This is a genomic window from Natronotalea proteinilytica (assembly GCF_055379935.1).
Genome location: NZ_AP043947.1, coordinates 1,787,814 through 2,018,499 on the forward strand (window position 1 = coordinate 1,787,814; position 230,686 = coordinate 2,018,499).

Genomic DNA, 230,686 nt, shown 5'->3' on the forward strand with positions numbered 1-230,686 from the left:
TGATGCCGCGTAATAACGGTGCCGCCATAGTTGCCGGACTCGTCATGATAGGCAGAAGCGGCAATCACGCCCTGATAGCAGGCATAGATCGGCGTTCCAGCGGGCGCCCAGATATCGAGCCCCATGTGAACACACCGAGCGCTTTCGTACTGAGGCGCGCTGTACATAGCCTGCGTACGCACCTCATCATATCGTCCGATTGCCCACGTAAGATCACGCAACCGATCGCGGTCGTACGTTTCGGTCAGATCGACGACTGGAATCGGCTGCTCCGGCCAGTTAACCGGCGGATGAAACGTGTATGCGTCGAAGTCAACCACGGGCAAAGGCTCAGTTTTGTTCAAAAGATGCTGGCTCAACGGCACTAAGTGGATCCACAAAAGAACCTTTGATTATGTCATTGCGAGGAGCGTCAGCGACGTGGCGCTGTGAGCGCAGCGAGGAAGTGCCTTTAGGGTGCAATCTTGTGCCTTCTAAGCAGGGTAAATCGCTCTAACGGGTGCATGAGATCGCACCCCAGGAGTACTCGTTCGCTAGCGCTCACAGCGCCGCGTCGGTCGCAAGTTCCCTCCTCGCGATGACAAGGTGTAAACGTATTTTTGCTGAGCTACTTAGTTCTCTTGCTCCGTTTCACAACTTGCTACAGCAATCCTCTCATTCACAACACCATACAGCACAAACACATACGCCGCTCATACTCGTAAGAGCAAAAGCGGCGTAGTAGGGTATGTTTTGACGGCATTCGCGTTGAGCGCGTAAACTACGGCAGGTCCGGATTCGTAAGGACCAACCCACGCTCCTCGGCGAGGATGCGGTTCATGTCATGGAGCATCGTAATCTCGTCTTCGATTGTTTGGCCCGAGTCGTAGATCTCCACCGGTGTGTAGAGATTCATTTCATCAGCAGGCGGGATGTAAGCCGGGATGATTGTTTGCGTACCCAGGTCACCCTCAGTGATAACCGGACTCTGCTCAATCTCCCGCAGCATCATAGGCAGCCGCAATCCCAGATCGTGCAAACGACGGCCTTCCAAGAACAGCACCTCCTGACGCATCAGGTAGAGCAAACGTGTAAGCTCGGGACCGCTGGCATCGTCAATCTGGTCTTCGGTAACCGATGTACCCGATATTGGAGGCATCTGAATGAGCCCCGGCCGATCAAGTACAAACCCTTCGAGAAATTCCTCCCCAGGTTCAAACGCGATTTTAATATCCGACGACCGAGGACGCGGATTGAGATTATTGTCAAGGCGCTGGTCTTCCTCTCCAAACGTAACCGGATCGCGTGCATCAACAACATCCAGTGCATCGATGAGGTGTTGTTTGGCAGCTCCTTCATTGCCCTCTGCCAGCGCTACTTCGGCGAGGATAAGGTGCATCTCTTCTGCTTTAGCAATCGGGATGGCCGAATCTCGGGAGGTATACTTCGGATCCAGGAAATCGAGCCGGGGAAGCGGCTGCATTTCGCGGAGCGCACGCTCAACTAGGAAGGTCTGCGCCGAGTTCACGAGGTTCTGGGAGTCATACTCCAGCGCAAAAAGAAACTCATCGTCTGCATTCAGCACCGCATTCGCATAGCTGGCAGCACTCCCCTCATCGCCAAGGCCGCGGTATAACCGTGCGAGCGCTGCTTCAGCAGCTATTGTTATTTCGTCATCAGGACCCAGCAAGTTGATTGCCTCTTGCAAATCCTCTTCAGCGCGTTCGTAAAGGGCCTCAGACGGAAGCGGATCTCCATCTTCTTCGACCGGAACAGCCGAGAAGTTCTCTGCCTGCATCAGGAAGGCCATGCCCCGATAGTAGTGGATTTCTCCAAGATCGCCATCACTGGCATTAGGATCTTCGGGGAGGATGTCACTGAACACAAAATCAGCTAGGGCGCGCGTTTCCTGCAGGTTCCAGTAGCTACCAAAGGCTGCACCCGTGCTATTGATAACGGCTGTGGCAGGCGTAATGCGCTCAGGCGACTCCATTGCGGTACCGCCGAGTCCAGTGCCATGAATGGAATAGTCATCCGATGCAATCGACGTTGTGACGACTGTACTGCTTAAGGCCCGCGCAAACTGTGCCCGTACGCCAGGCACAAACACGCGCACCAGATCGTCGGCTTCCTCAAGATCATCGATCGTACTCTGCGGGTTCTCAACCGACGTAGGGTCGAGAAAGTCGCATCCGGAAAAGAAGATGCCTGCCAGTAAAAGCGCAAGCAGTGTGTATGCAGGCGATTGCTGCATGAAAGAAGACGTATTCATAATAGAGGGATGTAAAAAATTGGGGCAGATCGACCGTTCAGGAGAGCCAGCGGCGTTAAAACGTCACTTCAAGTACCAGACGCACCTGGCGCGGCGGCGATATCGTTACGCTTTGCGCTCCACCTAGCTGAAGTCCGCCCCCCGATGTAAGGCCAGCGAGTTCTGGGTCAACAAGATCTTGCCGGGCAAAGGTGAACAGGTTACGCCCCGAAAGCGACACCTGTGCCGACGACAGATTGAACATATCGAGGTAATCGCTCGGCACCCGGTAGCTTACCGAGATCTCACGGATCTTCAGGTAGTCGCCGTTTTGCAGCAGCGACACGCCATCATCCTCGGTGCTAAAGAGCCCGACTTCATTTCCATCGGCATCGAATTGTGTTGAGCGCTCTGCGCGCAGCAATCCGTTGAACTGGGCCCAGTGGCTGCCCCAATCGAACACTTCCGCGCCGGTGGCCCAATCGGCCAGGGCAAACACGCTGATGTTGTCGAAGAGCGTAAGGCGCGAGGTAAACGATCCGGTATGATCGGGATACGGCGTAGTGCCTGTGAATTGGTCTTCAGACGAATCAAACAGCCCGTCGCCCGTACTATCGAAGGGCGTGGCAGCCCGCCATGCGCCAATAGGCCGGCCTTCGGCGATGCGTTGCTGTGCGCTTACGGTTGTGCTGAGGTTGAAGTCAGGCACCCCGCCCATATCCGTGACTTCGTTGGTCACGTAACCGTAGGCAGCACCAAGCGACCATTCCACGTTGTCGCGGTTTAGGATAGTGGCATCCACATCAAGCTCCACTCCTCGGTTTTCGACCTCACCCAGGTTGCGGAGCTGGGAGCCAAGTCCAGTGGACGGCTGTTCAGGAACACTAAACAAGGCATCTGTAGTCCGTGCCGTATATGCGGTGAAATTGATACCCAGCCGATCATTTAGGAAGCTACCCTCAAAACCAGCTTCCAGGGTGGCAGTACGTTCTGGGCTCAATTCTAGATTGCCAGGATTTTCAAACCGTGGTGCCGCTTCGCCACGAAACGCGGTTGACTGAAACGAAAAGTCGCGGGCGAAAGGAGTCGGAAACTTGCCTGTTTCGCCATAAGCGATCCGCAGTTTCAAATTATTAGCAACGTTGTCCAGGCGACCCGCCCAGAAGTCCTCATCGGAGATCGTGTAGGCGACCCCCAAGCTCGGGTAGGCCTGGAAACCAATATCTTGGCCAAAGGCGCTATTGCCATCCAAACGGAGTCCGGCATTGATGAAGACCCGATCGTAAAGACCGATTTGTTCACGGGCAAAAAGCCCCCCGTTGAACACTTCGCTACGCGTCTCATCCGCAACAACACTTCCGGCTTCCCCAAAATTTTCGGATCCCGGAATAAGGGTTTCTCCGTCTCCAATAAATGTGGTCGTTTCCTCACGGAAGCCTTGCGCTCCAAACGTGAAATCGGAGGTAATCCACCCTTCTCGCGGATAGCTAATGGTTCCCCGATATTCCAACGTAACCGACTTAAAGTCGCGATCGAAACGAACCAGGTCGCCGTTATCAAGCCCCGTCAGCGGGTCGGCATCTGCAGGGTTACGAGCCCGCTGCTGGTTGGTCCGGCTATCGATACCGCCGGTAACCTGCGAACTGAAGAGCTCCGACGGCTCATAGGTAGCGGTAGCGGATATGGTAAACCGATCTACCCCCTCTTGAATCCGCGGCAGCAAGAACATATCGAGCGCCTCATCGAGCGAGCCGGTTCCTGTGAAGAACAGCGCATCGCCCACTTCAAAGGCGGTGAGCGGATCGGCAATGGCGGTGCCGCTGTTGAGCCGGGAGAAGTTTGAACGCGTGTACGCGCCACTGAATCCAACACTGAGCGTTTCGCTGGCATCAGCTTGCACATTGCCGCGCAAGGCATACACGGTGTTGGCATTGTTCGGCTGAATACCGCCATTGTGCTGCGTGCGCCCGCTCACGTTGTAGGTAAGCGATTCATCGCCGCCAGACACGCCCACGTAGTAGCTTTGCGAGTGAGCTGTACGTAGGATTTCATCTTCGATGAAGCTACTGCGTCCAAAGTCCGGACTGTTTTCATCTTCGACGCGGTTCGCAAAAGAAAACCCGGTGTCGAGCAGGAAATCCGTGACCGGAATGTCGACGCCCTGCTCGGTGCGGAAGGTGACCCGCGTATCCCCATCTTGGCCTTGACGCGTAAAGATCTGGATCACGCCGTTCGCGGCATCGGACCCGTAGAGCGTACTTGCCGCTCCGCCTTTGGTGATCTCAACACGTTCAATGTCGTTGGTGAGCAGTTCAGAAAGCGCCGAGGTCGATTCGCCACCGAAGCTCAAGCTGGTATCTGAACTGTTGTCTACCCGCACGCCGTCGATGTAAATGACAGGCGTTTGACTGGAGAACACACTGGTGATGCCTCGGAAGTTAATGAGCGCTCCTTGGCCCGGCTGCGCCGACTGCGCCCGAATCGAAGATCCAGGGACTCGGCCTTGCAGCAGTTCATCGATGGACCCAACGGGCGCATTTTCGATATCACTCGCCGAAATCACGCCCACGTCTGCAGACAACGTGCGGCGCTCAACGCTTTGGCCCAGTCCGGTGACCACGACCTCGTCGAGCTGCACAAGGTCTTCCTGCAACGTAATCGTCCGTTCAATTTCTTCGCCGGGCTCAAGCGTTACGGTGATCGTTTCAGTACGAAACCCGACAAACTGTGCGGTTACATCGTGCGTGCCTGCTGGTATTCCACTCAATCGGAATCGGCCTTCCATGTCTGTAGCATCACCGATTTGCAGGTCGGCAATAACTACGTTTACACCCGGCAGCGGCTCTCCATCTTCGGAAACCACCTGACCACTGATTGTGGCCTCTTGGGCGTTGACGTCAGCAGCGCTGACGACCATGAATAGCGCGAATAATCCGATATACCAATAGGTCTTCATATGTTCATAAGCAGGCTATACGAAAGAAGAAGCAACACGCAGACAAACGGTGGGTGGGTCTTTGCGCTGCAGGCTATTTTAGATAGCTTGCTTATAACAGTGTGGTAACACGGGTGTCATATGCAAATATAAAATTGAACTTCAATCATCAGGAAGCGCTTACATATTACTTCTTAGCAGATTGTTCACATAAATATGCAAAATGGATGTCCTGTATCTTGACATCTCACCCTTTCTTTCACGACGGTTATGCCCCCGACTCACGCTGAAAAGATCTTATGGGGAAGACGACGCACGACGATCCTCTTTGTCGGAGGACTCCTCCTCAGCAACCTCACTAAGCGCACGCAGCCCAGTGCCGTACCACATCAGACAGAGAGCCCCTGCTCCGGTGTAGAAAACAAGCTGCGCGGCATGGGTCAGCACAGCATACGAGGCGGCAGGTGCTTCGGGCATCTGGTAGAGATACACCAATGCGAGGATAGTAATGTAGTGAAACGAGCCGAGTCCGCCCGGCGCCGGTACCAGAAGCCCCAGCGCTCCAATAGCCATCAGCGCCCATGCATCCCCCAACCCAATGGCATACGGATCAGCCAGGCCAAGCATCAGAAATGGAATGTATGCCATCAGCAGGTAGCCGCCCCACATTCCAATGGTGCTTATGACCAAATACCAGGGATGCGGTGACGAGCGCACTGTGTCGATTCCATCCCAAAAGTGAAGCAACGCGGGACGTATCCAGAGCCGATAGAGTGCACGTGTTCGCCAGGCTACACGCGGAAACAGCCAGGCGGCCGTCATGCCGACAAGTGCTATCACCGCCAGCCCCACGCTGCCCCAAAAGGCAAGATCGTCGAACCAGTGTGGAAGCTGAAGGGGCGCCTCTTCCAGAAAGTACGGCAGCCGATCGCGTACGTACCACAAACCCGTTATCAGTGCGATCCCCAGCACAAGTGTGTCGAGCACGCGCTCTACGACGACGGTGCCAAAGACGCTGCTAAACCGCAGGTCATACTGCAAGGCAAGATGGCCTGTACGTGCAAACTCGCCAGCACGTGGGGCCACATAGTTCGCCATGTACCCAATCATGGTGGAGGCGAAAGCCGTCATGAACCGAATAGGAGGCGGCCCCTGTTCGGGCTCTCGATATGCACGATCGGGAAGCGTACGCAGAAGTACCTGCCAACGCCACACGCGCATCACGTTGCTGACAATAACGAGTACGGCAAGCGGAATCAACCAGCTGTACTGGGCTGTCCGAAAGGCGTCAATGAGTGCCTCCACTTCTACCCCACGAAACGCCAAGTACAACAACGCACCGGCCAGAACGATGCTGCCTCCGTTAAAGAGCCATGTTCGGATGCGCTTCGACGAGATGGACAAGGTGTTGGGTGGGGTGTATGAGAAGGAGGAACGTGCTGTGACGCCTCCACAGCCTGTTCGGCGCTCAGCAGGCGCTGCGCGATCGAGCGGCCCTGTTCATTGCAAAGAGGATTTTTCGACTCAGCGTCTCCACGCCTCATCCATCACGCAGATCCACCACTTCGACTCCCTCGGGCGGTTCAAACGTAAACACCCCCTCGTCGAACGACGGGTCGAACGTCATATCGCTCAATTGAATGCGCACGTGCGTCCCACCCCCATCTGTAAGCTCCAGTTCGGTGATGGTAGCGTCATCAGGACGCACCCAAAGCACCATTGCCTCGTAGTCGGCTGCCGAATCATTGGCCTCCAACGAAAGCCGAACCATGCCTGCGCTTGTCTCTTCGCTATCAACCACCGTAAACATGTCGCTGAAGCGCGCAAAAAGTGTATTCGGCGTGGCTAAATCGGGACGTTGCTCGTCCGGTGTAGACACGATCACCTGATTGCGTATTTCGTCGTGTACCCAAATGGTTTCGGAATTGGATACAATCGTTTGGCGATCGGCTTCAACGCGAAACGCATCCGGCGTTGCGTATAGCGTACCCTGCCGCTGTTCGGTGCCCTCGTTTAACTCGGTGGAGACCTCTTGCTCGTAGGTGGCTTGGAGTCCAGATAACGCGGCATAACGGTCCTGCACACGCATGAGCCAATCATCGGCGGCATCGGCGGCGATGTCTTGGGAGACGGTGGGCTGCAGGCCCGTCATGAGCAACACCCCGAGGGTCCCCCACAGAACTACACGATACATCATCACTGAAAGCAGGTTGATACAAGGGATTCAAACAGGTAGAGACGCTCTTTCTCAACGGCGCGCCGTGCCTCTATGCATGCGTTCCGTGCGGGTTCACCCCACAAGCGGCCTTCACACAACCAACGCACACCTCCCCTTCGGTATTGTGGGGCGGCACTTCCATGGGTCGCACAGGTACGACACACACGTTTTCTTTTGCATCGACCTGTTCCTGCTATGGTTAACATTCTTGCGACCTACGAGGGCGACCTGCATTGTTCTGCGGTACATGCGCCCTCCAAAACGACGCTCACCACCGATGCACCCGTAGACAACCATGGACGCGGGGCGTCCTTCTCGCCAACCGATCTAATCGCAACCGGATTGGGTACGTGTGTTGCTACGATCATGGGCATCGCCGCCCAGAAGATCGACGCAGATCTAAGCGATATGGAGATTGACATAACGAAGGAAATGGCGAGCAACCCGCGTCGTATTGCCCGCATCCAAGTCGATGTATATCTGCCCCGCTCGTACGACGCCGATACGCTAAACCGCCTCAAACGAGCGGCATACGGCTGTCCGGTGCAAGAAAGCCTACATCCGGATATCGACATTGACCTGTCGATCCATCCCGTATCTTGACGGTGCTACGGGTCATCCCTTAATCTCGGTGTTCAGGTCAATTTCATTCAGCACCATCTGAACATCAAAGCATTCCTGAAACGACCCTTCATAGACCTCGGCTTTCCCCTTGGTATGAACCGTCCACGCCAGTTTTTCGGCGTGGCTCGTAGAGCAGCCGGTAGCTTTGACAAGCTGAACAATGACCTCTTCGAAGGTGTGTACGTCGTCGTTGTAGAGGATAACGTACCACGGTGTGTCGGTATCCGTGTCTTCCTCTTCAACCTCTAGCACCTCTACGTCGGGGTCAGCCGCTTCAGGACTCATTGCACGGGGCGGCACAAGCAGTCTGCTATTCATGACATATCGGGCGGATAGATCCATCGACTATGCGTGACAGGATGAAGGCATTGGCGATGCTCACAAACGGTTAGGCAGCGGCTTCGGTTGCTTGTTCGTCGATTGCGATGGTATAGTTTTCCATAACCGGATTCGCCAACAACTTATCACACGCAGATTCAGCAATAGCGTGTGCAGCGTCAGGCGTATCGGCATCAATCGTAAGCTCAATGCGTTTTCCAACACGCACCTCCCCGATTTCGGTATGTCCCAGGTTATGCAGCGCCTGATGCACCGTTTTACCCTCAGGGTCTAGGATAGAGGGGCGAAGCGTAATGGAAATGATGGCTTTGTACGACATACCGGTTGCGTGATTCAAAGAGTGATACGAGACGTTCAACGTACGTGCGCTATGGAGCGCCGTTCAGTCAGGCGAGCCGTCTTGATTGGAGGGCGACGTGGTTTCATTCGTGGCCTCTGGCAACGGAGTGCACAGTGCTTTTCCAAGACGGTATCCTGCTTGTCCAATACCATACAACACGTAAAGCGTAAGCACAAGCAGGAGCCCTTGCTCATGCAAAACGACAACCGCTAGGCCTCCCACCAAATAAGCCAGCACCTTCTGGGGGCGAGTCCGGATGTACTGTACGGTAGGACGCGGAAGCGCGTCGAAGTCGATGCTAGATACCATGAGCATCGACAGGACAACCACGACGGGTACGAGCACCTCCAGTTGGGTCAGTAGAGCCCCCCATGATGCATTCTCGGCTGTCAGGATCAGGGCAACGATAGCTACGGCTTGCACAGGGATGGGCAGCCCTTCGAAGTAATCTTTCTTTTCGCCATCGAAGTTCATGTTGTACCGTGCCAGGCGGACGGCCCCGCACAGCACAGGAAGCGCAGCCACGAGCAACCCAAGCATTCCAAAGTCATGGAGCACGTACACATACACCAAGAACGAGGGTGCCAGCCCAAAAGAGACCACATCGCTTAGCGAGTCGAGCTCCACGCCAAATGGACTCACCGCGTTGGTGATACGAGCCATCATGCCATCGAGCAAATCAAAAAAGCCCGCGAGCACGATAAACCAGCAGGCCATCACAAAGCTGTCTTCCCACACCTGTGTAATCGCCAGGAAGCCGCAGAACAGGTTCAGCAGCGTAAAGAAGGAAGGCAGGGCGACCCGAGGGGGCGGCCGCTCGCTGCGCGTTTCGCGTCGGGCCTCGCGGTACGCCTTGAACCGGCGTCGTAGGTCACGCCGAGCTTGATTTGCCGGGTGGGCTGGAGACAACAACGGAGATGCCGCAGAGGGAGGGACGTCCATGCCTCAAGGAAGTTAAGAAGCGGTTAGTCGGTGGAGGAAGCCTGAGATGAACCCTCAGCGCTAGTCGCAGTCCCCATATCGGCAGGAACCTCGCCAAGAATAGTTTCGCCGGCAGTCACGCGGTCTTCTAGCTCAACCGACCACGTGAACGAGGCCGGCACGATGACGTCCATGCGTGAACCAAACTTTACGATGCCATAGCGCTGGCCCGCCTCAACAGTCTGGTTTTCGTCTAGCTGAAACGCAATACGCCGTGCTACAGCGCCGGCAATCTGTTTGAATACAATGGGCATGCCCGAAGTGTGATGCATGCCTACCTCAGAGCGCTCGTTTTTTTCACTCGCTTTCGGGTGCCAGGCAACCAAGTACTCGCCCGGAATGTAACGCGTCCAGGCAATAGTACCGGTGGCAGGTACTCGGTTTACGTGTACGTTGAGTGGCGACAAAAAGATAGACAGTCGCTGCGCCGGTCCGTCGATAAAGTCTGTAGTCGTCTCTTCTACAATTTCAACGACTTTGCCATCTGCGGGAGCGACCAGGGCCGGTCCATTTCGAGCCTCTAGTGGTGCCTCGCGGTCGGGATCGCGAAAGAACCAGACGGTAAATCCCCAGGCTAACGCCGCAAGCAAGCTCAGCCCTACGGCCCATCCCCCTCCTGCCCATAGGCCAAATCCAACAAGAACAAAAGCAAGTGCAGTAGCTCCACCAATAAGTGGATACCCTTCAGGGGCAAGTTTCACAATCAATCGAATGGTTGGTTAACAGATGAGTGGACTCATTTAGGCAATCTAATGGGTCACTCGTGATTTGGTTGGGGTGGTTATACCATTAGCTGACAACATGCTCATGAGCCTGCAGGCGCAGCGCGTTGAATTACGGCGATATGAGTATGCCCGGTGTGCGCTTTCATGCTGCATCAGGGTAAGTAGTGCTCTGTCATACCTGAATGTTATGGTATGGAGTGGACTCGCGTTGAAGCATCTCAAACCCAATGTTCTGTCATGTTGAGCAAGCGAAAGGCCCCCAGGGCCCGAAGCGCGTCGAAACATCTCCTCGGCGCTCAGCAGCTACTGGCAAACCAACAGCCCTGCCCAGTTCGTGGGAGATCTTTACTCACTGCGTTCGTCAGTCGCTCCGCTCACGATCTTGTCATTGCGAGCGGAGCGACGCAATCTCATTGCTGTCAGACCAGACGTAGCCGCCCAATCAATGGCATGAGATCGCACCCCAGGAGTACTCGGGCTCCGCCCAGCGCCACGTCGGTCGCAGGCTCCCTCCTCGCGATGACCTAGTCCTTGCACATAACTTTTTCTTCGCTATGTTGTTTATTTAAAGTTGGTTTCCTCCACCGCCTGTTCAATGAGAGACTGTTGGATCCTGCAATTGGATCCTACAACAAGAACCCATCTAGGCGTCTTCTAGGGGGAATAGTCGGGGGAATGGATCCTGAATCAAGTTCAGGATGACGTGTCGGGGGGACGGTGCTGGGAGACGAAAGCTCCCTTTCAACCCCAATGCCTCCCTCCCGAACGTCATCCAAATCCTGAATCGAGTTCAGGACAGGCAAGCCGGCGAGCGCGATCCAGGATCCAGAACAGGCCTCGGCCGCACGAGGTCCCGCTGGCGCCGCCCCTCGTTCTGGCCAATACGTTGATGATCCCGTCAGCAACAAGTCCCGTCAGCAACAAGTCCAGATTGCAACAAGTCCAGATTGCAACAAGTCCAGATTGCAACCCGTGATCAACGATTATCACCATCTCGAGTTGTGTGCATAGACTAGCGCGATGACAGGGTATAAACGGTATTTTTGCCGACTTACTTACGTCCAGTGTCGAATCATTCAACCCTACAGATCGCCGGGGAGGCAAGCGGCCCCGGCTATGGATTGTACTCACATCGCCCCTTTTCTTAGCCCGGGATCAGGAACAAAGCGGATATTCCGGACAGCTATTGAGCCACGCTACACATATACCAATCGCGCGGAGTCGATCACCTATTCAACGTGACTATAACCTACTCGTCGTCAGCGGGCTCGATACCGTAGGACTCGGTTGTTGTAATGTCCATATCCATTTCCACAGGCCCATCTTGCCCCGGTGCTTGCAGCTCCACAAAGCCCGAGATATCACCATCCATGCTCGACTCAAGCAGCAACCCAGACGGCATGTCTAAGACCATAGTGCCCGACTGTGATCCTGTCAAAAAAGCTTCGCCCGACACGCCTTGCCCCATTTCCATCGGAGCCCCTTCGGAGTCAATATCCGCTTCTACGCTAATGTGTGCGCGGGTATCTTCGACGGAGTCAAGCGTGTAGGTCATAGCAAGTGTTAGCGGCACACCCAGATCTACGTCCGCCTCTTCGGTCCAACTATCGCCAACAGCAATAGACTCGGTTGGGTAGAACTGAAACTGATTGAGGAACCCGTCGGTCATGTTAGACACAAGCATTTCCAATTGCTCGTCGCCCTCCACCAGTTCACTCATGGCTGCTTCAAGCTCATCGCGATCGCCTGCGAATGATCCATCTTCGCGCAGGTCAATGCTAATTGTCTTGTTCAGCATCCGTCCCATTGCATCAGCTATTGGGCTTTCGCTTTCGGGATCATCGCTATCATAGCTCATCGTTTCCCCCATTCCGCTGCTTTCCATCTGGATACGCGTGATGGTGCGCTCAAGCGTGGTGGTGCCGTTCTCGCGGTTGGCAATGTGCATCCGAGCGGTAAACGTTTGATCTTGTTCATTCTGGATTTCGTTGCCCATCACAGAAATGTCTGATACCACACGTTGAGTTTGAGTGATGGTGAACGTGCGCCCTTGCTCTGGAGCCAACCGTAACACGTATTGATCCCCATCTTGCCAGGCCGACACATCTGCAGAGCCTGTATCATCAGTAGCGGCATCCGTGCCGCCACACGCTACAAGTACAAAAAGCAACAGTGCGGCTGCGCTGCATGTGGTGGCGTATTGTATAAAACGGCTCATAGAACGCTGTCTATCTTAACAAAAAATAATGGATATTGACACAACGGAATCTGACACATTGTTACGACCCGGCAGTCGCTCCCGTCAATCGCTACAGTGTGTACCTGCTCGTCTTGAAAACCTGACCGGCTAACGTGTGCGGCTGCCTTTTTGTTACACATCTACAAAATACAAATACAAACTGGAAGCCAAGTCGCAATAGGGTAATTCTCTGTCACAGGTCAATCTTCGGGGATCGCTTGCGTCCCCGGCAATCTGTGGCCCATCGCTAAACACGTACGTGCTGTGACGTTACGAGCCCTTCCTCACTGAACGTACGTCTCCCCTGCATTCAGGACGCTCACTATGAACGGGCGGTTTGTGAGGTCAGCGTGCAGACTGTCTCTGTACGTGAAGCCGAACGAGCTCCACCGGGATGAGCAGGTCTACCCACTCGTTACTGCCCACCCAACATTCCACCAGGTGGCAGCCTATCATTCAGACGACTTGGACGCGTCGTTGGGCGTTTCCTCATCGGGTTCGTCTGGGGCGTCAATGCCTGCGATTTGCTCCGGACTGGGAAGTTCGGGATGCCTCGGTGATCCGGTCTCTTCAGTAGAACGCCGGCGGGGATCGGAAAGGTGCACATTCGTGGGCATCTGCATTGGCGGGGCCGGGGGAGCACCCGGAGCGCCATTGCCGCTGTGCATGGAGGCTTCAACCATTTCCAGATCAGGTTCGCTTGGCGCACGCACCCCTGGAAGCTGCTCCAGCATATCCGAATCGATTTTGGTTACGCCGGCATGCCAGCCATCTTCGGCCCACACCACCGATACATCTTTCGTTGGATCAAACGATACTTCGGTAAGCCACGGCTCGTCTGTAGACTCTTCATCTTGACCCGGATACTTCACGCGTCCGTGGTACACCCCGGAAAGCATCTGCAGAAACTGGGCTTTGATGACGCCTAACTCCTTGAACGTCAAGTTGGTATCATCAAGCTGCCCGTTTTTGATGTGGTTGTCAAAAATGCGATTGATCAACTTGCGAAGCGGCTCATAGCTGGGATCGTCCAGACTGCGGCTGGCCGCTTCGGTCGAGTCGGCCAAGAGCAAGATCCCTGTTTCCTTGGAGAACGGGCGCGGCCCCGGATAACGAAAGTCCGACGCCAACACAGCGGATGGATCGTCGGCCTCCTTGATGGCCTGGTTATAAAAGTACTCAACGCGAGCGGTGCCATGATGCGTAGCCACAAATTGCAGCACCTGCTCGGGTAGATCGTACTCTTTACCCATTTCAATGCCTTCCTTAACATGGCTCGTAATCACGAGCGCACTCATGCGGGGCTTCAGAGAGTCGTGCGGATTTTCGCCACCACGCTGGTTTTCCACAAAATACCGGGGCTTCAGCATCTTTCCGATATCGTGATAGAGCGCCCCAACCCGCACCAACAGCGCATTGGCCCCAATCTGGTCGGCAGCGGCTTCGGCTAGATTGGCCACCTGCATCGAGTGGTTGAACGTGCCAGGCGCCCGCACGCTGAGTTCTTTGAGGAGCGGACGATTCGTATCGGATAGCTCCAGCAGCGTAAGGTCGGTTGTGATGCCAAAGACGCGCTCAATCACCCAGAGCAGCGGCTGGGCCACAATCGTCACCGACGCCCCAATGCCTGCGAAAAGCAACTCACTGCCCATGCGCGAGACCGGGGTGCCCAGGAACAGCCAACTCCCCACCAGCACGAGCGCATATCCTACGAACACCATGCCGGCGCTCAAAAAGAACTGGCCCCGGTTTTTGATATCGCGTACGCTAAAGATACCACACACGGCCCCAATGAACACCGCCATGGTATACTGCAGGTCCATCGACAGCATCTGCCCCCCAAGCAGGGCCAGCACCAGCGTGCCAAACAGCGCCGTACGCGTACGGAAGATGATGGTAAGCGTCACCGAGACCAGGGCCACCGGTACAATGTACATCTCGACCCACGACACCCGGATAACAACGCCGTACATGGCAATCACCAGCCCGAACAGCAGCGTCATCAGCGTAAGCAGTCCGTTGTCGTTCCAGATGTCGCGCCGCAGGAAGTAGAGCGACCCAAAGAAAAACAGGAAGGTGACGAGGATGAGCAAGAACTCCCCAGATAACTGCTGCCATGCAATGGTCGTAGCTGCCCGCTGGTTTTTCTCGCGCTCTAGCGAGGTCAGCTGTTGCTTTGTTTCGGAGGTGACACGTTCGCCTTGCTGCACCACCACATCGCCACGCTCCACTCCGCCGGAGATCGACGACACGTTCTGGGCACGCCGGTTGCGCTCCTGCTCTGTTTCTTCGTGCTGATAGGCGTAGACAGCCTGAAACGTATCTCGAAAGAAGGCAAACGCAATGCGCGAGGCCTCGGGATTATTGGGAAAGGCATCACGAAGTTGTTCTTCGGCCCGTTCGAACGCCTCTTGAATGCCAACCAGCCGATCCACGGAAAGCTCTCGCTGAATCCGCTCGGCTTCGTTGCGTACGATGATTTCGTCGGTGTACACCGAATCAAGAGGAATGTCGATGACATGACGACGCTGCAACGTGTGCGTTACGTCGGCCACGTGTTGCAAAATACGACGGTCGAGCCGTTCGCTCTGCGGCGCGGCCCCTCTCTGGTCGCCCTCCACCTCGGTTTCTTGTGTGGCTTCGATGACCTCCTGCAAATCAGACGAATGGGTGGCCGCGCTTTCCGTGAGGGCCTCCCACTGGTTGCTATCTAAGGTAACGCGGGCATTGCGACGCAGCTGAAGGTATTGCAACGAATCGGCTTCGGCCTGCTCGTCGTTGCCAATAGCCCGTTGATACCGAGAGCTGACAAACACATCCAGTGTTTCATTGAGTTGCTGCTGCACCGTATCCCGATAGGCCTGGCTGGTCTGTGCAGCGGTATCTATCTCTTCAAAAAACGGACGGGTGGTCCGGCGGGCCTGCTCACGCTCGCGCTCGACCTGGTCGCTGTCCTTGTAAATTGGAAAGTTAAACGGTGCCACAAGCGTAGCCTGCCGCCACGTATCCCCAACCTGCACGGTGTACTCAAACACCTCGCCCCGTGGAAAGGCCGCCAGGGCGCCAAACACCAGAATAGCAAAGAGCACGCTTTTAATGATTATATCGCGCCGGTAGGTGTCTTCTGCCTCCTGCTGCCCGCTCTCCAGGTCAGTGCCAACCGGACGGGCTTGCTTTGGACGCAGACCAAGCCACTTAAGCCACTTTTGCATGGGTCGAGGGAAGAGTAGGGGGCGCTAAAAACAAGAGACCGTGGGGTGCTTTTCAGGACCTCAACGGCTTGCGCCGTTCAACAGATCCATCAGGCGGTCTTCATCTAAGATAGGAATGCCGCGCGCTTCTGCATCGTCGTACTTCGAGCCGGGGTTTTCACCAGCCACCAGATAATCGGTATTTCCGCTCACGCTAGAGGTAACGCGTCCGCCGGCCCGTTCGATGTGCTCGGTGGCTTCGCGACGTGTAAACGAGGGCAGCGACCCAGTTAGCACAAACGTTTGGCCCTCAAGGGGCTGGGGGGAGGCGTCGGAATCTTCCTCCGGGCGGCGCTCGGTACGTACCCCCACGTCTCGCAGCGCATCCACGAGCGCCTGGTTATCGTCCACAGCAAACCAGTCATGAATGCTTTCTGCAATAACGGGCCCAATGCCGTCAATCGCTTCCAATTCCTCTACAGATTGGGACTGCAGTTCCTCCAGCGAAGGCACATGCGCCACCACCTGCTCGGCCACCGTGCGTCCCACATGCCGAATGCCCAGTCCAAACAGCAAGCGGCTAAGCGGACGCTCTTTCGTGGCGGCGATGGCATCAACCAGGTTCTGCGCGCTCTTTTCGGCAAAGCCCTCCAGCGGAAGGAGATCCTCCACCTCCAACTCATACAGATCGGCCAGCGTCCGGATGTCCGCTTCCTCCACAAGCTGCACCGCCAGGCGCTCGCCCAAGCCCTCAATATCCATGGCATTGCGGCTTGCAAAGTGCTCCACGAGGCGCTTGAACTGCGCCGGACACTCGGTATTGACACAGTAGTAGTCGGCCTCGCCATCCAGGCGCACCAACTCGGAGCCGCATTCAGGACAGTTCGTGGGAAACGACCACGGCGTTTCATCGCCCGTGCGAGCGTCCTCGACCACGCGCACCACCTGCGGGATCACGTCTCCGGCGCGCTTTACCACCACGGTATCGCCAATACGGATATCGCGCTCGGTGATGTAATCTTCGTTGTGCAGCGTCGCCTGCGAGACTGTCACCCCGCCAATGCCGACCGGCTCCAGCACCGCCTCGGGCTTGATGGCACCCGTGCGTCCTACGCTTACCGTAATGTCGCGCAACGTGGTGGTGGCTTCGCGCGCCGGAAACTTGAAGGCCACTGCCCAGCGCGGCGCGTTGGCGATGGCGCCCAGTTCGTCTTGATAGTCGTGCCGATCGATTTTGAGCACGACCCCGTCGATCTCGTAATCAAGCGATTCGCGCCGCTCCACCCATCCCTCGCAAAAGTCGATGGCATCCTCCACATCCTCAAACCGCTCCCAGTGCGGGTTCATAGGCAGGCCGAACGCGTTCAGCGCCTGTAGCACCTCGGTGTGGGTGTTAGGCGTGGAGCCGTCGGTGGGGCCCTGCGCATAGGTGAAGAAGCTGAGGGGGCGCTGCGCGGTAATGGATGGATCGAGCTGGCGTAGGCTGCCTGCTGCGGCGTTGCGTGGATTGGCAAACGGCGTGTCGCCTTTTTCGGTCAGATTCTCGTTGAGGGCGTCGAACTCGCTCTTGCGCATGAACACCTCACCGCGCACCTCCATTGTGGCAGGGGGATCCAGACGGTTCGCATCCAACTGCAGGGGGATGCGCCGAATGGTGCGCACATTGCGGGTGATGTTCTCCCCCTGCACGCCGTTGCCTCGGGTGGCGGCCAATGCCAGCGTGCCGTCTTCGTAGGTGAGCGCCAGGGCCAGTCCGTCGATTTTCAGTTCAGCGACAACGGCGGGGGTTGTATCCCCATACGCATCAGCCAGGCCGCGCTGGCACCGCTCGTACCACTCGCGCACATCATCCGCATCAAAGGCGTTGGAGAGCGACAGGAGCGGCTCGGGATGGGTGTGTTTCTCAAAGGCATCCAGCGGATCAAACCCGACGCGCTGCGTGGGCGAGGCGGGCGTCTGTAGCTCCGGGTGCTGTGCCTCTAGCTGTTGTAGCGCCTGAAACAGCCGGTCGTACTCATCATCGGGCAGGAGCGGATCGTCGTGTGCGTAGTATCGCTCGTCGTGGGCGCGCACCACGGGCACCAACATCTCGTGCAGCGTGCGAGCGTCCGAGAGCAAGAGATCGCTCAACGCAGCAGCATCGAGTGTGCTTTGGACGCGACGCGTGGCATCAAGCAGGTCCTGTGCCGTATCGGGTTGGGATTGGGGGGCGTTGAACAGATCCATGGGGCAGCGCAGAAAAGCGATGAGAGGAAACGAAATGCACGTCAGGGCACGTCGTGCGTAACCTGGGGCGATGGTAGTTCAACAGGCTCGGCCTGCAGCGTATCCGCCCAGGCTTGCAGGTCCTCGCGGTCAACCACGCGGCGGCCCTGCGCATCGGTGGGCGACAGCGGCATGGGACGCTCGTTGATGTACAGGCTAAACTGATCGAACTGCTCTTCAATGACGAACCGGTCTTGGAACAGCATCAGCATGGTTTCGCCTTCGTTGAGCCAGTACGGACGGCGGATATCGGCATCGCGTTGTACGCGCACGCCCTGGACGGCCCCTGCATCGGCGTGGATCATCGCCCGCAGCGTATCGCCCAGCTCGACAGGCGGAATGGGCTCAGGTGCTGGTTCCGGCTCTGTCTCTGTCGTGTCCACAGCGGCAGGCTCGGCCTGGGTGGTTTCGGAAGGCGGCGGCTCTTCGGGGGCATCGCTCGGACGCGCAATCAACCAGATGACGCCTACAGCAATCAAAAGCAGCAGTCCGCCCACAATGAAGGCTTGTCGGGCTCCCAGCCCGGCATCGCTCCCGGTTGACGTGGACGACGGTGGAGAAGCAGGGGAGGCCTTGGAACGGCGCGCTGCCGATGGCGGGGACGCTGTTTTTTTGCGATGCGGTGGGACCGGGGCCTTTGGGTCGGGGGTGTCGTCAGGATCAGACGCGGCAGCCCGTGCAGCAGGCGACGAAGCGGCTGTGGAAGGCGCCTGGTCCTCGGCGTCATCAGCATCGTCGGTGTTCGGCGTAGACGGTGCGGGTGAATCAGGTGGAGGGGCGTCTGCGTCGTCCTCTGTCGGCTTAGGGGAGGCCGTGTCGGGATCAGTCGTGTCGGGATCAGTCGTGTCGGTTGTTGTATCTGGCGTGTTGGCCTCGGCGGGCGGCTCCGTTGGGGTCGGCGGCGCGATGGGGTCGGCGCCCAGCTCCGAGACAGCCAGTTCGTTCATGTAGCGTCCTTCCAGCGCGGCCTCCAAATGATCGAGCACCCGGTCGGATGGCGTGATGCCCACCGTAGCGGCATACGACTTGGTGAGCGAGCGCAGATACACGCGGTTAAACGACGAGCGATGAAACAGCGCGCCCGACTCAAACTCCTTGATGAGATCGCGTGCCACACGGGTTTCGGTGTGGATATCATCATGGGTGAGCCCGCGCTCTTCGCGGATCTGTGTGAGGTCGCCAGCAAACCGGCGAATGGACGCTTCGGACGAGGATTCGTTCATGCCACAACGCAAACAAGGAAACGGGCGGGGAGGGGACGTACAACAAAAAACGCCGTTTCCAGCAGAAAAGCCAGAAACGACGTTGAAGGGGGTACGTGAGGGCCCACAGGGGGCTGGCCTCGTTTAGAAGGTGTCGGGACACCCGGATTTGAACCGGGGACCTCCGCTCCCCCAGAGCGGCGCGCTAACCGGGCTGCGCCATGTCCCGAAGGGATACGCTCATAACAAAAGCGGCAGCAAAGGTTTCCGCAAGTCGTTCACTGAAAACACATCCACGAGCTACAGGGACCTCGTCGCCCCCTACAGCCCCAATAGATCGCTCTTTGCTGACATGGGTCTGCATAGTTTTCACAAGAGATGCGTCGGTACCGTGGTCTCACCTGAACGTGGTGTATCTCTCTCGTGGCACCACCGCAAGGACTTCGGATCATGCCGCTGAAGTGTCGGGAAGGGGCGATGGAGGAGAATGTTTTGTAGGCTGACCACGGTGCCGCCGTAACGAATTGAGGACTCCCCCCCTCACATCGGCAAGAGGATTCGGAACAGGATATAGAACGGCACGCCAAACGTGCCCATCAGCAGACTGGTGGTGAGCATCGCGGCGCCGGGAGACAGGCGGCCTTTGAACCACAGATCCCAGCGGAGGGAGAGCATGGGCCAGTTCATGACATGGCAGGCGGCAAACAACCCACAGAGAATCATCTGCTCGGTAGCGTGTGGGATGGGCAGGATATAGGCAACCGGCACGATAAAAATGAATGCCGTCAGAAAGATCAAACAGGCCAGAAGGGCGCCAAAGTGATACTCGTAGATATCACTCGCACGTATCAGGGCGGGGCGCTTCGAAGAACGTAAGCGGGAGGAAGACCGCATAACACCAAGAAAACAGTTGGGTGCGTTGGATGCTTAATACGCCATCGCAATGCCGGTGTGCCCATTTTTCGCAGAATCGCCCTTCAATCAGGCATATATCTTCGAAACGGTATTGCAAAAGATGCTGCGGATCTGCATGTTGTGAGTGTGCACTGTTGTTTTCTCTTAACCTGTAGCTGCCATGCCTACTGTTTCCGTTTTTCGCAGCCTCCTGATACTCAGTCTGGGTGCGGTCCTTGTCCTGAGTGGGTGCCAATCTTCGGAGCCCGTTCAAGACACCGAAGAAATTGATGTACTGGAGACCCAGATCGAAGCCCTTCAAGATGAGGTGGCCTCGTTAGAAGCCCAGCTCAGCGATTTACGCAGCGAGAACGATGCCTTGCGTCGGCAGCTTGAGGACCAGGAGCAGCGGCGTGGCGAAACGATTCAGGTCCTCTCCACCGATCTCTTTTTTGAAAGCGGAAGCGCCCAACTCACCCCCGAGGGGGTCGAACAACTCGTGAGCGTAGCCGACCAGCTGCGCGGTTCGTATTCGGGGCGCGTCATCCGTGTTGAAGGCTTCACCGATAACAAGCCCATTGGCGACCGCCTCAGCCGTACGTTCCCGAGCAACTGGGAGCTCTCGGCCGCCCGTGCCTCCGCTGTCGTGCGCCACCTGCAGTGGACCCACAACATTGATCCGGAGCGCTTTGAGGTGGTGGGCTTTGGTCAGTATCAACCAATCGCAGACAACGAAACCGCCGAAGGCCGCACCGAGAACCGCCGCGTGCGTGTAGCGGTCCTCCCCGAAGACCAGCCTGTCATCCTTCACTCTGAAGAAGACCGAGACGGGTTTTAGCGCCTGCTTTGGGTTTTTATCTAAGTGGGCCCCACAAAAGTATCTTTGAGTATGTCATTGCGAGGAGCGCCAGCGACGTGGCGCTGTGAGCGCAGCGAGGAAGTGCCTTTAGGATGCAATCTTGTGCCTTCAAACTGGACGGCACTGCCTAATCGGGAAGCATGAGATCGCCACGTCGGTCGCAGGCTCCCTCCTCGCGATGACTTAGTCCTTGCACATAACTTTTTCTTCGCTATGTTGTTTATTTAACGTTGGTTGCCTCCACCGCCTGTTCAATGAGAGACTGTTGGCTCCTACAACAAGAACCCATCTGGGCGTCTTCTCGGGGGAATAGTCGGGGGAATGGATCCTGAATCGAGTTCAGTATCTGTTTAGCGTGGCTCACGCCCGGGATATCCGCTTCGCTCCTGATCCCGGGCTATGGAACGGCGCGATGTGAGCCCGCCCATAGCCGGGGACCGCTTGCGTCCCCGACGATCTGGAGGCATATCGCTAAACAGGTACCAAGTTCAGGATGACGTGTCGGGGGGACGGTGCTGGAGACGAAGGCCCCCTTTCAACCCAAATGCCCCCCTCCCGAACGTCATCCAGATCCTGAATCGAGTTCAGGACAGGCAAGCGAGCCTGCGAGCGCGATCCAGGATCCAGAACAAGCAGGCACCCCACAAGCACATCAGCAGGCTATCGAAACAGGCCTTGGTTCGTAAGTTGGTGCCCAATCCGTACGCTTCAGCACTCCCCCGCAACATGGATCCTGAATCAAGTTCAGGATGACGTATCGGGGGGCGGTGCCGAAGACGAAGGCCCCTTTCAACCCAAATGCCCCCTCCCGAACGTCATCCAGATCCTAAATCGAGTTCAGAACAGGAAAGCGATCATCAACGATTATCACTATCTCAGGTTGCGTGCGTAGACTAGTTGACTAAGGGGGAGAAACCCGACACGAGCCCGGAGGGCGACTGATGGAGCGAAGCGGAATAAGGGAGAGGGGGTTCGAACAAGACAAAACGGCGGTGCTCGATTATCCTATCATTTAGCGTTTATCCACTACCGGCATGAAGTCGCTCTTAGAACGTCTTGTGCTATGGTTAAATCATCGATAGAGGGCTTTCAGGGCCGTTCCAGGGCGTCCAAGTGCTTCGTTGGCGACAAAGCCCAGCATGTAGGAGAGCAGCTTCGCAACGATCCGCGTCGTCACGCCCCACACCGACCGAGCACGGGTCTCTTCGATCTGAAACTGGTCTTCCAATGATGCGAAGACGCTCTCAATGCGAGCCCGCAGGCCTCGTTGCCAAGCGCGTAGCGCCGCTTCGCTTTGCGTGGCCGCCTCCTTGCTTCGCCGCAGGGCATACCAAAGCCGCCCCCCGTGTTTTCCAAACAAGCCGGCGAGCCAATCGCCACAATACCCGTTATCTGCCAGCACCGGACGCGCCTCTGCGAAAAAGGCAGACTGTTTGGCCTGCCATGCGGCCTCAACAGCAAGTAGGTGTTCTGCGACGCGGCGCTCCCCGACATTCGCCGGACTCAACACAAAATCGCAGATTGCTCCTGTATTCGACACAAGCAAATGAAGTCGAAATCCAAGGAAAAACTGACGCTTCGACGGCGCAAACCCGGCTTCAGCGGCCCAAATCGACAATTGAGCCGACTTCCAGCGTGGCGACTTCGCCGTCGTAATCGGAGCCGAATCCAAGGCCAACCACATCGCCAGCAGCCGGAGCCGGTTCATCAGAAAGCGAAGCATCTCGCGCTGAATCCCCATCAACGCTTTGCGCCTACGGTGATAGCGTGAGCGACTAATCAAGTCAGGAAATAGGTGACGGTAGTCCTTATAAACCACACGGTGAAAGCTCAACTCCGAATCATTCGAACGGCCTTCCTGCATAAGTAAAGACAGGCACGAAGTTGGGGTTTTGTGCGTTTCAAAGCGGCATCATGTGCGCCCAGATATTCTTAATACACGCTCTCATTCGTACGGCACCACGCTTCACATAAGTATTTGATCTATATGGCTCTACGGAATCCCTCCCCCTAAATCCCCCTCCTCTGAGGGGGACTTGAGGAACCCCTTCTACGGTTCCTTCCTCCTCGGGGAGGAAGGGTAGGATGGAGGGGAATCCATCCGGCAATCCCCAAAACCATTGTTGAGGTCACTTAATCGAAAGCGTGATAATTTCCACATCTGTCATCTTCATGCGATCGGCTCCGTTCCGGAATCGGACCTCATCGGGAACGACTTCCAGATAGAGGTCATCGACGATGCAGTAGAGAATCAGGAACAACTCCTCGGTATTCGGGGTGGATTCGAGCATAACAGCAGAGGGAGCAGTGTCAGTGGGATGAATGTTGAAAGATCCATCCGCGACTGGTACACTACCTCTGCTGTTTCTGTTTTAACCCGCCTGGATGGCCTCCAGCCTATGGCACAACCCGTTCTTAGAATAGCGTCTCACGATTACTGTCAGAGGTGGGTTCGTCTGCCTCGTCATCGGAGCCGTTCTGGGGTACATTGTGGGGCGCCGAAGCAGTGTGCGGCTTAGCATCGGGAAAGCTCGGCAGGTTAACCGAAGAACGCCCAGATGCGTTATCGGATGGAGACGACGTATCCGTTGTGTTGGCATCAGAAGCGGACTCAGAGGGAGCACCGTCTGAATCTTCCGGATCTGTTTGACGGGGAGTCTCTGACTCGTCGGTTTCAGGCGTCTCGTTCGATGCGTGCTCGGTGGCCTCCTCTGCAGGGTCTTCGGCGGAGGGCTCGAATGCCTCGTCTTCGCTTTCCCCGCCCAAGGCGACCTGCTGCTGCTCGCTTTTCTCCTCATCGCTTTTAGCGGGCTCTGTAGCATCATCGGGGTGGTGCGTGTCTGCTTCCGTGCTGGATGCATCTGGCGCTACCTCTGGCTCTGGGGACTCGGAAGCCTCGGGCTGCTCGACGGGCGGCGCATCGCGCTCGGGCACCTCGTGATCGGTAGGACGAAGATTGGCAACCGGGGTTAGCACAGCGGCCACAGCACCCACACCGCGTCCGGTTGGCTTGCTCATGGCGCGAAGGTGCAGATCCATTACCGATCCATCTCCAACCCCTTGCACATTCACCTCGTTGTTCCAAAGTTCTTGCTTGCCCTCAAAGAGCGCTGCCAGGTTAGACTCGACGAGGCCGCTATCAAAAGGGGCGATCAGGTCGATGAATGTATTTTCTGCGGTTGCATCAAACGAAACCGAATTGGTTGCTTGTTTGCTTACAGACCGAATCACCCCGCTGCGGTCCAGAAGAAAAAACAGGGCATTGGCGTTTTGCACGGGCATGCGTTGCACGGTAGCCAACGTAGCTTCATAGCCGTCGAAGAGGACGTCTTGCTCTTGTACCTGTACATGAAAGCGGGTCCCGTTGGCGTCTTCATGAACAGCAAGGGCGCCTGTGGGATTTTGGTAGCGCGCCTCGGCTCGGATATCGGAATAGCTCAAAAGCTTGAAGACCGCCTCGTCATATCCGTAAAGAGCTTGGGCTGCTTCGTTGGCCAGCATAATGGTGTCCTCGTGCTGGCTGTACACGATCATGGGCTGCGGGTTGTCGTGCACTAGCTGCCGCACCTGGGCCTCGGCGCTGCGAAGTTCAAACTGACTGACCACCACATCGGCGAGGCGCTCCAGAATCTCGCGCTGGGCCGCATCGAAAGCACGGGCCTTGTAGTCAATAATGCAGAGCGTGCCAATGTGAATGCCCTCGGGCGTCGTTAGAGGGGCCCCTGCATAAAAGCGGATGTGCGGCGGGCCGGTAACGATAGGATTGTCTTTAAAGCGTGGATCTTGCGTGGCGTCTTCCACCACAAGCATCTCTCCATTATGCACGGCATGCACGCAAAACGAGACGCTAATATCGGTCTGGCGCGTATCAAAACCAAAGCATGATTTAAACCACTGGCGTTCCTTGTCAATGAGAGTGATGAGAGCTGTAGGAACGCGGCATACCTTGCTTACAAGGCTGGTGATGCGGTCAAAGTCTTTTTCTGGAGCCGTATCCAGAATATGATAGCGACGGAGGGCAGCTTGGCGGTCATCGGTGTCTTCAAGTGCTGGAACCGAAGCAGAATTAGCCATAGACAGGCAGGACAATGTAAAGTAAGCAGAAATAGGAACCACGGCTTACATCACATCGATAAGGCGGTGTTTCGCCTCGTTTGAGACCGATCACGTTTGTTTCATTTGCGTGTTGTGTATGCACACATATTGTGCACATGAAGTGCAAACGGACCGTCTTGCTTACCTCCAATCAGAAATCCTATGCTGTGCACCGTGGCCGGCTCGAACGGGGGTGCATCGGGACGTGGTCGTCCGCGGCGCATGGCCTGTAGCTGCGAACATGGAAGGTAATGCCATGCCGGCTGCGGGGTCGTCCAAAAGGGGGCGCGGTAGCTGATGCGTCCGCCGGCCTCGGTAAACAGCGAAAGGCGATACCATCGCACAGGACCATGTACGTGCAACGCAAGCCCTGTGGCCTCTGACAGATCAACCGTGCACGGTCCGCGAGCCGAGGCAAATCCGCCGTTGTTTGCCAGCGATACGTGACCGGAAAAGCAAAGTGCCCCGGCGTCTGTCTGGCGTACCGTGCTGGTGGATTCGCCTCCCATCACCGGATCGTTAATGCAGCGCCATGCATCGGGCTGACGAAGGAGGGTGCGCAGGGGACGTAGGGAGTGGGTATGCACAGAATGCGTTACTCGGTATGGGTAATGTAGTAGCGTTCCATGAGCTCGTCTTCGATGCCAAGCTCTTGCGCCCGCCCCGCCAGCCGATTGAACAGCGGGCGCATGACGCGCAGCGCACCATCGCCCCGCGTGTCGCTCATCATCACAAAGAGGGCGGTGTGGTAGATATTGTCGAACCCGTCCTCACTCACCTTGCCATCTCGATCGAGGCCGTAGAGCATGTAAAGCGCCCGCTCGAAGCCTTCATGACCGGGTTCAATTTTCACTTCAAAGCGGATGGTCTCGTCGGTGGGATTGAAGAAATTGTGACTGGTACCCACGGGCGCAGTGGCCGACTCGCCTTCGTCAAGCAGCACCTCCTCGCCATCCAGGGTTATGCCGAGCGTGCCGGATACGGCGGTGAACGTCTCTGCAAAGGCTTCGTGGTAATGCACCGCGTTTTCGCCCCCAGGCTTGAGTTCGATGTCGAGCAATGTGTATTCGCCGTCGGTTTCATGCGCTTTCGCGGCAAACGTGGTGATGTTGCCCGCCGACTCGTGCTCAATGGTGCGCACCAGATTGTCGGGCGGCTCGGTGGTCAGGTAGGATGCGTTCTCGGGATCGTACGGCGTGCCCAGGAACGTCCAGAAGGAAACGGCTCCGGCGACAATCAGCACGAGCCCCACGTAAATCAGTTTTCTCATGGCTTAGCAAAAAGTGAGTACAGTACGCCCAACAAGGATACGTACCACTGAACTTACGTGCAATGGGAGCCGCAAGGGGAAGTGCTTTCTCGAAACGCCTGTGGAGCCCTCTCCCCATCGAGGGCTATGGACCTACCACAACGACGCAGGGCACTGCGTCGGCCCGAGCAATGCGTTGCCATGCCGAGCGGCGTCTGCCCCATGCAAAGCAGCGCGATCTCAACCGCATGCTCCCCGCCCGTGTGCGAAGAGGGCTCCAAAACAGCGTCCCAGTGCCCTGGGATGGTACGTATGCCTCAACGGGGCGCCTGTCCCGAGCAAGACCGAGGGAACTCCCGCGGAGATCCTTCACTGCGTTCAGGACAGGTTTCAATACCTCAAGGGTGCGATTAAAGGACAAGCCGCATCACCACAGATCGTGCTGATGCGCTGATTTCAATACCTCAAAGGTGCGATTAAAGGGAAGGGCACCTCCTGCCCAGCAAGCTCAATCGTAAATTTCAATACCTCAAAGGTGCGATTAAAGGGGGGGTATCGCATTATGCGAGAGAAAGCATACACTATTTCAATACCTCAAAGGTGCGATTAAAGGGCCTGCTTCGGCTGTCGTACATTGCTGCGCGTACCGAATTTCAATACCTCAAAGGTGCGATTAAAGGACGACTTGGAGCGGTTCTGTACGCATCCCCTCAACAATTTCAATACCTCAAAGGTGCGATTAAAGGACGGACTGTACGTAGACATCTGCCACCGTGAGCGTAGATTTCAATACCTCAAAGGTGCGATTAAAGGACGCCGGATTCCACAAAAGAGAATGAGTTTGCTTTTATTTCAATACCTCAAAGGTGCGATTAAAGGACAAAGAGAAGTGGTCTTTGGGCAGTTATGGAATACATTTCAATACCTCAAAGGTGCGATTAAAGGCAGGTCACAGCAATAAACTTTTGACCGCGTCGTCGCAATTTCAATACCTCAAAGGTGCGATTAAAGGTGGCAACAACAAGAACTCATTGAACGCCTAGAAAACGAATTTCAATACCTCAAAGGTGCGATTAAAGGTCTGCGAAGTGAACGTTTAACGTTCCATCGATGCTAATTTCAATACCTCAAAGGTGCGATTAAAGGCCTATCAGAATATGCGATACAGCCCGCATAGATGCAAATAAACGCCGGTTTTTTTGGTGGGCCGGATCCGTAGATGTCGTCACCCTCCGGTCGTGCATAAACCCCCCGAGGCCGACGACATCCGGTAAAGCGCTGGTTTTACGCTGCATATCCACAAAAAAATGGGGTGTGGCACGATAATTGCAGAGGCCGTTTTCCCAAAAATCGCCTGAGGCCGACGACAAATCGGCGTTGAGCGGCGCTGAACAGGGGGCACGTTAGCACGTGGGAGAAAGGCGCACCTCCACATCCCACGCAGTACCCAGCGCCGAAATGAGATCCTGTTCGGTGTCGGTGATGGGGCCATCGGCGCGGGCCATGCAATAGATGTCGTCGAGCACCGCCAGGCGTTGCACATCGGGCAGCGCCTCCTTGAGGGTGGCCACCACCTCTTGGATGAGCGACTCGTCCGCCTCGGCATAGAGCCGGAGCGTGGTACGAATGATCTCATTCAACCGCTCGTCGTCGAGGTCGGTATGCCAGGGCTTTAAGCGACGGCGCAGCATATCCACCTCATCGGTATTGAGTTCGTCGTTGCCGCCGTGGGCCACGGCAATGAACAGAAACGCCAGCTCGTGGATGAGGCTCCAGTCGTCGTCTACACGCTGCACTTCTGCCGAGGTGCTGCTTACCAGCGCATCCCCCAGTGCCTTGTGGCCCCAGGCATCGGCCACATGAGCGATGAGGCCCTGCTCTTGCTGTAGGAGCACGCCATCGGCCTCGGCAATGTCTACGAGGCCCTCCAGAATATCGCCATGATGGTCGGCGCTTAGCGTGTTCGAAAGCCGCTCCACCGCCTCCATGACCGCTTCGTTGGGCGTGTCCGTATCCGCCAGCAGCGTGGCCGCCTCCATAAGCGTTTCGCGCGTGTCGAGGCCATACCCGGCGGTCCAGGGCGCAAGCGCTTGCTGCACCGACGACGCCTCGGCCTCCGACAACTGCTGGTCGATGCCATAGGCCGTGGCCATGTAAATCAGCGCGATGTCGTGGGCGGGGGTCCAGTCGGCAGTAGGAGGCATAGGAACAACACGTTAAGCGGCAGGGGCAGTGGATGCAACCGAACGGAGCAGCGCAGCCAGTTCTTGGTCTACGTGGCTCCATCCGCCTTCATCATACCAATCAAGCAACTCCTTTACAATGACCATCTTGTCCTTTCCATCGGCATTTAACCGATCGTAAACGGCCTGCCCTGCTTCGGGACGCGGCCCCCAGGTGCCCAGCACGGTGCCGTCTGCATCCAGCACAGTCAGTTTGGGGATGCTACGCGACCCGTCGGTGAGGAAGCGGTCCATCACATCCAGGTTGTCATCGCGCAGGAGGATGCGCAGGGTGCTCTGGGGATGCGCCTGGGCGGCCTCGGCAATGACGGGAAGCGAAAAAGCGGAATCGCCACACCAGGGCTCGGTAAGCACCATCCAGGTCAGATCGGTATCCACCCCGTCGAGCGCATCGCGGAGGTCGTCGGAGAGGCTGTACGTGTCGTGCACCCCGGCCTGTCGCTCGTAATTGTAGTTCAGATAGTGCTGCATCCGCCGGTCGTCGGCGTCAGCATCATCGGGGAGCCGGGCCGTGCGCTCCGTCTCCCAGTGGGTGTGATACGCATCGTACGAAAGACCATCGCGATGCATGCGATCCAGATCAACCGTTTCGGTGGACAGGTCGGCGTCGGTCGTGCTCATGGGAGATTTTGGTTTGTAAAGGAAACAATACAGCGGAATGATACGGTTTTCGCTGAACTTGGTGCCGCAAGCGACGCGGGCGTTACGGTTGCCAGAAGCGCATCGCGTAACACGTTCGTGTTGAGCACACGCTCTCCGAAACGTAACATCATGTCCACACATGGCTATTTGAACCGAGCTACCCAAAAAGAGTGGACAGCGTGGGTCTTCCTCGTTATATTGCAATAACGGTAGTAGATAGACGCGTTATGTGACACCGGAAAAAGACATGGCCCCTTCGATTGGGGCCTCTCCTTGTCATTGCAAAGCGAGGTCATCGCACGGCTCCCTCCTCGCGATGACAATTTCGGACCATACCATTCAGGTGTGACAGACCACCACCCATTGAACCGCTACCGCAACCGTAACTGTTTTCTACCTACCCCACCGTGGCCTATGCGTATGACTCGCTTCATTGGTGCACTCCTTTTAAGCCTCCTGATTCTTGCTCTTGGGTGCGATTTTGATAGCTCCGCTCTTGAAGACGACCGGGCTGGCTCAATTGAGGACGCCACCATCTACGAGATGTTCATTCCCGATTTCTCTGAAGAAGGTACCTTTCAAGGCGCCATAGACCGCTTCGATCATCTTGAGGCGCTCGGCATCAACACCATCTGGCTAATGCCCATTCACCCGATTGGTGAAGAGCGCTCCAAAGGCGAATTGGGCTCGCCGTACTCCATTCGCGATTTCCGGGCCGTGAATCCCAACTACGGTACTGAAGAGGACTTTCAGGCGTTTGTGGATGCCGCCAACGACCGGGGCATGCGCGTCATTATGGATCTTGTTGCGAATCATACGGCCTGGGACCACGCCTGGACGGACGAGCATCCCGAGTGGTATGTTGACGGCCCCGTCGACGGCTTCTCCATTCCAGTCATGGATGGCGACACCACCGATTGGACCGATGTGGTGCAACTCGATTACGATCAGCCGGAGTTGCGTGAGGAGATGATCGATATGATGCAGTACTGGGTCGAAGAGTTTGGCGTAGATGGCTACCGCGCTGATGTGGCTGCGCTTGTGCCGTACGACTTTTGGAGCGATGCCATCGACTCGCTCGAAGCCGTCCAAGACCCAGTCTTCATGCTAGCCGAGGCCGATGAGCCCGAAATGCACGAGGTGGGCTTCGACCTAACGTACGCCTGGCCCTCGTACAGTCAACTGGTGGCCACCTGGACAGAAGGCGCGCCGGTATCCGAGTACACCCAAATGGTGGAGACGGTGCAAGAGGAGCTTCCCGATGGCGCACTGCGCATGCGCTTCACAACCAACCACGACGAAACTGCCTGGGATGCCCCGCCCCCGGTCTTGTTCGATGGGCACAGCGGATCGGAAGCAGCCTTTGTGCTCGCGAACGCCATGCCAGGGGTCCCTCTTATTTATAACGGCCAAGAACTGGGGGTGGATGAGCCCATCCCATTTTTCGAGGCCACGCCGTATGACTGGGATGCCGACGCCACCATGATGGATTTCTATACGTCGTTCATGTCGCTTTACACGCAAAGCACGGCACTGCGGCACGGCGACATGGACGTGCTGACTCCCGATGCCGAAGATGCTGTCCTCATTCGGCGCACGACCGAGCACGACGACCTGATCATCGCCGTGAATGTACGGGATAGGGAGGTCGAGATCGCGATTCCTGAAGGCGCGCAACCGCACACCTGGACCGAGGTCTTCCCAGGCTTCGGCGCCACCGAGTTTAACGCTCCCGATGCGCCCGCTACCCTCCAACTGGATGCGTACGAGTACCGCATGTTCATTCCAGAGGGCTGACTTCTACCCGGAATAAATCCAGGAGCTTTACTGCGACACGACATTAGACGCCCCACGCCCTCGTATGTCTCGCAGCACAACGGTGGGCTCTTTGTACTCACTCATACCGTTTCTCACTCACTCCCCCGTAGTCTATGCGATCTGTATCCACTGCACTTTGCACAGCACTCGTACTCATCCTCCTACCCACCGATCTGCTTGCCCAGATTGATCGCCCGAACGAACACTTTGTGACTCGTTCGGAAGTCATTGGCGCCAACGGCATGGTCGCTACGAGTCAGCCGTTAGCCTCGCAAGTCGGGCTTGATGTGCTACGCCGCGGCGGTAACGCCATTGACGCCGCCATTGCTACCAACGCGGCTATGGGGCTCATGGAACCGACCGGCAACGGCATCGGCGGCGACCTGTTTGCGCTGGTCTGGGATGCCGACACCGAAGAACTGTACGCCCTCAACGCCAGCGGACGGTCGCCCATGGGCATGTCGTACGACGACCTGATGCAACGCCTCGACGAGATGGATGCCTCTTCCATCCCCCCGTATGAAATGATCTCGGTGTCTGTGCCCGGCGCTGTAGACGGCTGGTTTGAACTGCACGACCGGTTTGGGGCCATGGATATGGATGGCATCCTCCAAGAGCCCATCCGATATGCTGAAGACGGCTTCCCGGTGAGTGAGCAAATTGCGGATGCCTGGCAACGCAGCGCTCGTTTTCTAAGCGATCAGCCCGGCGCCTTCACAGAAACCTTCACCATCGGCGGACGCGGCCCTGAGGTGGGCGAGATCTTCCAGAACCCCGATCTGGGCAACACCTACCGCCTGCTTGCCACCGACGGACGCAGCGCATTCTATGAAGGTGAAATCGCCGAACGTATTGATGCATACATGCGGGAGCATGATGGCCCCCTACGGTACGAGGACTTCGAAGCCCATACCTCCGACTGGGTCGATCCCATCTCAGTAAACTACCGCGGATACGATGTGCACCAAATTGGCGGCAACAACCAAGGCACCGCCGTCTTGCAGATGCTGCAGATCCTCGAAGGGTTTGACCTCTCCGAGACCGGCCATAACACCGCCGAAACGCTACACCTGATGGTCGAAGCCAAAAAGCTGACCTATGAGGACCGGGCCAAGTTTTACCACGACCCGGACTTTCAGGACATCCCGATGGAAGAGTTGCTCTCTGATGCCTACGCTGCCGAGCGCCGCGCCCTGATCGACGAGGAGGCCGCCGCCGATGAAGTACAACCCGGTATGGAGGTGATGCAAGATGGCGACACGATTTATCTCACCACCGCCGACTCCGATGGCAACATGGTATCGCTCATCCAGAGCAACTTTCGCGGCATGGGCACCGGATTCGTTGCACCGGGCACGGGCTTTAGCCTGCAGAATCGAGGCGAGTTGTTTTCGATGGATCCCGACCACCCTAACGTCTATGAGCCCGGCAAACGTCCTTTCCACACGATCATTCCGGGGTTTGTCACGAAAGACGACGAGCCCTACTTTAGCTTTGGTAACATGGGCGGCGCATATCAGCCTGTGGGGCACCTCACTATCCTAACCAACATGATCGACTTTGGAATGAACACGCAAGAGGCGGGCGATGCACCGCGCTGGACCCACAGCGGCTCTACCCAGCCCACCGATGAGCTCGACGACACACTCACCGATGGCGGCACCGTCTATGTGGAGTCGGGCGTACCGTTTGACGTGGTGCGCGCCCTCCGCAACCGTGGCCACGACGTCCGCATTGGCGGCGCATTCTTCGGACGCTATCAGGGCATCCGCTATGATGCCGAGCATGGCGTCTTCGTTGGCGCCTCTGAATCTCGCGTAGACGGTCATGCTGCTGGATACTAACTGATGCCCGGTGCCAACTCTGCTCCTGTTCAACCGCCACACGTACCGTCTCCACGCATGGGGGCGGTACGCACCGGGCCGGTCATGCCACATTGGGCTATGCCGGCGTAGCGAGTTTGTCGGCGTGCTTTTGACGAAGTTTTTTCAGCTTCGGGTCAATTACCGCCCGGCAGTACGGCAGGCCTTCGTTGCGCGCATAATAGTCCTGATGGTCGGCTTCGGCCTCGTAGAACGTATCGAGCGGCTCTACTTCGGTGACAATGCCGCCATTGAATACCGATGCATTCAACTCGTCAATGACCGTCTGTGCCGTGTTTTTCTGCGCCGTGTTGTGGTACAGAATGATGGAGCGGTACTGCGGTCCTACATCAGCGCCCTCCCGGTTGCGCGTGGTGGGATTATGGATGGTGAAGAAAATTTCCAGCAGGGCACGATAGGAGATGCGTTCCGGGTCATAGGTCACCTGCACGACCTCAGCATGGCCGGTGCCTTTGCCACAGACTTGCCGATACGTGGGGTTGGGCACATGTCCGCCCGCATAGCCGGACACGACTGATTCGACACCATCAACGTGTTGAAAGACCGCTTCGAGGCACCAAAAGCATCCGCCACCTAGCGTTGCGCGTTCCATAACGAGAAAAGGGTTGGTTGTAGAGATACATGCACCGTCCATACCTTACCACAGGCGATAAGGTTACCTGTTGTGCGCTGCTTCTGCCCATCTCTCACAACAACATCACGGGATAGCTGGGGATGGCCCCGCCTGGCCGCTATGAAGGCGCAGAGGGCTCGTAACGTCACAGCATGCTGTGACGTGGTTCACTGACCGCCCGGGATATCCGCTCCTGATCCCGGGCTATGGAACGGCGGCACGATGTGAGCAAACCCATAACCGGGGCCGCTTGCGTCCTCGTCGCGATGTACAACCGGCATGAGATCGCCACGTCAGTCGCAGGGCTCCCTCCTCGCGATGACAATGTTGGACCACAACATTCAAGTGTGACACACGGCACTAATACGCGCGCTCGTACAAGAAATTAAAACGCAGGCTCGACTCCCGCCGTATCAGACGACTCATAACCGTATTGGTGAGCTCGTATTCGAGTAACAGGTCAGGTTCCAGCACCTGTGCTTCGTTGCCCTGCGTATTGATGGGCTGCTCGATTGAAGCATAGAAACGAGGCGTAATGTAGCGCCCGACTGTAAGGTACGAGATGCCGTTGGGGCGCACCTGCAGGCGTACCACATCCAATCCCAGTTGCTGAGCCGCCAGATTCTCAACGAAAGAGGACGCCTGCCCGATCGCCAGTTGCGCGGCCAAGTCTCCCCCGCTACCGCCACCTGCCAGAAAGCTATCGGCGGGACGTCCCGTTGCCAGGTAGGACAAAATATTCGACGTGGACATGGGTGGGTCGGAGCTCAGGTCGAGGCTCAGGTTACCCAGGCGACCTTCCGCATTCAGCGTAATGGTCACCTCCACATCCCGGGTTTCGCGAGCGCGCTGCTCATACACCGCAGCGAAATTCATTTGCGGATCGTCGACCGGCCCATCGAACGACAGCGCTCCCTCGTCGATGCGAAAGAGCTGCCCAAACTGCTCAACGGTGCTTCGCGCCGGCACAATATCGATGGAACCGTACAACTCCAGATCCTCGTCGTGCGCTTTTTGCAGATCCAGGTCGCCGTTGAACTGAATGTTCAGGGTAGTGGCCGAACGCGACCGCAGCCATGTTTCGCGGCGGATCTCGACCTCCAGGTCCATGGCCATTGCCTGAAACGTATCGTACGCGGCAGCGTCGGAATCGGCCAGCCGGATGCCAAAGCGCCGTTCTAGCGTAACGCGGTCTTCGTCGGTGAGCGACACCGCATCCAGGTCTTCGGCAGCGGCTTCATCGATTTCATCGTAGAAGATCTCGGCCCGCACCACCTGCACCCGCCCTGTCAACCGGGGGCGCTCGGTTGTACCGCCCAGCGTCATGCGTCCGTTGATGGTGCCGCGTCGATACGCACGCGTGTTGATGGCCATGAAGTTGTCGGCCCGCACATTCAGGTCCATTTCCCCCAGCGTCAGCTCGGCCAGATTAATGACCCCGTTTGCCTGCAGGCGCCCCCCTCCAGATGAACGGATATCTGCCGACTCGACTCGGATCTGGTCGTCATCCAGACGCAGTTGCGCGACGCCATCGCGGTAGCGCGTTTCGAGTTCAGTGAATACGATGCTTAGGTCGTCTACCAGCGCGTCGCCCTGCAATTCGGGGTCGCTTCGCGTACCAGCAACCTGGATATCGGCATCGAAGCGGCCCTCCAATTCTTGAATCGTAGCGGGATCCAGGAAGGGGTTGATCCAATTGATGGCGAAGTCGTCGGCTTGCAGGCTTAGATCCAACGGCGAATCCATAACTTCGACTTCGGTGGCGGTATCCAGCCGCAGGTCAATTGGAAAGTCGCCGTTAAACGCAAGCGTGCTGCCATCGACATGCGTAAGGTCGGCTTGTATATCGAGCGCTAAGTCGCTGTACGTGAGCTGCGAATCGAGGGTACCAATCGACTCACCTTCACTTTGCACGTCAAAGTCGAGCTGGCCATCGAGCGAGGGGTCATCGGCAGCTCCGGTGAGCGTAAACGATCCATTGAGGGTTCCCCCAAGCCCCTCAATATCAACCAGTTCGACGAATGGGGCCACATCGATATTTTCGAGGGTGGCGATCATGCTCTGCGTGCCCTGCGGATCAATACGTCCGTCGGCAGCAATCTGTTGATCGCTGCTCGACACCAGGAAGTTGCTAAGACGCACGGCGGAGCCATCTTGTGTAAGCGTAGCCGGTTGCAACAGGGCCCACGAATCGCCATCGAGATGCATATCAAAACGATCAATCAGCGCAACGAGCGGTTCGTCGGGGTCGAAGGAGGGCACCCCCACATCGATCTGGGCACTGCGCTGCGGATCCAACCGAATCGTAGAGGTCATCGTGGCGCCATCTGTTTGGGTATAGTTGAGGTTGATGCGTGCCTCTTCGGCGGCAAAGGCAGCCAGATCCACAAAATTGAGACGGTTTCGGCTTTCAACGCGGGTGAGGGTTCGGTCGCCATCAAGCGCGCCCGCGACGGTGGTTTCGAGGTCGCTCACACGAATGTCATTGACCACGAGGTTCTCGATATCAACCTGTCCATTAAACCGAAACCCGTCGCCCTCCCCTCGCAGGCGTCCCTCTAACGTGCCGGTATCGGCAGACAGTGTACGCTGACCTGTCACGGCTTCTAACGGCTGAAGGGCGATCAGCTCAACATTTAGTTGGATGTCGGAGTCGGCCTCCGGATTAAAGACAGCGACGTTGCCTTGGGCGTCGGCTGTTAGAACGTTGGAGGTGAGGGTGAAGGAATCAACCGAAAGGTCGCCTTCGGCATATCTGGCACGCAGCCTCGCCTGGTCAACGGTGATGGCGTCGTAAGCGGCTTCGTGCAGATCGAGTTCGGCATCGAAGGCAGCGGTTTCGGGCGTCCATCCGCTACCGCTAACCGACAGCCGCAGTTCGTCAAGATCGGCATCGAGCGTGTCTTGACCGGTAAGGGCAGCTCCGTCAAACTGGTCAGCGCGTACGTCAATCGTGTAGGAAGAATCGGGAAGCGATAGGTCAAACGCGGCATGGGCTGTTCCTACATCGAAGCGGGCATCAAGCGTGCCATCTACGGCGCCGTCTTGAGCATGCAGGGCCAGTTGGGCTTCGTTGAGTTGGGCTTCATTGATCCGCGAGGGGGCAAGTGTGAGCGACCCGTCGAGTGAGAGATCGTCGAGGGTAGCCCCGCGTCCGGTGCCTGCGAGCGTGCCATTGAGGTCGGTGTCGAGGGTTTCGGATCCGGCAAAGGCCCCCAGATTGATCGCATCGAAGGATCCCTCGTCAACCTCAAACGCGGGGCGGTCGTCAAATGGGCGGGCCGTGCCAGCAAGGCGGGCGCGTGCATCGTCGGGGGCCTGCAGCGAAAGATCGAACGTGAGGCGTTCATCGGCATCGATATCGGCCTCCAGGGTAGCAGACTCCAGCAGCTGGTCGTTGATGCGAGACGAGGTCAGTTCGGTGGAAAGGCGTCCGGTGGGCGCTCGGCCTTCTGGCTGCTCCACGGTGGCATGAAAGCGGCCATTCAGCGCTGTATGCTGGTCGGGATCCTGTAGGAAAGGTCCCAAATCGAGATCGGTCAGGCGCCCCTCTCGAAGGGTTAGTGCCAATGGGGTATCGAGCGGACGAGCTTCTAGGTTTGATTCGAAGCGCCCCCAGTTACCCTCTGCATTCAGGGTGGTGGTTACCGTGCCCGCCTCCCACTCGAACGCAGCACGCAAGCGGTCGAACGTGGCCATTCCATAGGCGGTTTGGTCGAGGGTGGCGGTGCCATCCAGCGTCATGGTGTCGGGATCGAATCCGGTGCCGGTGGCCGATGCCTGCATTGTAACACGGGTATCGGGGAGCGTGTCGTCATCCAGAAACGCGTTTAGATTGAAGTTGGTGGTGCGTATCTCGTTGAGCGCAAAGGTTTCGCTTCCATCGAGCGCAGCGCTGGCGGAAGCGGTGAGTCGTCCTCCAGGCACATCCAGGGTCCCCGTTGTTTCAACCTGTTCGCCCTGCAGGCGGGTGGTGCTGGTAAAGCGCTCAATGTTGAGGTCGTTGATGGTGGAAGGACGCAGGTTGATGCTCGCTGTGAGATCACGGTTGTCGGGAGTCAGGCCTTGGCCTTCGAGGGTGGCATCCAGATTGAGACGCGCCGTTAGGTCGGCATCGGGGAGCCATGTGGCGGCATCGAAGTCGTCGATGCTGGCGCGGAAGTCGTAGGCGGGCACCTCTTCAAACGGCGTGGTCGTTCCCTGAACACGCAGGGCTGCGTTGTTAATGCGTGCGTTGGCGTCGAGGCTGGCGGTTCCGTTGTCGAGGGTCACGGCTCCGTCGATTGTTTCGATGGCCATACGCTCAAATTGCGAGTTGCGCACATCGATGCGTGCAGTGCCGTCGAGGGCATCGAGGGTTGGGCCTCTGAAGTCGGCATCGATGCGGGCGTTGAGGATCGTTTCGTCGCCGATGAGGCGGGTGCGGTAGTTGGCGACGTCGATGTCGGTACGGAAGCGCAATTGATCGACAGCTTCGCGCGGCGGGGTGGCTTCGGCGTCCAGCGTCCACGTTCCAGCGCCTTCAACGGACCCTGAACCGGTGCTGCGCCACGTGCCGCTGTGCTGACGCACCTCTAGCTCGAACATATGCACCTCATCGGAGGCTGGGGCGAGGCCCGGCAGAAAGGGGGTGAGGTCGGCAATGGCAAGCGAATCGGCTTGCACATTGAACTGCGCGGCATCGAGCGAGTCGAGCGGGGAGGCTTCGGCAGCGAAGTTGAGCACGCCTGTGCTGCGAAGACGGCTGCGGGGCGCATCCAACTGAATATGTTCGACGGCGAGGGCTTCGGGCGTGAGTGCTGCGGCAGCGTTGAGCGTGAGCGGTGTGCGGGGTTGATCGGGCAAGGAGGCGTGCAACTGGAGCGCGTCGAGTGTGGCGGCGAAGGTATCGCTCACCTGCAGATCGCGCACAGAGAGATCAAGCGCATCAATGGTGGCGGTGGAGTCGGTCTCACTGTGGAAGGAGAGGGTGGCGGCACCGCGTGTTAACTCAGCCTGGTCGATGCGTACGGGAAAGGGCTCATCGTCTGGATCGTCGTCGGTATCGAACGCCTGCAGCACGGGTGTCCAGTTCCAGGTCGTATCGGCTGCTTCGGTGGCATACACCGTGGGGCCGCCCACATGCGCATCGTGCAGATGCAGGGTGCCACGAAGGAGCGCTGGCAGGGCGTACGTTACAGATACGGTGTCGACGGTAGCAAGGCGGCGGGCCTCGTCGTCGGTATCGGGGTGGGCATCGCCATCAAGCGTCCAGGCGATCTCGTAAAGCGTTAGGTTCGAGAACCAGGTGCCCGATGCGCGTTCTACGGTCAGCGTGGTGCCGTCGACCGGATTGAAGCGCTCGGCGGCCCACTGCGCGACATGCGTGCTGGCCCATTCGGTTTGAAGCAGGAGCACAATGCCAAGCAGCCCCCCTAGCACAAGCATAAGGGTGCCCAACACCGCGTTGCGAAAGCGGCGCCCCCAACGGCGGTCGGAGGCGGGCGCCTCGGAAGAAGAATGGTCGTCAGACACAGAGGGTAGGGTCCGCTATGAGTAGGATCACGGTATCATATGCGACACACGCGCAAAGGCTTCGTGGGGAGTTAGGACCGAGGCTCTCTCAGGTCCTAAAACGTTCGTCCGATGCCCATATGGAGACGAAATTGCCGGGTGAACGACGTGGGGGCGTCGGTGGGGGAGCGGCCCTCGCGCAAGGCCTGTCGGATGTCGTCGGGCGCGCGCACATCGAGCGGGTCGGGATTAAGAGGGATTGCAATATCCAGACGGACAAAGCCAAAGGGCGTTTGGTACCGAATGCCTGCTCCCGTGCCAATGCGTACTTGATCGGATGAGGTGGCAAAGCGTTCGGAGTCTTCTCCTGATCGGGCGGGTACGAGGGAGAAGGCGTCGGTGCCTAGCCATCCGGCATCCAGAAAAACGGCAGTACGCCAGTCGCTGCCCAGTCCCGGAAAGGGAAGCCGCAGCTCGGAGTTAATGAGCAGCTTTGTGGTACCGCCTGTAGGGGCAAGCAATGAGGGAATGTCTTCAACATCGGTTGTGTTGATGAACTTGCTTCCGGCCTGATTGATGGGCCAGCCACGCAAATCGGTGCCTCCGCCGGTGTAGAAGAGCACATTGTCAAAGCGATTGCGAAACACAGTGTTGCGCAAGGACGGCTCAGTCTGTAACGCCTCGCGACTGTCACCAAAAGGCATCACGCGTCCGGCAAATGCACGAGCAGCCAAATCGATGCTGCTGCCGATGGGTTGGTAGCCGCTCACCTCCAGCGAGAGCTTGGTGTACTGCATGCCTGATGGGATCAGCGCCCCGGCCATTTCAATGGTAGGACGGACTAAAAACCCCCGGGTCGGCGAGATGTAATCGTCGGTGCGGCCAAACGTGCCGGAGAGCGTGAATACGCTGCGGTTAAACGCGCCGGTGCCCACATCTTCTACCGGAGCATCGGGATCCACAATGATGCCGGTTTGCAGTTCGTCGGGAATAAACTGGCGGCGGCGCTGCAAGGAGTGCCGCAAACTGATGGAGCGAAACGGCAGAAACTCGTATGTTAGCGTAGTGCTGAATCCGTACGTCCCCTCGTTAATGCCCAGGCGTCCGCTTTGCACACCCGGCAGGCGCGGGTTGCGGCGTATTTCGCCAAACGGTTCTAGCGTGACGCTCAGGTCGGGCGTAAACACGTAGGGCTGTCGAATGAGCACACTTCCTCGGAAGCGCCGTTCATTCAGAATGTTACCGGCGGTCCCCGCAAGGAAGGCGGGCAGAAAGTTGGCGTCATCGGGGAAGCCGGTTTCAGCAACGGCCCGTGCAGAAAACGAACGCGCATTGCCAAAGAAGTTACGGTGGCTCCAGCGTCCTTCGGCCGTAATTCCTACGTTGGTGCCATAGCCCGCTTCGCCTGATAGCGTGCGCAGGTTCGACTCGCGTACGCGGTAGCGCACGTTCACCACCGTGTCGCGGGGCTGTTCAGGAACATCGGCCAGCGCTACGCGGAACAGATTCAGGTTGAAGAGCTTGCGTTGGCCTTCCGAAAGCTTATCGGCTGAAAACAGATCGCCTTCGCGTAGGGGCAAGCTGCGTTCAATGATACGACGCTCCACCGATTCATTGCCACTGATTTCAATTTCTCCGACACGCGCTTGCGGACCAGGGTCAACGAAAAACCGGATGTCGGCCGTACGCGCCTCTAGGTCGGTGTCCACCTCGGAGCCCACCCGCAAGAACGCGTAGCCCTGGTTACGCAGCCACCGGGCAACGTCGTCCTCGATGCGTTGGCGGTTGAACTCGGTGTATCGCGAGCCAATTTCAAAATCGGTGTCGTCGCGGAATTCGGCCCACTGATCGCGCATGTCGTCTTCGAATGCAGTAATAGCATATCGCGAGCCATCCTCATTCAGAAAGAGCGCATCTTGAATGATGAGCGGTTGGCCTTCACGAATGGTGATGATCAGACGAATGGTGTTAGACGCCGCGTTAAATTGCGTGGCTGGATAGTCGATTTGCGGTTCAGGAAATCCGTTATCCCGGTAGAACTTGCGGAGGCGCGCAATATCGCGCTGAAAGAGGATGGGGTCGAAAAAGCGTGGGGTGGGCTCCATCAACGGCAGACGTCGTTGCAGGCGATCCCATCCGGTGGGCGCCCGGGTGGCCATGCGCTGTTGCAGACGGTCGGGCGAAAAGCTTTCCGAATCCACAAACCGGAAGCTGATGCTCCGCACCTCGGTGTCGCTATTGACCAGAGACAATGGGTCTTGGGCTTGTGCAGGAAGCGCGCTACCTACTGAAATGACTCCCAGGAAGCAGGTGCCCAGTAGAGCCGTGCCCGCGTAGCGCATCAATAATGAGAAAAGCATAAGTACAGCAAAACCAAAAAATGCAACAGAGGGCCCGGGCGTTCTTTGTTATTCGCAACGGCTTGCACCGCATCATTATTCCAAAACAGAGGCCGGCACTACTTTTCTATGGCCCATCTGATATGGTTCTATCGTCGTCCACATCATTTGCTAGGTAGCTCAAAAGAAATATATTTACACCTTGTCATCGCGAGGAAGGAGCCTGCGACTGACGCGGCGCTCCTCGCAATGACATAATCAAAGATACTTTTGTGGGTCTACTTAGTCTGTAGGAGTGGGCGTAGGCGTGGGCGAGCGTGGGCGTGCCCGGCCCGACATAACGTGGCGGTGCTCATGTAAGGAAGCGACCACAGCGCCAACCATCAAGATGATACCCGAAAAATAGACCCAGAACACAAAGGCGACCAGCAAGCCAAACGTATTTCCGAGAGCAAAAAGGCTTTCATCGGGATTGATATATCGCTCAAAACGGCCTACGTACGTAGCATAGTAGGTAAACGCGTACTTGGTGACCTCCCAAAGTACCGCAGCCAGTGCAGCTCCAATAAGGGCGCTCCGTTTGCGCGGATGCGGCATAGGTACAAAATAGTAGAGATGAAAGAACATCGCCATCGTAATGAGCAGCGGAAGTGTCCAGGCAAGCAGCCCAGCCCCCATGCGAAGCAGTTGATGGAGCCACGATGCATCTAGCCCCCAGCCAATGAGGGTGGCTCCACTAATTTGCGTAGTAGCAATGAAGGAGAGCAGAATGGTTGCTAGAAATAGCAGCCCCACCTGTACGACCATGCGAATGTCGAACAGGTATCCTTGAAACAACGACCGTCCGGTATGCCAATCTTGCGCAAAAGCGTTCCGTACCGCAATGCGCAAGGTGATGAACAAAGAAAACACGGATAGAAAGAGCCCCACGCCGCCAATACCAATGACCGCCCCACTTGCATCCTGCAGTTGGTGAATCAGTGCAATGATTTGGTCTTCCTGGCCTTCAGGCACCAATTCACGAATGATGCGCGCTACGGCATCAAAAGAAGCATCGCCTCGCAGCACGCGGCCCAACAAACCAATCGCCAAAATGAAGATGGGAACCACGCTGATAAGCACCTTAAACGCAATAGCTTGTGCCCACAGAAATAGGTCTTTTTTCTGGAGCTCCTGCACAAGCCCGTAGACATAGTACAGCGCAATGGCTTGAAACGCGGCGCGGCGTTGCGAAGAGGCGCTGGCGGTAGCTGCTTCGTGAGCCGCATCGGCTCGTAAGGTGGCCGGATCAGGGGCGCGGAGCGGGGCCGCTTTGCGAACGGCATCGTTGATGCGCGATTCGGACGTAGGGTCAGCATTTTCGGAAGGCTCTGCCCCAGAATCAGCCGGTGAGGGTTCAGGCGATGCTTCAGACGGCGGTTCGGAAGGCGGATCTGGGGCTGATGCGCCGTTGGAATGTGGAGAAGAGGGGGACGTCATACAATAAAGGCCAGGCGTTCAATCAAGGCATCCGGTGATTAGCAGAACCGGGACCGTCATAAACTCGTGGAGCAATGCAGGGTTCGGAGGCCGTGATTGTCAATCCTAAACGTGGTGGTGTGGAGCGACTTCGTGCTAAAGTAGCCACTGCACATTTTCCTCCATTCTGTGCGCCTGACTGTGGCGGAGACCTGCCTTTCAACATGCAAGGTCTCGAGGCTTCACAGCGTGCTGTAGTACGTGTTTAGCGACTTGCTCTCAAGTCGCCGGGGACGCAAGCAGTCCCTGGCTACGGATTTGACTTACATCGTTCCGTTCTGTAGCCCGGAATCAGGAGCGAAGCGGATATCCCGGGCGGAAATCATCTATAGCCATGGTGGGATTTAACCGTGGCGTTTTGTACCTTTCAGCATATCCATATTCTGTACACCAACCTACCTGTTGTATGATGCCTGCTACCTGTACCCGTCTGTCCTCCTTCGGGCTTGCGCTCGCACTGCTGATAGCCGGACTCGGCTACACCTCGCCCAGTGCGCATGCACAGTCCGAAACCGATCTTACCGAGGCCTACGAACGCGCCGAGGCGTTGCTAAGCTGGAACCTACAAGACAAGGTATACCGCAGCAGCGTATCGCCCAACTGGTACACCGATGACCATTTCTGGTACCGGATCGATACGCCCGAAGGCCATGAATTTGTTCGTGTAGATGCAGCGGCTGCCGAACGCGCGCCCGCCTTCGACCATGAGGCGCTGGCTGATGCCATAGGCGAAGCCCATGACGACCTCGACGACGTCGATCGCTACGATTTACCGTTTACGTCCTTCGAGTATGCCGACGACGAATCGGCGATCACGTTCACTCACGATGAAAAGCGCTGGCAGTGCGACATAGACGCCTACTCCTGCGTCATTGAGGGCGACGACTACACCGCCGACCTGCCTTCGCATATCACCTCACCCGATGGCAACCGTGCTGCCTATATCAAGGACCATAACCTGTGGATGCGAGATCTGAACACAGGAGAAGACACACAGCTCACCGACGATGGCGCCGAGCACTACGGCTACGCCGCCGACTCGCAAGGCTGGCGCAGTTCCGACATGCCCATCCTGAAGTGGTCGCCCGATGGGTCGCGCATTGCTACCTACCGCCTCGATGAGCGGAGCACCCCCCACATGCATCTGCTGCGCATGGAGACAGGGCGCCCCGAGCTTGAATCGCGTCCCTATGCGATTCCCGGCGACCCCGACGATGTGGTGCCCATGCACGAACGCGTCGTTATTGACGTGGAAGATCCCGGTGTGGTTGCCCTCGATATGGAACCCGATCACCAGCGCACATCCAGCTGCTGCGGGCTGTCTCGGGCTGGCGAGCTGGCTGATGTCGAGTGGAGCGACGACAGCGAAACACTGGCCGTTGTCTCCACCTCGCGCGACTATAACACGGTAACCCTCCGCCTGGCCGATGCCGAAACCGGTGCGGTGGAAACCATCTACAGCGAGACCGATGAACCGTTCTTTGAGTCCAACCTGCAGTCACGCGGCGTCCCCAACTGGCGCGTGCTCCACGACCACGATGCATTCATCTGGTTTACCCGTAGCGACGGATGGGGGCACCTCTACCTGCACGATCTGGAAAGCGGCGAGCAAATCGCACGGCTCACCGAAGGCGACTGGAACGTGATGGATGTGCTGCATGTGGACGAAGACGACGAAACGTTGCTGTTCTCCGCGGTAGGCCGCGAAGCTGACCGCAACCGCTATCACAACCACTTGTATCGGGTAGACTTCGATGGCAACAACATGGAGTTGCTTTCGCCTGAAGCAGCCGATCACAACTTCAGCGTGTCGCCTACCGGAGCCCACATCGTAGATACGTACTCCACGTACGACACACCGCCCGAGTCGGTCTTGCGCGCCTCCAATGGCGATGTAACCATCGAACTCGAATCAGCGGATGTATCCGAGCTCAAGGAAACCGATTGGCAGCCCCCCGAGCACTTCACCGCGATGGGCCGCGATGGCGAAACGGAAGTGCACGGCGCACTTTACAAGCCGTCGGACTTCGACCCCGAGTCGTCCTATCCCATTGTGAACTCGATCTACCCGGGTCCACAGACGGGCAGCATTGGTACACGCAGCTTCACCACGAACCGACGCGGACAGGCGCATGCGCTGGCCGAACTCGGATTTATTGTCGTGCAGATTGATGCGACCGGCACCCCGCTCCGCTCAAAAGACTTCCACACCAAGTGGTACGGCGACATGGCCGATAACGGCCTGCCCGACCAGCGTGCGGCCATGGAGGAGCTGGCCGAGCGCTACGATTGGATCGACCTTGATCGCGTGGGCATGTATGGCCACTCGGGCGGCGGTTTTGCGACCGCAGCAGCGCTGTTCGATCACGGCGACTTCTTCCATGTAGGCGTGTCTGGAGCTGGAAACCACGACAACCGTGGCTACACGTTCTACTGGGGCGAGAAGTACCAGGGGCTGCTCGATGAAGATGAAACCGAGGACGGCGATACGTACACCAACCAGGCCAACCAATTGCGTGCGAACAACCTGGAGGGCGATCTGCTCATCACGTATGGTACGATGGACGATAACGTGCACCCCAACATGACACTGCAGGTCGTGGATGCGCTCATTGAACACAACAAAGATTTCGACCTGATTGTGATGCCTAACCGCAATCACGGATACGCGAATGAGCCGTATATCCTGCGCCGTACGTGGGACTACTTTGTAGAGCACCTGCTTGGTGAAACGCCACCTACGGAGTACACCATTGAGCGATAGCTCACGTACTACTGTGTCACACCTGAATGTTAGGGAACGGAGACCATGCCAAACTCTGCCCCCCAAAATCTGTCATTATGAGCGCAGCCGAACTATCTCCGCGAGGTTTAGCGGCTACTGGTGATTCAACGGCCCTGTCCAGTTCGTGGGAGATCTCTCGATAGACGGAGCCGCTCCGCTCAAGATGACATCATTAAAACGGGGCGTGCTGCACCCCAAAGACTGACCTGTGACACAACAGTACGCGCATTCTACGTTCTCATAAGGGCGGCCTGACCTTCAGGTCGCCCTTTTTTGCTGGAATACGTTGGTTACAATTAAAGAGGGTGTCCTCATCGAGATGACCGAGCATGGGCAGTGCGCCGATGTCGCCACGTCATGACGGCCAGTGCGGTCATCAGGCCGAGTAGGTTGGCAACCACGTCGAACACATCGCCGTGGCGGCTTTCCAGAAAGGCATACTGAATGAGTTCGGTGCCTACAGCCAGTCCTGCACCAACGGTTAGCACGGCGCCAAACCGTGCGCGAAACGACCATTGCACCCACGAAAGGCGACGCGCCGAGAGGGCCTCCATCCAGAGCGTGCCAAATCCCGCGAACATCACGAAGTGAACGATTTTATCGAAGCCAATGACCGATGGCGTGTCGGGAACGGAATCGCCGGGCAGGGTAACGGCTACCAGGATACCGAGCGTCCACAAAACGGCAGCGGCTTGGAGCCAGCGAGGGGGAAGGCGATCTATCATACAACCGTAGGTAACAAATCGATCAGGTCGAGCGGAGAGAGTGTGCGTGCATCGTGGGTGTCGGCGTAGCGGTCAGCGGCGCGCCCGCCCCAGTGTAGGGCTGCGGCGGCGGCATCGAGTGGGGGTGTGCCCTGCGCGGCCAGCCCTGCGCACAATCCAGCCAGCACATCGCCCGTTCCCGCCACAGCCAACGCCGGCCCACCCGTACGTCCAACGTAGGTGTTCCCCGTCGGATCGGCGACCACACTGGGATGGCCTTTCAGCAGAAGCGTTGCGTTCCAATCAGCCGCGTACTGCTGGGCAAGAGAGATGCGCCGGTTCCAGTCCAGCGAGTTGGTAGCGGTCAGCCGCCGGAACTCCCCCGCGTGCGGCGTGAGGATCCATCGGCTGCTCGACTGCTTTCGGCAAAGGTCGAGATGATCCGTCAGCGCAGGAAGCGCCCCCGCATCCCATACAATGGGCCCGTTGAACGCCGTTGCTACGCGCCGAACAAGCGTTTGCGTGGCAGCATCGGTTGATAAGCCGGGACCGAGCAGTACGGCACGGGCTTTTTCGAGCAGCGGCTGCAGCACGTTTAAGGCAGAACCGGGTTCGAGAACCGATCCGGTTTCGGGAAGGCCATGCACTGGAAATGCAGGGCTGTGTGTGGCCACCTGGCCTTGAATGGAGGCGGGTACGGCACAGGCAACGTATCCAGCCCCACTTCGGGCAGCAGCACGGGCTGCGAGTATGGGAGCACCGGGATAGGGCGCGCTGCCTCCAATAACGAGCACCATGCCCACGTTGTATTTGTGAGCGGTATGGTCGCGCTGGGGACGTGCGGCCTGCACCAGCGCATCGGTGGTGGCATGGGCACAGCCGGGATTGGTGGCGGCGTCGTGCAGCACGTGCTGAGGGATGCCAATGCGAACCGTCTGTATCTGCCCGGCGTGCGCAGGTCCCTCTGCGAGACGCCCACCCACCTTCTCGGCCCCAAACGCTACGGTAGAATGGGCGCGAACGGTGGGGTCGTGTGACTGTCCGGTATCGCCATGAAGACCCGAGGGGATGTCTAATGCAACGGTTGGCGCTTCAGTTGCATTGAGGCGGCGTATCACAGTGGCTAACGGCTCCCGCGGGGCATCGGACAGACCGGTGCCGAGTAGTGCGTCTACGCACACCTGGGGACGCAGTGTGGTGAGTGGCGGACACGCGTCGGGCGTGGTGACAACGGTGTGGTGAAGGTGATCGGCGTATGTGCTGGCGAGTCGCTGCAGAATCTGAGCGTTGGCTCCGGCGTCTCCTTCGTACTCGGAGAGCGGAATGGACGTGAGCAGATGAACGTGTGCCTCCCGGTCGAGCAGCTCACGCGCCACGACAAGCCCATCGCCCCCATTGTTGCCACTTCCACAGGCGATAACGACACGCATGCCGGAGAGCGGGCCGTAGTTCTGGACGATATGCCGAGTCGCCTGTTGGCCCGCGGTCTCCATAAGCACCTGTCCAGGTACCCCCAGCGTGTTGATGGTGTACGCATCGGCTGTGCGCATGGCATCGGCAGTAAGTAACGGAAGGCCATGCATAGACATAACGGAAACAGTATGTTATTCGTCGGTGAGTTCGATGAGGCGGAGGGTCTCCTCCAGCACGTTGGTCCAGCGGGCGCGTCCCTCAATGGGCTGCTGCGACCATGTGACCAGATCGGCGGGTGCGTACGGGGCAATTTGGCCGGGCGACCAGTAGCCGGTATTGTCGCGATCGAGCAGCACGCGAAAGCGGAACTGGCCTTCGGGAATGCGCTCTACGCGAAAGAGCCCCGGGGCATCGGCCTCTACATGACGAGTGGGCCAGTTGTCGTTTGATTCGTCATGGATTTCTACGCGGAGAACACCGGGCACGGCCATTGCAAGGGTGTCGGCATCTATGTCAGGCACGGCACCTACATCCATTGACGGCGGCCCGGCAGGAGGCGCAGGCCACAAGCTGTCGGGCACAGTAATGCCGAATGAAATGGGGAGTCCCAGATCGGTGCCGTCGTCAGGATCCCGCTCGGGCCAGGGGCGAACGTCGTACGCGAGGGTGGTTTCGAGTTCGCCCAGATCGTCAACGGTAAGCCGGTGAAAGCGCTGGGTGAACACGGTGTCTTCTTCGGCCACCGCCTCGCCATCTACCGCGAAATCAAGCGGCATGTCGACATCAAGGGGCGGATCCGTTTCGAGACGGTACTGCAGCCCGTCTTCGGAGGTAGGGGTGAGTGTGCGTGACTGGCCAAGCGTGTCGGTGGCGGTGATTGTCTCGTTCCATGCCTCGTCGGCAAGGGGGAGCGTAACGCGCAGGGCGGGCGCCTCATCTTCGAGAAGCGGAATGCTATCGTCGGCTTCGGAGCGTTCGGGGCGAAACCCGATCCACTCGGGCTCGGCCTCATCCTCACGGGTGGAGGGGGTGAAGCTGAATGTCGTATCTGGTACGGGGCGGCCCTGGGCATCGGCAAGGGCATTCGGCGGCACGGAAAGCCGATGGACGCGTTCGGTGAGTGGCTGGTTGGTCGCTACGCCTACTTCGAAGGGCGTTTCATCAGACCGGTATACGCTGCCCAAAGAAATGGTGTCTTGGGCAACTGAGTCTACCAGCACCCAGTGCGATGCGTCGCGCTCGGTCCATTCCACCGGAACGTTAAACCGCACGTATTGGCGTTGCGTGGTGCGGGGCCGCACGCGCTCGGCACGGGGAGCCGGCTCGGGCTCGTAAAGAAGCCATGGCACAGGCACCGGTTCGGCCTCAGGACGCGCTGTGATGATCGGCACGGGAGGTACGGCAAACGCTTCGTCGGGGTCGGGAAAGCGGTTGCGGTTGACATCGCGCACGCCAATGACGTAATACTGCTCTTCACGGATGTTGCGAAACAGAAACGTTCCGTCGCTTCCAGTTTCCGTGCGGAAGTCAGGCTCCTCGGGGAGCGAATCGGGCGGGGCCTGGGCATCGGGGCCCACAGCATAGGCAAACACGTTGACACCCTCTTCTGGATCGCCCCATTCGGGATCCAGGATTTCGCCTTCGATGCGCCCCTCGTCGATTTCAGGGCCGGTGGAGAAGGCAAAGATCAGGGGTTCGTTGAGGTTCACGTTGCGCACATCGCGCAGATCGGTACCCAGTTCCACGATGTAGGTAGTGCTGTCGGAAAGCGGCTCGGGAAACGAGATGGTGATGCGGCGTCCGCTAAAGTCAAACTCGGGGGGAATCTCTGGCTCCGGCGTCATGGAGAAGGCCCCTGCCATCGTGCCACGCTCGATATACTTATCGAACTCCATCTCGATTTCGATATCGAGCGGCACGTTTACCGAATCGTCGGCGGGCACCAGATGCTCAAGCACGGGCGGAGTGGTGTCTTGGGGGCCGCCGGTGGGCGGTGACGGATTGGCACAGCCCGCAAGTTGCAGAGCGATCAACACAAAGAGCACGCCTATACCGTGGCGTATGTGCATGTCCAAATGAGCCAATCCAACCATGTATCATGCCACCGGTGAACGAGTGTGCGGATCTCCTTGCATTGCCGATGCCTGCATGGTGTTTCCGTCTTGTGCTGCTTCGGGCGATCGTCCGAATGAAGGTGTCGCCTCAAATCTGGTGCTTGAGCGTCTCGACGCGCTGCACGACCTCCTTGCGATCCATTGACCGGTAGGGTTCAGGCAAGAGCGACTTGCTGGTGCATTCCAGCACCGAGGCCAGGGTCTGCATTTCTATTTCTTGCGGATACGTAGGGGGAATGAAGTCCTGAACGGTCGTTTCCAGAATCTCGGAGGTAACCTCGGTCCCCTCGGCAGCAGCCCGAAACGAAGCGCGCGTCATGATGGCCTCCATATCGGCTCCGCTGAAGGTGCGCTCGCCATTCACCAAAATGTCGGGGACCTCTTCGATGTCAAGCTCGACGCCGGTGCGCTTCATCATAATCTGAAGCAACTCCTCGCGGTCTTCGCGCACGTTCGGGTAGAACAGGGCGAGGTGCTCTTCGGCCCGGCCCTGGCGCTTTAGGTCTACGGGCATGAGATCGGGGCGCGCTGTGACGAGAAAAAAGATGACGCGTCCGCGGTGCTTCGGATTGCTCATGAACGACACGATCTGCGCAAACACGCGCTGCGATACGCCCGAGTCGCCCTGTGCGTCGCGATTGCCCAGCGCCGCGTCGGCCTCATCAATCATTACGGCGACGGGCGTCATCGCTTCGAGCAGGTTCAGAATTTTCTCCAGGTTCCCCTCGGTAACGCCCTGCCACTGCGACCGGAAGTTTTTGAGCATCACCATGGGAATGCCAATTTCGCCAGCAAAGGACCGAATGAGGAAGGTCTTTCCGCATCCCACTGGACCACAGATAAGATAACCCATGGGCATGACGTCGGGGCGATTCGCACGCAGCGCTTGGGCAGCCTGACGAAGGTGCGTCTTGGCTTCGCGATGCCCGGCTACGTCATCGAGGGTGAAGTCGGTATCTACAAACTCCAGCATGCCGTACGCCTCGGCCTCGATAAAGTCTTTGCGGAGCTCGGAGAGCCGCTCAAACGTGAGGGGACGGTTGTTTTCGAACACATCCGCCAGGATGGTGCGCAGTTGTGTCAGGTTCAGCCCGGAGGTGGAGTCGGCCAGCGTGTCGAGGGGCATGTCGGCGCGCTCGTTGTAGACCTCGGTACGCTCACCTACATACCACTGGGAGTAGTGCTCGCGCGCATCGGCATCGGGGATGGGGACCTGAATCTCGGCGGTGTGCGGACTCTGCACAAGCTGCTGGTTCAGATCGGTCAGGTTTTCGGTGACGAGGCAAAGGGTAAAGTCGTGATCCAGAAACAGCGGATCGCGGGCCCACCGCTGCAGATAGACCAGCGCCTGCCGGTCTTCTGCGGAGTACATGGCGGCCTCGGCCATGGGCACAATCGTTTCGGCGTAGTCGATGACGCATGCCATGCGCGTTCCGTTTGCCAGGCGCAACCGAAAGTAGTTTTCGAGCAGGGCAAACACGCGACCCGGTTCTTTCGGTAGTTTGTTGCCGTAGCTGGTGCCGTGAAAGCTGTCATACCCAGACACCGCTCGGTCGAAGTCTTTGCGTGAGGCGCGTGTGGGAAAGCGCAGCCCCGAGGAGCGATCGTACTGCACAATTACGTCACGCGCCGCAAAGAGATCATCTGAGAGAAAGTCAGATAGCGGAACGTACGTCGGGGCCTCTGTGACCGGATCGGTCGTGCGAATCAGATCGCGTACATCGCCATGCAGCACGAAGGTGGATACCGACTTGCTCAGGTAGCGTTGTGCCAGTTCATCGGCCCAGGCAGGATAGTGCGTAGTTTCGAAGGAGGTATCAGACATAGAAGCCAGCAGACGTAGCAGAGAAAGAAATCAGAATAGCGAGCACATGGTAAAACCTCACCGCTCCGCGCATCCCCCCAATAAAAGGAGCATGGCGGAGCGGCACGGTCATGCATACAGCAAGCACAGGCGTACGTTAGGCAACTGTGATGCTGTCGTCGAGGTACACATCTTGAAGCGCGTTGACCACCTCAACACCTTCGTTCATCGGACGCTGGAAGGCCTTGCGTCCGGTAATCAGGCCCATGCCGCCGGCGCGCTTGTTGATAACGGCCGTGCGTACGACCTGCGCTTTGTCGTTTTTGCCCGAGCCGCCGCCCGAGTTAATGAGTCCGCAGCGACCCATGTAGCTGTTCATGACCTGGTAGCGGGTCATATCGATGGGATGATCGCCCGAGAGCTTCGAGTAGATGCGCTCGTCGAGCTTCCCGTAGCTGGAGTCGCCCATGTTCAGCGCCCGGTAGCCGCCATTCAGGGTCGGCTGCTTCTGCTTTACGATGTCGGCCTCAATGGTTACACCAATGTGATTGGCCTGCCCGGTAAGATCGGCAGACGCCTCGTAGTTTTTGCCATCGATGGTGAAGTTGCTGTTGCGCACGTAGCACCACAGAATGGTGAACATGCCCAATTCGTGAGCACGCGCAAAGGCGTTCGACACTTCCTCGATCTGACGAGGCGACTCGTCGGACCCAAAGTAGATGGTGGCGCCCACGCCTACACATCCCATATCGAAAGCCGACTCAACGGTTGAGTAGAGCGTCTGGTCGTACGTGTTGGGGTACGAGAGCAGCTCGTTGTGATTGAACTTGAGGATGAACGGAATCTTGTGGGCATACTTGCGGGCCATGCTGCCCAGCACGCCATACGTAGTGGCCACACCATTGCATCCGGCCTCCATGGCCAGCTTGATGATGTTTTCGGGATCAAAGTAGATCGGGTTCGGCGCGAATGAGGCGCCTCCGGAGTGTTCGATGCCCTGATCAACAGGAAGAATCGACAGATACCCGGTACCGCCAAGGCGTCCATGGTCGAAAAGCCCTTGCATGTTGCGCAGCACGCGCGGGTTGCGGTCGGAATCCTTCCACACGCGATCCACAAAGTCGCCTCCGGGTAGATGGAGTTGATCTTTGTCGATCATACATTCGTGCGTGAGCAGGTCGTCGGCTTCATCGCCAAGAAGCGATGCGATGTCAGTGGTTGGGGTAGCAGCCATAGTCAAAGAAGATGCTCTTGAAGTAAACGAGAGTGAAAAGGAGCCGTGCGCATAGCCAACTCGAAGCAGATGAGTTGTACACGCATCGCTAAGATACAAGCCAGAACGGGCGCTGTCCACCCCTTAGGCGATGAAGATATGCAGGTTTGGAGGAGATGTGACGCATCGATACGCCGAAACCACGTTTGGGCCAGGCCGCTATGGTAGGTAAATCGGCAAAAATACGTTTACACCTTGTCATCGCGAAGAGGGAGCCTGCGACCGACGTGGCGCTGTGAGCGCTAGCGAACGAGTACTCCTGGGGTGCGATCTCATGCCGTTGATTGGGCCGTTGGCAGTTGGCGTGATGGCATGAGATTGCGTCGCTGCGCTCGCAATGACAAGGGTGTGGGTTTTTCTCGGTACGTTAGGTTGCACATGCGTCCCCGAAGATTGACCTGTGACACAGCACTACGCTTCCCGGTCGGAGGCATATTCCTCGGGATATTTTTCGGAGGGATGCCGACGGTGGCGTTGCGCATACAGGTCTTCGCCGTCATCGACCCGACGGGCGGCATAGAGCAAGACATAGATGGCGACACCCGTGCAGAACATAGTAAACGCGATGATGCCGGGCCAATACGGCGCTTCGTACCCCAGCATGGAGGCCTGCACTTCAGGATGCTGAATCGCTTTGTCGATAAGCCAGATGAGGATGCCCCCGCCCAGCAGTGCAAAAACAAGGGCACCGAGACGAAGAAAGCGAGCGGGATTCATGACTGAATGAGCGATGTTGTACGGATCGGGCGAACAGGTAGGTCGGCATCAAGCAGAAAGGACTTCGCCTCTTCAACGCTGTACTCACGAAAGTGGAAGATGGAAGCAGCCAGTACAGCATCGGCGTTGCCCTCGCGTAGACCGTCGCGTAGGTGCTCGAGCGACCCGGCCCCTCCAGACGCAATCACGGGGATGCGCACGCGCTCGCTGATCGCACGCAGCAACTCGTTGTCGTAGCCCGACTTGGTGCCGTCACGATCCATCGACGTAACAAGCAACTCGCCGGCCCCACGTCGTTCAGCCTCCTCGGCCCACTCTAGCGCGTCGAGCCCAGTGGGCTTGCGTCCACCGTGTACGAACACCTCCCAGCCGTCGCCCTCCTCGCGGCGCCGGGCATCAATGGCTACGACGATGCACTGCGATCCAAAGGCTTCAGCCCCCTCGGTGATTATTTCCGGATTCTTGACAGCCGCTGAATTGATCGCGGTCTTGTCGGCACCTGCATGCAGCATCGCGCGCATGTCTTCAACGGTACGAATGCCACCGCCCACGGTAAGCGGAATGAAGACCTCGTCGGCGGTGCGGCGCACCACATCGTGCATGATGGCCCGGTCTTCGTGCGTGGCAGTGATGTCGAGAAACACGAGTTCGTCGGCCCCGGCTTCGTTGTAGAAACGGGCCTGCTCGACCGGGTCGCCGGCATCGACCAGATCCACGAAGTTCACGCCTTTCACGACACGGCCTTCGTCAACGTCGAGACAGGGGATGATGCGTTTGGCTAAGGGCATGGGTTGTTAAGGGTGTAGGGGTGTTAGGGATGGAAGGGTGGAGGAGAAGAGACGAACGTGGGGGCTATCGCAGAACCGAGGGGTCGTGCAGGGGGGCAGTCGAGAAGGTGTCGAGGTCAATGTCGTCCTTCTGGTTCCAGCTCCAGAATTGCTGACACGGAAAGACGTTCTCGTACAGGGCTTTGCCCACGATCACCGAATCGACGCCGTAGCGCGCCAGCGTCTGGATGCCCAGCAGGTCGCGATGTTGCCCCACTCCACCGGATGCCGTAATCTTGGTGGTCGATAGCGCACTGCCCATCGCACGGTATGCGCCGAGATTCGGGCCCTCCATCGTGCCATCGCGGCTGATGTCGGTGTACACGATGCGCTGCACGCCGCGGTCTTGCATGTCAAGCGCCAGCTCCACCGCATCCACGCCCGAGCCTTCGGTCCAGCCCTGCACGCGCGCCTCGCCGTCGCGGGCGTCGATACCCACAACGATGCGGCGCGGCCCAAACCGCTCAATCGCTTCGCTGATCATCGGCGGGTTGCGCACCGCTGCGGTGCCAATAATCACGCGGTAGACGCCCATCTCCAGCGCAGCGGCAATATCGTCGAGCGAACGGATGCCGCCGCCCATCTGCACGGGAATATCCAGGGCTTCGGTGATGCCCCGAATGGCCGCGCGGTTGGGACTATCGTCGCCGCGTGCCGCATCCAGATCAACCACATGCAGCACCCGCGCATTCTGCACGCGCCATAGCTTCGCCATCTTGACGGGATCGTCGAAGTAGACGGTTTCTTCGTCGTACGATCCTTGATGGAGGCGGACACAGCGTCCGCCGCGTAGGTCGATAGCTGGAATCACGAGGGCCATAAACGGGGTGGGGGTCGGTAGGGGAACGACTGCGGGGTGTGGATACGGTTGAATCAACCAAGGGCGGCAAAGTTTTTGAGCAGCTGCAACCCCACCGCGTGGCTTTTCTCGGGGTGGAACTGCACGCCAAACACATTGTCGCGCTGTACGATTGCCGGAAACGCATGATCGTACGTGGCCGATGCGAGCACGTCGGCATCGTGCTGGGCCTGAGCATGGTAGGAATGCACAAAGTAGACGTAATCGCCGGGCTCAATGTCGGCCAGGAGCGGCGAATCGCGATGCACGTCGAGCGTATTCCAGCCCATGTGCGGCACCTTGCGAGTCGGCATATCGGCAGTAGCGTTGTTGGCGTCGTTGAAATGGACCACGCTACCGGGTAAAATGCCAAGCCCTTCATAGGTGCCGCGTTCGTGGCCTTCGCTGAAGAGCATCTGCATCCCTACGCACACGCCCAGAAAGGGGGTACCCTGCGTCACCACTTCGTGCACCACAGGGGTCAGTTCACGGGCAGCCACCTCGGTCATGCAGGCCCCAAACGCCCCCACGCCCGGCAGCACCACACGGTCAGCCTGTAAAATGGTGTCGGCATCGTCGGTGCGCACTACGTCGGTGCCAACCGCCTCGAAAGCTTTTTCAATGGAGCGCAGGTTGCCGATGCCGTAGTCGATGATGGTGGTCATAGAGAAAAGAGCAAGAACCAGTAAATCAGAGGGATGCGAAGCGACAAACGGGATCCGGAGTTACTCGTCGGATTCGTTCAGTTCGCGAGAGCGTCGGGTGGCCGTATCCACCGCATTGATGAGCATGGTGCGCAGTCCGTGGGCCTCCAGCTCAGAAACGGCAGCGATGGCCGTACCGCCGGGGGTGGTCACACCATCGCGCAGGATGGCCGGGTGCTCGCCGGAGTCGCGCGCCAGCTTGGCGGCGCCGTACACGGTTTGCTTGGCCAGACGCGCTGCGGTGGTGCGGGGCAGCCCCTGACGCACGCCGGCATCGATCAGCGCTTCGATGAACATAAACACGTAAGCGGGGCCGCTTCCAGAGAGACCCGTTACGGCGTCCATCTGCGACTCGCTCACCACCTCAGCCGTACCCACCGCCTCAAACATCGCGGTAGCCAGCTCCAGGTGCGTCTCGTTGGCGGTCGAGCCGGCGGCCAAGGCCGTAGCGCCTGCATCGACCAGCGCGGGCGTGTTGGGCATCGCCCGTACAATCGGGTTGGCGCTGTCGAGCTCGCGGGCCAGCGTGGTGCTGTGGATACCCGCCAGCACGGAAATCACCAGTGCGTCGTTGTTGAGCACTGGCCGAATGGCGTTGAACAGATCGGTTCGCTGGTAGGGTTTACAGGCAATGAGCACGAGAGTAGCGTCTTCCACCGCTGCAGCGTTATCAGCAGTCACACGGATGTCCGGAAACGTCCCACGCAGATCGGACTGTCCGGCCTCGGAGCGACGCGTGGCGATGATGCGCTCGGGCGGCAACAGATCGCCAACGAGTCCGCCAATTAGAGCCTGTCCGATGCTTCCGGCACCGAGAATTGCGAGCGTATGAGTATCAAACATAGAAAAACCGATGGGTAGAAGAAGCAGTCAAGAAAGAGAAGGCAGACCCGTTTATATCGTGCCCTTAGTGGAGAGCACATGGTCGCGGGTTACATCGCGGTGGACGGCGGCGCGGAGGGCGCGGGCTCCGGCTTTGAACAGCGCTTCTACCTTGTGGTGTGTGTTGGATCCGTAGAGGACCGTGAAGTGCCAGTTGCAGCGCAGATGCTCGGCAAACGAATACCAGAAATGCGGGACCATCTCGGTAGCCAGCTTGCCTACGGTGGGACGACCAAAGTCGGCATCCACCTGACAATAAAAGCGCCCCGACAAGTCAATTACGCTTCGTGCCAGCGTTTCATCCATCGGCACGTACGCGTGTCCGTAGCGGGCAATCTGCGTTTTGTCGCCCAGTGCGTTGTGGAATGCCTGCCCGAGCGCAATCGCCACATCTTCGGTGGTGTGGTGGTCGTCTACGTGCAAGTCGCCATCGCACGTCACCTCCATCGAGAACCCGCCGTGGCGCGCAAACAGGTCGAGCATGTGGTCGAGAAAGCCAATCCCCGTGTCATTCGCGTACGAGACCAGCTCAGGGTCCAGGTTTACGGAGACGGAGATGTCGGTTTCGTTGGTGCTACGAGAAACGGAGGCCGTACGGGTGGGCAAGTCGGTGGGCATATGCAGTTATTTCGGCAGGATATCAGTGCAGGCAATGACAGCATCAGCAAACGGCACGGACAGGCGTTCGTTGCGTGGCACGGTGTGTTTCGCGGTATAATCGCCGTCGCTGGGATGGGTGTACACCTCAACGCAGGCCGACGGCAGGTTCACGATCCAGTACGTGGGGATACCATGCTGGGCATAGAGACGCCGTTTCGTGTCCTGGTCGAACGCAAGCGACGTATCGGCGACTTCTACCACGAGTGTAGCTGTCTCAGGGTGCACGTCGAGGAAGTCTTCATTTGACCCAGGTACAACCATCACGTCAGGCTCCGGCTCCGAAGCGGTGCCCAAAGCAAGTGGCACCTGACTGCGCACATGATGCGAGTCTGGACACATCCCAACCAGCGTGGTCAGAAGACAGGTTGTTACGGCAGCATGGCGACTGTTTTGTGGACCCATAGGTACGATTTGTCCATCGATCAGCTCAACCCGATCGCTAGGCCCAAGCACGCCTGTCTCCACCATACGCTCATACTGCGCACGGCTAAAACGGTAGCCGTGTGACAGGGGCGTGCGGTCTGACCCTTGGATTTGTGGGGAAGCAGGGGAAGGCATAGCAGAATTAGCGCGATTGGCGCAACACTTTTCATGCACGGCTCACGGCAACGAACTGCACGAGCCCATTCCGGTTTTTATACTGTATGCAGTATTGATAACCGCCCCAATTGTTCGACCTCCGCGTTCTTACCCCCCTATGGCTACCTACAGCGAAGCAGATTTTGAAACCAGCCGATTTGATTACGGAGAACGGGTGCGCATTCTTCTGAGGCATCCTAAGCACGGCGGCGTGTTTGGCATTGCCGAGGGCACCTGCGCAGCCCGCGAGGTGGATGTCGAGTTTGAAGCCCCCGATGGCACGATGCGCCGCAAAACGCTGGTGTGGCTGAAGGACATCGAAGGCTACGAGAAGCCGCACGACAACATCCCCGACGAGACCAAGGAGGTAAAAGAAGCCTGGTTTGCTGAAGAGGCCCTTCGCAAGCTCGAAGGCGATATGCTCGACGGCGTCAGCTTTAACTAACGGCTCCCACCCCGTCGCCGCGCCGATACGCCTTCGCATCCCCTATACACCCTGTTCTTTTCCCCACCCCACCGCACATGTCTGATCCGAACACGCGTCTTACCGTCACCGCCGCGCTGCCCTACGCCAACGGTCCGCTTCACATCGGCCATCTGGCTGGCGCCTACCTGCCCGCCGATCTGTACGTGCGCTACCAGCGCCTCACTGGGCGCGATGTAGCCTTTGTGTGCGGCTCCGACGAAATGGGCGTGGCCATCCTGATGCGCGCCCTCCGCGAAGACCGCACGCCGCAAGACATTGTGGATACGTACCATCCGCTCATTGAGGAGAGCTTCGAGCGGTTCGGGATGAGCTTCGATCATTACGGACGCACCACCGACGACCTGCACGCCGAAACCACGCGTGATTTCTTTCGCACGCTCGACGCAAAAGACGCGTTCGCGCTCAAAACACAGGAGCAGCTCTATGACCCGAAAGCCGAGATGTTTTTGGCCGACCGGTTCGTGGTGGGCACCTGTCCGAAGTGCAGCTACGAAGAGGCGTACGGCGACCAGTGTGAACGATGCGGCGCCACGCTCAGTCCCGATGAACTCATCAACCCGCGTAGCACCCTCACCGATGCCACGCCCGAGCTCCGCGAAACCACGCACTGGTACCTGCCGCTCGACGACATGCAGGACGCTCTCGAAGCCTGGATTGATACGCATCCCGAGTGGAAAAACAATGTGCGCGGACAGGTGAAAAGCTGGCTCAACGATGGACTGCAGCCGCGCGCCATCACTCGCGATGTGCCGTGGGGCGTGCCGGTACCAGCCGATGTAGCCAAGCGCCACGGCATCGAAGCCGACGGCAAGGTCATCTACGTGTGGTTCGACGCCCCGATCGGGTACATCTCCATCACCAAGCGCTGGGCCGAGGAGCAGGGGGATCCGGAGCGCTGGCGCGCCTATTGGCAGGACGACGACACCGAGCTCGTCCACTTTGTGGGCAAAGACAACATCGTCTTTCACTGCCTCATGTTTCCGGCGATGCTGCAGGCGCATGGCGACTATGTCCTGCCTGAGAACGTACCTGCCAACGAGTTCTTAAACCTGGAAGGCAAGAAGCTCTCTACCAGTCGCAACTGGGCGGTGTGGCTGCACGAGTACCTCGACGATTTCGCGGATACGCAGGGCGTCGACATGCTGCGCTATGCGCTGGCCACGACGCTGCCCGAGACCAAAGATGCCGACTTCTCCTGGGATGCCTTCCAGAACCGCGTCAACGGCGAGCTGGCCGACGTGCTGGGCAACTTCGTAAACCGCACGCTCACCTTCGCCGACCGCTACTTCGACGGCGCGGTGCCTCCGCTTGAGGCACCCACCGACACCGATCAGGCGGTGCTCGACACCCTCGCCGATGCGCCCGCTGACATTGCCGAGTCGTACAATGACTTTCGGATGCGTGAGGCCGTCACCAAAACAATGGCCATAGCGCGCCTCGGCAACAAGTACTTCAACGACACCGAGCCCTGGCACACCCGCAAGAGCGATCCGCAGGCCTGCGCCAATACGGTGCATGTGTGCCTGCAGGTGTGTGCGGCCCTCAGCATCTTGATGGATCCGGTGGTGCCGCACGCATCAGCACGCCTCCGCGAGATGCTGAACCTGACGGACGTCCGCACCAGCACGCCTGGCCCCGATGCCTCCGACCGCGGATGGAACGCCGCCGGATCCGCTTTGCTACAGTCCGGACACCCCTTGAACGACCCCGCTATTCTCTTCGACAAATTAGACGACGAACGCATGGACGCGCAACGCGACAAGCTTGGCACCGACGACTCTGACCCTACGCCCGAAGATCAGGGCTACGAATCCCCCAAAGACCCCATCGAGTTTGGCGACTTCATGGATATGGATCTGCGCGTGGGCAAAATCACCCTGGCTGAGCCGGTTGAGGATGCCGACAAGCTGCTTCGCCTGGAGGTGGACCTGGGCTATGAGGAGCGGCAGATTCTGGCAGGTATTGCCCAGCACATGGATCCCGATGCTATTATCGGCAAGCACGTAACTGTGGTCGCCAACCTCGCGCCCAAGACCATGTTTGGCCTCGAAAGCCAGGGCATGGTGCTGATGGGCGAAGACCGCGACGGCAATCTGTCGCTTCTGACGACCGATGCAGAGCCCGGGTCGGTGGTGCGGTAGACCAGGACGCAACCTGTGAGAAAAGAGGGGGATCTCCCCCATAGAAACAAAGCGAGCCCGCTCGTTGCAGAGCAGGCTCGCTTTGTTTGTGAGAAATGCTCCGTGGAAAAAAGACCCACAACGCTTCGCCTAAGATCAAGCTGCCACAGGCTCGCGGTGCGAGATCGTCGTACCCAACACCTCAAGAAAAGCCGCCAACCACTTCGGATGCGCTGGCCAGGCCGGCGCTGTTACAAGCTGCCCATCAACGGTTACCTCATCAGCGGCAATATCGGTGTAGATGCCGCCCGCACGTTCTACTTCAGGCTGACATGCTGGATACGCCGCACACTGTTTACCGTCGATTACGCCTGCTGCCGCGAGCACCTGTGCACCGTGGCAGACCGCTGCGATCGGCTTACCGGCATCATCGAAGTGACGTACCATTGCCAGCACCTCCTCATTGAGACGAATATACTCGGGTGCCCGTCCGCCTGGGATCACCAGCGCGTCGTAGTCTGCTGGATCTACATCGTCAAACGTTGCGTTGAGCGCGAAATTGTGGCCAGGCTTCTCCGTATACGTCTGGTCGCCTTCAAAGTCGTGCACCGCGGTTTTGACGGTGTCCTCTGCAGACTTATCGGGGCAGACAGCGTGTACCGTGTGGCCAACCATCTGAAGCGCTTGAAATGGGACCATCACTTCGTAGTCTTCCACGAAGTCGCCCACGAGCATGAGAATTTTTGCACCTTCCATAGCAATCACCGTTTGTCAAGAAAAAGAGAACCGAATAGGCAAGATGCTTGACGGGCTGATCCAGAATAAAGATCCACGTAGACCTGTTCTGTTGTCAATTATGGATACTGCACGTTCTCACCTGTAGCTCTCACACCGACGCATTATGCTGCGTAATCGCCCAGTGAAAGTCTATCTCGGGGGTGGGTGGATTCAACTGCGGACGGGCTTATCGAATAGGTGTGCTGCTGTTCGTTGACACAACAGGGAGATGCAGTCCTTCGGGCTACCCAACCGTTTTTCCCGGATCGATTTGCATGCGACGAGCACAGTGTGTATTGTCATGGTGAAGTTTATGTATAAGCAGCCGTTGTTGGGATTAACGAGCATGCTTTCGTCTCATCCAAAGCCTGTTTAATGTACCCAACGATAGCGCTCTATATCTCATTTAGCGAATCCTTTCACAGCGAAAAAACGAACGATGCCACGATATCGAACGTCCGTATTTACACTGTGTGCTTTTCTTTTTCTCGGCGCCCTACTGGTCGGCTGCGGCGATACCGACGCCTCCGAGGCGGATTACACCGTTGACGAGGAAGAAGGGCTGACCATCATTACGAACACCGGCGCGCCCGAATGGGATGCCGCCGAAAGTGCTCCGCTGCAATTCGATCATACACAGTCGTTTGGAGCTGAAGAGGAACCTGCTGAAGCTCTGCTGTCTGACGCCTCTGATGTGGCCGTTGACGATGACGGATCGGTATACATTCTCGACCGCCGCGATCATCGGCTGCTTGCTTTTGATGCGGAGGGCACGTTTCTGTGGGAGGCGGGGCGTGAAGGGCAGGGGCCCGGCGAGTTTCAATTTCCAAATGGAATTGGTGTATTGCCCAGTGGCAATCTTCTGATTTTAGATGGAACGGGCCGTCTTGATGAGTGGAGCACCGAGGGCACTCACGAACAGAGTCACACGCCCGAGGACCTGCAGGTACGTATAGGGAGCCTGCTCCACGGATCGGACGATACGGTCGCGATTGTGGGCGTAGATGAGGAGTTTGAGGGCCTTGTGCAGATTCTGAACACCGAGACGTTCGACGTTGTGAAGACTTTTCCAGTTGATCTGGAGATAAACATGGCGCTTGCGTTCATGCCTGTCATGCGCGCGGGCTATGCGAACGGTATTCTGTATCTGGCAAACCGCACTGGATACCAGATCGATGTCTATGATGCAACCTCTGGCGAGCGCATCCAGCAGATAACACAACCCGACGCCGAAGGCATGGTCGGCATGGGAATGGCTCAGATTGATCAGGGGATGCGCTTCTACCCGTTCAGTGCGGTGGGCGCCCCGCTATATCTGTCTGATGGAATCCGCCTCGTACCCACCTTTCAGTCTGAAGGTGTTGACGACCCCAACGAGTGGATCGAGGAACGGCAAGGAGAGATCAGTGATCATGTCGTGCACGATGCGTTTCTTGATGTATACGACGAAGACTATCGATTGCAGGGACGTTTACACTGGAGCGATACTCGAACCCCAGACATCGGCCAGGTCGTTGCCGTGGGCCCCGATGGAGCCTTGTACACGTCCCTTTCGGAGCCGTATCCTCATGTGCGTCGGTATAAGGTGGCGATGGAGTAGGAGCCTGTTAGACATCATTGGATTGCCCGCCCCACAATTCTCGTACATGTAACACGGCGGCATTGGATGTTCTGCAGGCTGTATGGTATGATGATTGTGGACCTATATGGCCCCACTACGCAGCGCGCTTGTGCGCTCAACGCTTTCCTATTTGAACGAAGCAGGCGCATGTCGCTTCTTGAAGCCCGATCGGTTACGGTGATACGCGGCGGACAGTCCATCCTGGATGCCGCCTCGATTCAAGCGCACGCGGGGGAGTGGGTTGGTGTAATTGGCCCCAATGGAAGTGGCAAAACCTCGCTCCTGCGCGTGCTGTCGGGCAGCTGGACGCCCGATGCCGGATCGGTGCACTTCCGTGGCCAGCACCTGAATGGATGGAGCCACCGCGACCGAGCGCGCCACCTGGCGGTGGTAAAACAGGCACCGCATGTGGCGTTCGATTTCACCGTGCGCGAGTTGGTGATGCTGGGCCGAGCCCCCTATCGCGGGTGGATGCAGTCATTCACGGATGAAGACCATGCCCACGTCAATGAAGCCCTCCGCACAATGGATCTGGTGCCGCTGGCACACCGCACAGTACCCTCGCTAAGCGGCGGCGAGCGGCAGCGTACCTTTCTAGCCCAGGCGCTGGTGCAAACCCCAACAGCCTGGCTGCTTGACGAACCCACTGCCCACCTCGACATCCAGTATAAGCTCTCGTTCTTCCAGCATCTTAAAGAGCGCCAGACGGCCTCGGAGACCGTCGTGGCTGTGGTGCACGACCTTGAACACGCCGCCCGGTTTGCCGACCGCCTCGTCCTGCTTCATCAGGGACGCGTAGCTGTGGAAGGGGCCCCCACACAGGTACTTACCCGCAATCATCTGGCCGAGGTATTTGGGGTGGAGGCCACGCCAGCCAACACACCACACGGCTTGCGCCTCCACGTACACGGCCCCGCAGCCCCGGCATCGCTCTAATTACCCCCGCTACTTGACCTCCTTCTGTATGGCTACGATTTACACCCGCACTGGCGACGACGGCACCACAGCCCTGTTTGGCGGCGACCGCGTTGGCAAAGGCCACCCTCGCATTCGCGCATACGGCACCGTTGATGAAGTCAACTCGCTCATCGGCATTGCCCGTGCGCACCTTGCGTCAACCGACGCAACCGAGCCCCTTCGTCCGCTTCTGCAAACCCTGCAAGAGGATCTGTTTATCGTAGGGGCCGACCTGGCCACTCCTGAAAACGCAAAGCCGGTGGTGCCACGCATCGAAGCCTCCCATGTCGAGGCTCTCGAAACCCACATCGACAGACTCGAAGAGGATCTGGAGCCGCTGAAGCACTTTATCCTGCCCGGCGGCTCCCCGGCCGCCGCCGCGCTGCATAATGCACGCACCGTATGCCGTCGCGCCGAGCGCTTGAGCGTAGAGGCCAGCGCGTCGACTCCGCTCAACGAGCAAGCGCTGGTGTATCTAAACCGACTGTCGGATCTGCTCTTTGTAGCTGCCCGCTGGGTGAACCACGTCACCAACACCCCCGAGCACACCTGGATTCCTGAATCGTCGTAGCGACCCGATTCATCTGTTTGCTGTTACCCCCCAACCCCCCCCCACGTATGATGACCTCCAACACGCTTCGCCGTGGCGGCTTGTTCGCCGGCGGCCTTATCGTCCTTGCGCTGGCTGCCACCATTGTACTCTACACCCCTGACGATGGAAGCGCTACCCAACCCCCTGATGCCAACGAACCGTTCACCACAGTCGCCGATGAGGCGCCCGATGCCGAAGCCTCTGAGCCTTCTGTAGATGCGTATGGCATCCCAGAGCGCAACTGGGACATCTCGGAACGCACCATTCGGCGCAACCAAACCTTTGCCCATCTGCTGCAAGACTACGGCCTCTCCTACCAACAAGTCGTTACCGTAGCCCAGCAGGCCGAAGATATCTTTGACGTGCGGCGACTGCGGTCAGGGCGCACGCTACACATTTACAGCGACCCGCAGCGCGAGGAGGCACGCTACGCCGTGTACGAGGCGGGCGCCACGCGCTACGTGGTGTACGACTTGCAAGAGCCCGAGAACTCGTACGTTACCGAGCGCGAGGTAGAGGCTACCTGGAAGCGCGTTTCTGGGCCCATTCACGGGTCCCTCTACAACACCATGGTCGACCAAGGCGCCCACCCGGAGCTCGTAGTTAAGCTTGCCGATGTGTTTGCCTGGCAGATCGACTTCTTCCAGATTCGAGCCGGCGATCGCTTCGAAGTGATCTACGAAGAACGTTCCATCGAAGGTGAACGCATTCGTCCAGGCGATGTCATTGCCGCGCGACTCGTTCATCGCGGCACGCCCTACTACGCCTTCCGCTTTCAGGAGCACGAAGAGGAGCGCGCTGAGTACTACGATGAACATGGCAACAGCTTACGCCGCGAGTTTTTGCGTGCCCCACTCGAATACACGCGCATCAGTTCGGGCTTTACGAACCGACGGTTGCATCCGGTAACCAACGAATACCGAGCGCATCATGGCGTTGATTACGCCGCCCCCACGGGTACGCCCATCCGCGCAATCGGTGACGGCGTGGTCGAGTTTGCCGCACGCAGTGGCGGAAATGGAAACTACGTACGCATCCGCCATAATTCGACCTACACAAGCGGCTACCTTCACATGAGCCGCTTTGCCGACGGCATGCGCCGAGGCAAAGAGGTGGAGCAAGGGGAGGTGATTGGATACGTAGGCGCCACGGGACTGGCGACCGGCCCCCATCTGTGCTTTCGCATTTGGAAACATGGGGATCCGGTCAACCCGCTGGATATCGATTTGCCCCCGGCCTACCCGGTGGGCCCCGAAGTGCGCGATGACTACTTCCGGCTTGTTGATCGTCTGCAACCCGCACTGGAGCATCCGCAACTGGCGGGCGACGTGTCCTCGATTCTTGGACCGATGACGTAATGAGCCACTTTCAGGGCGTATCGGAGTCGATTCACGCACCGGGACCGCTCGTGCTGATCCATGGCGGCGCCTGGGCTATTCCGGATGCCGCCTGCGACGATCATCGCGATGGCCTGCAGGCGGCAGTGCACACGGCGGCTGAACAACTCGCGTCCCCCCATGCGGCGGTCGATACGGCCACCGAGGTGGTGCGCACGCTCGAAGGCCACGGCGCTTTCGATGCCGGGTGCGGCGCAATGCTGAACCGCAATGGACGCGTGCAGCTGGATGCGGGACTCATGGACGGAGCCACCGGGCACTACGGGGGCGTAATGGCGGTGGAGCGCATTGCACATCCGATTTGCACCGCCCGCGCCCTGCTGCATCCAAACACCGCGCAGCGCGATACCTCCGACGACCACGGACAGGCCCGGCTCCTGGCCGGACGCGGCGCCGAGGCGTTTGCTCAGCACATTGGCCAGCCGCTGGTAGAGAACGATACACTGGTCTGTGCCCGCGAGCACGAGCGGTTTGCCCAATACACAGCAAAGCAAGCCATGGGCTCGACGGTCGATTCCTCGGCCTCGTTTCTTCCCCCAGAGGTGCCGTCCGACACCGTGGGGGCAGTGGTGCGCACCGCCAACGGACATCTGTGTGCCGCCACCTCCACCGGGGGCACGCCGTTTAAGTGGCCCGGACGCGTGGGCGATTCGCCGCTGCCTGGAGCCGGGTACTACGCCAACGAAACCGCCGCGGCCTGCGCAACCGGATGGGGCGAAGCCATTGCGGGGCACACCCTATGCGTGCGAGCCGTAGACGCCGTCACGCACGGCGCATCTCCCCAAGCCGCCGCCGAACGCCTGCTGATGTCGATGCAAGCGCGCTACACCCATCCAAACGGCGAGGGCGCCCGGGCCGGGCTGCTCGTTGTTGCTGCCGATGGACCGGCTGCTTATGCATTCACCACGCCGCGTATGGCCCGTGCGCTGTGCACACCCACCGCGCAGGCTACTGCTGTCCGGACAGATGCTTCGCTTCAAGTCTCGTCTTAACACGTCTTTTCGCATGCCGCACTGGGAATCAATCAAACTGTCTGCTGAAGGCCTCGGACAGCAATTTGGGGCGTTGCTCCTGTTTCGCCAGATGAGCTTTACGCTGCACGGCGGCGAATCGGTGGCCATCACCGGAAGCAACGGGTCGGGCAAGTCTACTCTGCTGCGCATCCTGCTCGGGCTGCTCACACCAACCGTAGGGCACGTTTCCATGCAGGTGGAGACGCACTCCATCGAAGGAGCCGACCGTCCACGGCACATTGGACTGGTAGCGCCCTATCTGGGGGTGTACGATGCGCTCAGCGCCCGCGAGAACCTGCAGTTTCTGGCCAAAGCCCGGCGCCTCTCATCAGCGACCTCTCGCATTGATGCGGTGCTCGACCGCGTAGGGCTCGCCTCCCGTGCCGATGACCGCGTGGGGACGTACTCGTCAGGCATGCGACAGCGCGTGAAGTATGCCGCCGCACTGCTCGCACAGCCGCCCGTTCTGCTGCTCGATGAACCCTCGACTAACCTGGATGCCCCCGGGCGCGCCATGGTGAAGGCGGTGCAGCGTGAGCAAGTCGAGCGAGGCGGGCTCCTCGTGGTCGCCACCAACCGCCCCGACGAGACCGAAGGACGCGATCGCATCCTTTCGGTGGAGTCTTTTCGATAGCACCCCTACTTGCGCCCTCGTCGCGACGACCGACGCGGCGCTGTGAGCGCAGCGAACGCGTATCTCATGCCGTTGATTGGGCGGCTCCACCCGACCTGACAGCAATGAGATTGCTTCGCTCCGCTCAAGATGACAACATTAAAACGGGGCGCGTTGCAAACCACACATTGACCTGTGACACGACACGTCAAACCTGAGTAACAGGGGATTTCTCATGTGTTCAAGCACATCCATAAACAAAAAAGCCGCCCCGACAGAGCGTATTGCTCCATCGAGGCGGCATATTGGGTGAGCAAAGGATGCGCTACCTATCGCATCCAATGCAGCCGAATTAGCGCACGACCGTTACGCGTTCGGTTTGCGTTACGCTGCTTCCCTGCAGACGCAGGAAGTACGTGCCGCTAGCCAAACGTGAGGTGTCGAGTGACAGACGGGCCACCTCGCCATCCACCAACTGTCCCTGGTGCAGCGTTTCTACACGCTGTCCGAGGACGTTGTACAGCGCCACCGTCACATCATCGGTGCGATCGAGTTGGACCGTAATGTCCGTGGTGGCCCCGGCAGACACGGGGTGAGGACCAGCCAAGCGCAGCGCTTCACCTTGCTGCACCTCTACCGTGATCGGCTCATGGATTTCTTCGGTCCCATCCAAATCGACCTGGCGGAGGCGGAAGGTATGCGTGCCGGCCTCCAACGCATCGGTGGTAAAGCGGTAGGACTGCGGCTCGTCGGTGGTGCCTTCCCCTTCAACAAAGCCGAGGCTGGAAAAGCTGCTGGATTGCGGCGCCTGGTGCTGAATGTCAAACCCCGCGTTGCTGGTCTCAGAGACCGTCTCCCATTGCAACTGCGCCCGGTCGCCGCTCAGCTGGGCGGTGAATGTGGCGAGTTCAACGGGGAGGACCTGACCTGCATCCAATTCGCCGGGAGTAGCATTGGCTTGATCATCGTTGTATACCCAATTGCCTGGTGTTTCTTGAAATGTCCGAAACCCAGATCCCGCAGTTGGTTGCTCTGTATCATCGATCAATTCGCCATCGTCTTGGTTCTGTGTCCCGCCAGCACGAAGCCGCCATTGCCTCTCAGTGCCTGTACCGACAAATATGCTGCCGCTTCCCCCATTATAATTCACTCCGGGAGGAAGGCTTCCCCACTCATTTTCAAAATCACTCAGTGAAGCTCCCCGAGGCACAATCAATATCCCGTTTGCAGGCACAACTCCTGATCCTTCATCAAGGTTGTCATCGAAATCGAAAACCGTTTCGATACTCCCATCGGCTCGCACTTTAACAATTTTTCCACCTTCTGCACGAAGGTCAATATCAGTGTCAGAGTTATTGTATATTTCAATGTAAGCAGCGCTGAAATCGTTATCAGAGTCAGCAAGCTCACTTATGAAAACATCATCCGGGTCAAAACTTATTTGTCCCTGCACGGCAGCCGGACTCAGGCTCCAGGCCATCAGTCCGAACGTAAGTAGTGCACTTAGTATCAGTTTTCGCATGTAAACCACCTCGTATATAGAGAAAAAGAATCTTGAACGTTTTGCCTGAACAAGTCAGTTGGACACGTTGGACCGGCCAGCGCTTGGTAGCGCATGATCGTGCAGACGTGGCACACACAATTGTTGCTGACTTTTTATTCAGGACTTGACCATAGAATAGCAGCCTCACAGTTATAATGCAAAGAAAAGTCGGCGTGCTCCTCATCCATGATCGTTCCGTAACATGACCAACACGTTGTGCAACACATTGTGGCCCTCGTTCGAAACGCGCGCCGTAGAGGAAGACGAAATCATGGACGATTTTTCGGTCGTAGATGATCGTCTTAAAACAGCCCTGCGCGATATTCGCGTAACCAACTGGCTGTTGGGGGGATACGGCCCCTCTCATCAGGCCATTCAACGTCTCATGGCCCCACACACGGCCTGCCATGTGCTCGACCTGGGCAGCGGCAGTGCCGACTATCCGGCCCACCTCGTGCAGTGGGCCGATGCGCGCGGGCTCACCATCCGCGTGGATGCCCTCGAAGCCAATCCCGTTACTGCCGATCATGCCCGGACTTATCTTGACCAGACCCTGCCTGCGCGGCTCCGTCCACGCGTCACGGTACACACCGCGGATGTGTTCACCTTTGAGCCGCCTGCTGGAACCGCATACGACCTGGCGCACGCAGGACTCTTCCTGCATCACTTCACCCACAACGACATTGTACGCCTGCTCAAGCGCATGCACACTTTATGTCCAAAAGGGCTGGTGATCAATGACCTGCACCGGCATCCGCTGGCCTACTGGAGCATTTACGTGCTGTCCCGAGCGCTGCCCACATCGTCTATGTACCAGCACGATGCCCCGCTTTCGGTACGGCGCGCCTTCACACAGGATGAGTTGATGCATGCCGTTTACGAGGCCGGATACACCGCGGCGCGCATACGCTGGCACTGGGCCTTTCGGTGGGTCGTGCAGGCGCACCCAAGCCAGGATATGGTGTAATGCAACGCTGTGACACACCTGCAAGTTAGGGGAAAGCATGAGCTGTCAACGCTTAAAGTCATCCCGACCAAGGTACTCCCAGCGCCTGCTGAGCCGGGATCTCCCCTGGCAACATAGTTGGATTATTGCCTCCCACCACCTAAACTTTGACCTGTGACAGAGCACTACTGCGTAGGTGTTTAGCGATATGCCACAGATCGCCGGGGACGCAAGCGGTCCCCGGCTATGGGTTTGCTTACATTGCGCCGTTTTGTAGCCCGGGATCAGGAGCGGAGCGCTGGGAGCACGTCGAACCATCTCCGCGAGGTTCAGCAGGCGCTGATCGATCGAGCGGCCCTGCCCAGTTCGTGGGAGATCTTTACTCACTGCGTTCGCCTGTCCCGGACGTGATCCGGGATCTGCTTCGCTCGTGTCAGGACTGCGCGTCTCCTAGGCGGAGCCGCTCCGCTCAAGATGACACCATTAAAACGGGGCGTGTTGCAACCCAAACACTGACCTGTACCCCCCACTACAACCGCACCGCCAGTCCCAGGTGTACGCGCCCATTGGCCGGACCCCCATCATCAGGATTGAGGGCATAGCTGAGGTTCACGCGTCCGAGCCCGGTGCGTAGTTCAGCGCCAAAGCCGCCACTTGGATGATACGATGTGGCCCCGACACGCCCCTCAATTTCGGGACGATCCACCCAGCCGGTCTCCACAAACGCAAACACATACGAGGTGCGGTCCACAAAGAGGCGATATTCGAGCAGCCCACGCCCCACAAACCGTCCGATAAAGCGATCTTCGTCGTAGCCTCGCAGCGAGTCAAAGCCGCCCAGCCGAAACAGATCGCTACTGTCATAGGTGTCGGCTAACAGAAGTCGGATATCACTGCCGCCCACCAGAACCTGGCGTTGCCCCATCGGCCAGAAGACACGGGTTTGCCCCTCTACGCGGAGCCGTTGCTCGCTTTGCCGTGTGCGAGTGGTATCGCCCTCGGTAGTGATGCGCTGAGCGGTGCGCTGCTGACGGCCCTGCTCAATCAACACATCCACGTGCAGTCCGCTCCGTGGATTGCGACGCTGATCCAGCCGTTCCAGCCGTCCGCCTATCCCAAGAAAAGTACTGGTGCTACGCGCCACACGCTGCTCTCCATTCTGCAACCGCTGTCCGCGGGGCCCGGGGCGCGTGACCTCACGGGTGGCCGTTACTCGCATCTGCCATCCACGCGCCAGCCGATACCCGGCCCCAATTCGGTACAGTTGTTCGCTGTAGGTGGAGTCGCGCTGTACGCCCGAGAAGCCCACCCCGGCCTCCAGCGGCCACCCCATAACAAACGGATCGCGTCCCTCCACATCCACCCCACTGGATTGGCCGGGTCGTTGATCCAACATCAGGTCGATCTCGCGTCCGCCGCCAAACACATTCTCAAGCTCCAGCCGTCCGCTCCCAACAAACTCGGTCGATCCCTCTTCGCCCGCAGGCAATAGACCCAGCACCAAGTCGAACACACCGGGGGGCTGCTCTTCAATCGGAATGGTGAGTGTTGCCCCACCGTCTTCGGAGATGCTCAGCGCCGGCTCCCCCACTCGGGTAAAGAGCCCTGTATCTTGCAACGCCTGCTGAATGGCAACCGGATCGTACCCTGGCATGGGGGCGTCGAGGGCCAGCCCCGCCGCCCGAGCAGCATATGCCGGACGCGTACGCTCGGCTCCCTGCAGTTCAACAGCTTCCAGCCACAGCGCCTCCCCTTCGTCCACGGCAAGACGCAGGACGACCTCGTCGTTCGCAGATTCCTGTTCAGCCGGTTCCACCGCCTCCACGGTCACCTGCGCCAGCGGATAGCCTTCGTCGTGATACGTGTTGCGCAGTGCCCAGAGATCGGCCTCCAACTGATCCATGCGAAGCGGCGAGCCCGTGCGGAGCGTCATTTGGCGCCGCAGCCGATCTTCGTCGACTGCTTCGGCGCCTTCCAGTTCAACCGCCGCCAACGTCACTTGCGGACCCGGATCCACGTAGAAGGTGGCGTAGGGCGGCGCTTCGGTATCGTGAACGTGTGCCGAATCAACGGTGGCGTACACATGGCCCTGTTTGTGGAAATGTGATGCGAGTGTCTCTGCAACAGGCTGCAAAGAGTCGGGCGATGAAGGCGCTTCCACCTCGGGCCACGGCTCCGGCTCGCCCTCCACCATGAGCATCCACGACGCTTCGAGTGTATCCGGAGCCGCTGCATCTTGCGCAGCCAACGGAATCGTTGCGAGCGCGGCGCTTGTCAGCAGCAACCCTACGACCACGCCATAGTATAGACGGATGCGAAACCCGCTCACCCACCGCGCTGATATTATGCTGCGTTTTGCCATTGCTGCTGTGTGCTGTGGAGGCCTCCTGTTCTGGAGTAGTGCCTACATGCCCGTCAACCCCGCACCGGTTACGGGTGTTGCATCCACAGATACAATAGAACGCACGGTACAGGCCGGGGCAGTGCTCACCACCACACTACCGGCTACCCTGAACGACTCCGAGGTCGCCGCCTACCGGCTTGTAGAAGGGCCTGCGTTTAGCGGAGTAGCGGGCCGCTCGCTCACCTGGCCCACCCATCATACCAATCCGGGCATGCACCCTATCACGGTGGTGCCTGACGTGCAATCTCCCGCCGACACGCTCGTTGTGGAGGTCACCATCCAATCGAATGATTAACCTGCGCATCCCATGACGCGTTCTACTTTTCTGAAAGGCATTGCTGCCGCCCTCGTAACGCCCACTGTACTGGTCGGATGCCGCAATGGACAGTCGCAATCCGCGGCGGGCATCGCCTCCGATACGCTGCATGTGGATCCGGTAGCCCCCGAGGATCGCGTAACCACCGCTGGCATTCAGGCCGATACACTGCATATTCACCCGCCTGTAGACGAGGTGGGCACGTCGCGCCGTTCGGCGGAAGAATGGCGTGATTTGGTCGGAGATGATGCGTATCACATTCTGTTTGAAGAGGGCACCGAGCCGCGCTACAGTAGTCCGCTGCTCAACGAAGACCGCCGGGGCACATTCATCTGCGCGGCATGCCACCTGCCGCTCTTTCCGTCGACGACGATGTACGAGAGCGCCACCGGCTGGCCCAGCTACTGGGCTCCACTCGACGGACGCCTGGGCACCAAGCGCGACACCAGCGCCGGCATGATCCGCACCGAGTATCACTGCGCGCGCTGCGGCGGCCACCAGGGCCACGTCTTCGAAGACGGCCCCGACCCCACCGGGCTCCGCTACTGCAACAACGGACTGGCCCTCGCTTTCGTCCCCGAAGACGAATCGCTTCCAGAGCTGCGATAGAGAGCGACTCATGTTCAGCGACTTGTCCCCAGCTCTGGGGTTTCCCTAGCCCGGGATCAGAAGCGGAGCGCTGTGAGCGCAGCGAACGAGTGTGCTCCTGGGGTGCAATCTTGTGCTTTCAAAGAGGTGGCACTGCCCAATCGCAAGGCATGAGATCGCCACGTCGGTCGTAGGCTCCCTCCTCGCGATGACAAGGTGTAAACGTATTTTTGCCGACTTACTTAGCCCGCTTTACATCACTCAACAACCTGTCACCCCCCATGCGAAGCCTTCTCCTCACTCTGCTCATTGCAAGCACAGCGCTGCTACTCGGCTGCGCAGATGCCTCTTCTGGATCGAACCAGTCAGGCGATCCCGAGCCGCTCTACGAGCCCGACGTAGACATCAGCGCCCTGGCCGAGCCGGATACGGCAACGTTTGGCGGGGGCTGCTTCTGGTGCATGGAGCCGCCCTACGATGAGGTCGAGGGCGTCGCAGCCACCATCTCCGGCTTCTCAGGCGGACACGTTGAGCACCCGTCCTACGACGATGTCACTGCCGGGGGCACCGGACACATCGAAGTCGTGCAGGTCATCTACGATGCGGAGGTGGTTGGCTACGAGAGGCTGCTGGACATCTACTGGCGCAACATCGATCCGCTGGACGACGGCGGACAGTTCTGCGACCGGGGCGCCATCTATGCGCCGGTGATCTTTGCGCACAACGACACCCAGCGCGATCTGGCGGAGTCCACCAAAGCCGCCATCCAGGAGCGTTTCGATGAGGAGGTGGTCGTACCCGTTGAATCGTTCGACGCGTTCTATCCGGCCGAGGAGTATCACCAGAACTTCTACCAGAAGAACCCCGGCCACTACAACCGCTACCGTCAGGGCTGTGGTCGAGATGCCCGCCTCGACGAGCTCTGGGGGGATGAGGCCCGCGCCGAGCATCTGTCCGCCACGTCGTAGCCCCACCTTCGCTGTTCAACTCCATTGCACATCCCCCAACATTCTGTGTCTGCCTCCGAACTTCCTGAAATCACCGATGCCCACCGTACCCGTTTTCGCGAGGCACTCCTCGACTGGTATCACGAGGTGAAGCGCGAGATGCCGTGGCGCGAGACCGATGATCCGTATCGCATCTGGGTGTCGGAGATCATGCTACAGCAAACTCGCGTCGATCAGGCGGAGCCGTACTATCAGCGATTTACCGAGGCGTTTCCGACCGTACACGACCTGGCCGAGGCCGATCGGGATGCCGTGTTGCAGCAGTGGGAGGGGCTCGGGTACTACTCGCGGGCTCGCTACCTGCACGAGGCTGCACAGACGGTGGTGCGCGAGCACGGCGGCACGGTGCCCGGCACCTACGACGGACTCAAATCGCTGAAGGGCATCGGGCCGTATACTGCAGCGGCGGTGGCGTCGATTGCTTTTGGGAAGGCCCACGGCGTGCTCGACGGCAACGTGATCCGCGTGCTTACGCGCGTCTTTGCGATCGAGGACGACTCCACCCGTAGCGCCACGCGCCGCCGCCTGCAGGCCCTGGCCGATGCGCTCGTCGATCCCGATGACCCGGGCAACGCCAACCAGGCGCTGATGGAACTGGGCGCTACCGTCTGCACGCCGCGCAATCCCGCTTGCGACTCCTGCGTGTTGAAGCCGGTGTGCGAGGCCGCGGAGACGGACACTCCCGAGCACTACCCGGTCACGCCCGAGAGTACGCCGATTCCCCACAAAGACATCGCGGTGGGACTCGTGTTCGACGCTGAGGGACGACTGCTCATCCAACGCCGCCCCGACGATGCCATGCTGGGGGGCTTGTGGGAATTTCCGGGCGGGAAGTGCGAAGAAGACGAATCGCCCGATGCGGCCTGCCGGCGTGAGTTGCAGGAAGAGCTGGGCATCACGGTGGAGACCGACGGCCTCTTCTACACACTGAAGCACGCCTACTCACACTTCAAGATCACGCTGCACGCCTATCCCTGCCGCATCGTAGACGGCACCCCCACCCCCGAGATCGACCAGCCCATGCAGTGGGTGACCGTCGACGAACTGGCGGACTACGCCTTTCCCCGCGCGAACCGCAAGCTTATCGAAGAGCTCAAGCGCCGCGAGTACGCACCGTCGCTGTTTGATTGAGGCGAGGACTAACCCCACGTTCAGCCACCGGTCTATCTCCGCGTGGGCGGAGTCATCTGCGCCACTATGTCGGGGCGCGGCACCGTTGTAGAGTATACAGATCAACCAATCATTGTCAAGATGCCCTAAGCTGCCAGGATGGCACATACCATCCATAGGGCCTCTCCTCTTCGCATCCACCTATTTTATGCTTCGTTTTCGGTGTCGGAGGCGTCGGGCGCGTGCCACAGGCGTGGGTCGTCGGCATCCATCGGGGGTTCGTCGACATCAGCCAACTCCATGATTTCATCGACGTGGTGGGCCGCCGTCAGGTCGCGTACGGTGAGCCACAGGCCCTCCGCCTCCACAAACTCTTTCTTTGGCCAGCCCAAAAACCGAATCGCCATACCTGATGGCGCACTGCGGCTTTTCCAGAAGAACACGACCCCGGCATCGTCGGGCAACAGTTCGTTCCAGTCCAACATGACCCGCCATACGCGTTCGCGGACGGCTTTTTTCATGCGGGGGGCCACGTACACACCGGGCGCTACGGCTTGCATGCACGAGCACAGAAAGCCATCGAAGCGGTCGGGGGTGTTACGCGTTACGGCTACGGTCATCGACATCGAGCACCTCTTTGATACGATCGATCATGGTCGGAATAATATCGTCTTTATGCAGCGTGCGTCCGGCCAGCTTACGAGTCGTTGCCTCGATGTTGTGGCGTCCGCGCTGGTTATGCCGCTTTGTGGCGCGAAAGGCGATGGGTAGCGTGACGGTGCTGCGCATCATGTCGGCAATATCAAGCGCGAAGGCGTGGCCCGATGATTCGTGGATAAAGCCAAGCTGGGGTACGGCTCCAGTTACCGCTACAGCCACGCGCGCAGCGGCATACATGGCGGTGGAGGCGTGGTTGATCGCCTTGTTGATGGCATCATCAGAGTCAGGGTCGTGACGGTCGTAGTTCCGGCCACTCCACGATACGCCATGCTGATTCGAGAGATTGCGATAGACTTTCTTCATGCGGCTGCCTTCCATACCGCGCAGGCTGTCGAGGTCGCGGTGGTACTTGGGGAGCTCTCCGCCCATCCGAATCGCGTACATATGCCGGGCAATGTCGATGCGTGTATCTTCATCGGCCCACAGTTCGGCATGTTTGCGGGCGCGTTTTGCCCGGTCGGGACCGAACGGCATGCTGGCCGCATAGAGTCGCACGCCTCGCGATCCGACCGCGAGCACTCCGGTTTGCTGACGTGCCAGCAGGCGCAAGGCGTCGTGACTGATGACGGTGCCCGGCCCGAGCAGCAGATTCGAGATCTGCTGAAACGGGATGTCGTAGGCCCCCGCATCAATGTCATAGAATCCGGCGGTGGTGAACACAAGATTCCCGGCCTCCACAGCCAACCGTCCACGTTCCAGCCACATCAGTCCGTGCCGATCGGCATGGGGAATGCGTGCAGTTTCGAGTCCGAGGCGTCCTTTGAGCGGCATATGTCAGGATGCTGAAATGATGAACGGAGCACCAATTGCTACCTATCGAGGGGCCGAACACGAATGCGCTCTTCCTCCACCACTGAAAAATAGCCTACCCATTCTTTTTGGGCCTTGATCGCGTCAATTAGAATTGTCGTAACCATTTCCGGAAGGACCGGCATAAACCGGGGCAGTATGATGCCGCACTCGGCAGGCAGTTCGGCATGAAACGCGAGCGTACCAAAGTCTTTGTCGAATGTAAGAACCACTCGCTCTTCCTCTATAGCTGTTTTGAGCAGCACATGGTCGGGGGCACCCGGGCATGCGGTTTGTGCCCATAAGACGTCGTGGCTTTTCGCAGGGAGCGCATCCACCGTGTGTCGAGGAATATTTTGATCTGCGAGGAGTCTCATCACGCACTCCCCGACTTCGAGAGTGGGTCCACCTGATCCGACTTCAAAACCTCACTTGCGTAATGCAAGCATGCCTGCACATCTTCTCGTGTGAGGGCTGGATATTGTTCGAGCAGGTCCTCTACTGACCATCCGTGGGCCAATAACTCCACGACGAAAACGACTGAAATGCGGGTCCCTTTCACAACGGGCTTGCCACTGAGGACATCGGGCCTGATTTTAATACGGTCGTGCCAGTTCATACTCTTCGGGTCCCGAGTGTAGAGTGAGCGATTACCGACAATGAGTCGTTCTTGCTACCATGCCATGAAGTCAACAGAGCGACCTACGGGAGGGATCCTTCAAGATCAAGCCCGTAGCCGTGTGACGGACAAAGCGAGGCACCCGCAGAGGATAGAAAACGACAGGTACCAGCTACAACTCTCCGCTTCCCCATTTTCATTCACCTCGCCCGCCGCACTTTTAGCATGCCGAAACCGAAGCTCTTGTGGCGTCCGATGCCGGAGCGGAGAAGCGCTTGGAAGGCGTCGCTGTCGGTGACGGTGAGGGTGCCGCTGAGCGTGACGTCGGGGCGCTTTACGGTGTGGGCGGTGCGATCGCCGTTCGCGTTTGTCTGTGTGCGACGCACCATTCGTTCAATCGAAAAGCGCTCCACCCCAGCATCGATGAGTTTCGCGCCTCCGCGCACGCTGAACTGGTCCTGGAGCCACTTCACGTAAACGGCTTCACGGTCGAGCGACTCGTCGCTGGTCCACTGCCGCGCCAGAAAGGCGTCGAGCTCTTGCCCGGCGCTCCAGGTGCGTTCTTCTCCGTGCTCGTTGGTGCCTGTACCGGCCGAGGACTTGCGGATCACTGGACATGCCCGCAGTTCAAAGCCGAGGCGCATGCCTTCGGGAAAGGTGTCGGGCATGGGCTTGGAGGCGAGACGCTCCCACTGGCCGATCTGGTAGACCGTGGGGGAGGCGAAGCCTTGCGCCAGGGACTGCAAGGTTTCGTCATCCACATCGGTATATCCCAGCACGCGCACCTGGCGTCCAGGCGCGCCGTCGTTTTCGATGCTGTAAGGCTTGGGTGCCTGATCCTGAAAAAGCTCACCCAGCGCGCAGTGCACCAGATAGTTGGTATCGGTCTGCCGCAGGGGCAGGCCAAGCATGCGTCCGAGCGTGGTCAGTCCCTTCGCATCCAGCTGGAGCTGGATCATGTGGAGGGAAGCGGTGGCGGTTGCGTCAGTCATGGGATGTGGAAGTCTGTTCAACAGAAAGATCCCCCGCCATAATCCACCGTTCGCCGACGTGGATCTGGTTGGTCCAGTCACGTTGGTCGGTCACGGGACGGCGGGTGGCATTGGGGGTGGCGGAGTCGGCGTGCCCACTGGCGGGCCACCAGGCGGGATACGTGGCGTCGGGGTCGCCCTGGTGGTCGGCGCGCCTGTGCAAAGGGGCGTGGCGCAGCGCATCCACCAGACTGGAGGCCGTGCGCCGCTCCACGACGAGGTCGCCCGCCGGGAGGCACGGCTTGCGTCCCAGGAAGAGCGGACGCGCCGGGTGATGCAAGGCCTTTTCCACATCGCCAAGGGTTGGGGCTTCATCCGCCGGGTCGAGCGTGCAGGCTACCGTATGCACCGCGTCGGCCCAGTAGTCGCGCTGGCGGATGTGCGTGCCGCTGCTGGCGGAGCCGCCCTTGCGCGTCTCAAGCGTACCCCGTGTGGTCCAGGCCCGCTTGTCATCCATGTACGGCGCACCCAGGTCCACCGTCTGGTAGTCCTGAATCTGGCGGCCCTTGCGGTCGCGGCGCGAGGCGTAGCGCAGACGCTCTTGCAGGCGCTGCAACCGGTCCGACTCGCCGTGGTCGATGCCCAGCGCATTGCCAATGAGTCCGGTCATCATCGACAGCGCCGGGTAGGGCTGGATCACCCCGTGACTGTCTACAATCGGCGCGCCAAAGCTGATGAGCGGCGCATCGAAGCGAAGAATAAGCGTATCCATAAATACAAACGGTTGGTGTAAAAGCCAGGTGGATACGAAGGGCTACGCTTGTTCGATTTGCGCGGCTGCCCACTGGGCGACTTCGGGTACCGTGTGGGTGTGCTCAACACCTGCAGCATCCACCAGCCCGTTGGTTGGGCCCATGGCGGAAAGGCGGCGGGCGTTTTCGTGCCCGTACATGCCGTCCATCTCTTTCAGGTAATTGGACAGCGCATCGTAGCTGTGCTTCAGCACATCCTTACGAGGCACGGCAGACTGGAAGGCGTTGGCCAGCGTGCGCGGCTGGGCGGTCCCCGATTCGGCAAGCAGGCACTGCGCGTGCGAGTACGGCGCGGTGGAGCCGAGCATAGCGCCGGGCGACACGGTGGTCATCAGATGCACAAAGCGGCGCATCACCTCCGACGCCAGTTCGCGGTCGGCCTCCTGCCAGTCGCCCTGATCGACGCCTTCAAGGTTTGAGACGAGGAGCGGGACGTCAACCACGACGTAGCTGTAAAACAGTCCGCTGGTAAGTTCTTTGGTGTTAATATGTCCGGCGCCGAGCTCGCCGCTGGCCTCGGGCTCATCGCGGCGCAGTTCGTCGACAGCCGAGAAGTAGTCGCTCTCCGCTTCCTGGGGATGCGTGGTGAAGGCGTGCGCTACGTGGATCGCCGCATCGCCGCGGGCGAGTACATCACTCGTGGCCATGCGTCCGAAGAGCGAGGCATCGAGCCCCGAGGCCATGTGCAGCCCTTTGAGGTTTTTCTTGAGATCGCGCTTGGAGATGTCACGCATCAGGTCGGCCGCGTCGCTCACGGTGTCCTTGTCGAGGTCGGGATCGTCGTCCCAGAACACCGACAGCTCCTCGCGGGCAGCATTGATTTTCTCGGCAGCTACCTCGCGCAGGTAGCGCACCTCTGGCGCGCCCAGCACGACGATCTGGTTGGTGTGGATGGCCTCCCACGGATTGTCATCTTCGCCGGGATCGATAATTTTCTTCGTATCCCGCTTCCCGGCCTTCTTATCCGACAGGAGCCGTTCTTTCAGCGCAAACGTGACGGCACGCACCAGCGGAGCCGGGTGGCCCTCGTCGATGAGTGGCTGCGCTACGCGGCGCTGAAAGGTCTCGCGCGAGCGGATGGACATGTCTTCACCCGCGTTGCGGATGGATTCAGGGCCGTCGAAGTTGCGCCAGTGGTATTTGAGGCACTGCGAGGAGACGCGGGTGCGGGTGGTGCCGCCAAACGGAAGGGTTTTGGCAAACCCGGCGTCGTCGCGGTTGAGCAGGGCCGAAGGGTAGGATGTGAGGGTGTGAAGCTGAATAAACATAGGGGATCGTGTCAGTTAGCGTAAAAAAGAGGGATGGATCGCACAACGGTGGTGCGGATGATCAGCTGTCGTCTTGCTCTTTCTGGTAGAGCGTGCGGTAGTAAGCGCGGGCGATGCGCAGCCGCGTGTCGTGGGCGGCTTCTCCGTTACTAAAGAGCAGGTAGGCCACATCGGCCCAATTGGCTGCCTGGTCTTTGCTGGCCAGATACTGGGCCATGCGGCGAAGAAGCTTCGGGAGCGTCTCGTCGTCGGCTTCCATCAGGCGGGTAAAACGCAGCTCCGACCAGCCGGCCAGGGCGAGCGCCTTGCCAAGTGGCACATCGTAGTCGTGCAATCCCGCACAGTGAGCCATGCCCATGAGCAGAAGCCCCCAGTTGCGTTCGTGGCGATCCTCCGAGGTGTCATACTTCGGATCGGGCTCAGGAATGCCGAGGTGATGCAGCACTTTCCAAAGGGCCGGCGTAACAGGCGCGTCGGTGTTGATGCGACGCAAAGCCGCCCGGTCGCCATTGGAGAGGCTACCGTTGTCAGGGTCGAGCATGCCCGCCGCGCGACCTACGGCTGTTGGCAGTTCAGGGCGTTCCGCAGAATCGGATGCATCTGCGTTGCGTGCAGCGGTTGATAGAACAGAGGTATCGGGCATAAAAACAGTGGATTGGGAAGCGATAGAATGTCGAAGATGCAGGGATTACTCGGTATGCGCAGCGGCGTGGGGATCCGCAAAGGTCTCGGGCAGGTGATTCCGAAGCGCGCCCTGGAAGATGGATTCCGCGCTGCTGTGGGCCCGCCAGTAGCGGGTGGCGGACTGCGGGGCGTGGTCTTTGGCGTCGTTGAACTGCGCCTCTGCCTCGTCGCGCAGAAGCTGCTGCCAGTCGGCCTGGGCGTCTTGTTGATCCATTTCGACAGACATCCAGAGGCGCTCGAAGAACCGCGCATCCACCGCCCGGTCAAACGCATCCATCCACGGCGCCAGTTGGTCGCTGTCGGGGCGTTCATCCGGCCGCCCGGTCAGCACTGCACTGAGTGCGGGATAGAGCACTTTGCTGCGCACGGTGGCCGCCTTTTCGATGCGCATCTTGGCACGTTTGGCGAGTTGCTCACGCGCCGTGTTATCCGTCAGGAAGGCTGTTACCAACGACGGCACGGGCACAATGCGGTGATGCAGCCCGTCGGTCTTGCCCTGTCCACGCACCAGCGTGCGGGCCACCAGATACATGGCATCGGTTTCGCCCGACTGAAACTCCAGCGCAGGCGGACGCTCGTAGTCTTCACCCAGCAGAATGTCGTGCAGCTTCTGGTAGGTAAATCCTGCTTCGCCCAGCGTGAGCGCTTTTCCCTCGCCCTTGTCGATGGGCGTCCACGGGTCGCCGGTCATGCCGTTGAGGCTATCGGGCGCATCCAGGCGCTGTCCTTTTGTATTGGCACGCCAGCAGCGGAGCGATCCGTCATCGTTGGTGGTAAAGCGGATACGACGGCAGATCTCCACGAAGTACGGATCGCAGTCATACAAGGAAATCGCTTCATCTTTCGCACCGCCCCACGGCTCCGTCCATAGCAGCATAGGTCCCTGTGCATCGTAGCGGTCGAGCAGATTCCGTCGCGCATCCCCCAAGACAGCCACATCGCGCCGGAAGCGCGGGCCCCACGCCAGATCGGGCACTACCCCCACGAGCGGGCGGTTGCCGAAGCCACCGTTCATGCGCACAATGCCGTAGTTGCCCCGCCCCAAAAAGCCCTCCATCGTTTGCAGCGTAACGAGCGCATAGATCCAATGCTCGGGCTGGGGCGCGGTAATCCGCGTGGACTTTACGTCATGGCTTTTTGACGTGATAAGCACGTCGAGTTGGTCGGGCGTAGGGATGTCGTCTTTGTAGCTTGCATCTTCCAAGCTGCCCTCTGGAATCGGCGGCTGCATGAAGGCGGGCTGCGCCGGGTCGTCGGTGATGAGCTGCCACGCCTGCGCGTCGCCCCCCACCAATGTCCGCAGCGCCGTGTGCCATTCGCGCGGCGTGTCGGGCAGATCCTCATGGGCCGTGCGAGCCCGCGTCAGCGCACCGAGTTGCACAAGCAGACTATACCACGGCTGCTGCTGATGGGGCTGCAGCGCTTCAAACGAGGCAATGTCACCGGTAGTGAGATGGGCCAGCACCTCCGGTAGGGTCGCCCCGGCGTGTGTGCCATCAGGCAGACGTATGCGGAAGAGCGGCTCGTCAAGCAGGGAATACGGCATACATGTAGCGGATTAGAAAACGAGTAGCGCGCGAGAGTGTCCGGTAGATGGGCTGTCTACAAGACCTTAATCAGTGCGAAAACATAACCTTGATGGACGTTTGTTTTTCGTGAACAGAAACAGGTCTGGGGACAGCGATGGTTTTGTGATGCTGCTGGATACGTGAGCGTAGCATACAAACACCTCTCTTCCAACGCGACATTTCATGTCGGGAACATTTTGCAAGAAACCGGAGAGGCGAACGAGGACCTCTTCTAATCGACTGTAGGGACACGGCGCGCTGTGTCCCTGCGACAGACATGCACAATGTATCGCGTGGGAGCGTCACGTTGTAGCATAAAACCTCAGGCAGCGACTACGTTGGAGAGACGCGACTTAGGAATCGTTCTATCAAGAGAGCCTCCTGAACCAGACACCACAAACCCGCAGTTTTTAGAACGGCGTAAGGTGATTGTCTGCTGGTCGGCTGGGGATTCGACATCCAGTACCGTGCTCCACTCGTCGAACCCAAGAATGCAAACTTCCTTGTTTCTGCAATTCAATGCCAGAAACGACTGTTCAAAGAAGCTGCTGAACTGATACTCAACCAGACCCTGAATATCGTGACGACGAATCGTGAACTGCCAGGATGATGCCCGACCGCAGTATTTGATGAGGAATAGTTTGCTATTATCAACCTCATACTGCCCGAAGCCGGATTGTATTGACTGGCACTGCCCGCCGTGTTTAACGATCTGGCGAAGAACCGCGCCGTGCTGTTGATCTCGGGACGTAAGCATGGTATTATATAGCTGTTGTTAGTTGACTCTAATGACACACCGTCCACTTGTCCAAAGTAACGGTTTTCGCAAGCCTCTCCCTTCTCCAGAGGGAGAGGCTTGGTTTTTACCTCCACGTTTGTGGAGACACCTTTGTCAAAACGCCACGCAATGGGCTATTGCGATTTTCATCGCATCACGTCATCTCTTATTGATTAACTTGCGAGGCGTTTTGATAAGACAACCCCAAAGACGCTTGTTTAACTAAAACTTAATTTAATAATGACTCTTCGGGCTGCAGAGCATAACGCTCACGCATCCGCAATCCCAAATCGATCATACCGAAATGTCTGTCCGGCAATTGAGAACCGGAAGCCGCCCTCGAACGAACGGGCCGACTCAGCTTCCTCGGTCTCGGGCGGGTCGTCGAAGCGCCACTGCGGCAGGCTCACCTCGCTGATGTCCGATCCGAACGGACCACGAAGCGGCTCGGGCAGGTGGATGCGGTAATCCGGCTCGCCCAGACGCGTCATGATGCGCTCGTTGTCGCTTGGAAAGCCGTTTTCGGAGTATCGGGTCGCAAAGTCGATCGTGTTGTACCTCGCATGTTGCTCATTTGCCATCTCTTCTCCCATCACCCAGCGCTCGTGGCGCGCCCAGGCATCGCCCTCGGCCTCTTCCACAATGCGATGCAACCGATCCGGGTGTGTGGCCCGCTCCACCAACAGCCGGTTGTGATCGGGAATACGCCAAGTCCGTAGCGCCTCGTCGTCGAGCACCTGCCAGGCTGCTTCGAGCATGCGGAGATCCTGGTACACGGTCCCCAGCCCATGATCGCCCTGGATGCCTTTGCCTTCGCCGGTGATGGCCGCACCCAGATCGCGCGCTGCGGGGACGAGCACTTCGCAGCGGGCCGTGTCGAATCCGTCGGGACGTGCACGCGCGTGCCGGTGCAACCGTCCGATGCGCTGTAAGAGCACATCTATCGGACACAGATCGGTAAGCAGAATATCGGCGTCGATGTCGAGGCTCTGCTCCACCGTCTGCGTGGCCACGGCGATGCATCCCCCGGTGCGGTCGGCGCCTTTCCCGAAGGTCGCCTGAATAGATGCATCGAGGCGGGCCCGGTCGTCGGGGGCGAATCGGGAGTGGTGGGGAGCCGCTGCGCCGTCGCATCCAAACAGATATTGAGGAGGCGCCACCGCTTCTACCGCGCGCTGCGTAGCCACGCAATCGTCCACCAGGTTCCGAATGATGAGCACGCGGGCCCCCTGATCGGCGTACTGCGCTGCACGCTCGGCCAGCGTTTCGGGGGCGTTCGCAATGGGGTGAAGCGTAGGCTGCACCGTTTTGGCGCGGCTCACCGAGGCCGCATGCACCGACGTAGGATCGCGCCGGTCGGCCGCTACGTGCGTGAGCAGCGGGTAATCCTCGGTTTCGGCGGTTTTGGGGTCGGGGGGATCCGTACGATTCGCCGTGGTGAGATGCGTACGGGCTGCTGAGCCGAGTGTCGCCGACATCATGAGGGCATGGCCGCCTGCGTGCAAGTGCTGATCGAGCACGCGATCCATGAGCGCGGTCATGTACACATCGGAGGCGTGCACCTCGTCGACCACGAGAAAGTGCCTGAGGAGCGCCGCGCCGCGCATGTGTGCATGGGGTACCTGCAGCGCAGAGAGCAATACCTGGTCAACGGTGCCCACCACAATGGGACCGGCCAGATAGCGTTTGGGGGATTCGGCGGCCCAGCCGCGATACTGCATCGTCTCATCCTCATCATCCCAGCGCACCTCAAAGCCGGGCAGCCGCATGGCCTCGCGGTCGTCGGCCTTGATGTAGCCCGGCACCGCCTGCACGACCGGCGGACGCCGCTCCGCATCCCCAAAAACGCGTTTGATGGTGGACTCAACGCGTCCGTGCAGCTGGGTGGCGGCGCTGCGGGTGGGCACGGCAAAGTACATCGCATCCACCTGCCCCGCCTGAAAGAGCCGGACGTACCGCGCAAGGGCGGCTTCGGTTTTACCGGAACCAGTGTCGGATTCGAGGATGGTGAGGCTGCCCGTGTCGTGGACCGGCAGGTCGTGGCATTTTTGCTGAATCGGATGCGGGGTCCAGTCTGATTTTTCCAACACGCCGTCAAATCCCACCGGCCCCGGCAGCGCCGTGCGGATGCGATCCCCCTCCAGAAAGAGCTTTTCGATAGCGTCTGTGGCCCGCTTGCGCGAATCGGGCATCGGATCGGAGCGGTCGGTGACGAACGGAAAGAACCGCTCGTTATCGGAGCCAATCCAGTCGGCCAGGGTGAGGAGTCCGTTGTAGGCGTGCTGGAAGCGGGGCGCATCCGGAAATGGAGGGGCGGTGCCGTCGAACGCCTCCGGAAACCACTGGCGGATGTAGGTGGCCAGTTGCTTGAGCTTGGCAGCCGGATCGCGGGTGTCGGTGGGTCTCCAGAGCCGCAGATTGGGCGAGGCGGGCTGCACGGGCGTGCCATGATGGGCCCAAGTGGCCAGGAGCATCTCTTCAAGAACATTGAGGTCAGCCATCCACCCCTGATGTACGATCTCCATGACGCTCATCGCCTCCAGCCATGAAGCCACATCGTCGGTTTCCAACAGGTTGAGGACCGGGGTTACGTGATCGGCTTCGGGGGTGTGACCGAACGCACGGTTCTGGAATCCGTGGTTGACCTTCCCGGCATCGTGCAGGGCGGCAAACACCGAGAGGCGCGCGATGTGCACCGGCGAAAGCTGCTCCCACCCGGCCAGTCGGGCCAGTCGGGGACCCAGCAGGGTGCGAGAGAGAAGGGCTTCGGTGACCGCGGCGACATCGGCCGAGTGGGCCCAGAGCGTATTCCAGGCGATGACCGAGCTGGAGCGATCGTTGTTTTCGTGGGTGAGCTTGGCCCATACGTCGGAAGGAGAGGGTGATCCGTGCATACAGAAGAGAGAGAATTAGGGAGGCGATAATTGGAATACGAAGATAAGCAGAAGGGTGGAAAAAGTAAAGAGGCGCCAATCTGGCAGAATGCGGGGACTTGACAACGATATAGCTATCCCATATACTAAGATTGATATCAAACCTGCGTCAGGATGGCGCAGGGATGCCTCCGCCCACGCGGAGATAGACCCTCTGCTAGGTCTATTACTGTCACCACCCCCCGGATGCCTCCGCCCACGCGGAGATAGACCCAGGATTAGCACGAAGCGGCTGTACATTTTGGGGATGCCTCCGCCCACGCGGAGATAGACCTCTGGCCTTCCGGTGTTGGGTTGATGGCTGTAGGATGCCTCCGCCCACGCGGAGATAGACCCTACCAGGAGCTGGCCAAGAAGCGCAAGGAAGAGATGCCTCCGCCCACGCGGAGATAGACCTTGCGGAGGGATCAGCAGATGGAGACGCCGACCGATGCCTCCGCCCACGCGGAGATAGACCCTCAAGCGCATCCCGGACGGCAGCACGCGCCTTGATGCCTCCGCCCACGCGGAGATAGACCTCTGCGCTTCGCCATTGGCCCCAACGAGGTGTGGATGCCTCCGCCCACGCGGAGATAGACCTTGAAACCGCAAAAAGCACACAGCACGCCGTTCGATGCCTCCGCCCACGCGGAGATAGACCCTCCAGTCATATCCCAAGCCTCAACGCCGAGGCGATGCCTCCGCCCACGCGGAGATAGACCCTTGCCCTTTCCGAGGCACGTAGCGCATCATCAGATGCCTCCGCCCACGCGGAGATAGACCCTGACTGGATCGAAGTCTTCCGCTCTGGCACCTGATGCCTCCGCCCACGCGGAGATAGACCCTGTTGGACAGCCTCGTAGGGCGTCGGGTAGTCGATGCCTCCGCCCACGCGGAGATAGACCTTCGGTAAGCGGTCGGGGTGGCTCATATCAGTCGATGCCTCCGCCCACGCGGAGATAGACCTTGGTATCCAGCCCAAAGACGCGTGTGAATGGTGATGCCTCCGCCCACGCGGAGATAGACCCTGACCGTTCACACTTTGGTCATCTGGCATCACGATGCCTCCGCCCACGCGGAGATAGACCCTTGATATGCCTACTATCGATGAAGCAAATGCGGATGCCTCCGCCCACGCGGAGATAGACCCGTCTCTTCGATGTTCAGGGACGCGACCTCCTTGATGCCTCCGCCCACGCGGAGATAGACCTTTGCTGTGCCGCGTCGACTTCACCATCAGCCCGATGCCTCCGCCCACGCGGAGATAGACCTTAAACACTGCCCTAAGCCCGTTATTCTTATAGGATGCCTCCGCCCACGCGGAGATAGACCCATGGCAAAGTATAACATTACGTCAAGGCAAAGGATGCCTCCGCCCACGCGGAGATAGACCTTGAAAACGAAGCCGAAAAGCATGGTTTCTCCGGATGCCTCCGCCCACGCGGAGATAGACCCAGGCGCTGGAGATCGCAGAGGACTACGCAGAAGATGCCTCCGCCCACGCGGAGATAGACCTCGACCTTACTGGTGTCACTTCTATGAGGCGGAGATGCCTCCGCCCACGCGGAGATAGACCTCTCTCTTACTACATCGAAAGGCGCGTCATCCCGATGCCTCCGCCCACGCGGAGATAGACCCGATCTGCTCCCTATCTTCGATGTGGTGCAGCTGATGCCTCCGCCCACGCGGAGATAGACCTGGTCGGCCCGGTGCGAGAAGTGCGCGTCCATCGATGCCTCCGCCCACGCGGAGATAGACCTCTTTTGGGTGCTAGTTATCAGCATTGGGACGGGATGCCTCCGCCCACGCGGAGATAGACCTCAACAATATCATTGTAAATCATTGTAAATCACGATGCCTCCGCCCACGCGGAGATAGACCTAATATATCTAACTCCACTGTGCACAATGACTTGATGCCTCCGCCCACGCGGAGATAGACCCAGATCTCCGACGTAAGTTGCTGATGGTAAATGGATGCCTCCGCCCACGCGGAGATAGACCTTCAAGGCATGAGACAGCGCCTGGACCGCATCGGATGCCTCCGCCCACGCGGAGATAGACCCTCCACCAAAGGCGTTTGCCCGCTCAGCGGCGTGATGCCTCCGCCCACGCGGAGATAGACCTCTATACGCTGCTGGTGGGAAACGACCTGGCACGATGCCTCCGCCCACGCGGAGATAGACCCCGGAAAAACTTTTTTGACACCATACGGGATGCGATGCCTCCGCCCACGCGGAGATAGACCCCGTTGAGAGGCGGGGACTGCCCTTGGTGTCTGGATGCCTCCGCCCACGCGGAGATAGACCCCCGGATGCCATACCGCTCGATGCAATGGATAAGATGCCTCCGCCCACGCGGAGATAGACCTCCATCGATGATGTATCCGTATCCATCGATGAGGATGCCTCCGCCCACGCGGAGATAGACCTTGGCACAGTTGAGTTTCGTATCATTGAGGCAGGATGCCTCCGCCCACGCGGAGATAGACCCTGACGACGGTGGCGGCGCTATTTCAGTCTACAGATGCCTCCGCCCACGCGGAGATAGACCCCGCCTGACATCATATGACTCGAGTGCTACGTGGATGCCTCCGCCCACGCGGAGATAGACCTCGAGGAAACATCAAAGACGAGCCTTCCAGCTGGATGCCTCCGCCCACGCGGAGATAGACCCCCGCAGAAATTTCACACAAATCCCCGCTTTGAGATGCCTCCGCCCACGCGGAGATAGACCTCCCGCGATTTTTTCACGTGTGCGGGTCTCTACGATGCCTCCGCCCACGCGGAGATAGACCTTTGCGCTGATTATTGACCCATTCCGCATTGCCGATGCCTCCGCCCACGCGGAGATAGACCTCAAGCTGCCCGTCGACGCGGGTGGCTTGCGCAGATGCCTCCGCCCACGCGGAGATAGACCTCTCTGGGTAAAATGCTGGAACGCCGGTTTTCCGATGCCTCCGCCCACGCGGAGATAGACCCGTGTTGCTGTGCCGGTGGCGCAACGAGCGCAAGATGCCTCCGCCCACGCGGAGATAGACCTCCTCGTTGCTTGGTGGAATCAGGCGATGCATCGATGCCTCCGCCCACGCGGAGATAGACCTCCTCGTTGCTTGGTGGAATCAGGCGATGCATCGATGCCTCCGCCCACGCGGAGATAGACCTGTACTGACTGTTGCAAAGATGAACCCGTCTCGGATGCCTCCGCCCACGCGGAGATAGACCCTCAACATCCAGCGCATCGCAGAGGTCGACCAGGATGCCTCCGCCCACGCGGAGATAGACCCAGGCGCTCGGTAAGTGGCTGTATCGGTAGGCTGATGCCTCCGCCCACGCGGAGATAGACCTCCGGCATCGGTGCAGGGGGGGCAACTGCGTCTAGCAGGTGCGGAGTCCTGACACGAGCGTAGCGACTGACGAACGCAGTGAGTAAAGATCTCCCACGAACTGGGCAGGACTGTTGGTTTGCCAGTAGCTGCTGAGCGCCGAGGAGATGTTTCGACGCGCTTCGGGCCCTGGGGGCCCTTCGCTTGCTCAACATGACAGAACATTTGGTTTGAGATGCCCTTCAACGCGAGTCCACTCCATACCATAACATTCAGGTGTGACACACCAAACAGTCAGACAGCGTTTTGAGGGATACCGCCGGTTCGACCGAAGCGCGCCAACAGGAGTTCGGAGTGGGGAAAATCGCTACGCATTCGCTGGAAACGACTATCCAGGCCCTTTCTCTCTTCCGAAAAACCTGGGAGGAGTTTAGATTCGAAACCCCAAGTTGGCCCCTGATCTTACTTAGTGCTGTGTCCCACGTCAATCTTCGGCCCAAACGTACCAAGAAAAACCCACAACCATGTCATTGCGAGCGCAGCCGCGCTCCGACCACAGGGAGGAAGTGCTCCTGGGGTGTAATCTCGTTGCTGTCACACCGGGTGCAGCCCCATTCAACGGCATGAGATTGCCGACTATGAGGCGTTGCCTCGCAGTCTCTCAACGGTCTTCCCAACGAACTGAGGAGGCGTGTTTCTCTGCACAACACCGAACATAATTCGTCAGTCGGCCTTTGGCCTCGCATGAGGGTGAACGGCATACACCTCCATCCCTCCACACCTCCACATCATCAACGACGCATGCGGAGTTGGTATGTGTTCGCGGTGTGACGCGTTAGCACAAATCGAGCATTGAGGTGCCCCACGTTTTGCCCAATGAAGGTGACTAGGTGGCCTCAGCGCTACGGGACGATCTCGCTGGAAGGAAGGTCCTGATCGTCAATCGTCAGAGCTGCGCCGTCTTCATCCGACGACAACTCCTCGAGGATGGGAGCCGCGAGCGACAAAGGGTCCCAAGAGTTGTTGATGGGAGTGCCATTGACCAATACAGCTGCCACATATCCGCGTTCAGGGTCGACAAGCAGACCGCTTCCGTAGCTGTAAGTCGCTCCGTCGTGCCAAAGCAGCGTCCGACCATCAACCTCAAAGATGGACCAACCGAGCCCCCATGCCACATCTTCTTCCAGCACGAAGCGCACATCTTGGGCTTTGTTTAACGCTTCTTCGATAGGCGTCTGACTCGGATCGACCGCAGCCTCGCCAAGGTTCAGCAGGTCCGTGATCGATGCGAGAAACGCAGCGGCCCCGGCCAGCACATCAAATTCCCACGGTGGAAGCGGATCGCCGGAGGAGTCAACTCCCATGGCCAAACGATCGACGGGTACATCCGATGGGTCGCGGTAAAGGTCGTCCATATCAAGTGGTCCGGCGACTCGCTCACTCACAAGATCACCGTAGGCCCGGGCGTCGGCTTGCTCCAAAAGGTGCCCCAGCAGACCACTTCCTACGTTCGAATACTGGAAAGCGTCGCCCGGAGTGGTCTCAAGTTCGACCGACTCGATAAAAGTCATAAGGTCCTCTTCCTCATAGTCGGCGTAGAGGTTCGAATCGTCGTCTGGGTTGAGATTATCGGGCAGGCGGGGCAATCCCGACGTGTGGGTGGCAAGATGCTCAAGCGTGACGAACTCTCCATCTGCGCCAAACGCCGAAAGCGAGTCTGGGAGCAGCTCCGAAGCCGGCTGGTCGAGAGCGACTGTTCCCTCGGCAACCATGTCAGCCAGAGCAATACCCGTAAGGACCTTCGAGATCGATGCGATCTGGAAGATCGTATCCTCGGTGGGCGTTTCGTTGCGGTTAGGCCCAACTGCCCCCACTCCATGAATGTACCGAGCGTCCGGCGTAGCCGCGCCGATTACCACACCAGGCGCATCTGTCTCCGCATGGATGGCTTCCGCCAGACCGAGCAAATCGATCACCTCAAGCGTCTCGGACGCAGTATCGATCGAGGTCTCGCCCGCGCGTTCCGCTGAGACTTCCAGTTCGACCGTGTAATCCTCCGCCACGTCCGCCTCGAAGGTAACGGTTTCCGCGGTGGGGTCGTCGATTTCAGCATCGCTTCCGTCAGGCGTGATAAGGTTCCACTCAAACGTGAGATTATCGGCTCCTTCGACCGAGGAGGCACTCCCGTCGAGGGTCACTTCGTCACCGACCTCTGGCATCTCCGGGTCGATAGAAACCGAAGCCGTCACGGAGACATCAGGGTCCTCAGGGTCGGAATCATCGTCACCGGGAGCACTCACCGGGTCGTCATCGCACGCGGTGAGCAAAAAGGCGAGCGCAGCAGCGATGAGGAGGGGCGCAATAGATCGTAAAGAACGAAACAGCGGCAATCGATACATGACTCTTGGGTTGGATTACTTTGTCGATACCGAACGAACAAATAAAAACAACCGATCAGTGCCTGACAGAAAAACCTGACGGCAAGGTATAAATACTTTAGATATACGCATTTTTAAGACAAACTGAGGACCCGAAATGTAACACCTCGCCCCGGCATCAACCCAAACTTTAACTATTTCTTCTTGTCTGACCGTTGTTGCACTATGTCGATCAACACGAGGCAGGTTCAGTTGACGAGCAGGACCGATCTTACCCCCATTTAGAACCTGTTTTGATTTCTTAATTTGGGCATCTCAGGAGTACGTCCTCCCTGTGGTCGCTCCCTCTGACACAGCACTACAGGTATCGCACTTAATGTTGACTGTACCTGATGTCGACCCTAGTGGTGTGTCAGCCCTGAATGTTGTGGTTGAGCCCGGCGCTCGCCCCTCCTTCCTGTCCTTCCTCCCCGGTGAGGAAGGGACTTTAACATCGCAATGGGAGTCTCTCCCTCAGAGGAGGGAGAACAAGAGGGAGGGATCTGCAGAACGTTCCAAAACACATAGAATTAGGATTGACAGAGCACTAGACGTCGCGAAAGGTCGATTTCATTCCGCAGTTTCTACGAATCAGCTGACGAATGGTGAGGATTCGTGCTTTTTTTATGTCGTTTTAACGCGGTTACTTGATAACCATACGGTACCGACGAAACACGAAATCAGCAGCTAATTTCTTTTCTTAGAATATCGTAATCTTCGCATTTTAACCTCGTCGTAAACAGTATGATGAGTCGTACAACTAACCTATGGGCTCTGCTTGTAAGCCTTTTGGTTACTCCGGTGTTATTCTCCGCGGGTTGTGCAACCGTGGAAGAAGCTACACAGGAAATACAAAGCGAGACAAGTGCGGTATGCGAGAGCAACTTCGATGAGGCCTGGTCCTACATCCAGGATGATCAGCGCGATCGATCCACGCATAAAGCACTCGCTCTTGCAAGGTCAGACGAGAGTGACTGCTTCTCCTACGGATATAGCTACAACTACAATAGCCGACAGGACGCTGTCGAACGAGCTCTCTCAGAATGCCGTGAAGGCAGAACGGAAGCCCAGGAAGAGATCAACGAATCGTTCAGCGAATGCACGGTCTACTCGATCAATGGAGAGCGTCAGTAACCAAAAGCTTGCTGTGCTCTGCTCTTTCTGCCTGGTCGCGATGCACCAGTAACGTGACCTTACAGCCCCTGTGCGTCGCTGGTTGTCGTCAGTTCAACGTATGAATCGGCAATCGGGACGCTAAAGACGTGTCAACGCAAAGAGCGTAGGTTCTGTATTCAGTGCTTTGTCACATCTGAATGTTGTGGTGTGGAAGGGACTCGCGCTGAAAAGCTCCCTCCAGGCCCGCGTTCTCTCCAACGGGTTGTTACGTTGAGCGCCCTGACCGCAAGGAAGGAGTACTTTAAAAGTGCAAACGGAGGGCTCCAGGACCCGAAAGCACGTCGAACCATCTCCACGGCGTTCAGCAGATACGGGCGAACGAATGGTCCTGCCCATTTCGTCGGAGATGGTTCGACTTCGCTCACGATGACAGCATTTGAACGAGGCATGTTGTGTACCGCTATCAGCTCCCGGCCTCCTCACGCTGACGCACCGTCAGCACGGGTACGTCAGACATCCGGACCACTTTTTCCGCTACGCTTCCGATTAAATACCGGTCTAAGCCCGTTCGACCGTGGGTGCCCATCACAATCAGGTCGATGTCTTGGGCCGACGCATAGTCGAGAATGATCTTGTAGGGAATGCCCTGCTTCACCTCGGTTTGGACCGTCACGTCCTCAAACTGCTCAGCAACATGATCGACGAGCTTTTGTCCGTACGCTTGAATGCTCGCAAGCATTTCGTCACTTTTCTTCCGAACGCCAACCATACCCGGCCCTCCGCCTTTCGGATTGCCCACCATCCCGCCGTGGCTCTTCACCTCGGGATCGGTGCCCAGCCCATGCGGCTGCCTGTCGGCAACGTAAAGCACATGCACAGTGGCCCCGTATGTCTGCGCCAGATTACGACCGTGTTCAAGAGCAGCTTCGGCTCCTGTACTTCCATCCGTTGGATAAAGAATATGGCTGTACATATCACACCTTTGATTTAGACACAAATAACAATGTGTTGGCTTTACAGACAACGCATAGTATAACCAGGTGTTCAGAATATATTCATAACCGAAGCCGCATTGTAGCCCAGATTACAGGAGGGTGTACGACGCGCCTTAGGCGGCTTTCCTCATAATCCATCCCCCCCGCTTCCCTGAAAGGCTTCCCTGAAAGGCTTCCCTGAAAGGCTTCCCTGAAAGGCTTCCCTGAAAGGCTTCCCTGAAAGCGTTTACGTATCGGACTGGCGCAGCAGATCGGCCAGCGTGCGCATCGTGTAGTCGGGCGTCTCGTCCGCGGGTGAATCGGGCGGATGTGGCTCATCTGCAATAAGGATGCTGGTCACCCCCGCCCGGCGCGCGCCCCGAATGTCCGTCTTTGGATTATCGCCCACCATCACCACCCGTGCATTGGGAGCCAGTGTATCAAGCGCCACATCAAACATGAGCGGCTCGGGCTTGCCAACAATGGTAGCTGACGTCTCGGTGGCTGCCTCCAGCGCCTTGATAACCGCCCCGGCGCCCAGTCCACGCCCCTGCGGGGTGGGAAACGAGGTATCGGGATTGGTGCCTACAAACAGGGCGCCTTGCTCAATGTGTTGCATGGCTCGTTGGAGATCCAGATAGGTCGTCTCCCGATCGGCAGCAACGACCACTGCCTCCGGCTGCTGGTGCGTGTACGCAATGTCTTCGGCATGCAGTGCCGCCACCGTCCCGGCACTTCCCACCACGTCGGCGCGCCGAATCCCTTTTTGCGCCAAAAACCGCGCTGCCGCCCACCCCGAAGTCACAATAGATGATTCGGGAATGGCAAGACCCGCAGCCTCAAACCGCTCGACCAGCGCGGCACGCGGTAACCGTGGGTTATTGGTTAACACGCGAATGGTCTTTTCACTCTCGATAAGGCGCTGCACCGCTTCAATTGCCGTAGAGATCGGCTCCTCGCCCAGGTAGAGCACGCCATCGAGGTCGAGTAGAAAGGCGTCAAATTGATCGGCTATCATGTACAGACTCCCTGCTTGTGGATCAACAAACAAATGTGATGCGCCGCACACGCGCACCCGCATGTATCAGTTCGAAACGGCTCCGATTATGTGCGCAGCGAAAACCCCGTATCAATGCCAAAGTGATCATACGCCGTGGTAAAGAGCAGTCCACTCACAGCAATGGCATACACGACGATATTGGCAGCGGTGCCGTAGTTTTCCTGGAGAAGCATGCCGAATGCCAGAGCACAAAGCAACCCGCCCATTGCAACCAGAGCCCAGCGCGTTTTCCATCCGAGAATGAGCATCACACCGATAATCGTTTCTGCAATGACTATCACATAGGCAAACCCGAACACAAACGGCCCTGGCAGAAACGTATCGGCAAATCCGTCAGCCATGCCTGATGCAAAGGCATTGACCTCCGGCAGACGAACGAGACTACGCGTTAACATGTTGATGCCCAATAGCACCCGAAGCAGCGCAAACCCCATGTGCCGATCACGCGTTGTGGTGTTGGTTGATTGGTTGTCCATAACAAGCGTAGGATGTACATCAAAAAAGCAGCGAACCGTTTCGGTGCCCAGATGCGGTCTATTCGCTCCATCATACGTGGTTTCTTGAGCGAACGCTTTCCAGTGCGCTGTCACACGTCAATCTTAAGGGTTGTACCCAGTTGGTCTAAACGACCGAAGACATGCCCACACCTTTGTCATTGCGAGCGCAGCGACGCAATCTCATGCTATCACGCCGGAGGCAACTGCCAAAAAGCGGCATGAGATCGCACCCCAGAAGACTCGTTCGCTACCGTTCACAGCGCCACGCCGGTCGCAAGCGTCATCCTCGCGATGCCAATTCCGAACCATAACTTTCAAGTGTGACACTACCACTCACTTTTCACCTATGGACGCATCGTGGCCGCTACGTACGAGTCCCCTCCGGTTTTTCGATCTGGAAACGACCGGACTGCGTCCAGATCGAGGGGCACGTATTACTGAAGCAGCAGTGATGGATCATCGGGACCTGCAGCTGTACTGGCATTGCGACCACGGATCTTCCATCGCGCGCATGGTCCCACAGCTGATAAGTGTGCTCACCGAAACAGTGGTAGTGGGACACAACCTCGCATTCGATTTTCGCTTCCTTACATACGAAGCAGAACGGCAGAAGCACCCGCCTTTCACCCTCCGGTATATCGACACGCTGGCGCTAGCCCGCCGACTGGACCTGCACAACCAACTGCCGGACCTGGCCCTGCAAACACTTGCCGAGCACATGATGGATCCTGAAACCATCGGGGCCATCACTTTCCATACGGCGCAAGGGGACGCCAGGGCCACCCGCGCCGTGCTCTGGTCGCTCGCCGAACAGCATGCGTTACATAGCCTGTCGGAAGCCGGACTGCAACGGTTCTCTTGGACGATGTAGATTTGGCCGGCTCTCGTCCCCGACTGAATAAGTGCACTACGCAGTATCGCTGCTGCAACGGAGCCTTCTTAAAAAGATGCAATTTAAAGCGGAGCCGAGTCTACTCCGACAAAGACGGACAGGGTCGTTCGCATTGCTATCTGTTTTTTTGTAGGATGCTTATCCGTATCCTCCTGTACTTTGCACCACCCGCCATGGCTACGCCCTTGCATACTCGCTTTGTTAACGAATTGGCTGCAACCTCGTTTGGCGATACACAGGTTTTCTTGACCTACGATGAGCAGGATGAGGTCGAGGAAAATGGGACGTACGCCGAGGTAGCTCGGGAGAAGTTGCCACTTGTCGAGCGGGCCATGTGGTGGGCCCAAGCCACAGCGGTAGGCGCGCTGATTTTGGTGCTGCTTAGCAGCGGGTTGACTTGGCTGGCGCACACGGGTATCGCCTTCACATCCACTCCGTTTGTCAATCCGTTTTCGATCGTCCTCTGGCCGGTCCTTTTCAGCGCGGCGCTACTTTTCAATCTGTGGCGCGCCATGCGCCTTACCTCGAAGCGGCTGCTCTGTAGGCTGGTTCTGGAGATGGATGATGCTACAGACGAAACTGCTGGATGATACGCTGCGCCGCCTCGGCCTGCGCATCTGACATCCAGACGGACCACAGATCTGGTAGCGCTGCTGTTACGCTATGCATCCGTCCGGTGGCCGGATCTTCAAATCGGAGTCCGTAGTGATGCAACGCAATGGCCGGACGCCGCACCTGCACCGAGGCGCCATAGCGTCCGTCATGCACCACCGGATGCCCTCGATTGGCGCACTGCAGCCGAATCTGGTGTGAGCGCCCCGTATCCAACTGCACATGAATAAGTGTACGTTCGGCGTCGGTGCGCAAAGCTTGATATTGAAGGCGCGCGGCTTTGGCATCAGGATGATCGGGCGATACGATCTGCGGCCCCGTAGCTGTTTTCGCGATGGCATCTTGCATGGTTCCAGCCCCACGCATCGTTCCTTCAACTAATGCCACATACTGCTTGTCCATCGTGCGCGCCTGCACCTGCTCGCTAAGCGCACGCGCGGCCTCTGACGTCTTGGCCACCATAAGCACTCCCGAGGTGGGCCGGTCGAGGCGGTGCACCAATCCCACAAACGGGTCTGGATCGGATGGGGTAGCCCACTGACGCTTCAACAGGTCAAACACATTCGGTTTGCCCGTAGCATCAGGCTGCGATAACAGTCCAGCAGGCTTTTCAATGGCGGCCCATCGGTCGGTCTCGGCGGCGGCATCGAGGGTGCGTGTCATACGAAATGCGTCAACGATCAAACAAAACGGAGCAAATGCCACGAACCACCGCCGGTTTTGTTTGGCCGCTCGGGCACCCTGGTAGCAATTCAGAGAGGGGGGGCACCTGCGATCTGTTGCTCTCTGCAGCTGGTTGTCATGTTGAGCGCCCTGACCGCAGGGAAGAAGTTCTTTAACAGTTTGCCGTGTGGCAGAGTACTATTGCTGTGTCACAGGTCAATCTTCGGGTTGCAACGCGCCCCGTTTTAATGTTGTCATCTTGAGCGGAGCGGCTCCGTCTAGGAGACGCGGAGTCCTGACACGAGCGAAGCGACTGACGAACGCAGTGAGTAAAGATCTCCCACGAGCTGGGCAGGGCCGTTGGTTTGCCAGTAGCTGCTGAGCGCCGACGAGATGTTTCGACGCGCTTCGGGCCCTAGGGGCCCTTCGCTTGCTCAACATGACAGAACATTTGGTTTGAGATGCTTCAACGCGAGTCCACTCCATACCATAACATTCAGGTGTGACACACCACTATGGCGCATGGGTGGGTGAGCGAAAAACGCATCCGTAATGCGTGAAGGACCAAAGATAGCCGCTGCAATGGGCCCTATCGTATACGATGGATTGTTTTTCTCGCTCGCCAACGCGTGCTCATGCCGTTTTTGTATGCTCTGTATGTCGCCGTATTCTTTGCAAGTGGATTGCTTTTTCCGCTAGCTGGAGCCGCACAACTGTCCGATATAAAGGCATCTTGCGTATCTGACACAGGAGCCAACGCCACCATCATTCTGCCGGATACCACAACGGCGGTGGTGAATGACACCGCGCTTGAGCCTGGCGACACGTTGCTTGCGTTCGATCCGCAGGGGCAGTGCGTGGGATACACCGCGTACTCTGGCACCGGCGATGCCCTTACGGTATGGGGGCAGGGCCTCTTCAACGAAACGGCCACTGGACTCCAACCGGGCGATCCGCTCATGCTGTGCGTATGGCAACACGAAGGCCGAACGCTTTTCTGCCCAGCCAACAGCACCATCGACATCACACTCGACACCTCGGCCCCGTACCTGATCGACAACTTGCAATACACGCAAGATGGACTGTACGTGGTGAAAGAACTGCGCGTTGCCGTGAAGGAATAGGGCGGGGTCTTGTGTCATCACAGGGTGTACGTGTCTATCGCGGTTTAATGGCCGCCCGGGATATTCGCTTCGCTCCTGATCCCAGGCTATGGAACGGCACGACGTGAGTCAAACCCATAGCCGGGGACCGCTTGCGTCTCCAACGATCTGTGGCACGTGGCTAAACACGTACATGCTATGCATCGCCACGAGAGACAGGATCATATTCCCCGGCAGTCATCCTGACGCCGCCAGGCGGAAGGATCTCAACGCCATGCCTACGGGCTCGCCACGTCCGGTGCGTGCAGGGGCCCCTCTTGGACACTGAGCAGCAGGCACCCGGCCACTTGGCGCCGAGATGCTTCACTTCGTTCAGCATGACATCTATTATGGGAAGGCTATAGAACGGCCCGGCGATCTGGGAGCAAGTCGCTAAACACGTACGTGCTGTGACGCCTCCAACCGTCCATACCGTCCATCCCCCAACGGAGCATGCGGAGTGGAGTAGGTATCAACACCTCCAGCCCGCGCTGGGGGCACCCCCAACGCGGGCTGGCAAGGACGAATGGCATCAGACGAACGTGTTGCGGAGCCGTTACCGCACGACAACCAGACGCTTCGACTCCGTTTCGCCTGCCGCCTGCACACGATAGAAATACGTGCCGCTGGCCATACCGCTTACATCAATAGGCAGGGTATGTGGCCCCGCGGCAAGCGCCCGGTCAACCCATGTGGCTACACGCTGCCCGATGGTGTTGTACACCTCAATGCGCACATGCCCCGCTTCAGGTAGTGTGAACGAGAGCTCTGCATGCTCTTGCACCGGATTCGGAGCGTGCCCGTCGAGCACGAACGCATCTGCCCCTGGTCCTTCGGCTACACCCAGGTATACAGCTCGCGGCGCAAACGTGGGCTCACGAACGGACTCGTCGGTGAGCACATGACGAAGCGACTCCATCTCGACCACCGATGGCTGTTGCTCATCAGGCCGTTGCGCCTTCATTGTTAGGCGATCACCCGGCTCTGCACCAGCGGTATTCGTAATGGAGCTAGCCCCTCGTACGGTGGCAATGAGTGCCCCGTCTATGGCCTGCCCCGTGCCTACACGCGCGCCATCGTCAGTCTCAACCCACACACGGGTCTGCTCGGGCCAGACGCTCCCTGTGGCAACCAACACAGCCGCCGACTCGCGGCCAGCAGACGAAGGCTCCATCTCAGCAAGCGTAGCCCGTGCCTGCATGCTCTGCTCCTGCCCACTTGGATACTCCAGCGTACGGTCGTCAGCCAGATACACCATGTATCCATGTCCGGGCTCCAGCGCGCCGATCGTGTTGATCGGATCTCCGTTGTTCGGATAGTAGATATTCCCAGCGACGTCCTTCACCAACACGAGATCCCCGGCTATGCTGCTTAGCGCCTCTTCTACAGGCAACGGGGCCGTAGGCAGGTAGGTCACGAAGTTCCACCCCTCTGACAACGCGATAGGATCAGACGGAGAGCGGGCCTCGCCTTCTACCTCCACGTCCTGATCGCCCGTCACGAAAATCTGATAGGCTTCATCGGGATGCCAGGTATCGAGGTTGTCCAGTCCATACATCGGGCTAAAGGTTTGCCCGGCCACGTCTTTCACCAGCACCACATCGTCAAGAATGGGTTCGAGCATTTCTTCCATAGGACGCTCCTCCTGCAGCACGCGGGCGGAGGCGAGGTTCCAGCCGTTGTTCAGCGTAAGAGTTTGCGTATCCGCATCCCCTTCGTCGGGTGTATCGTTGAGCGGCGGGTTGTCTTGATACGGAGCAATGTGTCCCATCCAATCGCCCTCGGGCCACGCCTCCTGACTCCACTGGGCCAGGTCGTACAGCACCTCATAGGCCACGCCATACTCCCCAAAGTTGCGCAGTGCCGTCCAGAAATGGTCGGGATATGTGAACCGATCGTATCCGCCTTGATACTGTGGCACGTGCGACGCTGGGTCGAGTCCGTGCTGGTCATCGGAAATCCGCTCCCAGTCATCGGGACTATGTTGCGTGATTCCGTCAGCATAAGCCCGCATGATCACATTGAGCGTTTCGCGGTACTCGTCGTCGGGCATATCGCGCAGGGGCGCCCCTTGCGGGTGGGTGCGGTCTATCCAGCCGGGCGAGAGATGTCGCATGTACCAGCCGCGCGGCTCCGTGTCCGACTCGTCATCGGGAACGCCATGAGCAATCTGAACCATCTTCATGTACGATGCCAAGTGTCGCCAGTAGTGCGAATCAGGAGCACTTACAGCCGACATATGCTGAAAGTGGTACTTCCAGTCCATCGGACGCATATCTGTTGTAAGCCCGGCTCCTCCATTGAGCGTAAGCTGGTGTTGATACCATGCCGTGTCATGATAGCGATCCATGATACCACTTCCGGGGCCCTTGCCCCCAATAATGTGAGGCGCCATGTCGAACACCACACGCGAACGGCTCGTCCACTGCCGCGGCTCGGCGTATTCGTTGTACAGATCTTGGGCATGCTCTTCGTTATGATGCGGCTGGAAGATCTCGAAGGTCTTCACGAGTCCCCATTTCATAGGCACCTGGCGCGCAATTTCGAACTCGAATGGAGCGGGTGATCCGTTCGGCGGAGCCCAGTCGTTTTTGATGTACCGCCACAGCCGCTGCGACGCCCGTTCGGCAGACTCCTCAACGCGCCACGGACGGTCTTCGTTGATGAGGTCGGGCACCTCGTTCACGTACCAATCCCATGCATCGCTCTGCTCAAAATCGCTGCCCCACACGTCAAGCGGGTGAAACTCGGGCAGCCACTCGTTCCAGTCGGGCATTTGCAAGTTCACGGGTAGCTCGCGCATGTTGAGTTTCCCGTCGATCTCGTATGCGCCCGTATGCACGCCATCGGGAAAGAGGAAGTCCTTGATCTCGGCGTCGTAGTCGAGCACCCAGTCGAGGCCTGCTCCGGCGGCCCAGTACACCTGGTCCATCTCGTCCATTGGCTGTCCCATAGTACGGGCATCGGTGGGCCCTCGTGAGGCAGCAGCGGTTTCGCCGGGCTGATACGGCGGATTCCACGGACGTCCGGGTGGGGCAATGGTTTGACCGTCAGAGGTCTCGATATCGATCGAGCGGATGTAGGCCGCAATCTGCTTGCCTTCGGCTTCACTCAAGCCATGGAACTGACTCCGGCGCTCAATGGAGTAGTTGGAGTAGGCAAAGTATTCCAGGTCGTATCCGCCTTCTACATGGCAGTCGTTGCACGACGCGATAATATCAGGGCCGTCCCATCCTTCTACCAAAAGATCGCGCTGATGCCACAAATCGCGGCCGGCTTCTACCGATGCTGGATCGTCATAGCCTGCGGGCGCGCCCCACGAGCCTGGATCATCCCATTCGGTGGGGGTCGCACTCGACAGGTTGGCGTTGCTAGCAGACTGCACCTGCAGATCCAACACCCGGAATCCCATCGACGGGTCGCCCATGCCGTTGGATCCTACGGCGTAGTTGACGCGAAATTGAATCACGTTTTCGCCGCTCTGCACCGCTCCTAACTGATCGATAGGGATGCGAAATCGCACGGTGTGCACAGGGCCGGTGATACAGTCCTGGCTGGCCTCGGGTTCGAAGCACTCTACGGTGCTGTTGTTGATGTCGACCCAGTTGCCTCCATTAAGCCGCACCGACGCCTTGTCTGTGTTGTAGTTCAGGGCATCGATATGATGCGAGGGATAACCAATCGAGTGCGCTTGCATGTACACATGTGCTGCTGCCCCGGGGTCATCCACCTGAAGGGAAACGCTCTGTGTATATCCATCAGGCCCCATCACCTCAATGGGGTACACCACAGGCTCCTCGCTACTCGACGAGATTATTGGAAGTTGAAATGCAGCGACAAGTAGCACTGCACTAACGATCAGGACAATGGTGCTGGTATACCAAACGGCTGGTGCAGGCCACAAGGCCTTCCAAGCCCCCTGGGCTCCATGTTGAAAAAAACAGCGTAGGTTCTTGAACATGAGAATCCAAATTCAAACAAAGCAGGATACGGATCGGCACCCACGTGCCAACGGTACCTGTAATAGGTTCAAGGGGCGTACCACACTGCACCAACAACGCACGATCTTGTAATCCATCCAATGCCTCATCTCCGAACCGCCTTTACGAACATCGTGTCAACGTATCCGACTTGTACCCAGAATGGCAGCACTGGGTACATCGGTTATTTCTCTTTCTTCCAAATGGCAACACATACCCTTTTTCCGTTGGGCATCATGTTATCTTGCCATGCGCGGCTTGCTTCAAAGTGGAACGTCCTACCCCATGCTGGTCCCATTTCTCATACACAGCATACGCCTGTCGGCGTAATGCCTCATATTTAGACGCCTGAATAGCTATTCGGAATTTTTCTTTTTGGGCACGACGCGCTACTTCTTCATCGGAGGCAAGCGTTGTCTTATTCCGAATCCGCGCCACATTTTTTCCGGTTGGGGCAAAAATAGTAAAATCGGTGCCGAACCGTTCGTTGACGGCCTCGAACACCCGATCAATGGGGCCGGTGGTCTGGTCGAACGGGCTCACCACCATCTGGTCGAGGTACCGCGTAAGGGCAGTGTAAAACCGGACGTATGCCCGTAGCCCTTGTGAAAGCGAGACATACGGCCACCGGCTCACGAGCGACACCACCGCATCCGCCGGATCGCGTAGTGTAACCAGCACCGGGGTGCCCTGCTGAACCGCCTTTATGATCTGGGCCGGTGCGTGTAAGTGGTGGGCCAAGCGCACCGGGCGCTCTTGACACGACTTAAAGGCCACCGTCGCAAAGCTATTTCCTGATCCCTGGAAGCCATCAATCACCAGTTCGGTATCGGGCTGCACCGCACACTCCCGTCCGTCTATGTGGTGGCGCATCTTCCACTGGGTCCACCAAATCGTAGCCTGATGCACAGGCGCCAGCCAGGGTGTCGCAGCGCAGCGTGTACGGATCTCAAACTTTGCCTGTAAGGCCCATCGGACTGGATTCATCATTTGATTCATTGGATCTACGCTGGTTTGTTTATAGGGATACAGATTGTGGCATCCCCACACGGCGCAACGCCTCGGCAAACTGCGCATGCATGCGGGGCAGTCCGTAGCGCACGCGCACATCAGCGGCTCCCCGACGCGCCAGGGTGTGCGCCCATGTCGGGCGGGCTACAAGCATCCGGAGCGCCTTGGCCAGGGCATCGGCATTGCCTGGGGGCACGAGCACGCCCGTCTGCTGGTCATGAATGATTTCGGGCACGCCTCCCGCCTCGGTAGCTACAACCGGGCGCTCGGCCAGCAGCCCCTCGACCACCACGCGTCCAAACGGCTCGGGCAAGATGGAGGTGTGCGCAATAATGTCGCACGCCTGCATGTAAACAGGTATATTGGACTGATGCCCGGCGAAGTGGATGCGCCCTTGCAACGCTGGCTCGTGGGCGGTTTCTCGCACTATTTCCGCATAGGCGGCGTCGCCCGGAAAGGCGGCTTCGCCCACCAGCAGAGCATGCACCTCGGGCAGTTGCTTCAGTGCCTCCAACAGCACATGCTGTCCCTTCCAGTGCGCCAGTCGGCTAAACACTCCTACCAGTGGTACATCGAGCGGAATGCCATGTCGATCTCGCACCTGTGCCGCATTGTCTTGCGATTCCGCATTAAAAGGAAAGGGGCTCATTCCATTTGGGATTTCCAACACGGGCCGCGTCCCTCCACTGTCCAAAAAGGCCTCGGCAGTAGCGCGTGAGTTCACTCCCACCAAGGTAGCAGCACGGTTGGCCGTAAGCGTTACCAGACGCCGCTGCAGAACCCCAAAATGATCGGGCGTAAGCAGGTCGTGCACGATCCAGATAAGCGGATGGCCGGTGCGGCGCGCTGCGTAGGCAGCCGGAAGCAGGGCCTTCATGGAGTTGGCTACGATCAGGTCGTATGGGCGAGCCACTCGCGCAAGCGCCCGTGCAGTACGCCAAAGAGCGGGAGCCGCCTGCAGGCCCTGCCACCACGCACCGCTTTTACGCACCTGCTGTAGCGCCTGCCCCTCTGAAAGCATCACATGCGGAATCTCGTGCGTCTCCAGCCGATCAGTAAACCGTCCCATGTCGAAGGTGACCACAACACTGTTGTGAGCGTATGGACGTGCCAAATCCAACAAAAACAACTCGGCCCCGCCCAGTGCGCCGCTGTGCGTCACAAAAAGAATCCGTGGCATCGTCATAGATCAGGAGCAGGCAGTGGCATATACATGGTGTGTTGCCGCTACGACCCGCGGCCACGAAAAACGATCCCGCGCATAGTCCGCACAGGTGGATGCATCGGGAAGGGGCTGACGTCCATGCAGCGCTTCGTTGAGGGCGTCGTAGAGTGCATTTGCTGAAGCGTCGGGCAGCACAAGCGCCTCCGACAAGGGGCGCACAACTTCGGGGAGTCCGCCCACAGGTGTTACAAATACCGGTGTGCCACTGGCCAGCGACTCGATGGTGGTGAGTCCAAACCCCTCCCATTCCGTTGTGGGCACCACACTGTAGGTAGCCGCCCGATACGCAAGGGGCAGATCAGCATCGGGCACAAAGCCAAGCAGTTGCACATGTGCCTCCAGCCCCGATTCGACGATCCGCTGCTGCAGCTCCGCTGCCAACGGCCCGGTTCCGGCAATGTAGACGAGCACATCCGAATGCAGGCGCCGCAACCGATCAGCCGCCTCTAAAAGTGCAAACAGTCCCATCCGATGCGCCAGACGACGCACCGTGAGCACGATGGGGCGGTCGGTGGGCCAGCCCAAGGCCCGACGTGCTGCCGACGTTGTCATGCCCGCATGAAACCGATTCGTATCCACGCCCCCCGGCACCACGTGAATGCGCGCGCCCTCTACGTTGTAGCGACGCATTAGCACCTCACGAAACGCGTTGGATAGCACAATAAACCGATCGGCACGTCTGTACATCCGGCGCTCCAGCGTTTGTTTTAGGCGGATGCGCCAGGCCGCTTCCCCCTCGGTGGCCGACTCCAGCGCCCACGGTCCGTGAAAGTGCATCACGGTGGGCAGGTCGCGTGCAGGCAGGGGCCACCCATAGAGGGCAAAGTGGCACGCCAACACGTCGTAGTCGGTACGCGCCAAGTCGGCCCCAATGAGGCGACGTGCCCTGCGCAGTCGAGCAGGTAACGAGGCTTGCGGCGAGGCAAAGGCACGCACCGAATCAGGGCGATTGGGATGCGTGGGGGCCCCCGTCACCCAGGTGGTGCCCGACAGCCCGGTTTCAGAAAAGTGCAAGGCTAAGCCATAGACCATGCGATCCAGACCATTGCCCGGCGCCTCCGGAAACCAGTCCATGCCAATGCTGCACACCTTCAACGGAGGCAGTTCGGCGGGTGCTGAGCGCGTGGCGCGCCGTGCAGCGGTAGATGTAGACGTAGATGCAGACATGGTCAGGCGTATCCAAAGTGATGGCGGTTCAGGGTGGTGATGGTGCGGGCCAGCGCCTGGCTCGATCGGGGCAGATCGCGTTTCCAGCGCTCATCCAACTCAATGCCCCGCTCTTCGTACCGCATAGGATTGCCCGCAATCGTAAACTGGCTGCCGTCCCGAAAGTCGGTAACGGCTTCGGGCACATACGGAATGCCGATCATGGCACAGGCTTCGGCAAAGGTGGTGTGAGGGTGTGTGGCCAGCGTTTCGTATTGCATCAACAGGTAGTCATCTGCAGGCAGATGGTGCTCGGCAATACGATCAAACAAATGATTCTGCACCACCCAGGCGCCGGACTGCCGCGCCGTGTAATAAAGGCGCGGCGCGTGGCTATGCCAGGAGGTGTTGCGCACCCACGGCTTGGTTACCGAATAGGCAAACCCGCAGGGATGCTTTACCAGATGCACCACCTTGATGCGAAACCGCCCGGATCGCAGCAGCCAGAGGAGCCGGTACGGGTCTTTCGAAGCGTCCACGATCCATTCGGGGCGCGTGCCGGTGCGTGCTTCGACCAGCGCACGAAAGTGGCGAAAGAGCGTCTCATTGTTGGCTGCGTACTGATCCACCTGCGCCCGAACGGATGTGGAGAGCGGCTTCGGTTCAAAGTCCTGCCACCGGCTCCAGCGCAGGGTGCGTCCGCCATCGTGGTTTTCGCGGAAGTAGTCGATTTGAGGAGCCGGCTGCTGCAGCGGTTGCACCCGCGCTTCCATCTCTTGCCAGAACGGGCACGTCTGGACGTACTGCCCCGAGCCACACGGACGCACCCCGCCCATGCGAATTTCGTGCGGCCACAGGTGAACCTCGCCACACGTCGCTAGTGCTGGATGAGCTCCCAGCATCGACTCGAACAGCGTGGTGCCACTGCGGCCAATGCTGGCCACGTACAGTAGATTGATGCGGTCATCCGTAGACATATCAGGGCGTGCTTGGGGGGTGAGAAACAACGTGAGGGTAGGTCAAGGCAAATGCACCTTTAGGCGAGAACTTTTGTGGGAGCGACAAGAGCGGCGTACGCCTCGGCATGCTGCTGCGCAATGGCAATCCACGAAAAGGCATCGGCGCGCTGCAGGCCCTGCTCGGCCAGCGCGGTCCGACGTTCGGGCCTGTGAAGCAGCGTTACCAGTGCATCGGCAAAGTCGGAGTCGTCCGCCAGTATCCCGTAGCGTCCATCGTCAAGCACGTAGCGTGCGCCCGGGTTAGGCGTCGCTACGATGGGGGTGCCGCTGGCCATTGCTTCGAGATACGGAAGCCCAAATCCTTCATAGACACTGGGATATGCAAACACCCAGGCACGCTGATACCAATCGGCAAGGGTCGCATCATTCGGATAGTGCAGCACTTTTACGTTGGGATGCGCCGCACAGGCCTCTGACACCCGGTCGGCCACCATAACGAGCGTAGCTGCAGGCACCCGTGGGAGCACCTTCGCGCAGAACTGATCGAAGAGCCAGCCCCCTCGCTTGCGTCCTTCCCACGTTCCGACAAAAAGAAGCGAGGGGGTGTCAGTCTTTGGTCCCGGCCTAAACCGCTCCAGATCCACCCCATTGGGCATACATCGATCGGCTCGGTAGCGCGCTGCGCAGGTTGGACTGATGCCCCAGCAGGCTGTTGCCAGGCGCGCAGACAGATGCTCCAGCGGATAGATAGCGTGTTGCACCAGTCGGCGCTTCCAGGAGGTGGCGGTGCGTGCCTCATCGAGCGCGGAGCCATGCATGGTGCGCACCGATGGGATGCCGCGCCGTATCCAGAACCAGTCATCGCCATGCAGGTGAACGATATCGTACGGGCTGAGGTCAACCTGATTCAGCAGCGCCGGCAGCAGAAACCACCGTGCTGCCGGGCTATCGGCCAGCCACGGCTGTTCTGCAAACAGGTGGATATGCTGGTAGGGTGCCCCAGGCGGAGGCGGCGTCAGGCTTAGCACCGTGACTGTGTGATCGGGGATTTCGGCCAGCGCAGTAGCCAGTCGATGTACCACAGCCTCTACCCCGCCTACTTTGCGATGAGGCTCTGGTAGGGTGGTATGAAACAGCGCAATGTTCATGACTCGGAGGGTAGTTTACGATGAAACAGTTCGACGTTGGCGTAGCAGCGCGCGGGAGCTATCAGGTTGGGCCGATTCGCTTGCTTCCGCTTCGGCCTCATGATAGCGACGGGAAGCCACCGCAAAAGCCATGCAGCACCAGAACACAACGCCTTTCACTTCACTGACCTGTGGTCCCATAAGCATCAGCGCAAAGTAGGCAACGGCAATACCCGACACCAAGACCGCAAACCGGTCGGTATTGGGTGTATAGCGGATCACAGCGTAAAGCATCATCGCCAGTCCACTCAGATAAAAGAGCCCCCCAAACCAGCCCAACTGGTACAGGATGGTGACAAAGTCGCTGTCGAACGTGCGCGCGCCCAGCCCCTCGCCCATCGGACTGGTGAGCAGTTCGTTCAGCATGATGCCATACATATACTGCCGCGCCTGCATGCTTCCGTCTTCTTCCAACTGGCTAAACGACTCCATTCGTTCGCCTGTCACTTCACCGACCTCCCCAGAAAGAACCAGCGGCACGGTGATGGCAGCCACCACCACCAGCATGATGACTACCCGTCCGCGGCTGGCATTCTGGAGGCGTGCGAGGCTGTACGCCAGCGCCACCACCCAGCCGCCCCAGGCGCCGCGTACCAGCGACACCAGGAAAGCGGCATATCCCGGAATGGCAGCCAGTTTGCCCATCAGCCCTTTGCTATCAAAAAGTAGGATCAGACCCGACATCAACACCATGGCAAAGGGACCCGGCGAGTTGAGCATGCTGAACACGCGAATCTCGAACGGTTCGGGCTTGCCCAGCGAGATCATGCGAGAGCCCTCCATCCAGAGGGTGTCCCAGGGCGGCGCGACAAAGAACTGGTAGAGGCCGTAGCTTCCCAACACAATCACGCCCCAGATGAACGTAGTGCGAAAGACCGAACGCAGCCTCGGGTACTCGCGCCACCGCACCAGTACAAACAGTGCCATCAGGAGGGGGCAGATCCAATCGAGCAATACAGTGGTAGCGCGAAAGGCATCTACGTTAGTGAGCCCTACGAGATAGCCATATGTAAGCCCCATAAAGCAGATCAGTAGAGGCACGCCCATGCGATGCGTAAGCACCCGTCCAAACCGAGGCAGGTCGAGTAGGATGACCAACGTGGCGGCATAAGGAGCCAGCAGCGAAAAAGCGGCAGCAGGCGGCGTAAATACCCCGAGGTGGTAGTCAATGATGCGACGAACAAACGGCGACACAAACCAGAGCCACCACACGAATCCAAAATACAGGGCTGGGTTTGAAATATAGAGCCATGCAGCTACGGCTACGCTCATGCCCATATAGGCCAGACTTAACAGACGTAGTGCTGACGGATGGGCACTCATAAAGAGCAGGGCGTAGCACCCAAACGCAATCAGGATAATACCGCCTGCCAGGAGCGGCGCGCGCCGGGGGTTGCGCGATATGTCGGCTAGAGTACGGATCATGCGGTGGCACGCGGATTTGTGAACAAAGGCCGCCGCAGCGCACGGTTGAGTCTGTCATGAGGCACCATGGGGGCAATACCAAGCGCCTCTTCATACTGTGCGGCAATGACGGGCCATTGAAAGTGATCGAGGTAGAGACTGCGGGCCGCTCGGCCCAGTTGCCGCTGCATGGCCTTGGTACGAGCGATGTGCAGCAAGGCATCTGCAAAGGCCTTCGTATCATCGATAGAGGTCATAAAAAATGCGGTGCCCCCGGCCTGCTTCAAAAGGGCATCGGTCTGGGGGCCCTTGGTAGTCATTACAGGAAGGGCGTGCTGCAGGCCAGCCAGAAAGGCACCGCGACGGGTAGACACCCCTTTGTGGTACGGGGCCAGATACACATCCAGGGCGCTTAGATGACGCGACACATCGGGAGCGGCCAGCGGTCCGGGGCAATGAAGCGGCACATCCGGAAAAGCCTGCTGGATCTGTTCGATTCCGGGCCCAATGTAGACAAGCAGGGGACTCATGCTTTTGTGTTGTAGCGCTTGGATGCCTTGCCGAATGTGGTCGAAAAGGCGAGAGGAATGGCCACGTCCAAACAGCCCCAGCAAGCAACCGTGGGCCGGCAGCCCGGTAGCTGCACGAGCTTCTTGCTGAGTGTAAGCTAAGTGGGGCATGTTAGAGCCGACCGGAATATACGTACACGGCGTATTGGGAAACCAAGACTGAAACCGCTCAACCCACGCTGGAATGGTCATGATGAGATGGTCGGCGAGGTAGCCTAATCGCTTAAACTGGGCGCGTTGCCACACCGACATGATGAACATACGTATCGAATCGGGTGGCATGAACGGCTCGTGAATGGTGAGGGCAATTTGTGTGGCGGGGGCATGCTCACGAATGCGCGCCAACGCCGGAGCCAACTCGGGAGCATATCCTCGTGTACCGTATGCAAACGGGTTGTACTGCACCACCACCCAATCGGGCGGATCGCTGCACAGGCGGTCGGTCCACGCATCAAGACCGGCGGCCTGCGGCAAGGCGGGTACGGTACACACACGCACCTCCGAACTTCCGGTGGCCGCGGTTTGTGCGGTCCACACCCGTACGTCATGTCGTCCGGACAGCGTAGCCGCCAGATGTGCCGTGTAATCGCCAATTCCATCGAGGGCCGGTGGGTAGGCCGGAAACAGAAAATCTAGTCGCATAACGAATCCTCCCAAAAGCAAACGGATACGAAAACCGCCGAATTATCGGGGCGCAGGGCGCTATCTACCTACATAAAACAACCACGCGGTCGTCTTCTATGGGTGGACACGCGCTACAAAGATCGGTCAAGATGCTTTCGGGTACCCCCTACTATTGGCGCATAGGGGATTCGCCAATCACGCAAGCCGCGTTTCAAGACGCGCATAGCGCCACGCCGATTTCAGATGCGTGGGTGAAAGTAGATGCGGCAGGGTATCCCACGACCAGCCGTGCGACGCAGGCACTACATCGAGGCACCAGTCTACGGTACGATGGAAGGTGACCTCTCGTGAAAACCAACTGGTCCAGACAGCGCGTGCAGCGGCGGCCATAGCGGGCGCCTCGTCCTGGCGTGCTCGCAGCAGATCGGGAAGGTGAGCTACATCGCACTCGGCCACACGCACACTGCACGCCTCCCAGTCGGGGCCTACGGGAGGGATCCAGTCGTCGGCAATGATGACTGGCACACGTCCCATACGCAAGGTTTCAAACAAGCGCATGCTAGACGTACCAATGCCGCGTGGACAGAGCACAAATGCACTGTCGAGCGACACATCTCGGTACTGGTCCTGCAACTCGCGTTGTTGATCGGCCGAGAGCGCTCCATACGGCCAGTACGGATCTGTATTGAAAAGAAACGCCTTCTCATCAGGCAGCTGCATGAGCGCTTCTCGCACCGGATGGGTAGACACTTTGCCGATAAACGAGTACAGGTAGCGAGGCTTTTGAAGCGGCGCCGCGTAGCGGGCATGGTGATGCGCAAAGGCTTTTAGATAGCCCCCTGTTCGGGTACGCTCGGGATGATAGGTACGCGGCGTGAGCGAGGCATACACACCCGGCAACAACGGCATCGGCTGGTCGTGGCGGCTGTGCAGGGCGCATCGCTCAGCATGAGCCTGATAGACCGGGTGGCGCCGTACCTCGCGGTAGTGCTGCAGCGTATGACAGTTTTCAACAAACAGAATCAGATCGGCCTGCTCAGGCGCCTGCACAACCTCATGCGTCCCAAATCGGTCGTGTGCTGCCGCGTCTTGCATCCGAACGAGTTCATCGAACGGGTAGGGGCGTCCGGGTCCTTCGCCGGCGGCACTGGAAAGAAGATATACGGTGGCCATGTGTAAGGATGGAGGGATGTAAGGGTGGAGGTCTGGATGATGACTCTCACAAATCACCTGTCATGGTAAGTCCTCTGGCGTACGTTTAGTGTGGACGGGCTCGTAACGTCACAGCGTGCTGTCAGGTTGGGGGAGATCCCGGCTCTGCGGCGCTGAGGGTGCCTTGGCCGGGATGACTATGAGGGTTGGCAAACTCATGCTCTACCCTAACATTGTCATCGCGAGGAGGGAGCCCTGCGACTGACGCGGCGCTGTGAGCGCTAGCGAACGAGTACTCCTGGGGTGCGATCTCATGCCGTTGATTGGGCGGCTGCATTCGGTCTGATAGCATGAGATTGCGTCGCTGCGCTCGCAATGACAAGATTGTGAGTTATTCCGGTTACGTTAGGGGACCATGTGTTACCCAAAGATTGACCTGTGACAGAGCCCTAAGTGACCTCAACAATGGTTTTGGGGATTGCCGGACGGATTCCCCTCCATCCTACCCTTCCTCCCCGAGGAGGAAGGAACTGTGGAAGGCGTTCAGCAAGTCCCCCTCAGAGGAGGGGGGATTTAGGGGAGGGATAGTGTAACATTATATATATAAAGCACTTATGTGCAGTGTAGCACCGTATGAATGAGTGCCAGTCGGCGCGTCCCGGTCGAAATCGCCGCATACCCAAAAACGTTGTATGAACGTACTTACCATCCGCTATCCAATGTAATGCTTACGCCAGGAGCGCGTGTCGTCGAGTGGCCGCTTCAGCATAGAGCCGGTCATAAGCCCGTGCGGTGTGCAGTGCAGAGTAGGTCACCGCCGCATGGTGCTGTGCGCGCCGTCCGGCTTCAACCAGCAGGGGATAGGTCGCCAGATGATGCGAGAGCGCCGTGGCAAGGGCTTCGGTATCATTAGGAGGAACAAGTGTGGATGCATCTGGAGCCACGTATTCGGGCAGGCCTCCGCCATTACTGGCCACGACAAAACGCCCGTGAGCAGCCGCATCGAGCGGAACCAGTCCTGCCGGTTCATTCCATACCGAAGGTACTACCACGATCCAGGCGATCGTCATCAGGGCTGTGAGAGCGCTTGGCTCGCACCACCCATGAAAACGCACCCGCTCGGTAAGATTGAGCCGTTCAACGTGCCTGTAAATCGCGTTTGTGTGCGCTTCGGTGCCGCTGCCTGCTACATGCAGCACCACTGATGAATCTATGTGTACCATAGCATCCAACAGCCACGAGAGCCCCTTTTCAGGAGCCAGGCGTCCGGCATACAGCAGCCGCGCATGCGTGCTAGGGGGCGCAATGAAAGGTTGTACGGCCGGTGCCGGTGATGGACACACAACCATGTTCTCGGGCTCACATCCTGCGCGCACCATCATTTCGTGCACATACCGGCTTACCGTTGCGGTAGGCACCCGCTCGGTTTGGGCGCGCTCGGTCTGCAGGCGCTGAAAGTTCTGCCACATGCGTTTCGGGCGGCAGCTTCCGCAGCGCTCTTGCACATGCATGCGTGCACAATGAAACGGGTGATACGTGCGATCACAAGGCTGTTGGGAGCGCCGCAGGTAGCGCGTTCCCGATGGGCACCCGCCCTGATGTCCGTGCATCGTGCGCACCACCGTGAATGGCGGTTGGGTGGGCAACGGCATCGGGAGCGTTCGGTGCGCGTGCAGTACATCCAGGTTAAGGGTAGCGGCCGTGTGGTACAGCGTGTCGTCGGTTACGACATGCATATGATCGCGAAGTGGCGTACCCTGCGGAGGAGCCTGGCAAAGCCATACGACCTGGTGGCCCGATTGGCGTTGAGCCGATGTTAGCCGTTCCACGTATGTAGCAATGCCGCCGTCGGCCCATAAATCGGCGGCGTAGTGAGCAATGCGCATCAGATGAGTCCCCACGTATGGTCGGTTTCGTAGTCCAGTTGGATCAGCAGATCGCCCCATTCGGCCTTGAAGTGATCGACCAGTGCGGGGGTAAAGTGGTTGCGCCAGTCGCCGGGCGTGCCTTTGCGATAGTGACTCTGCACATCCTCTTCACCACGCGACCGCCCTCCGGTAAGACGGTTGAAGCGACTGGCCTCTAAAATGTGTGCGAGTGTATCGGGCGGCAGGGTGTCTAATGGACGCCGTGGCACCGGAAGCAGCGGATACGGGCCGGGGACACGAGCATGCCCCAAATAATGCAGCCGATTGAGACGCACCTGCACCCGGTACGCAAAGGAATACAACGCCTCGGGATCCAGCCACCCCAAAAAGGTGGCAATGCGCTGAAAGCCGGCATCAGGATCGGCGGTGAGCGTTTCCATGTGCAACTCCAGCACATGGGGCTGCTTGTAGTCCCATGCCTGCATATCCGCAAACACAGACTGGCTAAACACCATCTCGGCGGCCAGCCCATCTTCAAGCGAAAGCGTCTGTAGCAAATCGCGGTGGGGCTCCAGTTCGGGCCACTTATCAGACGGATGTGAGTGCTTGTGCGAGAAATAGGCCGACACTAGCACATCGCGCGGGTCACGAACCACGTGGAATCCGCGACTTCCTTCGGGCAGGGTCTGCACCTCGTGTATCTGCGCGTTGGTGTAAATGAGCACGTCAATAGACTCAGCGCTCACTTTGTCGGCCAGCGATGCATACGGACTGATGTGGCGCGGCAAATGGACAATGGCATGGCGCCGCCCCAGATGAAAACTCATCTCCCGAAAAATGCGGGTGATCCATCCGGTTGCACACTTGTGATGGCCGTAGAATGCCCGCACTGCTCCATACGACACGTTTGTGGATTGTGAGGGCGCCTGGAGCGTAGATAGAGACGTCATGGTGTGCCTCTCTGGTAAATAAAACGGGGGGCAAGCAACCTACTACACAACTGCCCGCTTACGTATGGCTTTCGGTGGACGCCCGTGTCGCTTTTGGCGCATGTGAGGACTCTGACTGCCATCCGCGCAGCCGCTTGTGAAGCCGTTTGCGGAGCGATCCAAGAAACGCGTGTCGCACAATGTACGGACGGTACGCCCGGTGCCGCCATACGTCGTAGTGCCAGTACGCTTGCTTAATCCACTGCAGCACCCGTGCCGAGAGCCCGCATCGCGCATGGGTGGATGCATAATCGAACGCATGCATTTCATCGGCACAGATGGCCTCGACCCAGGCGACCTCGGTGTCGGTCAGATCGGTTTGCCACCGCTCTAAGGGAGCTGTTGAAATGGGACGTGTGGCGATTTCGTTGAAGGAGGCTGCGGCTTCGGGCTTCATGTACTGCTCCGCATCCTGGTGAAAACGGAGCATCTCAGGGTCGTAGGGTAGATTGAGGAATGAGCACAGGCGCTGGGCAACATGTTCAGGAGCCGTGACCAGGTCTTCGTATCGCACCGTACACCACTGCGAGGCAGGTACCCATTCAGAGAGGAGTCGGTAGCCCACATTCCAACTCTTGCGCCGGTTTAGGGCATTGAAGATCACGTCGTCTGGAAAAAAGTCAACGCGCTGCATGGAGGCTACTCCGGCCCGCGGATCGCGCGCCATGTACACGAACTGAGCCTGTGGAAACATTTCAATCAATAGATCCACGTAGAAGAGATTGCCTGGTGTTTTCTCGCCCCAGCGCGCCGCGTCTTCGCTTTGCGCCCAGGCCCGCAACATGTGGGCGTAAGGGGTACGGTAGGTCGGGTCGTTTACCTCAAGCAGTACGTTACGAACCGCATCCACTTCTACCCCAGGAAGCAGGGGCATGCAGCGGGCCAACGTCTCTTCGACGTACGACTCGTACCGCTCGCGTGTCCATCCTGGACGGTACCAGGGCCGATCGTAGGCGGTATGCTTGAAGTAGTTCAGCTCTTCCGGAATAGCTACATCCGGGTGAGCGTTGAGCATCAGACGCATCAAGGTGGTGCCCGAACGATTGGCGCCCACCACAAAGACTGGTCGGTCGGTTGCTGTACGGTAGGGAGGAGGCATGCCTATCAAGCAGGAGTCAAGGAAGAAGGAGACGAAACGGGAAGGTGCTCCTTACACACGTACTGCACCACCTCTGCATAAGCGCTCGCGCGGGTTGTGCTGTGCAATGCATCGCGCAACGGTGTACGGTCGATGCTAACCTGTTGCCCGGCCTGCAAGGCGCCCACCCACATCGTTAAGGCATCGGCCATGGTCTCCACATCGGCAGGTGCGCTGCAGACTACACCGGGCTTATCTTGCAGGTAATTGCGATTCTCGCCAGGAGGCACTGCCGCCACAATTGGCCGATCGGTCATAAGGTACTCGTAGGTCTTGGCGGAAATACGTCCGCCGGGGGTGCCGTCAGGGCGATCGGGCAGGGTAAGAAACAGCACATCTGCTTCATGCATCAGGCGCAATACCGTATCGTGAGGCTGTGGCGGGTGCACTGTAACCACGTCATGCAGGTCGTAACGCTGCAGCACGGCCTCTACCACGTCGGTCGGAAATGTGTTACCGTAGATGTGCACCTCTACCGGACGTGTCCACTCAGGATGTGCCTTACGCAGGTGCTGCACCGCCTGGCCAATGTACACCGGGGTGTGGGTGCGCGGATCGATGCGCGAGGCCCGGTACTGTCCCCACTGATTCCACCGGTGCCACCACGTACGTGCTGTGCGCGCTAGCAGACCACGCTCGGTGTTCGACGTCTGATGCATATGCCAGCCAGACAACCCCCCTGTGTACACGATGCGAATGGGGGCGGTGGCCTCTTTAGAGACCGGCGCCGATACGGGCGTGGCCACAGGGCGCACCCCACGCCGAATTAGGTGAAGCGTATTCCGGTGGGTCTCAGGCTGCCGCTGCCGCACGCGGTCGAGGTTTTCCTGCGACACAAAGACCGATGCATCTGCGGTTTGAACGAGCCAGTCCTCCAGCCGCTTAGCAGCCCAGGCGTGCATACGCGACGGGTATGTTGCATTGACATCGGGGCAGGTGAGCGAGTCGTTGAAATTGAGGATGAGCGGCACGCCGGTCATTTTTTTCAACAGCGCGCCCACAATAGCACTGGTGTAAGGCATTGCAAACGCCAAAATGGCATCGGGACGTTTCCGTTTCACCTCTCGATAGGCGGCATACAAGGCCGGCACGATCCACCCGATAAATGGGTCGGGCCAGAACATCCAGTCTGCCATTTTTTTCAGGCGGAGGCGCTGCATTCCGTTCTTAAGCCGTGTGGCATCGCCTCCTTGTATTGTACGCACCGATACGCCCGGCAGCACAGGCTCGGAGGCAGCGGTAAGGGCATGAACGGTGTGTGTACGCGCCAGGTGTGATAGGAAATAATCGACGCGTATCGCCAGCGGATAGGTCTCTGGCGGAAACCGATATGAAATAGCGAGCAGGTGGCTCATAAACGGGACGGACTTAGCCGTTATCGTGAGGGGAAGAGGACGTCCAAGGCATTTCGTAGTGAATCAGATGCACGCGGTCGTGGCGATGTTGCCATCGCTTGTACTGGCAGTACGCCCGCTCGGGCATCAGCCGCGCGTGATCAGACGGCGAGAGCCGAGCGCCTGAACGGTCGTATCCATACACATTCATCCACGTCCCGCACATGTACTCCACCGTAGCGACATCTATCGACGCCATTTCTGTTTGCCAGCGGGCTTTGGTTTTGGTGTTAATCGGCTTTGTTACCGTCTGTGCGCCTCCCAACTTCGTATACACCGGATGCATGTAGTCGCCCGCACGCTCATGAAAGGCTAGCATGTCGGGATTGAACGGTATCTGTAGGAAGTTGCACAGCTGTAGCAACACCGGTTCGGGGGTAGAGGTGAGGGCTTCAAAGTGCAGTGTAGTACGCTGCGAAGCGGGCACGGTACGTTCGAGCACCGCGGCTCCGCGCTCCATGAATGTACGCCAGTTTCCGGCGTTTGCTACCGTGTTGCTGCTGCAACGCCGAAAGTTGTTCATGGAATGGACCACCGCGCGTGGATCGCGCACCATGTGCACAAACCGTGCTTCGGGAAACATCGCATAGAGTTCGGGCACGTAGAACACGTTGTGCGGCGTCTTCTCGCCCCAACACGGTTTACCTTCGGCTGCCGCCCATGCGTCAAGCGCCTTCGCATAGGGGGTGCGAATCGTAGGCGGCCCCTCCATCATAGCAATGCGGAGTTGCCCCAGATCGACGCCTGAAAGCACCGGTTCGTTTTGCGCTAGAAAACGGTCAATAAGCGTTCCATACAGGCGAGGATCGAGCGTGGTATTCCACGGTGTGGGCACGCGCTTAAACAGCGTGAAATAGGATAGCTCATCGGGCATTGCAATAGAGGGATGAGCATTTAGAATCAGTCGTAGCAGCGTAGTGCCCGACCGACTGGCTCCGACGACAAAAATGGGAGGCTGTGTAGTCATGTCTGATGCGGAAAATACGTCCATAAAAAGCAAGGATTAAGCCGACCCGTTGGATGGTACTGCAGGGGCGTACTGGATCTGATGATACGACCAGAGGGCGCCTTCGCGATCGAGCAGTTCGTGATAAGGGCCTTGCTCTACAACGCGTCCGTGCTCCAGCACCACCACCCAGTCGGCATGCTCAATGGTTGAAAGACGGTGGGCAATAGCTACGACGGTACGCCCCTCCATGAGGCGCTCTAGCGACGACTGCACGGCTTTCTCGGAAATGCTATCAAGGGCGCTGGTGGCTTCGTCCAGAATCAGGATTTCGGGATCCTTCAGCAAGGCCCGTGCAATGGCCAGGCGCTGGCGCTGTCCGCCTGAGAGCCGAATGCCCTGGTCGCCCAGCGAGGTATCGAATCCGTGAGCCATCTCCTCGATGAAGTCGAGCGCATTGGCCTGCTCCGCGGCGGCCTCGATCTCTGCCCGCGTAGCACCGGGCCGTCCATACGCGATATTTGCATGCACCGTGTCGTTAAAGATGAATGTTTTCTGGCTCACAATGGCAATACGATCGCGCAGTGAGTGTACGTCTAAATCGCGCAGGTCAATACCATCGTAGAGCACGCGGCCCGCGGTGGGGTCGTGAAAGCGAGGGATCAGATCAGCCAGGGTGGACTTCCCGGCTCCGCTGCCTCCTACGAATGCGGTGGTTGTACCGCGTTGGAGCGTAATGGAGACATCGTGGAGTACCTTAGGACCGGTTGTGTACGCAAAATCGACGTTTTCCATCGTGATGGCCTTGCGCAACGGCGGTGCCGAACGGGTTCCGTTTGTCAGGTACGGCTTATCGCTGGTGCGCAGCAACTGCGCTATGTTTGCGAGGCCGGCTCGGTTCTCGGCCCAATCGCCCCGAATGTTGTTTAGATTGAGTACTGTCGGGATCATGCGAAGCAGGGCGAACAAGAACGCCAGCAGAAAAGCAAGGTCGAGCGCGCCTTCCAGCACCAAAAATTGCACGGCAACGACAATGAGTACAATGAGCCCGGTACTTACCACCCCTTGGGTAAGCGGCTTGATAAGCGCCCGGCGTAAATTGGTCGCAATTACAGCGTTAGCAAAGCCCCGTGTGGCCCGTTCGAGGCGGTCGCGCTCGTCGGCCTGCCGGTTAAAAGCAACGACCGTCTGAATCCCCTGAATGAACTCGTTGAGTCGGCTGGTGAAGTGCGCGCTGGTCTCGGTAATAGCCTCGCCATGGGCCCGTACGCGTCGAATCAGAAAGGTGAGCCCGTAAGACAGTGCCCCAAAGAAGACCAGCACGATGAGCGACATCTCCCACGAGATCCAAACCATCAGCCCCAGATACACGATGAGCATGGTGGTTTCGTTGATAAGCGTAAAGAGCGCGCCGAGCGTGGTGGCCGAACGCGTGATCTCATTCATCAGGCTGTTGAGCAAATCGCCCCCACGGCTCCGTGCAAAGAACGAGAGCGAAACCGACTGCAACTGGTCTACAATGCGCATCCGCAGGTCTTCTACAATGCGCACCCGGCTTATCGTAGCAAGCACAGCCGATGCATATCCAAGGACACTTCGAAGTAGTGTTGCGACCAGAATAAAGCCACAGATACGGTAGAGCTGGCCAATGGTGCTATCGGCCGACCCGAGCAGGTGGCGATCGAGCCAGCCAATACCTGTGCCTACGGCATCGGGATTATCTAGCGTTTGCAGAAAGGGGATGAGCAATCCAATGCTAATGCCTTCAAATAGCGAGGCAAGCAGCGCACAGAACGCGGTAAGCGCAATGAGGCCGCTGTACCGGCGAAAACTGGGCGCCAGAATACGGAGGTCGCTCGCACTGGGAGCCGTATGGTCAGGCGTAGATGGCAAAGTAGGCATGGGGGGCATAGAAAGACCATAAAAGGCTGCACCCACCGGTGCAGATTCGTTTCCTATAGTAGGGCGATGACAGCCCCAACGAGTAGGTCTTTATGCCGATTACGACCAAAGAGACCGCGCATCCCATGTGCGCTTTTGGAGCAGGACGGGTTCACCTAAGGCGCACCGGAACATGACGGCTGGGCGATTAGGTTAGAGCGCCAACGCAATTGCCTCGATGCCTTTCCATTCACCCGTTAACGGCCTACATGGACGTTACCCCCACCGACTTGCCCGATGTACGTCTTATCTCAACAGCACGGTTTCCTGACAATCGAGGCTTTTTTCGAGAGGTGTGGCGCCAGTCGCGCTACGAGGCAGCTGGCATTGCTGGCCCTTTCGTACAGGACAATGTGTCGCGCTCACGACCTGGTGTTGTCCGTGGTCTTCACTATCAGCATCCCCATGGGCAGGGCAAGCTTATTGACGTATGGGCGGGTCGCATCTACGACATTGCGGTAGACATTCGCCGGAGTAGCAAGACCTTTGGGGAGTGGGTCGCCGTTACGCTCGATGCCGACAACGCTCAACAGCTCTACATCCCTCCTGGCTTTGCGCATGGATTTGCGGTGTGTGGCGACACGGATGCGCTTGTCGCCTATAAGTGCACCGATGAGTACGCCCCCAAGTGCGAGCATACCATCCGATGGAACGACCCGGCCCTCGATATTCCATGGCCTGTTGATGCGCCCTGTCTCTCAGAATCAGACGCTACCGCTCCCTCTCTGGCTGATCTGCCTACCGACGCCCTTCCGGCCTGACTGGAATGTTGGATTGGCTCTGCCCAATACATGCGCCAATCTTCTACCCACGCATGTACCATTGACGCAAACCCGGCTCCACCCCCAAACTTTTTCAGCGATCGGGGGTCTGCATAGTTAGTTTGGTCCACTTCGCGTCGATATGCTTGTGAATAGCATTCATCATGTGTTTGGTGAAGGCTGTTTATGTCTGACGCTAGGTGTGCTGTTGCCCTGTACACCCAGCCCCCTTGATTTGCGATGCCGAATGATACATCTTGGATTTCTATATTGCGGACTTCGATCTGGCCTGTGGTAAGTGGAGTTGTGTTGATGCTTGCACTACATCCCGCATCCGCTTCAGCCCAAACCTTTTTCCCAGATTGTATTTCCAATGCCAACAACGCAACCGTTGTTATTGATGAAAACGTCGATATTGAATTCCCCAATGGCGAACCCCTCACCGATGGGGATGAGATTGCCTTTTTTGCCGATAGCGGGGTGTGTGCTGGCGTTGGCATTTGGGACGGCGATGACCTGACCATCCCGATTGCAGGTCCTGCCACTGCCGGTACCGGGGAAGAAGACGGCTACCTAAGCGGTGAGGTGCTCAAAATGCAAGTTGGCCAGCAGAGCTCAGATCGTATTTTCGATGTAGAGGACGATCTCACCTACGAGCCATGCAACGGAGCCCTGCTCTGCCGCGATGACGGCGAATACGTTAATGATGTCGTCTTCACCATTATCGGTATTGGCTCGGGCGTGCTGCCTGTCGAACTTGCCTCATTCACCCTTCAACTTAATGGGGACCGCATTGCGGTAGCCTGGCGCACGCTTACCGAATCCAACAACAGTGGGTTTACGCTTCAGCATCGCCTCGACAGCATGCCCAACTGGACGACCCTGCAATTTGTGTCGGGGGCAGGCACCACCGATCAGCCGCAGTCCTATGCAGTCACCACCGCCCCGATGGCCTATGGCACCCACGTGCTTCGACTGATACAGCACGACTATGATGGCACGCGCGCCGTAATTGCCGAAGAGCGCATCGAACACCGACTCACGGAAACGCCGATTGCCATTACCATTGCTCCCCAACCGGTATCGAGCCAAGCGACCATCACCCTTACATTGTCAGAGACCGGGCCAGTTCGTGTTGACATATTTGACATGTTGGGACGTCGATTGCAGACGCTATACGATGGCACGCTATCGGCTTCGACCTCGCATATCATTCGGATGGATGCGCATCACTTAGCGCCGGGCCAATACCTGGTTCGCGTACAAACTCGGTCGGGCACCACAAGCCGACGCCTGATTGTTACCCGATAACTCCGTAGAGGAGAGCCACCCAACCCGCTTGTTACTGGTTACCACCGTTGTGTGGCCACCACAGCCGTGTCACAGGTCAATGGTTGGGTTGCAACGCCCCCATTTTATGATGTCATCTTGAGCGGAGCGGCTTCGTCTAGGAGACGCGGAGTCCTGACACGAGCGAAGCGACTGATGAGCGTAGCGAATAAAGATCTCCCCCGAAACAGGCAGGGCCGTTCAATCGTCCAGCGCCTGCTGAACACCGAGGAGATGGTTCGGCGTGCTCCGGGCTAGGCCCGTCGCGTGCTCACCATGACAGGTTTTTGGGAGGGGGGGCGGGACACAGAATTTGTCACGGTCTCCGTACCCTAACATTCAGGTGTGACATAGTACTACTGCTGTGTCACAGGTCAATCTTCGGGTAACGCTGCACCCTAACGTACCGAGAAAAATGCACCCCCTTGACCCCTCGTCGCGATGTACAACAGGCATGACCTTCGGCCCCTCCGCGTCGCGACGAAATGCGGACGCTCTGCGTCCTTCTGTTTCCGCGTGTTCTCTTTGCAGGAGAGCGGGAGGGGGTCTTGTGCGCGGTGTCAGATGGGCTGACGGCGGGCGTTGAGATCCCTCCGCTGGGGGCGTCGGGATGACAGCGAGAGAAGGAAGGCTGTCCACTCGACCCTAAGCTGCTGAACGCCGAGGAGAGGGTACGGCTGCGCTCACCATGACAGGTTTTTTGGGAGGGGGCTGGGATACAGAGTTTCGGACGGTTTCCGTACCCTAACAATTAGGTGTGACACAGCACTACTGCGCTGTCACGCGTCGAACTTCGGGTCACGCATGGGCCCCTAACGCACGCACCGAAAAAACCCGCCCCCCTGTCATTGCGAGCGCAGCGACGCAATCTCATGCCATCAGGCCGGATGCAGCCGCCCAAGCAACGGCATGAGATCGCACCCCAGGAGTACTCAGACTACGCCCAGCGCCGCACCAGTCGCAGGGCTCCCTCCTCGCAATGTCAGTTGTAAACTGGCACCGGCATGCATGGTGATGACGCCTAATCCACACCATGATCGCAATGATTGTATCGCGCGGTTAGAGGCGATCAAGCAAGATAAAAATGGAGAGCAGTGAGGCTACGGTTCCCGTCACTTGGTTGAGATCGCGCCAGGAAAAGCGACGGCGTGTTTCCGTCTCAATCACCATCACATCCCGCTCATGAAACTGGGGAAAGTCTACGTTTCGCGCAAAGATGTCTTCGAGATCAGCTTCAAAAACCGGGCGGCCGCTACGGTCGCCATCTCGATACAACCTCACGGTGTGGGTCTGACGCCGCTCTGGGTTGGTTTCGCTAAGGGCGACTCGTGAGACGGCACTTACCACCTCCAGAAAGTCGGCGTTTTCTTCAATCGTCCAAACACCGGTTTGCGCATTGCCCCACACAAACATCGTAGTGCGTGGTACACCGGGACGTCCGTAATCTTGAACGCCTGGGTTTTCGGTGATCGCCTGTGCGTGAATGGGTTCGACCCAAAGAAACGGGCACAGAACAATTAGGCTAGCTATCGCTGCCGCACGCAGTCTTTGGCGGCACCATGAAATCGCGGAATATGTCTTCATCGAACTGGGGGGTTGGGGGGTAAAGCGGGCCGTGGTTATAAAACGCAATGTGCAGCGCCCGCTGTCTACCCATTGCAAAAACAGGGTTTTACGAGGTCGTCTCGGGCATGTACGTATACGAACTATCGTACCCATAGCCGTAGCGGTAGGCATACGAGTCGCTTTGGGCTGCATCGAACCGGTTGAATATCACCCCGGCTAGCGGCACGTTGATGGCAGCAAAGGTTTGCTCGACCGACTGAAGCGCTCGCAGATCGGTTTTGTTAGCCGAAGCCACCACCAACACGGCATCGCACAGCGCACTCATTACAAGTGCGTCGGTTGCACCAAGCACGGGCGGCGTGTCTACAATAACCACGTCGCAACGCTCGCGCCCCATCTCAATGAGACGCTCCATGCGCTCTGAATCGAGCAATTCAGTGGGAGGCACTTTGGTGGCCCCTGCAGGCACACAGTAAAAGTTCTCAATGAACGTGCGTTGGACCACATCATGCTTTTCGTTGTGCAGCAGCATTTCAGCAAGCCCCGGTGAGCGATCGATGCCCAGCACCTTGTGGATGGTTGGGCGCCGCAAATCAGCATCGACCAGAAGCACTTTGCGTCCGCTCAAAGCAATTGTGATAGCCAGGTTAACAGCCGTTGTGCTTTTGCCGTCGCCCGGCTCTGGACTTGTAACCATGAGTACTTGCGAGTCGGCATCCAGCTCTTTCTGCGCGAACTGCAGGTTGGTGCGCACCAATCGGTAGTTCTCGGTAATAGGCGACCATGGGTTCAGCAACGGCATCAGCGCTGTGCTAAGCGGGCGCCCATTCACTTCAACCGTCTGCTTGCCGTTAAATGAGCTCTTGATTTCCCGCTTCATATCGGGAATGACGCCCACCAGGCTAAATCCACTGTTCTGAATGTCTTCTGGGTTGTAGATCTGCCAGTTCATAGCCTGTCGTACAAATGCCCCGCCGATGCCAAATGCGAGCCCGAGCAGCAGCCCCAAGATCAGGTTTTGCTGTACGTTTGGGCTGACCGGGAGCATGGGTACCGAGGCCGTCCGAACCACCTGCACGTAGCCCAATTCCGACTCTTCAGTAACTACCGTACGTTGCAGTTCCATAGCCATATCGGCATAGAACCGCTCGGCCTGATTCAGGCGGCGAGCTAGCTGTTCGCGCTCTACCGTTTGTCCCGGAATCTGCTCGATACGGCTTTCGTGATTATTGATGCGCGCATGAAGACGCTCAATGCGGCCTTCGAGTTGACGTACCGTTGCCTCTTGCTCCTCAAGGCGAGCACGCAGGGTCGCCAGCCGTTCGATGGCTGTGCCCCCGATCAGATCAGGATCTGCCGTAGCGGTTGCTGCAATGAGCGAATCGTTGAGGCGCTGCTTGCGATCTTGCAGGCTTTCGATTTGGTTTACGATGTTGGCCAGTTCGGGGACCTGCGACTCGTTCCCACGCAGTGCGGGATTGTTGCGATAATACACTTCGGCCTGCCCCTCTAACTCTGCCATCTCCTGATCAGCAGCGGCAAGACGGTTTTGGAGCGCTTGCACCGACTGATCGCGTTCTACGTCCCCTCCAAACTGCGCCTCGGCACGAGATAGACGACCGCGCACGGTTTCAAGGGTGCGTACTTCTTCTTGCAGTTGAAACTCCAACTGGTCGCGTTGCCCAACCATCTCCACATACTCAGCTGCTACGCGATTGCCATCTTGGCCATCCACAGCAATAGCATTGGCCTGGGCAAATCGCTGCCACTCCTGTTCTATATTTCCAATTTCGCGCTCTCGATTTTCGAGCTGTGACTCCAAAAACTGGCGGGCGGCACTCACCCCAGCACGGGCGGTTTCCCGGCTGTACGAACGATATGCTTCCGAGTACACATTGGCAACGGTAGCTGCCTCCGTTGGGTACTGGCTAAGCGCGGTAATACGGATCATGCTCTGTTCGGGGATCGCCGTAAAGCCCACCATGTCTTGGAGGCGCTCCATCACCTCATAATCGGACACATCGGCTCCTTCTTCGGCCTCAAACAACGCCATCGGGGTGCTGAGAGTGTCGGAGATGGTACGCAATTCCTGAACGACGCGAAGCGCTAATGAGCCGGAGTGCTCTAATACGCCGATTTCATTTTCTAGCTCGGGCATCAAGTCGATGCGCACGGTGGGGGCCTGTTGGGGTCGCTCGACCTGCACCATGGCCACAGCTTCATATTCGGGAGCCACGACAAACGTGTACGCAGCAAACGCCGAGATCATGAGCAAGCAGGTCCCTACAATGATCCACTTGCCCCGCTTAATCGTGCTCCACACCATGTTAAGATCTACTGCTGCAGACTCTCCGTGTGTATCGGTAGCACTCGAAAGACCAATGCCTTCCACTTTTTTGCGAGGCCGGTCTAGGGCATTATTCGATTCGTTGTTCATTGCATTGGGGGGTAAACGTTACAAAAGCAGGGAACTAATTAGGGGGGTTAATGAGCGCCACTACCCGAACAAACGACGGGTACCGTGCGCGCCAGGACGTACAGATCAAGCCATGGTGACCAATTGTGCACATAGTGAATATCCAGATCGATACGGACATCAAAACTCACTGCGTTGCGCCCCGATACTTGCCACAGACCCGTAATACCCGGAGGCGTTTGAAGCACTACGCGGTTCATTCCACGCATTTGAAACAGCTCCTTGGGCATGTAGGCGCGAGGCCCTACAAGGCTCATCTCGCCACGCAGCACATTGATGAGCTGCGGCAGTTCGTCGAGGCTATACCGACGCATCCACTGCCCGACTGCTGTAACCCGAGGATCATTCTGAAGCTTATGGTATCGTTCGTATTCAGCCCGGCTGACTGGATCATGAGAGAGCAGTTTGTCGAGTCGGGCATCAGCATCGGTAAACATAGTCCGAAACTTGAGGACGGTAAAGCTGCGCCCTTGGTAACCCATTCGGGTCTGCCGGTAGAACACAGGCCCCGACGAGGACATGCGCACCGCCCCTGCCAGTACGGTTAACACAGGGAACAGTATAAAGAGAAGGACCAGCGCCCCCACCACGTCGATGGTTCGCTTCACAAAACGCGCTACCGGCTGATGCTGTAGATGCCGAATGCCAAAGCCATAGAGCCCTTCGCAGGTAGGCGTCGTCGTCCAGGCTGCTACCATACCCTGCGTAGGAGGCACTACGAACACGTGCTCAAAGAACTGACTGTAAGAGGCGAACCGGCGGGCACGCTGCTCTCCGTCTCCCTGCGTATCTGCAATAATAGCGTAGGACACTTGGTAACGTTTTGCCCACTGCAATGCAGCTTCAGAGGCTTGTTCGGGATGCACTCCGTGTAGAGGTGTACATACCGCAACAGGCCGTAAGCCGATTTCAGGCCATCGGCGCAGGGTATCGGTGATGCGAGCAGCTTGATCGCCGGCCCCGACCACGACAGCAGGCAATCCCCACCACGGCAGTTGAGCACCTACGATGCGTGTCATGGTGCGTACAACGGGCAACACGGCCATTGCTACGACGCCTCCTCCTGCTACGAGTAGGGTATAGCCTACTTCCTGGGTGAGGGCATACATCAAGAACGCTCCCCCTAAGGCGCACACGGCAACAAGGTTGAACAGAAAACGCAACTCATGCACCGGATGCTGTACCACCGTACGGTATGTGCCCAAGCTTCCGTATAATGCAAGCATACCGGCAACCACCCAAGGCGTCGCGTGCATGACCGAATCAGCAAGACTGGGCATGACCCACAGGCTGGCGACATATACTACGTACATCACAAATGCCACAGCGAGGGTATCTCCAGCTAAAAGCACAGCTGTGGTACGCCACGGCGCCGTTTGCGCCACAGCCACGTCTTGTTGCGTGACGTTGCGTGCCGGCTGCATGACGGCTGTGGGGGCTCCTGCCGGAACAGCCGGAACAGAAATCATGGGAGACCTATCAAGAAGCGACATGGGACCGCGCATTAACGTGAGGGGGGATCTGCGAATATATCGGTCGCCCAGGGCGTGTCCGACTGAAATGCTGTGTAGCTGCGATGTACAAGGTGGCGAAACGCCTGCCGGAAACGGTCGGGGCTAAACTGTTCTGCTTGGGCACGAATGCGCACCGGATCAAGCGGCTCATCGAGACGCTCAAAACGAAACACGGCTTGTGCTACTGATTCAGCGGTCTGTTTGTGGAAGAATAGTCCAGTCGTGCCTGGCACTACGGTTTCTGTTACCCCGCCTTGTCCATATGCAATAACGGGTGTTCCACAAGCTTGCGCTTCCACAGGTGTGATGCCAAAATCTTCTTCCGCAGCATACACAAATGCCCGTGCATGCTGCATGTAGTATCGCACCGCCTCTTCGGGCTGATGTCCCAACAACGTAATATTGGGGCCTGCTTTGCGGGCTAATGCCTCTCGCTCGGGGCCATCTCCAATGACGATCAGTTCCTTGTCAGGCATCTCTGCAAACGCGTCGATGATTAAGTCAACCCGCTTGTAGGGCACGAGCCGCGACATTGTCAGAAAGTAGTCCTCTTTATCCGGTTGTAGCGTAAACGCGTTGATGTCTACTGGTGGATACACCACGTGGGCACGGCGCCGATACGTCTTCCAGATACGACGTGCTACGTACTTAGAGTTGGCAACATACACGTCTACACGCGGGGCGGCAGCTGCATCATAAAGCCGCATGTAATGCAAGATGAGGCGCGCTATGGCACTGCGCATCCCTTTCGTAAGCCCTCCTTGCTCTAAATGATCGTGATACAAATCCCAGGCATAGCGCATTGGGCTATGCACATAGCTGATGTGCAACTGATCAGAACGCGTTAGAATACCTTTGGCCACCGCATAACTTGACGACACCACCACATCATGATCGCGAAGGTCAAACTGTTCAATAGCAAGTGGCGCCAAGGGGAGATAATACCGGTATCCTTTTCGTGCGAAGGGGAGGCGTTGAATGAATGAAGTTGTTACCTGCTTGTCTTGCAGAAAAGCGCGCTGATCGTCGGGCACGTAGTCAATGAGACTGTACAGCGCTGCCGTTGGAAGCGCATGAATCATCTGCTCCAGAACGCGCTCGGCCCCGGCGTATACAGGCAACCAGTCATGAACCAGAGCCGGTTGTGTGATGGCCCGCATAGCAGATCGATCCACGGTAAACGATCCGTTGGTCGATGGAGCGCCTTGCGCCGCCCCATCGCCCTGGCTATCTGCAGCGGTTGTGCGTTGCTCCCCCAAATGTGAATGCGAGAAATCGTTTTTCATGAGGCGTCTCGTCGAAGAAATATCGCGGAGGCTGTATCGGAAAAAGACACCCCTAAGCTACGATGCAATGGGGGCAGTGGCTGTATCAACAGAGCGCACATACCCCCTGATAAGTGGCACAGCATCCATCTACTTTCGGCGCCCCCTTGGCGCCTTCTGATGCGTGCAAAGTACGCGCCTCACTGCACCGTTTAGACGATAGCGAATGCGCCAAACCTCCCCTGTGGATGTGCACCTTTGCTAAGGAAAGCAGTGCTTTTAGAAGGCAAGCAAAGACTCCTCGGCCCTGGCAGGCAATCGACCCCCCCCCCCTCTACGTTCGCCTGTTCCTGACTTGATTCGGGGTCGTGCTGCGCTCGTATTAGGACTTCGCACCTGCTAGATGCAGTTGCCCCGCTCAAGATGCCATCATTTAACGGGGCCCCTAACGTACCGAAAAACGCATGCCCCTGTCCTTCAGTTGTAACACGACACTACTATTGCATCAGTTAGAGATGGCTTATTCAGTTGATGCTCTGGACGCATTTTCCTCCATTGCACTGTTTTGCCTGCTTTCGCCTTCCCGTCCATACGTCCACTGCACGGCATACTGCAAGAGTTCAGATACGGTATCGAACCCGAGTTTCTCTTTCGCGCGACGGCGATACGTTTCGATGGTTTTGCGACTCAAGTCCAGTTTGCTAGCAATATCGCGTACCGTTTCGCCTTTCCCCAACAGCCGAAACACCGTCATTTCACGGTCGGTGAGCTTCTCGGTCGTAGCTCCGACTTCATAGTCTTGCTGACGGATTACTTTGCCAAGTATACGCGAAGACATACGACGGCTTAAATACACATTTCCTCCATGCACACTCTCAATAGCCTGAATGACTTCATTGGTTGGTTTTGTTTTCATGACATACGAAGCCGCGCCAGCACGCAGAGCGCGTTCGGCATACACGGATTCATCATACATAGAGTACACAACGATCCGGACCTCGGGGAGCTCGGTTCGAAGCCGTTCGATTAAATCAAGACCGTGCATATCTTTGAGTGAAATATCGACCACAGCCACATCAGGCGGACGGCGCTTCATGCGCTCTAACGCCTCTGCACCGGTGCTTGCCTCGCCACTCACACGCATATTGACGCGCTGCGATATAGTGGCTCCAATGGCCTCACGAACGGCGGGGTGATCGTCCACAATAAACACGTGGGTACGGCCTCCTGCAGTGGGAGACGGACCAGAGGGGGCGTCTTGCTGTTGAGAAGTCATAACAAATGCAGGAATCTCCAAATACATGAGAATAGATCACCTGCCTATGATCGTGTGCGAAGCCACAGAGCGGCTTTCGTCACATGGGGGGGCGATCTCAGGGTAGGAGGTGTGCTGCCATCAACACACGCTGAATATACTACACCGGTCACCGGATCAACGGCTAATTGCACGCGCGTTTGGGGGCACATCAAGCGCATTTTAGCCGTGCCCAAAAGGCGTACTCCCAATGTAAGTTTTGGCGTGTGCCTACGTCAGAAGACGTGTAGTTGCCTCACTGTTCAGTATTCGCTGTCTCCGACCGATGCATCCACAAGCATAAAAAACGCCCTGCAGTGCTCTTGCAGGGCGTTTCTCTTTCAGATTTGGACGTGTGCTATAGCCACTTCTGTGGTTCGCAGTGTAATTCAGGATGCTCCCTCAAGATAGCCAGACACAAATTTGATTCAGGCTTTATCTAAGGTAGCACGGTGCTATTTTGGATCCATCTGCTGTGTTGTCTGCATGCGTTTCGCTTTTGTTCACACGCTTTATGATTAAACTTCCTCAGGTTGTACGGTATCGTCAGTTCCTTGGCCGTACGTCCACTGTACGGCATACTGCAAGAGCTCAGACACCGTGTCGAACCCTAGCTTCTCTTTGGCACGACGGCGATACGTTTCAATGGTCTTACGTGTGAGGTTTAAGCGCTCTTGAATGTCTTTGATGCTGTATCCCTGGCCAAGCATTTGAAAGACCGCCATCTCCCGGTCTGTAAGATCGTCAATGGGAAAACTGGGCGACGAAGAACGCCCCATTGCTACCTTGTTCAAAATGCGCGATGACATGCGACGACTCAGATAGACTTCTCCGTCATTTACACGACGAATGGCTTTGAGCATACTTTGCGTAGGCTCACTCTTCATAAGGTAGCCTGAAGCGCCTGCTCGAATGGCCCGCTCGGCATACACGTTCTCGTCATACATCGAGAACACAATCATCTTGACATCTGGATACTGCGCTCGGATGTTTTGGACCAGGTCGAGCCCATGCCCATCATCCAAAGAAATATCTACGATGGCCACATCAGGCTTTTCTTCTTCTACCATGTGAAACGCCTCATCGGCAGAGCTCGTCTCACCACAGATATCCATATCAATGGTCTGATCAATGGTATCAGCGATCGCCTCGCGAATAGCCGGATGATCATCTACAAGAAAAACTCGTATGTGGTCGGTACGCGTCTTAGAGTCGGTGTTTTTCATAACGAGATGGGGATTGATTGAGCGTACGGTTGGGAGGAAACCGGTAGCACGTTGTGTGCTCTCCAGTACAAGTACTTATTGATAAACCACTCTTGCGGTTGGGTGCCTTAGCATACGGTATGTACGGTAGTACGGCTATGCACTTTTGGCGTATTGTACTATGCGCTAACACACCTCACGTCCATTAACGCCGAAAGCTCCCGCTACCATCTCTTTTTCCTTCTTTAACATTCCGCAGTGACCTAATATGGACTTAATTCACTATTCCTACACACTTTCAGCATGCTGGTTTTACTTTGTCGGCGAACGTTACATTCACTGCTGTCAAGCCCGCTTCGAAAGGTGCGTTGCCGAAAATCGGGGGCAACTCACGACGTTGTGAACGAATGGCCATGTTTTTGCTTCAGGCTATCATTTTTTTGTAGAGAGTCACCAATCGATCGCCCATACCCCCCCACTGAAACTGATCAGCCGCTTCGCGAGCTCGTTTCGCATAGGCCTGATACTGGGCGGGATCATCCATCCAATGTTGTAACACCGAAACCACGGCTTCTGCATCACCCGGGGGCACAGCCACTCCACATCCATGCCGCTCAATAAACGATTGCCATAGCGGGAAGTCAGAACAGATAATCGGCAAACCATACGAGATGTACTCGTAAAACTTGGTTGGAATTTTTTCGGTCGTGTTACGGTGATCCGTTCCGAGTACTAACCCTACATGCGATTGCACATAATGGGGCTGCATCCTCTGCCATGGCACATAGGTAGACCACCCTATTTGTTCAATATACGGTCCTAATTTTTCACGACGTATGCGGCGCTCAATCTGCTGACGATCGCTCGGCACATAACATACACCAACAAGGCGAAGCGCCCATCTGTGTGAAGCATCCCGTAACGCACAAGCCAAATCGATCAAGTTTGACAGCCCCCGTCCCCCCTGGTTACTCATAACTCCTGTGTACAACAACGTAAACGGCGGTGGATCGGGCCGCTGATGCAACTTTTTGTGCTGCTCGGTGGGCTGCACGTAATTCGCTATCCGTGTTGCTGGCGCCAATGACGCAACGATACGCCGATGCACAGCATTTGCGTACACGACATGATCCATCCAGCGAAAACACCATCGCTCCAGTGCACGCAGCAGGCGACCTTCCAGTCCGGCGCGCGAGGCGTAATCCTCGTGCATATCGTAGATGACAGAGGCGCCGGTAGTCTGCTTCAACAACCACAACAGCGGAATTAGTTCGGGATCGTGGATGTGATACACATCAGCCTGAAGCGCGTATGCTTGGCGGTACAGAGGGGCTTGCAATGCGATGCGTGCATAGCGCCCACTGACTTCGGAGAGTGCAGAGATGGCAATTCCATCTACCGTTTCTGACTGGGTGTGCTGCGCTACAAGGTGAACATCAAAGCCAGCATCGCGCAGCGTTTTGCATTGCTTGTGAAAAATGCGCGGATCAAACGGGGGATGCACGGACGTGAGATGGGCCACACGCAGTGCGGGTTCGCTACCTTTCGTCGATGTGTGACGCTCGCTGTTGATTTTGGCCATGAAGCGGTGTATTGTAGATGTATCGCTACACACGAAATGATGCTTCACCTCCTGTGTCCCACTCTATTGCCATCATATGCACACGCAACCGCCCCGGTCCACTGCGGCATACGCTTCAAACCCTGCAAGCCCAGGAGGGCGCCTTGCTCCCACGCGTGTATGTCATTGATGCAAGCGATGCTCCTGCATTTGATGAAAATGCCCACACCGTCTCAACGCTTTCGCTGGACATCGTGCATCATCGGCACACCGGACCTCCCTCTGCTGCACGTCAGCGCAACGTGGGTCTAGATGCCATGCCGAACGATGTTGAGTTTGTCTTTTTCTTTGATGATGACATCACAATTTGTACAGGCTGCCTGCACCATCTCACACAAACGCTTCGCGAAAACAGCGATGTGTACGGGGCCGGTGCTGTAGAAGAGGTGACTCCCCTGCCCAATAATGCCTCTCCTTCAACAATTGATTGGGAGCATTTCTTTTTACTGGATGCCCCCACGCCTGGGCGCGTACTTCCTTCTGGGCACACCTCAGAATATGCGACTCCCCTGGAAAATCAAACCGATCTCGTATCTACAGAATGGCTTAATACAGGATGCACAGCCTATCGAGCTGAGGCGATACGCACGGTCCGATTCGATACGGATGTAGAAGGAGCTTCGCTGGAAGATCTGGACTTTTCATATCGTGTCGGAAAAATGGGACGCCTCGTTGGGGTTCCTCGCGCCCAGTTTCTCCACCATGCCCCTCCGTCTCGATACACTTCCGTTGACTATCGAGCACGCAAGTTGGTCGACCGCTTCTGGTTCCTCGAAAAGAGCATCGACCATCCGCTGCGGTACCCCGCATTCTGGTGGGCTGTGCTTGGCCAACTGGTGGCGCTGCTCACCTCATCGAAAGTCGGTAAATACGACGCGCTGAAAGGCCATCTACAAGGAATCCGTGCTATCCTTACGCGGTCGCACCCGGCACTGCAATGACGCTGTGCACATCAAACAAAAAACGCGACCTGATCTTTCGATCAAGTCGCGTTCGTTTTGTGGAGCGGGTGAAGAGATTCGAACTCTCGACCTTCTGCATGGCAAGCAGATGCTCTAGCCACTGAGCTACACCCGCTGGTGTGCCGCGTCGTTCATAAAAGCACCCTCTCAAATACAAAAATGCGGGATCAGTTCCAAGCAAACCCGATCTTTGCAGACCCTTCGCGGTCTCCCTCTTCTTCCCCTGTGGGCTCTATTGACTCGGTCCACACCGTAGCCATCGGACGGGCGCGGCGTGACTCCCAAAAGCTACGGGCGGCCTTATTGGTTGCTGCGGTAGACAGCCGCAACCGGTCGGCCCCAACGGAGCCTCCCCATTTGACAGCACGATCAACCAGCGCCGTAGCAACCCCGGTGCGCCGGTGCGCTGGCACGACAAACACCTCATCGATATAAATCTCGCTGTAGTCCTGATACAGCGGCGGTGGCCCGGTACGGTGAGCGCGCACGAAGCCGATTATATCGCTGGTATCGTCGGAGCAGGCAACCCACAAGCGCACCGTGGTATCATCAAGCCACAGCGGAAAGTCGTTGCGCCAACGCTCGGCAGCGTCGTCAGCGGGAGTCAACCGCTCGTCAGAGGCCGCTTGGCTTTCTATAAATTGCTGCCATAACGCCTCTAATGGGAATTGGTCGGCTTGCTCTGCCGCGCGCAGTGATATGTTTGAAGAGGCCATAACGAACTCAAGAGACCAAAAGAAATAGCGTATCTGCCTGGCGTTAGGCTGCCACAGCAGGCTGAATACGTCCGCGTTCCACCAAGATCTCGGCGTTTAGAATGGCTCCGCCGGCAGCGCCCCGAATGGTATTGTGCGAGAGCGCCACGAACTTCACATGGTTTACCGTACATGGCTGGATGCGCCCCACCGTCACGGTCATGCCGTCGCCTGCACGCACATGCGTACGCGGCTGCGGAGCATCGGGAGCGTCATCGACGGCGATGAGTGCCTCGGGCGCAGAGGGTAGACTCTGCACATCGGCCGGGCTTTCGTATGCGCGCAACGCCTCTTCAACCTGACTAGGGCTTACCGACCGCGCAAAGCGTACCGAGGCACACGCCAAGTGACCATTGCGAACGGGCACTCGATTGCACTGCGCACTCACCGCCAATCCGGCAGGGGCGATGCTGCCCGCCTCAAACGTGCCCAAAATCTTGCGCGGCTCTTCGTCGAGCTTGTCTTCTTCTCCCCCGATATACGGAATAACGTTGCCGAGCGCGTCGAGTGAGGGGACGCCTGGGTAGCCTGCCCCCGAGAGCGCCTGGAGCATGGTCACCTGTACCGCCTCCACCCCAAACGACAGGAGCGGCGCAAGCGCACAAACCAGCCCGACCGTCGAGCAGTTGGGATTTGTGACGATGAAGCCGTCGCCCTCGCCCCACGACTGCTGATCGATCAACCCGATGTGGTCGGCATTGATTTCGGGGACGAGCAGCGGCACGCCCGGGGCCATCCGATAGTTTTTGGCATTGGATATGACCGGAAACCCGGCCCGCGCAAAGTCGGCTTCCAATCCGCCAGCGACCGACGAACTCAGCCCAGAGAATACCAGGTCGGCTTCTACCTCACCTGGCTCACACGGCACGACCTCCATATCCGCTACAGATTCGGGCATGGGAGCACTGCTCAGCCAGTTTGCAGCCTCGCGATACGGGCTTCCTGCTGAACGCTCTGACGCCGCCAGTGCGCTGATCTCAAACCATGGATGGTCGGCCAGGCGGCGTACAAAGGTTTGTCCAACAGCGCCCGTAGCGCCCAAAATGCCTACACGGAGAGAACGAGAAGTCATGACGACAAAAATAAGTCAGGAATAGAACAAACATAAACAAGAGGGAGACACCGCCTTTTGCTGCTACCCGGCAATGGGGGGGCAAAACACGGGATCCGCAACCGAGGCGGGACAGATTTGCGTACCCGGCGCATGCGGACGATCGATGCAGCGCACTTGCATTGGAATGTTCGCTTCAGCCAGCGGACGCAGCGTTTTGGGATGCATGCCCAGGCGCCCCGATTCGGTCCAGGCAAACGCCTGCTCCATCGTTAGCTGGTCAATGCGTTGTGCGGCGGCGTCGGTGTTCGGGTCGGCGGTGTAGATGCCTTCCACATCCGTAAAGCGTGTGAGGGAGGCGGCATTGGTGAAGGACGCCATGAGCGCAGCCGTGTAATCGCTTCCCTCGAATCCAAGCGTCGTCACCGTTCCGCCATCGCGTCCGATGAATCCGGCAACCACAGGAATCGCTTCATCCGCAAGGTCGGCAAACCAGTGCGCTACCTGTTTGTGCGACAGCGCGAGATCCACGTTCGCTTCGCCATACGTATCGTCGGTGCGAATCAGAGTCGTGGCATCGCCGATTTCGGCCGGCATCCCACGCACCTGTAGCGCTGCTACGACCATGGGAACCGAGCATTGCTCACCTGTTGCCAGCACGGCATCGCGATGAGCAGGGGTAAAGCCCGTCTGGGCCACCGTCTGCAACACGCTTTGCAGATCTGCCAGCCGCTCGTTGAGGGCAGTCTGGTAGGTGGATAGCGCAGCCATGTCAAGCAGCTCCTCGGCCTGCTCCATGTGACGCGTACGCAGATCCTCGATAAGCGCGTCGGTCGTTTCGTGAGGCGCGCCCCCATTCCGCCGCGCTGCCACAACGGCCTGCAGTCCGCGGTCGAGCTGGCGCGTAACGCCCGACAGGGCCGATACCACCAGTACCGGGCGCACCGTTTCAACCGCCTCGGCGACCATCTTTACCAGCGCCTGCATGCGCCATGGCGAGCCCGTTACCGTGCCTCCAAACTTCATTACAACAACCGGACGAGCTGCACTGGACATACGCTGGTTAACCGAATAACTGAATGGATATAGACAAACCGACGCCTACCCAACCTGTGCTAATTTTCGTGTGTTCCTACAAGCATTTAACGGGATTGTGCAGTTTGCGGAGAATTTGGCTGTGCAGTCTTTTATTGCCCCGACATACCCCCTATACTAAAGCATGATGTGCTCACCGTTTCTTCCATACGCCTCCCCTGATCCCGTGGACGCTCGCCTTGATGGACGCGCCGTAGCCGAATCTGTACGCGCTACAACGCGCACCGCTGTTGCTTCATTTGCTGCCGATGCTGCTCCGCCTGCACTTGCGGTTATTCTTGTGGGTGACCACCCCGCATCCGCCTCGTATGTGCGCGGCAAGAAACGTGCTGCCGAAGAGGTCGGTATCGATGCCACCATCCACCGACGCCCCGATAGCATTTCGCAAGATGACCTGCTTGCGCTCATCCGCACGCTGAATACCGACGATGCCGTGGATGGTATTCTCGTTCAGTTGCCGCTTCCCGATCAAATCGACGAGCATGCGGTGATCCATGCCATCGATCCGGCCAAGGATGTAGACGGGTTCCACCCTGAGAACCTGGGGCGTTTACTCATTGGCATGCCGCGCTTTGTGCCTGCTACCCCTTCAGGCATCATGCGTTTGCTCCACCATGCGCTGGATGATCTTTCCGGACAACGCGCCGTGGTCGTCGGACGCTCTAACATCGTAGGCAAACCTCTCGCGGCTTTGCTGATGCAACGCAACGCGAATGCAACGGTCACTGTGTGCCACAGCCGCACACGCAACCTGAGCGCTCACACACGTGCTGCCGATATCGTTGTTGCTGCGGTCGGTCGCCCCCAACTCATCACCGCCGACATGGTAGCCGACGGCGCTACGGTCGTTGATGTGGGCATCAACCGCGTTGACGATGACAACCGTGAGCGCGGATACCGGCTTGTGGGAGATGTAGATTACGATGCTGTAGCCCCGAAAGCGCATGCCATTACACCCGTTCCGGGCGGTGTAGGGCCCATGACTATTGCTATGCTGCTGCAGAACACCCTCAAGGCTGCTCAGCAACGCCGCACCTAACCAAGCTCTCTTGTTTTTTCATTCGTCGCTTCTGCAGTATGCCTGCGCAAAACATAGAATACCTGGGCGTCGCTCCCGACACGCTCGCTCAGTCCAATGCGGAAGCTGATACCACCGAGGCGAACGATTTCGAAGAGCTCCCGGCTCCTGATAGCTTTGAGGAGTTCAACCAAACGTTTCGCGAGGTGGTGCGCTTGCTGCTGGAAGGACAGTGGGATATGATGTGGTCCCAAATGCGGCTGAGTGCCATTGACCTGACGAGCATTTTGCTTCCGCGGGTGCTGGTTGCCGGCTTTGCGTTTCTCTTTTTCTATTCGATCTACCGGCTGATCGACACCACGCTGTTTCAAGTCCTCGACCATAGCGACCGAGTTGATGCTGGCCTGCAGAACCTGCTGCTAAAAAGCTACCGGGTTGTGGCGATTTTGCTCATTGTCATCATTGTGATGGCGCAGCTTGGCGTGGATGTTACCGCCCTACTTGCCGGATTGAGTATTGCTGGTATCGCTCTGGGTTTTGCCGCGCGCGACTCCTTGGAGAACTTCATCTCAGGCGTTACCATTCTCATTGATGAACCGTTTGTGGTCGGCGATTACATCGAGGTCAACGACACCTACGGGCAAGTCGATGAGATCACCTTACGCTCCACCCGGATGCGCACGGTACGCAACGAGATTATGGTGTTGCCCAACTCGTTTATGATCAGCAATCAGCTTATCAACCACACAAAGCGCAACACGGTGCGAGTAGACATTGGGTTTGGTATTGCCTATGACGAATACCCAAGCGAAGCGCGCGAGGTGGTGCTCGCACTCTTTGAGGAGGATGACCGTGTAATTCCCAATCCAGGCCCAACGGTTGTCGTCACGAAAATGGCCGACTCCAGCGTAGATATGATGCTGCGTTTCTTCGTAAAAGACCCCTCCAAGGAAGTACCCATGCGGTGGGAGTACACCGAAAAGGTGCGCGAGGCGCTACGCGACGCCGAGATCGAGATTCCGTTTCCGCATCTGCAAATGTTTTTGGATGGCGGGAAAGCACTCAAAGAGTCAACGCTCTTTCAGCAGCCGGGCTCGAATGACGATCCGCCCTCACCCCGACGATTCTCCGCGTCGTGAGGCAATGTGCCGTCGGGCATCCGCCCGTGCATCCTGATCGAGCTTCTCGTCCCAGTCCACCTTGCCAAGCGCCTCAAGCTGCTGATAGGCTGTTAGATCAAGTTGCAGCGGCGTAACCGCAACGTAGTTATCTTCAATCGCCGTCAGATCTGTGTTGTCTCCTTCATCTAAGTTCACGAACTCGCCCGAAAGCCAGTAATACGGACGCCCCACTGGATCGGTGCGCGACACAAAGCTCTCCTCCCAGCGCGAGCGAGCCTGCCGGGTGATACGCACCCCTTCAATTTCCTCAAACGGCCCTTCAGGGATGTTTACGTTCAGTAGGGAGCCTGTAGGGAGGCCGTTGTTCAGCACATAGCGACTTAGCATACGGGCGTAGTATCCGGCCGCCTCAAACTCGTTCGAGGACCACGAGCACAGCGAAAACGCAATAGAAGGATATCCCATAATGGCAGCTTCTGTCGCGGCGCTCACCGTTCCCGAATAAAGCACATTGACCGCCGTATTCGGACCATGGTTGATGCCACTGACGACCAAATCGGGTGGGTGCTCTAGCAACTCTTGCCCGGCGAGCTTAATGCAGTCGGCTGGGGTTCCGGCAATCGACCATGCCTTGACAGGGCCAGATGGGACTTCAAATCCATATGATTGTGCCCGTACCGGATCGCGCACGGTGATGGCATGCCCCACAGCACTTTGCTCACTTTCAGGCGCGGCAATGACAAGCCGTCCGAGTCCATCAAGGGCTGCGGCTAATGCCTGAATACCTGGCGCATCGATGCCATCGTCGTTGCAAATGAGGATGAGGGGAGAGGCGTCATCTGTGTCAGGCACAGAAGAATCGTGCGTATCCATATAACAAACAAGGAGGATGGTGTATGTACAGCAAGAACCGAGCTACCTGGACGTTAAGAGTAGCTCTCGTCTTCGTTGGGAAAAGAGCGCGTACGTACTTCGTTTACGTACTCTTGTACCGCGTCGGTAATGGTTTTGTCGAGACGTGCAAAGCGACGTACAAAGCGTGGATTGAAATCGGTGGTCAGGCCCAGCGCATCATGCGACACAAGAACCTGCCCATCACAGTGCACGCCTGCGCCAATGCCAATGGTGGGAATGCTAAGCGTTTCGGTGACACGCTCCGCCAGTGGCGCTGGTATTTTTTCGAGAACGAGTGCAAAGCATCCTGCTTCTTCGAGGGCCTGCGCCTCCTCTATGAGACGCTGTGCTTCGTCCTCATTGCGAGCACGCACCTTGTACGTGCCGTAGTTGTGAATGCTTTGCGGCAACAGGCCCAGGTGCCCCATCACCGGAATGCCGGATGAGATAATGCGCTTGACGGTGTCGATGACGTCGTGTCCGCCTTCGAGCTTGATGGCGTGTGCGCCCGCCTCTTTCATCACGCGGATGGCCGAAGCAAGGGCTTCGGTGGAGTTGCCTTGATAGGAACCAAACGGTAGATCAACCACGACGAGCGATCGCTGAATGGCATTTACAACGCACTGAGCGTGGTAAATCATGTGATCGAGCGTGATGGGAAGCGTTGTTTCGTTCCCGGCTATCACGTTTGACGCAGAATCGCCTACCAGAAGCACATCAACGCCCGCTTGGTCGTACAGCCGGGCCGAGGTGTAGTCGTATGCGGTAAGCATAGCAATAGGCACCTCCTCGGCTTTCATGTTTTGCAACGTCTGAGTGGTAACGCGCGGGACATCGGCAGGCTCGGGGCGGACGGTTTCGGTGCTCATAGATGGACGGGATCAAGCAGTAGGTGAATGACAAAAGCCAGGCCTCTGCAGTAGAGACCCGGCTTCGTGGATCCCCCAGATGGGGCATCGTCTTGCATCGAAAGGAGGCTTAGTTGGTTCCGCCGCCCATCGGATCATCGCCTACGCCATCAAGCGAAGGGGCTGGTTCGGCTTCGGTCGCATCAATGTCGATACCGAGACGTGCGGCTACTTCTTCGTTGATGTTCACCACGTTGTTCGTCGTTCCGCTGACGTATGCCAACGCCTGCTGACGCAGTACAAGATCAAGGTTTTGCTCGGCCGCGACTTCGTCAATCGCATCTTGCAGCTCTTCAAGCAGCGGCGTCATGAGCTCCATTTCGAGTTGGGCCAGCTCTTGCTCGGCTTCTTGCTGGGCTTGCTGAAACTCCATTTGCATCTCGCGCAACTCGTTCTCACGGTCCTGGCGACGCTCATCGGAAAGCAGCCCCTGCTGCTGCTCGTAACGCTGGAGCTGTTCTTGAAACTCTTGCTGCATTTCCTGAAGCGACCCCTGCAGGCGCACGGTCTCTTGCTCTAGCTGCTCCTGCACATCTGTGAAATTAGGCATGTTGGCCAGAAGCGCCTCTTGATTTGTAAAGCCGATGCGGTTCTGCGCATTGGCATCAACATGTACAAAGGCGGCAGCCAAAAGAAGAACAAGGGCGGTAACAACAGATCGATTAAGCATGGTGGAGAAATTGAATTCAGGGAAAGTATCGAGTGGTAAACGCCTGCATGAACAGGCATGCGCTCACCATAATGAGGAAAGAAAACTGGGCAGCCGTCCGACGCTCCCATCAGAGAGCGAAAGATTGGTACACAGTGTGATTAATCTATGGCATCGGCATCTAAGTCAAGTTCAAAAATCACATCTTCGCTTAGGTTATGCTGTGGGCGCGCATACATGAAGAGGTAATCGCCGGATTTGTCGAACACATAATCGTAGCCTCCCGACTCGGCCACGGTTTCTACCGCGTTCATTACGCGTTCTTGCACCGGACGCATCAACTCGCGCTGGCGCTGGAATAGTTGGCCATCGGGGCCAAAGTACTGATCGCGCAGGCGCTCTACTTCTCGACGCGCTTCGCGAATGCGTTCTTGCTGCTGTTCTTGCTCGTCGGGGGTGTACAACAGCTCGCGCGCCTGAAACTCTTCTACAAGAGCATCAACCTCATCCTCCTGCGCCCGAATTTCAGCACGCCAGTCTTGCTCTAATTGGTCGAGCTCCTGTTGCACCGACGCATACTCCGGCATTTGCTCAAGAATATAGTCCGACTCAATGTAGCCGATTTGTTGCTGAGCCGTGGCGGGCATAAGTCCCACTGTACTCCACAGTACAACAACCGACACTAGATAAACGATGCGCACTGTCAAGTATTGCCCCGAGGGGGATCCAAATGGCAAATTCATAGATCGTTGTCGGATGTATGCGCAGCATGGCATGGACGCATCCACACCATGCCGGTACATGAACAACACACTTGTTAGCGTTGCTGCTGTCCGCCTTGGCCCAAGGAGAACTGGAAGCGCCATCCTGGTGTGCCGTCTTCGGTTTGCTGGAAGGGCACAAATTCGTCAAAGTTATAGCCGTAGTTAAACTCAATCATTCCTACAATTGGAAGGAAGAGCTGTACGCCAACACCGGCTGACCGGAAGAGCTCAGAGGGGTTGTACGTATCGAAGCTGTCCCACGTATTTCCGGCATCAAGGAAGAGATACGGGGCGGCTTGCAGCTGTTGCGACTCTACCGCCTTGAAGCGAAACTCCGACGTATACTTGTTCAGAATACGTCCGCCAACCGGGGTGACCTGTCCACGCACGGTTTCGCGCGGTCCAATGGTACGCGCTGGGTAGCCTCGCATCGGAATGGGCTCAGATCCAAACTGGTAGCCGCTAAAGTCGAACAGCGTACCGCCTACTTCGAACCGCTCGAACGACACCTCTTCGCCAGTAATCGAACCGATGTAGCCCATTTGTGAGCCCAATCCAATAGAGAAGCGCTCGCCAATCGGGATATTCCAGTCGGTATCAAACCGCCACTTGTGGTATTGCACCAGATCGCCCACCGGAGGCGCCACTTCTACCGAAAGACGTATTTCTGAGCCGCTCCGCGGAAACATGGGGTTATCCAGCGAATTGCGCGAGAGGGCCTGACGGTACGTTACCGTTTGGTTGACCCCTTCTGGTAACTGCGAAAGCAGTCCCTGGTCGTTCCGATAGTACTGATAGCCCAGTCCAAACGACAGGCTAAAGTTGTCATCGGGCCAGCTTAAGCGACGCTGGAAGAAAACGTTTGAACTAATTTGTGTAAATGTGCCATCGGTGGCGCGTTGTGCACCGATTGACACCGGCTCTTGCGAAAACTGCGTAAACGAGACCGATCCGCCTACCGGATTCGGACGTCCGCGAAACCATGGCTCGGTAAACGAAAGCGAGTAGCTTTGGAAGAAGGTGCCGTTGGTTCGGATGTTGACCCCGAGTTGTTGTCCATCACCTGAAGGGAGAGGACGCCAGGCACTGCGGTCGAACATGGTTTGCGTTGAGAAATTGTTGAACTGGAAGCCCAGCTGAAGCACGAGCCCAAAGCGGCCCCATGTCCCAGAGAGCTCCAACTGATCGCTACCCACCTCTTCGAGGTTGTAGGTCAAGTTCACTCTGTTCTCGCTATCGTCTACGTCAAGCGCCGGCCCTTCGGCGAGCGACTCTTGGCTGAAGTAGTTCAGCTGCATGAGACGCCGAATGGACTCTTGGATGGCGCTGCGGCTGAAGGTTTCGCCCGGTACGGTAAACAACTCACGGCGCACCACATGGTCGCGTGTTTTGGTGTTTCCAGCCACGGTGATGTCGCCAAACGAATAGGTTTCGCCCTCACGAATATCGATGTTGATATCGAGCGAGTCGCCCTCTACAACACGAATCGACGGTTGCGCATTGAACTGCAGGTATCCGCGGTCCATGTATAGCCCGGCAATGTCAGAACCTTCGCGGTTTCCGCGCAGATTTTCTTCAAGGCGACGCCCATTGAACACATCGCCAGATGCCAGCCCAAGCCGCTCGGAGAGCGTCTCGCTGGTGTACACGGTATTGCCTTCCCAGGTAATATCACGGACATGATACTGGCTGCCTTCTTCAACGGTGACAACCAACTCGACATTGCCGTCGGAGGCAGGCTCGGTTCGGTGATCTACGATGCGAGCATCGAAGTAGCCATTCTCGTTGTAGTAGTCGATAACCAGATCTAGATCCATCTCAAAGGCGTCCGGATCGAACGTAGCGCTGCGCCAGAAACGCCACCAGCTCCGCTGTTTGGTTTCATCGAACTGACCGCGGAGGCGCCGGTCGGAAAACTGTTCGTTTCCTTCGAACCGGATGTTAGACACGCGCACCCGTTCTCCTCGATTTACATTAAACGTCAAGTTGATGCGCCCGTCTTCTGCCTCTTGCCGAACGACATCAACGGTAGCGTTCAAGTACCCATCCTCGGCATAGTGGTCTTTGATAATCTGCTTCGAACGCTCCACGTCAGCAGGACGGACCGGACGCCCCAGCAGAAGCGGCATCTGGTTCTCCACGTCGCGGCGATCGCTGCGGCTCATCCCTTCGATGTTAAACGCAGCAAGCCGAGGTTCAGGCGTAACATCTATGATGAGCGCCACGCCATCGCCTTCTTGCTCTTCTTGGTAGATGCGTACATCTGAAAACAAGCGCAGGTCATAGATCGACCGAATGGCCTCGGCAATTTCTTCGCTTCCAGGCAGTTGCACTTGTTGGCCTTCAGAGAGCCCACTGCTTTGACGCACAAGATCGCTCGTCCGCCCCTCTACGCCCTCTACGATGATTTCATTGATGGTAAACGTCGAAGCTGCATCAACAGGACCCATCTGCGGAGGCGCTTCCCCACCAGGTGGTTGTTGGGGTTGCTCGGGCTGCGGCATCGGGTCGGGTTCTATCGGATCGGGTTCTACCTGGGCATGTGCCTCAAAGGCTCCCATCCATAAGAATGCCGCTACCAAAAGAGCAACGGGCCACACAGATCGAACGCAGTACATAAAACGTGTCGAGGTTGCGGTCACAGAAAGCAGAGTCTGACAAGAAAAAGATGGAGCGCGCAGGTGCACGTGATGTAACGTCTCGCGTACATGAATTCGTATAGACGCGCCTACAAGCTAGGCGCAGCGTGCGTACGTATTCTCCTTAGCAGGCAGGCGCGTAATGCTGGCCCCCGTCAAGTAGGGCAGTTGGTAGGCAAGCCATGGCACAATGCTCACAGCACAGTGCCTCTGGATACAGCTTTTGATGTTAGGTTTCGGAGGAATAGGCCTCATATCCATTCCCATTCACAGAAACCCGGCCAAAGCGACGATCACGGTCTTGGTAATTCCGGATGGCCTCATAGAGTTGCTTGCGGCGAAAGTCGGGCCAATAGCAATCGGTGATGTACAACTCTGAGTACGCGCTTTGCCACAGCATAAAGTTGGAGAGTCGGTACTCCCCGCCTGTGCGGATAAGCAAGTCGGGGTCGGGGATCGTGCCCGTGTCGAGCAGATCGCTAACGATCGACTCATCAACATCATCGGGGTCGATTACGCCGTTAGCCACCATGGTAGCTACTTGGCGTGCAGCCTCCGTAAGGTCCCAGCGTCCGCTATACGAAAGCGCAAGCACAAGAGTAAGCCCCGTATTGTCGGCCGTTGCTTCTACGGTGCGTTGCAACTCTTCCAAACACTTGGGGGGAAGCTGTGAAACGTCGCCAATCAGCTTTAGGCGCACGTTGTTTTCAAGGAGGGTGGCTCGCTCTTTTCGCACCGTATGACGCAGCAGGCGCATGAGGGCCTTTACCTCGAGGGTGGGGCGATTCCAGTTTTCGGTGCTAAACGTGTATAGTGTAAGATACTGAATGCCGAGCTCGCCACAGGCCTCGACAATATCACGCACCGACTCGACACCTTCGTAATGCCCGGCATAACGGACGCGGTCACGCTGGCGTGCCCATCGCCCATTTCCGTCCATAATGGCGGCCACGTGCCGTGGGAGTTCACCTCGCTCGTGCAAAGCTTCTTGCAAATGGGCGTCGTCGTCCACGTTAGCAGGCGGATGATGGATAGAAGTCAAAGGAAGTCCAAGTTGTTAGGTCAACACAACAAAATGGGGCGAAACCGAAGCACGTGTACCGAGCTGTGACCCCGTGTTACACATCCTTCCAATATATCTGCACGGACACCAAACAGCAACGTTTCATTCGATGTGCGTAAGCAGGGGTGCTGGGGCTGCTTCAGGAGAGCATTTATTATTGTTCACTGGGCAGACAGCCTTTATTGCGTCTCCTTAACGCACGCTGCACCGGAGCGTCTGTTCGCTCGGGAGTGGCTGTGTAGTCTTATAACCGAAGGATATCGTTAAAAATCAAGAAGACCATAAATCCGAGCAGAAGCAGCATACCTATCTGTTGGGCAATGAGCCTCACACGTGTAGACGGGGGGCGCCGCGTAATACCCTCATAAATCAAGAAGACCAGCTGGCCGCCATCGAGGGCGGGGATGGGCAAGATATTCATGATAGCCAGAGTGACCGACAGAATGGCCACAATGCGCCAAAAATCGAGCGCACTGGCCGAGGCTGCATCGCTGGTAACCTGGGCAATCATAACCGGACCGCCCAGATTATCGCGTAAGCTGTCGCGTCCCACGATAATTCGTTGCAGGCTCACGACAATATTCTTAGCGTAGTCCCACGTTTCCGTGGTTCCGGCTACCAGCGCTTCGCCAATTCCGAAGGTGCGGTGCTGCTGCCCAAAATCATTGGCAAGCATCTCTTGCGTAGGCGTGGCAATCCCCAGCAAATACCGTTCGGTGTCTTCGTCGTACCGTGGCGTGATGGTGGCCTCGTACAGCCGACCACGCTCTGTTTCGGCGATGGGTGTGCGGTCATCGGAGGTTTCTATCGAATCAGGACGTAGCCATCGTACGGTTGTGGAGGCATCGCCAACCCCCTGCAAGGCTTCAGCCATCTCTTGCCAGAACCGAATGGTATCCCCGGCTACATGCACGATCCGGTCGCCGGACTGCAGTCCGGCCTGATGCGCGGGGTAGTCTTCTTGCACTGCTCCCACAACAGGCGGAATGAACGAAATGCCCAGCGGCGACCCAACGGTCTGATCAGCCCGGCTAATTTGCGTCATGATATCACGCGGCCCCACGAGGGTCTGCGACTCGCCCTGCCGATCAACGGTGATAGTCAGCGTATCCGCGAGCAGCTCGCCCGGCGTAAGCTGGTTGAAGGTCTCAAACTCGTTGCTATTTACGGCGGTAATGCGGTCGCCAGTGCGCAAGCCCATGCCGTATGCCACCGATCCCTCAGCCACATAAATCGACTCCACGTTCTCGGCAGGGATGAACGACTCGCCCGCGCTCCACTTAATGCCCGCAAAAATGATGGCAGCCAGGATCACGTTGAAAATGACCCCTGCCGTAATTACGATAATGCGTTGCCATACCGGTTTTGCCCTGAACTCGTGCGGTTCGGGCTCATTGTCGGTATGCTCTGTATCGAGGCTCTCGTCAATCATCCCACTGATTTTTACATATCCTCCCAGCGGGGTGGCCCCAATCACGTACTCCGTATCCCCAACCTGACGTCCAAACACGGTGGGCGGAAACCCAACTGAGAACCGCTCCACGCGCATCCCGAAATACTTAGCGGTAAGGAAGTGCCCTAGCTCGTGAATAAAAACCAGGATGGTAAGGGCCAGCAAGACCCACAACGTAGACGTAAGAATGCTCAGCAGCAACTCCATGCGTGCGCCGTGCGAAGACGTTCAGTGAAGGGAAAATAGCAATGCGCCATGTGCAGACAAGGCCGTTCGTTCAATCAGTGCTTATCCGGTTGAGTTCCTCTATGAAAGCGTCTCCAATAGCTGCCTTGCTAGTATTGCTTGTTCTTCGCACGCCTTACGTATTGCACCACGCCTTGCAACGAACAACACGCTTCAATTTACCCGATTCGTGAAACGCCTGGCTGATAGAGAGGTAGCATTGCTGTACCGCTTATCTTGATGGTTCCGTCTGGCCTATGCCTCGTTTGTTGTCGATTGATGTACTGCGAGGGCGGATACGTACCGCTTTTTTCGTAAGCACCCTGCCTCTGCTTATGCTATGCGTGCTATGCGCAGGGCCTGTTGCTTATGCCCAGGATGTGCCCCCGCCCCCTGACCCTGGAGCCGACGCTTCCGATGTCTTTCAAGAGGCTCGACAGCATCTGCGAGCTAATGACCCGGCTGCGGCGGTAGAGCTGCTTGAACCGCTTGTGAACGAGCATCCAGACCGTACGCCCTATCAGTACGAACTGGTAGATGCGTACGAGGAACTCAAAGAGTATGAAGCAGCTCTTGAGTTGATGCGCAGCCTTACGCGCAATGACCCATCAACCTCTGACTTAGCCGACAAAGGCCGCCTCTATGCCCTTGCCGGAGATGAGGAGGCCGCACAGGCTACCTGGGAAGCGGCTATTGCATTGGCTCCGAAATCCTCGCATACGTATCGCAGCGTGTATCATACTCTGACCTCTATGCGACGCTTCAGCGATGCTGTAGAAATCATGGAGCAAGGACGTGAGGCGCTAAACGATTCGGAGGCCTTTCGCACCGAGCTGGCCTATCTCTACAGCCTCTCTGGACAAGAAGCGCAGGCAATGCACGAGTACGTAGCGCTGCTTGCCGACCAAGATCATCGCCTCAACTTTGTAAAAAGCCGCTTGCAACCTTTTCTCCGACAAGCCGGTGATGTAGGCGATGCCATTGAGGTGCTTGAAGCAGCGGTCGAAGAACGTCCCGATCATGGAGCCTACCTTGACTTGCTGGCCTGGCTCTATGCCGAACAAGAGGATTACAGCCAAGCACTTACGGCCTATCAGCAACTAGACGACTATCGCGATGACGATGGCGCTACGCTTCTCGACTTTGCCCAGCAGGCCGCCAACGCTGATGCGTTCGACACGGCCCGCGATGCGTTTTCACACATCCGCACACACTATCCCGACACCGAAGCCGCGTTGCAGGCGCGCATCTTAGAGGGGAGCCTGGCGTACCGGCGGTGGACACAGGCTGAACCGTTCACAGATCAGAAAACACAATATGGCAACGAAGCGTGGGATCGCTACCGGACCGTTGCCGATGACTTACCTGCAGACCAATCACTTTCAAACGATGTGGCGCAGTTCTGGATGCGCCTGGGTACGCTCGCCCTAGACCACGCTCAGGATCTTCAGGAAGCCCGCCGCGCGGCACAAACTCTGCAACGCAGCCCATCCCACCAGAACCAAGGGATGCTTTTAGAAGGGCGCATGGCCATGCGTAGTCAGGACCTTGATGCCGCTCGCAATGCATTCGAGTCAGCGCTCGACAGTCCCGAGGCGGGTCCCAAGGCCCAGTACTACCTCGGCGTTCTCGCTGCGTATAACCAGGAGAATGAGGCGGCTCGCACGCACCTTGAAACTGTGCTTGAAGACCTATCGCGGGATGCTGCCAACGAAGCAATTCGGCTGCACACGGCGCTGCGCCTGTTCACCGGTCCCGACACAACCAACGCAGCATTGCAGCATTACGCCTCGGCGCTTGTTTACGAGGAGCAACATCGCTGGTCTGCTGCAGACGATGCATACAACGCTATTCAGGAGGCCGCCTCTCGGCACCCACTTGCTGTACGAGCGCAGTACCACCGTGCCAAGCTACAACTTCGCCTGACGGATGCCAATGCGGCTGCGGAAGCACTGGTCGCCTTTGCTGATGCGCATCCCAACCACGCCTGGACCGACCGTGCGCTTTTTGAGGCCGCCTCACTGCTCCACCATGCCGTCCAGGCGCCCGAAGAAGCTCACACGTTATACATGCGCCTGCTCGATCAACATCCTCGCTCCGTGTTTGCCGCCGATGTCCGTGAGCGTGTGCGCGCCCTATCTTCTTCGTAGTAACTTTTTGTTTGTGCTATGCCTACGTTTATTCGCTCCGTTGCGTTGCTTTTGGTTGCTGCGCTCCTGCTCGGGCCCACCACAGCCCCAAACGATGCCAGCCAGGAGATCCTCATTCCCATGGATGACAACCAAACCGATCATCTGAAAGCCTATGGAGCCGCCTTTTGGATGCTCACTCAAAATCAGGAGGTTGATTGGCTGTTGAACCACCGTGGCGGATCGTTTCTCATGAATGCCTCTGCCGATCTTGAAGAAGAACTTCGCGTCCGCAATGTTCAGTACGAGCACCTTTCGGCGTCCGAAGCAGCTTCGCTCGTGGATCGGGTTGAATCGGACGGAAACAACCAAGCTGCCATGCGACTGGAGACAGCTCCTGAAATTGCCGTGTACGCGCCCGCTCAAACCGTTCCTTGGGACGACGCCGTGCTTCTGGCTCTGACGTACGCTGAGGTGCCTTACGACATGATCTACGACCGCGAGGTCTTAGATGGCGATCTGTCCGATTATGACTGGCTTCACCTGCACCATGAAGACTTCACCGGACAACTAGGCAAGTTTCTTCGGTTTCAGAACACCTCGTGGTATCAAGAAAAACTCCAGGAAGCTGAAGCAGTCGCCGCGGAATATGGGTTTGAAAAAATTAGCGATCTTAAGTTGGAAGTAGCTCAAACAATTCGGTCGTACGTAGAACAAGGAGGGTTTTTGTTCTCGATGTGCCTGGGCACCGAGACACTTGACCTGGCCCTGGCTGCCCACGACACCGACATCGTACCCGCTGAATACGATGGCGACCCGGTTGATCCCGATGCCGTGGATCGATTGGATTACGCACAAACTTTCGCGTTCGAAGGCTTCACACCCGATTTCAACCCGAACAGCACCGACCATTCAAACCTCGATGCCGGGTTGCCCCCGCCTTCCATGCGCGATCCCTCGATGGACTATTTTACCCTTTTTGAGTTTAGCGCTCAGTGGGATCCTATCCCCACCATGCTCACCCAAAACCACGTCTCGACCGTACCCGGATTTGTTGGCCAAACTACAGCGTTTAATGCGGATATGGTGAAGGACCATGTGGTAAATCTTGGGGAAACACCGGCCCGAGACGAAGTGAAATACTTGCACGGAAGTCTTGGAGAGGGCACGTTCACATTCTTTGCAGGCCACGACCCCGAAGATTACCAACACTTCGTGGGCGATCCGCCTACCGAACTGTCACGATATCCGAACTCACCTGGATACCGTCTGATTCTGAACAACATTCTGTTTCCTGCCGCTACACCCGAGGAGCAACAAACGTAAAACGTGATCGTGGGCTAACGTAGTACTGTGTCACACCTGAAAGTTAGGATCCAAACTTGTCATCGCGAGGAGGGAGCCCTGCGACTGACGCGGCGCTGTGAGCGCTAGCGAACGAGTACTCCTTGGGTGCGATCTCATGCCGTTGATTCGGCACCTGTATCCGGTCTGACAGCAATGAGATTGCTTCGCTCCGCTCGCAATGACAAGGACGTGAGTTGTTCTCGGTACGTTAGGTGGCCATGCGTTACCCGAAGATTGACCTGTAACGAGGCCGTAGTACTGTGTCACACCTGATTGTTAGGGTACGGAAACCGTCCGAAACGCTGTATCCCAGCCCCCTCCCAAAGAACCTGTCATGGTGAGCGCCCTGACCGCAGGGAAGAAGTGCTTTTAGAGTGCACGCGACGGGCCCAGCCCGGAGCACGTCGAACCATCTCCCCGACGCTCAGCAGGCTCTGATCGATCGAGTGGCCCTGCTCATTTCGAGGGAGATCTTTACTCACTGCGTTCGTCAGTCGCTTCGCTCGTGTCAGGACTCCGCACCTGCTAGACGCAGTTGCTCCGCTCAAGATGACAACATTAAAACGTGGGGCGTTGCAACCCGAAGATTGACCTGTGACACAGTAATAGGACAGCATCAGCTTCATAGAATACAGTTACTGCGCAATCCAATCCGCTACGGGATCAGCGCAGCCCACCTCTTCACATACTGCTTCTTGAAAAGCCATCTGGAAATCAGTAATAGCGTCCGCGTCGTTTTGGATGTCTACCGATTCGCATGTGGGGACGATCAAAAATGTCGTGTAGGCCTCATTTTCGTACCAGTCGAGGCCCTGCGTTTCTACGGTAATATCGGGATCGCAAGCAGCATACCCGACAGCCACATCGGTCCACACCGTCCCTTCTTGAGGGGTGCCTTGTGTATCAAACAGGGTCTCGTATGCATCGGTGTCTTGCGTTTCAATCTGCACTACCGAGCGCATTTGTTCGGCATCGGTGGTATCGGGCACCTCGGCGTGCTGGGCGACATCACACGGAGCACCGCCACACGGACCATCCAACAGGCCAGCCAACTCATTTAGACTGGCTGCATTGGCGAGGGCTTCGGCAGAAGGTTCTTCTTCTACCGCCTCGGGCGCAGGTTCAGGCTCTTCCGCTTCTTCGGGCGCTTCAGGTACATCCGAGGCGCATGCTGAAAACACCAAGATGGCAAACAGTAACAGACCAGACGAGAGGTTCGAAATGCGCGGCATCGACATGAACATGGGCATTCTACTAGGCAGGACGGACAACAGAGGACTTGATGGACAACAGAGGACTTGATAACACCCGCAACTGCTGCAGACGTTGCATTTTCCCTAGTACCAATAGAAGACTACAATAGAAGTCTGCTAGGGACGATACCGCGCCCACCGCATCAGTTCGCGTAGGCTAGGCGGCTTACCATACATGAAGATACCCACTCGATAGATGCGCGCTGCTAACCAGATGGTAGCCACAAAAGAGAGCGCCACCAGGCTCCACGATGTCATAAGCTCCCACATGGCTACGTCGGTAAGTGCCGAACGCAACACCATCAGGATCGGCGCAAAGAGCGGGATAAACGACAGCACGGTTGAGAGTGTACCGTTTGGGTCTTCGATGACGACGCCCAGGAAGAGCAGCGGTAACAAGAGGGGAATGAACACCGGATACATCAGGCTCTGTGCATCTTGAACACGCTCTACAGCAGCCCCTACAGCTGCAAAAAGTCCTGCGTACAGCAGATACCCCCCTACAAAAAATAGAATCGTCCATACAAACAGCGAGAACGGAAGCGAGGGTACAGCAATGCCTGCCGCATCGAGCACGGCTTCTTGTGAAGCATCGGGCGTAAGGTCGTAAGCCGCCGGATCCAAGAACAGCATTAAGATGGGGCCTGCCGCCATGAGTCCGCCCGCAACGAGCACGCCCCATGTGATCATTTGCACGAGTCCCATTGCCCCAATGCCCAGCACCTTGCCCATGAGTAACTGAAAGGGCTGAACAGACGACACCACAATTTCGACAACGCGTGAGCTCTTTTCTTCGATCACGCCTTGCATGACGTACTGTCCGTAGATAAAGACAGCAAAATAGATGACGAAGGCTAAGATGTATCCGATGGCCGAATACATGAACGTTTGATCGGCCTCTTCGCCCACTTCAGTGATGCGCCGAATGTCTACTGAGGTCGACTGCGCCAAGATGGCTTCGATCGACTCGGACATGTCTTCGGCGGCCAGCCGCTCTGTTTCTACGGCTCGTTGCACCAGCATCTGGATTTGCGTGCGCGTGGTCACTCCGCCGCCCTCGCTACGGTAGAATGCCGCCCGGCCTTCGCCATCAAGCAGCTCTGGAGGAAGCATCAAGTACCCACTATACACGCCGTTACGAACTGAGTCGGCCAGCGCCTCGGGCTCTGCTTCGGCTCGCACGAAAGTAAACCGCTCATCCGTCTGTTCCGTAAGGCGAGGCAATAGGCGCTCGCTTTCATCAACTACAGCGATGGGAGCATCTTCCCCACTGTCGATCGCGTAGCTGGTGACCAACACCGGCAATGCGAACAATGCAATCATACCAATAGGGGCCAAGAGCGTAGCCAAGATAAAGGCTTTAGACCGCACGCGACGCCAGAACTCGCTCTTGAAGATGATCCAAATCGGGGGCTGCATAAACCTGTATAAATCGTAAAGGGGAACGGGAAGCGACAAGGGGAGCTACGCGATGGCAGAGCGTTCCTGAGCGTTGCCAACCACATCGACAAAAATCTCGCTGAGCGGCGGCTCTACACGCTCGAAGTGATGCAGCTCATCTACCGTATTGAGCGCAGTATCGAGCACACGACGGGCGGGTGTACCATCGAGGAGGCGAAGTTCAGCGCGGTGCGCACTGCGCGTGAGCACACGCACCGCTCTCTCGGCACTGAGTTGGTCAATAAACGTATCGGGCCCGTCAAACCCAACGATCACGGTATTGCGTCCGAACTGCGATTTCACCTCGCGCAAATTGCCGCTAAGAGCGACCTGCCCGTTCGCCATCAAACAAATATCGTCACAAAGCTGCTCTACTTGCTCCATCCGGTGAGACGCGAAGAGAATTGTACGATCGTCGCGGCGCAGTTCCAAAATGATATCCCGCAACAGCTCCGAGTTGATCGGATCGAGTCCGCTAAATGGTTCATCAAAAATGAGCAGTGAGGGATCATGGAGCAGTGTGGCAATGAATTGCACCTTTTGCTGCATTCCTTTGGACAGCTCATCGACTTTTTTCTCGCCCCAGTCCTGTGCCTCGAAGCGATTGAGCCAGTGTTGAGCCCGTGTTCGCGCCTCCTCCTCGGCAAGCCCTTTGAGTTGGCCCAAATACACCAACTGCTCTTCAACGCGCAGTTCTTTATAGAGACCACGCTCTTCGGGTAGATATCCCATTTGACGTTGGCTCCACGCTCCAACCACCTGATCCTTATACCGTACCGCGCCGCGATCGGGAATCGTGATGTTAGTGATCATCCGGATCGTCGTCGTTTTTCCGGCACCGTTTGGTCCTAGCACGCCCAGAATGCGCCCGGGTCTGGCCGTAAACGACACGTCATGCACCGCTTTGGTGGATCCATACGACTTGTGTACGCCATCAACAACCAGTGTAGCCATCTGCTTGATTTCTAGAGCGAGCCCGCGAGGTCACGAATATAAAACTGCCACGCTTACGCACGTGTAGGGCAACTATAATGTTACATGAGGACCTGAAAAATAGACGGTGCAGACAGCACTACTGCTTGTGTCACACCTGAAAGGTATGGTAGTCCAACATTGTTATCGCGAGGAGGAAGCGTGCGACCGGCGGGACAGTGTGAGCGGGAGCAAACGAGTACTCCTGAGTTGCGACCTCATGCCGTTGCTTGGGCAGCTGCATCTGGCCTGATAGCATGAGATTGCGTCGCTGCGCTCGCAATGACAAGGGGCGGCTTTTCTCGGTCGTTTCCCAAACAGGCGCAACCCAACCATTGACCTGTCACAGCGCACTACACGAGACAATCGTCGAGAAGAAAAGGAGATGCGTGTTTAGGACAGCGGGTTAAGAGTAAAGGACAGCGTACGCTCGACCTGATTGCCACTGGTTTGATCCGTAACACGCACAATGATATCGACTTCGGAAGGGCGGTCGGGCGCAATTTCCTCTAGGTCGATGAGCATATACTCTTCGGTCTGCCGATTTGCGCTTTCGTAGATCGTTTCGGTGGCAGTTTGCTGCACACGAGCACTCCGGATCCACCCCGCAATTCCACCACGAGGCTCGGTAGTTTGCACTTCGTATTCAATAGCATACGCGGTGCGGTCGTCTTCATTGAAAAGCAAGTTGTAAACCTCAAAGTATAACGCGAGCGGCTGATCAGGCGAAAGCGTATCCTTGAGCATTGGTGTCTGATGCTCCCCCATCCATTCCGTTTGTCCTGACGCGTACTGGAGGGGTTTTAAATCGCTCATTTCAAGCCTCTCTGGATCAAGGGTTCGTACTGAATCAACGCGAGCCGTACCGATGCGAGCGATAGGCCCGAGTCCCTCGGTCTCACTAAACAAAAATTGATCCCACTGTAGTCCAATATGATACAACGTCGTGCTGCCCTCCACGTCCAATGTATGCTCGGTTGCTGCATACTGTCCTCCTGTGATTTCTGCAACCGGATGATGATTCACGGTATGCACTTCGTTCTCATATGCTTGATTGCGTTGCATAGCTGAGGCACGAACCAGGAAGCCTTCGAACCGCCCCTCCAACGCCGCAATGGCTTCAGACTGTCCTTCGGTGAGGGCAAGTTGTTCGTTCGGCATTTCCCAGTACACCTCGGTACGCGTAGTTCCATCCTCGCCCAAGAAACGAACCGTACGGTGGTTAACATCCAAGTCACCTACATGGTCTAACACTTCAGAGTGAGACGCAGGGACAGACTGCTCGCGCTGTCGTTGCGCTTGCTGATCCTCAATTCGGCTAGTCTGCAGGACCTGGCGCACCATTGACACCGGCGATTCCACTCCGCCTGCTGGATCTTCGTAGACACGGCGACTTTGCCCAAATCCATCGCCGACTTCTTGCTCTGTCCGATTTCCTGAAAACGTCTGCCCCATGTCTTCCATCATGGCAAAGCTTTCTTGGAGGTCGGTGTAGTTGGCGATACTGCTGTAACGTGCCCCAAAATTGCTATGCTCAGACGCCAACTGCCGGTAGATGTGCTGCATAGCGTACATCGCACTGTACGCATGATTGGCCCCGCGATCGCCTTGGAATCCGCTGCGTAAGCGCTGCGGAAGCAGATCCCGAGTCGTACCCTCCCGATAATACGGACCGCGCTCTACGAAAATGTAATATGCATTTCGGTCAATGTGGTCATAAAACCAAATTTCGTGGTCTGGAAAGTCGTTTGGGCCAACAAAAATCCCAAAACGAAAAACCTCGCTCTGGAACGTATAGTCCGTGTAGTCGATCTCTGTTGAGCGGGCTGGAGTTCCAAACCGCACATACGTTTCGCCGCGGTCATCAAGTCCGGTTGGACGACGTTCGTGGCCGTAGTGCTCTTCTGCAACAGCTATGCGGCGCACATGCTCTTGCACACGCTCATTTTCTCCTGTACTGGGCAACGGGTCTTGACTGCGGAGCCATTTCGTTAGTTCTGCCCCCACTTCTTCACTGGGAAACGACCACTTAGCCAACTCATCTGCCGCTGTATCCCATGCCAGTTCATGGCGCACCTCATCTGGAAGGACCAAGCGAAGCTGTGCCACATGCCGAGCCAGGATTTTGTGCTCCTTGTCGGAAACAGATGTGCCAACGCGCTCGATAAGCGCGGTGTAATACTGGACAGCCTTCTTCCAGTCGGGTTCTGCACTCTCATCAATCGTTGTCTGCAGTGCCGATTGTAAATCGCTCACACTTGGTTTTGTATAGGCCTCCTCAGGTTCAGTATCCGTTGCTTGCGCACTCACTGCAACTGCAGAAAGCCCCCAGCCAACAGTAAACGCTACCAGAATGACTAAGGTAAACCAACGTGCCCACTTCATGATAGTCATGGCGGTAATCATAGCGGAAAACCCTACCTGACGCTAAGCGAAATATCGCAACGATGTACAAAGAGGATATGTGAGACCTGCTCTGGACCCTGCTTAACGATTCTGAACGGATCAGGTTCACACTCATATCACAAAACAGGTCCATCAGGTTTTTGTCTATCTCCTCAGCTAACACGTTTCATGGCTACCGTCTTTTCTTCTTATTGCTCTCTGGTGCTCAAGCGTTATAGACATGCATGTCTTCTACTCCTGGTCATTGGATTATTGGCAGGATGTGCTAGCCTGAGTTCCGACCGAGCAGGCTTACCCTCTGCGTCAACGTTTACGAACCTTTCGCTTCCCACTGAGCGAAACGTGTCTCACCCCGACAGTGCACGGTACGCCAGCGATGAACGTCCGTCATATACAGCACTCATCGTAGAGGCATCTGCCCAGATGCGACGCAGTTCAGACACACGCATTTACGAAGGACAACGTCATATTACGTTCGCCACGCTCTGGAACCGTGATCTTGCTTATGCCGAGCTGGAGCACGAAATTGGCGTTGGAGACCTTTCCGAAGACACAGCTACTGACATCACCGAACGGCACCTGGCACAGTACGACGAGCTTGTACGCATCGACATCCACACGTTCATTACGCGACAAGCCTCTGATGCCATGCGGCGCGCAAACTTTTCCGGACCGGGGGCTCGTATTGAATTGCGTGATGCCTATGGGCGGACCTATCGTGCCCATCGCGTTACAACGAGCACCACAGAATCGTATACGCATGCCAGCGGCGATCCAGGGGTATACTACCGCACTAATCGTGCATACTTCCTACGTAACACCGAGCATGGGGACTTGTTAGACACCACCAGTCTACGTCTTTCTGTTCGTCCTGCTTCATCTTCGTCGCAGTTAGAGTTTCGATGGCAATTGCCTACGAACCAACTCTGACCTACTCTTTGGAGACCATAACACATAAAAAACGCTCGACCTCCTCAAAGGAAGCCGAGCGTATTGTTACACGGCATCGCAGTACGCGTACCACGGGCCAACCGAGCGCATTAGACGCGTTCCACGTTCAGCGCGTTGAGGCCTTTCGGAGTTTGCTCCGTATCAAACTCAACCTCGTCATCGTCCTGAAGCGGACCGTTGACCTCTACATCTCTTATGTTCGACGCATGGACGAATACGTCCTTCGTGCCATCGTGTGGGGCAATAAAGCCAAACCCTTTCTCGGCACTAAACCATTTGACAGTTCCTTGTGGCATATCGGTGTTGGTGTTGATGAGTGCACAGTCGACACTGCATTGCGCAGCATCAGTCGCGACATACAGTGATTTTATTCCATAAATTGCAACCCTCTATCTACATGGCTTGTTCGCATCCTCCATGTGGTTTTCGTATGATGTATACTGCAGTTTAATGACACCGCCCCTTCCCGCTGATTCTATGATGGACAATTCCTCCGCCTTAACAATGCAAACCGTCTGGATCACAGGCGCCTCGTCTGGTATTGGTGAAGCGCTAGCCTACGCGTGGAGCGCCCGTGGCGCTGAACTCATACTGTCGGCCCGTCGTACCGATGCGCTCCACGCCGTGCGTAAACGCTGCACAGCACCCGATCGTCACCACGTGGTGCCCCTTGACCTTAGCGATCCCGATTCGCTGCATGACGCCACCGAAACCGTTCTAAGCACCTGTGATACGGTGGAGGTGCTCATTCATAACGGGGGAATCAGCCAACGGGCTCGGGCGGTGAACACCAACCTCTCCGTAGTTCGACGCATTATGGAGGTTAACTTCTTTGGTGCCGTGACCCTCACCCAGGCTCTTCTTCCTCAGTTTATTGAGCAAGGGCATGGCCACATCGGTGTGGTAAGTAGTGTGGTGGGCAAATTCAGCACGCCAGGGCGCACCGCCTATTCGGCCTCAAAACACGCACTGCATGGCTATTTCGATGGACTCCGTGCTGAAGTGCATGACCAAGGTCTGCGCGTCACACTTGTTTGCCCGGGGTACGTACGCACCAACGTGTCGCGCAATGCACTGACCGCTGATGGCTCTCCATACGGACGCGAGTCAGCCTCTATTCGCAATGGCATTACCCCCGATCAATGTGCCGATGCCATCATTCAGGCAATCGAGGATGAGCGCGATGAAGTGTATATTGGTGGACTTGAAACATATGCGGTGTATCTGAAGCGCCTGTCGCCTGCACTTTTCAATCAGATCATCCGGCGCATAGACACGACCTGATCTACCGCACTCGCTTTCGCTGTCAAACCAAAGCCCAAACAAGTTCTAAAACGGAGCCCCACCGCGCGAGCCGCCACGTCCGCCATCGAGGAGGCTCCCGGCGCCTCCAAGTCGTCCTTGACTTTCATCACGGGGCACATCAAGACGCAGAAGGTTTCGAAGTTGTCCCGACTTGACGTTGAGGCTGAAGCTGTAAGACTGGAACTGCCCAAATGGGGCCCAAGAGAATGACATCTCCCATGCGCCCAGATCGCGATACACAGAGAGCTGCGTGGAGGCTATTTCTCGCTCAACAATATCGTATCCTGTACGCCCACTCACGCTCCACTTCGGGGTGAGCCCTACCGTAAAGTTACCATTCACTTCTGCACGCTGGGTAGACTCCACAAACTGGCGACGATACCGATACGAGAAGTCCCAGTCGAGCGACCACGGAATGGAGCCACTCGCTTCATCCCCTGGAGCTCCTCGTGTTGACCCGGGCTGCGACCGTTGTCCTGTCTGGCGGCCCTGCATTCCTCTTCGGGGCGGTCCTTGACCACCTCGCCCCATACTAAAGTCGCCACTCAACGAGGCGCGAAAGTTGGTAAGCCGCACAGGAGTAAGCGGATTGCTGCTGACCATGTATCGATCTACAAGCTCAAAGCGCTCGGTACCATTATCCTCAATACGAACAAATTGATAGGGGGAAAACGTAGTGCGTAGATTGATCCGGAAGTCGCTCACCGTAGTACGCGCATTCATGTTGATGTCGCTCAGCTTCAGCGAGTCGGCCGCTATATTGTAGGACGAAGATGCATTCAGTCGCAAAAGCTGTATCGTGTTTTCTTCGGTGGCTCCGGTCGAGTCGACGCGCACACGCTTCGTTTCAAACTGATTGTTCACGCTGAAGCTTAGACTTTGCTGCTCGACACTGCCTTGCACATCCCGTCCTGTAAAGATATCATAGCGCTGCTCGGTGCCGTCCAGATCCGAAATGTAGGTGCGTGTACGTCCCCAGCGCGGGTCGTTAAAATCGGGCTGGTAGCTGTACGAGATAGACGGCTGTACCCGATGACGCAACCCACGAAAGGGGCCGATTTGTCCTTGAAAGAGCCCGAAAAATTCGGTGCTTAAGCTCACGCCGGTAGAGAAGTCGTGCCGCGCTGCAAAACCTGCCTCGCTGCGTGTATCAACTCGGGTTTCTACGGGGGTGCCAACGCCAGCTTCCAGGTCATCCTCATCGGTTTCTAACGAATCAACAACCAACTGCTTGCGCTGTGTGCGAATGACCCAATCGGAGCTGTAATCAAAACGAGGGGTGATGCTCAGGTTGTATTCATTGATGCGAAAGGAAGCGTTCACCGGAATGCTGTGACTGGCCTCGATATCAAATGGATCAGTGCGGTTCTCGTCTCTGTGGCCTTCGCGATACGCACTTGGCGAAAACATGGCCTCATACCACTCAATATCGGTTTCCTCGGTAGGGTTGTACACAAACGAATTGCTAAGCGAACCTCGATAGCTGGTGGTGATGCGCTCGTACCAGGCTTCATCGGTTCCTACGCGATCGCGCTCAAACGGCTTGAAGTTACGCTGCCGAAAGCTGATGTCCGGCAGAGTGATCCGCACATCCCCCGATTCAAGCTGCTGCCGCTGGCTTGCATTAACAGTGAGGTTGCGTCCACTACCGGGCCACTGCTGCCGGTACCGCAGATTGGAACTCACCTCTTGACGCACCGCCTCGTTGTAGTTGGTGGTGTTGCTACGCGTGAAGTCGGATGAGGTGGCCAGGTCTACACTGCCACGAAGCGAAGAGGTTGGCGTAAGGTCTTGGTTATGACTCCACTGCAGACGTCCATCGCGCTGCTGTCGAAAGTCCGGGTCTTCGGGCTGTCCAAACCGCTCAAAAAGCAGCCGCAGCCGCAGGTCTCCGTCGTAATGATACCGTCGGTTATACCGAAACCGCGGGTTGATCTCAAAACTCCCGCCCGACCACACCCCGCCCTCAATGGTAAGATCCGTGAACTCATTCATGGCAAAGTACCATCCAAAATCTCGAAGGTAGAAACCACGATCATCCTCTCCGTAGGTGGGTGGTAACGGACCGCTACGGCGTTCTTCGGTATAGGGAAGCATCCCAAACGGCAGCCAGAACGGTGTAGGGATATTGAAAATATAGAGCTGAATGGGTCCAGTATACACCCAGCGCTCGTCAACCACTTTCATTTGGGTGGAGCGGAGCGAGTATGATGGGGTGACGCCGGGTGGACGCCGATCAGTGGTGTAAATGCCATCGGCGATGAACGAGGTGCCTTCCTCAAATCGTTTGATGACGCCTCCTTCGATGAGGCCATCGCCCTCGCTGGTGCGCGCCTGCACGACGCGTCCCCGTTGTGAGCGCAGATTAAATGCAAGCTCGGCCCCGGTAAACTCGTCTCCATCCCCGCGGTCAAATACGGGATGCGGACTTGCTGCAGTATCGGAAGGCGGACCGCTGGCGTGCATCTCATCGCGCCCGAAGAAGTACGTGATGGTTTGGGCCTGCAGCGTGTTAGACTCGTAAACGGCTTGGGCTTCCCCATGCAGCGTGCCAGTGTCTTCAGCGTCATCTCGAAACGAGAGGATGAGCGAGTCGCGCGCCGTCAATTCAACAGGCGCATCCAGGTCTCCCTCCTCTCCCGATGGAGATGGAGCATCGGGTGTGGCTCCTACCATATCGGGGGCATCAACCGGCTCTTGCGAAGGCTGCTCGGCTTCTGTCGTGTCTGCTTCTGTCGTGTCTGCTTCTGTCGTGTCTGCTTCAGGAGCACGTTCTTCGGCGGTTTCGGTGGTATCAACACGGATGAGTTCGGACGCACTGGACGGTCCTGATGCAACAGAAAACGGCGTTCCCCCTACCAAGAGCAAGAGCAGCACAGCGCAGATCACAAAAAGGCAGGGACGGTACATCATAGCTCCCTACACACAAACACAAAAGCGATACACAGCGGGCAGGCGACGTTAGGTTTGCTCGGCAGCACGAAAGGCAAGACGAGCGGCTCCGAGGAGGCTGGCTTCATTCCCTAATTGTTCTTGCTTTACAACCAGGCCATCGCGCAAACTGGGAACGACGTGGTTTTCAAGCGCTTTTCGGGCCGGATCCAGCAGGAAATTCCCGGCTTTCGACACACCTCCACCCACTACAATGGTACGAATGTCAAGCAAATTGACGGCTGCTCCTAATGCACATCCAAGCTTGTGCCCGGCCCACGCCAGCATTTTTATGGCTGGCTCGTCGCCTTGCGTAGCGGCTTGATGAAGGGTGCGCGGCGTAAGGCTCGACAGATCATGGTCAGTAATGGTATGGACGAGGCTATCGGGGTGGTGGCGTAGCCGTTGTCGTGCATGCCTCGACAAAAACTGCTGGCCAAGGTATGCCTCTACGGCTCCACCCACGCCCGAGTTGGCCAAGGGGCCTTCATAGTCGATTGTCATGTGCCCGATTTCCCCTGCACCGCCGGTGCTACCGCGAAAAATTTGATTTCGGTAGATGATCGCTCCCCCTACGCCAGTGCCAAGTGTAATCATGAGGAATGAGTCGTAGGAGCGACCGGCACCATAGTAAGCGGACCCCAGCCCTGCCACGTTTGCATCGTTTTCGACAATTGCGTAGGCCAATCCTGTTCGTTCCTGCAAGGCCTTGGCCACGTTGACTACCTTCCAGCCTGGAAAATTTGGTGGATGATGCACCGTTGTACGCGCCCAGTTGATAGCTCCGGGCGAGCCTACCCCTATCCCCACTGGCTTCACATCATGATCTTTTATCAACTCCAATGCCTGACGCGCCATCTGATCAAGTATGGCTTCAGGGCCGTTCTGTGCAGGTGTGGGATGCGAACGTGCCTCAACAATACCATCTGTACGCTCCACCAGCGCAACTTTCAAGTTTGTACCGCCAAGATCAATGCCTAGGGCGTGGGTGCTCATACCAAGAAACTGGATGCAAAAAGAGAAAGCTTAAGCGAGTTATTCGACGCGATACACCGTTTCGTCTGGACGCTGCATACCATACTCTTCGCGGGCAATGCGTTCGATAAGCTCATCGGATAAGTCGTCACTTAACTCTTCTTCGAGCTCATTGATGCGCATTTGCAGCGCTTCGTTTTCTTCCGTGAGCTGCTGGTGCTCTTGATACCACTGTATACGGTTCATGACACTGTGGCTGTCAATAAACATCAGCCACGCAGCAACAAATACCACGGCAAGCCCAATGCTCCAACGTTTTACAGCACGTAACGACAGCAAAAGGGGCATAGCGTACGGAAGGCGTTCAGGTCACAGATCCTGCGATGGATGCGGCGTGGGACCGTGCAAGCCAGTCCCTTCTAAATGGAGGGACTGGCTTGGCCCACACGACCGGCAGTTACCGGACTGTGTATCTCTGGGATCGTAATGGACGCGCATCGGGATTTTAGGCGCGCGTAAAGGCACTGCGTCCCGGATAAACTGCCGCATCGCCCAGGCTTTCTTCGATGCGAAGCAGTTGGTTATACTTCGCAAGCCGATCGCTACGGCTGGCCGAGCCGGTCTTTATTTGGCCTGTGCCCAAGGCTACGGCAAGGTCTGCAATAGTCGTGTCTTCGGTTTCGCCCGAACGATGGCTGACTACGCTCGTGAAGCCGTTTTCGTGTGCAAGCTGGATGGCTTCGACCGTTTCCGTAAGCGTGCCAATCTGATTGGGCTTAATCAAGATGGAGTTTGCGGCCTCGTCATCTATCCCACGCTGCAGGCGCTCGGTATTCGTTACAAACAGATCATCACCGACCAACTGCACCTGATCGCCAATGGCACTCGTCAGTTGCTGCCAGCCGTCCCAGTCGTCTTCATCCATTGCGTCCTCAAGCGACACGATGGGGTACTTCTCTACCCACTCACTCCAGTAGGCCACCATGTCTTCGGCACTACGTGGGTTGTCAGGATCGCTTTTCCAGAATACATACTGGCCATCTTGATACATTTCGGCAACCGCAGGATCGAGTGCTATAGCCAAGTCGGTTCCAGCGCTATAGCCAGCGGCTTCAATTGCTTCTATGACGCGTTCAATAGCCTCCTCATTCGAGCTTAGATCGGGCGCAAAACCGCCTTCATCGCCTACCGCCGTGCTGTATCCGTTGTCAGAGAGCACGCGCTTCAATGTATGAAAGACCTCAACGCCCATCCGAAGTCCTTCCGAAAAGCTACTCGCCCCTACAGGAGCAACCATAAACTCCTGCATATCCACACTATTGTCAGCATGATGGCCGCCGTTCAGAATATTCATGAGCGGAACGGGCATGCGACGGGCCAGTCCTCCACCAAGGTAGCGGTACAAGGGCAAGTTGTGGTGCTGCGCTGCGGCTTTAGCAACGGCCAACGATACGCCCAGGATAGCATTGGCTCCTAGATTGGACTTGTTCGACGTGCCATCCAAGTTCAGTAACGCCGCATCGATGCCGTGTTGATCGCTGACGGGGAAGCCGTGCAATTCGGAGGCTACGGTATCGTTGACATTGGCTACAGCTTGCTGAACCCCTTTTCCCATATACCGATCGGTGTCGGAATCACGAAGCTCAACAGCCTCATGCACTCCTGTAGAGGCTCCACTGGGCACGGCAGCACGTCCGCGGATGCCTGAGTCAGTTGTCACGTCTACTTCGACGGTAGGGTTACCCCGGCTATCGAGAACCTGACGAGCCGTAATGCGATGGATTGTGGACATAAGCGAACAAGATTGCAGGAAAACAGAACGGATAAGGGTATCACTGCCCATAAGAACGGCATCAGCATGGGCAATAACAAGATGTGTGGCACGCTACAGATACGAAAACGTGCCTAATACGCAACCTCGCTATGAGCTTGGAGGCATGGTCAGAAAGCCTACAGCCGTTACGATGCGGATTCGCTCTTCGTCTCCCCCGAAGCAATGAACTGCTTTCGCATTGCGCGCACGTTCCTAAAAACACAAGCGGGTCGGCACGAAGAAGCACCGACCCGCATTACTAAGATGTAGCATCACTTTTCTACGTCAGTTGGGAGTGACCTCCGCATCGTACGATCTCTGACTGCGTGATGCAGATTGCCGCGGTTTTTCAGCATCGTTAGCGGCGCACGATCGTGGTTTCGTTGATCCACGAGTAGCACCCGGAGTCGACGGTAAACGACTCTCCTTCCGTCCAGTCATCACGGTAGAAGATGTCTTCTGAACGCGGAAAGACCTCACGATACGTGTTGATTCTGCTCTCGGCACGGCTATTGGAGCCTCCATCTGCTTCTATCGCTTTCTGAAACTGATCGACAGCCACCCAATAGACCGCACGATCAGAGCGCCCCATTTCTCCACCTGAGCACTCTGAGACGGCATCTACGTACAGATCACCAATTGCGATATACGCTTCAGCAAACGACTCATCTTTGTCGATTGCATTACGGTAGTATGTCCGTGCATTCGACAGTTGCCCCAAGCTCTTCTTGGCCTCTCCCATGTTGAAGTAATCTGAGGCGCTGAAGGTCGCCCCTTTCTCCTCGGCTCGATCAAACATCTCGATAGCTCCTTCGGCGTCTCCATCTTCGATACGTAGATCAGCGATGGCAAGCAGGACCTCTGCAGGCGGATCTCGCTCAATGAGATCATTGGCTAGCTCATTGGCTTTCGTAAACTCCCCGCGATCTACGTAAAGCTCAAAGAGCGTGATAACCGAGTCGATATCTTCAGGATTTTCCTCGACAACGCCTTCTAAATGCGACATAAGGGCGCGAGGGTTGCGATCGAAGATACGGCTCCGCTCACGATCAACGATTTCCATCACCTCCGCATCGTCTCCGCGTAGTTCTTCAGCTAGCCCCATGAACGCGATGGCATCTTCTGGGTCGCCCCGATCGAGATACTCTTCAATGATCACATTGACGAAGTACACATCAATGCGCTCGGGGTCTAGGTTAAAGGCACGCTCATAATGCGTTGGGGCATTATCAAGATTTTCTGGGATGGACTCCAGCTCGCTTCCGTATTGTTCGAGAAAACGGCCTTTGCGCATCTCCCAGCGATACTCATCGTACTCGACCCCTTGTTCATCGAGTTCAGCCTGAGATGTTGCAAGCATGACCGCAGCCGAGTCGAGATACGCAATGCGCTCACTGTTGTCCTCGGCATTTTCCGCTAAGCCGGTGTACAAATCAACGGCACGGCGATAGTTGCGGTCATCGTCCCGCGGAGCAGTAGGAGCATGCTCTAGCATCCAACGAAGCCGTGGAGCCGCACTTTCAAAGTTCTCATTGCGCAAGTTCTCCCAGTAGAGGCTGTAGTTGCGCAGAATTTCGTTTTCATCGGGGCCATCCTCATCGTTTGCTTCTTGGGCAGCCACCGAAGTGGGGAGGGCAGCACTTAAAACCAGTGCAATTCCCAAAAGCAAGATCGTGGCGAACGTGCCGGCGGGCCGAGAGTGGGGGGCAGAATACATCGGGGAGTGTAGTTGTTAGTGGACAGGACGTTACACTTTGCTAAACACTACGGATTTAGTACGAAGGCGTCAAGGAGGGTATGCAAAGGAGCTATCTCCTTTCTATATGTGCCGCCTGGTCTGTTGTACACTTCGTCAATGCAACGGATCAGCGTCGTACATCGACAGCCTGCTGCCATCTTATTCAGGCAACACGGCCAATGACGCGTGTTTTGCCTTGATGAAGCACCACAAGTTAACGGAGGCGGCGTTGCTGGAACCACCGTTCGCCAATGCTTACACGGGCTGATACTCCGTAGTAGGTATCTTGCACCAAGCCTTGGCTGGTCGTTCCTTGCTGGCCTACATTAGCAGATAGATCAATCCGCGTGCCAGAAGCGGCAGTGGGAAGGCTTATCCCGATTCGAGCCTCCACCGCTTCGATTGTTGTAGAGGCGTTGGGCGATACATAAAGCTGCTCATACGATACACCAAGCCGATAAGCGACACGAGACAGATAGCCGCGCATCGTGTCGTCTCCGGCGGGCGTCCACTCCAGTCCCGACGACACGCGTACCCGGTCGTTGAATGTATCGGTACCTCCTACAGGAAATGGGCGTCCACTGCTGCTACCGATGGTACTTGATGCACTACTCCACGGTGCATACACGCCGTCTGCTGTTAGCGTTAGCGCAGAACTTGGGGAGTAAGCGAAGCCTACTTTGGCTGTCCAAGGCATGTCGAGGGCGCCCTCTGACGATGTGCTGAGGGTATCTTGGTCGAGGCTTTCGCCCAATGTGCGTGTTTGCTCTCCTGACAGTTCGGTAGGGAGCGTAAAGGCCGCCCCTATCATGAAGTTGTCATCGTCACGAAGTGCATCGCTAAACGTGAGGTGAGCCCCTAAGGTGCTCGTTAGCGCAGTAAGGCGAATTCCTTCCGTGACGACCGCATCTTCGAGTCCGCCGGCTTCAAATGTAGTGCTGCGGCGCGTTTCGATGGTTCCAAAAATGTAGTCGAGGCTCGCCCCTACACTCAAAGCACTATTGATGCGGTAGCCGAATCCGCCTGTAATTGTTTGCAGGCCTCCGCGCCCTTCAAACTCAACATTGTAATCGATAGGATCGCCCCCACTTGTACCCGGATCGAAGGAACCACTGCTAAGGGCACGAAAGTCAGATCGCGTTGTGGGTGCAAAGCCAAAGGCAACCCCTAGCTTTTGATCTTGCAGGGGAAAGCTAAATTGAAGTCCCTCAAACGTACCAGCGGTGAGGCGACTATCTGGCTCATCGGTGCCGCTTGTTGATTCAAGTGTGCGGTAGCGGGCCCCAAACGAGGCACGTGTAAGCACTTGATCGCTCCACAGCGCGGGATTGCTGAAGTTAGTGTAATTGAGCGACCGCAGGGCAACACCTGGCCCGCCCATTGTTTCAGCTTGCGACGAAGCAAACGGCTGAATTTCACCGAGGCCAAAACGAGAATAAATAGATCCATCGCCAGAGGACTGCCCCCAGGCCGGAAGCGCTCCTCCCAACACGATAAGCAGTCCAACCAACAGTGTTCGAACAGAATGCGTCATAAGGTGAGGGTAGGCAAAAAACCAGTACGAACAAGGAGTGGTAAAAAATCTTACCCCGCAAACCGAAGTTAATGATCGTGCCGCAGGTTTATGTCCATTGGCATCCATCATCATACGGATTGGTGGGGTGCACACAATTTAAGACACGAGCTCGGCAGGGAGCGTATGCACGCAGATCGCGCTAAAACGGTGTAACTGTAAGCGTGGTACGCGTACTTTCTCGCACACGCTCCTCATCGAGATCGTCAGGCGCCACTTTAAACACCGCTGCCCCCAGGTCAAACGTCACATCTTCTCCTCCAACAAACGCTTCAGGGGTTACAAGAAACTGTTGATACGGCGGGTTGCCTTGGAAGCTTTCCTGAAACAGCTGGGCAAAGCTAAAGTCAGCTCCTGCTCCAGGCACACTGAACCGGACCTCTTCATCAGCAGGGGTTACATTGCTACTGAGCACCCCTTCACCGCCATCGGTTAGATCGCCACGGAGCGAATAACTACTAGGCTCCGGTCGAACGAAGTTAGTTGGCGTGTTCTCATATACGATCGTTGTATCAAGCGGCGCGATAAAGGCTGCCTGGTTGACAGGGCTTTCGCGCAAGAGTCCAGCTTCTCCTTCAGGCCACGTACGCAGCCCATCTGTATCGTCAAAATCGTACGAGAAGGACAGAATATCACCGTATCCGTCTTGCACAAGCACCCGATCGTCGGGGAGATCTGGAGTGCCTTCTCGGCTGACGTTTGTAAAGTTCGCTTGTCCTATAAACTGAGTGGTGTCTGCTCCTACCAGCGCCTGCAATTCAGTTGCACTCCGTTCGAATCCTACGGCGGCGTTCCCCGACTCGTGGGCAAGCCGAAACCCATGAAAGGCCTCAGCAAACGCGTCTCCGGCGTCTGTCGTATCGCGCAGTATCGAATCGTTTTCCTGCACCCACTCCTCGGGCAACTCGATGACAACCTCGTCGTCAGTAGGTGAGAAGCTCACGGTCGTCACCAAATCGCCAAAGGCAAACGTAGTATCGGAGCGTGCCTCTAACGGGCTCCACGACTCAGATACATCATACAACGCAAGAGTGAGCGTTTCAGTCGTATCGCCGTATATACTAGTGGGCTCAACAACAAGCGACACCTCTGAAATTGGCCCATCGACGAATGCAGACGACACGTTTGTTGGCTGCAGTACGTTGAAAAACGATTCGGCCTGCGTGTCTCCGACAAGAGGGTCGCTAACACGCCCTGCAAAGAACCGATCTACCCCGCCTTCTTGGAGGGTCCCCCCGGTACGGGGTGCACGGCGTTCGCCGTGTATCGCATTGGGGAGCACGTCGAGGGCCACCGGTTCGCCCCCTTCGAGTTGGTCGTCATCGGGGCCTACGCCTACGCCAAGCCCCGAAGGGTCGTCGTCGCACGCAGCGAAAAGAAAGACAAAGCTACCTATGAGTGCAGCGTACAGAGCCAAACGGACGGTGTGCATACTCAACGAAGAAACGCCGTTATACGAAAGAAAACTCGTGAGACACATGCAAAAAGCCAACACTGAGCGTCTAAGCAGTGCGCGGATTGATGAAGCTCGTCTGCAAACACAAACGAACGGTCAGCAACTCGCGTTTATGGTTGTTCACAATTGAAGGCTGTGTACAACCGGTCCCCCAAACGACACACTGTCGTTGCGGTTCTTGCATGCACCGTGAAGCATACCCGTTTGTGTTCGATGTTGAATCGGCTTTTGTCGCATGCTCAAATGCCACCGACGTACCACAAAAGGATGCTTTCACACTTTGTAACGGATAAGCGTGCAGCAATCGTATGTCAATGCCTACTACTCTGTCACGGCTGAATGTTAGGGGTCGAAATTGTCATCGCGAGGAGGGAGATTGCGACCGACGCGGCGCTGTGAGCGATAGCGAACGAGTACTCTTGGGATGCGACCTCATGCCGTTGATTAGGCGGCTGCATCTAGTCTGACAGCAATGAGATTGCACCCCAAGAGCACTTCCTCCCTGCAGTCGGGGCGCGTCGCTCCGCTCGCAATGACAAGGGTGTGGGTTATTCTCGGTACGTTAGGGGGCCATGCGTTCCCCGAAGATTGACCTGTGCCACAACACTACTTATCGATAAATCTGAAGTGCAGTTGGACTCACATCGTATCTTCGTACAGGGTGAGCAATCGGTTGGATGCGTCATTGGCCGAGAGAAGCATAGCAGCTGCTCCGTCTACATGGGGCGTCTCTTGTAGCGGAACGGTGGCTCCAGCCCGGTTCATTCCTAAGCTTAGATACTCACCGGTTCCCGAATCGATATCTTCGGGTAAGGACCGTGCGTGGGCCGAATCATCAGGGGTGAACACAAAGTGGGGCTGGTGGGTCATGTGCTCATGCCCGTTGTATTCTTGCGAAGCCAACCACGGAAAGAGCGCACTTTGCCACCCAAAACCATGTACAATGTCGGGAATCCATCGTAACGACACAAGCGTTTCGAGAATGGCGCGGTTAAAAAATAAGGCATGGCTTTCTGGGAACGAAGTGCTTCCGGGTGTTTCAGGGATATGCGTGGCATGCTCCATAAAATAGACTTGGACACGCGTATCGGGCACGGAGGCTACCTTTACGGTGCAAGCATCGGTGCCGCCATTGATAGGTACTTCCGTCCCCGAAAGCCGAATCACCTCGTGCAGATGATTACGGCGGTCGCTAATCGCCCCAAACTTCGGCATGAATACGCGCACATCGTAGGGGCCTGCATCTTGCGTTTCTTCAGCCAGCGTACGCACACGGGTGGATAACGGACTAGCTTCGGTGAAAGGCTCCATTTCACCAGTAATGTACAGTAAACGGGTTGGCTGCGCCATAAAACCAAGGATGATGATTGAGTACGCGAGAGCAGATCGGACTCCAGTTGCTCTCTGTGGGGCGAGGCGTGTCACTATATTGTAAAGGAAAATCCCTCCAATTGCAATGCGGATCGGTCCTTGACGCGCAAGGTACACTTTGTCGAACCTTTTATTTCACACGGAAGAAAGATGCTGAATCACCGTTGTTTGCACAAGGTACCTTGATACACCACTTGTTTGCTTCCAGAATCCTCTACTCATTACGCTCTCATTGGTATGTCTATCTCCACGTCTAGCCCTCGCATTCGTCCACTAAGCTACAACCACGGCATCCTCTTTTTTGATGGTGTGTGCACGCTCTGCAATGGCTTTGTTAATTTCATCATTGATCACGACACACGGGGCTATTTTAAGATAGGGGCCTTGCAACAGGATACGGCACGCTCGTTTCTCGACTCTGCAGGGTATGATCCCGATGCGCTAGACAGCCTTGTCCTTGTCGAAAAGGGGCGGGTTTACCGCCAGTCGGATGCGGCTCTTCGCGTTGTCCAACAACTAGACGGAGCGTGGCCGTTACTGGCTGTGTTTGCAGTCTTACCTCGTTCGATCCGAGATGCTATCTACCGTTGGGTCGCTGCCAACCGGTATCGCTGGTTTGGCAAACGTGCACAATGCCGTGTGCCCACCCCTGACCTCGAAAGTCGTTTTTTAGATCCGAGCCCTACAGCACCCTCCAGTTCCGCAAGCCAATAACGTCAATAGGGGAGATGGTTCGACGGGCTTCAGACCCGTTTGAGGCTCTTTGTTTGGACGCTGAAAGTACACCCTTGCTGCAGTCGGAGTACCCAAACCTGTTGGCTTCCCCCCGACTAAAGATCGCACCTGTTTAGCGCGGTTCAATGGCCGCCACCAGACACGAGGTCATATCGTGCTGCAGGTCATCTTAACGCCGCTAGGCGGAAGGATCTCAACGCCCTGCCTACAGGATCGCCACGTTCGGTGCACGCAAGGGGCACCTCATGGACACTGAGCAGCAGCGCCCCCGGCCATCTAGCGCTGAGATGCTTCACTGCGTTCAGCATGACATCTATAGAAGGGTCTCGCGGTACGCTGTATCTGTTTAGCAGGCTTCAATATGTTTAGCGTGGTCCAATGGCCGCCCGGTATATTCGCTCCTGATCCCGGGCTACAAAACGGCACGATGTGAGTACAATCCATACGCTAAACACGTACAAAGCCCATGGGGTTATGGCCCTCTCGCGCTCTCCCAAACCTGTATAAACGCGATCGCGAGAATGCTTAGAGGCAGCTTTTAATTGCTCAACAACACGGCCCAGACTTCCAACATTTAGTAAGCAATCTGAAATCGTGTACCCAGCGTGGTTTCTGCATTGCGCGCATCGGCGCCCTCCGTTCCCCCGAAGCGCGTGTGTTCAACCACTACCATCAGGCGCACATTGCGTACCGGATACCAGTTTAGACCAAGCGCTCCGATAGTACTATTCCCTATTGCCTCATTGGGGTTGGAAAATGTAGGAAAGGCATCGTCACTAAACGATACACGTTGCATTTTGGCGCTTATCTCAAAAGCCCCCCATGCCCCCTCGTCAGGATCGTAGGCCGCTGCAGGCCCCGTCGTGCCAAATGATGCTTGCTCACCTGTTGCAAACCATGTGGCGCCTATTTGCCAGGCATAGTGCGCTAATGCCTCCTTCTCATCGCCATCTGTTACAGCATGCCGACTCCAGGCAAGCTCGCCGATCACCCCAAATGGACCTGCATAGTAGCTAAGCTGCGGCATCAAACGAGTGCGCTGGCCATCAGGACGCGCATTACCGCGATATGCAAAAAGAGGACTTCCGATACGCGTTGTGTAGGTAGGCAGCGGGCGACCATCTTCAAACTCATTTCCATACGAAGCCGCAATACCTACCCCAAGCCCCTGCAGCACGGAATCTTGATCGCGCTGCCAGGGCGTAACAAACACACGTCCAACTACATCTTTTGCATTGCTCACATCCCGCTGTACGCTCGTTCCATCGGGAGCTCCGTTAAACACACCAATCGCATACTCGGCTCGACGCTCCCAAAACGATCCATCGACCTGAATACCTACATCGCGGTTGGGAATAAAAGACGTAGGATAGCCTCGCTCTAGCTGAATGAGCGCATTGGGCGACTGCAAAAATTCCAGCCCCATTGGGGTTTTAAATGAACCGGCCCGCAGAGATAGAGACGAGGCAAACCGAAAATCGATAAATGCGTCTTGCAACGTCGTTCGACCTCGTCCAAAATCTGTCATCAACTGTACGCCAAATCGGTTTTCGACAATGCCGCGCAATCGGATTCGCGCACGACGCGTCAGAAACTCGTTGCTTGCTCCCGGCACATCGTTAAGTTGAAATCGTGAGTCAGCATGCACATCACCCCCAATACGCAACTGGTAGGCTCCATCATCCGATAGAATACGGAACCCACCCGAGTCTGCTGTAACCGACTGCGCCTGGCCCGAGTATGGTGTTGCTGCCCCTCCCACTCCGACTACTCCTATCAGCGTCCAGAACCAAAGCAATAAAGCGCTCAACGAATCGTGCCGGTGTAGCATATAACGCAAGGGGCTAAGTTGAATCACAAAATTATCTTTGAGTATGCTGTTACGAGGAGCGCCGCGCCTGTCACAGGCTCCTTTTTCGTGGTGACAAGGTGTACACGTATTTTCCCTGAGCTACATAGTACTCTGTCACAGGTCAATCTTCGGGGAACGCATGGCCCCCTAACGTACCGAGAAAACCGCACACCCTTGTCATTGCGAGCGCAGCGACGCGCCCCGACTGCAGGGAGGAAGTGCTCTTGGGGTGCAAGTTCCCTCCTCGCGATGACAATGTTGGACCATAACTTTCAGGTGTGACGCGGCAATAGGGCGAGTAACGTATATTCGACTTACAACATACAATGTGCACTACAGAATATCTACTTGATGCTATTTGTCATGGGCTAACGAAATCCAATTACGGTTTCGAAGTTTTATCGCGAGGGTGCTTTTTGTAAAGACAAGACTTGTCCTTCCCCTGTGTTTTTCTCACACTTCCCCCTTTTTGTATGACCTTCGCCACCGCCTGGCAACTTATTCGCGACACCCTCAGTGCCTTTTTGAATGATCGGGCAGAACGACTAGGTGCTGCAATCGCATATTACGCCACATTTTCGTTTGCTCCTCTCATCGTGCTGGCCTTGTCTATTGTAGGCGTGCTCTATAATCAGCGTGATGAAGATGCACAGACGGCCCTATTGGAAGAAGTGCACCGTGTGTTTGGAGCAGATGGCGCTGTGCTCATCGAAGGGGTGCTGGAAAGCACAACCGTAACGGCCTCTGGTCCGGCTGCTTTTGTAAGCAGTTTGCTCCTCGTGTTTGGCGCGACCACCCTGTTTGCACGACTCCAAGACGCCCTCAACACCATCTGGAACACAACGCCGTCTCACTCTGGACTTTGGGCATTCGTACGCAGCCGTGTGATCTCGCTGATGTTAGTCGTTGGTGCAGGTGTACTGATTGTGGTGAGCCTCGTATTCAACACACTACTTGTAAGCCTGGCCGATGCACTCGAAATGCCGATGCTCGTACAATGGCTCGGGCCCATCGGGTCGGTGGTCCTCTTGGCTCTGCTGTTTGGCCTGCTGTTTCGCACTTTACCCGACACCGATGTAGACTGGGCCACGGTATGGCCGGGGGCTATTGGCACAGCTGTGCTGTTCATGATAGGCACCTGGGCGATCAGTACGTATCTAGGCCTGGCTGCTCCAACATCGGCCTATGGCGCAGCTGGCGCACTCGTTGCGTTTTTGCTATGGGTGTACGTGTCAGCGCAGATCTTTTTTCTAGGGGCTGAATTCACCACGGTGTATGCCGCATATCGGAGCCGCCCACACTCCGTTGCCTCGGTCGCCCCATCACACCCATCGCCTCCCCCGCCCGCGGTTAAGCGGCCCTCACTTCCTGCTCAAGTAGGCTGGTTTGTTTTGGGTATCCTCTTATTCTGGTGGATGCGCCGGTAGCCGTTGTCTCGAACACAGAGGCAGCCCCCCTCGCCGGGTTGCGTCCTACGCAACAGTGTAATCTTATCACGAAAGCCTCTTCTCATAGTGGCACCCAGCTACCCCATATCCGTAGGGGGACACGCATTTTTGCTCACAATCCCTACTTGGTTATATGTCTGACACCTTCACTGTTGCTGCCTTTGCTGGAAGCCTGCGTACCCGTTCGTACAACCGGGCCCTTTTGCACGCCGCAGCCGAGCATGCCCCCGAACGCCTTACGATTGACCCCATCATTGATCTAAGCAATGTGCCGCTGTATAATGGCGATCTGGAGGCCGAAGGCGACCCTGAGTCCGTGGCAGCGCTAAAAGACGCACTTCATGATGCAGATGGGTTGCTTATCGTATCGCCCGAATACAACGCAAGCATACCCGCCGTCACGAAGAATGCCATTGACTGGGCTTCGCGTCCGCCCAAGCCCACAGCACTCAACGATTTGCCGGTCGCCATTGCGGGTACTACCCCTGGTGCGCTTGGCACCGCACGCATGCAGGGCCACCTGCGCAGCAGCCTGGCAAACACCAACGCTCGTGTGATGCCCCAACCGCAGTTCTATCTGGGCAAGGCGTCTGAGCGCTTCAACGACAATCTGGAGCTGACTGATGAATCAACCATCCGCTTTCTGCAGCACTTTCTCAATGGATTTGCCGACTGGATAGAGGTGACAGGCGCTTAGCAAAACAGTGCATTTACCGCACGGCAGCCAGTGGCTGGGCACGCGCTACGATGCGTAGCAAGTGGGCACTCTGGGGCTCAACCGGGATGCCGGTATCGGACTGATACTCGTACTCCACCCCTAAACGCAGCGTGGCGCGTCCTTCCAGGGCAATGCCGGCCGATGCACCTACACTTCCCTCTACCCCTTCAATGGCTGAAAAACGGTTGGTAAAGCCCTCGTTTTCACTGATCAACACCATCCGTCCGAATGCGCTGGCATAGAGCCCCGTTTGCTCTCCTACCGAGTGCTGGGTGAACCCTTGCACGCCCACCGAGCCCAGCCACTGATTCCAGTTGCGGCCTTCGGCTTCGAGCACTCGGGGCAGCCGTGCATCCTGACGGATCGTGTAGAGGTCAGCATCTATACTCACGTAATCGGAGGTGTTGGCCTCCCCAAGCGGAATGATAGCGCGTGATCGCACACTGCCAAAAATCAATGCACGCTGCGTGCCACGCTCCAGATTGTCCACATCGTGCTTGCACCGGTGGTAGTAGCCGAGTTGCCAGTCGAAGCCTGCGTTGGTGCGGCGTGTGTACACGATGCCCTCTTCCCAAAACACGGCCCGCGGATTGAAGCTGATCTCGTTGTTGGGATCGGCCACAAATTCGATTTGCGTCGTTACCAGCAGGCTGCTGCGGTGACTGCGACGCAACTCGATAAAGCCTCCTATTTCGTGATGCCACGCGTGCGTGTCGTTGCTTGGCACGTACGGCCCGAAGGCGGCCCATCCGCCATAGCTGTTGATGAGACGCGTTTCGCCCTCATCGACCGCTGCCTCTGTGTCCCACATCGGATTCGTGACGAATCCGCGATCAACAAGGCGTTGCCCTTCACAGGGCGTGGCACTCCCAACGCCTACAAGCATCGCAATGACCAGTCCTGCGATAAACCTCCATTCTTGCATAGCGGCTCCACCTTATTCACTACGCCCGATCATGATGTATGCCCTACTACTGTGTCACACCTGATTGTTAGGGTACGGAGACCATCTGAAACGCTGTATCCCAGCCCCCTCCCAAAAAACCTGTCATGGTGAGCACGCGACGGGCCCAGCCCGGAGCACGTCGAACCATCTCCCCGACGCTCAGCAGGCTCTGATCGATCGAGCGGCCCTGCTCATTTCGGGGGAGATCTTTACTCACTGCGTTCGTCAGTCGCTACGCTCGTGTCAGGACTCCGCACCTGCTAGACGCAGTTGCTCCACTCAAGATGACAACATCAAACGGTGGCGTTTTCCCCTAAACAATCAAGTGTGACAGGACACTACTACCACCGATACGGGCTTTTTTCTGTCGGGATTCGCCATATACCTGCCTGGTCAAGGCTCGTGCACAGTCTCAAGAAGGGCGCGGTACGCTGTTTGCATCGCCTCTGTTGCGTACAGTTCGTTATGGCCGCCGTCCGCCACAAGCACCAACTCTTTCGTGGCCGTGGTCGCGTCGTCGTAGAGCGTCTCGGCCATCTCTGGGGCAGTGATGACATCGTCGCTTCCAGCCACAATGAGCAATGGCACGTCGATGGTGGCAATGCGCCGCCGGTTGTTTTCCTGACGCAGCACATCCGCAAAATCAAACCCGACAAATGCGCGCAGATACCACGGAATGAGCGTGTTGCCCCATTCGCGTACGTTGGTAGCTGGGTTTTCGAGCACGACCCCGCCCACGGTGCGCTGCTCGGCAATAAACGTAGCAATGAAGGTGCCCAGCGAGTGCCCATGCACCACCAGCTGATTGGGATCCACCTGTAGCTCTTCAACCAGATAGTCATACACCGCGAGTGCATCGCGCTTCAGGGTACGCACACCGGGCGTTCCTTCGCTCTTTCCATACCCTCTATAGTCCCACATCAGCGCACGGGCGGGCAGCTCGGCGAAGGCCTCGACATATCCGCTCGACTGCACCAGATAGAACCCCTGTCCGCCAAAAAACAGCACCACCGGATCGGCCTCATCGGGCACCAGCCACCACGCATCCAAGGCCGCCGAATCCCGCTGTATACCGGGTGATACAATCGTGTGCTCTTCAAGCGTAACGCCCTCCTTATCGAATGTGGCAGGGGTAATGGACGGCTTTGGCATGAACACGTCCTCCTCTTCGATAGGAATAGACCCGCAGCCTGTACATCCAGCCGCAAGGATCAGGAGAAGAAAGCCGATAACGATTTGGTGCAGAACGTGGGGCATACAGAAGTTTATTTTCAGGACGTATACAATCGATGTTCTGTACCCCGTATGCCGCTTCGGGTTTGGAACGGCATTGCTACAAGTTAGGCGGAGCAGCAATGGGCACGCGCTGCGATAGTATCCGGAATCCAGACGGGGCATACGACAGCAGTTCGCCATCGGCGTTGAATACCATGGGTGGATCTGAAACGATGTCCAACGACGTACCGGTGTACGACTGCACAAGCGGATGTGTGGTGTAGTCGCCCTGCAACACGCGCCGCACCACGCCCGCAACGGCAGCGGCCGACCCAGGACGCACGGTGACTACATGCATGGTTTGATCGAAGGGAGACGCGCCGGGGGCTACCCGAATGCCGCCTGCAGCTGTGGGCGCATTGGCTACAATAACATTCAGGGTTTCGGACTCGTGCACGGGCTGTTCATCAATGGTGAGTGTGCAGGCATAACGGCGGAGCTTGGGCAACACGCGGACAGCTCCCATCATGTATGCAAGAGGGCCCAACAGCGACTTGGGGCCGCGCGCCAAGGCTTTATCGATGTACCCTCCAAACCCGCCAGCGCACACATTTAGCGCAAGCCGTTCGGGGACATCATCACGAAGAATAGCAACTGCATCCATGCGTCGGGGCGGGGCAGAGCACGCAAGGTGAAGCGCCTCGGGCAGAGATTCGGGGATCTGTAACGTCTGTGCTAAGTCATTCCCGGTTCCTATGGGTATGAGTCCCACAGCGTTAGCCTGGACAAGGCGTTGCATGCTGTGCAGTTCATTCACAAGATGATGCAGCGTGCCATCGCCCCCGGCAGCCATAAATCGGCGGGTGCCATCCGCCCAGTGGGTGCGCATTGCCACCGCGGCCTCTTCTGGCGAGTGGGTAATGTGGAGCACTGCTTTCGTTTGGGTGCGCACAGCCATCTGAAGCGCATGCATTGACGTGCCGCCCCCCGCATGGGCATTGGCAATGATAACGGGTGGGGCAGCAACATCGGGCATACGTGGCATGTGGAGGTAGGAGAAAAGCAAAAGCGATCGCCCAGCTCACTGCGTTGAGCTAATAGTACGGATTCTGGTCGGGCGTCTCGCGTCCGTCGTGGATAGCGCTGTAGCGTACATAGTTGTTGGCATACGGACGAATGGTGTCTACCTCCTCATCGGTCAATTCGCGTACGACGGTCGCGGGCTGTCCCAGTACCAGCGAACGCGGAGGCACCGTAGTGTCTTTTGTAACAAGGGCACCAGCCCCCACAATGCTGTGCGTGCCAATGTGAGCATGATCCATGACGGTTGCGCCCATACCAATCAGGACGGTGTCGTCAATGGTGCATCCGTGGATAATCGCTCCGTGCCCGATCGTCACGTACGCGCCAATGTCGGTGGGTGCGCTGCCATGCGTTACATGCACCACCGTGTTGTCTTGCACATTCGATGCCTTGCCAATGCGAATCCAGTTTACATCACCGCGCACGGTGCAGTGGTGCCAAATGCTCGCCTGCGCGCCCAGTGTTACATCACCAATGACGACCGCCGTTTCGGCAATGTAATTGGAGTTGTCGTATTGCGGGGTGGTCCCCAGAAAGGGTTTTATCATTGTTGGGTTTTGCCTGCGCAGAAGGAGCGTCGGATTGCGTGCTTCTATCATACAAAAATGGCCGCGCGTTCGCAACGAATCGCTTTACACAGTCTCACAGGCAGCCTCATACAAAAAAGAGGCGCACCCTCATTGGAATGCGCCTCTTACAGAAGAGAATCTCCGTGTTAAAGCCACCAGCGCGTTACTCGTTCAGCGCCCCATTGACTTTATCGGCAGCCTCCTTCAGAAGCACAGCAGAACGCAACTCCAGTCCACTTTCATCCAGAAGGGCCTTCCCTTCTTCAGCGTTCGTGCCTTGCAGGCGTACGATAAGCGGCACATTCAGGTCGATGTTTTGAGCGGCCTGAATAACCCCTTTGGCGACGCGATCGCAACGTACGATACCGCCAAATATGTTGACGAGGATGGCTTCCACGTTAGGATCTTTGAGAATGATGCGGAAGCCGGCTTCCACGGTCTCGGCATCGGCGGTGCCCCCCACGTCAAGGAAGTTAGCCGGTTCGCCACCAGCCAGCTTGATAATGTCCATGGTGGCCATGGCCAGTCCAGCTCCGTTTACCATACAGCCCACGTTGCCATCGAGCTTAATGTAGCTAAGGCCATGCTCGCTGGCTTCGACTTCGGTTGGATCTTCCTCGTGGATGTCGCGCAGCTCGGCGAGGTCGGGGTGGCGGTACAGCGCGTTGTCGTCGAGGTTGATCTTCGCATCGACGGCAGCAATGTCGCCGCTGCCAGTGCGCACAAGGGGGTTGATCTCGGCAATGGTGCTGTCGGTGGCTTCGAACGCCTCGTACAGCGCCGTGATGAAACGAACCGCTTGCTTGAACGCATCGCCTTCCAGACCGAGTCCAAATGCGAGGCGACGGGCCTGAAACGGACGCAGGCCAATGGTGGGATCGACCCAGGCCTTGATAATCTTGTCGGGGCTTTCCTCTGCTACGGTTTCAATTTCGACCCCGCCTTCGCTGGAAACCATAATGACGTTCTGGCTCTTGGCGCGGTCGAGCGTTACACCCACATAGTACTCCTGCTCGATATCGACCGCATCGGCGATGAGCACTTTGCGTACCTTTTGCCCATCGGGGCCGGTTTGATGCGTAACGAGGTTCATGCCCAGGATGGCCTCGGCGTGCTCGCGCACCTCATCGATAGATCGGGCGAGTTTCACGCCGCCTCCTTTCCCGCGGCCTCCCGCATGGATTTGGGCTTTCACCACAAACATAGAGGCGCCCGTGTCTTTGGTCAATTGCTCGGCAGCCGCTACCGCTTCGTCAACGGTTTCGGCAACAAGACCGGGCTGCATCGACACGCCGTGGTCGCTAAGAATTTCTTTGGCTTGGTACTCGTGGACTTTCATGGAGCTTGAGCGGTTGTGTGAACAGTTGGTCCAAGCGTAAGTAAAGTGTGCTGCGGTAAAGAAGCGAACGCAAGGCCGGATTTCAGTCCGGTTTTCGCACGCTGCTCACGCATCACGGGTTTTGTTCGTCTTTCCCTTTCTGGTTTTTCTTTTGTGACACGGTTCGACTGGCATATTGTGGCACGGGTCATGCGCGGCTTCCTGCTATTTGTAGGTGCGCTGATTGTCTTTTTCATCGTGCTTCACTGGGTGGAGTACAACGATGACTTTGCCGACCGGGGCGCCGAGATGCGCGATGTCTTTCTCGTCTACTATCCGGCGTACATCCCCGAAATCGTTCGGCTCATTTCGCCGCTGGCTATTTTTCTGGCCTGCATCTACGTAACCGGAAAGCTAGCGCAAGAAGTACAGCTCGTTGCCCTGCAAACCTCAGGCGTATCGCTGTACCGCATTATGCGTCCCTATGTGCTAATTGGCGTAGGGCTCACCATATTTATGTTTGTGTTTAACGGATGGCTGGTACCGCGCACCAATGAGGTCGTGGTTGAATACGATCACGAGTACCTGCATCCCGAACGCCAGACGATAGAGGTAAGCCGCATCCACCGCCAGAACGACCCGCTCAGCATCGTATCTGTAGGCTACTACGATTCCAGCGAACAGCGTGCGCACCACGTGTCCCTTCAGCGCTTCGACGCCTTCCAGGCCCTAGAGCACCGGTTCGATGCCGACCGGATGGAGTGGGTTGATTCGCTGGATGTGTGGCGCATGGTGGGGGTCACCGAGCGCACGTTCCGCGATGACCGGGTGATGGAGAGCACCTATCATTCTCGCATGGACACCACCCTGTACGTTACGCCACGCGACTTGGCTCGCACGGCCCGCGATGTTGAGGCCATGACCGTTACCGAAGCACGCTATTACCTGGAGTCGCTTCAGCGATCCGGTGCCGGCCAACTCGGACGCCCGCTGGTGGCGTACTACGATAAGTTCGCCTATCCCATGGCCAACCTGATTCTGGTGCTCATTGCAGTGCCCCTAGCCGCTGTACGACGACGCGGCGGACAGGCGGTACGCTTTGGAATCGGACTTCTTGTGGCACTGCTTTATCTGGCCGCTCAAAAACTGACGGAGCCCTTCGGGTACGCAGGCACTGTAGAGCCCTGGCTTACTGCCTGGCTCCCCCATGTTTTGTTTGCAGTCGTAGCATTGCTCTTGCTTATACAGGCGCGCAAGTAGCCTTGCCGAGCATGGCGGCACATCGATGAGTCGGTATCTCAACCTCCCGGGATTCCGGGTTGGTACACCACTACTGCTCTGTCACACCTGATCATGGTGACGGAGGAGGCCGCAGCCGAACCATCGCCTCGGTGTTCAGCAGCTACGGACCAGCTAACAGCCCTGCCCCTTTCGGCTAGTGTATGCACACAACCTGAGATGGTGATAGTCGTTGATGATTGCTTGCTTGTCCTGAACTCGATTCAGGATCTGGATGACATTCGAGGGGGGCATTTGGGTTGAAAGGGAGCTTTCGTCTCCCAGCACCGTCCCCCCGACACGTCATCCTGAACTTGTACGTGTTTAGCGGCGTGCTTCCTGATCGCCGGGGACGCAAGCGGTCCCCGGCTATGGATTTTGCTCACATCGCACCGTTCTGTAGCCCAGGATCAGGAGTGAAGCGCTGGGAGCACCGCGACCGAGTACTCCTGGGGTGCGGATATCCCGGGCGGTCATTGTACCACGCTAAACAGGTACCTGAACTTGATTCAGGATCCACTCGCCCGAGCAGACGCCCAGGTGGGTTTTTCAGGTGGGTTCTTCAGGTGGGGGCCAACAGTCTCTCATTGAACAGACGGTGGAGGAGTCAAATTTTCCACCAACGAAATACCAGAGACAAAGTTATGTGCAAGGATTAGGTCTCTTTCGGGGGAGATCCCGGCTCTGCGGCGCTGGAGTGCCTTGTCCGGGATGACTATGAGCGTTGGCAGTTCATGCTCTACCCTACCGTTCAGGTGTGACAGAGCACTACGCTTTCCCCCTTGATCCACCAAAGTTCATGGGGAGATTGCCGCCGCCATCGCCCTGGTTAGGTTCTGGAATCGGACCGTAGGAGTCTTCGTAGCGGTTGATGTTCTCTTGCAGCGCCCGCATCAGCCGTTTGGCGTGCTGCGGCGTTACAATAATGCGGCTCTTCACACGGGCTTTCTTCACGCCCGGCACCACACGAATAAAGTCGAGAATAAACTCTTCGGGGGAATGCGCAATCATCACAAGATTGGCGTACGTCCCCTCGGCCTCCTCCTTCGTCAACTCAATGTTCATTTCGGAGTCGCCATCGGGGTTCTGCTTAAATGTTGCCATAAAGGTAACTGTACGGTGTATGCAAAAAAAGAGGATGAGGTTGCTGTGTAGGTAAGGGTGCGCACAAGCTACGCATTTCCATTGACATGAGCGAGTGCCCCAATCAAGTCGCTCTTTGTGATTACCACATACGAGTCGTTGCTTTCGACAAGCACCGCACCGGCCTCGCCGTCGAGATAGCTCGACAGGTGCTCAAGGTGCAGCGAAGACGGCACCACCGGAAGCGGATCACCCATACTACCGCGCAGGGGTTCATTGCGCGCTTCTGGATTGGCAATCAGTTCGTTCAGGATGCGCGTCTCTGTGATGCTACCCACCACTTCGTCATCTTCAAGCACCGGAAGTTGAGAAATGCTGTTTTCAGTCATGCGCTCAATAACGGCCCCCAGTGTTTCTTCAGGATGCGCCGAAATGACAGATGCGTTAGGCCGTCTGCGCTTCACAACCTGCTCGGCGGTGACATTGGTTTTGCTCTCCAGAAAGCCGTGGTTTCGCATCCACTCGTCATTGTATGTCTTCGAGAGGTATCGGAACCCAGAGTCTGGCAGCATAACGACAACCACATCGTCGTCGTTGAGCATGGCTTCGTGGTCGCGGAGCCACTGCAGCGCTCCCGCCATGGCCATACCGCACGACTGACCAATAAACAGCCCTTCCTCACGGGCAAGGCGACGCGTCATCTGCATAGTCGTTTTGTCATCGACTTGCACGAAATCGTCAACCACATCGAAATCCATATTCTCGGGCAAGATGTCTTCGCCCACGCCTTCCGTGACGTATGGATAGATTTCGTCGTGATCGAACACCCCCTCGTGGAAGTACTTGTGGAATACAGATCCGTGCGGGTCAACGCCTACCACGGTAATCTCTTCGTTCTGCTCTTTCAGGTAGCGTGCCGTGCCTGAAATGGTACCCCCGGTACCGGCCCCCGCAATGAAGTGGGTGATGCGCCCTTCGGTTTGCTCCCACAATTCAGGACCTGTGGTCTCAACGTGGGCTTTGCTGTTAGCCGGATGATCGTATTGGTTAAGGTACACCGAATTGGGAATCTCTTCAGCCAGCCGGCGAGCGGTGGAGTAGTACGATCGGGGATCGTCAGGCTCTACGTTAGTGGGGCACACCAGCACCTCAGCGCCCAGCGCACGCAATACATCGACCTTCTCCTGACTTTGCTTATCCGTGGTGGTAAAGATGCATCGGTAGCCTTTAGCAATGGCCGCCAGAGCAAGGCCAGCGCCCGTGTTGCCGCTAGTGCCTTCAATGATGGTTCCGCCCGGTTCGATGAGTCCCTTCTCTTCCGCATCCTCAATCATCGTGATACCGATGCGGTCCTTCACAGAGCCGCCTGGATTAAAAAACTCGACTTTACCGAGCACGGTGCAAGGCACCTCCTCAGCTAGCCGGTTAATGCGTACAAGCGGCGTGTTGCCTACCGTGCCCAGAACATTGTCGTGCCACATGATGCGGTGCGGGTTGGTTGAAAAGATCTATGTATACAAGGCGCCCGTAAAATACGGACTCCTGCCAATTGAGCCTGTCGCGGCGGATCGTGATCGAAAACAGGTGTGAACCATACGGGTTGTATCGGATTCTAAACATTCCGTTTCTTGAAGCATGCATGCGTCTTGAATCTCCGTATAGCACACTCACCCTCCCCTCGCATTGCCCGATGCTTAATCGCTTATGAATGCTGAACTGCTCGTTGCCACTTGGTCTTCTGCAAACCCCGAAGTCCCTGGCAGCCTTCTGCATAGCAATGAGGCCTGGCGTCACGTCATGGGCCCGACAAATTCGCCCTGGGGGCGCCTGTCGGACGACGACCGGGCACGAACGCGTGATGCGCTGGAGGAGGCTGCCCGTGGTGCATTGGTAACGGGACTCCTCGTATCGGCTCATACACCTAGCCGCGATGAGCCGCTTCCTGTCTTGCTGAACCTGGTTCCGGTACGGACTGAGTCGTCCGCTTCGGCTCCGCCTGACATCGCAGCGGTTACTGTCACTGGCGAGGTCCTGTCCGAGCCTGCAAGCTGGGTGCCTTCGCAAACCGAGCGGCACCGCATGGAAACATTGGGCCGCATGACCATGGGAGTAGCACATGACCTAAACAACCTACTTAGCGGTATTCTGGGTCACCTGGAGCTGGTTCGGGAGGCCAATGTGTTGCATACCCTGCCGGCAGATACACGGCAATCGCTTAATACCGTACACCGAGCCGCTGAAGATGGAGCTGCGCTTATTCACAAGCTGCAGCGCTACATTCGCGATGACACAGAAATGCACGCCGAGGCTCTCGATGTCGCTGCACTTATCGACGAATGCCTTACGCTCACCCAACCCTACTGGCGCAATGAACCGCGCCGCCAAGGCATTGTGATCAATGTAAACCGCTCGTATGGAGATACCCCCCTCATTACCGGGGTCGCCTCGGAACTACGTGAAGTGTTCGTCAACCTCATCTTGAATGCTGTACATGCCATGCCCGAAGGCGGCACACTGAACGTATCTACCCACACGACCTCCAGCGCGTCCGCATCGTCCGAAACTGTGGTCGTAAAGATGGCAGACACCGGCGTAGGTATGAAGGATGATGTGCAAGCCCGCATCTTTGAACCGCTGTTCACCACAAAAGGCGAAGAGGGAACCGGACTGGGCCTGGCAGCCAGCTACAGCATTGTCCAAGAGCACAACGGCTCCATTCGGGTGGATAGCACACCAAACGAAGGGACAACGTTTACGCTTCGGTTTCCTTCTGCCGACGCAGAGGCCCCCGATCTAGCGGATGAAGATACCGCACTGACCCCCACCCGCTCACACTCCATTTTAGTCGTTGATGATGAACCCATGGTGCGGCGAACGATCGAAAAGCTACTCGCCCACCGAGGCCATGCGGTGACCTGTGCCCCATCAGGCCAGGAAGCGCTCAGCCTGATTGCTGAAGCCTCCTTTGACATCATTTTTACCGATTATGGCATGCCCGAAATGACCGGCGCCGAGTTGGCCGAGCATGTACATCACAAGCAGCCGCACCTGCCTATTGTACTACTTACCGGCTATACCGATACCACGCCAGCTGTACCCCATGTGGACCATATTGTCGACAAACCCTTTACAGCCGATGACTTGCAGTCTGCCATCTCGTCTGTACTTGCAACAGCGCCGCCCCAAAATCCGTCGTAATTGACAGCCCCTTCTGCCAGCCTGGCGCACTTTGACTCCGTGGACTGCCTCTTCAATAGCATGGTGTAGTCTTTGTGCCCTACTGCTAGGCCTACAGATGATGGGGCGTATTCCCCCTCTTCTTTTTTCGTTGTTTTTTACCGGCTCGTATTCCTCCGTATGACCGAACTCGATCTGAGCGATTTGTTTGCTGCCTCCGATGCCTCTGGCGAGGGGCCTGAGCAGCGCATCCCCCTTCCTACGCCCGACGAGGAAATGGAAATGAGTACCGCCGACATTCCCGACGCGCTGCCTATCTTGGCGCTACGCAATACGGTGCTCTTCCCGGGCGTCGTGCTGCCCATCACCGTAGGACGCGATACGTCGCTGCAACTCGTGCGCGAGGCGTTTGAAAATGACCGCCTAATTGGCGTGGTCGCCCAGCGCGATAGCACGGAGGAAGATCCCGTTCCTGCCGACCTGTTTGACGTCGGCACCGTTGCTGAAATCTTGAAGCTCATCAAAATGCCTGATGGATCGAAATCCATCGTGATTCAGGGCAAGCGGCGCATCCGCACCACCGAGTACGTACAGGATGAGCCCTATTTCAAGGCCAACGTAGAACCCCTTACCCGCGAAGAGCCCGATGAAGGGCTGGAACTGCAGGCATTAATCCATTCGATCAAAGAGTTGGCTGTTCAGATTGTCAACAAATCGCCGAACCTGCCCAGCGAAGCCGCCGAGGCGATTGAAAATATCGAGTCGCCCACGTTCCTGATCCATTTTATCGCTTCAAACCTGCAGGTAGAGGTCGAGAAAAAGCAGGACATTCTGGCAACACTTCCTGTAGCGGAGCGCGCTAACAAGGTGCTGGAGCAGCTCAAAGAAGAACTGCAGGTACTGGAGCTATCTGAAGAAATCCGATCGCGCGTCAAAACCGACGTCGATGAACAGCAGCGCGAGTACTTGCTGCGCCAGCAGATGAAGGCCATTCAAGAGGAGCTGGGCGAGGGCGCTGGCGGCGACGAAATCCAGGAGTTGCGGGAACGAGCCCGTGAGAAGGAGCTCCCCGAAGAAGCCCGCGAGCAACTCGACAAGCAACTGCAACGTCTGTCGCGCACCAATCCGGCGGCCCCCGACTATGCGGTGACGCGCAACTACGTGGATTGGATTCTGGATCTGCCGTGGCTGGAGTACTCTGAAGACCAACTCGATGTGTCGCGGGCGCAGGGCATTCTGGATGAAGACCACTATGGGCTAGAGGATGTAAAGGAACGCATTCTGGAATACCTGGCTGTGCTTAAGCTGAAGGGAGACATGAAGGCTCCGATTTTGTGCCTGCATGGCCCACCCGGCGTGGGCAAAACCAGCCTTGGCAAAAGCGTAGCCCGTGCGGTAGGCCGCGAGTTTGTACGCATGAGCCTGGGTGGTGTACGCGACGAAGCTGAAATTCGAGGGCATCGTCGTACCTATGTGGGGGCGCTCCCCGGACGTATCTTGCAGGGCATCAAAAAGGCAGGTACCAATAATCCCGTCTTTATGCTCGACGAGGTAGACAAACTCGATAGCGGCTTCCGTGGCGATCCGTCGAGCGCGTTGCTAGAGGTGCTTGACCCTGAGCAGAACGACAATTTCAACGACCATTATCTGGAGCTCGATTACGACCTATCGAAGGTGCTCTTCATCGCTACGGCCAACTACGTAGAGCGCATCCCCGCGCCGCTGCGCGACCGTATGGAGATGATCGAGATCAACGGATATACCCAGAACGAAAAGCTGCAGATCACCAAACAGTATCTGGTACCGCGTCAGGTTACCGACCACGGGCTACAGGATGACCAGCTCGGCTTCACCGACGAGGCGCTCATGCATCTTATTGACGCATATACGCGGGAGTCGGGCGTGCGTCAGTTAGAGCGCACTATTGGCGCTGTTACGCGAGGGGTCGTCAAGAAAGTCGCAACCAGCGAAGTCGATACGCTCACCATCGACGATGGCGACATTGAGGAGTATCTGGGCGCCCGCAAGTACTTTTCGGATGTGGCCGAGCGCACGGAAGTACCAGGCGTGGCAACCGGCTTGGCTTGGACGCCCTCCGGGGGCGACATTCTGTTCATTGAAGCCTCACTGGCACGCGGATCAGGACGCATGATTCTAACCGGCCAGCTGGGCGATGTGATGAAAGAGTCGGCGCAAGCTGCGCTTTCCTATGTGAAAGCCCGCTCCGACGAACTCGGCATCCCGCAAGACGCGTTCCGCTACTGGGATGTGCATGTCCATGTGCCCGCTGGTGCCGTTCCCAAAGACGGCCCCTCGGCAGGGACCGCGATTCTGGCTGCGCTGGTGTCGGCCTTCACACAGCGCCGCGTAAAGCACACGGTAGCCATGACGGGCGAAATCACGCTGCGTGGACTCACCCTGCCAGTAGGCGGCATCAAAGAGAAGGTGTTGGCAGCGAAACGGGCAGGCATTGAGCGGGTGGTACTGCCCAAGAAGAATGAGAAAGATGTCAAAGAGATCAAGGATGAGGCTCTTGAAGGCATTGCGGTGACCTACGTAGAACGTGTAGATGCGGTCATTGATGCTGTGCTTGAGACCGAGGCCGTTGCCGATCCGAACGAGTTCTTTGATATCCCTGAATCGGAAAAACAGCTTCGCTCCGGCGCCCACAACGGATCGTCATCAGAAGGCAAAACGGTCGTCGTGCAGTAGACGACCGCGCGCGGAGGTAGAAGAAGTAGAAATAGACGACACGACCACTCCTGCTTCGCCATGCGAATGGCATGACAAAGTGCTACTTCCGCGTGCCCTCGTCCTCTTCGTCAAGGATACGGGCGTCTTCCATATTCGGGTCTAGGCCTTCGTAAAACGCTTTCTTAGACCGCTCCGCCACAGCCTGTGTCCGGGTCTGCACCACGTCGGCGGCTTCCCGAGCTTGCGTGCGCATCCAGCCCCCCCACTGTACGGCTCGGCCAAGCCAGTTCAGCTTGTGCGGACGCCGGTTCGGGGATTCGGAAGCAGGAGCGTTAGAGGTGTCAGAGTCGGCGGGCATGGCCAATGCGCTGCATATCCATACGTATACACGGACTGCCTATACGCCGTACGTGGGTGGGATGTGCCCATCCGTTCGCTCAGCATGATACGCGGTGGCGGATCTGCACAGGCGGTTGGGCTTTGAAAGCACGCGCTTGTTCGTTGATCTCTTTCCGCATCCTCCTGCTGTATGTCTACACTGCCCACGCGCGTTGGTCGTGTGCTACGCTCTACCGGAAGCTGGTACGACGTCCAAATCGACAACCCCACCGACGATGATCCCGCCGTGATTCAATCGCGGGTGCGTGGCAAATTTCGACTGCAGGATACGGATGTCACCAATCCCGTGGCCGTGGGCGACCGGGTCACCATCCGGCTGAACGACGATGATGATACTGGTTTGATTGTGGAGATTCACGACCGCGAGAACCGGCTCAGTCGCCGCGCATCGGGGCGCCGCGTGAACCAAGAGCATATCATGGTATCTAACATTGATTGCGCCTGGGCCGTGCAATCGGTAAAACAGCCGGACCTCAATCTGGGATTCGTGGATCGGTTTTTGGTGATGGCTGAGGTTCGGCACATTCCGGCTGGACTGATCATCAACAAAATCGATCTGGCCGACACCGAGCACCTTGAAGAGGTGGCTGTTGTGGCTGAGCGATACGAATCGTTGGGATACCCCGTCCACTGTACCAGCGCAACTGAACACATCGGTCTTGACGCTCTTACCGATGCACTCAAGGACCAGGTGAATGTCGTAACAGGACCCTCGGGAACCGGAAAGTCGAGCCTGGTGAATGCGATTGCCCCCGAGCTTGCCCTTGAGACAGGCTCTATCAGCTCTCATACCCAGAAAGGCCGCCATACGACCACGTTTGCCGCTCTGCACCCGTTACCAATGGGCGGCCACATTGTGGATACGCCGGGGGTGCGCGAGTTTGGTATTGTGGACCTGCACCCTGCCGATCTGGGGCATTTCTTCGTAGAGTTCGTTCCGTATCTCGACGCCTGCAAGTTTGACGACTGCACCCATGACCATGAACCGGGATGTGCCGTAAAGGAAGCCGTCAACGAGGGCGCTATTGCAGTTGAACGCTACGACAGCTATCTGAACATCTTGTATTCGCTGCAGGATGGCATGGAAGGCATTGGACGGTAAGGTACCATAAGTAAGATCACGTGCAAAATTGGGTTTGGCGCCGATAATGGAGAGCACCTGTTCCGGCGTCTCGTTGTAGCGCTGAAAGAAGTCGAGGCTGGCGTTGATCATCATTTTTGCGGTTTCGAACAGTTCGCCGTGGGTCACTTCGCGTCGAAAATGACGCCACAACATCTCGATCGGGTTCAGCCAGGGGCTGTAGGTCGGTAGGTACAAGAGTACAAGTCGCCCGGCCGCCCCTCGCACAATGGCTTCAATCTCATCGTTTTGATGGGTGATGACGTTGTCCCAGGCAACATAGACCGTCTCGTGGGAATGTCCGTCCAAAAGCGACTCCAGCAGCTCAGCAATTTCCTTCCGACGCTTGCGGCGACGCACGATGTGCAGCAGACGCTCTTGGTACTCGGGTGTCACCTTTACCGGCTCACGCGGCCGTGCACGATCTTGAAGTCCCTCGCTGCCCTCGGCGTTGAAGCGGTAGATCCAATTGCGCACGGTTTGCTCTGAGCAGCGCACGATAGTAGCAATCTCGGAGGCGACCATCCCGTGTTCAAGGGCCAGCAGGATCATCTGCGCGCGAGAGCGCAGTCGGGGCGTTCGAATGCGCCGGTACAGCTCGTCAAGTTCGGCGCGTTCCTTGGGAGAAACGGCACGAACGGTCAACCGTCGTTGGGGCATGGTTCAAACGGTCGAAGGGGTAGGATGAAAACCCAGGTCAAATCCCAAACCCGTGATTGGGTTCAGATGCGTGTTTTCTCCTCGGGGGAGCTACGGTGTATACACAACGCAACCGGAGCGAACTCCCGCTTGCGTCCTCGTCGCGATGCTCTGCGTCGCGACAGACGAATGGACGCTCTGCGTCCAACGTACCCCCCGAGGTAAAGAAACCCGGTGGTGGATTAGGGGTGCTGGAGCGTTCCAGCAGGCGTAAGGATCTGCGAAGCGAGTGTTGTCGGCACGTGTGCGAGGTCCTCCCCCAATCTGTATACACCATAGCTCGGAGTAGAGAGGGGGATTTAGGGGGGAGGGATGCTGTGCACTCAAACGAGCGAATCCTGCGTGGCAGACATGCGTGACAGAGCAATAGTCCGGAATAACGCGTGTTCTTCCTCTCCCCTTTTGTCATGGTGGTAAGCCCCCTGCGGGTGTGGGCCTGTACCCTACCACCGAGCGCGGTAGCCACGCACATCCACATGTACGAAAGGGCCGCGGTGCGGAGCTGGACCGTAGATGCCAATACCGCCCGCATAATCGACGTTGGTTTCCTCTTTGACGCGCTGAACCAGGTCGGCCAGGTACACAGCATCGGCTTCATTCACGCGTCCAGTACCCGTCAAATCGTCCATGCGTCCGTTGCCCGTTCGATCTACAAAGATATCGGCGGCGTCGCCGTACAGGTGGCGGCTGTACACAGTCGTATTGCCAATCGACCGGTTGTAGTGCGGCGTTCGAAAGGCACTCATAACGTGCAGCGTCTCCACGTCGTGCCCGTCAGCCCGTACGGCAGCGAGTACCTTTTCCAGAAGTTGTAAGAGCCGCGTTTCCACCAGCATAAACTCTGGTGTTTCGTTGGTTTGCTTGGAAAGGAACTGCTCTAGCGTAAAATGAGGAGCCACCGGGGCATCAACCATATCTTCGGTGACTCGGATAAGGCCCTTGGGCGGCTCGTACGCACTCAGGCCCCGACGCGGCTCTTGCTGATACTGCCCGATACGGTACCCTTCAGCATACGGACCGTTGTTTGCCCAGGGCGTAAGCACAAACACCTGCAGTTGAATGGTTGCCTCAGTTTCTATATCGGTGATGCGAACGGGATACAGACCGGGGGTATTGGGCGCGGTAAACAGCCACGGCTCCGTGGCCGCCCATGTTGTGGTATCCGAGGGGGCTTCAATCCGCATTGTAGCACCCTTCTCACGGCGATTGTCAATGGTGAGCGGCACTTCCTCGCCAGGCATCACCGTTACAGCCATGATCGGTTCTTGAATCCAGTCGTCCTGGAACTGCACCGCGAACGTGGGATCGTCGGCAGCTATGGTCGTTGGAGCCCAACCCAGGCTCATGAGGACGAATACGCCAACAACATGTAAATACACAATAGCAGGCAAGCGGTCTGTTAGAAAGGGGCGGGTAGGATCTGGCAGGTACTAAATCACTCCACGAGACACAGTTCGGTTCCGCTGAAAAACAACAGGCACACGTGTTTTCTGGATGCGTATGCGTTATATCTCCTAAAACCAATCGACCTATTTTGTTATGCAACGCATTCTCATTCTTGTTGCCCTGATTCTGTGGGGATCGGGTATATTTTTTACAACTGCACAGGCCTCTCCCGAAGATGCATCCGACCCACTTCATGATGCGCTGCGCGAGCGGATTGAAATGTTGCGTGAGGCGCCTGCAGGGGTGCTTACAGGCGACATGGCTTCGCTGCACACCATCCCACAGATGGCACAATTTTACGAAGAACGCGGGTTTCAGCCGGTGTGGGTTGCTCCGATGCGGCAGAAAATGACCGCGTATGCGTTGCGAGCGGCATTGCGACAGGCCGAGCGTGAAGGGCTTCAGTCGGCAGAGTACCATCTGGAGGCCATGCAAGAAACCCTGTCTGCTCTTCGCACCGCCAATCCCGAAGAACGAGCCGCGCATCTAATCGATCTGGAGTTGCTCTGTAGCGACGCGTTCCTGCTGTATGCGGGGCATCTGCTCAATGGCCGGGTTGACCCGCAGCGCCTGATGCGGTCGTGGAATATCGAGCCGCGCGTGATGGATTTGCTTGATTCGTTTCAAGCCATTGATAATGGAAGCGCGGTGCACGAGGCGCTGCGTTCATTGCGTCCGCAGCACGACGGCTACACGGCGTTGCGCACCGCGCTGGCGCTTTACCGAGGCATCGTGCAGGACGGAGGCTGGTCGGCTGTAGATGAAGGACCTACGCTGGAGCGCGGGATGGATGATCCGCGGGTGGCGCAGCTTCGGGCCCGCCTGGAGACAACAGAGCGCCTGGATCCTGTTCCCGACTCGTTGGCTACGGTGTTCGACGACGCGCTGCATGAGGCCGTCCTCGCGTTTCAAGATCGGCATGGACTGGCAACAGATGGCCGCGTGGGGCCGGCTACCCTCGGCGCGCTCAATGTGTCTGCCGAAGCCCGTGTCGACCAGATCATCGTGAATCTGGAACGCGTGCGCTGGTTGCCGTCGGATTTGGGCAGGCGCTACGTGCTAGTGAATATCGCATCGTTTGGGCTGTACGTGGCCGAAGAAGGTGAAATAGTGCTTGACATGCCGGTGGTTGTGGGGCGTCCCTACCGACAAACGCCCGTGTTTTCGGATGAGATTTCGTACCTGGTCATGAGTCCGTATTGGCACGTGCCCCACAGCATTGCCACACGCGACAAGCTGCCCGAGTTTAAACGCGATCCGTCGGCGGTGGCGCGACAGGGCTTTCAACTGTTTCGCGGATGGAGCGCCAATGCGCAGCCCGTTGATCCAATGAGCATCGATTGGGAATCGCTTCATGCACGCAATTTCCCGTACCGGATGCGCCAGAATCCAGGGCCCAACAATGCGCTGGGCCAAGTCAAGTTTATGTTTCCAAATGAACACAACGTGTACCTGCACGATACGCCCACGCAGCATCTGTTCGGACGCCCGGAGCGTGGCTTTAGCTCAGGCTGCATTCGTGTTGCACAGCCGGTAGAGCTGGCCGAGTACTTGCTCCGCGAAAACGAAGGGTGGGACCGGGCCGCTATTCAGCGCAACATGAATCGTACTGCCGAGCGGGCTGTGACACTGACCGAGCGCGTGCCGGTGCATCTGCAGTACTGGACAGCCTGGGCCGATTCGCATGGGACCGTACACTTCCGCAATGACATTTACAATCGTGATAGAGATGTGCAGGTTGCGCTTGCCAGCCGCGTCACGGTGCCCCCGGTGCTGCACTCTCTGCTGGAATCAAGCAACACGCCCTCTGCACGAACCACACCGTAGAGATGATCTAAGTAGACCCACAAAAGTATCTTTGATTATGTCATTGCGAGGAGCGCTAGCGACGCGGCGCTGTGAGCGCAGCGAACGAGTGCCTTTAGGGTGCAATCTTGTGCCATCAAGCCGGGCAGCACCGTCCAGGTCGGGGGCATGAGATCGCCGCGTCAGTCGCAAGCTCCTTCCTCGCGATGACAAGGTGTAAATATATTTCTTTTGAGCTACCTAGTGCCGCCGTCGGCATTCCGACTGCGGCATAAGCAAACTGGAGCGTACGAAAGGAAGCGCTCTGGATTCATCCTAAGCGGGCGCTGCCGCATACCGCCGTTATCCATACCCAACACCGCAAAAGCGTGGATAGATGAGCAGCGTTCTGAACAAATGTGTGTAGCGGGAGCCGCTATACATCGGTAGGTTGAGACATCGCATCGCATAGGCCGAACACGTGTTGGCCTCCTCGTGCATATTCTCACCTACCCATGATTTCTATGTCCCTTTCTTCTGAGCATCTGACGTTTGCCCTTCTTTCATTTGAAGGGCCCGATCCGTACGCGCAGGCTGGCGGACTTGGCGTACGCATTACCCATCTGGCGCATGCTTTGGCCCGCCGCGGGTTCAACACAAAGCTGTTTTTTGTGGGCGAGCCCGATGCGCCAGGCAAAGAGCACCGGCTCAACGGGCGGCTCACCTATCACCGATGGTGTCAGTGGATCAGTGCGCATCATCCCAATGGGGTGTACGAGGCCGAGGAAGACAAACGTCGCGAATGGAATGCAACGCTTCCCGAACATCTGCTGGCCAACGTCATTCAGCCCGCGCTGGCTAATGGACGCCTGCCGGTGATTCTGGCCGAAGAATGGCATACCGCCGAGACCGTGATTCGTCTGCACGATGTGCTTCGTGCGAAGGGGCTATCCCACCGGTGCCTCATCTTCTGGAATGCCAACAATACGATGGCCTTTCATCGCGTAGATTGGGAACGTCTGCAGGAAGCGGCGCACATCACGACGGTGAGTCGCTACATGAAGCATCTGATGTGGCCGCTGGGGGTTAACCCGTTGGTGATTCACAATGGCATCCCGAAGGAGTTGCTGGGGCCGCCCTCTACAGATCAGAAAACTGCGTTGCGGAAGGCGCTGGCTCCTGAAAAAGACGCCTTAATGCTTTTCAAGGTAGGACGCTTCGACCCGGCCAAACGCTGGATGATGGCGATAGAGGCCGCAGCGTTGCTTAAAGAGCAGGGCTACCCGGTGGCGTTTCCGATGGCCGGAGGCATTGAGCCACACGGCGAGGAGGTGCTGCGGAGAGCCCACGAACGGGGCCTTTCCATCGCCGAAATAAATGGCGACCCGTCTGACTGGAGTGAGCTTCTATCGCTGCTAAACGAAGCCCCTCGGGCCGATATCTACAATCTGCGCTTTTTCATGACGCAGGAGATGCTACGTACCTTCTATGCAACCGCCGACGCGGTGCTGGCGAACTCGGGACATGAGCCGTTTGGACTGGTCGGGTTAGAAGCAATGGCCGCTGGAGGCATCGCGTTCACCGGGCCCAGTGGCGAGGAGTATGTGCTGGATGGCCGCAACGCGATCATGCTCGACACAGATCGTCCCGAAGAGATTGTATCTAACCTAATACGGATGCAACAAAACCGGCACCGCGCCCAGTCGATCCGCTCGTTTGCGCGCTCCTATGCCGAAGACTTTACGTGGGACTGTATCGTAGATGTGCTGTTGGATAAGATCTTGTTCTGTGCGCAAGAGCAGCACATCCTCCACTACGATGCCGAAGCGAACACCTATGAGCTCTCCCCGCAGGTCGAAGACGTCGTCATCTACACCGTTGTTCACCAGCCGCATCGACCTCGGTTGCCCGCAGCGCGTCTCTCCGAGTCGATGTCGATGGATGAACTCGACCATGCGCTCTTCGATGCCGACATGAACGAGTACTACTTTCGCAAGGTAGCACACACATGCTACTATCCGGCGCTTGATCGGTTTGAGCGGCTTGTAGAGGAGGGGCTGTCGCTGGCCATTGGGTTTTCGTTGTCGTTCATCGAGCAAGCGAAGGCATGGGATCCGGCCTTGCTGGATCGCTTCCGAACGCTGGTGCAGCACGAACGGGTGGAGCTTGTCGCGGTAGAACCCTCGCACAGTTTTATGCTACTGTGGGATATCGAGGCCTTTAAGCGACGGATGCGCTGCGCTGCTGATGAACTGCAACAGGTGTTCGGTGAGCGTCCTGTCATTGCCGACACCACCGAACTCATGATGTCTGACACCATCTACCACGCGCTGGAGCAGGTCGGTTTCAAGGCAGCCTTCATGGACGGACGCCCCTGGGTGATGCAGTGGCGCGAGCCCACGCATCTGTACCATCATGGCTCGGGGCGCATGAAGCTGCTTACGCGCCACTACCCGTTGAGCGATGATGTTGGCTACCGGTTCTCTGACAAGCAGTGGGACGGCTGGCCGCTAACGGCTGATCGCTATACCCAGTGGATCGCCTCAGCCCCAGGGAAGGTCGCGGTGATTGGGTGGGACTTTGAGACGTTCGGAGAGCACCATCCGCCGGAAAGCGGCATCTTCGACTTTCTGGAGCATCTGCCCCGCGAGGCGAAGCGCCACGGGCTGTCATTTGTAACGCCCAGCAAAGCACTGCAGCGCCACGGAGAAACAAGCCATGCGCTTCCGCTTCCCGCTTTTGCCAGCACCTGGGCCGGAAGTGGCGGCCTCGAATTCTTCTTGGGTAATGATGCGCAGCAAGCCATCTTTCAGTTGATGATGCAGGCGCATCAAAAGGCGTTGCTTACCGGCAATCCTAAACTTGTAGAACGCGCCGCGCGCCTGGCACAATCCGATAACCTGCATCTCATTCAGTGGTATGGTCGCCACGGCTCAGAGGCCGAGGTCTCGGCCTACTTTACGCCCGACGAGTGGTGGTCGCTTTCCCCTGACGGTATCATCTGGGAGCTACAGCAGGTGTACAAGAACTTTATCGCGATGTTGGATGCCCACCTCCCCCTGCATCAAGAAACCGAAAGCGGCATTCCGGCTGTGCGTCCTGCGCAATTAAAGGAACGCGCTCCTACATTAGTGCTTCAGAACACGTAACGACGAATCGTTTCGGTAGGCCCACCCCTTATGGCCCATTCCGTTATGGATGCATGTTCACTTGATCCACCGCTTCCCGCTCCTACGTCAACGACCATGCCCAGCATGCGCACGGGGCTTCCGTATCCCCTGGGTGTATACAAACGAAATGGAGGCGTCAACTTTGCGGTGTTTAGCCGCCATGCTACCTGTGTGTGGCTGGAGTTCTACGATGCGATTGATGATGAGGCCCCGACTCACCGGTTTGTGTTCACCCCAGAGCAACATGGTACGGGCGACATCTGGCACGCGTGGATAGAGGGCGTATCCGAAGGACAGCTCTACGGGTACCGGGCCGATGGGCCCTACAAGCCGGAGGAAGGCCATCGGTTCAATCCGTATCGCCTGCTTATCGACCCGTATGCCCCAGCGATTACGCATCTGGATGACTGGGACTTTGGAAAGGCGCGCGGCTATGACCCGGAGGGAATCGGTAGCCTCCACGAGATGTCGCGCGAGAACAATGCCCATGTTACGCCCTCGTGCGTGGTCCTCGACAGCCGCACCGGGTGGGAGCCAACACGCCCGTTACAGCATCCGTGGGAAGAGACAGTTATTTACGAGACGCATGTGCGGGGCTTTACCGTGCATGAAAGCGCCGATGTCGCCCATCCCGGCACCTACAAAGCCCTTACCGAAAAAATCCCCTACCTCAAAGACCTTGGGGTTACAGCAGTTGAGTTGATGCCGGTGCATGAGTTCAATGAATATGAAATTGCCCGTGTAAACCCCCTCACCGGCGAGCCGCTGCGCAACTTTTGGGGATACAGTCCAGCGGCCTTCATGGCGCCCAATGCAGCTTACGCCAGTGCGGGCAACCAGGGTGAACAGGTGCAGGAGTTCAAAGAAATGGTAGCCGCCTTCCACGAGGCCGGCATCGAGGTGCTGCTCGATGTGGTGTTCAATCACACCGCCGAAGGCAACGAAAAGGGGCCGACGTTCAGTTGGCGCGGGCTCGATAACCAGTTGTACTACTTCCTCGACGAAAATAAGGAGTGCTACAAGGACTTCACCGGGACGGGCAACACCCTCAAGACCTACCACCCGGTGGTTCACGATATGATCTTGGATGCACTGCGCCACTGGGTCATTGAGATGCATGTGGATGGGTTTCGGTTTGACCTGGCCTCTGTGCTGGGACGCGATGAGGAAGGCATCCTACGTACAGATCCGCCGCTCTTAGATCGCATCGCACAGGATCCCGTGCTGCGACACGTGAAGATGATTGCCGAAGCCTGGGATGCTGCTGGCGCCTACCAGGTCGGGCATTTCCACGAGCGCCGATGGTCGGAATGGAATGGACGCTTTCGCGATGATGTGCGGCGCTTCTGGCGGGGCGACGATGGCATGCTCGGTGCGTTTGCGCAGCGCCTTACCGGGAGCGCCGACCTGTACCAGGGCTCTGGCAAAGGCCCCGAAAGCAGCATCAACTTTGTGACCAGCCACGACGGCTTTACGCTCAATGATTTGGTCAGCTATGAACGCAAACACAACGAGGCCAACGGCGAGTTCAATCGCGACGGTTCGGACGCTAACTACAGCCGTAACTATGGCATCGAAGGGCCCACCGACGACGACGCGATCGAAGCCATGCGGACCCGACAGGTGAAAAACTTTCTGGCCACGCTTTTTCTTGCGCGTGGCGTGCCGATGCTCCTCCACGGCGACGAGTTTAGACGCACGCAGCAAGGCAACAATAACGCCTACTGTCAAGACAACGAAATCGGCTGGACGCTTTGGGAACGGCGCGAAGCGCATGCAGACATTCACCGTTTTACGCGAGCGATGATCGCGTTTCGGAAGCGGCACCCGGTCCTTCACCAGATGGCGTTTTACCAAGATGAAGCGGTCCGGTGGCTCAGTCCGAACGGGGATGAACCGCGCTGGGAGGACCCGTCGGCACGGACGCTTGGCTTTCATGTCGAGGAAGAGGGCGGCACTGCGTTGCTGCTGCTCTTCAACGCCGCTCCAGACGCTGTGGACATGGCCCTCCCCGATCCATCAACGGGTCAAACGTGGTATCGAACCGTTGATACACAGCACGAGGCGCCGCACGATATTCTACCCGAGGGCAAGGAGGAGCGGCTCGATGGCATCACTACGTATCGTATGGCACCGCGGTCTACCGTCGTGCTGGTGGGACGATAGCTACTTAATCGTGACTAAGTAGGCCAAAAAAAGAACCTTCGAGTATGTCATTGCGAGGAGCGCCGCATCAGTCGCAGGGCTCCCTCCTCGCGATGACAATGTTGGACCGTAACATTCAGGCGTGACAGAGTATCAGCGGTCCAGGGGTCCATTCCAACTATACGCCCAGAATTACATTCTGAATGCCCGTGCGGATGAGGGCGATAGCGATGGCAGCCAGAAACAGGCTGGCGACCTTTGCAAACGCGCGGGCTGCGGCGTTTCCGACCAGCGCAATGAGAGCCGGACCAAAGTAAAACACCACATAGGCAATGCCCAGGTTGGTGACCAGGGCCGTTACGGTAGGGATGTACCCGGCGCTGTTCTGCAATACCAGGATGGCAGTAATGGCAGCCGGACCAATCATCAGCGGGGTGCCGAGCGGTACGACAGCAATATCGGTTCCGGCGTCGGGGTCGTTGCCCGGCTGGCGCGTCAGGTTGCTGAACAAGAGGTCTGTAATGGAAAGCACCAGCAGAATGAGCCCGCCTCCAATGCGCAGGTCATCCACGGTAATGCCAAGTGTTTGAAAGATGAACTGCCCCGTCAGCAAAATCACGATGGCGATGCCAAAGCCGGTTGCGGTAGCGCGTTTCACGAGCACACGGCGTGCGCGCAATGATTGTCCTTCGGTGAGCCCCAGGAACAGCGGCAGCACCCCAAATACATTCATCGCAACGAAGAGCGAAAGAAAGGCTTCGATGTATGGCGTAAAATCAAGAGCCGGAAGATCAGGCATAGGAAGGGGGTAAAGCAGGTAAGCAAAGCAGCGCAGGGCCGAACCGTACGCTACCCAATGACGATGTGGCTATGAAGAATGGGGAGGAATCCCGGCCTCTGGAGAGGCGCCCTCGGAGAGCGAGTCGTCGGTTTCTTTGTCGGAAGGGGGCGGGTTGACCCGGCCCAGGCGCTGCCAGAGCGTCTCCCACGACCATCCGTAGGCGCGCCCCATAATCAGCGCAAAAATGAGTGCCATCACGCCCCATGTGAGCAGCGTAACGGGGGTTGGCTCCATCGTTTCCAGCCGAATCAGTGCGGGTGTGGTGAGAACTGACTCGGGGAAGGTGACAATCACCGTTCCAAACAGGTTGTTACCGATGTGTACACCCATAGCCATTTCCAGGCGGTCGTCTACCAGCGTAAGTAGCGCCATGAAGACGCCAAAGCCCATGTAGTACGCCATCATCATCCCTGCGCCGAAGCTGGCCACCTCGGGGTTGGCCCAGTGCAGCAATCCAAACAGGACCGAAGAAATGAGAACCGCTGCCGCGCCCGAGCGAAACCATTGGGCCGCATGTTGCATGATGTAGCCGCGCATGATGAGCTCCTCTACGCTGGCCTGAATGGGAATGAGTGTGCCCGCTAAGAGCAACAACCACAGAAAGGCTTGCCATTCAAACGTGACGTTCAGTTCCTCGGGCGACATAATGGCCTCAACACCCAGGGTAAGCGTCATGAGTCCGACCCATCCTGCTGTGGCCACTCCCAGACGCCGCCAGTCGATGCGGTCGGATGGGCTGATGAGTGAGCGCAGCGGACGGTGATGCAGTCCGCGCATGCATCCCCACAGTACGCCCAGCACAATTACGAACGGAATCATGTTCACGAACAGAAACTCCAGGTCGCTCACCCCAAACGCTTCAGGGGTGGTGGCCTCAGGGTCCATTGGCAGGCTCCCCGACAGCATCCATATGAGAGCCAGTGTTGTGATGCCTCCAACGACCAAGGCCCCCACGATGAGCGCAAGCAGCGTAATGACAAACGGCGCTATGCCCGAACGACCGCGCCAGGCTTGTTGCAGAAAGTGCAGCATAACACAATGAGTCCACTCAAGAAATAGCGAGACCCGGAAGCTGCCTCGCCATGAACACACATTATGATACGAGACAACGGATACCTACGCCACCACGATGCGCTGCACCGGTTGAATTCGGTGTTCATATTGCCCAGGGGACGGGGGCAGTGCCACGTACATCAGGGCGCAGGGCTGAACCCGTAGTTGCAGGATGCGTACAGGTGATGCTATTTGTCCTCCTCCGATTTTTTAATGCACCATGGACGAAATCCTTGCGCTGCTTCGCACCCACGACCGTTTCTTCCTCACCACCCATTTGCGTCCAGATGGGGATGCGCTGGGTTCGGAGCTTGCGCTTGCGGGCGCGCTGCGTCAACTCGGTAAGACCGTACACATCGTAAATGCCGACGACGCGCCGTACAATCTCGACTGGCTACCGGGCATCGACACCATCGAGGTGTTCGACGGATCGTTGCATCAACACGAAGCGCTGGCCGAGTCGGATCTGATCGTCGTACTCGACAACAACGATGCGGAGCGGCTGGGTCATGTGGGGCAGTTGGTGCAAAAGGCCGAAGCCCCCACGCTGCTCATTGACCATCATATGGAGCCCGAGCAGTGGTTCGACTACACGTATGCGCGCAACACGTCACCGGCCACGGGCGAGTTGGTGTATGAGCTTATCGAAGCGCTCGACCCCGACCTGATTGACGCCGATGTGGCCACCGCGCTGTATACGGCCATCATGACGGATACCGGCTCGTTTCGCTACAGCAGCGTTACGCCGCAGCTGCACCGCATCATTGCCGATATTCTGGAGCGAGGCGGCATCGACCCGGCGCCTATCCACAGCCAGATCTACGACCGTCGCTCTATGCCAGGCCTTCGGCTGCTGGGCCGCATGCTGAACCGCATCCGCCTGAAGCAAAACGGACAGCTGGGGTACTCGGTCGTTACGCAACGCATGGTGGAGGATACCGGGGCAAGCTGGGATGACAAGAAAGGATTCGTCAATTATGTGCTATCGATTGAGGGGGTAAAGGCGGCACTGCTCTTTTCTGAAACCAACGATGGCGCCAAGATCAGCTTTCGCTCTGAGGGTGATATTCGCGTGGATGAATGGGCCCGCTCGTTCGATGGCGGCGGTCACCGCAATGCGTCCGGCGCTTACGTGAAAGGCCCCTCATTCAAAGAGGTTATCAACGATGTCATCAAGGCCGCCCCACGCTTCATCGACTTCGACGATCCCGACGCATCCGATGTGCTCTCGCCCGAGGACGCCTCGTACCTGGCCGAACTCATGAAAACCCCTTCTAAGTAACCGAACCCCCTGCCTGTATGACTGTCACTGCCACAGCAACATCGCTTTCTGACCTCAACGTGGATGCGCTGGTGATTCCCCTCACCACCGAAGGCGCTGCCGCCCCCAGTGCGTCGATCACAGCGCTGGGCGCATCCGTCAAGCGCGCCGCGTCTGACCTAGACGAAGCCGGCGACACCGCTGTTTGCTATACCGATACGTCCAACAGCCCCCGCCTTGTACTTGCGTGTTGCGGAGACGCAGAGGCGATCGACCTCGACACGCTCCGTACTAGCGTAGCCGCGGCTGCTACGTCGCTGCACGAAGTCGATGCGACCACGGCAGCGCTTGCCCTCCCCGCGCTTCCTGTGGATGATGATCGCGCTGCGCAGGCCCTTGTGGAAGGGCTTCTGCTGGCGCACTACCGCTACGACGCGTACAAAACCGAAGACACCGCCACACCGCTCGATACGTTGCATGTGGTCTACACCCAAAAGCATGACGCCGAGGCGGTGGAAGCAGGAACCGAACGCGCACATCACCTGGTAGCCGCCACCTGTACCGCACGCGACCTGGTGAACCAATCGCCTCACGAAAAGACAGCCCGCGATCTGGCCGTGGCTGCCGAGACGTTAGGAGAAGCGCACGGCTTCGACGTAGAGACGTGGGACAAATCGCGCATCGAAGAGGAAGGCATGGGTGGCCTTCTGGCCGTGAACCGAGGAAGCGTGGAGCCGCCCACGTTCAGCATCCTGTCGTGGACGCCCGAGGAGGCCGTGAACAGCCAGCCGGTAATGCTAGTGGGGAAAGGCATTGTGTTCGATACCGGAGGGCTGTCGCTGAAGCCTACAAAGAACTCGATGGACTTCATGAAGGCCGATATGGGCGGAGCCGCCGCCGTGATTGGCGCATTTGAGGCCATCGCCCGCCTCAACATCCCCCTGCATGTCGTTGGGCTGATCCCAGCTAGCGATAACCGTCCAGGTGGACATGCCTATGTGCCGGGTGAGGTGGTGACGATGCATAGCGGGGCCACGGTGGAGGTCATGAACACCGATGCCGAAGGCCGCATGCTGCTGGCCGATGCCCTGTCGTATGCACGCCGGTATGATCCCGAACTGGTTATCGACCTGGCCACGTTGACGGGCGCTGCCGTAACGGCGCTGGGCCATCACGCATCCGCCCTTATGACGCCCGAAAACGACACGGCTGTCGACCGGTTGTATGCCATGCAGCGGGCGGGGGAGCGCACCGGCGACCGCGTGCATCCGCTCCCGCTATACGACCCGTACAAGAAGCAGCTGAAAAGTGAAGTGGCCGACCTTCAAAATGTAGGCGGACGCCCTGCCGGGTCGATTACCGCCGGAAAGTTCTTGGAGCACTTTGTCGATTATCCGTGGATGCACCTGGATATTGCAGGCACCGCATTTTTGAGCAGCGAGCAGCCGTATCGTCCCAAGGGCGGTACCGGTGTAGGCGTTCGCCTCCTGGCCGATTACCTGCACCACTACGCCACCGCCCGATCGGCTTAAGATGCCACTGCCCAACCCCGTATTGCCATAGAGATAAACCTCGGAGCGCGGCGTTTCTTCCCTCCTCAATCACTGGCTTTTTGATCCATTCCGTTAGCGATATCATGGCTATCAAACGCCCCACGTACCAGCGTCCGGATCCGCCAACCAGTGGCGATGCTCGCACGCGCATTGCCATCACCCTGGGCGACCCGAACGGCATTGGCCCCGAAGTGCTGCTCAAGTCGCTTCATGACCCCCACCTGATGCCCGCCATGACGCCGCTCGTTATCGGGTCGGCGCATGTGCTTCGTGTGCATGCCGACATGCTGGGGTATTCCGATTTGCCCATCCATGTGGTCGAGTCGGTGCCTGAATCTATATCGGATGATGGTATTACCGTGCTCGACGTTACCGACGGAACGCCGCCGCCGGTGTCGTTCGGGGCTGTAACCGCCGAGGGCGGCGCGCTGGCCATGCAGGCTGTAGATACCGCTGTGCAAGTGTGCCTCGATGGAGACGCCGATGCGATGGTGACCGCTCCCATTTCGAAGGACGCCATCGCGCAGGCCGGATTCGACGTGCCGGGCCACACCGAGTTTATTGCGCAACGCACCAACACCCCGCGCCCCATGATGATGATGGTGGCAGGTGGGCTGCGTGTGGGATTGGTAACCACGCATGTTCCGGTCTCGCAGATCACCGAAGGAATCACTGAAGCCGCCATTCGCTCCAAACTGGAGGTGCTTCATGCCACGCTCCAAAGTGACTTCGGAATCGCCGAGCCGCACATTGCCGTGCTGGGGTTGAACCCTCATGCTGGCGACGGCGGCGTCATTGGACGTGAGGAAATCGACATCATTACTCCTGCTTTAGAAGCGGCTCAAGATGCAGGTATTCAGGTAAGCGGTCCGCTGCCTGCCGATGGCTACTTCGCAACGCAACTCGACGAGGGCTACGATGCGGTACTGGCCATGTACCACGATCAGGGATTGGTGCCGTTCAAAGCGCTGGCTTTTGATCGTGGAGTCAACTTCACTGCCGGGCTTCCCATCGTGCGCACCTCCCCCGATCATGGTACCGCGTACAGCATAGCGGGCAAAGGCATGGCGCTGCCGGGTAGCATGCGAAGCGCCATTGAGGTAGCTGTTGTCACCGCTCATCATCGTCGCGCTCAACCGGCTGCCTCATCCGCCTGATATGTGTTGACTCTATTTACGTCCTGCTGGCATGATCCATTTTCGCAACATATCCGCTTCGTACGAAACGCCCCACGGCGAGCGCCGCACGGTGGTGGAAGATGTGTCGTTTAGTATTGAGCAGGGCGAAATGGCCTACCTTATTGGGCCCACCGGCAGCGGAAAGAGCACCTTGCTGCGCATGCTGTACATGGATCACTTTCCGGATAAGGGAACCACGCAAGTGGGCGACTATCGGTCCGACGAAATCAAAGACAAGGAGATCCCGTATTTGCGCCGCGAGGTGGGGGTCGTCTTTCAAGATTTTCAACTCCTGCCCGACCGCAGTGCGTTCGACAATGTGGCGTTTGCAGTGTATGCAACCGGCAAAGGAAAGTCCACCGTGCGGTCTCGTACGTTGCGTGCTCTTACGCGCGTAGGCCTCAACCACAAGCGCAAGCGATTCCCGCATGAGCTGTCGGGTGGTGAGCAGCAGCGCGTGGTTATTGCGCGAGCTATTGCCAACGACCCATGGGTGCTGCTGGCTGACGAGCCCACTGGCAACCTGGATCCGGCGGTGGCCTCTGATATTCAGAGCCTATTGGTAGATCTGCACAAGCAAGGCATGACCCTGCTCATGGCCACGCACGACTACCGGCTGGTCAAGGAATACCCGGCACGTACCCTCGCCCTCATGAATCGACAAGTCGTCGAAGTGGACCCGGCCACGCTGTAGTGATCTGTCACAGGTCAATCTTCGGGTTGCAACACCCCCGTCTTAATGATGTCATCTTGAGCGGAGCAACTGCGTCTAGCAGGTGCGGAGTCCTGACACGAGCGTAGCGACTGACGAACGCAGTGAGTAACAATCTCCCACGAACTGGGCAGGGCTGTTGGTTTGCCAGTAGCTGCTGAGCGCCGAGGAGATGTTTCGACGCGCTTCGGGCCCTGGGGGCCCTCCGCTTGCTCAACATGACAGAACATTTGGTTTGAGATGCTTCAACGCGAGTCCACTCCATACCATAACATTCAGGTGTGACACACCAGTAGTAGGGCGACGAATCACACAGTCACCCCCAATCCGGTTGCACTGTTGTGGAATCGCTTTTCTGTGGGATCGATTGTTTGTACGAGACCGAATTTGCGTGTGGATGGACAATGGAAGGATAGACGTTGTGCTTCATCCAACCGTTCATACATCCCCAACTGTCAGCACGATCTTACCGGCGTTCTCGTTAGCCTCCATGCGACGGTGAGCGTGGGCCACTTCGGTCCAATCCATCACGCTGTCAATGACAGGCGCCAAGACGCCGTGCGCCCAATCGGAGTACGCATGGGCCACGAAGTCGCGCACCAGGCCTGCTTTGTAGGCATCCGATCGGCTGCGTAGCGTAGAGGCATACACGTGGATGCGCTTGGCCATCAGTGCTCGGAGCGAGACCGACTCCACCGTGCTGCCGCCCAGCGTGGCCAATTGCACCAAACGTCCGTCGGTGGTCATCACCTCGATGTTGCGGGTAAAGTAAGGGGCGCCCACAAAGTCAATCACCACATCCACTTGGTCAGATCCGATGCGATCGGCAAAGTCCTCGGTCGTGTAGTCGATAACATGGTCGGCACCAGCCTGGCGGCACACGTCGTGCTTGGCAGCCGAGGCGGTAGCGAACACCGTCATATCATCGTGGCGACGAGCGAGTTGGGTGGCGGCGGTGCCCACCCCACTGGCGCCGGCATGGATGAGCACCGTTTCGCCCTCTTGCAGGTCAGCCAGCCAGTAGAGCGCCTGGTATGCAGTAAGAAACACTTCGGGCAGAGCTGCGGCTTCGGTCCACGTAGTGTCTGGCGGTACGGGAAGGAGATGGTCGGCTCGAACGGTGACATACTCGGCATATCCTCCTCCGCCTAACAGGGCGCACACCCGATCGCCCTCCTTCCAATCAGTCACCGCCTCGCCCACCGCATCGACGCGTCCGGCTGCTTCCAGGCCCAACGTATCAGGGGCCCCCTCGGGAGGCGGATAGTGTCCGCGCCGTTGGTAGGTGTCGGCGCGATTCAGCGCTGTAGCGGCCACGCGGATGCGTACCTCGTGCGGGGCCGGCGCAGGACGCTCTATCGTGTCAATGTGCATCTGGTCGGGGGCGCCCGGTTCGCGGACGACAACTGCGCGCATCGTGGACATAGGCAGCCAGGTGATTGAGGAGCGAAACGGAGAGATAGGTGGGTCCTATCAGAGGATATTTCCCTTATAAACGTTCCAGAGCAGGCTCAGGCGTCTCTGACGGGGTTGTTGCTGGGTCGCAGTGAAACGTGCGCGTGGTGGCCTCACGCCCATACACGTACAGCCGCTCGGCGAATGTAAAGCGTCCGCTGCGGTGCTGCAGCATGACCGTGGAGGCGCGGGTGCCGTACGCCTCCCCCGTAATAAACATAGAGGACACCTGTCGTTCTCGGTTGAGGGGGAGGCCGGTCTCGGGCAAAAGATCGTCGGGGGCGGGCGTGGTGTCGTACAAGGCATCAAGCAGGCGCTCGGGCTGAACGGTGCCACTGGTTGCTTCTATGATGCGTTGCTTGCCACGGTTCACTTTGAACCAGGGAGTATCGAGGTGTGCGTTGCTTAGCCCATGCCACCCCGGCTCGACGGCCTGTGGGGCGCCATCGGGGTGAGCCGTGTAGTAAGCCGTGCTTCCGCGTCCAAAGAGCAGGTTGAACGGTGCACGGCGCTCTAGACGTCGCAGTGTGGGCAGATAGCTCTCAGGAGATTGTGCATCACGCAGATAGTCGGCGACGACCGCGCCTCGGGTGGGACCATCGGAAACCGGTTGCGTAAAGTCGCGCACGTTCGTAAGGGCTGCCCATCGGCCATCGCACGTGAGCCCGCACCACGTCCCGCCAGCCTTCAGGTCACGACCGGCACAGATATGCGGCGCTTCGGGCCACCACTGTGCCGGACGCGTAGGGCGGGCGTAAAACTCGTCGCGGTTACTAGCCAGAATCAATGGATAGTCGGGGTGGACCTCCAGGCCCAGGATGATGAGGCACATGAACGGACGGGAATCAGGAGTACGAAAGTAGAGGCGTGGTGTGTTATGTGTGCGTAGGCGGCACCTGCAGTCCCCAGAGCAATGGGGCGTCGTCTCCGGCGCTGTACAGATGGCATTGCATTACCCGGAGCGTGTTGGTACGGGCATCAATCCAGTTGGATACGGCTTGCGCTTCCGCCTGCCCACCGGGGTGGCCGCGGTATGCCAGCAGCGTAATGACACCACCATCTGTCATCAGGTCGCATGCCGCCTGCAGGGCTGCACAGGTTGTATCCGGTTGCGTGATGCGTGTGGTGTCGTGGCCCGGCAGATAGCCCAAGTTAAACATGGCCGCATGTATGGGAGCCTCTACGTAAGCAGCCATGGTTTCGTGCCCAGTTTGGTGGATCGTCACACAATCCAAAAGCCCAGCCGATTCACAGCGTTGCGCCGTAGCCTCACACGCCTGCGATTGCACGTCAAACGCGACAACTCGGCCATCAGGCGCCACCTGCTCAGCCAAAAAGACCGTATCGTGGCCATTGCCAGCTGTGGCATCTACCACACACTGTCCCGGCGCCAGATGCGGACGAAGCCACTGATGAGCAACTGCAGTAAGCGGAGGGAGTCCCATGCGTTTGGGTGCGGTAGTTGTAGTAAAGCAAGTACGCTTTTCCGTTCGCATCGAATCCGGCAAAGTTCCAGCGCACGTTACCAGTTGATCTATTCTGATGTCGCTGCTATATTTTCTAGCGCTAGCTAACTTCTTATTCTAAGCAGCGTCGAATCACAATGCGTTTATTTCTCTGGGGGATTATCGGGGCGGTGCTTGCCTTCGGTATAGCTGGATGTGCAGAGGGAGACGGCTCCGTTGACACTATTGTGCAAGAAGACGATGGGCTTATTACCATCGAAAATAGAGGCACGCACACGTGGGAAACGTCTGAAGAGGCATCGGTTCAGTTCACGCACGAACAGACATTCGGGGCGGCTGACGAACCCGAGGATAAAATGCTGGCCGGCATCCGTGATATTGCGGTAGATGAAGAGGGCGTCGTATACATCCTCGATGCGGACAACCATCGTCTGGTGGCATTCCACTCCGATGGCTCCCTGAAGTGGAGTGCCGGATCAGAAGGGGAAGGGCCAGGCGAATTTCAGTATCCGTACGGTATGGTGTTCGATGGCACCGATCGGCTGTACGTCTCGAATCAAATGAACCAGCAGATTGATGTGTGGGATACCGAGGGCACCTACCACGAAACCATTTCTCTTGGCGAGCTTGAGGTGCGTGGCGGTGTAGCTGGATTTGCCGAGGGGCATCTTCTTTTATCGCAGGCGGCGAGGGGCGACACGCCGCAGCAGATCCATTTTCTTGATCCTGATACGCACGAGATTGCCCGTTCGTTTGCGATAAACAAAACGTTGGACCTGCCCAATCGGGCCGGTTTTGGGGTCGGGATTACTGTGCATGATGGACACTTGTGGGTCGGGCATTTAGACCAGTACCAGATCAGCCGCTACACGCTGGATGGCGTGCACGACCGGCGCATCACCCGCCCAGACAAAGATGATGATTTGTTGGGGTTCGGTATTCATGAAGTGGGGGAGGGGTTTTCGATGCGGGTATATGGTGGATTCCAGAACCCCATTGTATTGCCATCCGGACGATTTTTGATTGGCTCCAGCTGGCCCACCAATGTTGAGGATGCCGACGCGCATGCCCGTCGTTCTGCAGAGGGAGAAGCAGACGAGGCCGAGTTTGCCAGTGCGTTGGATGTGTTTACCGCTGACGGAGCATTCGAAGGGCGCCTGCTCTTTCCTGAAGAGCGAACGCCTGAGATTGGTAGACCTCAACTCGTAGGTCCCGATGGAAACCTGTATACCATCAGCCAGACTCCGTTTCCGCAGGTGCAGCGCTACGCGATTGATGAGACGGAGTAGGATCTGGTACAGATCAATGATTGGGTAGCGCTCAAACGCCTGAACGTACCGAGGAAAACCCAACTCCTTGTCATTGCGAGCGGAGCAACGCAATATCATGCTGTCACGCTGGATGCAGCTGCCGAATCAACGGCATGAGATCGTACCCCAAGAGTACTCGTTCGCTGCGCTCACAGCGCCACGTCGGTCGCAAGTTCCCTCCTCGCGATGACAATTTCGGGTTGTAACATTCAGGTATGACGGGGCAGTGGTACTCTGCCACAAGTCAAAGCTTGGGTTGTCTGGTGTCAATGAGTCGGCTACGTTGTCAGGGTAGATCCCGGCGCTGCGGCGCCTTGGCCGGGATAACATAAGCGTTGACCGCTCATGCTCCACGCTAAGGTTGCGGGTATGACAGGTCAGTAATCGGGATTACTCCCACGAACCTGGCTCCACCTCAACAACCCGTCCGTCGGGCATGATGCGCTCGTTGTCTTCAGGTCGTACGGTGGGAAAGTCGGTCATCCGGGCATCCGGATCGCGGTCTTTAGGCACGTAATGCACGTGGTCTCCATGAGGTACCACAATGTAGGGTTTGTCCGGAAACGGATCGATCATTTCGTACACAACAAACGCAAAGAACACAGCCAGAAGGCCAAAGACTATAAGGCGTCGTGGGGAGCGCCACCAGGGTGTATTGGCTTGCGTATTGGTGGTGTCGTTGGGGGCTGAAGAAGACGTAGACATAGACAAACCGCAGGCCGGTTAGTGTGTGGTTTCGTGTGTATTTACGAGGAGGACGGGGCCACGTTTCTTTGTCGTGGGGTGCCCTACGTGAACCGTTGCGGAAAGTGACCCGAGGTAAAGGATCGGGGTTAAGGATGCCCCTCAATATCCGTAGTCAATATCCGTAGATAGAAAGGGCATCACGCCGCATGTGAATGCTTACAACGATAGCCATGAGCAGCGTATATGACACCAGAGCCGATCCGCCATATGAAAGGAAGGGAAGCGGCAACCCTACGACGGGCATCATGCCCATGACCATACCCAGATTGATAACGGTATGTATCAGGTATACGCCTACGGCTCCGGCGGCCACTAAGCTTCCAAATGGGTGTTTGGCGTCCGCCCCCAACTTGATGAGGCGCAGCAAGAAAAACCCCATGACTATCAGGACGAGGCTTGCCCCTACGAATCCAAACTCCTCCGCAATTACGCTGAACACGAAGTCCGTAGACTGTTCGGGGATGTAGGCCCCCTGTGTTTGGGTGCCCTCCATGAATCCAGCCCCCCAGATTCCCCCAGATCCAATCGCAGCTTTGGACTGCACTAGGTGAAAGCCTACGCCTTGTCTAAACTCTTCGGCTTCGGGATTAGTGAACGAGATGATGCGAGCCACCTGGTGAGGGCGCAGGATGTGGACGATGGCAAACGAAGCCAGTGCACTTGCGCCCGCCGTGAGGGCTCCGGCTACTCCGGTAAGCATCCGTTGCCGGGTGCCAATCCATATCCCCAGCGTAAAGAGGAGCGAGAACCCCAGCGCCCACCATATGCTAATGAGCCCCAGGTAGAGCCCAAAAGCGGGGGCAAGCATGAGCAGGATGATTGAGATGGGAAGGCCGCCCCAGAACAGTACAATAGGGATAAGGCCGATGAACACAAGCGCTGTGCCTGTGTCGTTTTGTAGGAGCACAAGCACAGCCGGTACCGCTACGAGCAGCGCGCCCCGCAGGGCATATCCGATATGCTGAGCCGAGACCGCGCGCCGGTCTGAAAGCAGGCGGGCAACGGCGAGCACAGTACCGACTTTAGCCAGTTCAGAGGCTTGCAGCCGAATGGGGCCGAGTGCCAGCCAGCGGGTACCGCCCCCCACTTCGCGCCCTAAAAAGATAGTAGCCACAAGCAGCACCAGCGTAAGTCCGTACAGTGGATATGCTGTTTGCATCAGCGTACGCGGGGAAAAGAGCAGCAGCACGCCCAGCGTCCCCATCGCGACGAATGTCCACACCACCTGTCGATAGAAGTTTTGCTGCATGGATTCCCCCAGATGCTGGGCGCCCGGTCCATGCGTGCTGCTGTAGATGGCAACCAGGCCGAACCCAATGAGGGCAAGCCACGCCAGTAACGTGAGCCAATCGATGTTGCGATACCAGGCCTGCATAGGAAGAGGGGAGTGCCAAAAAAGCTATGGATTGGAAACGGGTGTGGCAGGAGCGCCTTCAGGAGCGCCTTCAGGAGCGCCTTCGGGCATCATGTCGGGAGCGCCTGGTGAGTCAAGGGGTTCGCTCTCCACTTCATTGAGGAGCCGGTTGATCCAGTTTTCGCGCTGCCAGGTATCGGCAATGGAGCCTGTCAGATACTGTTCAGCCATGAGGCTAGCGATGGGAGCGGCAGCGGTTCCGCCGTATCCGGCATTCTCAACAGCTACCGCAATCGCGATTTCGGGATCCTCATACGGGGCGAACATGATAAACAGCGAATGATTTTCGCCGTGTGGGTTTTGAGAGGTCCCTGTTTTGCCAGCACTCTCAATATCCGGGAGGCGCACCCATTGGCCGGTCCCGTCGGTCATGACGCGGCGCATGCCTTCGCGGACGGGCGCCATGTGGTCGGGGTCAACATCGAGTGCGGTGTCGGTAGGCTGTTCGGGCTGAATGCGTTCGCCAGTTTCAGGGTGTTCGGCATAGCGGACAAAATGAGGCGAAGGCAGTGTGCCGCCGTTGGCTAAGGCTGCTGTATAGCGGGCGAGTTGAAGCGGAGTGGTACTCATGTCGCCCTGGCCAATGCCTAAGTTCACCGTATAGCCTGCCGTCCAGCGTCCATAGGTTCGATCGAAGTACGACGAATCGGGAATAAGACCGGGTAGTTGATTGCCGATGTCGAAAGGAGCCTGTTGGCCAAAGCCAAATCGGTTGGCCCAGTCGGCCCATGTGTTTACATCGAGCTGCATCATCAGGTCGTAGTACAACGTGTTGCACGAGACCTCTAGCGCCTTTTCCAGCGAGATGCGCCCGTAGTTGCGGCTTTGATGGTTGCGAAATGTGCGGTTGCCAACCCGATAGCCTCCGGGGCAGTTCAACAGTTGTCCCGGCTGAATCAGGCCCTCCTCTAGCCCAACGATCGACATGAACGGCTTCCAGGTAGATCCTGGTGGAAATCCACTCATGGTAGCACGGTTATATAACGGATCTTCGGGCGCTGTGCGCAGGCTGTCCCAGTCGGCTCCCGAAATGGATTGCGTAAACAGCTCCAAGTCGTAGTCAGGCTGGCTCACAAAAGCGATTATTTCGCCTGAGTTGGGGTCGAGCGCCACCGCTGCGCCTCGCTTATTTACAAAGAGCGATTCAGCCAGCGCCTGCACTTCATGGTCCAGTGTAAGATGCAAGTTGTATCCACTTGTGGGCGGATGGTTATCTTGGCCATCGCGGTACGGTTGCACCTCCAGCCCGCGCACATCCACCACGACAAATTCACTTCCGTACTCGCCGCGCAGCTCGGATTCAAACGCCGCTTCTATGCCAGACACCCCAATGCGATCGCCCGGTCGGTAGCCGTCGGCCCGAAGTTGAGCAAGGCGGGTGCGATCAATCTCGCGGATGTACCCCAGCGCATGCGTGGCTCGCATGTCGGTGTGGTATCGTCGTGTGGCATCCACATCGAAGGAAAGGCCCGGAAATCGATACAGATTCTCCTGGATACGGCTGTACGTTTCGAAGTCAAGACTCGTGAAGATGCGACTTGGGCGCACAGACGACCAGTTGCGAGCGGCCTCAACGCGTGCAGTGACAACCGAGTCCGTGCGTCCTAGCAGCGAGGCCAGCTCAGGGGTGGTATCCGAGTCGAAGTACCGGGGGGTTACCATCAGGCTGTAGCTGGGTGCGTTGTCCACGAGCAACTCGCCTGTTCGATCGTATAGGGCACCACGAGCAGGAAGCACGGGACGCTCTCGCACGGCATTACTTTGCGACTCGCTCCAGTATGCTTCACGGTCTAGCACCTGCAGATGTACAAGCCGTCCGCCAAGCACGAGCAAGGCAACAATGACAGCAGCAGCAAACAGCCGAACGCGTAGGCGGTGCGATTCCATCCAGAGAGAGGATGCTTGAACGGAGAGGGAGGCAGGCGGTGTTCTATTGGAACAACTGTCAGAAGTACAGTTCCCTTGTGGTTGCAGGTAGTAGCGTTCTACGACGAAGAGCGGGGACTTGTTGGGCTAGCGCAGAACCGTACAGAAAAGCGCTCCTTACGCATTCACGTAGATGCTTCGCCTTGGTTCTGTTTCGAGCGAGGACGGGGTACACGTAACGGTGGACGGTTGTATGCTACTTCTCAATAGAAGGCAAGCAGATGAGGGAACCGGCAAACCGCGCAACTTCTTGTGCAATGCGCAAAATTGTTGCAATACACAGGGCACGGCTTTACGGAAAATCGTGAAGGAAGAATCAAGCCCTGTCCAGCGCCGTATGAGAATGTGGTCGCCTTTCCATTCGTATTTCTGGCAACGGGTAGCTGTTTATGTTGCGCTCTCCACGCACGTTAGGCATTGTCATCTTTTTAGCGCTGTTCATTGGCATCGAGCCGGTTGCCGCTCAGTATTTTGGGCGCAATAAGGTGCAATACGATACCTTTAATTTCCGGACGTTCAGCACAGACAACTTTGACATCTTCTTTTATCCTGAAAAGCGGGAGGCGGCTGTTGATGCCTCACGTATGGCGGAGCGCTGGTACCGTCGCCACTCACGCTCGTTCTTGCGTGAGTTTGACGACCGGAAGCCGCTCATCTTCTACGCCAACGATACCGACTTTCAGCAGACAAATGTCATTCAAGGAGGCATCGGTCAAGGCACAGGAGGGGTGACTGAGTCGCTCAAAGAACGGGTTGTAATGCCCATGACCGGCTCGTACCAGGAAACCGACCACGTGCTGGGACACGAACTGGTGCACTCGTTCCAGTTTGACATTGCACTTCGGGGAGACACGCAGGGCTTTGCCTTGCAGCGTCTTCCGCTGTGGCTTGTAGAGGGGATGGCCGAGTATTTGTCTATCGGACGTGAAGATCCTCATACGGCGATGTGGTTGCGCGATGCAGCTCTACGTGATGATCTGCCTACCGTCAATCAGATGACGCGCGACATGGCGTCGTATTTTCCCTACCGCTTTGGGCAAGCCTACATGGCTTACATCGGCGGCAAGTACGGCGATGCAGCCGTTACGAATCTGTTTAAGCTAAGCGGACGTGTGGGCGTGGAGTCGGCGTTTGTCTATGCGTTGGGCACAACCACCGATTCGCTTTCGACCGAGTGGGCAGAGGCTGTCAAAGACGCCTACATGCCGCTCATGGAGGATCGCACCGCTCCTGAGGATGTGGGAGAGCCTGTTCTTGGACGCGCTGGAGAAGATAATCAGTTCAACGTATCGCCTTCTGTCAGTCCAGATGGTCGATACGTAGCCTACATCTCTCGTCGTAACCTGTTTAGCACCAACCTGTTCGTGGCCGATTCGCGGACAGGTGAGGTGGTTCAGGAGTTGCGTAGCACACGGTCGAACCCCCACTTTGATGCGCTGCGCTTCATCAACTCGGCGGGCGCCTGGTCGCCAGACGGACGTCAATTCGCGTTTGTCACCTTTACACAAGGTCGAAATGAAATTAACATTCTGGATGTGGAGTCTGGCAGCATTAGCCGGCGCACAGCGGTTCGCGAGGTTGGTGCCATTCAAAACCTAGATTGGTCGCCAAGCGGCGATAAAATTGCGTTCAACGGCATTGAGGGCGGAGTCAGTAATCTGTATACGCTCGACATTTCCGAACGCAATGTGCGTCAGTTGACCAACGATCGGTTTGCGTACATGCATCCGACGTGGTCGCCGGACGGATCGACCCTTGCGTTCACCACCGATCGTGGGGAAGACGGCACCAACTTTGAAACTCTCGAATGGGGGGAATATCGCATTGGCTTCATCGATGTAGACAGCCGGGAAATTCAATCGCTCCGGCCCTTTGCACGCGGCATGCATTACAATCCGCAGTATGCTCCCGATGGAAACAGCCTCTACTTCGTATCCGACCAAGACGGCTTCAAGGACGTGTATCGCTATTCGTTTGAAGAAGAGGCGGTGTATCGACTTACTGACATCAAGACCGGAGTGAGCGGCATAACAGCGACGTCTCCGGCAATGTCGGTGGCGCAGCAAAGCGGACGGATGCTGTTCTCGGTGTTTGCCAACGGGGGATACTCCATTGTTGGGCTTGATGGCGAGGCGCTCACGGGCGAACGTTTGGGAGGAACTGCGTTGACGGATAACGGGATCTTGCCCGATCCAGAAGCACACGACCTTGCTGATGCCGAAGAAGCCCCCCCTACGGATCCGGAAACAGGAATTCCGCTGATAGAGAACGATCTGGCTGCGTTGCCCACCGACACCACCGAGACTGATACCACCGAGACTGATACCACCGAGACTGATACCACCGAGACTGATACCACCGAGACTGATACCACCGATGTTGATGACGCCTTGGACGAGCATGCGGCGTTAGCGGCTCAACTGCCCGGTACCTCCTCGGTGCCTGCCCCCGCACGCATTCTGCCGCCCTCTGCTGCCTTTGGCGATGGATTGGTTGCTAGCTATCTGAGTGACCCGCTTACGGGGCTTCCCGATCCGGGACCGGTGGACGACCAAAGGTACAATCGTCGCTTGCAACTCGACGCCATTGCGCCGCCAACCGTAGGCGCGCAGATCGGCGGCCAGTTCGGTTCGCAACTGGTGGGGGGCGTAGGATTCTTCTTTAGCGATATGCTGGGCGATCAGTCACTGAACGTGTTCCTGCAGGCCAACGGCACCTTTCGAGATATCGGAGGCGGTGCGTTTTATCTTGACCAGAGTTCACGCATTAACTATGGTGGGGGCGTATCGCACGTCCCATCGCTCTTTGGACAAGTACTTTTTGACCGAAGTTCGGGCACCGCTATACAGATTCTGCAGCGTATTTACCAAACCCAAGCGTTTACACAACTTACGTATCCAGTCTCTCAAACACGCCGGTTTGAGCTTACGGCTGGAGGTACGCGCTACGGGTTTGGCTTTGAAGCCCAAGCGATCAGTCCCTTTGGAGGGGTTCAAAATGTCGATCCGGCTCAGCTAGGCATCACCGAGCCCAACACGATATATCTGGGCCAGGTAGGACTCGCCTACGTGGGCGACTTCTCCAGCTTTGGCTTCACGTCGCCGCTGGATGGTGGACGCTACCGGTTCCAGGTGCGCCCGCAGTTTGGATCTCGAAACTTCATATCCATTCTGGCTGACTATCGACGTTATTTCTACACCGAGCCGGTTACCTTTGCCGTTCGAGCGCTCCATCAAGGCAACTACGGGGCATCGGGACGTGCGCTCTCTGAAGGGCTTGAAGGCTCGTTCGTGCGCGAAACGCTGGGCGATCCGTATCAGCTGGGCTTTGTGCGCGGGTATGCGTTCAGTTCGATCTTTGGCGATGACCGATGCCGTGTGAATCCGCAGTTGGAAGGCTGTTCCATTGATCGTCTCATCGGTACACGTATGGGGCTCGCCAGCGCCGAAATCCGGCTGCCCTTCCTGGGCACCGAGCAGCTCGGCCTCATTAACTTTCCGTACCTGCCCACCGAGGTTGTTGCTTTTGGGGATGCGGGCATTGCCTGGACCAATGAGGACTTGAGCAACTTCAGCTTTTCAACTAGCGTACCGGCGCAACGAAACATAGACGGTAGCCCAGGCGGCGGTATCGATGAACTCGGCAACTTAAATACCACACCCGCACGCCCTGTATTCAGTACAGGTATAGCCACCCGCACGAATCTGCTGGGTGCACTTGTCTTCGAGATGTTTTACGCGCGCACCTTCCAACGTGCTACCGACTGGAACTTTGGGGTGGTGCTGCGTCCGGGCTGGTAGGATGGGCAGCCAACGTTCCCTCAATCGTCAGTCTACAGGTGCCACGTAGCGTGACACGCGATGAACCGTCATCGTTTCGCGGCGGAATCGCAACAACAACGGTTCCGCCGCGTGGCGAAGTCTGGTAGCCGACTACGGTTTGCTGATTGAGTTGCTGGCTCCAGTAGGGCCCCAGTGCGCAGTGTGCCGATCCGGTTACTGGGTCTTCGGGAACGCCCACGCGAGGCGCAAAAAATCGGGATACTATATCATGGGCATCCTGCGCCTCGGCAGGAGCGGTAAGGATAACCCCTCGCGTATCAAAGGCGGCCAGCGCCTCCATGTCGGGAGTTGCTTCATGCACGGCATGTGCAGTAGGCAGATGTATCAACCAATCGCGCGAGGAGCGTCCCGTCCATACCGGTATGGCCGCAATGCCACAGGCATGGAGAAGTCCCTCGGGGAGGGAAGCTTCCGTAACGGGATCTGCAGGAAAGTCGAGCGCAATACCCGTTTCCATGTACGTTGCCGTAAGCGGCCCGCTTGCTGTAGCAAACGTAATCGCGTTGGGTGGGGCAAGGTTGGCATGTTGCAATGCAAAGGCGGCTGCCAGCGTGGCATGGCCACACAAATCGACTTCATCGGTTGGGGTAAACCACCGAAGCGTAGGCCGTTCTCTAGTGGGATCGATAACAAATGCCGTTTCCGAGGCCCCTACTTCTGCAGCCACCTGTTGCATCCACGAATCAGGAGCAGGATGCGTTAGAAGGCAGACGCCCGCCGGGTTTCCTGCAAAGGGAGTATCTGTAAAAGCATCGATTAAGAAAAAGGGGATCGCCATAATACGGTGGGAACCGAGGTCAACATCTGTTAGATTAGGGAGTGTGGTACCTGCGCCCTCCCCAATAGTTGTCTGTTATGTACCGACTTATTCGTCCGTTGCTATTTCGCATGGACCCTGAGGCTGCCCATGCCCGCGCATTCCGTGTTGCGCGGGTTCTTGAATCGGTGGATACATCGGTGCTGCCGTTTCTGTATGGATATGAGAACGACCGGCTGCACCAAACGCTATGGGGACGCCCCTGGAAAAACCCGATAGGTCTTGCCGCTGGGGCCGATAAAAACGGTACCCGACTTCGGTTTTGGCAAGCTATTGGGTTTGGCTGTGTAGAGGTAGGCTCAGTAAGCGCTAAACCGTGCGCGGGGAACGAGAAGCCGCGAATGTTTCGTCTTGCCGACGATCAAGCAATTATTAATCGCATGGGGCTGAACAATGAAGGAGCTCCTGCGGTGGCAAAGCGGCTGGGCGAATACGAGGACGTGACGATGCCCGTAGGCATCAATTTGGCAAAGACCCACGACCCTTCCATTATGGGCGATGCGGCGCGCGCTGATTTCTGCATCAGCTTTCGCCACCTGGCGCCGCATGCAGCGTACATTGCATTGAATGTGTCATGTCCCAACACGCGATCTGGCAAAACCTTTGAAACCCCAGACACACTCGATGGCCTGCTCACAGATATTTTCGACCTGCGGAGCAAGCTGAAAATCGATGTCCCAATCCTCATCAAGCTGAGTCCGCTTCTTACTGAACGCGTGGTGTACGATTCAGCCCTCGATACGCTTATCGATGTGGCGCAGTCGCACGGTGTTGATGGATACATCACCAGCAATACAGCGCCCGACCGCCAAGGGATTACCCACACTTCAGGCGAGCGGCTCAAGGACATCGGAACAGGCGGGCTGAGCGGAGCACCACTTACCACGCGAAGCACGCAGATGGTGCGTTATCTGTACCGAGCCATCGACGGATCTGTGCCTATCATTGGAGTGGGGGGCGTTAACTCGGCGGAAACAGCCTTTGCAAAAATTCAGGCCGGAGCGTCTCTCGTCCAATTGTACACAGGTCTTGTGTACCAGGGCCCGGCCCTCATAAAGCGCATAAAGCGCGGACTGGTGCGTCTTTTAGATACACACGGGTACGATACGATCTCTGATGCCATCGGTACAAGTGTAAATTGACAACGTACCATACATCCGGTACATTAGAGGAGCTTAGCATAAGTTAGTTCAACATATAGTAACGTAGGTCTAACATAAACGTGGCGTCCTACTTTTACACTATTGTGTTGTCAGCCCCCAATGATAATGCGTTCATGGTGGTACGCAACACGTTTCAAGCCACACACCGTTCGAAAAGACATGCATTTGCGTCGGTTCCTGTCGGTATCTGTTGTCATGAATAAGGCACGGCGCTGGAGTAAAGTCTGATCGTGTGATGAGCAGACGTGTAGAACCGATTCGATACGTAAGCAGTTGATAGCTGAAAGGCAACGCCTTCGTACGTGCGATTTCCCACCCGCTCGCACCGTACAATGTCTTCGCACCCACCCTGGCGTTGCATTGTTATTTTTCGTTTTCATTCACTGATTGTATTCCTGCTATGGATCTGGCTCCTCTTACGGTGCTGAATAAGCAATACACCATCCGGCGTACGCTGGATGGGTCCAGCCCGTTTGATTTTAAGTACTTGGGCGAACGCTTTAACAGCGATGAGCAAGTCATCATCCGCGAGTTTTTCCCAAAGCCCTTGATCCGGCGCAAAGCTGAAAAAACGTCGATCGTCGTTACAGGTGGTGATGAAGCACATGCCTATTTCGAGGAAGGCGTTGAGTACTTCAAAAAAGAATCTGAAGCCCTTGGTCAGCTTTCGCACAAAGCGCTCCCTTCCGCCTACGACATGTTTGAGGCCAATGGGACGGTATACCGTGTGCGTGCCCAACATAGCAGTATGCCCTTGGCTCGTGGTCTGAAAAACAAAGGCCAGCTGCCTGAAAAAGCGGCGCTCATGATTATGGGGCCGGTGCTCGAAGCATTGCATGAAGCTCATGAGGCCGGACTTTACCACGGGGGAATTTCCCCAGACACGCTGCGCTTGCTTCAAGACGGCAGCGTGCTGGTTACCGGCTTTCGCAGCGCATACCTTCAACTTGCCCGTGATCTTGACCTGCTCGATGCATTCGTTCAACCCGGCTTTAGCGCCATTGAACAGTACACGCCACGGGGGGAGCAGGGCGCATGGACGGATGTTTATGCTGTGGCGGCAACAATCTCTACAATGGTTACCGGTACGGTATTGCCTGAAGCATCGGAGCGCCTGGGAGAAGCGGATCCGGTAGAGCCTATTATCCAAGACGCCGATACCTTCAGTTCGCCGCAGGTCCGCGATGTATTACTACAAGCCCTTACCGTTGACCCTGCCAAACGCATCCGCTCGGCCGATGAGTTTCGCCACCTGCTAGAGCGAGCGTCGAAGCGGTATGACCCTTCGGAAGCGTCCTATGTTGTCATGCCCGTTAAAGGCGAACAAGGGGCGCCCAGTGAAGCACGCGTGTTAAGCGAAAGTGACAGTAACAACAAGGGATCGAACCTGGCAATGATGATCGGGGTGCCCGCTGTACTCTTGCTCTTGGGGGTGGCTGCCTGGTTCGTGCTTGCAGACAGTGATGGAATTGATAGAGATTGCCAAAATTACACGTCGGTTTCCATTGATCGCGCCCATGAGTGCTATGCAACGTTTAGTGAAGAAGAGGATGCGGCCATTGAGGTTGAGATAGAAGGCATTGTTACGCGGGCCTACGGAGACTACATTCGCCTACAGGACGATAGCGGCGACATAGGAGCCCGTGGAATTACGATTCGGCGCACCTCAGGCGGGCTTCATGATGCAATTGGATCAGAAATCGCGTCTGGCACCACCTTGACCGTATCAGGACGGCTTTCGGACTTCAATGACTTGTTGCAGATCAACGAGCAAAACGTACACGAGTACGAGATTGGAGACATAGGCGATGCTCCCGATCCGCTTTCCATTGACCTGTCTACAGTCACAGCAAGCAATCACGATTACGAAAGCGTACTCGTACGCGTTGAGGGGCTTACAATACGAGATCCAGCAGGCAACTTTACACAGCAGACCAGCTACGTTGTGGAGCAAAACGGCACAACAGCACCACTTCGTGTACAACGGCCCTCGGAGACTGAACTCCCCGGTACAGCTGTGCCTGACGTTACGTTCGACTACGAAGGTGTTGTCGGACGCTTTCATGCCGAGTCGCAATTGCTACCGGTGCAGGTGTCCGATTTGATTCTTGATGAGGAGTAACCTCCCATGCGGTTACTCCATGTCGGTTCAGACGCTGTCATCTTGAGCAGAGCGGCTCCGTGGGCCTCCCGTTCACCATCACAGGGGGGATAGTTAAATTGCACGTGATCGCTCCGCCGATAGGCGGACGGATCTCAACGCCCGCCGTCCACCCATCTGACACCGCGCACAAGCCCCCCGCTCTCTTGCAAAGAGAACACGCGGAAACAGAAGGACGCAGAGCGTCCGCATTTCGTCGCGACGCAGAGGGGCCGAAGGTCATGCCTGTTGTACATCGCGACGAGGGGTCAAGGGGGTGCGTTTTGCTCGGTACGTTAGGCGCACATGCGTTACCTGAAGATTGACCTGTGACAGGTAGTACTGTGTCACAGGTCAATCTTCGGGTTGCAACACCCCCACTTTAATGATGTCATCTTGAGCGGAGCGGCTCCGCCTAGAAGATGCGGAGTCCTGACACGAGCGGAGCGACTGACGAACGCAGTGAGTAAAGATCTCCCACGAACTGGGCAGGGCCACTCGATCGATCAGAGCCTGCTGAGCGTCGGGGAGATGGTTCGACGTGCTCCGGGTGGGGCCCGTCGCGTGCTCACCATGACAGGTTTTTTGGGAGGGGGCTGGGATACAGAGTTTCGGACGGTCTCCGTACCCTAACATTCAGGTGTGACAGAACACTACGCTCCTCCATTGCACTCTTCTCATACCGCCTCTGTCGCTGTCAGATCAGGCACCGTGGTGGGCGTATCATCGGGTCCCAGTGCAACAAGTGTAAACGTGCCCGTGCAGGCCAGGATGCGCTCGTACTGATCCATCGGTTCGATGAACATATCGGTGCGCACGCACATCGACGAGGTGCCGGTATCCACCACGCGGGCCACCAGTTCTACGATCGTACCTTCGGGAACGGGCTCTTGAAAGTCGATTTCACCGCTGTTGACCGTAACAACTTTGGAGCGACACCAGCGCGTGGCACAGATGAACGCCGCTTGATCCATCCATGCCATGGCCGACCCGCCGAAGAGCGTGTGATAGTGATTGGTATCACCGGGAAAGACAGCCCGTACCATACGGGTGGTGGCATCGGGCGAGAGAGGGCATGACGATCGGTTGGGGGTTGACGTATCAGACATAGCAGGGGGATCCGCAAAGAGAAAATCTCGAACGCCCCAACAGCGCACGAGGCCACTGATGCCTGCAAACAGCGGAGCAAAAGCCATCTCCCCCAGAGGAGAATGGTACGGTCCAACTCTACTCGCAATCTACGGCGGATCATGCATCCCAGAACGCGTGGGCGCGGCGCATGACGATGCGGAAGGCACAGCCAGTCGCCGTTCTATTGCATCAAGCGGGCATTCGGACTCTTACCGTTGCGCGACAGCGCCGGAGTTCCACCGGACTTCCCCCGAGACACTACACGATCTAACGTTATGTCAGATCATACAGCCGCCGTGCCACGACAGCACAGCCTTGATGGGTATGTGGCTTGTATGATACGGCGGCTTGTGCATAAGTGTCAAGCCGCAATCATACCCGACTCGATTACGGCAGCAGACGTTCGGGGGTCAATCCGGCAGGTTAAGCCGTGAGGCGGGCAGCCAGGCCCACTCAGCGGTGGCTTCGACGACTGTTTCACCCCCCATCATGAGCGTCACCGGCACATCCACGCGACCAATGGGACGCGCACTGAGACGCTCGCGCGTGTCGGCATCAAGCGAGGCGGTGGCCGTAGTCCGTTCGGGCGCCGGACGCTGAAACGATACGTCGAGCGTGCGAATGACGGGCACGCTTTCGTCGGGAATGTTGAGTGCCGTAACAAGGCCCGAAGCTGTCTCGGCCAGGAGGGCCAGCGCTGCCGCGTGCATCGTGCCGATGTGGTTGGCCACGGCCCGCTCGGCATCCAGCGCGACAGTTACCGACTGCGGCGTGTACGTATGGATGTGCACGCCGGCGGTATCTACAAACGGAATGGTCTGGCCAATGGCGTGCGTAATGCCATCGGGACGAAGGTCGTCGGGACAGTCGGCAAAGCGACGGGCAATTGCAGGAAACGGGTTGGCCATGCGAGTGGAAGTCTCAGGATGATGAAGGGAATAGATGGGTCACATCGATCTCAAACCCATCAATAACGGTGGATGTGACGCGTCCCGTTTCGACCACACGGGCCTGCTGCACAAATCCAGACTCGGTGTTGGCGTGCACTTCAACGGACTGCGTGCTAGGGTCGAGCGTCCAATACTCGCGTACGCCGTGTTGCTCATACAGCCGCTTCTTGACGCCCACATCGCGATGGGCCGTGGATGGAGAAAAGATCTCCACCACAAGATCGGGCGCGCCCTCAACGTGCTGGTCGCTGATGATGTCGTCTCGCGTGCTTGCGATATACATCAAGTCGGGCTGTATCACCGTATCTTCTGCAAGCCGAACATCCATTGGAGCCGCAACGACGGTGCCGCTTTCGTGGGCCTCGACATAACGAAACAGAGCGGAAGCGAGCCGCAGCGATACCTGCTGATGCTGAAATGACGGAGATGGGGCCATGATGAGCGCTCCTTCGATCAGTTCGTAGGGGGCACCTTCGGGCAGTTCGGCATAATCGGCATGTGTATAGCGCTCCTTTTCGGGGATCGGAATCCTTTCTGACTGTAAGCCCTGGATTGCCTGCATGTCAAATCCTGGTTCTATGTTAGGATGCAGCGTCGGCTTGTTGCCCCTGCTGGATGTGAGTAATTTTCCATCATCCGATGGCCCATCTCTCTTTCATCAAGATGAGAAGAGCGGTCCAACCTCCAACTCAAACTCCGGCACTACCGTAGACGAAACCATTCCCGTTTCGACCACACGGGCCTGCTGTACAAATCCAGACTCGGTGTTGGCGTGCACTTCAACGGACTGCGTGCTGGGGTCGAGCGTCCAATACTCGCGTACGCCGTGTTGCTCATACAGCCGCTTCTTGACGCCCACATCGCGGTGGGCCGTGGATGGCGAAAAGATCTCCACCACAAGATCGAGCGCGCCCGCAACGTGCTGGTCGCTGATGATGTCGTCGCGCGTGCTTGCGATGTATATCAGATCGGGCTGTACGATGGTATCGTCGGTGAGGAATACATCCAAAGACGCAAAGAACAGTTCACCGGATACGCTCTGGTCTTGGGTATCAAGGTGCTGCTGTATCGACCATGCCAGACGCCGGAGCACGCGTTGATGTTCAGCAGATGGCGAGGGGGCCATGACGAGGGTTCCTTTGATCAGTTCGTAGGGCGCGCCTTCGGGCAACTCGGCGTAGTCGGCGTACGTGTAGCGCTCCTTTTCGGGAATCGGGAGTGCGGCTATGTCGGGTGGTGCAGCAGGATCCATAACGACAATCCGATACGGTTCAACGGGGTACGTCAACGGGTACGCAGGGCCGGATGCCACACTATGCACCCGGCCCCACTGGTTGTTGATACAGACGACCCGCGTTCGGGTGCCCCCACGTGCTACACCGCCGTCTGCGAACCGGTATCCACCACGGTTTCACCTTGAAAGAGCGATTGCCGTGCAAAATCTTTGGCAAGCATGTACCCGTCGTAGTGTGCACGGCGCGCAATATGATCGATCCCCTGAGCCGTAAAGTACTCAACGACCGCGATCGGTCGGCGCCCTTCGCCCTGAACCGCCCACTGCGCATGATTGATTAGCAATGCCGCTTCAAGCGCATGGGCGATGGTATAGGCAAACCGCCGAGCGCCTGCTTCTAGCGCAGCCTCCCCTCGGTTTTCGAGGGTGTCGGCAAGCCACTGCACAGCTGACTTAAAGGCATCCTGGGCGATCTCCATCGCATGCACCAAGGCGGGCGTTTCTATGCCTTCAGCACACCGCTTGATTTCGTTGTGAACCGCCTCCAGTCGTCCATCGCGGCGAAGCGAGCGCAAGGCGATTAGCGACATCACGTTGGTGGTGCCTTCCCACACCGGCAGCGCATACATGTCGCGGATGAGTTGTGGGATGCCGGTTTCTTCGATGAACCCGGACCCCCCGAAGGCTTCTAAGAACTCGCCCCCCGAGTCGACCGCCTGGCGGGCGGTAATAAGTTTGGCCAGCGGCGAGATGGCACGGAGCAGATGGTGTTCTTGGTGCGAGATTTGATCATTCTCCTCTTTGCCAACAAGCTCGGCAAAGCGAAAGGTAAGATGGAAGGCCCCCTCGAACGTCGCCTGCACATCGGCCAGGGTGTCGTAGTGGAGCGGCTTTTCGATGATGGGTGTACCAAATGCCTCGCGCTTGCGGGCATAGTCGCGTGCCAGCGCCAGTCCACGCCGCATGGAGCTTACCGCAATGAGTGCATTCCAGAGGCGCGCCCGGTCTACCATGGGCGTAAGATGACGCGTCCCGTGCTGCAGTTCGGTAATCGGGTACGCCACGGCTCCGTCTAGCGAAACCTCCGACACCGGCAGCTTTTTCGCGCCCATACTCTCCTTGAGTCGGTTTACCTTGATGCCGTCCTCCGGCGAATCCTGATGATTGTCTCGAATGGGCAAGTAAAACAGCGAAAGCCCCCTGCGGCCTTTTTTATTCTCGGGGCGGGCCAGCACAATGGCCATGTTGGCTGCAGTAGACGACGTAAACCACTTGTGTCCGTATAACCGCCATTCGCCGTTTTCATAGCGGGCTTCGGTATCCACTTTGCTGAGGTCCGTTCCGCCGGCTTGTTCGGTACGCCACTGCCCACTGGTCCAGAACGTTTCGGGGTCGCGGCTCATCAGGTGAGGCATGACCTCGTCAATGAGCGGCTGATTCTCGGAGCGCAACACGGTCGCAATGGAGCCGTCAGTAGTGGCCAAAAGAAACCCCATCATATCCGATGCGGGCAAAAGCAGGTATCCGAGCGCACTTTGGTGAACGCGGCTGAGGGGACCGTGCTCGCCCTCGTATGCGGTGGATACCACTCCATACTCGGCCACCATAGGAAGCACGCGCTCCCACACCTCGGTCAGTTCGATTTTGTCGACCCGGTCGCCTGTGGGGTCCCATTGCGTAAGTCGAGGCGTATTCGGACGATCTTGCAGCTGAAGGTCGTACAGGTCGCCGCCTACGTGCGCGCCCAGTTCTTCGAGTTGCGGCTTGATGGCAGCATACATATCGGCATCGCACACGCGTTGCAAGTAGCTCCGCAGCACGCGGTCGGTATCAAATTGGTTGCCTAAGTCGGCCAGCTTACGAGACATATACAGAACACAGATCAATAGAGACAATAACGGGTGCTACGCCCTCTGTATATGCAAAAGTCCAGCCACTGGTCAAACGCTTTGTGGGGGCATCTCCCACCCGTTTTGTGGGGGACACCGATCTTTCTTGTAAATACAAATACGGGGGGAGGCGAAGCCCTGCCCCGGAATCAGTAGCCGTGGCGAGGCGCCCCCGCACTCTAAGTTTCGTCACGCGTCCGTTTCGGGTAGGCATCGAACAGCCCTTGGAGGCGGCATAGCACAGACATGTTTGGCGTAGTTCAATGACCACCGCCCGGGATATCCGCTCTGCTCCTGATCCCGGGCTATAGAACGGTGCGATGTGAGTAAAGTCTATAAGCCGGGGATCGCTTGCATCCCCGGCGATCAGGGGCACGTCGCTAAACACGTACATGCTCTGTGTCGTCACGAGATCATATCGCGCCGCAAGTCATCCTGACGCCACCAGACGGAAGAATCTCAACGCCATTCCTATGGACTCGACACATCCAGTGCGCGTAGGGTGTACCTTGCGGACAGTGAGCAGCAAAGCCCCCGGCCACATAGCGCTGAGATGCTTCACTTCGTTCAGCATGACGTTTATAGAACGGCCCCACGGTACTCTGTATCTGTTTAGTGGGTTCAATGGCCGTCCGGGATATACGCTTCGCTCCTAATCCCGGGCTGAGGAAAGAAAGGACGTGATTAAAACCCACATAGCTGGGGACCGCTCGCGTCCCCAGCGTTCTGGTGGGACGTCGAGCTTGAGACGATCCTTCCACCCTGACTTTCAGGTGTGATAGAGTACTATGACTCATCTGCGACCAGCCCACCCGCAGCCGCTACTGTGCGGGCTCGGGCGCAATACCGGGCGGAAGAAGCACCAGGGGATGCGGCTGGTGTTCTACCATAAGCCGGATAAACGCCTCCATGGGCGCTTCGTCGGTGTACGGAGCCTCGGTGCGATCCAGCAGCGCGGCGATGGGCGCAGGCACCAGTTGCTCAAATCGGAAGAACCCGCTGATGGCATTCACCTCGCGTACGTTCATCCAACGGGAATCAAGATTCGCCGCCGTGCGTGCCGCCTCAATGGCCGCGGCGAGCCCCCCGATGTTATCAACGAGGGCCTGTTCCTGGGCATCGGTGCCCGTCCACACGCGGCCTTCGGCGATTTCGCGTACCCCATCGGTATCGAGCGAACGCCCCTCCGCGACTTTCTCGACAAAGCGGTCATACAGATGGGTGATTTGTTCTTCGATGCGTTCGCGTTCGTCATCGCGCAGATTGCGGGCGGGAAGTTCGGCGCCCAGCAGAGGGATCTGATACCCACGCATCGCATCCGCCCGGTCGCCGCGCTGCACTACATCGTAGTCGAAACCA

Annotated in this window: 174 protein-coding genes, 2 tRNA genes, 1 pseudogene, 2 CRISPR repeat arrays and 1 riboswitch (2 of these 180 only partly in view); of the genes and pseudogenes, 48 read left to right on the forward strand and 129 right to left on the reverse strand. The window is 57.4% G+C overall.

Features of this window, described 5'->3' with window-relative positions; genetic code table 11:
• The 5 genes from ACZ5AL_RS07240 to ACZ5AL_RS07260 all read right to left on the reverse strand — a co-directional run.
• A protein-coding gene (locus ACZ5AL_RS07240; protein WP_464513179.1) for a peptidoglycan DD-metalloendopeptidase family protein crosses the window boundary here: on the reverse strand, nt 1–320 show its 5' portion. 274 nt of this gene lie to the left of the window's left edge; 320 of the gene's 594 nt are visible here — the first part of the coding sequence; the start codon lies at nt 318–320; its stop codon lies off the left edge, out of view.
• 440 nt (nt 321–760) lie between these two features.
• Complete coding sequence (locus tag ACZ5AL_RS07245) at nt 761–2,251, reverse strand: hypothetical protein (RefSeq protein WP_464513180.1); 1,491 nt, start codon at nt 2,249–2,251, stop codon at nt 761–763.
• A gap of 55 nt (nt 2,252–2,306) precedes the next feature.
• Nucleotides 2,307–5,186 (reverse strand): SusC/RagA family TonB-linked outer membrane protein, encoded by a 2,880-nt coding sequence (locus tag ACZ5AL_RS07250; RefSeq protein WP_464513182.1) that lies wholly within the window; start codon nt 5,184–5,186, stop codon nt 2,307–2,309.
• Between the two features lie 276 nt (nt 5,187–5,462).
• Entirely contained in the window at nt 5,463–6,569 is a 1,107-nt protein-coding gene (locus ACZ5AL_RS07255; RefSeq protein ID WP_464513183.1) for a lysylphosphatidylglycerol synthase transmembrane domain-containing protein, read from the reverse strand.
• A gap of 136 nt (nt 6,570–6,705) precedes the next feature.
• Entirely contained in the window at nt 6,706–7,359 is a 654-nt protein-coding gene (locus ACZ5AL_RS07260) for a LolA family protein (RefSeq protein ID WP_464513184.1), read from the reverse strand.
• 219 nt (nt 7,360–7,578) lie between these two features.
• On the opposite strand from ACZ5AL_RS07260, the gene ACZ5AL_RS07265 reads away from it, so the two are divergent.
• Nucleotides 7,579–7,986: an OsmC family protein gene (locus tag ACZ5AL_RS07265; RefSeq protein WP_464513185.1), complete on the forward strand. Its 408-nt coding sequence runs from the start codon at nt 7,579–7,581 to the stop codon at nt 7,984–7,986.
• Between the two features lie 12 nt (nt 7,987–7,998).
• On the opposite strand, the gene ACZ5AL_RS07270 is transcribed toward ACZ5AL_RS07265, so the two are convergent.
• The 10 genes from ACZ5AL_RS07270 to ACZ5AL_RS07315 all read right to left on the reverse strand — a co-directional run bounded on the left by ACZ5AL_RS07270 (nt 7,999) and on the right by ACZ5AL_RS07315 (nt 20,183).
• A complete protein-coding gene (locus ACZ5AL_RS07270; RefSeq protein WP_464513187.1) occupies nt 7,999–8,325 on the reverse strand; it encodes an ATP-dependent Clp protease adaptor ClpS in 327 nt (108 codons plus the stop codon).
• A 70-nt stretch (nt 8,326–8,395) separates the two neighbouring features.
• Nucleotides 8,396–8,665, reverse strand: a complete 270-nt coding sequence (gene purS, locus ACZ5AL_RS07275; protein WP_464513188.1) for a phosphoribosylformylglycinamidine synthase subunit PurS — start codon at nt 8,663–8,665, stop codon at nt 8,396–8,398.
• Between the two features lie 63 nt (nt 8,666–8,728).
• Complete coding sequence (pssA, locus tag ACZ5AL_RS07280) at nt 8,729–9,628, reverse strand: CDP-diacylglycerol--serine O-phosphatidyltransferase (protein ID WP_464513189.1); 900 nt, start codon at nt 9,626–9,628, stop codon at nt 8,729–8,731.
• Between the two features lie 23 nt (nt 9,629–9,651).
• A complete protein-coding gene (locus ACZ5AL_RS07285) occupies nt 9,652–10,368 on the reverse strand; it encodes a phosphatidylserine decarboxylase family protein (RefSeq protein ID WP_464513190.1) in 717 nt (238 codons plus the stop codon).
• A gap of 1,273 nt (nt 10,369–11,641) precedes the next feature.
• On the reverse strand, nt 11,642–12,610 hold the full coding sequence (locus tag ACZ5AL_RS07290; protein WP_464513192.1) for a DUF6263 family protein: 969 nt from the start codon (nt 12,608–12,610) through the stop codon (nt 11,642–11,644).
• A 473-nt stretch (nt 12,611–13,083) separates the two neighbouring features.
• A complete protein-coding gene (locus tag ACZ5AL_RS07295) occupies nt 13,084–15,843 on the reverse strand; it encodes an HD family phosphohydrolase (protein WP_464513193.1) in 2,760 nt (919 codons plus the stop codon).
• A 60-nt stretch (nt 15,844–15,903) separates the two neighbouring features.
• Nucleotides 15,904–18,048, reverse strand: a complete 2,145-nt coding sequence (ligA, locus tag ACZ5AL_RS07300) for an NAD-dependent DNA ligase LigA (RefSeq protein WP_464513194.1) — start codon at nt 18,046–18,048, stop codon at nt 15,904–15,906.
• Between the two features lie 41 nt (nt 18,049–18,089).
• On the reverse strand, nt 18,090–19,310 hold the full coding sequence (locus tag ACZ5AL_RS07305; RefSeq protein WP_464513195.1) for a helix-turn-helix domain-containing protein: 1,221 nt from the start codon (nt 19,308–19,310) through the stop codon (nt 18,090–18,092).
• 133 nt (nt 19,311–19,443) lie between these two features.
• Nucleotides 19,444–19,518 (reverse strand) — tRNA-Pro (locus ACZ5AL_RS07310).
• A gap of 311 nt (nt 19,519–19,829) precedes the next feature.
• Complete coding sequence (locus ACZ5AL_RS07315; RefSeq protein ID WP_464513197.1) at nt 19,830–20,183, reverse strand: hypothetical protein; 354 nt, start codon at nt 20,181–20,183, stop codon at nt 19,830–19,832.
• Between the two features lie 181 nt (nt 20,184–20,364).
• Between ACZ5AL_RS07315 and ACZ5AL_RS07320 the strand changes: the two genes are divergently transcribed.
• The gene (locus tag ACZ5AL_RS07320) at nt 20,365–21,021 is read left to right on the forward strand and encodes an OmpA family protein (RefSeq protein WP_464513198.1); all 657 of its coding nucleotides are present in this window, start codon (nt 20,365–20,367) and stop codon (nt 21,019–21,021) included.
• 1,093 nt (nt 21,022–22,114) lie between these two features.
• Here the strand turns inward: ACZ5AL_RS07320 and ACZ5AL_RS07325 are convergent.
• The 7 genes from ACZ5AL_RS07325 to ACZ5AL_RS07355 all read right to left on the reverse strand — a co-directional run bounded on the left by ACZ5AL_RS07325 (nt 22,115) and on the right by ACZ5AL_RS07355 (nt 29,250).
• Nucleotides 22,115–22,906 carry an IS982 family transposase gene (locus ACZ5AL_RS07325; RefSeq protein WP_464513199.1) on the reverse strand — a complete coding sequence of 264 codons (792 nt, stop codon included), beginning with the start codon at nt 22,904–22,906 and terminating at the stop codon, nt 22,115–22,117.
• A gap of 265 nt (nt 22,907–23,171) precedes the next feature.
• Entirely contained in the window at nt 23,172–23,333 is a 162-nt protein-coding gene (locus ACZ5AL_RS07330; RefSeq protein WP_464513200.1) for a hypothetical protein, read from the reverse strand.
• A 124-nt stretch (nt 23,334–23,457) separates the two neighbouring features.
• Nucleotides 23,458–25,116 carry a GAF domain-containing protein gene (locus tag ACZ5AL_RS07335; RefSeq protein WP_464513202.1) on the reverse strand — a complete coding sequence of 553 codons (1,659 nt, stop codon included), beginning with the start codon at nt 25,114–25,116 and terminating at the stop codon, nt 23,458–23,460.
• A 101-nt stretch (nt 25,117–25,217) separates the two neighbouring features.
• Complete coding sequence (locus ACZ5AL_RS07340; protein WP_464513203.1) at nt 25,218–25,724, reverse strand: CIA30 family protein; 507 nt, start codon at nt 25,722–25,724, stop codon at nt 25,218–25,220.
• An 8-nt stretch (nt 25,725–25,732) separates the two neighbouring features.
• Nucleotides 25,733–26,407 (reverse strand): cupin domain-containing protein, encoded by a 675-nt coding sequence (locus ACZ5AL_RS07345; protein WP_464513204.1) that lies wholly within the window; start codon nt 26,405–26,407, stop codon nt 25,733–25,735.
• 366 nt (nt 26,408–26,773) lie between these two features.
• Nucleotides 26,774–27,532: direct repeats of the CRISPR family, unit length 30 nt; unit sequence ATTTCAATACCTCAAAGGTGCGATTAAAGG.
• 257 nt (nt 27,533–27,789) lie between these two features.
• Complete coding sequence (locus ACZ5AL_RS07350) at nt 27,790–28,590, reverse strand: TerB family tellurite resistance protein (RefSeq protein WP_464513206.1); 801 nt, start codon at nt 28,588–28,590, stop codon at nt 27,790–27,792.
• Nucleotides 28,591–28,602: 12 nt separating this feature from the next.
• Entirely contained in the window at nt 28,603–29,250 is a 648-nt protein-coding gene (locus ACZ5AL_RS07355; RefSeq protein ID WP_464513207.1) for a thioredoxin family protein, read from the reverse strand.
• Nucleotides 29,251–29,685: 435 nt separating this feature from the next.
• On the opposite strand from ACZ5AL_RS07355, the gene ACZ5AL_RS07360 reads away from it, so the two are divergent.
• Together ACZ5AL_RS07360 and ggt are read left to right on the forward strand one after the other, a co-directional pair.
• Nucleotides 29,686–31,068 carry an alpha-amylase family glycosyl hydrolase gene (locus ACZ5AL_RS07360; RefSeq protein WP_464513208.1) on the forward strand — a complete coding sequence of 461 codons (1,383 nt, stop codon included), beginning with the start codon at nt 29,686–29,688 and terminating at the stop codon, nt 31,066–31,068.
• A 134-nt stretch (nt 31,069–31,202) separates the two neighbouring features.
• Nucleotides 31,203–32,933 (forward strand): gamma-glutamyltransferase, encoded by a 1,731-nt coding sequence (gene ggt, locus ACZ5AL_RS07365; protein WP_464513210.1) that lies wholly within the window; start codon nt 31,203–31,205, stop codon nt 32,931–32,933.
• A gap of 97 nt (nt 32,934–33,030) precedes the next feature.
• On the opposite strand, the gene msrA (ACZ5AL_RS07370) is transcribed toward ggt, so the two are convergent.
• The 4 genes from msrA (ACZ5AL_RS07370) to ACZ5AL_RS07385 form a co-directional block, all read right to left on the reverse strand.
• Nucleotides 33,031–33,564, reverse strand: a complete 534-nt coding sequence (gene msrA, locus ACZ5AL_RS07370) for a peptide-methionine (S)-S-oxide reductase MsrA (RefSeq protein WP_464513211.1) — start codon at nt 33,562–33,564, stop codon at nt 33,031–33,033.
• A gap of 381 nt (nt 33,565–33,945) precedes the next feature.
• Nucleotides 33,946–39,099: a translocation/assembly module TamB domain-containing protein gene (locus ACZ5AL_RS07375; RefSeq protein WP_464513212.1), complete on the reverse strand. Its 5,154-nt coding sequence runs from the start codon at nt 39,097–39,099 to the stop codon at nt 33,946–33,948.
• A gap of 95 nt (nt 39,100–39,194) precedes the next feature.
• Nucleotides 39,195–41,438 (reverse strand): BamA/OMP85 family outer membrane protein, encoded by a 2,244-nt coding sequence (locus ACZ5AL_RS07380; RefSeq protein WP_464513214.1) that lies wholly within the window; start codon nt 41,436–41,438, stop codon nt 39,195–39,197.
• Between the two features lie 261 nt (nt 41,439–41,699).
• Nucleotides 41,700–42,896, reverse strand: a complete 1,197-nt coding sequence (locus ACZ5AL_RS07385) for a YihY/virulence factor BrkB family protein (protein ID WP_464513215.1) — start codon at nt 42,894–42,896, stop codon at nt 41,700–41,702.
• 445 nt (nt 42,897–43,341) lie between these two features.
• Here ACZ5AL_RS07385 and ACZ5AL_RS07390 point away from each other — a divergent pair, with 445 nt between their 5' ends.
• Nucleotides 43,342–45,699, forward strand: a complete 2,358-nt coding sequence (locus ACZ5AL_RS07390; RefSeq protein WP_464513216.1) for a S9 family peptidase — start codon at nt 43,342–43,344, stop codon at nt 45,697–45,699.
• Nucleotides 45,700–46,031: 332 nt separating this feature from the next.
• Here ACZ5AL_RS07390 and ACZ5AL_RS07395 read toward each other — a convergent pair whose 3' ends face one another.
• The 12 genes from ACZ5AL_RS07395 to ACZ5AL_RS07450 all read right to left on the reverse strand — a co-directional run bounded on the left by ACZ5AL_RS07395 (nt 46,032) and on the right by ACZ5AL_RS07450 (nt 58,214).
• Nucleotides 46,032–46,445 carry a VanZ family protein gene (locus ACZ5AL_RS07395; protein ID WP_464513217.1) on the reverse strand — a complete coding sequence of 138 codons (414 nt, stop codon included), beginning with the start codon at nt 46,443–46,445 and terminating at the stop codon, nt 46,032–46,034.
• Nucleotides 46,442–48,013 carry an NAD(P)H-hydrate dehydratase gene (locus ACZ5AL_RS07400; RefSeq protein ID WP_464513219.1) on the reverse strand — a complete coding sequence of 524 codons (1,572 nt, stop codon included), beginning with the start codon at nt 48,011–48,013 and terminating at the stop codon, nt 46,442–46,444. Before ACZ5AL_RS07400 ends, ACZ5AL_RS07395 begins: the two co-directional genes overlap by 4 nt.
• A gap of 15 nt (nt 48,014–48,028) precedes the next feature.
• Nucleotides 48,029–49,906: an Ig-like domain-containing domain gene (locus ACZ5AL_RS07405; RefSeq protein ID WP_464513220.1), complete on the reverse strand. Its 1,878-nt coding sequence runs from the start codon at nt 49,904–49,906 to the stop codon at nt 48,029–48,031.
• A 133-nt stretch (nt 49,907–50,039) separates the two neighbouring features.
• Nucleotides 50,040–51,776, reverse strand: coding sequence for an ATP-binding protein (locus tag ACZ5AL_RS07410; protein WP_464513221.1), 1,737 nt, complete (start codon nt 51,774–51,776; stop codon nt 50,040–50,042).
• Between the two features lie 136 nt (nt 51,777–51,912).
• Nucleotides 51,913–52,995, reverse strand: coding sequence for a class I fructose-bisphosphate aldolase (locus ACZ5AL_RS07415; RefSeq protein ID WP_464513222.1), 1,083 nt, complete (start codon nt 52,993–52,995; stop codon nt 51,913–51,915).
• A gap of 444 nt (nt 52,996–53,439) precedes the next feature.
• Entirely contained in the window at nt 53,440–53,745 is a 306-nt protein-coding gene (locus tag ACZ5AL_RS07420) for an ABC transporter permease (protein WP_464513224.1), read from the reverse strand.
• Nucleotides 53,742–54,533 carry an imidazole glycerol phosphate synthase subunit HisF gene (hisF, locus tag ACZ5AL_RS07425; RefSeq protein WP_464513225.1) on the reverse strand — a complete coding sequence of 264 codons (792 nt, stop codon included), beginning with the start codon at nt 54,531–54,533 and terminating at the stop codon, nt 53,742–53,744. The genes ACZ5AL_RS07420 and hisF overlap by 4 nt, the downstream gene beginning before the upstream one ends.
• 64 nt (nt 54,534–54,597) lie before the next feature.
• Nucleotides 54,598–55,392: a 1-(5-phosphoribosyl)-5-[(5-phosphoribosylamino)methylideneamino]imidazole-4-carboxamide isomerase gene (hisA, locus tag ACZ5AL_RS07430; protein WP_464513226.1), complete on the reverse strand. Its 795-nt coding sequence runs from the start codon at nt 55,390–55,392 to the stop codon at nt 54,598–54,600.
• A gap of 53 nt (nt 55,393–55,445) precedes the next feature.
• Nucleotides 55,446–56,075 (reverse strand): imidazole glycerol phosphate synthase subunit HisH, encoded by a 630-nt coding sequence (hisH, locus tag ACZ5AL_RS07435; protein WP_464513228.1) that lies wholly within the window; start codon nt 56,073–56,075, stop codon nt 55,446–55,448.
• Between the two features lie 60 nt (nt 56,076–56,135).
• On the reverse strand, nt 56,136–56,957 hold the full coding sequence (gene proC / locus ACZ5AL_RS07440) for a pyrroline-5-carboxylate reductase (protein WP_464513229.1): 822 nt from the start codon (nt 56,955–56,957) through the stop codon (nt 56,136–56,138).
• Nucleotides 56,958–57,008: 51 nt separating this feature from the next.
• Nucleotides 57,009–57,620 (reverse strand): imidazoleglycerol-phosphate dehydratase HisB, encoded by a 612-nt coding sequence (gene hisB / locus ACZ5AL_RS07445; protein WP_464513283.1) that lies wholly within the window; start codon nt 57,618–57,620, stop codon nt 57,009–57,011.
• The gene (locus ACZ5AL_RS07450) at nt 57,621–58,214 is read right to left on the reverse strand and encodes a Uma2 family endonuclease (protein ID WP_464513230.1); all 594 of its coding nucleotides are present in this window, start codon (nt 58,212–58,214) and stop codon (nt 57,621–57,623) included.
• Between the two features lie 139 nt (nt 58,215–58,353).
• Between ACZ5AL_RS07450 and ACZ5AL_RS07455 the strand changes: the two genes are divergently transcribed.
• A complete protein-coding gene (locus ACZ5AL_RS07455; RefSeq protein ID WP_464513231.1) occupies nt 58,354–58,680 on the forward strand; it encodes a hypothetical protein in 327 nt (108 codons plus the stop codon).
• Between the two features lie 77 nt (nt 58,681–58,757).
• Nucleotides 58,758–60,863: a methionine--tRNA ligase gene (metG, locus tag ACZ5AL_RS07460; protein ID WP_464513233.1), complete on the forward strand. Its 2,106-nt coding sequence runs from the start codon at nt 58,758–58,760 to the stop codon at nt 60,861–60,863.
• Nucleotides 60,864–60,998: 135 nt separating this feature from the next.
• Here metG and ACZ5AL_RS07465 read toward each other — a convergent pair whose 3' ends face one another.
• A complete protein-coding gene (locus tag ACZ5AL_RS07465) occupies nt 60,999–61,598 on the reverse strand; it encodes a DJ-1/PfpI family protein (RefSeq protein ID WP_464513234.1) in 600 nt (199 codons plus the stop codon).
• 460 nt (nt 61,599–62,058) lie between these two features.
• On the opposite strand from ACZ5AL_RS07465, the gene ACZ5AL_RS07470 reads away from it, so the two are divergent.
• From ACZ5AL_RS07470 to ccmA, 6 genes are all read left to right on the forward strand, one after another.
• Nucleotides 62,059–63,219: a 6-bladed beta-propeller gene (locus tag ACZ5AL_RS07470; RefSeq protein ID WP_464513235.1), complete on the forward strand. Its 1,161-nt coding sequence runs from the start codon at nt 62,059–62,061 to the stop codon at nt 63,217–63,219.
• Nucleotides 63,220–63,387: 168 nt separating this feature from the next.
• Nucleotides 63,388–64,176 carry an ABC transporter ATP-binding protein gene (locus ACZ5AL_RS07475; protein ID WP_464513237.1) on the forward strand — a complete coding sequence of 263 codons (789 nt, stop codon included), beginning with the start codon at nt 63,388–63,390 and terminating at the stop codon, nt 64,174–64,176.
• Nucleotides 64,177–64,204: 28 nt separating this feature from the next.
• Complete coding sequence (locus ACZ5AL_RS07480; RefSeq protein ID WP_464513238.1) at nt 64,205–64,768, forward strand: cob(I)yrinic acid a,c-diamide adenosyltransferase; 564 nt, start codon at nt 64,205–64,207, stop codon at nt 64,766–64,768.
• A gap of 47 nt (nt 64,769–64,815) precedes the next feature.
• Nucleotides 64,816–66,147, forward strand: a complete 1,332-nt coding sequence (locus ACZ5AL_RS07485) for a peptidoglycan DD-metalloendopeptidase family protein (RefSeq protein ID WP_464513239.1) — start codon at nt 64,816–64,818, stop codon at nt 66,145–66,147.
• Nucleotides 66,147–67,178: an isoaspartyl peptidase/L-asparaginase family protein gene (locus tag ACZ5AL_RS07490; RefSeq protein WP_464513241.1), complete on the forward strand. Its 1,032-nt coding sequence runs from the start codon at nt 66,147–66,149 to the stop codon at nt 67,176–67,178. The genes ACZ5AL_RS07485 and ACZ5AL_RS07490 overlap by 1 nt, the downstream gene beginning before the upstream one ends.
• A gap of 13 nt (nt 67,179–67,191) precedes the next feature.
• On the forward strand, nt 67,192–67,833 hold the full coding sequence (gene ccmA, locus ACZ5AL_RS07495) for a heme ABC exporter ATP-binding protein CcmA (protein WP_464513242.1): 642 nt from the start codon (nt 67,192–67,194) through the stop codon (nt 67,831–67,833).
• A 331-nt stretch (nt 67,834–68,164) separates the two neighbouring features.
• Here the strand turns inward: ccmA and ACZ5AL_RS07500 are convergent, their stop codons facing one another.
• Entirely contained in the window at nt 68,165–69,334 is a 1,170-nt protein-coding gene (locus ACZ5AL_RS07500) for a T9SS type A sorting domain-containing protein (protein ID WP_464513243.1), read from the reverse strand.
• A gap of 223 nt (nt 69,335–69,557) precedes the next feature.
• Here ACZ5AL_RS07500 and ACZ5AL_RS07505 point away from each other — a divergent pair, with 223 nt between their 5' ends.
• Nucleotides 69,558–70,322, forward strand: coding sequence for a methyltransferase domain-containing protein (locus ACZ5AL_RS07505; protein WP_464513244.1), 765 nt, complete (start codon nt 69,558–69,560; stop codon nt 70,320–70,322).
• A 508-nt stretch (nt 70,323–70,830) separates the two neighbouring features.
• On the opposite strand, the gene ACZ5AL_RS07510 is transcribed toward ACZ5AL_RS07505, so the two are convergent.
• Complete coding sequence (locus ACZ5AL_RS07510; protein WP_464513246.1) at nt 70,831–72,663, reverse strand: BamA/OMP85 family outer membrane protein; 1,833 nt, start codon at nt 72,661–72,663, stop codon at nt 70,831–70,833.
• Here ACZ5AL_RS07510 and ACZ5AL_RS07515 point away from each other — a divergent pair.
• From ACZ5AL_RS07515 to mutY, 4 genes are all read left to right on the forward strand, one after another.
• The gene (locus ACZ5AL_RS07515; RefSeq protein WP_464513247.1) at nt 72,647–73,000 is read left to right on the forward strand and encodes a hypothetical protein; all 354 of its coding nucleotides are present in this window, start codon (nt 72,647–72,649) and stop codon (nt 72,998–73,000) included. The genes ACZ5AL_RS07510 and ACZ5AL_RS07515 overlap by 17 nt on opposite strands.
• Before the next feature lie 12 nt (nt 73,001–73,012).
• Nucleotides 73,013–73,630 (forward strand): peptide-methionine (R)-S-oxide reductase MsrB, encoded by a 618-nt coding sequence (gene msrB / locus ACZ5AL_RS07520; RefSeq protein ID WP_464513248.1) that lies wholly within the window; start codon nt 73,013–73,015, stop codon nt 73,628–73,630.
• A gap of 260 nt (nt 73,631–73,890) precedes the next feature.
• Nucleotides 73,891–74,577 (forward strand): peptide-methionine (S)-S-oxide reductase MsrA, encoded by a 687-nt coding sequence (gene msrA / locus ACZ5AL_RS07525; protein WP_464513249.1) that lies wholly within the window; start codon nt 73,891–73,893, stop codon nt 74,575–74,577.
• 45 nt (nt 74,578–74,622) lie between these two features.
• On the forward strand, nt 74,623–75,747 hold the full coding sequence (mutY, locus tag ACZ5AL_RS07530; RefSeq protein ID WP_464513251.1) for an A/G-specific adenine glycosylase: 1,125 nt from the start codon (nt 74,623–74,625) through the stop codon (nt 75,745–75,747).
• 185 nt (nt 75,748–75,932) lie between these two features.
• On the opposite strand, the gene cas2e is transcribed toward mutY, so the two are convergent.
• The 15 genes from cas2e to ACZ5AL_RS07605 form a co-directional block, all read right to left on the reverse strand.
• Nucleotides 75,933–76,352, reverse strand: a complete 420-nt coding sequence (cas2e, locus tag ACZ5AL_RS07535) for a type I-E CRISPR-associated endoribonuclease Cas2e (protein ID WP_464513252.1) — start codon at nt 76,350–76,352, stop codon at nt 75,933–75,935.
• Nucleotides 76,324–77,217, reverse strand: a complete 894-nt coding sequence (gene cas1e, locus ACZ5AL_RS07540; protein WP_464513253.1) for a type I-E CRISPR-associated endonuclease Cas1e — start codon at nt 77,215–77,217, stop codon at nt 76,324–76,326. Before cas1e ends, cas2e begins: the two co-directional genes overlap by 29 nt.
• 38 nt (nt 77,218–77,255) lie before the next feature.
• The gene (locus tag ACZ5AL_RS07545; RefSeq protein ID WP_464513255.1) at nt 77,256–77,612 is read right to left on the reverse strand and encodes a DUF5615 family PIN-like protein; all 357 of its coding nucleotides are present in this window, start codon (nt 77,610–77,612) and stop codon (nt 77,256–77,258) included.
• Nucleotides 77,612–77,854: a DUF433 domain-containing protein gene (locus ACZ5AL_RS07550; protein WP_353562405.1), complete on the reverse strand. Its 243-nt coding sequence runs from the start codon at nt 77,852–77,854 to the stop codon at nt 77,612–77,614. The genes ACZ5AL_RS07545 and ACZ5AL_RS07550 overlap by 1 nt, the downstream gene beginning before the upstream one ends.
• Before the next feature lie 200 nt (nt 77,855–78,054).
• Nucleotides 78,055–78,846 carry a type I-E CRISPR-associated protein Cas6/Cse3/CasE gene (cas6e, locus tag ACZ5AL_RS07555; RefSeq protein ID WP_464513256.1) on the reverse strand — a complete coding sequence of 264 codons (792 nt, stop codon included), beginning with the start codon at nt 78,844–78,846 and terminating at the stop codon, nt 78,055–78,057.
• On the reverse strand, nt 78,839–79,597 hold the full coding sequence (cas5e, locus tag ACZ5AL_RS07560; protein WP_464513257.1) for a type I-E CRISPR-associated protein Cas5/CasD: 759 nt from the start codon (nt 79,595–79,597) through the stop codon (nt 78,839–78,841). Before cas5e ends, cas6e begins: the two co-directional genes overlap by 8 nt.
• 42 nt (nt 79,598–79,639) lie before the next feature.
• Nucleotides 79,640–80,905, reverse strand: coding sequence for a type I-E CRISPR-associated protein Cas7/Cse4/CasC (cas7e, locus tag ACZ5AL_RS07565; protein WP_464513259.1), 1,266 nt, complete (start codon nt 80,903–80,905; stop codon nt 79,640–79,642).
• Between the two features lie 61 nt (nt 80,906–80,966).
• Nucleotides 80,967–81,548 carry a type I-E CRISPR-associated protein Cse2/CasB gene (casB, locus tag ACZ5AL_RS07570; protein ID WP_464513260.1) on the reverse strand — a complete coding sequence of 194 codons (582 nt, stop codon included), beginning with the start codon at nt 81,546–81,548 and terminating at the stop codon, nt 80,967–80,969.
• A gap of 45 nt (nt 81,549–81,593) precedes the next feature.
• On the reverse strand, nt 81,594–83,135 hold the full coding sequence (casA, locus tag ACZ5AL_RS07575) for a type I-E CRISPR-associated protein Cse1/CasA (protein ID WP_464513261.1): 1,542 nt from the start codon (nt 83,133–83,135) through the stop codon (nt 81,594–81,596).
• Between the two features lie 344 nt (nt 83,136–83,479).
• Complete coding sequence (locus tag ACZ5AL_RS07580) at nt 83,480–83,914, reverse strand: hypothetical protein (RefSeq protein WP_464513262.1); 435 nt, start codon at nt 83,912–83,914, stop codon at nt 83,480–83,482.
• A gap of 290 nt (nt 83,915–84,204) precedes the next feature.
• Nucleotides 84,205–86,829 (reverse strand): CRISPR-associated helicase Cas3', encoded by a 2,625-nt coding sequence (cas3, locus tag ACZ5AL_RS07585; RefSeq protein WP_464513264.1) that lies wholly within the window; start codon nt 86,827–86,829, stop codon nt 84,205–84,207.
• A gap of 163 nt (nt 86,830–86,992) precedes the next feature.
• A CRISPR array of direct repeats spans nt 86,993–90,192; the repeat unit is 28 nt; unit sequence GATGCCTCCGCCCACGCGGAGATAGACC.
• A gap of 881 nt (nt 90,193–91,073) precedes the next feature.
• On the reverse strand, nt 91,074–92,570 hold the full coding sequence (locus ACZ5AL_RS07590; protein ID WP_464509762.1) for a serine hydrolase domain-containing protein: 1,497 nt from the start codon (nt 92,568–92,570) through the stop codon (nt 91,074–91,076).
• A 1,597-nt stretch (nt 92,571–94,167) separates the two neighbouring features.
• Nucleotides 94,168–94,677, reverse strand: coding sequence for a universal stress protein (locus ACZ5AL_RS07595; protein WP_464509763.1), 510 nt, complete (start codon nt 94,675–94,677; stop codon nt 94,168–94,170).
• A gap of 248 nt (nt 94,678–94,925) precedes the next feature.
• Nucleotides 94,926–95,696 carry an HAD-IIA family hydrolase gene (locus ACZ5AL_RS07600; RefSeq protein WP_464509764.1) on the reverse strand — a complete coding sequence of 257 codons (771 nt, stop codon included), beginning with the start codon at nt 95,694–95,696 and terminating at the stop codon, nt 94,926–94,928.
• 86 nt (nt 95,697–95,782) lie between these two features.
• On the reverse strand, nt 95,783–96,214 hold the full coding sequence (locus ACZ5AL_RS07605) for a DoxX family protein (protein WP_464509765.1): 432 nt from the start codon (nt 96,212–96,214) through the stop codon (nt 95,783–95,785).
• A 367-nt stretch (nt 96,215–96,581) separates the two neighbouring features.
• Here ACZ5AL_RS07605 and ACZ5AL_RS07610 point away from each other — a divergent pair, with 367 nt between their 5' ends.
• A complete protein-coding gene (locus tag ACZ5AL_RS07610; RefSeq protein WP_464509766.1) occupies nt 96,582–97,106 on the forward strand; it encodes a 3'-5' exonuclease in 525 nt (174 codons plus the stop codon).
• A gap of 194 nt (nt 97,107–97,300) precedes the next feature.
• Nucleotides 97,301–97,717 carry a hypothetical protein gene (locus tag ACZ5AL_RS07615; RefSeq protein WP_464509767.1) on the forward strand — a complete coding sequence of 139 codons (417 nt, stop codon included), beginning with the start codon at nt 97,301–97,303 and terminating at the stop codon, nt 97,715–97,717.
• Here ACZ5AL_RS07615 and ACZ5AL_RS07620 read toward each other — a convergent pair.
• Nucleotides 97,695–98,402, reverse strand: coding sequence for an RluA family pseudouridine synthase (locus ACZ5AL_RS07620; RefSeq protein ID WP_464509768.1), 708 nt, complete (start codon nt 98,400–98,402; stop codon nt 97,695–97,697). The two genes, ACZ5AL_RS07615 and ACZ5AL_RS07620, sit on opposite strands and share 23 nt — an antisense overlap.
• 635 nt (nt 98,403–99,037) lie before the next feature.
• Here ACZ5AL_RS07620 and ACZ5AL_RS07625 point away from each other — a divergent pair.
• On the forward strand, nt 99,038–99,526 hold the full coding sequence (locus ACZ5AL_RS07625) for a hypothetical protein (RefSeq protein ID WP_464509769.1): 489 nt from the start codon (nt 99,038–99,040) through the stop codon (nt 99,524–99,526).
• Between the two features lie 574 nt (nt 99,527–100,100).
• Here the strand turns inward: ACZ5AL_RS07625 and ACZ5AL_RS07630 are convergent.
• The 15 genes from ACZ5AL_RS07630 to hepA form a co-directional block, all read right to left on the reverse strand.
• Complete coding sequence (locus ACZ5AL_RS07630) at nt 100,101–103,334, reverse strand: T9SS type A sorting domain-containing protein (RefSeq protein ID WP_464509770.1); 3,234 nt, start codon at nt 103,332–103,334, stop codon at nt 100,101–100,103.
• Nucleotides 103,335–103,758: 424 nt separating this feature from the next.
• The gene (locus ACZ5AL_RS07635; RefSeq protein ID WP_464509771.1) at nt 103,759–104,433 is read right to left on the reverse strand and encodes a hypothetical protein; all 675 of its coding nucleotides are present in this window, start codon (nt 104,431–104,433) and stop codon (nt 103,759–103,761) included.
• Between the two features lie 109 nt (nt 104,434–104,542).
• The gene (locus ACZ5AL_RS07640) at nt 104,543–105,721 is read right to left on the reverse strand and encodes a glycosyltransferase family 4 protein (protein WP_464509772.1); all 1,179 of its coding nucleotides are present in this window, start codon (nt 105,719–105,721) and stop codon (nt 104,543–104,545) included.
• Between the two features lie 3 nt (nt 105,722–105,724).
• On the reverse strand, nt 105,725–106,927 hold the full coding sequence (locus tag ACZ5AL_RS07645) for a glycosyltransferase family 4 protein (protein WP_464509773.1): 1,203 nt from the start codon (nt 106,925–106,927) through the stop codon (nt 105,725–105,727).
• Nucleotides 106,928–106,929: 2 nt separating this feature from the next.
• A complete protein-coding gene (locus ACZ5AL_RS07650) occupies nt 106,930–107,883 on the reverse strand; it encodes a sulfotransferase (RefSeq protein ID WP_464509774.1) in 954 nt (317 codons plus the stop codon).
• 59 nt (nt 107,884–107,942) lie between these two features.
• Complete coding sequence (locus tag ACZ5AL_RS07655) at nt 107,943–109,013, reverse strand: glycosyltransferase family 4 protein (protein WP_464509775.1); 1,071 nt, start codon at nt 109,011–109,013, stop codon at nt 107,943–107,945.
• A gap of 15 nt (nt 109,014–109,028) precedes the next feature.
• Entirely contained in the window at nt 109,029–110,477 is a 1,449-nt protein-coding gene (locus tag ACZ5AL_RS07660; RefSeq protein WP_464509776.1) for a hypothetical protein, read from the reverse strand.
• Nucleotides 110,474–111,667, reverse strand: coding sequence for a glycosyltransferase family 4 protein (locus tag ACZ5AL_RS07665; protein WP_464509777.1), 1,194 nt, complete (start codon nt 111,665–111,667; stop codon nt 110,474–110,476). Before ACZ5AL_RS07665 ends, ACZ5AL_RS07660 begins: the two co-directional genes overlap by 4 nt.
• A gap of 177 nt (nt 111,668–111,844) precedes the next feature.
• Nucleotides 111,845–112,822 carry an exostosin domain-containing protein gene (locus ACZ5AL_RS07670; RefSeq protein ID WP_464509778.1) on the reverse strand — a complete coding sequence of 326 codons (978 nt, stop codon included), beginning with the start codon at nt 112,820–112,822 and terminating at the stop codon, nt 111,845–111,847.
• Between the two features lie 707 nt (nt 112,823–113,529).
• Complete coding sequence (locus ACZ5AL_RS07675) at nt 113,530–114,687, reverse strand: glycosyltransferase family 4 protein (RefSeq protein WP_464509779.1); 1,158 nt, start codon at nt 114,685–114,687, stop codon at nt 113,530–113,532.
• Nucleotides 114,687–115,619, reverse strand: coding sequence for a sulfotransferase domain-containing protein (locus ACZ5AL_RS07680; protein ID WP_464509780.1), 933 nt, complete (start codon nt 115,617–115,619; stop codon nt 114,687–114,689). Before ACZ5AL_RS07680 ends, ACZ5AL_RS07675 begins: the two co-directional genes overlap by 1 nt.
• A 58-nt stretch (nt 115,620–115,677) precedes the next feature.
• Nucleotides 115,678–116,757 (reverse strand): sulfotransferase family protein, encoded by a 1,080-nt coding sequence (locus ACZ5AL_RS07685; RefSeq protein ID WP_464509781.1) that lies wholly within the window; start codon nt 116,755–116,757, stop codon nt 115,678–115,680.
• Nucleotides 116,758–116,762: 5 nt separating this feature from the next.
• Entirely contained in the window at nt 116,763–118,151 is a 1,389-nt protein-coding gene (locus tag ACZ5AL_RS07690; RefSeq protein WP_464509782.1) for a glycosyltransferase, read from the reverse strand.
• A gap of 13 nt (nt 118,152–118,164) precedes the next feature.
• The gene (locus ACZ5AL_RS07695; protein ID WP_464509783.1) at nt 118,165–119,157 is read right to left on the reverse strand and encodes a sulfotransferase family protein; all 993 of its coding nucleotides are present in this window, start codon (nt 119,155–119,157) and stop codon (nt 118,165–118,167) included.
• Between the two features lie 36 nt (nt 119,158–119,193).
• Nucleotides 119,194–121,038, reverse strand: coding sequence for a heterocyst formation ABC transporter subunit HepA (gene hepA / locus ACZ5AL_RS07700; RefSeq protein ID WP_464509784.1), 1,845 nt, complete (start codon nt 121,036–121,038; stop codon nt 119,194–119,196).
• Between the two features lie 248 nt (nt 121,039–121,286).
• Between hepA and rfbC the strand changes: the two genes are divergently transcribed.
• Together rfbC and ACZ5AL_RS07710 are read left to right on the forward strand one after the other, a co-directional pair.
• Complete coding sequence (rfbC, locus tag ACZ5AL_RS07705) at nt 121,287–121,838, forward strand: dTDP-4-dehydrorhamnose 3,5-epimerase (protein WP_464509785.1); 552 nt, start codon at nt 121,287–121,289, stop codon at nt 121,836–121,838.
• Between the two features lie 312 nt (nt 121,839–122,150).
• Entirely contained in the window at nt 122,151–123,149 is a 999-nt protein-coding gene (locus tag ACZ5AL_RS07710; protein ID WP_464509786.1) for a T9SS type A sorting domain-containing protein, read from the forward strand.
• Between the two features lie 1,077 nt (nt 123,150–124,226).
• Here the strand turns inward: ACZ5AL_RS07710 and ACZ5AL_RS07715 are convergent.
• The 7 genes from ACZ5AL_RS07715 to ACZ5AL_RS07745 form a co-directional block, all read right to left on the reverse strand.
• Nucleotides 124,227–124,751: a hypothetical protein gene (locus ACZ5AL_RS07715; protein WP_464509787.1), complete on the reverse strand. Its 525-nt coding sequence runs from the start codon at nt 124,749–124,751 to the stop codon at nt 124,227–124,229.
• Between the two features lie 88 nt (nt 124,752–124,839).
• Nucleotides 124,840–127,170 (reverse strand): polysaccharide biosynthesis tyrosine autokinase, encoded by a 2,331-nt coding sequence (locus tag ACZ5AL_RS07720; RefSeq protein WP_464509788.1) that lies wholly within the window; start codon nt 127,168–127,170, stop codon nt 124,840–124,842.
• Nucleotides 127,171–127,217: 47 nt separating this feature from the next.
• Entirely contained in the window at nt 127,218–128,678 is a 1,461-nt protein-coding gene (gene wbaP, locus ACZ5AL_RS07725; RefSeq protein ID WP_464509789.1) for an undecaprenyl-phosphate galactose phosphotransferase WbaP, read from the reverse strand.
• A gap of 35 nt (nt 128,679–128,713) precedes the next feature.
• Complete coding sequence (locus tag ACZ5AL_RS07730; RefSeq protein ID WP_464513284.1) at nt 128,714–129,883, reverse strand: glycosyltransferase; 1,170 nt, start codon at nt 129,881–129,883, stop codon at nt 128,714–128,716.
• A gap of 625 nt (nt 129,884–130,508) precedes the next feature.
• Complete coding sequence (locus ACZ5AL_RS07735; protein WP_464509790.1) at nt 130,509–131,264, reverse strand: response regulator transcription factor; 756 nt, start codon at nt 131,262–131,264, stop codon at nt 130,509–130,511.
• Between the two features lie 536 nt (nt 131,265–131,800).
• On the reverse strand, nt 131,801–132,508 hold the full coding sequence (locus ACZ5AL_RS07740) for a response regulator transcription factor (RefSeq protein WP_464509791.1): 708 nt from the start codon (nt 132,506–132,508) through the stop codon (nt 131,801–131,803).
• A gap of 403 nt (nt 132,509–132,911) precedes the next feature.
• Nucleotides 132,912–134,069 (reverse strand): glycosyltransferase, encoded by a 1,158-nt coding sequence (locus tag ACZ5AL_RS07745; RefSeq protein WP_464509792.1) that lies wholly within the window; start codon nt 134,067–134,069, stop codon nt 132,912–132,914.
• A 53-nt stretch (nt 134,070–134,122) separates the two neighbouring features.
• On the opposite strand from ACZ5AL_RS07745, the gene ACZ5AL_RS07750 reads away from it, so the two are divergent.
• Entirely contained in the window at nt 134,123–135,049 is a 927-nt protein-coding gene (locus ACZ5AL_RS07750; RefSeq protein WP_464509793.1) for a glycosyltransferase family 2 protein, read from the forward strand.
• Nucleotides 135,050–135,109: 60 nt separating this feature from the next.
• Here ACZ5AL_RS07750 and ACZ5AL_RS07755 read toward each other — a convergent pair.
• The 4 genes from ACZ5AL_RS07755 to ACZ5AL_RS07770 all read right to left on the reverse strand — a co-directional run bounded on the left by ACZ5AL_RS07755 (nt 135,110) and on the right by ACZ5AL_RS07770 (nt 137,932).
• Nucleotides 135,110–135,185: transfer RNA gene (locus ACZ5AL_RS07755), tRNA-Gly, on the reverse strand.
• 52 nt (nt 135,186–135,237) lie between these two features.
• Nucleotides 135,238–135,786: an N-acetyltransferase family protein gene (locus tag ACZ5AL_RS07760; protein ID WP_464509794.1), complete on the reverse strand. Its 549-nt coding sequence runs from the start codon at nt 135,784–135,786 to the stop codon at nt 135,238–135,240.
• Nucleotides 135,787–135,829: 43 nt separating this feature from the next.
• The gene (gene asd, locus ACZ5AL_RS07765; RefSeq protein ID WP_464509796.1) at nt 135,830–136,897 is read right to left on the reverse strand and encodes an aspartate-semialdehyde dehydrogenase; all 1,068 of its coding nucleotides are present in this window, start codon (nt 136,895–136,897) and stop codon (nt 135,830–135,832) included.
• 63 nt (nt 136,898–136,960) lie between these two features.
• On the reverse strand, nt 136,961–137,932 hold the full coding sequence (locus ACZ5AL_RS07770; RefSeq protein ID WP_464509797.1) for an amino acid kinase family protein: 972 nt from the start codon (nt 137,930–137,932) through the stop codon (nt 136,961–136,963).
• Between the two features lie 166 nt (nt 137,933–138,098).
• On the opposite strand from ACZ5AL_RS07770, the gene folD reads away from it, so the two are divergent.
• Together folD and ACZ5AL_RS07780 are read left to right on the forward strand one after the other, a co-directional pair.
• Entirely contained in the window at nt 138,099–139,010 is a 912-nt protein-coding gene (gene folD, locus ACZ5AL_RS07775) for a bifunctional methylenetetrahydrofolate dehydrogenase/methenyltetrahydrofolate cyclohydrolase FolD (protein ID WP_464513285.1), read from the forward strand.
• Between the two features lie 38 nt (nt 139,011–139,048).
• The gene (locus ACZ5AL_RS07780) at nt 139,049–140,128 is read left to right on the forward strand and encodes a mechanosensitive ion channel family protein (RefSeq protein ID WP_464509798.1); all 1,080 of its coding nucleotides are present in this window, start codon (nt 139,049–139,051) and stop codon (nt 140,126–140,128) included.
• Here the strand turns inward: ACZ5AL_RS07780 and surE are convergent.
• From surE to rseP, 7 genes are all read right to left on the reverse strand, one after another.
• Complete coding sequence (surE, locus tag ACZ5AL_RS07785; protein WP_464509799.1) at nt 140,102–140,983, reverse strand: 5'/3'-nucleotidase SurE; 882 nt, start codon at nt 140,981–140,983, stop codon at nt 140,102–140,104. The genes ACZ5AL_RS07780 and surE overlap by 27 nt on opposite strands.
• 53 nt (nt 140,984–141,036) lie before the next feature.
• Nucleotides 141,037–141,873 carry a 3-methyl-2-oxobutanoate hydroxymethyltransferase gene (gene panB, locus ACZ5AL_RS07790; protein WP_464509800.1) on the reverse strand — a complete coding sequence of 279 codons (837 nt, stop codon included), beginning with the start codon at nt 141,871–141,873 and terminating at the stop codon, nt 141,037–141,039.
• 109 nt (nt 141,874–141,982) lie between these two features.
• Nucleotides 141,983–142,582, reverse strand: coding sequence for an OmpH/Skp family outer membrane protein (locus ACZ5AL_RS07795; RefSeq protein ID WP_464509801.1), 600 nt, complete (start codon nt 142,580–142,582; stop codon nt 141,983–141,985).
• A gap of 140 nt (nt 142,583–142,722) precedes the next feature.
• The gene (locus tag ACZ5AL_RS07800) at nt 142,723–143,304 is read right to left on the reverse strand and encodes an OmpH/Skp family outer membrane protein (protein ID WP_464509802.1); all 582 of its coding nucleotides are present in this window, start codon (nt 143,302–143,304) and stop codon (nt 142,723–142,725) included.
• Between the two features lie 74 nt (nt 143,305–143,378).
• Nucleotides 143,379–145,943, reverse strand: a complete 2,565-nt coding sequence (gene bamA / locus ACZ5AL_RS07805; protein WP_464509803.1) for an outer membrane protein assembly factor BamA — start codon at nt 145,941–145,943, stop codon at nt 143,379–143,381.
• A 250-nt stretch (nt 145,944–146,193) separates the two neighbouring features.
• Complete coding sequence (locus ACZ5AL_RS07810; RefSeq protein ID WP_464509804.1) at nt 146,194–147,006, reverse strand: isoprenyl transferase; 813 nt, start codon at nt 147,004–147,006, stop codon at nt 146,194–146,196.
• Nucleotides 147,007–147,271: 265 nt separating this feature from the next.
• Nucleotides 147,272–148,687 carry an RIP metalloprotease RseP gene (rseP, locus tag ACZ5AL_RS07815; RefSeq protein ID WP_464509805.1) on the reverse strand — a complete coding sequence of 472 codons (1,416 nt, stop codon included), beginning with the start codon at nt 148,685–148,687 and terminating at the stop codon, nt 147,272–147,274.
• A 275-nt stretch (nt 148,688–148,962) separates the two neighbouring features.
• On the opposite strand from rseP, the gene ACZ5AL_RS07820 reads away from it, so the two are divergent.
• Together ACZ5AL_RS07820 and ACZ5AL_RS07825 are read left to right on the forward strand one after the other, a co-directional pair.
• Nucleotides 148,963–150,855: a tetratricopeptide repeat protein gene (locus ACZ5AL_RS07820; RefSeq protein WP_464509806.1), complete on the forward strand. Its 1,893-nt coding sequence runs from the start codon at nt 148,963–148,965 to the stop codon at nt 150,853–150,855.
• Nucleotides 150,856–150,873: 18 nt separating this feature from the next.
• Nucleotides 150,874–152,160 carry an asparagine synthetase B gene (locus ACZ5AL_RS07825; RefSeq protein WP_464509807.1) on the forward strand — a complete coding sequence of 429 codons (1,287 nt, stop codon included), beginning with the start codon at nt 150,874–150,876 and terminating at the stop codon, nt 152,158–152,160.
• Nucleotides 152,161–152,816: 656 nt separating this feature from the next.
• Here ACZ5AL_RS07825 and ACZ5AL_RS07830 read toward each other — a convergent pair.
• From ACZ5AL_RS07830 to ACZ5AL_RS07845, 4 genes are all read right to left on the reverse strand, one after another.
• On the reverse strand, nt 152,817–153,419 hold the full coding sequence (locus ACZ5AL_RS07830; RefSeq protein ID WP_464509808.1) for a hypothetical protein: 603 nt from the start codon (nt 153,417–153,419) through the stop codon (nt 152,817–152,819).
• 132 nt (nt 153,420–153,551) lie between these two features.
• Nucleotides 153,552–154,853, reverse strand: coding sequence for an ABC transporter permease (locus ACZ5AL_RS07835; protein WP_464509809.1), 1,302 nt, complete (start codon nt 154,851–154,853; stop codon nt 153,552–153,554).
• Nucleotides 154,854–154,898: 45 nt separating this feature from the next.
• A complete protein-coding gene (locus ACZ5AL_RS07840; RefSeq protein ID WP_464509810.1) occupies nt 154,899–155,828 on the reverse strand; it encodes an ABC transporter ATP-binding protein in 930 nt (309 codons plus the stop codon).
• A 411-nt stretch (nt 155,829–156,239) separates the two neighbouring features.
• Complete coding sequence (locus ACZ5AL_RS07845; protein WP_464509811.1) at nt 156,240–158,252, reverse strand: GWxTD domain-containing protein; 2,013 nt, start codon at nt 158,250–158,252, stop codon at nt 156,240–156,242.
• Nucleotides 158,253–158,594: 342 nt separating this feature from the next.
• Here ACZ5AL_RS07845 and ACZ5AL_RS07850 point away from each other — a divergent pair, with 342 nt between their 5' ends.
• Nucleotides 158,595–159,182: a hypothetical protein gene (locus tag ACZ5AL_RS07850; protein WP_464509812.1), complete on the forward strand. Its 588-nt coding sequence runs from the start codon at nt 158,595–158,597 to the stop codon at nt 159,180–159,182.
• 110 nt (nt 159,183–159,292) lie between these two features.
• Here ACZ5AL_RS07850 and ACZ5AL_RS07855 read toward each other — a convergent pair whose 3' ends face one another.
• Nucleotides 159,293–159,499 (reverse strand): cold-shock protein, encoded by a 207-nt coding sequence (locus tag ACZ5AL_RS07855; RefSeq protein WP_464509813.1) that lies wholly within the window; start codon nt 159,497–159,499, stop codon nt 159,293–159,295.
• Nucleotides 159,500–159,707: 208 nt separating this feature from the next.
• Here ACZ5AL_RS07855 and ACZ5AL_RS07860 point away from each other — a divergent pair, with 208 nt between their 5' ends.
• Nucleotides 159,708–160,487, forward strand: coding sequence for an SDR family oxidoreductase (locus ACZ5AL_RS07860; RefSeq protein ID WP_464509814.1), 780 nt, complete (start codon nt 159,708–159,710; stop codon nt 160,485–160,487).
• Nucleotides 160,488–160,532: 45 nt separating this feature from the next.
• Here the strand turns inward: ACZ5AL_RS07860 and ACZ5AL_RS07865 are convergent, their stop codons facing one another.
• From ACZ5AL_RS07865 to ACZ5AL_RS07900, 8 genes are all read right to left on the reverse strand, one after another.
• Nucleotides 160,533–163,421, reverse strand: coding sequence for a putative LPS assembly protein LptD (locus ACZ5AL_RS07865; protein ID WP_464509815.1), 2,889 nt, complete (start codon nt 163,419–163,421; stop codon nt 160,533–160,535).
• Between the two features lie 48 nt (nt 163,422–163,469).
• Complete coding sequence (locus ACZ5AL_RS07870) at nt 163,470–164,435, reverse strand: ROK family protein (RefSeq protein WP_464509817.1); 966 nt, start codon at nt 164,433–164,435, stop codon at nt 163,470–163,472.
• A gap of 39 nt (nt 164,436–164,474) precedes the next feature.
• Nucleotides 164,475–164,762, reverse strand: coding sequence for an FtsB family cell division protein (locus tag ACZ5AL_RS07875; protein WP_464509818.1), 288 nt, complete (start codon nt 164,760–164,762; stop codon nt 164,475–164,477).
• A gap of 157 nt (nt 164,763–164,919) precedes the next feature.
• Entirely contained in the window at nt 164,920–166,206 is a 1,287-nt protein-coding gene (eno, locus tag ACZ5AL_RS07880; protein ID WP_464509819.1) for a phosphopyruvate hydratase, read from the reverse strand.
• Between the two features lie 379 nt (nt 166,207–166,585).
• Complete coding sequence (locus tag ACZ5AL_RS07885) at nt 166,586–167,944, reverse strand: tetratricopeptide repeat protein (protein ID WP_464509821.1); 1,359 nt, start codon at nt 167,942–167,944, stop codon at nt 166,586–166,588.
• A 235-nt stretch (nt 167,945–168,179) separates the two neighbouring features.
• Complete coding sequence (locus ACZ5AL_RS07890) at nt 168,180–169,499, reverse strand: hypothetical protein (protein WP_464509822.1); 1,320 nt, start codon at nt 169,497–169,499, stop codon at nt 168,180–168,182.
• A 181-nt stretch (nt 169,500–169,680) separates the two neighbouring features.
• Entirely contained in the window at nt 169,681–170,970 is a 1,290-nt protein-coding gene (locus ACZ5AL_RS07895; RefSeq protein ID WP_464509824.1) for a hypothetical protein, read from the reverse strand.
• 663 nt (nt 170,971–171,633) lie between these two features.
• The gene (locus ACZ5AL_RS07900) at nt 171,634–172,344 is read right to left on the reverse strand and encodes a glycogen/starch synthase (protein ID WP_464509826.1); all 711 of its coding nucleotides are present in this window, start codon (nt 172,342–172,344) and stop codon (nt 171,634–171,636) included.
• A gap of 258 nt (nt 172,345–172,602) precedes the next feature.
• Here ACZ5AL_RS07900 and ACZ5AL_RS07905 point away from each other — a divergent pair, with 258 nt between their 5' ends.
• Nucleotides 172,603–173,079: a thiol-disulfide oxidoreductase DCC family protein gene (locus tag ACZ5AL_RS07905; RefSeq protein ID WP_464509827.1), complete on the forward strand. Its 477-nt coding sequence runs from the start codon at nt 172,603–172,605 to the stop codon at nt 173,077–173,079.
• Nucleotides 173,080–173,674: 595 nt separating this feature from the next.
• Here ACZ5AL_RS07905 and ACZ5AL_RS07910 read toward each other — a convergent pair.
• Nucleotides 173,675–174,931: an OprO/OprP family phosphate-selective porin gene (locus tag ACZ5AL_RS07910; protein WP_464509828.1), complete on the reverse strand. Its 1,257-nt coding sequence runs from the start codon at nt 174,929–174,931 to the stop codon at nt 173,675–173,677.
• A 494-nt stretch (nt 174,932–175,425) separates the two neighbouring features.
• Here ACZ5AL_RS07910 and ACZ5AL_RS07915 point away from each other — a divergent pair, with 494 nt between their 5' ends.
• Both ACZ5AL_RS07915 and ACZ5AL_RS07920 read left to right on the forward strand, forming a co-directional pair.
• Nucleotides 175,426–176,379: a YihY/virulence factor BrkB family protein gene (locus tag ACZ5AL_RS07915; RefSeq protein WP_464509829.1), complete on the forward strand. Its 954-nt coding sequence runs from the start codon at nt 175,426–175,428 to the stop codon at nt 176,377–176,379.
• 154 nt (nt 176,380–176,533) lie between these two features.
• Nucleotides 176,534–177,097 carry an NADPH-dependent FMN reductase gene (locus ACZ5AL_RS07920; RefSeq protein WP_464509830.1) on the forward strand — a complete coding sequence of 188 codons (564 nt, stop codon included), beginning with the start codon at nt 176,534–176,536 and terminating at the stop codon, nt 177,095–177,097.
• Between the two features lie 13 nt (nt 177,098–177,110).
• Here ACZ5AL_RS07920 and ACZ5AL_RS07925 read toward each other — a convergent pair whose 3' ends face one another.
• The 5 genes from ACZ5AL_RS07925 to sucC all read right to left on the reverse strand — a co-directional run bounded on the left by ACZ5AL_RS07925 (nt 177,111) and on the right by sucC (nt 182,270).
• On the reverse strand, nt 177,111–178,043 hold the full coding sequence (locus ACZ5AL_RS07925) for a hypothetical protein (RefSeq protein WP_464509831.1): 933 nt from the start codon (nt 178,041–178,043) through the stop codon (nt 177,111–177,113).
• A 414-nt stretch (nt 178,044–178,457) separates the two neighbouring features.
• Entirely contained in the window at nt 178,458–179,321 is an 864-nt protein-coding gene (locus tag ACZ5AL_RS07930; protein WP_464509832.1) for an alpha/beta hydrolase, read from the reverse strand.
• Between the two features lie 76 nt (nt 179,322–179,397).
• Nucleotides 179,398–180,315 (reverse strand): diacylglycerol/lipid kinase family protein, encoded by a 918-nt coding sequence (locus ACZ5AL_RS07935; protein ID WP_464509833.1) that lies wholly within the window; start codon nt 180,313–180,315, stop codon nt 179,398–179,400.
• A 58-nt stretch (nt 180,316–180,373) separates the two neighbouring features.
• The gene (locus ACZ5AL_RS07940) at nt 180,374–180,910 is read right to left on the reverse strand and encodes a gamma carbonic anhydrase family protein (RefSeq protein ID WP_464509834.1); all 537 of its coding nucleotides are present in this window, start codon (nt 180,908–180,910) and stop codon (nt 180,374–180,376) included.
• Between the two features lie 184 nt (nt 180,911–181,094).
• Nucleotides 181,095–182,270 carry an ADP-forming succinate--CoA ligase subunit beta gene (gene sucC / locus ACZ5AL_RS07945; protein ID WP_464509835.1) on the reverse strand — a complete coding sequence of 392 codons (1,176 nt, stop codon included), beginning with the start codon at nt 182,268–182,270 and terminating at the stop codon, nt 181,095–181,097.
• 153 nt (nt 182,271–182,423) lie between these two features.
• Here sucC and ACZ5AL_RS07950 point away from each other — a divergent pair, with 153 nt between their 5' ends.
• Nucleotides 182,424–183,509 carry an LptF/LptG family permease gene (locus tag ACZ5AL_RS07950; protein ID WP_464509836.1) on the forward strand — a complete coding sequence of 362 codons (1,086 nt, stop codon included), beginning with the start codon at nt 182,424–182,426 and terminating at the stop codon, nt 183,507–183,509.
• 786 nt (nt 183,510–184,295) lie between these two features.
• On the opposite strand, the gene ACZ5AL_RS07955 is transcribed toward ACZ5AL_RS07950, so the two are convergent.
• The gene (locus tag ACZ5AL_RS07955) at nt 184,296–184,631 is read right to left on the reverse strand and encodes a DUF3467 domain-containing protein (protein ID WP_464509837.1); all 336 of its coding nucleotides are present in this window, start codon (nt 184,629–184,631) and stop codon (nt 184,296–184,298) included.
• Between the two features lie 68 nt (nt 184,632–184,699).
• Nucleotides 184,700–186,091, reverse strand: a complete 1,392-nt coding sequence (locus ACZ5AL_RS07960) for a cystathionine beta-synthase (RefSeq protein WP_464509838.1) — start codon at nt 186,089–186,091, stop codon at nt 184,700–184,702.
• Between the two features lie 223 nt (nt 186,092–186,314).
• Between ACZ5AL_RS07960 and ACZ5AL_RS07965 the strand changes: the two genes are divergently transcribed.
• Together ACZ5AL_RS07965 and lon are read left to right on the forward strand one after the other, a co-directional pair.
• Nucleotides 186,315–187,808 carry a hybrid sensor histidine kinase/response regulator gene (locus tag ACZ5AL_RS07965; RefSeq protein ID WP_464509839.1) on the forward strand — a complete coding sequence of 498 codons (1,494 nt, stop codon included), beginning with the start codon at nt 186,315–186,317 and terminating at the stop codon, nt 187,806–187,808.
• A 159-nt stretch (nt 187,809–187,967) separates the two neighbouring features.
• The gene (lon, locus tag ACZ5AL_RS07970) at nt 187,968–190,499 is read left to right on the forward strand and encodes an endopeptidase La (RefSeq protein ID WP_464509840.1); all 2,532 of its coding nucleotides are present in this window, start codon (nt 187,968–187,970) and stop codon (nt 190,497–190,499) included.
• A gap of 82 nt (nt 190,500–190,581) precedes the next feature.
• Here the strand turns inward: lon and ACZ5AL_RS07975 are convergent, their stop codons facing one another.
• A complete protein-coding gene (locus ACZ5AL_RS07975; protein ID WP_464509841.1) occupies nt 190,582–190,839 on the reverse strand; it encodes a hypothetical protein in 258 nt (85 codons plus the stop codon).
• Between the two features lie 171 nt (nt 190,840–191,010).
• Here ACZ5AL_RS07975 and rsgA point away from each other — a divergent pair, with 171 nt between their 5' ends.
• Nucleotides 191,011–191,982: a ribosome small subunit-dependent GTPase A gene (gene rsgA / locus ACZ5AL_RS07980; RefSeq protein WP_464509842.1), complete on the forward strand. Its 972-nt coding sequence runs from the start codon at nt 191,011–191,013 to the stop codon at nt 191,980–191,982.
• A gap of 123 nt (nt 191,983–192,105) precedes the next feature.
• Here rsgA and ACZ5AL_RS07985 read toward each other — a convergent pair.
• Both ACZ5AL_RS07985 and ACZ5AL_RS07990 read right to left on the reverse strand, forming a co-directional pair.
• A pseudogene (locus ACZ5AL_RS07985) lies at nt 192,106–192,660 on the reverse strand (helix-turn-helix domain-containing protein); the annotation flags it as partial.
• 482 nt (nt 192,661–193,142) lie between these two features.
• A complete protein-coding gene (locus ACZ5AL_RS07990; protein ID WP_464509843.1) occupies nt 193,143–194,045 on the reverse strand; it encodes a D-Ala-D-Ala carboxypeptidase family metallohydrolase in 903 nt (300 codons plus the stop codon).
• A 193-nt stretch (nt 194,046–194,238) separates the two neighbouring features.
• Between ACZ5AL_RS07990 and ACZ5AL_RS07995 the strand changes: the two genes are divergently transcribed.
• The 3 genes from ACZ5AL_RS07995 to glgX all read left to right on the forward strand — a co-directional run bounded on the left by ACZ5AL_RS07995 (nt 194,239) and on the right by glgX (nt 201,266).
• Nucleotides 194,239–195,972 carry a L,D-transpeptidase family protein gene (locus ACZ5AL_RS07995; protein ID WP_464509844.1) on the forward strand — a complete coding sequence of 578 codons (1,734 nt, stop codon included), beginning with the start codon at nt 194,239–194,241 and terminating at the stop codon, nt 195,970–195,972.
• Nucleotides 195,973–196,454: 482 nt separating this feature from the next.
• Complete coding sequence (locus ACZ5AL_RS08000; RefSeq protein WP_464509845.1) at nt 196,455–199,079, forward strand: glycosyltransferase; 2,625 nt, start codon at nt 196,455–196,457, stop codon at nt 199,077–199,079.
• Nucleotides 199,080–199,109: 30 nt separating this feature from the next.
• Nucleotides 199,110–201,266, forward strand: a complete 2,157-nt coding sequence (gene glgX / locus ACZ5AL_RS08005) for a glycogen debranching protein GlgX (RefSeq protein ID WP_464509846.1) — start codon at nt 199,110–199,112, stop codon at nt 201,264–201,266.
• A gap of 157 nt (nt 201,267–201,423) precedes the next feature.
• Here glgX and ACZ5AL_RS08010 read toward each other — a convergent pair whose 3' ends face one another.
• A complete protein-coding gene (locus tag ACZ5AL_RS08010; RefSeq protein ID WP_464509847.1) occupies nt 201,424–202,044 on the reverse strand; it encodes a MarC family protein in 621 nt (206 codons plus the stop codon).
• Nucleotides 202,045–202,113: 69 nt separating this feature from the next.
• Entirely contained in the window at nt 202,114–203,118 is a 1,005-nt protein-coding gene (locus ACZ5AL_RS08015; RefSeq protein WP_464509848.1) for a lysostaphin resistance A-like protein, read from the reverse strand.
• Between the two features lie 241 nt (nt 203,119–203,359).
• Here ACZ5AL_RS08015 and ACZ5AL_RS08020 point away from each other — a divergent pair, with 241 nt between their 5' ends.
• The 4 genes from ACZ5AL_RS08020 to ACZ5AL_RS08035 all read left to right on the forward strand — a co-directional run bounded on the left by ACZ5AL_RS08020 (nt 203,360) and on the right by ACZ5AL_RS08035 (nt 207,825).
• Nucleotides 203,360–204,421 carry a DHH family phosphoesterase gene (locus tag ACZ5AL_RS08020; protein WP_464509849.1) on the forward strand — a complete coding sequence of 354 codons (1,062 nt, stop codon included), beginning with the start codon at nt 203,360–203,362 and terminating at the stop codon, nt 204,419–204,421.
• Nucleotides 204,422–204,438: 17 nt separating this feature from the next.
• Complete coding sequence (locus ACZ5AL_RS08025; protein WP_464509850.1) at nt 204,439–205,932, forward strand: leucyl aminopeptidase; 1,494 nt, start codon at nt 204,439–204,441, stop codon at nt 205,930–205,932.
• Nucleotides 205,933–206,036: 104 nt separating this feature from the next.
• Nucleotides 206,037–207,110 carry a 4-hydroxythreonine-4-phosphate dehydrogenase PdxA gene (gene pdxA / locus ACZ5AL_RS08030; RefSeq protein WP_464509851.1) on the forward strand — a complete coding sequence of 358 codons (1,074 nt, stop codon included), beginning with the start codon at nt 206,037–206,039 and terminating at the stop codon, nt 207,108–207,110.
• A 31-nt stretch (nt 207,111–207,141) separates the two neighbouring features.
• On the forward strand, nt 207,142–207,825 hold the full coding sequence (locus ACZ5AL_RS08035; RefSeq protein WP_464509852.1) for a cell division ATP-binding protein FtsE: 684 nt from the start codon (nt 207,142–207,144) through the stop codon (nt 207,823–207,825).
• Between the two features lie 456 nt (nt 207,826–208,281).
• Here ACZ5AL_RS08035 and ACZ5AL_RS08040 read toward each other — a convergent pair whose 3' ends face one another.
• The 3 genes from ACZ5AL_RS08040 to mnmM all read right to left on the reverse strand — a co-directional run bounded on the left by ACZ5AL_RS08040 (nt 208,282) and on the right by mnmM (nt 210,743).
• Nucleotides 208,282–209,268 carry an NAD(P)H-quinone oxidoreductase gene (locus ACZ5AL_RS08040; RefSeq protein WP_464509853.1) on the reverse strand — a complete coding sequence of 329 codons (987 nt, stop codon included), beginning with the start codon at nt 209,266–209,268 and terminating at the stop codon, nt 208,282–208,284.
• 64 nt (nt 209,269–209,332) lie between these two features.
• The gene (locus tag ACZ5AL_RS08045) at nt 209,333–210,130 is read right to left on the reverse strand and encodes an NRDE family protein (RefSeq protein ID WP_464509854.1); all 798 of its coding nucleotides are present in this window, start codon (nt 210,128–210,130) and stop codon (nt 209,333–209,335) included.
• A gap of 43 nt (nt 210,131–210,173) precedes the next feature.
• Nucleotides 210,174–210,743, reverse strand: a complete 570-nt coding sequence (mnmM, locus tag ACZ5AL_RS08050; protein WP_464509855.1) for a tRNA 5-(aminomethyl)-2-thiouridylate-methyltransferase MnmM — start codon at nt 210,741–210,743, stop codon at nt 210,174–210,176.
• A gap of 158 nt (nt 210,744–210,901) precedes the next feature.
• Between mnmM and ACZ5AL_RS08055 the strand changes: the two genes are divergently transcribed.
• Nucleotides 210,902–212,053: a 6-bladed beta-propeller gene (locus ACZ5AL_RS08055; RefSeq protein WP_464509856.1), complete on the forward strand. Its 1,152-nt coding sequence runs from the start codon at nt 210,902–210,904 to the stop codon at nt 212,051–212,053.
• Nucleotides 212,054–212,464: 411 nt separating this feature from the next.
• On the opposite strand, the gene ACZ5AL_RS08060 is transcribed toward ACZ5AL_RS08055, so the two are convergent.
• The 3 genes from ACZ5AL_RS08060 to mrdA form a co-directional block, all read right to left on the reverse strand.
• Nucleotides 212,465–212,779, reverse strand: a complete 315-nt coding sequence (locus tag ACZ5AL_RS08060; RefSeq protein WP_464509857.1) for a hypothetical protein — start codon at nt 212,777–212,779, stop codon at nt 212,465–212,467.
• Between the two features lie 154 nt (nt 212,780–212,933).
• Nucleotides 212,934–214,196: a rod shape-determining protein RodA gene (gene rodA, locus ACZ5AL_RS08065; RefSeq protein WP_464509858.1), complete on the reverse strand. Its 1,263-nt coding sequence runs from the start codon at nt 214,194–214,196 to the stop codon at nt 212,934–212,936.
• Between the two features lie 24 nt (nt 214,197–214,220).
• Nucleotides 214,221–216,122 carry a penicillin-binding protein 2 gene (gene mrdA, locus ACZ5AL_RS08070; protein WP_464509859.1) on the reverse strand — a complete coding sequence of 634 codons (1,902 nt, stop codon included), beginning with the start codon at nt 216,120–216,122 and terminating at the stop codon, nt 214,221–214,223.
• Between the two features lie 428 nt (nt 216,123–216,550).
• Here mrdA and ACZ5AL_RS08075 point away from each other — a divergent pair, with 428 nt between their 5' ends.
• Nucleotides 216,551–219,961, forward strand: a complete 3,411-nt coding sequence (locus ACZ5AL_RS08075; protein WP_464509860.1) for a peptidase S9 — start codon at nt 216,551–216,553, stop codon at nt 219,959–219,961.
• On the opposite strand, the gene ACZ5AL_RS08080 is transcribed toward ACZ5AL_RS08075, so the two are convergent.
• Nucleotides 219,918–220,781: a PhzF family phenazine biosynthesis protein gene (locus ACZ5AL_RS08080; RefSeq protein ID WP_464509861.1), complete on the reverse strand. Its 864-nt coding sequence runs from the start codon at nt 220,779–220,781 to the stop codon at nt 219,918–219,920. The two genes, ACZ5AL_RS08075 and ACZ5AL_RS08080, sit on opposite strands and share 44 nt — an antisense overlap.
• Before the next feature lie 77 nt (nt 220,782–220,858).
• Between ACZ5AL_RS08080 and ACZ5AL_RS08085 the strand changes: the two genes are divergently transcribed.
• Both ACZ5AL_RS08085 and ACZ5AL_RS08090 read left to right on the forward strand, forming a co-directional pair.
• Nucleotides 220,859–221,962 (forward strand): quinone-dependent dihydroorotate dehydrogenase, encoded by a 1,104-nt coding sequence (locus ACZ5AL_RS08085; protein WP_464509862.1) that lies wholly within the window; start codon nt 220,859–220,861, stop codon nt 221,960–221,962.
• Nucleotides 221,963–222,383: 421 nt separating this feature from the next.
• Nucleotides 222,384–224,105, forward strand: coding sequence for a serine/threonine protein kinase (locus tag ACZ5AL_RS08090; protein ID WP_464509863.1), 1,722 nt, complete (start codon nt 222,384–222,386; stop codon nt 224,103–224,105).
• Nucleotides 224,106–224,800: 695 nt separating this feature from the next.
• On the opposite strand, the gene ACZ5AL_RS08095 is transcribed toward ACZ5AL_RS08090, so the two are convergent.
• The 6 genes from ACZ5AL_RS08095 to ACZ5AL_RS08120 form a co-directional block, all read right to left on the reverse strand.
• Nucleotides 224,801–225,232 (reverse strand): acyl-CoA thioesterase, encoded by a 432-nt coding sequence (locus ACZ5AL_RS08095; protein WP_464509864.1) that lies wholly within the window; start codon nt 225,230–225,232, stop codon nt 224,801–224,803.
• Nucleotides 225,233–225,442: 210 nt separating this feature from the next.
• Nucleotides 225,443–225,521, reverse strand: a riboswitch (adenosylcobalamin-variant (AdoCbl-variant) riboswitch).
• 143 nt (nt 225,522–225,664) lie between these two features.
• Nucleotides 225,665–226,162, reverse strand: coding sequence for a YiiD C-terminal domain-containing protein (locus ACZ5AL_RS08100; RefSeq protein ID WP_464509865.1), 498 nt, complete (start codon nt 226,160–226,162; stop codon nt 225,665–225,667).
• A gap of 13 nt (nt 226,163–226,175) precedes the next feature.
• Entirely contained in the window at nt 226,176–226,766 is a 591-nt protein-coding gene (locus ACZ5AL_RS08105) for a Uma2 family endonuclease (protein ID WP_464509866.1), read from the reverse strand.
• Nucleotides 226,767–226,862: 96 nt separating this feature from the next.
• Nucleotides 226,863–227,456 (reverse strand): Uma2 family endonuclease, encoded by a 594-nt coding sequence (locus ACZ5AL_RS08110; RefSeq protein WP_464509867.1) that lies wholly within the window; start codon nt 227,454–227,456, stop codon nt 226,863–226,865.
• A 122-nt stretch (nt 227,457–227,578) separates the two neighbouring features.
• Complete coding sequence (locus ACZ5AL_RS08115) at nt 227,579–229,306, reverse strand: acyl-CoA dehydrogenase family protein (RefSeq protein ID WP_464509868.1); 1,728 nt, start codon at nt 229,304–229,306, stop codon at nt 227,579–227,581.
• An 842-nt stretch (nt 229,307–230,148) separates the two neighbouring features.
• A protein-coding gene (locus ACZ5AL_RS08120) for a S49 family peptidase (protein ID WP_464509869.1) crosses the window boundary here: on the reverse strand, nt 230,149–230,686 show its end. The gene runs 1,922 nt beyond the window's last position; the window shows 538 of its 2,460 coding nt (coding positions 1,923–2,460); its start codon lies beyond the right edge, outside the window; it ends in the stop codon at nt 230,149–230,151.

Bases quoted from the DNA above. Each gene is read 5' to 3' on its own strand.
- ACZ5AL_RS07245 (WP_464513180.1), bottom strand. From the start codon at position 2,251: ATGAATACGTCTTCTTTCATGCAGCAATCGCCTGCATACACACTGCTT.
- ACZ5AL_RS07250 (WP_464513182.1), bottom strand. From the start codon at position 5,186: ATGAAGACCTATTGGTATATCGGATTATTCGCGCTATTCATGGTCGTC.
- ACZ5AL_RS07260 (WP_464513184.1), bottom strand. From the start codon at position 7,359: ATGTATCGTGTAGTTCTGTGGGGGACCCTCGGGGTGTTGCTCATGACG.
- ACZ5AL_RS07265 (WP_464513185.1), top strand. From the start codon at position 7,579: ATGGTTAACATTCTTGCGACCTACGAGGGCGACCTGCATTGTTCTGCG.
- ACZ5AL_RS07270 (WP_464513187.1), bottom strand. From the start codon at position 8,325: ATGAATAGCAGACTGCTTGTGCCGCCCCGTGCAATGAGTCCTGAAGCG.
- purS (WP_464513188.1), bottom strand. From the start codon at position 8,665: ATGTCGTACAAAGCCATCATTTCCATTACGCTTCGCCCCTCTATCCTA.
- pssA (WP_464513189.1), bottom strand. From the start codon at position 9,628: ATGGACGTCCCTCCCTCTGCGGCATCTCCGTTGTTGTCTCCAGCCCAC.
- ACZ5AL_RS07290 (WP_464513192.1), bottom strand. From the start codon at position 12,610: ATGAGCCGTTTTATACAATACGCCACCACATGCAGCGCAGCCGCACTG.
- ACZ5AL_RS07295 (WP_464513193.1), bottom strand. From the start codon at position 15,843: ATGCAAAAGTGGCTTAAGTGGCTTGGTCTGCGTCCAAAGCAAGCCCGT.
- ligA (WP_464513194.1), bottom strand. From the start codon at position 18,048: ATGGATCTGTTCAACGCCCCCCAATCCCAACCCGATACGGCACAGGAC.
- ACZ5AL_RS07305 (WP_464513195.1), bottom strand. From the start codon at position 19,310: ATGAACGAATCCTCGTCCGAAGCGTCCATTCGCCGGTTTGCTGGCGAC.
- ACZ5AL_RS07315 (WP_464513197.1), bottom strand. From the start codon at position 20,183: ATGCGGTCTTCCTCCCGCTTACGTTCTTCGAAGCGCCCCGCCCTGATA.
- ACZ5AL_RS07320 (WP_464513198.1), top strand. From the start codon at position 20,365: ATGCCTACTGTTTCCGTTTTTCGCAGCCTCCTGATACTCAGTCTGGGT.
- ACZ5AL_RS07325 (WP_464513199.1), bottom strand. From the start codon at position 22,906: ATGCAGGAAGGCCGTTCGAATGATTCGGAGTTGAGCTTTCACCGTGTG.
- ACZ5AL_RS07330 (WP_464513200.1), bottom strand. From the start codon at position 23,333: ATGCTCGAATCCACCCCGAATACCGAGGAGTTGTTCCTGATTCTCTAC.
- ACZ5AL_RS07335 (WP_464513202.1), bottom strand. From the start codon at position 25,116: ATGGCTAATTCTGCTTCGGTTCCAGCACTTGAAGACACCGATGACCGC.
- ACZ5AL_RS07345 (WP_464513204.1), bottom strand. From the start codon at position 26,407: ATGAGAAAACTGATTTACGTGGGGCTCGTGCTGATTGTCGCCGGAGCC.
- ACZ5AL_RS07350 (WP_464513206.1), bottom strand. From the start codon at position 28,590: ATGCCTCCTACTGCCGACTGGACCCCCGCCCACGACATCGCGCTGATT.
- ACZ5AL_RS07355 (WP_464513207.1), bottom strand. From the start codon at position 29,250: ATGAGCACGACCGACGCCGACCTGTCCACCGAAACGGTTGATCTGGAT.
- ACZ5AL_RS07360 (WP_464513208.1), top strand. From the start codon at position 29,686: ATGCGTATGACTCGCTTCATTGGTGCACTCCTTTTAAGCCTCCTGATT.
- ggt (WP_464513210.1), top strand. From the start codon at position 31,203: ATGCGATCTGTATCCACTGCACTTTGCACAGCACTCGTACTCATCCTC.
- msrA (WP_464513211.1), bottom strand. From the start codon at position 33,564: ATGGAACGCGCAACGCTAGGTGGCGGATGCTTTTGGTGCCTCGAAGCG.
- ACZ5AL_RS07380 (WP_464513214.1), bottom strand. From the start codon at position 41,438: ATGCTTTTCTCATTATTGATGCGCTACGCGGGCACGGCTCTACTGGGC.
- ACZ5AL_RS07385 (WP_464513215.1), bottom strand. From the start codon at position 42,896: ATGACGTCCCCCTCTTCTCCACATTCCAACGGCGCATCAGCCCCAGAT.
- ACZ5AL_RS07390 (WP_464513216.1), top strand. From the start codon at position 43,342: ATGATGCCTGCTACCTGTACCCGTCTGTCCTCCTTCGGGCTTGCGCTC.
- ACZ5AL_RS07395 (WP_464513217.1), bottom strand. From the start codon at position 46,445: ATGATAGATCGCCTTCCCCCTCGCTGGCTCCAAGCCGCTGCCGTTTTG.
- ACZ5AL_RS07400 (WP_464513219.1), bottom strand. From the start codon at position 48,013: ATGTCTATGCATGGCCTTCCGTTACTTACTGCCGATGCCATGCGCACA.
- ACZ5AL_RS07405 (WP_464513220.1), bottom strand. From the start codon at position 49,906: ATGCACATACGCCACGGTATAGGCGTGCTCTTTGTGTTGATCGCTCTG.
- ACZ5AL_RS07410 (WP_464513221.1), bottom strand. From the start codon at position 51,776: ATGTCTGATACCTCCTTCGAAACTACGCACTATCCTGCCTGGGCCGAT.
- ACZ5AL_RS07420 (WP_464513224.1), bottom strand. From the start codon at position 53,745: ATGAATCCCGCTCGCTTTCTTCGTCTCGGTGCCCTTGTTTTTGCACTG.
- hisF (WP_464513225.1), bottom strand. From the start codon at position 54,533: ATGCCCTTAGCCAAACGCATCATCCCCTGTCTCGACGTTGACGAAGGC.
- hisA (WP_464513226.1), bottom strand. From the start codon at position 55,392: ATGGCCCTCGTGATTCCAGCTATCGACCTACGCGGCGGACGCTGTGTC.
- hisH (WP_464513228.1), bottom strand. From the start codon at position 56,075: ATGACCACCATCATCGACTACGGCATCGGCAACCTGCGCTCCATTGAA.
- proC (WP_464513229.1), bottom strand. From the start codon at position 56,957: ATGTTTGATACTCATACGCTCGCAATTCTCGGTGCCGGAAGCATCGGA.
- ACZ5AL_RS07450 (WP_464513230.1), bottom strand. From the start codon at position 58,214: ATGCCTTCCCCTGCTTCCCCACAAATCCAAGGGTCAGACCGCACGCCC.
- ACZ5AL_RS07455 (WP_464513231.1), top strand. From the start codon at position 58,354: ATGGCTACCTACAGCGAAGCAGATTTTGAAACCAGCCGATTTGATTAC.
- metG (WP_464513233.1), top strand. From the start codon at position 58,758: ATGTCTGATCCGAACACGCGTCTTACCGTCACCGCCGCGCTGCCCTAC.
- ACZ5AL_RS07465 (WP_464513234.1), bottom strand. From the start codon at position 61,598: ATGGAAGGTGCAAAAATTCTCATGCTCGTGGGCGACTTCGTGGAAGAC.
- ACZ5AL_RS07470 (WP_464513235.1), top strand. From the start codon at position 62,059: ATGCCACGATATCGAACGTCCGTATTTACACTGTGTGCTTTTCTTTTT.
- ACZ5AL_RS07475 (WP_464513237.1), top strand. From the start codon at position 63,388: ATGTCGCTTCTTGAAGCCCGATCGGTTACGGTGATACGCGGCGGACAG.
- ACZ5AL_RS07480 (WP_464513238.1), top strand. From the start codon at position 64,205: ATGGCTACGATTTACACCCGCACTGGCGACGACGGCACCACAGCCCTG.
- ACZ5AL_RS07485 (WP_464513239.1), top strand. From the start codon at position 64,816: ATGATGACCTCCAACACGCTTCGCCGTGGCGGCTTGTTCGCCGGCGGC.
- ACZ5AL_RS07490 (WP_464513241.1), top strand. From the start codon at position 66,147: ATGAGCCACTTTCAGGGCGTATCGGAGTCGATTCACGCACCGGGACCG.
- ccmA (WP_464513242.1), top strand. From the start codon at position 67,192: ATGCCGCACTGGGAATCAATCAAACTGTCTGCTGAAGGCCTCGGACAG.
- ACZ5AL_RS07500 (WP_464513243.1), bottom strand. From the start codon at position 69,334: ATGCGAAAACTGATACTAAGTGCACTACTTACGTTCGGACTGATGGCC.
- ACZ5AL_RS07505 (WP_464513244.1), top strand. From the start codon at position 69,558: ATGACCAACACGTTGTGCAACACATTGTGGCCCTCGTTCGAAACGCGC.
- ACZ5AL_RS07515 (WP_464513247.1), top strand. From the start codon at position 72,647: ATGCTGCGTTTTGCCATTGCTGCTGTGTGCTGTGGAGGCCTCCTGTTC.
- ACZ5AL_RS07510 (WP_464513246.1), bottom strand. From the start codon at position 72,663: ATGGCAAAACGCAGCATAATATCAGCGCGGTGGGTGAGCGGGTTTCGC.
- msrB (WP_464513248.1), top strand. From the start codon at position 73,013: ATGACGCGTTCTACTTTTCTGAAAGGCATTGCTGCCGCCCTCGTAACG.
- msrA (WP_464513249.1), top strand. From the start codon at position 73,891: ATGCGAAGCCTTCTCCTCACTCTGCTCATTGCAAGCACAGCGCTGCTA.
- cas2e (WP_464513252.1), bottom strand. From the start codon at position 76,352: ATGTCGATGACCGTAGCCGTAACGCGTAACACCCCCGACCGCTTCGAT.
- cas1e (WP_464513253.1), bottom strand. From the start codon at position 77,217: ATGCCGCTCAAAGGACGCCTCGGACTCGAAACTGCACGCATTCCCCAT.
- ACZ5AL_RS07545 (WP_464513255.1), bottom strand. From the start codon at position 77,612: ATGAGACTCCTCGCAGATCAAAATATTCCTCGACACACGGTGGATGCG.
- ACZ5AL_RS07550 (WP_353562405.1), bottom strand. From the start codon at position 77,854: ATGAACTGGCACGACCGTATTAAAATCAGGCCCGATGTCCTCAGTGGC.
- cas6e (WP_464513256.1), bottom strand. From the start codon at position 78,846: ATGACTGACGCAACCGCCACCGCTTCCCTCCACATGATCCAGCTCCAG.
- cas5e (WP_464513257.1), bottom strand. From the start codon at position 79,597: ATGGATACGCTTATTCTTCGCTTCGATGCGCCGCTCATCAGCTTTGGC.
- cas7e (WP_464513259.1), bottom strand. From the start codon at position 80,905: ATGTTTATTCAGCTTCACACCCTCACATCCTACCCTTCGGCCCTGCTC.
- casB (WP_464513260.1), bottom strand. From the start codon at position 81,548: ATGCCCGATACCTCTGTTCTATCAACCGCTGCACGCAACGCAGATGCA.
- casA (WP_464513261.1), bottom strand. From the start codon at position 83,135: ATGCCGTATTCCCTGCTTGACGAGCCGCTCTTCCGCATACGTCTGCCT.
- ACZ5AL_RS07580 (WP_464513262.1), bottom strand. From the start codon at position 83,914: ATGCTTACGTCCCGAGATCAACAGCACGGCGCGGTTCTTCGCCAGATC.
- cas3 (WP_464513264.1), bottom strand. From the start codon at position 86,829: ATGCACGGATCACCCTCTCCTTCCGACGTATGGGCCAAGCTCACCCAC.
- ACZ5AL_RS07590 (WP_464509762.1), bottom strand. From the start codon at position 92,570: ATGTATCGATTGCCGCTGTTTCGTTCTTTACGATCTATTGCGCCCCTC.
- ACZ5AL_RS07595 (WP_464509763.1), bottom strand. From the start codon at position 94,677: ATGTACAGCCATATTCTTTATCCAACGGATGGAAGTACAGGAGCCGAA.
- ACZ5AL_RS07600 (WP_464509764.1), bottom strand. From the start codon at position 95,696: ATGATAGCCGATCAATTTGACGCCTTTCTACTCGACCTCGATGGCGTG.
- ACZ5AL_RS07605 (WP_464509765.1), bottom strand. From the start codon at position 96,214: ATGGACAACCAATCAACCAACACCACAACGCGTGATCGGCACATGGGG.
- ACZ5AL_RS07610 (WP_464509766.1), top strand. From the start codon at position 96,582: ATGGACGCATCGTGGCCGCTACGTACGAGTCCCCTCCGGTTTTTCGAT.
- ACZ5AL_RS07615 (WP_464509767.1), top strand. From the start codon at position 97,301: ATGGCTACGCCCTTGCATACTCGCTTTGTTAACGAATTGGCTGCAACC.
- ACZ5AL_RS07620 (WP_464509768.1), bottom strand. From the start codon at position 98,402: ATGACACGCACCCTCGATGCCGCCGCCGAGACCGACCGATGGGCCGCC.
- ACZ5AL_RS07625 (WP_464509769.1), top strand. From the start codon at position 99,038: ATGCCGTTTTTGTATGCTCTGTATGTCGCCGTATTCTTTGCAAGTGGA.
- ACZ5AL_RS07640 (WP_464509772.1), bottom strand. From the start codon at position 105,721: ATGACGATGCCACGGATTCTTTTTGTGACGCACAGCGGCGCACTGGGC.
- ACZ5AL_RS07645 (WP_464509773.1), bottom strand. From the start codon at position 106,927: ATGTCTGCATCTACGTCTACATCTACCGCTGCACGGCGCGCCACGCGC.
- ACZ5AL_RS07650 (WP_464509774.1), bottom strand. From the start codon at position 107,883: ATGTCTACGGATGACCGCATCAATCTACTGTACGTGGCCAGCATTGGC.
- ACZ5AL_RS07655 (WP_464509775.1), bottom strand. From the start codon at position 109,013: ATGAACATTGCGCTGTTTCATACCACCCTACCAGAGCCTCATCGCAAA.
- ACZ5AL_RS07660 (WP_464509776.1), bottom strand. From the start codon at position 110,477: ATGATCCGTACTCTAGCCGACATATCGCGCAACCCCCGGCGCGCGCCG.
- ACZ5AL_RS07665 (WP_464509777.1), bottom strand. From the start codon at position 111,667: ATGCGACTAGATTTTCTGTTTCCGGCCTACCCACCGGCCCTCGATGGA.
- ACZ5AL_RS07670 (WP_464509778.1), bottom strand. From the start codon at position 112,822: ATGGCCACCGTATATCTTCTTTCCAGTGCCGCCGGCGAAGGACCCGGA.
- ACZ5AL_RS07675 (WP_464509779.1), bottom strand. From the start codon at position 114,687: ATGCGCATTGCTCACTACGCCGCCGATTTATGGGCCGACGGCGGCATT.
- ACZ5AL_RS07680 (WP_464509780.1), bottom strand. From the start codon at position 115,619: ATGACGTCTCTATCTACGCTCCAGGCGCCCTCACAATCCACAAACGTG.
- ACZ5AL_RS07685 (WP_464509781.1), bottom strand. From the start codon at position 116,757: ATGCCTCCTCCCTACCGTACAGCAACCGACCGACCAGTCTTTGTGGTG.
- ACZ5AL_RS07690 (WP_464509782.1), bottom strand. From the start codon at position 118,151: ATGAGCCACCTGCTCGCTATTTCATATCGGTTTCCGCCAGAGACCTAT.
- ACZ5AL_RS07695 (WP_464509783.1), bottom strand. From the start codon at position 119,157: ATGACTACACAGCCTCCCATTTTTGTCGTCGGAGCCAGTCGGTCGGGC.
- hepA (WP_464509784.1), bottom strand. From the start codon at position 121,038: ATGCCTACTTTGCCATCTACGCCTGACCATACGGCTCCCAGTGCGAGC.
- rfbC (WP_464509785.1), top strand. From the start codon at position 121,287: ATGGACGTTACCCCCACCGACTTGCCCGATGTACGTCTTATCTCAACA.
- ACZ5AL_RS07710 (WP_464509786.1), top strand. From the start codon at position 122,151: ATGCTTGCACTACATCCCGCATCCGCTTCAGCCCAAACCTTTTTCCCA.
- ACZ5AL_RS07715 (WP_464509787.1), bottom strand. From the start codon at position 124,751: ATGAAGACATATTCCGCGATTTCATGGTGCCGCCAAAGACTGCGTGCG.
- ACZ5AL_RS07720 (WP_464509788.1), bottom strand. From the start codon at position 127,170: ATGAACAACGAATCGAATAATGCCCTAGACCGGCCTCGCAAAAAAGTG.
- wbaP (WP_464509789.1), bottom strand. From the start codon at position 128,678: ATGATTTCTGTTCCGGCTGTTCCGGCAGGAGCCCCCACAGCCGTCATG.
- ACZ5AL_RS07730 (WP_464513284.1), bottom strand. From the start codon at position 129,883: ATGCGGGCCATCACACAACCGGCTCTGGTTCATGACTGGTTGCCTGTA.
- ACZ5AL_RS07735 (WP_464509790.1), bottom strand. From the start codon at position 131,264: ATGACTTCTCAACAGCAAGACGCCCCCTCTGGTCCGTCTCCCACTGCA.
- ACZ5AL_RS07740 (WP_464509791.1), bottom strand. From the start codon at position 132,508: ATGAAAAACACCGACTCTAAGACGCGTACCGACCACATACGAGTTTTT.
- ACZ5AL_RS07745 (WP_464509792.1), bottom strand. From the start codon at position 134,069: ATGGCCAAAATCAACAGCGAGCGTCACACATCGACGAAAGGTAGCGAA.
- ACZ5AL_RS07760 (WP_464509794.1), bottom strand. From the start codon at position 135,786: ATGGCCTCTTCAAACATATCACTGCGCGCGGCAGAGCAAGCCGACCAA.
- asd (WP_464509796.1), bottom strand. From the start codon at position 136,897: ATGACTTCTCGTTCTCTCCGTGTAGGCATTTTGGGCGCTACGGGCGCT.
- ACZ5AL_RS07770 (WP_464509797.1), bottom strand. From the start codon at position 137,932: ATGTCCAGTGCAGCTCGTCCGGTTGTTGTAATGAAGTTTGGAGGCACG.
- folD (WP_464513285.1), top strand. From the start codon at position 138,099: ATGTGCTCACCGTTTCTTCCATACGCCTCCCCTGATCCCGTGGACGCT.
- ACZ5AL_RS07780 (WP_464509798.1), top strand. From the start codon at position 139,049: ATGCCTGCGCAAAACATAGAATACCTGGGCGTCGCTCCCGACACGCTC.
- surE (WP_464509799.1), bottom strand. From the start codon at position 140,983: ATGGATACGCACGATTCTTCTGTGCCTGACACAGATGACGCCTCTCCC.
- panB (WP_464509800.1), bottom strand. From the start codon at position 141,873: ATGAGCACCGAAACCGTCCGCCCCGAGCCTGCCGATGTCCCGCGCGTT.
- ACZ5AL_RS07795 (WP_464509801.1), bottom strand. From the start codon at position 142,582: ATGCTTAATCGATCTGTTGTTACCGCCCTTGTTCTTCTTTTGGCTGCC.
- ACZ5AL_RS07800 (WP_464509802.1), bottom strand. From the start codon at position 143,304: ATGAATTTGCCATTTGGATCCCCCTCGGGGCAATACTTGACAGTGCGC.
- bamA (WP_464509803.1), bottom strand. From the start codon at position 145,943: ATGTACTGCGTTCGATCTGTGTGGCCCGTTGCTCTTTTGGTAGCGGCA.
- rseP (WP_464509805.1), bottom strand. From the start codon at position 148,687: ATGGAGTTGCTGCTGAGCATTCTTACGTCTACGTTGTGGGTCTTGCTG.
- ACZ5AL_RS07820 (WP_464509806.1), top strand. From the start codon at position 148,963: ATGCCTCGTTTGTTGTCGATTGATGTACTGCGAGGGCGGATACGTACC.
- ACZ5AL_RS07825 (WP_464509807.1), top strand. From the start codon at position 150,874: ATGCCTACGTTTATTCGCTCCGTTGCGTTGCTTTTGGTTGCTGCGCTC.
- ACZ5AL_RS07830 (WP_464509808.1), bottom strand. From the start codon at position 153,419: ATGTCGATGCCGCGCATTTCGAACCTCTCGTCTGGTCTGTTACTGTTT.
- ACZ5AL_RS07835 (WP_464509809.1), bottom strand. From the start codon at position 154,853: ATGCAGCCCCCGATTTGGATCATCTTCAAGAGCGAGTTCTGGCGTCGC.
- ACZ5AL_RS07840 (WP_464509810.1), bottom strand. From the start codon at position 155,828: ATGGCTACACTGGTTGTTGATGGCGTACACAAGTCGTATGGATCCACC.
- ACZ5AL_RS07845 (WP_464509811.1), bottom strand. From the start codon at position 158,252: ATGATTACCGCCATGACTATCATGAAGTGGGCACGTTGGTTTACCTTA.
- ACZ5AL_RS07855 (WP_464509813.1), bottom strand. From the start codon at position 159,499: ATGCCACAAGGAACTGTCAAATGGTTTAGTGCCGAGAAAGGGTTTGGC.
- ACZ5AL_RS07860 (WP_464509814.1), top strand. From the start codon at position 159,708: ATGCAAACCGTCTGGATCACAGGCGCCTCGTCTGGTATTGGTGAAGCG.
- ACZ5AL_RS07865 (WP_464509815.1), bottom strand. From the start codon at position 163,421: ATGATGTACCGTCCCTGCCTTTTTGTGATCTGCGCTGTGCTGCTCTTG.
- ACZ5AL_RS07870 (WP_464509817.1), bottom strand. From the start codon at position 164,435: ATGAGCACCCACGCCCTAGGCATTGATCTTGGCGGTACAAACTTGAAA.
- ACZ5AL_RS07875 (WP_464509818.1), bottom strand. From the start codon at position 164,762: ATGCCCCTTTTGCTGTCGTTACGTGCTGTAAAACGTTGGAGCATTGGG.
- eno (WP_464509819.1), bottom strand. From the start codon at position 166,206: ATGTCCACAATCCATCGCATTACGGCTCGTCAGGTTCTCGATAGCCGG.
- ACZ5AL_RS07885 (WP_464509821.1), bottom strand. From the start codon at position 167,944: ATGTATTCTGCCCCCCACTCTCGGCCCGCCGGCACGTTCGCCACGATC.
- ACZ5AL_RS07890 (WP_464509822.1), bottom strand. From the start codon at position 169,499: ATGACGCATTCTGTTCGAACACTGTTGGTTGGACTGCTTATCGTGTTG.
- ACZ5AL_RS07895 (WP_464509824.1), bottom strand. From the start codon at position 170,970: ATGCACACCGTCCGTTTGGCTCTGTACGCTGCACTCATAGGTAGCTTT.
- ACZ5AL_RS07900 (WP_464509826.1), bottom strand. From the start codon at position 172,344: ATGGCGCAGCCAACCCGTTTACTGTACATTACTGGTGAAATGGAGCCT.
- ACZ5AL_RS07905 (WP_464509827.1), top strand. From the start codon at position 172,603: ATGTCTATCTCCACGTCTAGCCCTCGCATTCGTCCACTAAGCTACAAC.
- ACZ5AL_RS07910 (WP_464509828.1), bottom strand. From the start codon at position 174,931: ATGCTACACCGGCACGATTCGTTGAGCGCTTTATTGCTTTGGTTCTGG.
- ACZ5AL_RS07915 (WP_464509829.1), top strand. From the start codon at position 175,426: ATGACCTTCGCCACCGCCTGGCAACTTATTCGCGACACCCTCAGTGCC.
- ACZ5AL_RS07920 (WP_464509830.1), top strand. From the start codon at position 176,534: ATGTCTGACACCTTCACTGTTGCTGCCTTTGCTGGAAGCCTGCGTACC.
- ACZ5AL_RS07925 (WP_464509831.1), bottom strand. From the start codon at position 178,043: ATGCAAGAATGGAGGTTTATCGCAGGACTGGTCATTGCGATGCTTGTA.
- ACZ5AL_RS07930 (WP_464509832.1), bottom strand. From the start codon at position 179,321: ATGCCCCACGTTCTGCACCAAATCGTTATCGGCTTTCTTCTCCTGATC.
- ACZ5AL_RS07935 (WP_464509833.1), bottom strand. From the start codon at position 180,315: ATGCCCGATGTTGCTGCCCCACCCGTTATCATTGCCAATGCCCATGCG.
- ACZ5AL_RS07940 (WP_464509834.1), bottom strand. From the start codon at position 180,910: ATGATAAAACCCTTTCTGGGGACCACCCCGCAATACGACAACTCCAAT.
- sucC (WP_464509835.1), bottom strand. From the start codon at position 182,270: ATGAAAGTCCACGAGTACCAAGCCAAAGAAATTCTTAGCGACCACGGC.
- ACZ5AL_RS07955 (WP_464509837.1), bottom strand. From the start codon at position 184,631: ATGGCAACATTTAAGCAGAACCCCGATGGCGACTCCGAAATGAACATT.
- ACZ5AL_RS07960 (WP_464509838.1), bottom strand. From the start codon at position 186,091: ATGTGGCACGACAATGTTCTGGGCACGGTAGGCAACACGCCGCTTGTA.
- ACZ5AL_RS07965 (WP_464509839.1), top strand. From the start codon at position 186,315: ATGAATGCTGAACTGCTCGTTGCCACTTGGTCTTCTGCAAACCCCGAA.
- lon (WP_464509840.1), top strand. From the start codon at position 187,968: ATGACCGAACTCGATCTGAGCGATTTGTTTGCTGCCTCCGATGCCTCT.
- ACZ5AL_RS07975 (WP_464509841.1), bottom strand. From the start codon at position 190,839: ATGCCCGCCGACTCTGACACCTCTAACGCTCCTGCTTCCGAATCCCCG.
- rsgA (WP_464509842.1), top strand. From the start codon at position 191,011: ATGTCTACACTGCCCACGCGCGTTGGTCGTGTGCTACGCTCTACCGGA.
- ACZ5AL_RS07990 (WP_464509843.1), bottom strand. From the start codon at position 194,045: ATGAGCCTGGGTTGGGCTCCAACGACCATAGCTGCCGACGATCCCACG.
- ACZ5AL_RS07995 (WP_464509844.1), top strand. From the start codon at position 194,239: ATGCAACGCATTCTCATTCTTGTTGCCCTGATTCTGTGGGGATCGGGT.
- ACZ5AL_RS08000 (WP_464509845.1), top strand. From the start codon at position 196,455: ATGTCCCTTTCTTCTGAGCATCTGACGTTTGCCCTTCTTTCATTTGAA.
- glgX (WP_464509846.1), top strand. From the start codon at position 199,110: ATGGCCCATTCCGTTATGGATGCATGTTCACTTGATCCACCGCTTCCC.
- ACZ5AL_RS08010 (WP_464509847.1), bottom strand. From the start codon at position 202,044: ATGCCTGATCTTCCGGCTCTTGATTTTACGCCATACATCGAAGCCTTT.
- ACZ5AL_RS08015 (WP_464509848.1), bottom strand. From the start codon at position 203,118: ATGCTGCACTTTCTGCAACAAGCCTGGCGCGGTCGTTCGGGCATAGCG.
- ACZ5AL_RS08020 (WP_464509849.1), top strand. From the start codon at position 203,360: ATGGACGAAATCCTTGCGCTGCTTCGCACCCACGACCGTTTCTTCCTC.
- ACZ5AL_RS08025 (WP_464509850.1), top strand. From the start codon at position 204,439: ATGACTGTCACTGCCACAGCAACATCGCTTTCTGACCTCAACGTGGAT.
- pdxA (WP_464509851.1), top strand. From the start codon at position 206,037: ATGGCTATCAAACGCCCCACGTACCAGCGTCCGGATCCGCCAACCAGT.
- ACZ5AL_RS08035 (WP_464509852.1), top strand. From the start codon at position 207,142: ATGATCCATTTTCGCAACATATCCGCTTCGTACGAAACGCCCCACGGC.
- ACZ5AL_RS08040 (WP_464509853.1), bottom strand. From the start codon at position 209,268: ATGTCCACGATGCGCGCAGTTGTCGTCCGCGAACCGGGCGCCCCCGAC.
- ACZ5AL_RS08045 (WP_464509854.1), bottom strand. From the start codon at position 210,130: ATGTGCCTCATCATCCTGGGCCTGGAGGTCCACCCCGACTATCCATTG.
- mnmM (WP_464509855.1), bottom strand. From the start codon at position 210,743: ATGGGACTCCCTCCGCTTACTGCAGTTGCTCATCAGTGGCTTCGTCCG.
- ACZ5AL_RS08055 (WP_464509856.1), top strand. From the start codon at position 210,902: ATGCGTTTATTTCTCTGGGGGATTATCGGGGCGGTGCTTGCCTTCGGT.
- ACZ5AL_RS08060 (WP_464509857.1), bottom strand. From the start codon at position 212,779: ATGTCTACGTCTTCTTCAGCCCCCAACGACACCACCAATACGCAAGCC.
- rodA (WP_464509858.1), bottom strand. From the start codon at position 214,196: ATGCAGGCCTGGTATCGCAACATCGATTGGCTCACGTTACTGGCGTGG.
- mrdA (WP_464509859.1), bottom strand. From the start codon at position 216,122: ATGGAATCGCACCGCCTACGCGTTCGGCTGTTTGCTGCTGCTGTCATT.
- ACZ5AL_RS08075 (WP_464509860.1), top strand. From the start codon at position 216,551: ATGTTGCGCTCTCCACGCACGTTAGGCATTGTCATCTTTTTAGCGCTG.
- ACZ5AL_RS08080 (WP_464509861.1), bottom strand. From the start codon at position 220,781: ATGGCGATCCCCTTTTTCTTAATCGATGCTTTTACAGATACTCCCTTT.
- ACZ5AL_RS08085 (WP_464509862.1), top strand. From the start codon at position 220,859: ATGTACCGACTTATTCGTCCGTTGCTATTTCGCATGGACCCTGAGGCT.
- ACZ5AL_RS08090 (WP_464509863.1), top strand. From the start codon at position 222,384: ATGGATCTGGCTCCTCTTACGGTGCTGAATAAGCAATACACCATCCGG.
- ACZ5AL_RS08095 (WP_464509864.1), bottom strand. From the start codon at position 225,232: ATGTCTGATACGTCAACCCCCAACCGATCGTCATGCCCTCTCTCGCCC.
- ACZ5AL_RS08100 (WP_464509865.1), bottom strand. From the start codon at position 226,162: ATGGCCAACCCGTTTCCTGCAATTGCCCGTCGCTTTGCCGACTGTCCC.
- ACZ5AL_RS08105 (WP_464509866.1), bottom strand. From the start codon at position 226,766: ATGCAGGCAATCCAGGGCTTACAGTCAGAAAGGATTCCGATCCCCGAA.
- ACZ5AL_RS08110 (WP_464509867.1), bottom strand. From the start codon at position 227,456: ATGGATCCTGCTGCACCACCCGACATAGCCGCACTCCCGATTCCCGAA.
- ACZ5AL_RS08115 (WP_464509868.1), bottom strand. From the start codon at position 229,306: ATGTCTCGTAAGCTGGCCGACTTAGGCAACCAATTTGATACCGACCGC.